Genomic DNA, 174,109 nt, shown 5'->3' with positions numbered 1-174,109 from the left:
ATTTAAGCATGTTGCCGCTATGAACTCCTTCTACAAATCCTTAGAAATTCACCACCTAAGAAGTGACCAAAGCGCACCTCAGTTTTTCCAAAAAGCCTTAGGTTTAATCAGGTTTCTCAGGTGGTTTTTTAAAATTTAAGCATGTTGCCGCTATGAACTCCTTCTACAAATCCTTAGAAATTCACCACCTAAGAAGTGACCAAAGCGCACTTCAGTTTTTCAAAAAAGCCTTAGGTTTACTCAGGTTTCTTAGGTGGTTATTTAAAATTTAAGCATGTTGCCGTTATGAACTCCTTCTAAAAATCTTTAGAAATTCACCACCTAAGAAGTGACCAAAGCGCACCTCAGTTTTTCCAAAAAGCCTTAGGATTACTCAGGTTTCTTAGGTGGTTCAAAACTTATGCATGCTGCCCGTCATGAACTCCTTCTGCAAATTCCTCTACAATTTTATCGTTAAAAGCCGGTAAATCTTCTGGCGTACGACTTGTAACTAATCCTTGGTCTACAACAACTTCCTCATCAGACCAATCTGCTCCTGCATTGATCAAATCTTGAGAAATATTTTTTACTGAGGTCAATTTTCTTCCCTCAACTACTCCAGCATTAATTAAAACTTGTGGTCCGTGGCAAATTGCAGCAACAGGTTTACCTGCTTCAAAAAATGCTTTTACAAATGCAATTGCATCATCATTAGCTCTTAACTTGTCAGGATTGATTGCGCCACCCGGTATTAATAAACCATTATAATCATCTGCATTCGCTTCACTTATAGTATGATCAACATTAACTTCACCCGACCAATTTCCATCGCTCCAACCTTTAATTGTGCCACTTTTAGATGAAATGATATGTACTGTTGCGCCTTCTTCTTTTAATCTTTTTACTGGTTCAGTTAATTCACTTTCTTCAAATCCGTTTTCTGAAAGCACTGCAATAGTGCGATTACTTAATTGTCCCATAATTTTTGTTTTTAATAGATTGATATATTAAAAGACAGTTATGGTAAATTTTTGTTTGTAGAAATTAGAGAAAAAACAAATCATGTTGTTTCGACAGGACTTGTACCGATTTTACATAGGTAGATCAGCGACAAGAAATCTCTAGCCTAATTTTGTTGAAGAAATTTGTAGATTTCTCCTTGTAAAGAACTCGTTTGAAATGACGCTAGGTCGAGTTTCTAATCATTAGTCCTTCTATGCCTAATAAAATACTGCGCCAAATTTAGTGCAATAAAAACATGATTAATAAGATTTGGAACCAAGCCGTAGTAATGAGATAAGATCTTAAAACGTTCTTTTAAACTCTCTAAATGTTTTTGTTTAGACATGCCGCCAACTAAATATTTGGCAACATACATGTGCGTATTTACTACGTTAGACGATTTTTTAGCTGCTTTTATAATCCAGTCGATATCTGAACTGTATTTGTATTGCAAATTAAAAGGCTCGGTTAAACTGCGTTTAATGTATATCGCTTGGTGGCTCACATTCATCCCGTATTTAAAGCTATGCCAATCAAAATGTTCTGGTGCTCTGTGCCTACGTTGTCCTAAACTCTTCCAGTTTTCGTCAAACATTTCGGTTTCACCATAATAAATATCGCCCGATGGCGCCGAAGAAAAAACATGATCTACAGTTTCTGTATCGTAAATTTCATCTCCAGAATTCATAAATAATACATAATCTCCTGTGGCTAAAGCCAAACCTTTATTCATGGCATCGTAAATACCTTTGTCTGGCTCAGAAATAAATTGCGCTAAACGATCTTTATACTTATAAATAATATCCTTGGTTCCATCTGTTGATGAGCCATCAATTAAAATGTATTCAATGTTTGCATAAGTTTGATTGAGCACCGAAAGCATGGTTCGCTCAATATCTTTTACGTTGTTGTAAACAATGGTAATTACGCTAAGTTTTGGATTTACGGTCATTGAGGCAAAGCGTTAATCAAGGTTTGGTAAAGTTCTTCGTGTTTAATAGCAACAACTGATGGCGAAAATTGATTTAAAATTGTTCTTCGAGCTTCCTTTTGTACGCTTTCTCTATCTTCATGCAAAAATAGCCATTCAATTCCATCAGCTAAATCTGTAGCCGATTCATACTTTGCCAAATAGCCATTCTCCAAATGTTTAACCATATCTGGTATGCCGCCAGTTTTAAAAGCAACCACAGGAGTAGCACAGGCCAAACTTTCCATTACGGTATTGGGTAAATTATCTTCTAAAGATGGTAGTACAAAAACATCCGCTGCTGCGTAACTTTTAGCCAAATGATCATCCTTATTAATCGTGCCCAAAAAAGTAGTCTTAAACGGAAATTCAGGCATGTCCTTGGTGTCTTTATTCCCAAAAATAACCAACTCAATTTCGTTTTTAGGTATTTCAGATCTGCTGGCTAACTCATTTAAAGCTTCAATTAAATATTGTGTGCCTTTATGTTTATCGTTTTTTGACGGCATAAAACCGCTCATAATCACAAAGTGATTTGATGGAATTTTCAGCATTTTTTTCGCCTCTGCTTTTACATAAGGCTTAAACACATCAACCTCAATTGTGTTAGGTATTACATCTACATTCCGCATGCCTAACAAACTACTTTCTTTAACAGATTTAGCCATCCAACTGCTTGGTGCCACAATGTGGAAATTTAATGCTGAGTAGGCTTTTTGTTTGCTTAACCAATTTTTATGAGAGATATCGTTTTTGCCTTCAAATTTTAACAGCGGACAATTGCCGCACTGCTTATGGAAGTTTTCGCAACTGTAACGTACATGGCAACCACCCGTAAATGCATTACTGTCGTGAAATGTCCAAACAATTGGCTTGTCTAAAAGATCTAGTTCTGCTAAAAATTTGGGCGATAAAAAACCATGATTAACCCAGTGCAAATGAATAATATCTGCATCTTTTAATTCTTTTATGTTGATTAATGATTTGCCGAACCATTGTAAAGAAAATGGTGTTTTAACTGCCTTAACAAATATTTTGGCCAAATAACGTTCGGCCATGATATTAAAAACAGCACTAATTTTTGCAAAAACTCCGCTACTTAAATTTATAATTTTTGGATTTTCTCCAAACTTATAAAAAACCAAGACTTTAGATTCTACACCATTTGCGTTTAATGCATCGCTTAAACGAAGGCAAGCTCTTCCAGCTCCTCCATTCCCATCATAGGTATTTAGGTGTACAATTTTCAAATCAGTCAAAAATACATTTTATTCAAGTAAACCAAATTGTTAAAGAGTGTTAAATTAACAATAAATCAATCCAACAAGATAACAATTTTAAAATTCACTATAGTTTATGTTTCTTTGCTAAACGTATGGAAAACCTTTTAACCGACAGAAATTTTTGGGTAAAATATTGGGAAAGTAAAACAGATTTATCGGCCACTATTCCTTCAAATTATTTATTTCATCGCCAACTGGCGGATATTGTAAGTGAAAATAAAGTAAAAACAGCAATAGAATTAGGTGGTTTTCCGGGTTATTATGCAGTTTTTTTAAAGAAGTATTTAAAGTTGGATGTTACGCTATTAGATTATTTTGTGCATCCTCCCATCACACATCAACTCTTAAAAACTAATGGTTTAGCTGATGATGATATCAAAGTAATTGAAGCAGATTTGTTCAACTATCAATCACCTCAGCAATACGATTTGGTGCTATCTTGCGGTTTGATTGAGCATTTTGTTGATACTGAAGATATCATTAATCGCCATATTGCTTTGGTAAAGCCAGGCGGCACTTTATTTATTACGCTGCCAAATTTTACTGCAGTAAATGGTTGGTTCCAAAAGAATTTTGATAAGGAGAATTACGATAAGCATAATATTGATAGCATGAACCCAGCGTTATTAGCTTCAATTTGCGAAAAAGCCGGATTGAAGGAAATCAAATCTGCATATTTTGGAAAATTTAGTGTTTGGTTAGAAAACGAAAAAGAAAAATCTGCAGGGGTAAAATTGTTTAAAAAATTGGTTTGGATAACAGGGAAGGTACTCACAAAAATTATCCCATTCGAGAGTAAAAGTTTATCGCCTTATATTATTTTAACGGCAAAGAAGCTATAGGGATTGTCAGGCTGAGCGTAGTCGAAGGCTCTGTTTGATTAGTGTTTAATATATTTACCCTTCGACTACGCTCAGGTTGACTAATACTATATTTAATTGTTTACAGAGCTTTTCGAAATTTAATCTGCCAATTGATAAACCCCAATTTCACTGAGCGTAATGGCAACTGGCGCTTTAAGTTTTATTCTTATTTTATTAGCACTAACAGGTTTCTCTAATCTAATCAATCGCTTTGCGCCTACACTTGCACCAGCATTAACCAGTTTCCAATTGTTTTTTTCAAAAATTTCAACTGTAAAACTATCAATTCTTTGTCCGAGCGGGATATACTCTTGTAAACTAATTACATCAAAACTGATTAGTTTTCTAAAATCAATAATAAGTTCTGCATTATTTATTTCATCGGCAGTTGCCCAATAAGTTTTTTTATCATTATCGGTTAATAAGTTCACTCCATAAGTTTTTCCTCTGGTTTGGCTAGCCTTAATACTAGCGTCTTTTGCAAAATTTACCGCAAAGGTTTTGCTCAAAATCTCTCCAAATTGTTTAAGGTTGGCAACATCATCTTCATGTAGTAAACCTCTGGTATCTGGTGCTAAACCTAAATCTAACGCTGCACCTCTGCCCACGCTTTTAAAGTACAAATCTATCAATGAATTTACGCTTTTAGGTTTTTCACTGGCATGATAAAACCAGCCTTTTCTTAAAGGCACATCACATTCTGCGGGCATCCAATATTTGCCATCTCTAATTCCCATTGGGCTTTCAGGGTAATTCGCTTGTCCGGGTACAGCAACATTTACACCTTTTGGCGGCATTGGCGTAAAAGTAGCCCAGCTCGTATCTGCAGCGAAACCATATTCATTACCTACCCAACGCACATCCAAACCAACATCACTAAAAATATTGGCCATTGGTTGCATGGTTCTTGTAATTTGCCATGTGTTATTCCAATCGTAATAAGTGGTATTATCGATGCTTCTTTTTTCTTTTGCACCGCCGTAAAAACCATCGCCACCATTTGCACCATCGTGCCAACTCATAAATAATTCGCCGTAATTGCTATACAATTCTTTAAGCTGCGCTTGATAAATTTTTAAGTAATCGGCTGTTCCATATTTTGCATTATTTCTATCCCAAGGTGAACAGTAAACTCCAAACCTTAAACCATTTTTACGGGCAGCCAATTCAATTTCTTTAACCAAATCTCCTTTACCATCTCTGAACGGACTTTTACTGATGTTATATTCAGTAGTTTTTGTAGGCCATAGGGCGAAACCATCATGGTGTTTAGCTACAAGTATAATTCCTTTTAAACCACCGGCTTTGGCTGCTTTTACAATTTGTTCTGCATCAAAATTAGAAGGGTTAAATGTTTTCGGATCGGCATCTCCGTAACCCCATTCTTTGTTTTCGAACGTAGTTGGTGTAAAATGAATCAAGCCGTAGGTTTCTATATCATGCCAGGCCAATTGCCTTTTGGTAGGTAAAGCACCGTAAGGTTTAGGCGCTGTTTGCGCTAAAGTATTTAAGCTAATCGTTAATAAAAGGATGATAAAAAATCTCATGATGCTGTAATTGTAAATGCAAATTACAAATTTTAGAGAAGAGTTGTTATTTGCTAACTTGAGAAATACTGATTAATCTTTTCTTTAACAAATCTTTTTATTCTGCTGAGCATGGAGCCCTTTCTATTAGCTAAGAAATGCTTAATTGCAGTATAAGCCGCTTTATTTTCTTCAACAACAGTTGGAAAATCTTTAATTGGTTGCGGATTGATGATTACGTTGTAAATGTCATTTAGACCAGAGTGAACTCCTGTACCATCATGACCAATGTTATTTACCAAAGATTGCGATGGATTTAAAGTTAAGCCGCCTTTTAAAAAGATAGACGCATACCAGCGAATGGCCCATGAATTGTTTTTGCCTTTTTTAAAATCCTGCATCTGTTTCCAAAAGTTCATGGTGCCTTCTATAGAAAATGCTTGTTTTTTCTGGTGGTTAAACTGTTTTAGTAATGTTTCTATGTTTGGCTCGAAATGTTGCCAAGCTCTATCCCAAGTGGCCCAACCCCAACTGGTTGCTGCTCTATAAAAAAAGCTATCAGGTAAGGTTTTATCTGCTAATACATACATATAAGCACCAATATGCATTACCTTTTCTTCATCGCGATAGCGATTTAAAGCTTCATTAAAATAAGTGAGCGTGTATGGCGATGAAATCAAATCATCTTCAAAAACGATTACCTTGCCATAAGCTGCATTTAAACGCGTTACGCCCGCAATTACCGAATTAGCCAAGCCCAAATTAGTTTTACTTTCTACGATTTCAATAGATTTAAATCCGTCAATTTTTTTGATGAATTCCCTAACCTCTGCAACCTTATCGGCATCTGATTCGCTTTTTGCTCCATCAGAAAATATAAACAAGCGGCTATCGGCAGCCAATTCATTTTGCTTTAAAAACTTAACTGTTCGCTCGGTATGTTGCGGGCGATTGTAAACGAATAAAGCAATAGGAGCAAGGTTTTGCATAAATTTTATATCCCTAAACAGTTATCTGTCTTGTAAAAAACGGAAGTGGCTTTGTTGTAAAACAATCCAGGAGATATGCCTGTAAACGGTAATTCTTTAAACCCTTTTGCGGTTAAAAATGTTCTGGCTTCTTGATAAGTTTCTCTTTCAGAATCGTCTAAAACTAAAACTCCATTTGTAGATAAAGCACCCACGCTTTGCTTGCAACAATTTACTCGATCTCTTCCATCTACAATAATTACATCGAATTTTTCTCCTAATAAAGATGCTTTTTTGCTGTATTCGCCACCAGTTTCTAAATGTGTAAATATCATTTCGGCGTTTGCCGCTTTCTCTTTTACAATTTTATTGAACCAAGCCTCATCGTGCTCTACAGAAACTACCCGTTTTACACGTTCGGCATAAAACAAAGTTGAGTTGCCAGAGCCATATTCAAAAATGGTTAAATTTTTATTCAACCTAGTTTTAATAAAATCGATAAATGAATAAGTTACCCAAGGGATTGGATTGCCTGTTTCGTCAACCGCTTGGTGGGTATCGAATGCGGTAAACCATCCGATAGTTGATAGATAACCTTTATGTCCGTATGATAAAAGTGCTGCTAACCGTTTTGGTTTGCCAATTAATGTTGCTAATGCTTTAAGTTTGCTCAACGTTTAAATATTTTTTGAAATGCAGACCTCAAAAATAATGATTTTAACATCATTATTCCTTGTCTCCGGGTTTTGGGTATAAGTAAGATTAAAAATGTAGCTGAAAAGTAGGCAATTACAGTTGCGATGGCTGTGCCCATCATCCCCATGGTTGGAATTAATAAAAAATTTAATGCGATATTGATAACAGCACCAACGCCTGTGCGAACAAAGGTGAGTTTGTTATAACCTTCTGTTATTAGAAATTGACTGCTGGCAACACCTAGAAACACAAATAAACTGCCCCAAACATGCACTGCCAAAACAGGTGCGGCTGCTGCAAATTCTGGCTTAAATAATTTATAAATTATGGGTGAGCCAATGCTGATGACAATAGCAAATGATAAACTTAGCCAAACCATTAAATCAAATAAATTCTGTAACCTTTTTTTGTAGCGTTCAGGGTCATCTCGGCGAGCATTTAATATTGCAGGGAAAAGGGAACTTACAATTACTACAGGTACAAAATTTAAAGCTTCGCTAAACATTACAACGGTTGCATAAGCTCCTGACGCAGCCGCTCCAGCTTCTCCCAGAATTTCATTTAACATGATCATATCTATCTTCATGTAAACCGAAACCATGATGCCAGAGATAATTAATGGCCACGATAAGCTTAACAGTTTTTTGGCTAAAACTTTATCAAATTTCCAAGCAAAAAAACTTAGTCCTTGATTTTTGTAAACAATTAGATAGCCAATTGAAACCAAAAAAATATCAAACACATATGCGTAAATGAAATAAATCAGCGCTGCTTTAAAATAAAAAATAAGCAACAGCTTGATGATTGCAGAAAGCAAATTACCCACAATTTGAACTTGCATAATATATTTCGATTTTACCTCCGATTGAAAATAAGCATCAATGATAGTAAGCGATTGAAATACACCACCAAACGATAAAATGAGAATAAACAAGTAGGGGATATCTGAAAGCGGAGATAACAGCCAAGCCATGTAAATTAATGGCAAACAAAGTAAGCCTGCTGATGTTTTTAGCAAAAATGAAGTACCTAAGATGGTATCTCTGTTTTTTGGGTATTGATGGAGTTCTTTAACTATAAAGCTATCTAAACCTAAGCTTGCTAAAGCTGCAAAAAGATAAATATAAGCTACAGAAGTGCCCAGCATTCCATTTTTTGTCGGCAATAAAAAGTTGGCAACTTGTATACTGATGAGCATTTTTATCGCCATGCTGCCCACTCTGCCCAGCATTAACCAACCTGTATTTTTAAAATACTTGTTTAGCGCATCTTGATCAAAACCTTTAATTGCTGGTAGTTTCATTTAGTGCAAAGATGCAAAATTAAATCGCTCTATTTAGGTTAATGGTGCACCAACCGCAACCGCACAATCATGTCCTGGTTGTCCATGAGTTGGATTTAACCTTTGTCCTTTTTCATTTAACACAGGTACAGCCGAATTAGAAGCTGGTTGAGAAACATTTATTTTAGGAGGAGTACTTTTTGTAGCAACTTGTGCTGATTTTGAATTTAATGGTGCGCCAACTGCAATGGCACAATCATGTCCAGGTTGTCCGTGAGCTGGATTTAATTTTCCACTACTTGCTGGTGTAGGCGTAGTTGCTGTTGGCTGAGCGGTAGTTTGAACAGCACTTGTTTGCGCTATTGGCGTATTTGCTATTGAGCTGGATTTTAAAGGAGCTCCAACTGCAATGCTGCAATCATGCCCTGGTTGTCCATGTTCTGGGTTGGTTAATAAATTATTAGTAGTGGCAGTTGTAGTTGCAACAGGGTTTGAAGCTGTTGATTTTTGCAAATCTGCTAATCCGTTTGGTGTTGCTGCATAGCCTTGAGCAGTCTCTACTTTTTTATTGTTGTTACAACTTGCTATGCTGATAACCAATAAGATATATAATATATTTTTCATCAATTTAGGTTTGTGTTCAAATATGCAAAATTTAAAGGCTATTTGAAACTGTTTTCGATTCGCACTAATTGTTTAAGATGGTGATTTAAATGAATTTCTATAAACCTAAGCCATTGCTTTGCATTTAAATAGCCCAATCTGGGGTGTTTAACTTTAATTTTTGGATTTGCTTGCTCTACAGCTGGTTGTAGTTTAATTAATTGTAACTCAAAATCAGTAATAAATTGCTGAGCCGCCATTAAATTTATTTTTTTAACTCTATCTGCTAATCTTTTTGGTACTTTAAATTTTTTTCCCGGAGGTAGCATTCCAAAAAATAAAATCATCTTGGTAATAAAATGCGTCGGTTTTTCCTTTCCCTCGCCCGTAATACAATTATTAAGTGCCATCAATGAAAGTAAGCTCGAATCGAAAATGTGCGAATAAACTTCGCTATAACTCCAACCGCCAATTGGTGGGGTAAGCACAAACTCTTCCTCGCCCTTGTTGCGCAATTTCGCTTGGTAAGCATTTACAATTTTAATAATAGATTGGTAAACCTTGTTTGTGTTCATGCTGGCTTATTAAACGTTTATTACTTTGTAAATCGTACAAAGTTTGTTTTGATTTGCGTTTTAAACTTTGACAATCTAAGAAAAAAGATTGTCAAAGTGGCGGTACAACTGTAGCTACTTTGTCAATGTGCTATAGATTAACAAAGTTTTTTGTCAACTTTGAGAAACTATTAAAGTATCATCAAAGTATTTAAAAATGCTCCAACAATTCTTCTAAGTGGGTAATTTGATGTGCTACGTCTTCTGGTTTTTCTGCTTTTAAAGGGTTAAAAAATATCGCTTTAATACCATAGGCTTGTGCGCCACGAATATCTGCTTCTAAACTATCACCAATCATTACGCTTTCTGCTTTTGTAGCTGATGCTTTGTTTAAGGCGTGCTCAAAAATTTTGCTGTCTGGTTTGTTTACGCCTACGTCTTCAGAAATAATTACATTTTTAAAATATGGATTCAATCCTGATAGATCCATTTTCGTTAACGTAGTTTCCTTAAATCCGTTAGAAATAATATGTAAATGGTATTTATCTTTCAAATAAGCAAGCACTCTTTCTGCACCATCAAAAAGGTTGGTTTTCGTAGGGCTGATCCTGACATAATCATCTTCAAATTGATGTGGCACATGCTCTGGTTTAATACCTAATTCTAAAAATGTTTTTCTGAAACGTTCTTCTCTCAGTTTTTCTTTGCTTATTTCTCCTAAATGGTATTGTTGCCAAAGGCGATGGTTGTTGCTTGTGTAGCGTTCTATAAAAGCTGAACATGATTTTAAGCCAAGATCTTTTAAGCAATACTGGTCATACAATTCGGTAAGTGTTTCTTGTGCATTGCGATCAAAATCCCAAATGGTGTGGTCTAAATCGAAAAAGATATGTTTGGTCATTAAGTTTATATTGAAAGGGTATACTGTTTAAATGCCGCTAAACAAAGGCGTGTAAAGTTAACCACCATGTTTTGAATAATAATGTCACAATTATAGGTACATGTCAACCTTCGTTTCAATTTCCGCAATCAATTCTTCATCCATATATTGGTAGTCATCTGCTATATCTAAAACAATTACTTGCTTGTTGCTTAAATGATCCATAAAACTGGCAGCTAGTATTTGCTTATGTTTTTTCTCCATTACAAATATCAAGTCTGCCCAATCAATAACTTTTGCGTTAATTTTTATTCTAGCAGAAGCTGATGTTCCTGCAGACTTTACTTGATGAAACGGATGATTTTGGAAAATAGTTTCTGCAGTAGCGCTTCTCCATTTATTTCTGCTACAAACAAAAAGAACATTCATAATTTTTTGAACTTACTAAACCTTAACTCCAAAAGCCAAATCTCCAGCATCACCTAAGCCTGGCACGATGTAAGATTTGCTGGTCATTTCATCATCAACCGCACCAAGCCACAAATTTGCCTTTGGTAAGTTTGCTTTAACGTGTTTTACCCCTTCTGTACTGGCAATTGCAGCAACAAGATGTAGTTTTTCAACCTTATAACGATTGATGAGTTCTTTTGCGCACAGCACCATACTTAAACCTGTAGCTAACATTGGATCAACAAGTATTACCGTTTTGCCTTCTAAATCTGGCGCAGAAATATGTTCCATTTGGATAATGAAATCACCGCTTTTTTTTGTTTTTCGGTAAGCGGTGATGAAAGCACAATCGGCCTTATCGAATACATTTAACATTCCTTGTTGCATGGGCAAACCAGCTCTTAAAATTGTTGCTAAAACTGGTTGCTCAGTGAGTACATTACATTTGGCTATGCCTAATGGTGTTTGAATATCAGCCTCGTTATATTTTAGTGTTTTACTAATCTCATAAGCAAAAAACTCTCCTAAGCGCTCCAAATTTCTGCGAAAACGCATCGAATCCTTTTGGATCAATTCATCCCTCATTTCGGCTGTAAAGTTATTGGCAATGGAGTTAGTTTTGCTTAGTTCGAAGATCATAGCTTAAAGATAAGCAAAAGATTATGATCTGCATAGCCGAAAAAAACAAGTTGTGCAGTAAATTTTTTGAGCTTAAAATTTAACTGCTAAGGTCGCAGCAGGGTAATTTGCTCTAACACTTTTTCTAGTTCCGCTATTTTCTACATGTAAAATATTCATTTGATCATCAAACAAATCATAGAGAATGGTATTGCTTACATTCAAAGTTTTAAAAAAGTTAACATCTACAATTTCGATATACACATTTGTTGCCTCATGATCTATTTCAAAGCCAATGTAATTTGCTTTTTTAGTTTTTCCATCAACATTAAAACTTAAATGAGCTGCGATGTATTTTTTGATCAATTCATCCATGTCTTTTTGCATGCTTGATTTAGATAAATCGGTTTTAGCTTTAAATTTTTTAGCCAAAATGTTCTCAAAATCATCGGTAAAAATTCTGCAGCTTATCTCTAAACTTTTTTCTTTTGGGTTAAAATTAACTTCGGTAGTGCTCACATGAAGTGGGTGTCTCTTTTCATTCATCAGCCTTGATGGCGAATAAATACTGAAAATGAAAGATATAAGTAACAATTTAGAAAAGTAGACAGTCATTTGCAACATGGTTTCTTTTAAAAGAATAAAACATCCTATTTTTACTCATCAAAAGTAACAAACGAAATTAAATAACAGATAGATACATGGCTTTAGCTGATTTTTTATTCTATTTTAAGTTAGGCTGGTCGCACATTGTAAGTTTAGATGCCTTAGATCATCAATTATTCATTTTGGCTTTGGTGGCTGTTTACACTTCAAAGAATAGTAAACAAGTATTAATTCTGGTAACCGCATTTACAATTGGGCATTCGCTTACCTTGTTGCTGAGTGTATTAGATGTTATTCGTTTTTCGAGCAGCTGGGTTGAGTTCCTAATTCCCTGCACTATATTTTTAACTGCATTGAGCAATCTCTTTAAAAAAGATTTTTCTCTAAAAGCTGTTAATACAAATTACTATCTTGCGTTATTATTTGGTCTAATTCATGGAATGGGTTTTGCCAATTCGGTACGGATGATGTTAGCAAAAGATCAAAACATTGGCTGGGGTTTATTAGGCTTTAATGTAGGTTTAGAGGTTGGTCAGGTGGTTTTTGTGATCATCATTTTATGTTTTACCTGGCTTGCTTTATCTATTTTTAAAATTAGAAGAAGAGAGTGGGTCATATTTTTATCAGCAGCCGTATTTAGCTTGGCTTTAAAAATGGCTTTAGAACGAATTCCTTTTTAATCAATATACAATGAGAAAATTTTATAAGTCTCTGGCAATGTTAACCTTAATCGGTCAGGTTGTTTTTGCACAAAACATTCAAAATAATCCGGGAAGTAACCACGGTAATAAATTTGAGCAGTTGGGCACTATTTTAACTACACCAAATGAGCAGCGCACCGCTAGTGGAGCACCGGGTGTAAAATATTGGCAGCAAAGAGCCGATTATAAAATTAAGTGTGAATTGGATGAGAAAAATCTTACCCTAAAAGGAAGTGAAACGATTACTTATTACAACAACTCGCCAGATGTACTAACTTATATTTGGATTCAGTTGGATGAAAATGAGCATAATAATTTAAACAATGCAAACTATCAATCTGCCAGTAGAATGCCAAATGGAGCAACATCTGCACAGTTAGATAATATGAAAGTTGGCGCTCAGCCAGATAATGGTTATGGAATAAAAGTAACCAAAATTACTGATGCAACTGGTAAAAACTTAGCTTACACCATTAACAAAACAATGATGAGAGTTGAAGTTCCGGCATTAAAATCTGGAGCTCAGTTTGTATTTAATATCGATTGGAATTATAAAATTACAGATAGAATTGCTGGCGGTGGCCGGGGTGGTTACGAGTTTTTCCCGGAAGATGGAAACCATTTATTTACCATGACACAGTGGTTTCCGCGTTTGTGTGTGTACAGCGATTTTCAAGGATGGCAAAACCATCAATTTACTGGCAGAGGAGAGTTTGCCTTAACTTTTGGAAATTATAATGTGCAAATGACTGTGCCTGCAGATCACATGGTTGGCTCAACAGGCGAATGTTTAAATTACAGTGCTGTGTTAACGCCAACACAATTGGCTCGTTACAATAAATCTAAAACTAGCACTACGGCCCCAGTAGAGATTGTAACTTTAGCGGAAGCGAAAGCTGCGGAAACAACAAAATCTACAGCTAAAAAAACTTGGGTTTTTCAGGCAAATAATGTAAGAGATTTTGCTTGGACATCATCTCGTAAGTTTGTTTGGGATGCTATGGCGCAACCAATTGCAGGTAAAAATGTAATGTGTATGAGTTTTTATGGTAAGGAAGCTTACAATTTATACAGCAAATTCTCTACTCGTGCCGTTGCACATACCATTAAAACTTATTCAGATTTTACCATTCCATATCCTTACCCAGTTGCACAAAGTGTAGAGGCTGCAAACGGAATGGAATATCCAATGATTTGTTTCAATTATGGGCGTACAGATGCCGATGGAACTTACAGCGAAAGTACGAAAAATGGAATGTTAGGTGTGGTAATTCATGAGGTGGGACATAACTTTTTCCCGATGATTGTAAATAGTGACGAACGCCAATGGACTTGGATGGATGAAGGTTTGAATTCATTTGTTGAATATTTAACAGAAGAACTTTGGGACAATAAGTTTCCAAGTAAAAAAGGGCCAGCTTATACAATAGTGCCCTATATGAAATTACCAAAAGATCAGTTAGAGCCAATTATGTCTAACTCAGAAAACATTGTAAACTTTGGGCCGAATGCTTATTCTAAACCAGCTACGGGGTTAAATATTTTACGTGAAACGATTATGGGGCGTGAATTATTTGATTATGCTTTTAAAGAATACTCGAGAAGATGGGCCTTTAAACACCCAACGCCTGCAGATTTATTTAGAACAATGGAAGATGCCAGCGGCGAAGATTTAGATTGGTTTTGGAGAGGATGGTTTTATGGAACAGATCCTGTTGATATTTCATTAGATAGCGTAAAGTATGCTAAACCATATTTCGCTACAGCAGCAGATGCAAATAGAGCAGTAAGACAAGGAAATAGAGCGGGTGGTTTAAGAGTTGATCCGCCAGCTGTTAATGCTTTTGAAGATATTTCTAAAATCAGAAATCGCGAAAATAGTAGCATTAAATTTTATACCGATAGAGATTTAGAAGCTAGAGACTTTTATTGGAAATACAGTAGAGGAATGGTTGTTATTGATACTTCATTAGCTGCAAAGCCACAAACTCAACCTGCCAGATTGCCAATAGAAGAATTTACAGAAGAAGAAAAAGCTAAATACGCTAATAAATTTTTCTATGAGTTAAATTTTAGCAACAAAGGTGGTTTAGTAATGCCAATTATTGTAGAGTTTACATTTAAAGATGGTACAAAATCTGTAGATAGAATTCCTGCTCAAATTTGGAGATTAAATGAACAAAAAACTTCAAAATTCTATGTTCAGGATAAAGAGGTTGCTTCAATTAAAATAGATCCAATGCGTGAAACAGCTGATATAGATGAAAGCAATAATGTTTGGGGCGGAGAAGCAAAGGCTTCTAAATTTCAGTTGTTTAAAATGCGTGCAGGTGGTGCACCAGCTCGTGGGCAATCAGTTGGCTCCAACCCAATGCAATTGGAGAAGAAAAGTAAGTAGTATCAAGATTTAAGTATCAAGTATCAGGACTTAAAATGATAAACAAAACCCGAAGGATTTAAAACTTCGGGTTTTTTCTTTTAAAAGTTTAGGCATTGCGAACTTTATTTAAAATGATAAGTCTTGCCTATCGAAAGTATAGTAGAATTAAATAATGTTGTTTTGTTATCCAGAGTGAAGCGAAGGATCTCATAAAAAGTTAACCATGTAGATTCCTCGTTCCTCGGAATGAGAATCTATAATTTTTTTTTACCAAAGGTATAGCAAAGATTATCCTTGAGGATATTTACTATAGTTTTAATTCTTATTAAACCTAGTAAATCGAAAATCAAACTTGATTTGCTAAAAAATTTCATCCTTCAAAAAACTATTGTCTTTTGTTCCTACTTAAACCCTAAACTTTTAACATTTATCATTGTTCTTTAATCTTTAGTCTTTAATCTTTCGGCTTCAAAACTTATCTTTACCTACAATGAAGTTCAAATTAGTATCAGAGTATAAGCCAACTGGCGATCAACCGAATGCAATCAAACAATTGGTACAAGGCGTAGAGGCCAATGAGAATTACCAAACTTTATTAGGTGTAACTGGTTCTGGTAAAACATTTACGGTAGCCAACGTTATTGCGCAAACTCAAAAACCAACGCTAATTTTAAGTCACAATAAAACTTTAGCCGCACAACTTTATGGAGAGTTTAAACAATTTTTCCCAGAAAATGCGGTCAACTATTTCGTTTCCTATTACGATTATTATCAGCCAGAGGCTTACATGCCTACTACTAACACTTATATCGAAAAAGATTTAAGTATCAATGAAGAGATTGAAAAACTTAGACTACGAACCACATCAGCCTTAATGTCTGGCAGAAGAGATGTAATCGTTGTTTCTTCCATCTCCTGTATCTATGGTATGGGTAATCCCGAAGATTTTTCGAGATCTGTTTTCCGCTTTGCGGTAGGAACAAGAATTAGTAGGAACTCATTTTTGCACAGTTTGGTTGAAATTTTATATGCTAGAACTATCAATGATTTTAAGCGTGGTACTTTTAGGGTAAAAGGAGATACTGTAGATATTTTTCCGGCATATTTAGATAATGCATATCGAATTTCATTTTTTGGTGATGACATCGAAGAGCTTTCTGTAATTGATCCCATTTCTGGTAAAACATTGGAGAAAGTGGCAGACATGGCGCTTTACCCAGCCAATCTTTTCGTTACGCCAAAAGAAAAATTCAACTCTTCAATTTGGGGCATACAAGAAGAATTAGAACTGCGTAAAAACCAATTAATCAACGATAGACAATTATTAGAGGCTAAACGATTAGAAGAGAGAGTAAATTTCGATATCGAAATGATGAAAGAATTGGGCTACTGTTCGGGTATCGAAAATTACTCCAGATTTTTTGATGGACGTTCACCAGGCATGAGACCTTTCTGTTTATTAGATTATTTTCCAGACGATTATCTAATGGTAATTGATGAGAGCCATGTTACCGTTCCGCAAATTAGAGCGATGTATGGCGGCGATAGATCTCGTAAAATGAGTTTGGTAGAATATGGCTTCCGCTTGCCATCAGCGTTAGATAATAGGCCGTTAAATTTTGATGAATTTGAACGTCTAGCACCTCAAACTATTTATGTGAGCGCAACTCCGGCCGACTATGAGTTGGAGAAAACTGATGGTGTGGTGATAGAGCAAGTGATACGCCCAACTGGATTATTAGATCCAATTATAGAAGTTCGCCCAGCGATAAACCAAGTTGATGATTTGCTAGATGAGATTGATAAAACCATAAAAATGGGCGATCGGATTTTGGTAACAACCTTAACCAAACGTATGGCAGAAGAACTAACCAAGTACATGGATCGATTAAACATCAAATGTCGATATATTCACTCTGAAGTAAAAACGTTAGAACGAGTAGAAATTTTAAGAGGTTTGCGTTTGGGTGAGTTTGATGTTTTGGTAGGAATTAACTTATTGCGTGAAGGATTAGATTTGCCCGAAGTGAGTTTGGTAGCGATTTTGGACGCTGATAAAGAAGGTTTTTTACGTTCGGATAGGGCATTGATACAAACCATTGGTCGTGCTGCTCGTAATGATAGAGGTAGAGTAATTATGTATGCCGATAGCATTACAGAATCGATGGAGAGAACCATAGATGAAACCAACAGGCGTAGAGAAAAACAGGTTGCCTATAATTTGGAACATGGCATAACACCTAAAACGGTTGGTAAAACTCGTGAAGAAATTATAGAACAAAGCTCGGTATTAGATTTTTCTGAGAGCAAGGCAAGAAACAAAGCTTATGTAGAAATTGATGAAGTAAGCATTGCTGCTGATCCGGTAGTGCAATACATGACCAAGCCAGAAATGCAAAAAGCAATAGATAAAAGCCGTAAAGACATGCAAAAAGCAGCTAAAGAAATGGACTTTTTAATGGCAGCCCGTATGCGTGATGAAATGTATGCTTTAGAAAAAGTTTTCGCAGAGCGATTTGGGAAGTAAATTTACTTAGACAAAAGTATAAGCAATTAGCCTTTATTTTGTTAAAGTTTATTTAAAAAATCATGGTTAAATAGCAAACTTCCATCGGTTCTAAAGCCTCACATCTCACATCTCATATCTCAAAAAAATGCAAGGACAAAACAGAAAAGATATTTACCCAGGATTAGAAGTTGGCATCATCCTTAAAAAAGACCAACGAAATGGAAACGTTACTTATGGTATTGTTGAAAAGCTCTTAACCTCATCTGCTTTCCATTCTAGAGGAATAAAAGTTAGATTAGAGGATGGGCAAATTGGCAGGGTTTGCGAAATTGTTGAGGAGTAAAACAACAATCGTCAAATTAGCTTAGTAAAACAATTGACTGTTTTAGATTGTAATTAAAGTGCAATTAATTCTCTCAGAAGTAACAATAAATTAAATCTCTCGTCTATATTTGTGTTAATACAAACGATATGATACTAGTTAAATTTATTATAATTACTATTTTAGTACTGTGGCTTATTCGTGTACTAATTCGATTGATTTTCCCTATGGTGCTTAAAAAAGCATTCAGCAACATGCAAAATCAAGCTGGTGGTAACCAGCAATATCAACAAACTAATCCAAGATCTAAAAAGCCAGAAGGTTCAATTTCTATAGACTATATGCCTAAAAAAGAGAAAAAAGGCAATGCCGATAAATTAGGCGATTTTGTAGATTACGAAGAAGTGAAGTAGTTTTCTGCTAGCAGTTTTCAGTTATCAATTTTCGGTTACCAATCGCCAAACGCTTTTCGCTCAGCGTTGGGTAATAAAAAATAATACTTCTTAATCTGCATCAATTTTCTATTTTTGGGCTTAGTTTAAATTTTAAAATAGCTTAATGAACAATTGGTTTAATAAAAATGGCATTCACTTAGCCATTATTGCAGCATTTTTAGTGATCTGTTTCGTGTATTTCAGTCCTGTTTTGCAAGGTAAAGTGCCTGCGCAAAGCGATGTAATACAGTCTAAAGCAATGCAGACTGAGATTATGAAGTACAAAGATTTAGATGGCAAAGGCCCACTTTGGACTAATCAGATGTTTGGTGGGATGCCGGCTTATCAAATTTGGGTACAATACGCCTACAATGGAGCTACTTATGGTATTGCGCTAATTACAAAAGCACTACCAAATCCCGTTGGTACAGTTTTATTATTATTAATTGGCTCTTATTTTTTGTTTATCGTATTAAAAATAAATCCCTGGCTGGCTGCAGCAGGTGCAATAGCTTTCTCTTTTACTACATACAACTTTGTGCTTATTGCCACAGGCCATGGCAATAAAGCATTGGCAATTGGCTTTTTTGCGCCAATTATAGCCAGTATCATTTTAACATTAAGAGGTAAGCTTATTTTAGGCGCAAGTTTAACAGCCTTGTTTTTGGCTTTAGAGATAAGAGCTAACCACGTACAAATGACCTATTATTTGTTCTTATGTTTATTAATTTTTATCGGAATAGAAGTTTTTCAAGCTTACAAAAACAAAACTTTACCAGCTTTAGGTAAAGCCATTGGTTTTTTAGCTGCGGGAGTAGTATTGGCAATTATGGTAAACGCTAGTTTATTATGGACAACCACAGAATATGCTGCCGAGACTAATAGAGGTAAATCTAACCTAACTAATGCAGAGGGCAAACAAGAAAGCATGACTAAGGATTATGCTTACAACTGGAGCCAAGGTGTTGGAGAGAGTTTTACGTTTCTAATACCAAATTTATATGGTGGAGCAACTAGTATAGATGAATTGGTAAAACCAGAAAGTAACATGTACAAATCACTAGCCGAAGTTACTGGAGGTGATCCACAACAAACTACACAAGCCATACAGCAATTAGCTTCGGGTTTAAATATGCAACAATATTGGGGCGAAAAACCTGGCACATCAGGTGGGTATTATTTCGGAGCAATTGTATGTTTCCTTTTTGTATTTGGCTTATTTATTGTTAAAAGCCGCTTAAAATGGTGGATTTTAGCAACAACCATTTTGTTTATGTTGTTGTCTTATGGTAAAAACTTCCCTTTTGTTTCAGATTTATTCTTTAACTATTTCCCCCTCTATAATAAATTTAGAGCGGTAGAATCTATTTTAGCAGTAGTTGGTTTAATGGTTCCAATTTTAGCTTTCCTAGCGCTTAAAGAAGCACAAGATGGAAATATCGATCAAAAAACGTTAGTTAAAAAATTAACTTGGTCGGCAGGTATTACTGGCGGCTTTGCTTTGTTAGTGGCCTTGGTGCCAACTTTATTTTTCAGTTTCAAAACTTCAAATCATTTAGAAATTGTTCAAGGATTAACCCAAACTACAGGTAATAATGCTGGTTTGGCGCAAAAAATAATGGATGGTTTAATTAAAGACCGTATTAGCATTGCCAGAGCAGATGCATTTCGTTCATTCTTATTTATCGTTATCGGTTTTGGAATTGTATGGGCATTTATCACTAAAAAATTAAACACGCAATTAGCCTTTGGTTTATTGGCTTTAGCTGTTTTAATTGACATGTGGCAAGTAGATCGTCGTTATTTAAACAACGCAAATTTCGAGAGTAAAAATACCTTGGCAAATTATTTCCAACCTCGTGATGTGGATACTTTCATTACAGCAGATACAGATCCAAACTTCAGGGTTTATGATCAAGCGGTAAACACATTCTCAGATGCAAGTACTTCATCATTTCATAAAACCATTGGTGGTTACCATGCCGCAAAGCTGAAAAGATACGATGAGTTGATCCAAAATCAATTCTCGAAAAGTGTAAACCAAGATGTGTTAGATATGCTTAATGCCAAATATTTCATTACACAAGATCCTCAAAACGGTTCTTACAAAATGTCTAGAAATAATACTGCTTTAGGTAACGCATGGTTGGTTAAAGGTGTTCAGTTTGTTAAAAATGCAGACGAAGAAATGAAGGCCATCAGCAGTTTCGACCCTAAACAAGAAGCTATTGTTGATGAGCAATTTAAAAACTTAATTGATACAACCCGTTTAGGGGCTGATCCGTCTGCATTTATCAAGATGGAGAAATATCACCCAGATCATATTGAATACTCTTACAGCGCTCCAAGAGATGTGATTGCAGTTTTCTCAGAAGTTTATTACGATAAGGGCTGGAACATGTATATAGATGGAGAACAAAAGCCTTATTTCAGAGCTGACTATGTTTTAAGAGCAGCACAGTTGGTGGCAGGTAACCACAAAGTTGAGTTTAAATTTGAACCAAAATCATATTACACTGGCGAGAAAATATCTTTGGCTGGTTCGGTTCTTTTGGTATTTTGCTTAGGCTTTGGTTTTTACACAGAAAATAAAAAGAAAAAAGCAGCATAGCTAATTATAAAATCTCCATCAAAAGGTCGGTATCTGTTAAAAGAAACCGACCTTTTTATTTTTTTGAAAAAATTTAAAACCATCAGAAGCAAAATACCGTAAGTGAGATTGTAAACAGATAGCCAATTGCTAAATGAAAAATCTCTACTTTAAAATATTAATCACTTTGGGCCTGCTTTGTTGCTTTTCGGCTAATGTGGTTTTTGCCGCTCCATTAGCGAAAGGCAAAGTATTTGCGAGTGAGAGCAAGCAGACTGGTGATTCAGAAAAAAAGTTGGATGTAGAAGAGAAATCTTTCTCCCTAGATCAGCCAACTGCAAAAGCTAAAATATTTGCTTCATATATCCCGGCAGGTTTAAAACTTTATGTTTTAAAGTTTAGTCTTCCAAATTCATATCAAAGTCTTCCAGACCGTCCTCCTAGAGGATAAGTTTCATTCGAACTTTAATCAATTTTTCACTATAAAATCTTAAGTATGTTAAAAAAGTACAACTTATTAGTTGCAGTACTAGGTATTGCCTTAACCATTTCAATTAGCTCTTGTAGAAAAGACAGGATGCCAATGACACCAGAAGTTCTAGTTCCTGGACCAGATTTAAATTTCTATGCCTTAACAGATGATAACAGATTGTTAATGTTAAATGCAAAAACTCCATCAACAGTTACATCTCAAGTAACAATTTCGGGTTTACAAAGCGGAGAGAACATTTTAGGTATCGATTTTCGTCCATCAACTGGCGAATTATATGCAGTTGGTAGCACAAGCAGAATTTATGTAATTAATCCAAGAACTGGTGCTTCGAGAGCAATTTCTGCAACTCCATTTACACCAGCAATAGCAAGTGGTAGTGTAGCATTTGATTTTAATCCAACTGTTGATAGAATTAGATTGGTAACATCAAGCGGTCAGAATTTACGTTTAAATCCTGAAAACGGAACAGTACAAGTTGTAGATGGCACAATTAAAGGTGTAGCCAATGCAAGTGTAACATCAGCAGCCTACACCATGAACAGAGCTGGTGCAGCAACAACAACTTTGTTTGATATTGATGTGGTAAATAACAAATTACACAGACAAGATCCGCCAAATGATGGTGGCTTAATTGAAGTTGGTTCTTTAGGTTTCGATGTAGATAATACAGGTGGTTTCGATATCAATCCTGATGGAACTGCAGCTTTAGCAGCCATGTCTGTAGCTGGTAAATCATCTTTATTTACTATCGATATAAACACTGGTAAAGCCTCTAAAATTGGAGATTTTGCACAAAACATTACTGGTTTAGCAATTCCTACAGAACCAGTTGCCTATGCAATTTCTACTAACAACGAGTTGTTAATTTTTAACCCAATGGCAACAACACCAACAATTGTTGCAAAGGCAATTACCGGTATTGCAGTTGGAGAAACCATTTTAGGTATCGACATGAGACCATTAAACGGTCAGTTATACGCTTTGGGCAGCACAAGCAGAATTTATACGTTAAACGCATCATCAGGTGCTGCTGTGGTTGTTGGTACTGCTGCAATTAGTCCGTTATTGGTTGGTACATCATTCGGTTTCGATTTTAACCCAACGGTTGATAGAATTAGAATTGTGAGCAATACTGGTCAAAATTTAAGATTTAACCCTGCAGATGGTATCGCAATTACTGATGGTCCTTTAACAACTACTGGTCAAATTTCTGGCGCAGCTTATACCAATAACTTTGCTGGTTCAACTACAACAGTATTATTTGATATCGATTCAACTAACGATTTATTGGTTAGACAAGATCCACCAAATAGTGGCGGTATTGTAAGTGTTGGCGCATTAGGCGTAAATGTAGAAGCTGCAAACGGTTTCGATATTGGTTCTACAAGCAATATGGCTTACGGAATTTTCACTGTTGCAGGTACACAAAGGTTGTATTCTGTTAACTTAACAACTGGTGCAGCAACAGCCGGAGCAACAATTACAACAGCAGCAAGAGGCTTTACCTTAGGTTTAGGTTTTTAAGCTAATTATATAATTATTACAACCGCAGATTGGCTTTAAGCTGGTCTGCGGTTTTTTGTTTAAGCTTTCAATTAAGCATCCAATTTCTCCATCTGGAGGGGTTAGGGCGAGGATTTGATCTATATAAATTGTAGCTAATTATTGGTTGCCTAATCAGAAAAGCCATTTCAGCGCATTTTTTAGCGTTAGTCCTGCTATTCGTTTTATTTCGTCCCAACCTAAAGGTCGGTACTACATGTTCACTACTATCAGGTTTAATTTACAGCAGTTTTTGCAACTATTTAGGGTTGTTTGGCGCCTAAAATAGCAGTACTTCAATTGTTTAATAGCCCGGATTGAAGCGGTATCCCTCGATTTTTCATCGAGGATTTAGCGAAAAGCCGGATTACAGTTTCCATTAACCACTGTCTTTGCGCTTCAATTAAAATCTACAAACTTAAGATTTTCGCTCATGCACTTTAAAATAACGTCCTCTGTATCTATTGCTAATTTTCTTTTAATAACATCAACTTAACATCTTATTAATCTGTTAATTGTAATTTTGACCTATAAATTTAACCAAATGGTAGAATTAGGTATCGGAATTTGTTTAATCGTTATTATCGCTTTCTTTTTTAGTCCGTACGAGTTAACTGTAGGCGAAGAGGAAGATTAAGTATGGCAAAAAGAGAAGTAGAAATTGTAGTTATTTCTGATGTTCACTTGGGCACATATGGTTGCCACGCCAAAGAATTGCTTAAATACTTAAAAAGTATAAAACCCAAAACCATCATTTTAAACGGCGATATTATTGATATTTGGCAATTTAGTAAAAGATATTGGCCCGAAAGTCACATGAAAATTCTGCGCAAAATAATGAAGTTTGTGGCAGAAGGTGTGCAAGTTTATTACCTAACTGGAAATCACGACGAGATGTTACGCAAATTTGCCGACATGCATTTAGGAACTTTTCATCTGCAAAACAAACTTGTTTTAGAACTAAATGGTAAAAAAGCATGGTTTTTTCACGGTGATATTTTTGATGTAACCATGCAGCATTCTAAATGGTTAGCTAAAATGGGTGCAGTTGGTTATGACAGCCTTATTTTAATTAACAGTATGGTAAATTGGTGTTTGGCTTTGTTTGGGAGACAAAAAATGAGTTTTTCTCAAAAAATAAAAGCTAAATTTAAGGATGCTGTAAAATTTATTAATCAATTTGAGCACACTGCGGCAGAATTAGCAATAGAAAAAGGTTATCATTTTGTGGTTTGTGGGCATATTCATCAGCCAGAAATAAGAACAGTTTCAACTACTGATGGGCAGGTGATTTATCTAAATAGTGGCGATTGGGTAGAGAGTTTAACTGCTTTAGAATATGATAATGAGCATTGGCAAATCGTTAAATTTAAACCAAGCGATTACCAAGAAGAAGAAATAGAATCAGGTTTATTATCTGACAGCGAAGATTTGCACAGCAAATTGGATATCAATATTTTATTGCAAAAAATTAAATTAGAAGTAGGCTAAAATCTTTATCATTATGCTAGCTTCATTTCTATTTATGCTATAAAACTGCTTAAAAATATAGATATTAGGACCGGATGAAAATACTATATGCAATTCAGGGTACAGGAAATGGCCATGTGAGCAGAGCGAGAGAAATAGTTCCGCTGTTACAAAAATATGGAGAATTAGATATCCTGATTTCGGGTACGCAGGCAGATGTAAAATTAACTCAAGAAATTAAGTACCAATTGCATGGTTTTAGTTTTGTATTTGGGAAAAAGGGTGGCGTACATCATTACAAAACTTGGAGCAACATGAATTTGCCTCGTTTTAATAAAGATATGAAGTCCATTCCATTGAAAGATTATAACCTGATTATCAATGATTTTGAGCCTGTTACAGCTTGGGCCTGCAAATTACAGGGCTTAGAAAGTGTTTCTTTAAGTCACCAAGCTGCTTTTAAATCTAAAAAAGTTCCTCGTCCACGTACTATTGATTGGGGTAAGCTAATTTTAAGTAAATATGCGCCTACAACCCATCACATTGGTTTTCATTTTGAGCGTTATGATGACTTTATTTACACACCAGTAATTAGAAGCGAGATAAGAAATCTGGTGGTTAGTAATTTGGGTCATTATACCGTTTATTTGCCAGCAGTAGACGACAAATATCTGGTTAAAATATTAAAACAAATCCCTCACATTAGATGGGAAGTTTTCTCTAAACATACCCAAACTAGCTATCAAGATGCAAATGTTTTTGTAGCGCCTATACATAATGAAAAGTTTAACAAGAGTTTAGCCAGTTGCGAGGGTTTGTTTACTGGTGGTGGTTTTGAAGGCCCTGCAGAAGCTTTATTTTTAGGAAAAAAATTATTGGTAGCGCCAATGCGTTTCCAATATGAGCAACAATGTAATGCCTATGCCTTAAAGCTGTTAGGGTTGCCAGTTATTTGGGCTAGTAACAAAAACTGGTTACCTATTTTAAAAGAGTTTGTTGCCAATCCGCAAGAGCATCAATTTAATTTTCCTGATGAAACCGCCATGATTATTGATGGGATGGTTAAAAAATATGCGAGGTAATTTTTTTTGTGCCCCTAGGTTTCTTAGTTGGATTAATAAAAGCCACTTTTGCTTTTTACCATCCAAGATACTTGAGAAATATCTCATGTTGTAAGCTTTGCCTTTGGTATACTAGGTGCCTTTGGTGGTTCAAGAAAAAAATGATCCAGCCTTATTCAAAAAATTATTGCTCAAAATTTCTTTACTTTGTTGCCAATAGCAGGCATGATTAATCTTTTTAGAAATTTAAATCCGGTAAACCTTATTGTATTGGCAGCATATACCATATTCATGCGTATAGCTATTTTCATCAATTTACCAGATCAACTTAATTTTGAGTTTTTAGAGCCATATGCCAAACTACTTATTCAAATTCCTTTAGAAAATTCGTTTTCAGTAACAGTAAATTTATTATTGGCAGCGGTTTTAACTTTTATACAAGCCATTATCTTTAATCGCATTATCAATAACCATGGATTAATGGCAAAGCCGAGCTTTTTACCCGCTTTACTTTATATTACTGGCGCAAGTTTATTTACCCAATTTCTAATTTTAAGTCCACCACTCATCTGTAATTTTTTACTGATATGGATTATGGATAAGTTTTTGAAAATAGGTAAATCGCCAAATGCCATGATGATGATGTTTGATGTAGGAATGATTATCGCCCTTGGCACCTTAATTTACTTCCCCTACATTGTATTTTTAATAATGTTGTGGTTAAGCTTGTTGCTTTATCGCTCATTCAATTGGCGAGAATGGCTTTCTGGTTTAATTGGGTTTTTAACTATCTTTTTTATTATCGCTGTGTTTTACTATTGGAATGATAATATTTCTCAATTCTATAAAATATGGCGTCCGTTGGCCAACAAATTCCCATCTAATCTTAAAATTAATTACAATGATTATTTAGTGCTTATCCCGGTAAGTGTTATTATTGGCTTAGCCACACTACAGCTGCGAGAAAACTTTTTTAGAAGTTTTATAAGCACAAGAAAGGCATTTCAAATGCTATTTTTTATGTTCATTGTTGCTTTAATTAGTTTTTACACCAAGCCAGATTTTAGAGTTTATCATTTTATTTTAAGTGTACCACCCGGTGCTGTTCTTCTAGCTTACTATTTTTCTAATGCCAAAAAGCGTTGGTTTTACGAATCACTTTTCGCTGTATTGGTATTAAGTATTCAGTACTTTTTGTTTGTTTAACCTTTTTTAACAATTTGATACCTTGAAACTTGCTAAAGATTAATAGCTTTGTGCCATAAAGTTTGATGGATTTTTCAGTTAAACTTTTTTAGCGTTAAATGTATAATCTGGTAATTGATATAGGAAATACAAATCATAAATTGGCCGTTTTTAATAACAAAGAAATGGTTCATTATGAGCGAATTACCGAGCTGGATATCGAGAAGGTAACATCGATAATTGAAAAATACGATATTAAAAATGCTACGTTTTCGAGTGTAAATAAGGATAGCAAATATTTGGGCGATTTTTTAGCACAAAAGGTTAACTATATCCCGTTTAGCACCCAAATTAAGGCTGGGATAACCAACAATTATCAATCGTTATCAACGTTAGGCTTAGATAGGTGGGCAAAAGTAATTGCAGCTAAATGCTTGTTTGCTGGTTCCAATTGTTTATTAATTGATGCAGGTACGTGTATTACCTATGATGTTTTAACTGCCGAAAAGGTGTACGCTGGAGGAAGCATTAGTTTAGGTATCCAAATGCGGTTTAAAGCTTTAAACCATTATACAGGCAGATTGCCATTAATAACTTGGGATAAATTAAACGATGAAATACCCAAAGGCAACAATACAGAAAATGCCATTATAAATGGTGTTTTGCAAGGTGTTGTAAATGAAGTTGAAGGTTTTATTGCGGCAGAAAACAATAAAAATTCGGCCCTAAAAATAATAATCACCGGTGGCGATGCAGATTTTTTGAACAAACAATTAAAAAACAGCATCTTTGCCCCCCAAATTATACACGAACCATATTTGGTTTTAAAAGGATTAAATGAAGTCATTACATTATCGCATGTACAATAAATTGAAATATACGTTTGCAGTTTGCTTATTATGCGCAAGCATGCTTACAAACGCTCAAGTTACCACTCAATCTCCGTACTCTAAGTTTGGAGTTGGAAACATCAAAGGGTCGTTATTGCCACAGTTTAGAGCAATGGGCGGTATCTCTACTGCTGTTTACAGACCTGGATACTTTAATAACATCAATATTCAAAACCCAGCTAGTTATGCAGCTATTAGTGCCACTACATTAGACATTGGTTTAACGGGTGTAGTAACCGAATTGAGCAATAGTTCTTTAAGTGAAAACAGCTTTAATGCAAGCTTAAGTCACGTTGCGATGGCATTTCCTCTAACCCGTAAATCTGCTTTAAGTTTTGGTATTTTACCTTATTCTCAATTGGGTTACGATTTTAAGAATACAGTTCAGGTAGGAACTAATTCTGCTAATACTAAAACAGTTGATTACAAATATACTGGAGAAGGTGGTTTAAATAAAGCTTATATCGGTTATGGTGTACAGTTTGGCGATCATTTTAGAGTTGGAGCTAATGTTGAGTATCTTTTTGGTAATTTATCAGAAAGCAGATCTACTGAATATGTGAACGATCCAGGTTCAATCAACTCAAGGTTACAATCTAAAAATAGCGTTGGCGGGGTTAATTTTTCTTACGGGGCGCAATATGATATCCGTTTAAATAACAAAACATCATTGGTTTTTGGTTATTCTGGTTCGGCAAATTCAAAAATCAACTCAGAGAAAAGCAACGTAGTTACTCAGTATAATATTGCTAATGGCGAAGAGCAATCTGCTTTTGATACTTTATCTATCGTAGAAAACAGGCCTACAAATTTGAAATTACCTTTAGTACATAATTTCGGTTTTACCATTCAAAAAGATAACAAATGGTTAGTAGGTGCCGATTATAGAATGGGTAAATGGTCTAATTTAACCATTGATAATGTAAACCAAGGTTTACAAGATACGTATGGCGTTTCTGTTGGTGGTCAATTTACACCAGACATTACTGCTATAAACGGTTATTTTAAAAGAGTAGATTACCGTTTAGGTTTCTCTCACGATAAAACATATATCCAAGTTAATAATCAAGATATTAAACAAACTGCAATCACTTTCGGGTTAGGTTTACCACTTTATTCTATGTCTCCAAGATCATCGGTATATAAAATGAATATAACTGCAGAGTTGGGTAAAAGAGGTACAGTAAGTAATGGTTTGTTGCAAGAAAAATTTGTTAATATACATTTAGCCTTTACGTTAAATGATGGTACTTGGTTCCGCAGGTTTAAGTTCGATTAATGAAAATTTTGGGTATAAAAGCTACATTTTTATCATGCTTGGTGCTATCTGTCTTAACTTTAGCATCTTGCAATGATGATGATTTAAAAAATACCGACACCATTTCTTCAAAAAAAATCACGCTTAGTAAAGATAGATCTATTGATGTAGATGTAATTTACAGTGACTCGGCCTATGTAAAGGCAAAAGGTTTTGCACCTATTTTAGATAAAGTTACACCATCTGTAGGTGCTATCTATAATGAAATGCCAAAGGGAGTTAAAATAGAATTTTTCGATAAGTTCTTAAAAAAAACAGGTACAATTACCTCTAATTATGCCATTCAAAAGCAAACTGAAAAAATCACCATTTTCAGGAAAAATGTAATCGTTGTAAGTGATAACATTACATTTACTACCGAAGAGTTAACTTGGGATGAAAATAAAAGGATGTATTATTCTCCTTATGGCACAGTTACCACTAAAGATGGCGACGTAATAACGGGAACAGAGTTTTTTGCGCCCCAAGATTTTAGTACTTATGAGATTATTGATGCAGCTGGTACAACCTCAATAAAAGGCGATTTAACACAATAATTGAACATTTTTTAGCAAGCTATCTATCTAATTTTCATAGGGGATATCAAATTCAATTTAATGTTTCCATATTAATTGCAAATTTGTATCTTGCGCCCTCTTAAAAAAAATAAAAAATAAGAAATAATATGGGAGTAATGACGTTCATGCGTACCAAGATGGGATATTTTCTAGTAGGAGGTATCGCTGTGGTATTGGCATTATTTGTTTTAGAGCCTTTGCTTACACAAGGTACTGCAATGTATGGTTCTTCACAAAGTAAGGTTGGTTCGGTAGATGGAGAAGATATTGAGTACTCAGAATTTAATCCAAAGGTTGAGCAAAGTTTAGCACAATTTAAGCAACAGTATGGTGGCAATGTAAATGCACAAATGCAAGCTATGGCAATGGATAATGCATGGCAGGCAGAAGTTGGTGCTATCCTTTTAGGTAAAGAATACAACCGCTTAGGCTTAACAATTTCTGATGTAGAGCTTTTCGATTTATTGCAAGGTAAAAATCCTAGTCCGCTAATTGTACAATACTTTGGTAACCAACAAACTGGCGAGGTAGATAGAGCTGCGGTTTTAACTTCATTAAAATCTCAATCAAAAGATCCTAACTTGAAAAAGCAATGGGATATGTTGCAGGCTGAGATCGAAAAACAAGCTTTACAACAAAAATATGCAAACTTGATTCGTAACTCGGTTTACGTAACTTCTGTTGAAGCGAATGATGAATACATCAATCGTAATAAATTGGCAAACTTTAAGTATGTGAATTTGGATTACAGCTCGATATTAGATAAAGACGTTAAACTTACTGACGCCGACTATAAAGAATATTACGAAGCAAATAAAAAACGTTTCGAAAACCCTACAGAAACTAGAAGTTTTGAATATGTAAGTTTCAGCATTAAACCTACAGCAACAGATAGCGCTGCAGTTAAAGGTCAAATTGAAAAATTAGCCGCAGATTTTAAAACTACTCCTAACGACTCGTTATTTGCAGCGAATAACTCAGATGTAAAGGTTCCTTATACTTATATCTCAAAAGGCAAATTAGCTCCAGCAGTAGATTCTGTAATTTTCAACTATCCAGCTGGAAGTTTCTACGGTCCGGTTTTTTCAGATAATTCTTATAAACTAATTAAGGTTATCGCAAATAAATTTTCGCCAGACTCTGTTAAAGCTAGCCATATCCTTTTAGACCCAAGTAAAATTGGTGGCGAGGCAAATGCAATGAAACTAGCAGATTCGTTAAAGAAAGTATTGCAGGGCGGCGGAAGTATGGCTGTTTTAGCTAAAACTTATAGTGTGGATGGATCTAAAGATGCTGGTGGTGATGTAGGTACTTTTGCTCGTGGTGCTATGGTACCAGAGTTTGAGAATGCTGCATTTGATGGTAGCACTGGTGATATTAAAGTTGTTAAATCTCAATTTGGTATCCATATTTTAAAGATTGAAAAACAAATTGGTTCTTCTAAAGTGGCTAAATTAGCTTACATAGAGAAAAACTTATTGCCAAGTACAAAAACTAGAGATGCAGCTTACAAAAAAGCTTCTGCATTTTTAAATGAAGTAAAAGGCGACAATTTTGCTGCTTTAGCACAAAAGAATGGTTATAATGTAGGCGTAGCCGATAAAATTACACCAACTCAAGGCTTTGCTCCTGGTTTAGATAATCCTCGTCCATTAATTAAAGATGCTTATTCAGCTGATAAAGGTGATGTGCTATCTACAGTTTACACGATGGATAATGCATTTGTTGTTGCTCATGTTACTGAAGTGCAGCCAAAAGGTCAATTGGAGTTAGAAGATGTTAAAAAACAAATTCAACCAATGGTAATGAATGCTGTTAAAGCAAAAATGTTAAAAGAGAAATTAGAAAAAGCTTTAAGTGGATCTTCAAACATACAAGCTGTAGCGCAAAAAGTTGGTAAAGCAGTAGCTCCAGTTCAAAACTTGGTGTTTGCAAATCCAATTATTCCAGGTTTAGCACAAGAGAATAAAGTTGTTGGTGCTGTATTTGGTTCTCAAGTTGGTAAGCTATCTAAACCAATTGAAGGCGATAAAGGTGTTTATGTTATTTCTGTTGATGGATTTACAAATCCAGCTCCAATAGGAAATACCTACAAACAAAAAGAAACCATGATATTGGGTGTTACACAACGTTCATTAGGTGCAGCTTTCCAAGCATTGCAAGAGAAAAGCGACATCAAAGATAATAGAGTAAGATTCTATTAATCAAATCAAAAGATAATGAAAAGCCTGTGGATAATAATTCACAGGCTTTTTTTTGCAACTTCGTCATTGCCAGCTCCCGAAGTAAATTCGGGATAAATCTTCTGGCAATCTTAATGCCTTGTAGATTAATTGAGTAATACAACTATTGCATTAGTACTCCCACCTGCGTAGGGATGACACAGATGAGTTTCTTATTTGTTTTTTCATCGTAAAAAGATGGGATAATAATTCTTATAAACCTGAGTGACTGATTCTCCAAAGAATATTTTGTGTAATTTTGTGTTAGTTCTGAATGCTCAGGATTTATTTTGTTTTGCGTAAAATGGATATTCAAGAAAACATTGTTAATAAAGTAGCTAGTAGTGGGTTGGTCACCTTAAATTTGGAAGATTATTTTCATGAAGGAGAGCGATTGGTGTATGATATTAAAGACAATTTATTTCATGGACTGATTTTAAAGGAGCAAGATTTTAGAGCCTTCATTAAAGAGCACAATTTTGAGCAATATGCTGGTAAAAACATCGCTATAACTTGTAGCGCTGATGCCATTGTACCTACATGGGCCTATATGCTTTTGGCAAATAGGATGAAACCATTTGCAAACGAAGTGGTATTTGGTGATTTAGATACTTTAGAGACCGTTTTGTATACCAAGGCACTTGCTAAAATTGACATCCAATCGTTTGCTGGTGAAAGGGTAGTAGTTAAAGGTTGTGCAGATTTAGAGGTGCCTGTATCTGCTTATGTAGAGATTACTGCATTGCTTACTCCAGTTGCTAAAAGCATCATGTACGGAGAGCCTTGCTCTACTGTTCCTATCTTTAAAAGGAAGGACTAACAATTTTGGATTACTTTTTGTTTGCACAATGATATTGTTATTTTGCACTGTTGAAAAATAGCAGGACACACAAAAAGAACCACATACAAATGAAAAAGATAATCCTTTTATTCATACTTGCCTTAAGTAATCTATGGATATTTGCGCAAGAACTTCCCCTTAAAAAAGATGCAGCTTTTCAAGAAGGAGAGGTTTTGCAGTATAAACTCAAATATGGTTTTATCACAGCAGCAGAAGCTACTATAAAAGTACTGGCTAGTGATTTAAAGTTTGATAATAAGCCGACTTATAGATTAACAGTAGATGCACAAACCTCTGGTACTTTCGATGTATTCTATAAAATTAGAGATCATTATGATTCGTATATAGATAAAACAGATCTATTACCTTATTTCTACCAAGAAAACATCAGAGAGGCAAGTTACAGAAGAACAGATAAGGCTAGATTTTATCAAGATAATAAAAAAGTTGTAGCTAACAAAGGCACCTTCACAGCGCCAACTACACAAACCTTTGATTTGGTTTCTGCCTATTATTTTTCAAGAAGCTTAGATATTGCTAAACTTAAAATTGGCGACGAATTTAAGTTAAATTATTTTTTAGGGGATGAAATCTCTCAATTAGAGATTGCCTATGTAGGAAAGGAAACCATTAAGACCAAGCTTGGAACAATTAGATGTTTAAAGTTTAGTCCGTCTATTAAACCTGGGCGTATTTTTAAAAAGGACAGTAAACTGTATCTTTGGATCACCGATGATGGTAATCGGGTGCCTGTAAAAGCTGAGGTAGAGATTTTAGTAGGTTCGGTAACTTTAGAAATTAAATCTGCTGAAGGCCTAAAATATCCGATAGGAAAATAGGTAAAGTTGTAAGTCGTGTTGGTGAAGTTGATCATTCAACCTGACAACTTTACCACCAACAATATTAAAAATGATAGAAGTACAAGGCACTTTGGTGCATGAAGATTTGATAAGCGAAAGCTTTGTTTGCAACCTTAATAAGTGTAAAGGGATTTGTTGTATTGAGGGAGATGCTGGTGCGCCTTTAGATCATGCAGAGACTGCTATTTTAGCAGAAATTTATCCAAAAATAAAACATCTGCTTGCCCCAAAAGGAATTGTAGCTATTGAAGAACAAGGCACCTCGGTAATAGACTTAGATGGCGACCTTACTACACCTTGTGTTGATGGGAATAAAGAATGTGCCTATGTTACTTTCGAAGGTGGTATTACAAAATGCGCTATTGAGAAAGCCTACGAACAAGGCTTGGTAGATTGGAAGAAACCCATATCTTGTCATCTTTATCCAATTAGAATAACCCAATATCCAGAATTTGATGTTTTGAATTATGACAGATGGCATATCTGTAGCGATGCATGTACCTTTGGTAGAGAATTGAAAGTGCCAGTTTACCAGTTCTTAAAAGATCCATTAATTAGAAAGTATGGCGCAGAATGGTATGCAGAGTTAGAAGAAAGTGTGAAGGGTTAAGTTGAGTTAAGAAGGTGTTGAGTTAGGGTTTAAGATGGATCGCTGATAAAATTAATCAGGTAATTAATTATTTAATCAAAAGAAATACAATATTTAAGTTATGAAAGGTATCATTTTAGCAGGTGGAAGCGGAACCCGTTTACATCCTTTAACATTAGCATGCAGTAAACAAATGATGCCGGTTTACGATAAACCGATGATTTACTATCCGTTATCAACTTTAATGTTGGCTGGTATTAAAGAAGTACTCATCATTTCAACACCTCATGATTTACCTAATTTCGAAAAATTATTAGGCGACGGAAGTCAAATTGGATGTAAGTTTAGTTACGCAGTTCAGCATGAACCTAATGGTTTAGCCCAGGCTTTTGTAATTGGAGCAGATTTTATTGGAGATGATAAGGTGGCCTTAGTGTTGGGGGATAATATTTTTCATGGTGATGGTATGGCCAAATTATTACAGGCTAGTTCAGATCCTGATGGAGGAGTGGTTTTTGCCTATCAAGTTTCGGATCCCGAAAGATACGGCGTAGTAGAATTCGACGAAAATAAAAAAGCAATATCTATAGAAGAAAAGCCAATAAAGCCTAAGTCAGATTATGCTGTTCCAGGTTTATATTTTTACGATAATTCTGTTGTAGAAATTGCTAAAAACATTAAACCATCACTACGTGGTGAATATGAAATTACGGATGTAAATAAAGTTTATTTAGAGCAAGGCAAATTAAAAGTTGGTGTTTTGAGTAGAGGAACCGCTTGGTTAGATACAGGTACTTTTACTTCTTTAATGCAAGCTGGCCAATTTGTACAAATTATTGAAGAACGACAAGGCTTAAAAATAGGCTGTATTGAGGAAATAGCTTATCGGATGGGTTTCATTAATGCAGAGCAATTGAAGGCAATTGCAACCCCTCTAGTTAAAAGTGGTTACGGTGAGTATCTCTTAAGAATTATTAAATAATCAATTGATTTAATGTTTTTAATTATTCATTAATTGAAGCGCATTCAGCTGTAATAGTTTGGATGCGCTTTTTTATATTTTGGATTGGTTATCTCTTAAAATGTTTTTGCTCAACTATACATTAACTATACTTCATCCCTACTTGATCTATGCTTCATCTATACTTGAGCTATGGCTTATCTTTTCTGCTGCTGCTATTCTAGAAAATTCTAATTTCTCAGCTTCTGGGGCAAAAATGTATTATGTGCTTTATTAAGAGTCATAATGCTTGGTAGTTAATTTAATTATTTAGCCTAACTAAATTCAAGCCCAATGGTTTAGCCATCGCAATAAAATGTTCATTTTAGTATGGCTGACGTTAAAACAGAAGTTATTTATATTCAGGTCTACTGATTATAGTAATGCATACCTAAATGGTCAAAGGAATTAAAAAAACACTAGATGTAATTTTAATCTCATAAAGGCAAAATTTATTACTTACCTTTGCCAGCTTAAGAAAAATAGTTAATTCATGAAAGTCGCCTTAATAACCGGAGTTACCGGGCAAGATGGAGCTTATTTAGCAGAGTTTTTGTTAAAAAAAGGGTATTTTGTTCATGGCATCAAAAGACGAAGTTCTCTATTCAATACTGATAGAATTGATCATTTATATCAAGATCAACATGAAAATAATGTTCGTTTCAAATTACATTATGGCGATCTAACCGATTCAACCAATTTAATTCGTATTATCCAAGAAACCCAGCCAGACGAAATCTATAATTTAGCGGCGATGAGCCATGTGCAGGTGAGTTTTGAGATGCCAGAATATACGGCAAATGCTGATGGCATTGGTACATTACGTTTATTAGAAGCAGTACGCATATTGGGGTTAATCAAAAAAACAAAAGTCTATCAAGCTTCTACCTCAGAATTATATGGTTTAGTTCAGGCGGTGCCACAAAGTGAAACCACTCCTTTTTATCCGCGTTCACCTTATGCCGTAGCTAAAATTTACGGCTATTGGATTACAGTAAACTACCGTGAAGCATATGGTATGTTTGCGTGCAACGGAATATTGTTCAATCATGAAAGTCCGCTAAGAGGTGAAACCTTTGTTACACGTAAAATTACCCGTGCAGCCTGTAAAATCGCTTTAGGGTTGCAAAATTGTTTATATTTAGGTAACCTATCTGCCCAAAGAGACTGGGGTCATGCTAAAGATTATATTGAAGCCATGTGGCTAATCTTACAACAAGAAAAGCCAGAAGATTTTGTGATTGCTACAGGGGTCACTACTACTGTACGTGATTTTGTAAAAATGAGCTTTGCCGAATTAGGAATTGAAATTGAGTTTTCTGGAAAAGACGAAAATGAGAAAGGCGTAATTATTGGTTTCGATGTTGAGGTTGTTAAGAGGTTAGGATTAGATGAAGCTAAATTATTTTTAGGAACTACAGTGGTTAAAGTTGATCCAAAATATTTTAGACCAACTGAGGTTGATTTATTGCTGGGAGATCCCACAAAATCCAAAACTCAGTTAGGTTGGGAGCCTAAATATAATTTGCCTGGCTTGGTACAAGATATGATGATGGCCGACTTGAAATTGATGAAAAAAGATGAACATTTGAAAAATGGAGGGTTTAATACTTTAAATTATTTCGAATAATAAAATACCCGAAATTCAGTAGTCAGAATTTCAATGTTTTATCTACTTTTGCATACTGTTCATCTACAAGAATTGTAAATAGCTGTTTTTTTTAGCATCATTGAACAATTTTTAAGAAGAGCAACGAGCCTAAATGGTTCGCTTTTGAATGAAAATAACTTATGAAAAACAAAATTCCCTTAATAGTTCTCATTTTTTTATCTGCGATAACCCTTACGATACCAGTTTTAGCGCAAAGCAATTATGCTGATGTTAAAGTAGATCAGTTATCTGATGCGCAAATTTTACAAATGATCAAACAGGCAGAATCTATTGGTTATAGCGAAGCGCAATTGGAGCAAATGGCAGGAGCTAGGGGGATGAAAGCCGAAGAAATCCAAAAATTAAGAGCACGAGTAACCAAACTACGTAGTTCAGGTACAACTTCAACACAAGTAGATACAAAAGGCGCAAATGGTGCAACTGGACGAGAAATGAGCGAAACTACTGATGGAGGATCTGTTACAAATGAGAAACAAGAAACTGATCAAGAAGTGGCACCTAAAATTTTTGGATCAGAATTGTTTCGGAATGGCAACATCACTTTCGAGCCCAATTTAAGGATTGCTACTCCTAAAGGATATGTTATAGGACCTGATGATAAATTGTTAATTGATTTAAATGGAGACAATGAAGCAAATTACAATCTTGGTGTAAATGCAGAAGGTGTAATTACCTTGCCCTATGTTGGCAGAATTTCGGTTGGTGGGTTAACCATTGAAAACGCTACTAGCAAAATTAGAACTGCAATGCAGGGCACTTATCCTGCCCTAAGATCAGGCAGAACAAATCTATCGATCAACTTGGGGAATATCAGGAGCATAAAGGTAACCATTACAGGGCAGGCTGTAAGGACTGGTACCTTTACAATTTCTTCACTTTCTTCTATTTACAATGCTTTAAACTATGCTGGTGGGCCAAATACCAATGGTACCTTCCGTAACATCCAATTGATAAGGAACAATAAGGTGATCAGAACTATTGATGTATATAATTTTTTACTGAAAGGGATCCAACAGGGAGATATTCGTTTACAAGATCAGGACGTGATCAATATTCCTGTTTTTGAAAAACGAGTAGAGATTGATGGAGAAGTAAAACAGGCTGCTTTGTTTGAAATCGTTTCGGGAGAAACCTTAAGTACATTGATCGGTTTTGCCGGAGGATTTACCAGTGAGGCCTATACTTCAAAAATCAAAGCTTTTCAGAAAACAGCCAAAGAAAGACGAATAACAGATATTGATGCGGCAGAATTTGCGAGCTTTGTGCCAGCCAATGGGGATAAATTTATAGTAGAGCAAATCTTGGATCGTTATACCAATCGTGTTGAAATTATTGGAGCGGTATTCAGACCAGGGCAATATGAATTGGAAAGTGGTTTAACCTTAAAAACATTAATTCAGAAAGCAGACGGCATTACCGAAGACGCATTTTTAAACCGTGGTTATATCAACAGATTAAATTCAGACAACACTGCATCACTCATTTCATTTGATGTAGCCAAAATTTTGGCAGGGGCTGAACAGGATATTGTTTTACGTAGAGAAGATAAAATCACCATCAATTCCTTATTTGATTTGCGTGATGAATATAAAGTGAGTGTACAAGGTGCAGTTAGGGCTCCTGGTACTTTTGAGTATGCGGATAACATGACCTTGGAAGCTATTATTCAGTTGGCTGGAGGTTTTAGAGAAGGTGCCAAACCAACCAATATTGATATCGCCAGAAGGGTAAAAAATTCTGATGCCAGATCCTCTTCCGCCATTACTGCTCAGGTTTTCACTATTGGAGTGGATCCAAATTTACAATTGTTAAGCGATAGCAGTTTTGCCTTACAGCCGTTTGATATTATAACGGTGCGCATCGCAGAAGGATATGAGGTTCAAAAACAGATTACCATACAAGGAGAGGTTGTTAATCCAGGTACCTATACCATTATGCGTAAAGATGAAAAAATTTCTGAAATTATCGCTAGAGCCGGTGGTTTAACTTCATCTGCTTATACAGAGGGTGCTTCTTTAAAACGCCCAGGTGCAGAAAGGGTTAATCCTAATGATAAAAATGCAATCAATAACCAAGATGAAGAAAGTAAAAAGATTGCTAATCTGAACCGTGTTCAAGAAACGGGAGCAACTGCCGTAGAGCAGCAGTTGATCGAATCGGATATTGTAGGAATTGATTTGGTAACCATTCTAAAAAAACCAAAATCGAAATATGATCTGATCGTAGAGGAGGGGGATGTAATTCGTATCCCTAGACAACTGCAAACCGTAAAAGTGACTGGAGAAATTTTAAACCCTAATAGCATTGTGTACTTAAGTGGTAAAAGTTTTAGGCAATACATCGATGGCGCGGGTGGTTTTACCAGTTCTGCCTTGAAAAGTAATGCTTATGTGAAATATGCTAATGGTTCTGTGGAATCGGCAGGGAAATTTTTATTCTTTAACAATTACCCAAAGATTAAACCAGGTGCAGAAATTATGGTACCGAAAAAGGCAGTTAGAGAAAAGATGACAGCTCAAAGTTGGATTGGATTGGGCACTGCTGTAGCATCTTTGGGAGCTATAATTGTGAGCTTATTAAGGTAGTAATTATCTCAAAATATTTTATAATAACTCATTAAAAGAATTTAAGAGCAAAAATCTAAATATGACAAAAGATGGTCTAAAAAGAAGCGATCAGGATAGTGACGAAATTTCAATAAAGGAACTGGTATTAAGCTTTCGTAGATGGTGTATTTATCTATATTCAAAAAAATATATAATAATAATTTTTTTAATTGTCGGAGGTTTATTTGGGTATATATATGCAACCATAAATAAGCCAAGTTACATAGCAACTACAACTTTTGTATTAGAAGACGAAAAGGGTAGTGGTGGTGTAGGTAACTTGGCTGGGCTTGCTTCAATTGCGGGAGTTGAAATTGGTGGTGGAGGGGGTATTTTTCAGGGAGATAATATTTTACAGTTATATAGATCACGAAAAATATTGGAACAAACTTTGCTTACTAACATAGATTATTTGGGAAATAAGGAGCTATTAATAGATCGCTTTATCAAAATTAATAATAAAAGGGATCAATGGAAAAATGATGTCAAATTACAAAATATTACGTTCACAAAGTACAGTCCATCTAAACACGAGAGTAATTTAGCAGAAGATAGGTTGAGGGATAGTTTAATTGGAGAATTCGTTGTTGATCTAAATAAAAACTATCTTACTGTAGCCAAACCTGACAAAAAATTGAGCACTATACAAGTTGATGTAAAAGCTAAAGATGAGGTTTTTGCAAAACTTTTTAATGATGAATTAGTTAAAAATGTTAACCAATTTTATATTTCAACAAAAACTAAGAAGACCTTACAAAATGTAATCATTTTGCAACATAAAACTGATTCTGTTAAAGCTGAAATGAACGGAGCGATATATCGTGCGGTTGCAGTTGCTGATGCTACTCCGAATTTAAATTTAACAAGACAGGTACAAAGGGTTGCTCCTGCTCAGAAAGCTCAATTTTCGGCTGAAACTAATAAAGCAATACTTTCTGAGATGTCAAAAAATCTTGAGATATCAAAAATGTCATTGTTAAAAGAAACACCTTTAATTCAAATAATAGATCAACCTATATATCCACTTAAAATTGATAGAATAAATAAATTAAAAGCAATTTTAGTAGGTATTATTATAGGCAGCATCGTAGCTATGCTTATTATTATATTTAACAGAGTTTATAAAAATTTAATCAATGAATAAACAAAAAATAGCAATAATTGGTTTGGGCTATGTAGGCTTGCCCCTAGCTATCGAATTCGCCAAAAAATATACAGTAATTGGTTTTGACATTAGTAAAAACAGAGTAGAGGAGTTAAAGTTAGGTGAAGATAGAACTCAAGAAGCAGACTTAGCTACGTTGGAATCGGTTCAGAATAGAAATGATGGAAAAGGACTGTCATTTTCATCTTTAATCAACGAGATTGAAGAATGTAATATTTATATAGTTACCGTACCTACTCCTATTGATCAATTCAAAGCGCCCGATTTGACGCCTTTGCTAAAGGCATCTGAAATGTTAGGTAAAATTTTAAAAAAGGATGATATTGTTATTTATGAATCAACTGTATACCCTGGTTGTACAGAGGAGGATTGCGTTCCCGTATTGGAAAAATTTTCTGGTTTAAAATATAACCAGGATTTTTATTGCGGATATTCACCAGAAAGAATCAATCCTGGCGATAAAGTAAATACCTTGACTAAAATTAAAAAGGTTACTTCGGGTTCAACTCCAGAAATAGCAGAAGTTGTAGATCAGTTATATGGAAGTATTATTACTGCAGGTACACACAAAGCACCTAGTTTAAAGGTAGCAGAGGCAAGCAAAGCAATTGAGAATGCACAACGTGATGTGAATATTTCATTCGTAAATGAACTGGCTTTGATTTTTGACCGAATTGGTATTGATACTAATGATGTGATTGAAGCTGCAGGTACAAAATGGAATTTTTTAAAATATAAACCTGGTTTAGTTGGGGGGCACTGTATTGGAGTTGATCCATACTATCTAGCGCACAAGGCCGAATCTTTAGGATATCACCCACAGGTTATATTATCTGGTAGAAGAGTAAATGATAACATGGGGATGTTTGTAGCTAATAAGGTAATTAAGTTAATGATTAGCAAAGGACACCTCATTAAGGGTTCCAAAGCTTTGATTTTAGGATTTACTTTCAAAGAAAACTGCCCAGATACTAGAAACACTAGAGTTATTGATATTTACAAAGAATTACAGCAATTTGGCTTAGATATAGATATTTATGATCCTTGGGCTGACGCTAATGAAGTAAAACATGAGTATAATGTTCCAATTATCAATCAATTAAATGCATCTGATTACAGGGCAATTATCGTTGCTGTATCACATGATGAATTTTTAAATATAGATTTTCAAGCCTATAAAGATAAAGGTGCTGTTATTTTTGACACCAAATCGTTTATTGACAGAAATATTGTTGACGGAAGGCTGTAGTAAAAATGATATCAACTCAAAAATATGATGTAATTGTTATTGGAGCGGGTATCGTTGGGCTATCCACGGCCTATCAGTTGAAGGTGAGCCAACCTAATCTAAAGGTTTTAATAATTGACAAAGAAGATGGTGTTTCTAAACATCAATCTGGCCATAATAGTGGGGTAATACATAGTGGCATTTATTATAAACCTGGTAGTTTAAAAGCACAGAACTGTATTGCTGGATACAAATCAATAATGCATTTTGCCGAGCAACATGAAATTCCTTATGACATTTGTGGTAAAATAATAGTAGCCACAGAAAAAAAGGATTTAGTCGGATTAAATAACATTTACCAAAGAGGCTTAGCTAATAAATTAGAAGGTTTACGGAAGCTTTCTGCGTCTGAAAGTAGAGAGATTGAACCTCATTGTGCTGCTTTAGAAGCAATATATGTGCCTCAAACAGGTATTATAGATTATCCGAAAATGTCTATCAAAATATTACAATTATTTAATGAATTGGGTGGAGATGAGGTATTTGGTGAAAAGGTTATTAGAATACAACAAAATAGTGGAGAAATTGTTGTTGAAACTAATGGAAATGCCTACAGAACACACAAACTAGTAAGTTGTGCTGGTCTATTCTCAGATCGGATTTCCTCATTAACAGAAGATGAAAATAACTTGAGAATTATTCCTTTTAGAGGCGAATATTATAAGTTAAAGCCTGAGAAAGAAAGTCTTGTTAAACATTTAATATATCCGGTACCAAATCCAGAGTTTCCATTTTTAGGGGTCCATTTTACAAGGATGATTGGTGGGGGCATAGAGGCTGGTCCAAACGCAGTTTTAGCATTTAAGAGAGAAGGCTATAAGTTTACTGACTTTAGCTTAAAAGATATGAGTCAAACCTTAAGTTGGCCCGGCTTTTGGAAAGTTGTAGCCAAGTATGGGCAAACAGGAATTGGAGAAATTTATCGATCACTTTCTAAAGCTGCTTTTACTCGGTCTTTGCAAAAATTAATTCCTGAAATTAAACAAGATGATTTAGTAGAGGGGGGTGCAGGTGTAAGGGCTCAAGCTTGCGATAAGAAAGGAAATTTGATTGATGATTTTAATATTTTACAAAATGGTAATATTGTACATGTTAGAAATGCACCTTCTCCTGCAGCAACCTCAGCATTAGCAATTGGTAAATTAATAAGTGAAAAAATTCTAAATTAAAATATGAAAGAAGCCATCCAAATGGTAGACCTAAAAGGTCAATATTTGAAAATTAAAGATGAAATTGATGCGGCTATCCAACATTGTATTGATACAACTGCATTTATTAACGGTCCTCAAGTTGGAGTGTTTAAAGCTAGTTTAGCGACATATTTAAATGTTAAACACCTTATCCCTTGTGCAAATGGAACAGATGCTTTACAAATTGCCTTAATGGCATTAGAACTAGAGCCTGGTGATGAAGTAATTGTGCCATCTTTTACTTACGTAGCGACAACCGAGGTAATTGCTTTACTTGGCCTTGTACCAGTAATGGTTGATGTAGATCCAAATACTTTTAACATAACAGCTGATCTTATTAAAACAGCAATTACTAATAAAACTAAGGTAATTGTTCCTGTTCATTTATTTGGGCAAAGTGCCAATATGGAAGAGATAATGGCTTTAGCAAATGAACATAATTTATTCGTAATTGAAGACAATGCTCAGGCTATTGGTGCAGAATATACTTTTGCAGATGGTAGAAAAGTAAAGGCTGGTACAATTGGTCATATAGGTACTACTTCATTCTTTCCTTCTAAAAACTTAGGTTGTTATGGTGATGGCGGAGCTATTTGTACAAATGATGATAAATTGGGGGCCAAAATTCAAATGATGGCAAACCATGGTCAGGTAAAGAAATATGTGCACAAATATATTGGAGTCAATTCTAGGTTAGATACATTGCAAGCTGGTATATTAAATGTGAAGTTAAAATACCTTGATCAATATTCTAGAGCAAGAGGTGCAGCGGCTTCTTATTACGACCGGGGTTTAGCTAACCTTGATGGCATCCAAACGCCTGTAAGAAATCCTCAATCAACCCATGTTTTTCACCAATATACTATATTGGTTAAAAACGGTAGAAGAGATGAGCTAAAAAAATTCTTAGAAGATCAAGGTATACCGGCAATGATTTATTACCCGATCCCTTTAAATGAGCAAGAAGCTTTTAAAAATATCAGTAGAGTTATTGGCGATCTTGAGATTTCAACCAGGTTATGCCAATCCGTGTTGTCATTACCGATACATACAGAAATGAAAGAGAATGTTCAAGATTACATCATCAATACCATCAAACAATTTTATGGAAATTAAAAACTATAAAGCTCACGAAACTGCTGTTATTGATGAAGGTTGTGTAATTGGAGACGGTGTCAGCATTTGGCACTTTTCACATATCATGCCAAATTGTATGATTGGAGAAAAATGCAACATTGGTCAAAATGTTGTGATTTCACCAGGTGTAACTTTAGGTAAGAATGTTAAAGTGCAAAATAATGTTTCAATTTATACAGGTGTAATTTGTGATGACGATGTATTTTTGGGTCCATCTATGGTGTTTACCAATGTAATAAACCCTCGTAGCGCTATTAATCGTAAAGATCAATATGCCAAAACACATGTAGGCAAAGGTGCATCTATTGGCGCAAATGCAACTATTGTATGTGGGCATGATATTGGCGCCTATGCTTTTATTGGTGCCGGTGCAGTGGTTACTAAAACTGTTCCTGATTTTGCTTTGGTTGTAGGCAATCCAGCGAAGCAAATTGGCTGGGTTGGTGAATATGGGCATCGATTAGAATTTAATGCAAATGGAATAGCTGTTTGCGTAGAAAGTAAACAAGAATATAAACTACAAAATAATACCGTTAAAAGGTTTAAATAATGGGGAGTAATAAAAAAATAAAATTTGCTGTAATTGGCTGCGGTCATATTGGTAAAAGACACGCCAGTATGATACAAGGGAATGAAGATTGTGAATTAGTAGCCTTATGCGATACAAGGCTTAAATCTGAATTAGGTATAGAGGCCTATTCGGAAGCGACCTTATTTTCTTCCGTTGATGACCTCCTTAATTCTAATTTAGAATTTGATGTGGTCTCAATCGCTACGCCAAATGGTTTCCACGAAGAACAGGCTTTAAAAGCGCTGGATAGAAACTGCCATGTGGTGGTAGAAAAACCGATGGCTTTAACCAAAGCAGGATGCGAAAAGGTAATCTTCAAAGCACTTCATAAACATAAGCAGGTTTTCTGCGTAATGCAAAATAGATATTCTCCACCTTCTGAATGGTTAAAAGGTATTTTGGAACAGGGTATCTTAGGTAAAATTTTCATGGTACAGATTAATTGTTATTGGAATCGTGACGATCGTTACTATAAGCCTGATCCAAAAACTGGCAAACCAAGTACATGGCATGGTACAAAGGCTTTAGATGGAGGTACGTTATTTACCCAATTTTCGCACTTTATCGATTTGATGTATTGGTACTTTGGTGATATCAAAAATATTGATGCTAGGTTAAATGATTTTACGCATCATAATACTACTGATTTTGAAGATTCAGGTTTTGTAAGTTTCGATTTTGTAGATGGTGGTATGGGTAGTTTAAATTACTCAACTGCGATTTGGGATAAAAATTTAGAAAGCTCAATTACTGTAATTGCAGAAAATGGATCATTAAAGGTAGGTGGCCAGTACATGAATGAGGTAGAGTATTGTCATATTAAGAATTATGAGATGCCCGTTTTAAAGGCTAGCAATCCCCCTAACGATTATGGACCTTATAAAGGTTCTGCAGCTAATCACCATTATATCTATGAAAATATTGTTGATGTAATTAATGGTCAGGGTAACATCACAACCAATGCATTAGAAGGGCTTAAAGTTGTAGACATAATTGAAAGAATATATCAGAATGCATAGTAGTCTTAAAAGATCAGAATGAAAATGGTTGAATATGATAAAAATATTCTAAAGCTGTTTACTGGAACAGCTATGGCTCAAGCCATAGCTTTTCTTGTTGTTCCTTTGATTGCAAAACAGTATGGTCCTGAACAGTATGGGATTTATGCTGGATTTCTAGCTTCAATTACAATTCTTAGCATCCTAACTACTGGTAAATATGAACTTGCAATAATGCTCCCAGATGATAAAAGAGAAGTAATTACATTAATGCAATTATGCAATTGGATTAATCTTTTAATATGTGGACTGATTAGCTTAATTATTATTTTTTCGCCCCTTTATTTTTTGAATTGGGCATTTGGAATCGAACAAGGTGATCGATTCATTTTTATGATAATCCCATTAGCTACTTTTCTTTTGGGATCATTTCAGGTATTAAATTATTGGTTTGTAAGGGAAAAAATGTTTACAATACTCTCTTTAAATAAAATTTTAAGAAGTTTCTTATTTGGAGTTTTTGCTCTTACTTTTGGTTTTTTTTGGCCGCAAGCTTTGTTGTTAGCTGTTGGACTAACGTTAAGCCATCTTTTTTCAAATCTTTTTTTGAGACAAAAAATTAAAGGTTTTAGCTTGAGACCAACATTTTTATTGAATAAAGAAGAGAGACTTAATTTTAAAGAAGTAGGTAAAAAATATAGTAAGTTTCCTACTTATATTTTACCAGCTGAACTGATGAATGTTGTATGTGCTCAATTACCTGTGTTTGTATTTTTGTGGGCTTTTAATCCTAAAGATTCGGGATATTTTTCGTTTATTTTAACTTTACTAAATATTCCAATTTCTCTTCTTGCTGGAGCCATCCTTGATGTTTTTAAAGAAAAAGCTTCAAAGGATTACCGGGAAACCGGAAGTTGTAGAGAAGCCTATATGAGTACATTCAAAAAAATGTTAATTATATCTGTATTTCCATTTATATTATTATATTTTTTTGGGAATGATGCTATAGTTTTATTGTTTGGAGATCAGTGGGCACCAGCTGGTAAATTTCTAAATATTTTGCTTTTAATGTTTTTTTTCAAATTCATCTCTAGTCCTCTGAGTTTTATTTTTTATATCGTTAATAAGCAAAGGGAAGATTTTATATGGCATATTTATATTTTGGCTACTACTCTTCTTGTTTTATATATAGGAGCAGTAATTTATAAAGATATATTATTTACTATTAAGCTTTATAGTATTAATTTTTCTATTATTTACCTTATTTACCTAGTACGATCATTTCAGCTTTCAAAACAAAAATCTACTATATGAGTTTTATAAGAAATACAGTCAAAGGAATTTATTGGGGTATTATTAAGTTCATCCCGTTTACGAGATGTATATATGAGACAAGGAATACCCAAACTCCTATTAGTTTTAGATACCTATTCTTTCAAAAAATCTTAGGATTTAATAGAGGTGCATATTGGCAAGTGCATTTCACCAGTATTATTACCTATCCACGTAATGTTGTTGCAGGAATAGAAACGTCGCCCGGGATGATGCCAGGATGCTACATACAAGGAATGGGTAAAGTATTTATTGGGGATTATACACAACTAGCTGCAAATGTTGGTATTATAAGTAGTAACCATGATCTTTATGACACTTCTAAGCATGAGGAAAGTACGGTTAGAATTGGAAGATACTGCTGGGTAGGGATGAATTGTGTTATACTGCCAAAAGTTGAGTTAGGCGATTTTACCATAGTTGGTGCAGGCTCGGTAGTAACAAAATCTTTCCCTGATGGATATTGTGTAATTGCAGGTAATCCTGCAAAAGTCATTAAATTATTAGATAAGGAGAAATGTATAGGATATGAAAGCCCTTATAAATATAACGGCTATATTCCACACCATAAATTTGAAAAATTTAAAAAAGAGAAACTATATATTTCAGAGTAAAAAGCTGCTTAATTACCAATCAAAAATATTGTATTATAACATATGAAAATTTGCACAATAATTGGCGCTCGCCCACAATTTATAAAGGCTGCTGTTGTATCGAGGGTTATTGAAGAAACGGCAGGTGTTGAAGAAGTCTTAATTCATACTGGACAACATTTCGATGCAAATATGTCGGACGTGTTCTTCGAGGAATTAAACATTCGAAAGCCAGATCATCAGTTGAAAATTGGTGGAGGAACGCATGGACAGAATACTGGTCGCATGATTGAATCAATCGAGACAGTGCTTTTAGCTGAGAAGCCAGACTGGGTTTTGGTATATGGCGATACAGATTCTACTTTAGCAGGCGCTTTGGCGGCTGTTAAACTTCATATTCCAATTGCACACGTTGAAGCAGGTCTAAGATCTTATAACAGACGGATGCCCGAAGAAATTAATCGTGTACTTACCGATCATGCAGCTAACTTGTTATTTGCACCTACAGATACGGCTGTTAATAACTTAAAAAATGAAGGAATAGAATCTGTTAAAGTTCATCAAGTTGGTGATGTAATGTATGACGCCACGCTATATTATCGTGAAAGTGCTAAACGTCCATCTTCAATTAAAGGGATAGAGGATAAATTCATATTATGTACTATACATAGGGCAGAAAATACAGATGATTTAACAAGGTTAACAAGAATTTTAGATGGGTTAAATCTAATTGCTGAAGAACATACCATTATCTTGCCCGTTCACCCAAGAACAGCAGGCGTGATAAAAAAAATGTCCTCACTAAAGTTAAATGATAATATTCAAATCATAGATCCAGTAGGCTTTTTGGAGATGCATTGGTTATTACAACATTGTTCTGTAGTAATGACAGATAGTGGTGGCGTACAAAAGGAGGCTTTCTTTCATCGTAAGCCTTGTGTAACTCTTCGAGATGAAACAGAATGGGTAGAATTAGTGGAAGCTGGCGTGAATGTATTAGCCGCTCCAGGAAGTGCCGATATTGTTCTAGCATTAAAATCGATGATTGGGTTAAAAATTGAAGAAAAGCTGAATTTATATGGTGATGGTCAGACTGGTAAGAGATTACTTGAAATAATCATGGTTAAGAAATAATTGACTACTTTTGTTGATTAGTTTAAAATGAAAGAAACGAAAATATACATACCAAACCTTTCTCTTGGTAATACCAAGTCGGTTGTGAATATGATTAATCGTCTAGGGGGTGACGTAATTATAGCAAATACGCCCAAAGAACTATTAGAAGCACAGAAAATTATTCTGCCTGGAGTTGGTTCTTTTGATGTTGGAATGCAAGAATTGAATGATGGTAAATGGATTGAAGTGTTGAATAAAAAAGTTCTTAATGATAAAATTCCAATATTAGGTATTTGTTTAGGTATGCAATTTTTCTTTGATAGTAGTGAAGAAGGAGTATTACCCGGTCTTAGTTGGATTCCAGGCAAATTAAAACGATTTGTTTCTAATGAGGAAAATCCAATAAAAATTCCTCATATGGGATGGAATGCTGTTAAAGTGTGTAAATCAGGAGGGTTGATACCTCAACAAGAAGAGGAATTACGATATTATTTTGTTCATTCATACCATGCTATTTGTGCTAATAGCGATGATGTAATTGCGACTGCATATCATGGATCAGATATTACAGCGGCTGTACAGCATGATAATATTTATGGTTTCCAATTTCATCCTGAAAAAAGTCATAGGTTTGGTATGGATTTGTTAAAAACTTTTTTATCTGTTTAAATGCTTAAACATAGAGTAATTCCCGCATTATTACTTAACCAACATGGTGGTCTTGTAAAAACTACAAAATTTTTAAATCCCAAATATATTGGAGATCCACTTAACGCAATAAGGATTTTTAATACCAAGGAGGTAGATGAGTTAATGGTTTTAGATATCGAGGCAAGTAAATTGCAACGTGAACCAAACTATTCATTGATTGAACAATTTGCAGGTGAGTGTTTTATGCCTCTGTGCTATGGTGGAGGAATTCGAACCATTGATCAGGCATATAAGATATTTAAGCTAGGAGTTGAAAAAATTTGCCTACAAACAGCCGTTCTAGATGATCTTGATCTTGTAAAAGGTTTGGTTGACCGCTTTGGAAGTTCCGCAATTGTATTATCGGTTGATGTTAAAAAGGATTGGCTGCAAAGGCCTAAACTTTATAAATCTTCTAGCAATCAGAATAGCAATAAAAATTGGTTATCCTATATAAAGGAAGCTGTTGAGGCGGGAGCTGGAGAAATTTTGCTAAATGCGGTAGACCGTGATGGCACTTTACAAGGCGCTGATTTAGCATTGATAGAACAAGCAAGTAAAGAGATATCGGTACCTCTAATAGCAATAGGTGGAATTGGTAGCTTAAAAGATATAAAAGATGCTGTTACTGCGGGGGCAAGTGCAGTAGCAGCTGGGGCTTTCTTTGTATTTCATGGCCCTCATCGTGCTGTGCTGATTACTTATCCGCAATATCAAGAATTACTAACTTTATTTAATACAAAATAACAAAATATGGCAAGAGTTTACGAAATATGTACAAGATGTGTAATGGATACTTCAGATCCAGCAATTGTATTTGATGAGCAAGGAGTATGTAACCATTGTCATACACATGATTTACAAATTAAGCGAAAAGTAGTTTCTGGAGAAGAGGGGGAAAGAAAACTTCATGAAATTGTAGCTAAAATTAAAGAACAAAATAAAAACAACGACTACGATTGTGTCATTGGGGTTAGTGGTGGAGTAGACAGTACATATGTAGCATATAAAGTTAAGCAGCTAGGTTTAAGGCCTTTAGCTGTACATCTTGACAATGGTTGGGATTCTGAATTAGCAATTAAAAATGTTGAAAATATATGTAGAAAACTTGAAATCGATTTACATACCATTGTATTAGACTGGAATGAATTTAGAGATCTTCAAATTTCCTTTTTAAAGGCATCTACACCTGACTCAGAAATTCCTAGTGATCATGCTATAGTGGTTTCGATGCTTAAAACAGCTAAAATGATTAATGTAAACCATATTCTTACAGGTTATAATGTGAAAACTGAAACACACTTGCCAGCAGAATGGTCACAAGGTCACTTCGATTGGGGATATATTAAGAATATTCATAAGCAATTTGGTAAAGTTAAATTGAAAACTTTTCCTCATTTGAATCTGATGCACTTCCTTTTCCCTCCATATAGCAAGAAATTCATTAACATACTCGATTATATAGATTTTTCTAAAAAAGATGCGATGCCAATTTTAGAAAAGGAAATTGGATGGAGATATTATGGTGGAAAACATTACGAATCAATTTATACAAGATGGTTTCAAGGATATTGGTTGCCAACAAAATTTGGATATGATAAACGTAGATCTCACTTATCAAGTGTAGTTTGCTCTGGAGAAATGACAAGAGAGGATGCAATTGAAGAATTAAAAAAATCTACTTATCCAGAGGAATTGCAAAGGGAAGATACCGCATATGTTTTAAAGAAATTTGATTTAACAAAAGATCAGTTAGATGAAATCATGAATTTGCCAAAAAAATCATATTGGGACTATGCTCCTTATGGTAGAATTTATAGAACATTTTTATATCGCTTGCTTAGGAAAATGTATAGGTCACTTAAAAAATAACTGCTGGATAAAAAATAAGAGACCTTATGAAAAAAATAATTATGCTTGCAACTTATTTCCCTCCTGCTGGTGGAATAAGTACTTTTCGCATTACCAAATTCGTTAAATTTTTACCAAAATTTGGATGTGAGCCTGTTGTTCTTACAGTAAATGAAGATTCATATAAAGAGAGTAATTTTTTAATTGATACTAGTCTACTTAAAGATGTTCCTGCAGATTTAACTATTTACAGGACTAAAATAGGGGGTAAAGCATTTGTACTTAAGGGTTTGCTTAATGGATTGCCAACAAGGTGGTTGCGTCCACTATTTTATAATATTGGTTCAATCATTAAAAAAGAGAAACCAGCCCTTTTATTTGCAACAGGTGATCCATTTTTTCCATTGCTCGTGGCTCCATTTGCAAAACGTTTTTACGGATTAAATTATGTAATTGATTTGCGTGACCCTTGGAAATTGGCAGTAATTGATAACCCATTAAAGGGAATTAAAGGGAAGATATTTGCTCCATTAAATAATTTTCTTGAACCAATTGTCTTGAAAAGTGCATCGAAGGTTATTGTTGTTTCGGAAAAAATGGCTCAAGACTACAGAGAAGCTTATCCAATGCGCTCTCCCAATGATTTTGTCGTTATTCCAAATGGATATGATCCAGATGATTACGACCCAATTCCGCCAAAGAAATTTGAAGATTTCACAATAGTTTATGCCGGAAAATTTTTAACAGGAAAGTCATTCCGAGATCCAAGCTATTTTTTTAAAGCAATTAAATTACTTAAAGATAGGGGTATACGTGTTGTATTTAAGTACGTTGGTGAAATGAATCCAGAAGTAACAAAAATAGCTCAAGAAATTGGAATTTTGGATCAATTTGAAGGAGTTGGTTACAAGCCCTATCTTGATACTATTGCACATATGAAGGGGTCAGATTTACTTCTTTTAATAGGTAGTGGACAAGAAACAGAACAAACAGGTAAAATCTTTGACTACTTGGGAAGCAAAAGACCAATCTTGGCTTTGGCTGCGCAAAAGGGAGGGATTGCTGATGTAGTAAATGGTATTGAGCAAATTACCTTAATAGAGAATAAAGATCCAAATATGATTGCTAATGCAATTGAAAAGATTTATAATTCAAGAAGTAATCTGCCTGTAGAAAGGACAAATATTTCCAAATATCTAAGAGAAAGCCTTACCGGTCAATTAGTAAAAGTATTTGAAGATGTTATTAATAGCACAATTAAAAATTAAGTGCTACAGAAAGAAAATAATCAAACTAAAATTGCGATGAAATTTTCATGATAAAATTTATTTTTAAGACAATCAGAAACATTTATATTCTTTTTATAACGATACTTGCACTACCATTTGCTTCGGTATTTTTTATAGCAGGTAGGTTAGCAATCTATGTAGGTGCATATTCTGAAGTATCGATCATTGCCTCAAAAATACCTTTTCTATTTGGGCAAAAGGTGCGTTATTACTATTATAAAGCTACCTTAGCTAAACTTGGGGAGGCAGTTATTTTTAAGTATGGTAGTTTTTGTCAATATCATACAGCAAGAATTGGCGATAGAGTATTATTTGGCTACTTTAATACAATAGGAGAAATAGATATGGGGAATGATGTGGTAATTGGTGGATATGTCAATTTCATAAGTGGTACCACACAGCATTCATTTGAAGATCAAAATCAAACCATAAGCAATCAAAAAGCAGCAGGAAGATCAATGATTACCATTGGGTCTGATGTTTGGATAGGGAGTAACTCAGTAATTGCCTCAAATGTAGGTAGCAGGTGTGTAATTGGAGCCGGTAGTGTTTTGGTTAAGCCCGCGGAAGACCAGAGTGTTTATGTTGGAAATCCAGCTAAACTGATTAAGAAAATATAAACACTAGCAAAAGGAAAACTGTAATGTTATTTAGATTTATTTTAGTTAATATTTTTTCTTTTATTAAAAGATTTTTTGCTTTTAATGCAACTATATACAATACCATTGTTTTTATCCCTCTTCTAACAGTATTAACTCCTAAGATCTCGAAGAAATCAATACTGTTTGTGTTCCTTTTTTCAATATTGCTTATAATTACAGGAAATATTGAAGCTTATGGCAAATTTATAATGTACTTTTTACTTCTTCTTGGTATACCGATGTTTAGGCAAGTAAGTTTTGAAGAATTGCTAAATAAAACATTTCCATTTTTCATATTAGTTTCATTGTATGGGATTTCACAAAAATTATTTGGCTATACTTCAATTGAGATCAATTGGATCCAATCAGGACTAAGTTTCGCAGATGAGAGAGAGTTCATTTCTGATGATATTAGACCTTTTTCAACATTTGCAAGTATGCCTGAGTTTACCTTTTTTATATCAATATACTTATATCACTTTTCTGTTCAAAAAAAAAAATTATTAATAATTTTTGCATTCTTTATGCTCTATTTGGCTGGTTCTAGAGGTGTATTTATTTCAACCTTGGTAGCATATTTTTTCGTATTTATCTGCGGAAAAAGCAATAGGAACTATCTCATATTATCTTTTTTTACATCATTATTGTTATTTCTGTTTTTAGTGTTTGTTTTTCCAATTCTTTTTAGTTCAGATAATGAGAGTTCGCGTATGCTTGCTTATGGAACATTTAATGGGAGGGTTGAATTATTAGAGAGAGTATTGTCTGAAGGATCGCTAACAAATTTATTTACTGGATTAGATTTAACTGGTTTGGATTTAGAAAATACTTTTGATAATTTATATTTTATGCTAATTGCCCATTTTGGAGTTTTTGGTGCTATATATTTTATATACTTTTTTTTAAAACAGAAAATTGATAAAAAGAGTTTTTATTTTTTTAGCATTTTTCTTGGGTACGGCTTTTATGCTGATATGGTATTTAGTTATTACCTGATGTTTCTAGTCTTTTTTGCTATCTATTCCCGTAGTAATTTAATAAATGTAGAAAGTAAGATTAACGAATCTTTAAATACAACCCCCAATTAAACTATTATGCAACGTAAAAAAAGAATTCTAGTGCTTGGACAAACCCCACCTCCATATGGAGGTCAGGCGTTAATGCTTCAAACACTTTTAGATGGAAAATATGAAAATGCTGATTTGTTTCATGTTAGGCTAGAATTTTCAAGGGATTTTGATGATATGGGAAGCTTCAAACTATACAAGTTTTGGAGTTTGTTTAAAGCAATAATTTTAACTTGGTTCTATAGGTTTTACTATGGTGCTAATATCCTATATTACGGTCCAGCAGGCCCTAATAAGTTAGGAATGTATAGAGATATTTTGCTGTTAGCTCCAATAAGATTCATTTTTAAGAAAACAATAATCCATACACACGCAGGCGGATCTAGTAGGCTTTATAAGAATCTTAACCCAATTGCGAAATTATTGTATAGAATGGCCTTCTTTAATCCAGATATATTGATTACCTTAACGGGATACAGCCATGGTGATGAGCTTGTAATGAAAGCCAAAAAGCTTTTCGTTGTACCCAATGGTATAAAGGACGAATATCCGTTATATGTAGAAAAATTAGGGATTCAAAATAATAATAATAGGCTCAATTTGGTGTATGTTGGAGCCATGTATGAGGAAAGAGGCATGATTGAATTAATAGAATCCGTTTATATACTAAAACAGAAGAATATTAATTTTTGTCTTCAATTGGTGGGCATATTTATCGATTCATCATTTAAAGAGGAGATTAATTTGCTAATCAAACATTATGAATTAGAAGATAATGTTTCCTTTTTAGGAACGAAAATTAATAATGAAAAATGGCAAATTTTTGGAGAAGCCGATATTTTTTGTTTCCCTACTCGTGTACCATCTGAAACCTTTGGAATTGTTTTAGTAGAAGCTATGCAATTTAAAGTTCCTATTGTTGCGGCAAGATGGAATGGAATACCTTTTGTAGTGGATGATCAAAAAAATGGTTTATTAGTAAATCCAAATGATGCTGTTGATTTAGCTTCAAAATTGGAAATATTAATTAATGATCCAAACTTGAGATTAATGCTTGGTAATAATGGAAGGAAAAAATTTGAAGAAAATTATTCAATTGAAACCTTCTTGAGAAATATGGATAAAGTTTTTAGTGAAGTATAAAATATGAAATTGATAATAACTGGAGGTTCTGGGTTTATAGGAACTAATTTGATTGAATTGTTGCTTAAAAATAATATAAATGAATTTATTAATGTTGATAAGCAAAAACCGCTCAATTCAGATCACAATGAATTTTGGGTTAGCTGTAATATACTTGATAAGGATAAGTTGTTAGAGATTTTTTCTAGTTATGGCCCTACTCATATTGTTCATCTTGCGGCTAAAACCGATACTGCAAGTAATAAATTGGCAGATTATTTTGAAAATACTGATGGAACAGCCAGTATAATTGAGGCTATAGAAAAAACAAATACAATTGTGCATTCAATTATTACTTCAACACAGTACGTGTATAAATCTAAAGAAAATCAAATTCCTGTCAGAGATAATGATTATTTGCCACATACTGCTTATGGTTGTAGTAAAAAGATAACAGAAGAGCTAACTCGTAATTCCAAAATGAATGCATGGACAATTATTCGTCCAACAAATGTATGGGGACCTTGGAATATGCGTTATCCTAATGAACTTTTTAGAATAATTGATAAGGGATGGTATTTTCACCCTGGGAAAACAAATCCTGTAAAATCTTATGCATATGTAAAAAACGTTGTTCATCAAATATTTAAAATTCTCCAATCAGATCTTTCAGTTGTAAATCATCAGACATATTATGTTGGAGATGAGCCAATGAGCTCTCTTAAATGGATAAATTCATTTTCTAAAGAATTAACTGGCAATACTGTTAAGTCATTCCCAATATTTTTATTGCATTTAGTGTCTTTTGGTGGAGATATACTTAAAAAAATCAAAATACCATTTCCTCTGCATTCAGAAAGGTTTAGTAATATGTTAGATAATTATGAAACGCCTATGAAAAAAACAATCGATGCTTTTGGCTTATCAAACCCAAATTTGGATGAGAATGTGAAAGAAACAATTAAGTGGCTTAAAAATGAGGGTAAGCCAAACTTTGAGTACTGGAGAAATAAATACTAATAAGTTTTTAATTGGATAATAAAGAGTAAATGTAATGCAAGAATATTTTAATGTTTCACTTGAATTTGATCATGATGTTTTTAAGGAGACCATAGAAGAGAGCTTAAAACTTAATAATAAAGGCTATGTATGCGTAGTGGATGCAAATGTTTTGACAATAGCTCAGAAAAATGAAAAATTCCGTGAAATTTTAAATAATTCAATGGTTAATACATGTGATGGCAGTTCTATTGCAATGTTAGCAGGTATGATTTACAAAAAGGATTATAGGGCATTAAATGGCCCTACAATATTTGCAAATTATATAGAAAAAAAATATACTCAGCTTTTATTGGGAAGTAATGAAAAAACATCAAATGAAATAAAAAAAATATTAGAAGATAAAGGTATCGATAGCAATCATTTATCAGTAATGCCATTGCCTTTTAAAGACGTTGATGATTTTGATTATGTTGAGATATCAAATTACATTAATACAATGAAACCTCAAATTATCTGGGTTTCATTGGGCGCCCCAAAGCAAGAAATGTTTATGGCCGCTTTATTACCTTATATAGATAGAGGTATAATGTTTGGTATTGGTGCAGCATTTAATTTTTACATAGGTAATATTGCTTTACCTGGTGCGAAAATAGGTGCTCTTAAGTTTATTTGGGTAAGTAGAGTTTTTAGTGAGCCAATGAAGCAATTGCCAAGAATATTACCATATATTAAACTTATGCCTAAGTTGTTCTTTCAAGAAAAAAGAAAATTAAAAAATAAAATAAAGAAATAAAATATTTTGAATATATTAATTACAGGTTCCAGTGGTTTTGTAGGTGTAAATTTAATTGCCTATCTAAAAAACAAAACCGAATTAAAACTCAAAACTGTAAGTAGGAAGGATTTGACTAACCTTCAAGATAATGATTTTTCCGAAAGTTCTGTAGTAGTCCATTTAGCTGGTAAAGCTCATGATCTTAAAAATACTTCAAATTCTGACGAGTATTACAAAGTGAATTTTGAGTTAACGAAGAATTTGTATGATGCTTTTTTAAAATCAGATGCAAAAAAATTCATTTTTATTAGTTCTGTAAAAGCAGCAGCTGATGAGGTACATGATGTATTGACTGAAATAGATAAACCCGATCCTCAAACCCATTATGGCAAATCGAAATTAATGGCTGAACAATATATTCAAAATCAAGCTTTGCCAATAGGTAAATCCTATTATATTTTAAGGCCGTGTATGATACATGGTCCAGGAAATAAGGGTAACTTAAACTTATTATATAAATTTGTTAAGAGAGGTGTGCCATATCCTTTAGCAGCATTTCATAATAAACGGTCGTTTTTAAGTGTAGAAAATTTGTGTTTCACGATAGCTACATTATTAGAAGTGAAAATTCCATCCGGAATTTACAATGTTGCAGATGACGATACATTATCTACTAATGAGGTAGTTGAAATATTAGCAAGTTCTATGGATAAAAGAGCTAAACTATGGGCAATTCCAACTAGTTTAATCATTGGTTTATCAAAAATAGGTGATCTTTTAAAATTACCGTTAAACACTGAAAGGTTGAATAAATTAACAGAAAATTACATTGTCAGCAATAAGAAAATAAAAGAAGCATTAAACTTATCTCTACCAATCACAACAAAAGATGGATTAAGTATTACAGCAAATTCATTTAAGGACGAGTAATTTAGTTACCATAAAATAAATATGAAAACAGCATTAATAACAGGCATAACAGGTCAAGATGGTGCCTACCTAGCAGATTTATTATTGAAAAAAGGATATGAAGTTCATGGCATCAAACGTCGTAGCTCTTTGTTTAACACAGACAGGATTGACCATTTATACCAAGATCCACACGAAAGTGATGTAAAGTTTAAATTGCATTATGGAGATTTAACCGATTCTACCAATCTGATTAGGATAGTACAAGAAGTACAGCCAGACGAAATTTATAATTTAGGTGCCATGAGCCACGTAAAGGTTTCTTTCGATTCTCCAGAATACGTTGCAAATGTAGATGGGATAGGTACGTTAAGGATATTAGAAGCGGTTAGAATTTTAGGTTTAGAACAGAAAACAAGAATTTATCAGGCCTCTACTTCTGAATTATATGGCGGCATGCCCGAAAATAAAAATGAAAAGGGATTTTATGATGAAAACTCACCTTTTTATCCTCGCTCACCTTACGGGGTAGCCAAGATCTATGGTTTTTGGATTACAAAAAACTATCGCGAAGCTTATAATATGTTTGCTTGTAATGGCATCTTGTTTAACCATGAAAGTCCGCTAAGGGGCGAAACATTTGTAACCCGTAAAATAACGAGAGCAACTTCTAAAATTGCGTTAGGCTTACAGGATAAATTGTTTTTGGGGAACCTAAATGCATTACGTGATTGGGGTCATGCCAAGGATTATGTGGAAGCGATGTGGTTAATTTTACAACAGGATATAGCTGAAGATTATGTAATTGCTACTGGTGTAACAACTACAGTGAGAGATTTTGTGAAATTGTCTTTTAAATATGTAGGGATTGAATTAGAATTTAAAGGAGAAGGTGTAGATGAAAAAGCTTATGTAGTTTCTTGTTCAAATCCAGATTATCAATTAGAGATTGGTAAAGAAGTAGTATCCGTAGATGCTTCTTATTTTAGGCCAACAGAAGTTGATTTGTTGATTGGTGATCCAACAAAATCAAAAACCCAATTAGGCTGGAAGCCAAAGTATGATTTAGCTGGCCTAGTTGAAGATATGATGACATCTGATGTAGAGCATTTTAAAAAGGAATTGATGTTAAAGACCGCTGGTTATAACGTTAAGAACCAATTTGAATAATAAGATATATAAGGAAGATTGTTTCGTCATTCTTCCTCGCAATGACGAAGAACGAAAATGAATAAAACCGATAAAATATATATCGCAGGACACCGAGGGATGGTGGGTTCTGCACTTTTAAGGAATTTGCAAGCCGCTGGTTTTGTGAATATCATCACAAGAACCTCTGCCGAATTGGATTTAAGAGATACGGTTGCCGTGGGTGATTTTTTTGCGAAAGAAAAACCAGCTTATGTATTATTGGCTGCTGCTAAGGTAGGGGGTATTGTGGCTAACAATACGTATCGTGCTGATTTTATTTACGAGAATTTGATGATTCAGAACAACGTTATACATCAATCATATTTACATAATGTTAGAAAGCTAATGTTTTTGGGTTCAAGTTGTATATATCCGAAATTGGCTCCTCAGCCTTTAAAGGAAGACTTCTTATTAACTGGACTCTTGGAGGAAACCAATGAGCCTTATGCTATTGCCAAAATTGCTGGGATAAAGATGTGTGATGCTTACCGAGCTCAGTACGGTAGTAATTTTATTTCTGTGATGCCAACCAATCTATATGGTCCGAATGACAATTATGATTTAAATAACTCTCATGTATTGCCAGCAATGTTGAGAAAATTTATGACTGCAAAACAAAAAGGAGAGCCATCCGTAACTATTTGGGGAACAGGTACACCCAAAAGGGAATTCTTGCATGCGGATGATTTAGCGGAGGCATGCATTTTTTTAATGGATAATTACAATGAGGCAGGTTTAGTTAATATTGGAGTTGGAGAGGACATCTCCATATTGAATTTAGCCAGATTGGTAAAGAAGATTGTTGGTTTTGAAGGAGAAATTGTCACAGATACTACCAAACCAGATGGTACGCCAAGAAAGTTAATGAATGTAGATAAACTTACAGCTTTGGGCTGGAAAGCAAAAACAACTTTGGAAGATGGAATTTCTAAAGTTTATAACGAAGTAAAACATAATGATTGGAGCTAACAATACCTATATTTTAATTATGGCGGGAGGTGTGGGTTCTCGCTTTTGGCCTAAAAGCCGTAATCAATTTCCTAAACAATTTATTGATATTTTAGGCTTAGGAAAATCTTTACTTCAATTAACATACGATAGGTTTTTAAAGATTTGCCCTAATCATCAAATATATATTTTAACAAATGAAAGATATGCAGAGCTTGTAAAAGAGCAATTGCCACAAATTTTACCTAGTAATATTCTCTTAGAGCCTAGTAGAAATAATACAGCCCCTTGTATTGCTTATGCAAGCTATAAAATTACCAAAACTAATCCAAAGGCAAATATAGTGGTAGCACCTTCAGATCATTTGATTTTAAAGGAAGATGTGTTTTTATCTAAAATTGAACAAGCATTATCTTTTACGGGTGAGAATGATGCCTTGTTGACTTTAGGGATTAGCCCAACTAGGCCAGATACGGGTTATGGTTATATTAAGTATAATATTTCGAGTAACGAGAATCAAGAGTCAAGTAATAATGCCAGCAATGCAGAGATTAAAAAAGTAACCGCGTTTATGGAGAAGCCATCTCTCGAAAATGCCCAAAAATATATTGCGAGTGGAGATTATGTATGGAATGCAGGTATTTTCATCTGGTCGGCAAATTCTATCATTAAAGCATTTGAGCATTATGCACCAGAAATCGCCACATTGTTTAGCAAAGGTTTGTCCAGCTATAATACTTCTGAGGAGGCCTCCTTCATCAACTCAAACTATCCTAGTGCTCCTAATATTTCGATAGATTATGCCATATTAGAAGAGGCTACTAATGTATATACAATTCCTGCTGATATTGGTTGGTGTGATTTAGGTACTTGGGCTTCTTTGCACCATGTGGTAGATAAAGATGAGGATGGAAATTCTAGTAGTTGCCAACATATCAATCTTAAAAACACCAAAGATTGTTTAATTCAATTACCTGTAGGTAAAGCTGCAGTAATTAAAGGTCTATCCGACTATATTGTGGTAGATGATGGCAAGGTATTGCTAATCTATCCTAAATCAGATGAACAGGAAATCAAACAAATTGCCGGTCAAATGGTGAAGGATTTCGGTGAAGAATATCAATAAAATTAAAGCATAGCTTAATGTTTACAGATATCGATTATTACCTTAACTTTGTAATTTATTAAGCTATGCTATCATTTTTATATTTACTAATCATATTAATTTCGTTGTTTTTCTTTGAACTTATCTATTTCAAAATCGCTGATCATTTTAACATCATCGATAAACCTAATTCAAGAAGTTCTCATACATCTATAACCTTGCGAGGAGGTGGAATAATATTTGTTGTCGCAGGTTTAATTTTTTATTGTTTTTCAGATTATCTATATTCCTATTTCATTGTGGGCTTATTGGCAATAGGTACAATCAGTTTTTTGGATGATATTCTGACACTTAACAATAAAGTAAGATTGTCGGTTCATCTTCTGTCCGTATTGTTACTATTTTACCAATGGCAGATGTTTGCTTTACCTTGGTATTGGCTTATTCTTGCAGCTATTTTTGTGATAGGAACTATTAACGCCTATAATTTTATGGATGGTGTGAATGGTATTACTGGCGGCTACAGTCTGGTAACTATTGCAAGTTTATATTATATCAATAACAATGGCATTAATTTTACCTCTAATGATTTATTGATCATTGTGGGCTTATCACTTTTGGTGTTCAATTTTTTTAATTTTAGAACCAAAGCCAAATGTTTTGCAGGTGATGTGGGGAGTGTGAGTATTGCTTTTACTATTGTGTTTTTGATAGGTCAATTGATTTTAAAGACTGAAAATTTTGGCTATATTTTGGTGTTGTTGTTTTATGGTTTGGATACTGCTACTACGGTATTTTTTAGAAAGCTGAGAAAAGAGAATATTTTCGAAGCTCACCGAAGTCATTTTTACCAATATTTAGCTAATCACTTAAAGTGGAATCATTTGGTAGTTTCGGGTTTGTATATGTTCATACAATTGTTGATTAATGGCATAATTGTTTTTTTAGTTAAGGATTCCATTATTTCTGCTTTGATACTTGCAGCTGTTTCAGCTATTTTGTTTTTGGCAATTAGGTTTATTGTGGAAGGTAAAAAACATTTAGTTAATAAGGCAGTATAAAGAAGTTTTCAAGAAGGCATTTTGATCCTACCTCTATTCCGCTATTGTTCATGTGAAATATTCTCTACTTGGAGCCTAAAGATGACGATTTGATTTAACTATAATGTCTAACTTATTGTTATAAAAAATTGTTCAAGGTAGCATTTGCAGGAGTGGTTGGTAATAACATAAAAACTTAGTTATTGTAAAAATTTTGACCTGATACAATATTTATCTTATCTTTACTTCAAACTAACCTTATTGCATTTTGTTTACTAAAATTAATATCGTTCCACGTTGGATAATTTTTCTGCTTGATTTAGGGGTTTGCCTTATCTCTCTAACCATTGCTTATTTTTTAAAGTTCAACTTCGATCTCTCCGAACTTAATGTTATTGATTTCAGTCGCAATGTATTGATTATGACTGCAATTAATATAGTTGTTTTTTTTAACGTAAAGACTTATTCGGGGATTATCCGTTACACTAGTGCGCAAGATACATTTAGGATTTTATTTGCTGTACTAATTAGCAATGGAATTTTCTTTTTTGTGAATTTAAGTGTAATAGCTTTAGGGATCAATCCATTAATATCCAACACGATCATTATAATTAATGGTTTAACAAGTTTTTTACTGTTAATTACTTATCGGGTAATGATCAAATACTTCTTCCTTTACATTAAAAATTTAAATCTAGATAAAAAGAAGGTTATTATATATGGGGCAGGTGAGGCTGGTTTAGCTACCAAAAGAACTTTTGATCATGATGCCAAGGTGAATAAAACTATCATCGCTTTTGTAGATGATGATGAACGTAAAGTAGGTAAAACTATTGATGGCATTAAAATTTTGGGCGCCAAAAAGTTGGAAGCTTTAATTACCGAACATGAGGTAGATGAAATCATTTTTGCTTCTTACACTATTCCTATCGAACGTAAAAATCAGATTGTGGATGTTTGTTTAGAGAATGATGTTGCTGTTTTAAATATCCCACCTGCTGATGTATGGGCAAAAGGTAAAATTAGTACTGCACAAATTCAAAATATCAATATTGAAGATTTGCTCAACAGAAAGCCCATACAAATAAATATTGATGGTATTCAAAATGAATTAAAAGACAAAAGAATTTTAATTACTGGCGCTGCTGGATCTATAGGTAGCGAGGTTGTACGCCAATTGATGAAATTTCAAACTGGTTTGATCATCTTGTGCGACCAGTCGGAAACCGCCCTACATAATATTTATTTAGAATTAGAAGAAACACATACAAATACTAATTTTCATGCTTTTGTTGGCGATGTTAGGGATGAGGTTAGGATGGATTATTTGTTTGAGACCTACAAGCCTCATTATGTATATCATGCAGCTGCTTATAAGCATGTGCCATTGATGGAGGACAACCCAGCTGAAGCTATTAAGACCAATGTGATGGGGACTAAAACCATTGCGGATATGGCAGTGAAACATGGAGTGCAAAAGTTTGTAATGATCTCTACAGATAAAGCAGTTAATCCAACGAATGTAATGGGGGCTTCTAAGCGTATTGCAGAAATTTATGTACAATCATTAAACAACTCATTGAGTACCGATGATTTTATTTTTAGTAATGGTTTAAGTTATATTAACGATTTAAATGTTAAACCCATTACCAAATTTATCACTACACGTTTTGGTAATGTATTGGGTTCAAATGGCTCTGTAATACCTCGTTTTAAACAGCAGATAGAAAAAGGAGGCCCTGTAACGGTGACACATCCAGAAATTACACGTTACTTTATGACCATTCCTGAAGCTTGCAGATTAGTATTAGAAGCAGGTTGCATGGGTAAAGGCGGAGAAATCTTTATTTTTGACATGGGCAAGTCTGTAAAGATTGTGGAGTTGGCCAAAAAGATGATCCGTTTGGCTGGCTTAGAGCCCAATCAAGACATTCAAATTTCTTATTCTGGATTAAGACCTGGTGAGAAATTATTTGAAGAATTATTAAATGATAATGAAAATACAATGCCTACGCATCATGAAAAAATCATGATTGGAAGGGTTAGGGAATATGTTTTCTCAGAAATTGAATCTCAAATTTATACATTGCTTCAACATGCTAAACAAAATGATGATCGACAGGTAGTCATTGCCATGAAAATGTTAGTAAAAGAATACAAATCTAAGAATTCAGTTTTTGAAGAATTAGACAACCCAGCTTAAATATCTAATATTTGCTTAGTCAAGTTTACGCATCTCATTCTTACTTCTCATTAATAAATATTTTGAGCATCTTTGTAAACGCTTTGGTTGACCCTTAGCTCTAGATACTAGCTTGATTTTATGAAAAAAACTTTTCTTTTGGGTTGTGCACTTTGCATTTCCATCGTTAGCAATGCCCAACAAATTATACCCTATAGCTATTATCAATACCAAAAGTTGAATAAATCGTTATATAGCTTAGATACTAGGTTTCATACTTCACTTAAACCAGTTATTTCTGATGATACGACCATTACTAACCAATTGGACTCGTTATTGGCGGTAGGTACAGATATAATAAGAAATACCTGGGCTGGCCGTAAATTATTTAATGAGCATTTATTGCAAGTAAATAAGGAGGATTATACCTTCTACTTAGATTTTTTACCTGATTACCAAATTGGTAGAGATAGGGAACATGGTGTCACTACTTGGTTAAATACTAGAGGATATCAGTTTGGAGGTACAATAGGTAAAAAATTTAGTTTTTACAGTAGTGGGTTTGAAAATCAAGCTCGCTTTAATAACTACTTAACAAACTACATCAATAGTAAGGGTGTAATTCCTGGTATGGTAAATGATAAATTTGGTGTTGCAAGAACCACAAAAGATTGGGCATATGCAACGGCTGTGGTAAATTACACCCCTAATAAATATTTTTCCTTTACATTAGGTCAGGATAAAAATTTTATAGGAGATGGTTATCGCTCTATGTTATTGTCTGATGTTGCTGCACCCTATCCGTTTTTGAAATTAACGGGTACCTTGGGAAATGTGAAATATATGGCCATGTGGTCTCAGTTTCAAGATCCTTTATCTCCTGCTTTTTCTTATGATAATGGTTTTAGAAAAAAATGGGGCGCTTTTCATTACTTAGATTGGAATGTAAACAACCGTTTATCATTGGGCTTTTTTGATTCGATCATTTGGCAAGATGCTGATGTTGATGGAAAAAGAGGATTTGACGTATCTTATTTAAATCCAATTATATTTTTGAGAACAGTTGAAGGCATGAATGGCTCTCCAGACAACGCTTTGATTGGATTTACAGCTAAGTATAAATTATTGAGCAACTTGACTGTATATGGGCAAGCTGCTGCTGATGAATTTACGGCTAAAGAGGTTTTTGGTGGTAATGGTTATTGGGCAAATAAATTCGCTTACCAATTAGGTGTAAAAGGATTTGATGCTTTTAAAGTAGCGGGTTTAAATTACTTAGCAGAGTTTAATACTGCACGACCTTTTACTTATACCCAAAGAAGCTCATTGTTAAATTATGGGCATTATGCTGAAGCTTTAGCTCATCCAATGGGGGCTAACTTTAGAGAGTTTTTAACGATTTGGAATTACCAATACAACAAATGGGCATTTTCAGCTCAGGCTAATGTAGCTAATTATGGCTTAAATAATGGTGAGAATGTAGGTAAAGATATCAATGAATCTTACGTAACAAGAACGAGAGAAAACGGATACAGAACTGGTGACGGTTTGAAAACTAATTTTGCTTACTTAGATGCTAGAGTTTCTTATATCATCAATCCAAAGTATAATTTAAGATTGGAAGGTGGAGCAATATTTAGACAAGAGAAGAATAGCTTGATCAATGACAAAACTACCATGGTAACCTTTGGTTTAAGAAGTAGCTTCCGTAATATTTACCAGGATTTTTAAACCCTAAATCCCCTATAGAGGACTTTTAGGTTTAAAACATTTCCGATTTAATATTTCAATCTTCCCACAGCTAAACGTTTACCCAGCTAACCATTTTCTTATAGTCTAAAATATCGCTTTGGCAATTTCCTTGGTTTGTGCAGGTTTACCCATGGTATAAAAGTGCAAAACTGGCGCCCCAAAATCTATTAACTCTTTACACTGCTTGATCATTGCAGCGGTTCCTATTTCTTTAGCTTCAGCATTACTTTTAGCATAAGATAGCGCATCAGTTAATTCATCAGGTAAATCTATATGAAAGATTTTTGGCAGTACATTCAATTGGGTTAATGTGCTAATTGGTTTTAAGCCAGGTATAATTGGTACATTGATGTCATTTTCTCTGCACTTTTTAACAAAGTCGAAATATTTCTGGTTGTCGAAAAACATTTGGGTAACAATAAATTCTGCGCCCATATCTACTTTCTTTTTCAAGAATTTAAAATCTGAATTGAGATTTGGTGCTTCGAAATGCTTTTCTGGGTATCCGGCAACGCCGATACAAAAATCACTTTTAAAAGTCTCTACATCCTCATGTAAAAACTTACCATCGTTATGGTTTTTGATATGCTCAATTAGATCTGTAGCATAACAGTGTCCGCCTTTGGTTGGTATAAAAGAATTATCTGCAGCACGAGCATCGCCCCTTAAAGCCAGTACATTGTCAATTCCTAAAAACTGTAGATCTATTAAAGCATTTTCAGTTTCCTCTTTTGTAAAGCCACCACAAATTAAGTGTGGTACTGCATCAATTTTATATTTATGGATAATTGCAGCACAAATCGCAATGGTGCCTGGACGCTTACGGTAAGCTACCTTTTGTAATAAGCCATTTTCCTGCTCTTTGTAAATATAATCTTCACGTAATGAGGTTACATCAATAAACGGTGGATTGAACTCTAGCAACGGATCTATTGCATCATAGATCCATTGAATGCTTTGGCCTTTAATTGGAGGCAAAAGCTCAAAAGAAAATAAGGTTTTACCATTTGCGTTTTTGATGTGTTCTGTGATCTTCATACCCAATCCGCCGCTGGCGGAGCTAATAATTGTAAATTGTATACTATTTATATTCTTCTCCTTTAACAGGTAGGGGAGTTAATAAGCCAAATTAGGGCTTAACCATTTTTCTGCTTCTTCTATACTCATCCCTTTTCTGGCTGCGTAATCTTCTATTTGGTCTTTCGTTATTTTTCCCAAACCAAAATATCGCGATTGAGGGTGAGCAAAGTAAAACCCACTCACGGCGGCCGTTGGGTACATTGCGTAACTTTCGGTTAGGCGTAGTCCAATTTTATTTTCAGCATCGAGCAAGCTAAACAAAGTTCCTTTTTCGGTATGCTCCGGACAAGCAGGGTAGCCTGGTGCCGGACGAATACCCGCGTATTCTTCTTTAATTAATTCTTGATTGCTCAAACTTTCTTCTTTTGCATAGCCCCAATATTCTTTTCTAACCAATTCATGCATCCGCTCTGCGAAAGCCTCTGCCAGCCGGTCTGCTAAAGCTTTAATCATGATGCTATTGTAATCATCGTGGTTTTTCTCAAATTCTTCTACCAAAGCATCAATACCAATACCGGTTGTAACAGCAAAACCACCAAAATAATCTTGCACACCACTTTCTTTTGGGGCGATAAAATCAGATAAAGCATAATAAGGCTCACCAGCCATTTTTTCTGCCTGTTGGCGAAGGGTGTGAATAGTTTTCAGTTTAAGGTTTTCAGTTTTCAGATGTGTGTTGTCTGAAAACTGTGAATTGACAACTGTTAGCTGAATATCGTCTCCAACTGAGTTTGCTGGCCAAAAGCCAATTACACCTTTGGCTGTCAGTAGTTTTTCATCAACAACTTTATTTAACAAAACTTGTGCGTCGTTAAATAGTTTTTTTGCTTCATCACCCACATTTTTATCATCAAATATTTTTGGGTAGCTACCGCGAAGTTCCCAAGTATGGAAAAATGGGGTCCAGTCGATGTAAGGAACTAGCTCTGCTAATGGATAATCCTCAAAAATTTTGGTTCCGGTAAAAGTAGGGGCTGCTGCAACTTTCGTTAAATCTATTTGAAATTTGTCTGCTCTTGCTTCTTCAATTGTTTTAAATCTTTTATCAGAACGTTTATTGAGGTGAGCTTCACGAGCTTTGTCATACTCTGCTCTAATCCCTGCTACATAATCTCCTTTAGCTTCAGGGTTCATTAATGTACTGCAAACCGTTACACTTCTAGATGCATCTAACACATGAATTGCTGGGCCTGAATAGTTTGGGGCAATTTTTACTGCAGCATGTATTCTAGACGTAGTAGCGCCACCAACTATCAAAGGAACAGTAAAACCTTCACGTTCCATTTCTTTGGCAAAATGAACCATTTCATCTAAAGAAGGGGTGATCAAACCGCTTAGGCCTATAATATCTGCGTTAATTTCTTTTGCTTTTTTAATGATTTCTTGAGCAGGAACCATAACCCCCATATCTATCACTTCGAAATTATTGCAAGCCAAAACTACACCCACAATATTTTTACCGATATCATGTACATCACCTTTTACGGTTGCTAGTAAAACCTTGCCTGCAGAGGAACTTTGGTCTTGATCAGGATTGTCTAGCTTTTCTTGCTCGATGAATGGAAGTAGATAAGCAACTGCTTTTTTCATTACCCTAGCAGATTTTACAACTTGTGGTAAAAACATTTTCCCTGCGCCAAACAAATCGCCTACAATATTCATCCCATCCATTAATGGGCCTTCAATTACTTGAATTGGTCTGGCATATTTTTGGCGAGCTTCTTCTACATCTTCATCTAAATATTCAACAATACCTTTTACCAACGAGTGTGATAATCGATCTTCAACTGTTTCTTTTCTCCATTCTTCATCTCTAACTATTTCTTTGCCTTTACTTTTAATGGTATCAGCATATTCTACCAAACGTTCGGTTGCATCATCTCTTCGGTTCAGTAATACATCTTCAACACGTTCTAATAATTCTGGCGGAATTTCCTGATATACCTCTAACATTCCGGCGTTAACAATTCCCATGTCTAAACCAGCTTGAATAGCATGATATAAAAAAGCAGAGTGCATCGCTTCGCGTACCGTATTGTTACCTCTAAAAGAGAAAGAAATGTTAGATACACCGCCACTTACTTTAGCATGTGGCAAGTTTTGTTTAATCCACCTTGTGGCATTAATAAAATCTACCGCATAATTGTTGTGCTCTTCTAAACCTGTAGCAACGGTTAAAATATTTGGGTCGAAGATGATATCTTGAGCAGGGAAACCAATTTCGCTAACTAAAATGTCATAGCTTCTTTTACAGATTTCAATTCTTCTTTCGTAATTATCTGCTTGTCCTTGCTCATCAAATGCCATTACAACAACGGCAGCGCCGTATTGCATAATTTTGCGGGCACTTTCTCTAAATTTATCTTCGCCTTCTTTTAAGGATATGGAGTTAACGATGCCTTTCCCTTGCAAACATTTTAAGCCATTTTCTATCACCGACCATTTTGATGAATCGACCATGATGGGTAATTTGGCAATATCAGGTTCTGAAGCAATTAGATTTAAGAATTTAGTCATGGCGGCTTCCGAATCCAACATCCCTTCATCCATGTTCACATCGATGATTTGCGCACCTCCCTCTACTTGCTGTAAGGCTACTGCAAGGGCCGCTTCATAATCGCCACCTAAAATTAATTTAGAAAATTTTGGCGAACCAGTAATATTTGTTCTTTCACCAATGTTTACGAAAATACTTTCGGGCGTAATGGTTACAGGCTCTAAACCACTCAAACGCATAAAAGGCTCAATGTAAGGGATTTTGCGAGGTTCTGCTTTTCTTGCTTTTGCAGCAATGCAGCCTATATGCTCTGGAGTTGTACCACAGCAACCGCCAACAATATTTACAAAACCTGCAGCAATAAAATCATCTACCAAATGAGCAGTTTCATGAGGCATTTCATCATAAGCGCCAAATTCATTTGGCAAACCTGCATTAGGATAGGCCGAAACATAGCATCCCGCTTTTGCGGCTAATTCTTCAATATGCGGGCGCATTTCTTTTGCTCCTAAAGCGCAATTGAAACCAATACTTAGTGGTTTTGCATGCATCACTGAGTTTAAGAAAGCTTCGGCAGTTTGTCCAGATAAAGTTCTACCAGAAGCGTCGGTAATAGTGCCAGAAATCATAATTTCAAGCTTTCTGCCGATTACTTCTTCATATTTTTTTATAGCAACTATGGCTACTTTAGCATTTAAAGTATCAAATATGGTCTCTATTAATAAAACATCTGCTCCTCCATCAACCAAGCCTCTCACTTGTTCGTAGTACGCTTCCTCCAATTCATCAAAATAAACTGCTCTGTAGCCCGGGTCGTTTACATTTGGCGACATAGACAAAGTTCTATTTGTTGGGCCAATAGCGCCAGCTACAAAACATTTACGATCTGGGTTAGCTGCCATAAATTCTGTAACAGCTTCTTTTGCAACTCTTGCGCCCTCAAAACTTAGTTCGTAAGAAAGATCTTCCATTTGGTAATCTGCCATGGAAATTCGCTGTGTACTAAAAGTATTGGTCTCTATAATGTCAGCACCTGCTTTTAAATATTCAAGGTGAATAGCTTTGATGATATCAGGGCGAGTAATGTTAAGTAAATCGTTATTGCCTTTTACATCATACGGGTGTGTAGCAAAGCGATCTCCTCTGAAATCTTCTTCAGTTAAGGTGTAGCGCTGAATCATGGTGCCCATTGCACCATCTATAATTAAAATACGTTTTTCTAGTTCTTCTCTAATGCTCATAATTTGTAGTAGCAAGTCGCTAGTATCAAGTATCAAGAATTCCTGATAAATGCACTAATTTCATACCTGAGACAAATATATACCCTGCACTTCGGCTCTCGATATTTGAGACACTATATGATAATAAAAGCTTATCCTAAAATAGGGAATGGTGTTCGAACTTATCTTCTCTCGCCACTGCTGAGATTAGAAATTAGCACCTTGTTGGCACAGGTTGCTAAGACTTCTTTGGGTCTATTCCCTCCATCTTTCTTAATAAGCAATACAAAGGTGCAACAAAGCATTATCAATTCCAAAAAAGTAAGTGCTAATGCCAAATAAAATTACAAAGGCTACGCAAATATGCCCAGCCATCGGTATAATATTTTGTGCTTGATGTTTATTTGCAAGCTAAACTTGAAGATCAATGATTTGAAAGATAATCCTGATAAGCTAAATTTAAACCCTTTTCTAAATTAATTTGGTGCTTCCAACCTAAATTATGAAGCTTAGTAACATCCATTAATTTACGAGGAGTACCGTCAGGCTTGCTTTCATCAAATGTAATATGGCCTTCAAATCCTACAATTTTTTGTATAAGTAAAGCAAGATCTTTAATTGTCAAATCATCGCCTGTACCAATATTAATTAAATGAGGTTCGTTGTAGGTTTGCATTAAAAAATAACAGGCATCGGCTAAGTCATCAGCAAATAGAAATTCACGCATCGGCTTTCCTGAGCCCCAAATTACCACTTCTTCAGCATTTGATTTTTTAGCTTCATCAAACCTTCTTATTAAGGCAGGTAAAACATGTGAGTTTTGTGGGTGATAATTATCGTTATAGCCATATAAATTTGTTGGCATTACCGAAATGAAGTTACATCCATATTGCGCTCTGTAAGCATCGCACATTTTTATGCCAGCAATTTTGGCAATGGCGTAGGGCTCATTGGTTTCTTCTAACAATCCTGTTAATAAATATTCTTCCTTTAATGGTTGAGGAGCAAGTTTAGGGTAGATGCAACTTGAACCTAAAAACATTAGTTTTTTAACACCATTTAAATAAGATTGATGAATAACATTATTTTGTATCGCTAGGTTTTCATACAAAAAATCAGCACGATAAGTGTTGTTTGCGATAATGCCACCTACCTTTGCTGCAGCTAAAAAAACATATTCAGGTTTTTCTGTATTAAAAAAGGCCTCAACTGCTTTTTGATCTCTTAAATCGAGTTCGGCTGATGTTTTAATGATTAGATCTGTGTAGCCTTCTTTTTGTAGTTTTCTATAAATGGCCGAGCCAACCATACCACGATGGCCAGCAACGTATATTTTCGAATTTTTTTCCAATTGAGTTTGTTTTAAGCGCTCTGCATTTTAAGGTGCTGGCCTAAGAAGCTATTGTTTTTGTAGTTCTACTAACTGCTAATTTTTTTACTTCGGCAACTATAGCACCTTTATCATATTGGCAAATTGCCCATAATTCTGGTTGTTCTCCATGTTCAATAAACTCATCTGGAATACCTAAGCGAGTTACATTGGCATTGTAATTATGGTCTGCCATAAATTCTAATATCGCACTTCCCATGCCACCTTGTAAACAGCCATCTTCTATTGTGATGACGTTTTTAAAACGTGTAAATACATCGTGTAGCATTGCTGCGTCTAGTGGTTTTACAAATCTTAAATCAAAATGTGCGGGAAAAATGCCTTCACTATTTAATTCTTGGCAAGCCTCAACAGCGAAATTACCTACATGACCAATTGATAAAATGGCTACATCTTCTCCATCGCAAATTTTTCTGCCTTTTCCAATTTCTAATGCTTTAAAAGGTCTCTTCCAATCGGGCATAACACCGTTTCCACGAGGGTAACGGATGGTGAATGGGCCAACATTTTCTTGCTGCGCAGTGTACATTAAGTTGCGAAGTTCTTCCTCGTTCATAGGTGAGGCCACCACCATATTCGGGATACATCGCATGTATGCTAAATCGTATGCCCCATGGTGTGTAGCGCCATCAGCACCTGCTAAACCTGCTCTATCTAAACAAAAAACTACATTTAGGTTTTGTATAGCCACATCGTGGATAACCTGATCATAAGCTCTTTGCATAAAGCTAGAGTAAATATTACAGAATGGCACCAAACCTTGAGTAGCTAAACCCGCCGAAAAAGTAACAGCATGTTGCTCGGCAATACCAACATCAAAAGCTCTGTGAGGCATCGCTTTCATCATGATATTGAGTGAGCAGCCAGAAGGCATTGCAGGTGTAATACCTACAATTTTGGCATTAGCCTCAGCCAATTCTACCATGGTATGTCCAAAAACATCTTGGTATTTTGGGGGTTGAGGTTTATCAGAAACTGATTTTTTAATTTCTCCAGTAATTTTATCAAATAAACCTGGTGCATGCCATTTGGTTTGGTCTTTTTCAGCTAATGCGAAACCTTTACCTTTTACGGTTACACAATGTAACAACTTAGGACCGGGAATAGCCGATAAATCTTTAATAACGGCTGCTAAACGTTTTACATCGTGCCCATCGACAGGGCCAAAGTATCTAAAGTTTAGGGCTTCGAATAGGTTGCTTTGTTTTAGTAAAGTTCCCTTAATACTTTTCTCAATTTTTTTAACGTATTTATGTGCATTTGGACCAAGTTCAGAGAGCTTGCTTAGTACACTTGATACGTCATCGCGAAAGCGATTATATGATTTCGAGGTAGTGATATTGGTTAAATATTCTTTTAAAGCACCAACATTTGGATCTATAGACATACAATTGTCGTTTAAGATTACCAAAACGTTAGAGTTTTCTATTCCGGCATGGTTCAATCCTTCGAAAGCAAGGCCAGCTGTCATGGCTCCATCACCAATTACAGCAACATGTTGGCGGTCTTTTTCTCCCTTATAATGAGAAGCTACCGCCATACCTAATGCAGCAGAAATTGAAGTTGAAGAGTGCCCAACACCGAAGGTATCATACTCGCTTTCACTGATTTTTGGGAAACCACTTATGCCATTGATAATTCTGTTTGTATGAAATTGATTTCTCCTACCGGTTAAAATTTTATGCCCATAAGCTTGGTGCCCAACATCCCAAACCAACTTATCATATGGCGTATTTAGCGCATAATGTAGCGCCACAGTAAGCTCTACTACGCCTAAACTAGCGCCAAAATGGCCACCGTTTACACTTACAACATCAATAATATATTGACGTAATTCTTGACAGATTTGCTCAAGATTTTCTTCACTATACTGCTTTAAATCAGCAGGATAATTGATTGTAGCTAATAAGGGACCAGTCTTAACTTCCATGCATTTTATTAAATTACAAATTACGGTAATTTGTTTAATAGTTTTATCATTATTTAATGTCAAAATTTACAAGATTTTTTGGCTTAAATGAAGGTTATAATTTTTATTAATTTAATACATTGGTGAATTTACTTCGCAACATTGTTTGTTAAACCCTAATACCTTATGCATTTTTCTGGTAAAACGTACAGTGTAAAGCAGATAAAACCAAATCTTTGCTATGATAATTGATACTAAATTTATAATCAAGGCCTATCAAAAAACACCCAGCAATTGTTTGTGAACAATATTTAAATGTATTGCAATGAAGGTGTTGAATTAAGGGATAAATTCATTAATTTTACCGAAAATACTTTTCCATAATGAACAGAGACACTATAATTTTTGACTTAATTAACAACGAATTAGATAGACAGGAACACGGACTTGAACTGATTGCTTCAGAGAATTTTGTAAGCAAGCAGGTAATGGAAGCTGCTGGATCTGTATTAACCAATAAGTATGCTGAGGGTTTGCCAGGCAAACGTTATTATGGCGGTTGCCAGGTGGTTGATGAGATTGAAAATTTAGCGATTGAGAGAGCCAAAAAATTATTTGGTGCTGCATGGGTAAATGTGCAGCCACATTCTGGAGCACAAGCAAATGCTGCGGTTATGCTTGCAGTAATACAACCTGGTGATAAAATTTTAGGTTTTGACTTATCACATGGTGGTCACTTAACTCACGGTTCTCCTGTTAATTTTTCTGGAAAATTATATCAGCCACATTTTTATGGGGTTAAAAAAGAGGATGGCTTAATTGATTATGCTAGGTTAGAAGAGGTTGCCTTAGCAGAAAGGCCTAAATTGATTATTTGCGGTGCGTCTGCCTATTCTAGAGAATGGGATTATGCTTTTATCCGTAAGGTTGCAGATCAAATTGGTGCTTTAGTTTTAGCTGATATTTCTCACCCAGCAGGTTTTATTGCTAAAGGTTTATTGGCAAATCCACTACCGCATTGCCATATTGTAACTACAACTACACATAAAACTTTACGTGGTCCACGTGGTGGGATGATTATGATGGGGCAAGATTTCGAAAATCCATGGGGATTAATAACGCCAAAAGGTGAAACTAGAATGATGTCATCGTTATTAGATATGGCGGTTTTTCCAGGTACTCAAGGTGGCCCATTAGAGCATATCATTGCTGCTAAAGCGATTGCATTTGGCGAAGCTTTAACCGATGAATACGGTGGTTATATTAAACAAGTTGGTGCAAATGCCCAAGCGATGGCGAAAGCATTTGTAGCTAAAGGCTATGGCATAATTTCTGGTGGTACAGATAATCACTTGATGTTAATTGATTTGCGCAATAAAAACATTACAGGTAAAGTTGCCGAAGGTGCACTAGAAAAAGCAGACATTACGGTTAACAAGAATATGGTTCCGTTTGATGATAAATCTCCTTTTGTAACATCGGGTATGCGTGTTGGTACTGCTGCAATTACAAGTAGAGGGTTTAAAGAAACTGAAATGCAAGCTATTGTAGAGCTAATTGACGAGGTTTTAACCAACCCTGAAGATGAGAGCAATTTAAACAATGTAAAAACGAAGGTGCAACAACTGGTTAGTCGTTTCCCTCTCTATAAATAAGTGATCGTATTTAATATGTATCATGTTTGAAAACCAATCTATTAGCCCAGAACAAGAAGAGCAACGCTTAAAGGCGCTCTACTCTTATGATATTTTGGGTGAAGGCTTGGAGAATGAATTGGACAATTTGGTAAAGTTGGCAGCTCAAATTGCCAACGTACCAATTGCCTATATATCTTTTGTCGATAGAGATGAAATTGTTTTAAAATCGGCATTTGGTGTAAAAAATGAGTATAAATTACTTCCTAGGCATTTAACCATTTGCGAGCACACCATGTTTTTGGATCATATCTACATGGTTCCAGATGTTCGCGAAAATTCTTATCTATCAAATTACGAAGTTTTTTCTTTATCAAAAGGCATCTTATTTTATGCAAGCGCTCCATTAAAAGATGCTGAGGGTTATGCTTTAGGATGTTTGAGTTTACTTGATAAGGAGCCAAAGCAATTAAATACTAATCAGCTTGATGCCCTAGCAACTTTAGCTGTTCAAGTAGTGGCGCAGTTAGCTCTGCGCAGAAAAAATGCACAGCTGGTGCTACAAACTAAAAAGTTTAATGAGTTTATAGATATTTTCACAGTTTCACCAGAAATACATTGTATTTTGGATAGAAACGGCTCAATTCTTTTTATAAATGATGCAGTTACCAGTATGCTCCATTATAGTGTTGATGAGCTTATAGGCGCAAGTATTTGGGATTATTGTTGTAGAGAAGATGTTAATAGAATTGTTAACGGTATTGAAGAAGGATTAAAAAGCAAGAATAAAAATTTTAATGTTGATTTTAGATTGGTAAGTAAAACCAACGAAATTAAATGGGTTGCTTGGAGCATGGTTGCCAAAGAGGGCAAATGGTATTGTTACGGCACAGATATCACCGAAAAAAAACAAGTAGAAAACGAACTTATTAAACTTTCTTTTGTAGCTAGTAAGGTTAACAATGGCGTTGTAATTAATGATGCCAATAATAAAGTTACTTGGGTAAATGATGCCTTTGAAAAAATTACTGGTTTTAATTTGGCAGATGTAAAAGGTAAACATTTAGGAGACCTTATCACTGGGCCAAAAACAGATTGGACTAAAATTGAAAATGCCAGAAAACTTACAAAAGAAAAAAAATCTTTTACCGTTGATATTTTAGCTTACAAGAAGGATCAGCAACCAATTTGGCTTTCGGTACACAATACGGTTGTATTAGATCAAGATGGAAAAGTAGAGACAGAAGTAGAGATTATTATTGATATTACAGAGAAAAAGAGGGCAGAAGAAGAGTTAGAAATATTATCATTAGTTGCAAGTAAAACTCATACAGGTGTAGCAATTACCAATCAAAACGGCGAAATTACATGGGTAAATTCTGCTCTTGAAGAACTCGTAGGTTATTCGTTAAATGAACTTAATGGCCAAATGCTAGGCAATGTATTATCAGGACCAGATACCGATAATGAGTTAATTTTCAAATCAAGAGAAAAATCGAAAAAAAAGGAAGCCTATCAAATTGAAGTATTAGCAAATAAAAAAGATGGCACAAAGATATGGCTCTCGGTTGCTAATACGCCCATAACCAACGAAAATGGGCAGCTTGAACGACAAGTAGAACTTATTTACGATATTACCCAACGCAAGCAGGTAGAGCGAGAAATGATAGATGCGAGAGAGCAGGCATTGCAATTAAGTGAAGCAAAAGAGATGTTTTTATCTGTGATGAGCCATGAAATCCGTACGCCTTTAAATGCGGTTATCGGGATGACGCATTTGTTGCTAGAAAATGAGCCTAAAGAATCTCAAATAGATGATCTAAATATCTTAAAGTTCTCTGGTGAAAATTTGCTAAACATTATCAATGATATTTTAGATTTCACAAAAATTGAAACTGGCAACCTTCAATTAGAAGCAATTCCGTTTGATTTATATACACTTTGTGTTGATATTACCAATTCATTACAGGTAAACGCAAAGAAAAGAGGTAATCGTTTGATTTTAAATTTTGATGATGCTATACCTGCTAATCTTATTGGAGATAAAACAAGGCTTTACCAAATTTTGATGAATTTACTTGGCAATGCAATTAAATTTACAAATAATGGAAGGATTTATCTGAATGTTAAACTTAAACACAATAATAACCACGAAACATTAATCTATTTTGAAGTAAAAGACAACGGTATTGGTATTCCTAAAGATAAGCAATCTTATATATTTGAAACTTTTACTCAAGCTAAGTCTGATATATCTCGCAAGTACGGAGGTACAGGTTTGGGTTTGGCAATCACCAAAAAACTGCTAAACTTATATGGATCAGAAGTAAAAGTGCAAAGTACAGAAGGTAAAGGCACTTCATTTTCTTTTGCCATTCATTTTAATAAAGTTAACGCTGGTGCTTTATTGCCCGATAAAATAGTGCTTCCAGATTTATTTACTGGAAAGAAAGTTTTAGTGGTTGATGATAATGAGGTTAATATCCTAATAGCAAGAAGATTTTTAAGCAAATGGGGTTTAGAATTAGACTTTGCCTATAATGGAGAAGAAGCTATTACCAAAGTGATGAACAATAGGTACGATTTGGTGTTTATGGATATTAGAATGCCTGGTATTGATGGTTTTGATGCAACTCGTATCATAAGAGAAATTGAAGGATCATATTATCAGGACTTACCCATTATCGCATTGACTGCATCAACCTTACATGATGAAACAGCAAAATTTAAGGAGTCAGGGATGGATGGACATATTTTAAAACCGTTTAATCCAGACGAAATTAAAAGTGTGCTAGTTCGGTATCTAAATATACACGACTTGTAAATCTATTTTTCAAATCAAGTTTAAAATTCCCCTTAAAGTAAAGGGCCGATACTTCAAAAGAAATATCGACCCTTACCATCTAAATTAACGCTCTCGATTATATAAACGATAGGAGCTATATTTTGTTTTAAAAAAGTTTAAAAAATTTAATTTAACTCATAACAACCTATAGTTGAAGGGAATATTCTATTGTTATTTTTTAAGTCTTTATTAAGAAATGACGAAAAATAGGTGTCTGAAGTAAGGTTAATACCTTTTTTACCCAAGTTACTATTTTTGCTGAGCCTAAAATTATAATTTTCAATATTTAAAAAAGACGGATCAGCATTTAAAAAATTATCAGCATAACTTACTTTAGAAGATTTAAATAAATTATTCCTCAAGTTTGTAGTTAAAATAGTGGAAGCTGATTTTTTATCAATCGTAAATTCATCGGCTAATATCCCGTAAATAATATTATTTACTAATTGCAAGTTTAAATTACTCACCTGAGTGTTGCTTATAAAATCCGACAAATAAACAGCTGCGGTTTTTCTTGCAAATTTATTGTCTTGATAGCCAGCAAAAGTATTTTGCTTTAAATTATAGCTTCCTCCGCCAGCAGCATATAAAAGATATTGGCCGCAGTTAAAAAAGAGGTTGTTAAAAGCAGCAACATCAGTTTCGTATCCCAAAAGGCCAACTACCTCCATATTTTTAATAATGGTATTAGTTAAAAGTAGTTTTGGCAGGGCATTTAACGATCTTCCATCAACCGTTATACCAGCCGTTGCATTTTTAATAACGGCAAAATTTATTGTAGAATTTTTACTTTCAGGATATAAGTGTATTCCATTCCATTGTCCCGTTTCGCTTGCATACAATTTCTCTAAGCGATCACTTGCAAATAAAACCGTGTCAGCTTTTGTTCCATTTACGTTAAGTGTACCCCTAACGCTCATGGTGCTATTGCCATGAAACAATACTTTTGTGCCAGCCACAATATTTAAAGTTGTGTTTTCTGCTATAGTTAACGAATTGTAAATTATGTAGGGTAGTTTGCTATCCCAAGTGGTATTATTGGTTATGGTAATGTCTTTAATGAAATTTGCATTTTGCCCATATGCTATAAGTGGAATACTTCTTTTTTGTCCGTTAAAATAAAAAAGTATAGAATCTTGCACCACAAATGGCAAACTTTCTGTAGTTGGATTAATGTTAACTTTTACAAAAACGTTAATCGAATCAGAGCCATTAAGTTTAAGGTTGTTTGTTTCTGAAACAGCTTGTCCGTTAATATTTAAGCTAAAAGCTGATGAATTGCCACCGCTTAATTTGATGTTACTTAATATAATGGCACTTTCATTTGGGTTAGTTATTTTTAATCTTCTGGTGCTAGATCCGATGGATGTAAAAACAGTATCAAACAAAACACTATCTGTAGAGAATGAAACTTTTGCGTTTGCATCAAAAGTTATCTCCTCTTCCTTATTGCAGGCTGCAAAAAGAAAGCTGGTTAATAAGCTGATGATGAGTAGTTTTAAACGCATAATTATTCTGCAAAAGCCACAGCGGCTATACTTAATTTTTTAATGCCAATATTTAATAACGCATTGCCACAGGCTTCTAGTGTAGCGCCAGTTGTAATCACATCATCTACCAACAAAATATGCAAATTTTTTAATTCTTCCTTATGATCAATATCAAAAACAGACTGCATGTTTTCGTATCGCGTATATCTTGCTTTTTTTGTCTGTGTTTCGGTAGATCTAGCTCTTATTAAATGCTGTGTTCTTACACTCACATTTAAGATTTCAGCAATTCCATTTGCAATAGTTTCACTTTGATTGTAACCACGTAACCGCTCTTTGCTGTAATGCAAAGGTACAGGCACAATTAAATCAATATTTTTATAATCATTACTTGCTGCTAATTTTTCGCCAAGTAAATTACCCAATTTAACGCCAAGTTCTGTTTTTCCTTTGTATTTTAAACCATGCATTAAGTTTTGCACCTTGGTTCCTTTTCTAAAATACAACATTGCCATGGCATCGGTATCAGGCAATCGGCCCCACAATTGCTTGGCGACTTGATTTTCAGCGTTTAAATGAAAATCTGTAAAAGGCAAATCACGCAAACATTTAATACAGATTTCTTTCTCACCATAATACAAGTGCGTACCACAAGCATTACAAAGCTCTGGGAAAAGCAAAGCAGCCAGATCTAAAGCTAATCGATTGATGGTAAACATGTTTCAATTTAGCAAAATTCTTTAAAAAAGAGAAGGTTTATTTAGTTATACAAATTTCTGTTTATAAAGTTTTCTAAAACCCTGTCAATACTTAATTTTTTTGAAAAACAATGTTGGTGATCCTCGGCTAATGTAGTCCCGCTTTCCATTTCTGCCGATGAAAAATCGGCATTCACTTTAATCGGGTTTATTAAACAAAGTTGATGGTTCTTGGCGGTATGCGGCCCTAAATAGTAGCAAGGACCTGCGGTTTTAAACCTGCCTACCGAGAGTCAGGCGGGATTGTAATGAAAATCCTTTTTGTTTCATTGAGCTTTTACCGCTTCAGTAACCTTTTAGAAGAAAGTTATAAAGCTCAAAAACAGAAAGATTGTAATGGATAGCCCGACCAATATTCAATCGAACTTCTGTTTTTGCTTTTCTAAAAAATTTAATTAAACTTTACTATAGCGAATTAGTTATCGGCAGTTTCTTTAACCGCTAGTTGGCCACATGCGGCATCTATGTCTTTCCCTCGACTTCGCCTAATGTTGGTATTTACACCATGATTGCGTAGGTATGTTGCAAAAGCATCAATTTTATCGCCTTCGGCATTTATAAAATCTGCAAATTGGATAGGATTATATTCGATTAGATTTACCTTGCAAGGCACGTGCTTACAGAATTTAACCAATTCCATCGCATCCTGAATTTCATCGTTAAAGTTGTTAAATACAATGTATTCGTATGTTACTGGGTTTTTGGTTTTTTGGAAGTAGTATTTTAAAGCTTCGGCCAATGCCTTTAACGAATTATGCTCTGTAATTGGCATAATCTCATGGCGTTTAATATCGTTGGCAGCATGTAACGACAAGGCTAAGTTGAATTTAACGCCATCATCGCCCAACTTTTTAATCATTTTTGCAATACCTGCAGTTGATACTGTAATGCGTTTGTAAGACATGTTTAATCCATCTGGTGCGGTTATACGTTCGATAGATTTAAGCACATTTGCGTAGTTTAACAAAGGCTCGCCCATGCCCATGTATACAATATTTGTTAACGGAATGTTGTAATTCTTTTTAGCTTGCTGATCAATTAAAACTACCTGATCGTAAATTTCATCCGCATTTAAATTACGTTTGCGATCCATATAACCCGTAGCACAAAACTTACAGGTTAAGCTACAGCCAACTTGTGAACTTACACAGGCGGTCATTCGCTCTTCTGTTGGTATTAAAACGCCCTCAACTATATTTCCATCGTGCAAACGGAAGGCATTTTTTATGGTATGATCATTACTAAATTGAGCACTATTGATTTCAACAACGTTGATGGTGTAATTTTCATCCAATTTTTTTCGCAAATCTTTTGATAAATTACTCATCTCCTCAAAACTACGAGCGGATTTTTCCCAAAGCCACTGATAAACTTGCTTTGCTCTGTATGCAGGCTCTTTCATTTCAGTAAAATGTTGCTGCAATTGAGGCAAGTCTAATGAACGGATGTCAGTTTTTTTAGTGTTAATCATGTTGTTACAAAGGTAATTAAAAAGCTTGAGGCATGAAAGCTACAGTTATAAGATGAATTTATCTTGATACTTGATACTCGCTACTCAAATCTTGCTACTTCCTTTTCGGACTTTTTATTTTTGCTGCCGGAGCACCTGGTCTGCCGTTTGATGGTCTGGTTGGTCTTTTGCTTGGTCCGTTACTTTTAAACCAATCGTTTGTAGCAGCATTGTTGTTGCTTCTTGGTGCACCACCAGCTGATCTGTTATCTGGGTTTGATTTAGGGCTTGCTGTTCTGCCTTTTGATTTTGCAAAACGCTGTGCAGGTTTTTCTAATTTTTCTTCAGTAGATTTTTTATTCACCCTTTTTGGTGCTGAAGGCTTTTCTGAACTAGATTTAGCAACCATTTTAAAAATTTCTGATTGTTCTTCTTCAGTCAACTCTCTCCAATCGCCAGTTGGCAAACCTTTTAAAGTTATATTCATGATGCGTGTACGCTCTAGTTTGGTAACTTCAAAGCCAAAATATTCGCACATTCTGCGTATTTGCCTATTTAAACCCTGTATTAATGTAATCTTAAAAACGAAAGGACTTTCTTTTGTTACTTTACATTTTTTGGTCATTACACCCAAAACTGGTACACCTTTACTCATACCTTCAATAAACTGATCGGTTAAAGGCTTGTTTACAGTAACGATGTATTCTTTTTCGTGGTTATTGCCGGCACGCAGTATTTTATTTACTAAATCGCCATTATTTGTTAAAAAAATTAAACCTTGCGAATCTTTATCTAATCTCCCGATTGGAAAAACACGTTCACTGTGGTTTACATGATCAACTATGTTTCCTTTAACATTAGCCTCAGTAGTACTAGTGATACCAACAGGTTTGTTATAAGCTAAAAGGATAGAATTTTCTGCCTGCTTAGGTTCAATTGTATTGCCATTAACATTTACAATATCTCCAAAAAACACTTTATCGCCAACTTTAGCTTTGCGTCCATTTATAAAAACCTGGCCAAGTTCTATAAACCTGTCGGCTGCTCTTCTAGAGCATAAACCGCTTTCACTAATGTATTTGTTTAATCTTGTCGTTGGCTCAGTCATTGATAAAGTTATTTTTGAAAGAGCAAAGTTAACAATTTAACACATCTATACATTAGAACTAAATAGAAACATAAGCCCATCAGTATAAAACCGATGAGCCTTAAACAAAACGGCCTTGTCATTTTGATGATTTACTGATGTTTTATGAAAGATAACGTATTTGATTATCAGTACTTTTTTGTGGTGCTGAAGAAGGGATTAATGGAAATTCTCGAATTGGAATGGAAACTTTGTCAATCTTTTAAAGATTGACAAAGTAACAAGCTATTAAAAACTCTGGTCGTCTACAGTTGGGCCATAACTAGCCGGCACAGGAATATTTATCAAGCGAAAATAAACACCCAATTGCGCTCTGTGATGAGTCGTTTGACTAAAAGCAACCCTAATCATCTCATATACTGTTAAATCAACATGTATAGTTTCCCCAGTTCTTAAAAGCCATCTTTCACTAAGTATTTCTTGCGATGCATTTGTTAAACTTTCTCTTGCATCATTTAAATTCTGTTCTAATAGATCTAAAAGATCAGCGTTGTTTGCTATTTGTACAGGTTCATAAGGGCTAGTTGCAAAATCAAGTTCTTTTGTGGTTAACGCTAATTTTATCCAGCCAGGTAATTCTGCAATGTGGGTAGCAAGAGCTTGCATTTTCATACTTTTTTCATGAGGAGCCCAATCTGCTTTTTCTAATGGAACACTGGTTAAAAATTTACGTGTAATTTGTGCTTCACTTTCTAATTCTGTTGCTAATAATTTTAAAATATCCATAATTTTATGAGTTTATAACACAAAGAAAAGTGCAGTGACTGACAACCCTATGGCAGTGCAAAAAAGGAAAATAAAATTTATTTTTAGGAGTCGTTGTTAGTAGTTAACAGGTAACAGTTTCATGTATTCATTTAATGCCATATGTTCGGTTTTTTTAAAAGGGATTTCTGAGCATTTTACGTTAATAATCCGGTCTATTTTAAAATCACGATATTCATTTCTTAAATGGCACCAGGCAATTAAATGCCAACTGAAAGCATAAAAAATCAATCCAATAGGTTCAATTTCTCTTTTGCTAATTTCTTCTTTATTACTTTTATAGTTTATTTCTATAACGCATTTAGCTGATATCGCGTTTTGCAAAATAGAAAGATATTCAAAATCATTCGCTAAACAATCTGGCAACTGAAGTTTAATACTTTCATTTAACTTTTCTAGTTTTTCTAACTGCGAAGTTTTTAATACTGCTTTAACCTTATTTAATGCAGCGTTATAATTATTGAGGATAGATTTATCTGCAAAACCCACAAGAAAACGCTCCATAAGTATCAAAGCGTTGGCTTCATCACAATTAAAAGAAATAGGTGGTAAAAAATAACCTTGCACAATAAAATATCCTTTGTGTTGCTCAAAACTTAGCGGTATACCTTGTTCGCTCAGCGCCTTCATATCTCTGTAAACAGTTCGAATACTTATTTGATATTGGTTGGCAATCTTTTCTGCGGTTACATATTTTTTAGATTGGAGTAGAATTAAAATTCCGAAAAGCCTATCAATTCGATTCATGATAGTTAAAGATATGATTTTATGAAAACTATTTAGCAATAAAAAATATTATATGTAGTTATAAAAACGATGGTTAATCAGAAAAGATTTATTGAAGCTACCAAAGGCAAGATAATAATTGGCTTTTTATTAGCTTGCTTTGCGCTTTTGCTAGCTTGGGGTATTAGTAAATTTGTATTTGGTGAGATGCTAAATACGGTTGAGCAACTTTCGGCACCAAATAACAGGTTAAGAATTGTAAATGAGCTCTCCCACCAAACAGCCAGGTTAGATCAACTTCAAAAAGATCAAGCATTTAATAATGATGCCAATCGCAATAATTTTATTTTAAAAACTAGGCTTTTAAGAAAAAGTTTAGATACACTTTCTCAGTTATATGAAGGCGATACTGCTCAATTACTGCGTATTAAATCAATAAAAAAATTATTAGCCGACAGAGATAAACAGTTTTTAGCCTATTTAAAAGTTAGAGAAACCTTGGTTAATACCAAATCGTTTTCTAATGAGGTAAAAAAATTGAATGATTTAGTTTCGCAAAGATCTAGAGAAGCAGACAGTGCTATTCTCACTACTCGAACTTCTACCTCTACAACTACAATTGCTCCTGAAGATGATGGAAAATCTAAAGGTTTTTTAAATAGACTTTTTGGTAAAAAGAAAGCAGAGGTTTATAAAATTATTGATGAGGAGTTTTTGGTTAAACGAGACACACTAAATGCAGCTGTAGAGGATAGCGTGATGCGTGGTATTGAGAGCTCTTTGTTAACAATAGAAAAGCAACAACAATACAAAAGCAATAGATTTTTAAGGAAAGAAGCCGATTTGGCCAATGCTAGTAATCTAATTACACAACAAATGCTCACTTTGTTGCGAGAGGTAGAGGCAGAAACTGTAGCTCAAATTGATTTAAGAAATGCAGATGCTAAAGCTGTTGTGGGTGATGGAATTATACAGATAACTATAATCATATTAGCCTTTTTTTTAATTACCTTAATTTTAGGTTATTGGATACTAAGAGACATCGGTAAAAGTAACCAATATCGAATTGCTTTAGAGGAGGCAAAAGAGGAAGCAGAATATCATGGCTCTGCGAAACAGCGCTTTCTATCTAACATGAGTCATGAAATTAGAACACCACTGCAATCAATTTTGGGTTATTCAGAATTGATAATGCGACAGGAAAATCCTAATAAAAAGCATATCAAAGCCATACATAGTTCATCAACTCATTTATTGCAAATTGTAAATGAAGTATTGGATTATAACAGAATTATCTCAGGGAAATTTAGCTTTAATCTTCAAGATTTTAATATTGCTGAAGTTTTAGATGAAGTTATTGCGGGCATTCTTCCGCTAGCGGATAAAAAACAGATCACATTTAGCCCAATAATAAATATAGATGATCATTATTTTGTAAATGGAGATCCATTTAGGCTAAAACAGATTTTATTTAATGTTTTAGGAAATGCAGTTAAGTTTACTATAAAAGGTAACGTTGCATTTAAGGTTTCTGCTAAAAGAACGGCAGACGAAATATACTTCAATTTTATTGTAGAAGACACAGGTATTGGCTTTGATGACACGAATACAAATGTGATTTTTAAAGAATTTGAACAAATTGAAAAGCCAACTCACCAAACCATTAATAAAGAAGGTACCGGTTTAGGATTAGCAATTGTTAAAGAGTTAATTGACAATCAAGGTGGTAGAATTGATGTTAAAAGTAAGATTAATATAGGCACTACGTTCAGCATCAATCTAAAATATCCAGCCGCTAAACAACAAATAGCTGAAGCTAATTTTAGCGAGCCAGTAAGTAAAATTAATAAACCAAAAGTTTGGGTAATTGATGATGATTTATTGATCCTTGAACTTTGCGGTTTAATTTTCAATCAACAAAAAATTCCTTTTGCAAAGTTTAGTAGTGCTAAGCAGTGTTTAGCGCATCCGATAGATAATGATGTAAAGTTTGTGTTGGTAGACATGCGTTTGCCGGATATGTACGGACTTGATTTATTCGCTTTGTTAAAAGAAAAATTGCCTAATGGTGTTAAGTTTTACGCCATCACAGCCCAAGTATTGCCTAACGAAAAAGACCATATTATAACTGCAGGATTGGATGGGCTAATCACTAAGCCATTTAAGGCGAATGATTTACTTTCTGTAATTGATACGAATTTTGCAGCAGATCACATCACCTACGATTTAAATTCTCTCGAAAGAATGACGATGGGAGACAAGGAAATGCTGAAAAAAATATTAATTCAATTTAAAAAGGATTGCTTAAGTGATATTTCTGAATTACAATTAAATGTTGAGGAGCAAAACACAGACAAAGCTAGGTTAATTATCCATCGTTTAGCGGGAAGAATTGCACAAATTGGTGCTAATGATTTAGGCTCTGAATTTAGAATATTAGAGCAAAAGATTGCAAACGCAGAAGAAATAAGTGAAGATGAAAAGCAGCAAGCAGCATTTTTAAGCTCACAGCTTCATATATTGATTGAGCAATTGGTAAAAGAAGATTAATTGATACTATATTTCTCCATTTTACTGTATAATGTTTTGCGATCTATATTGAGCATTTTAGCCGCTTTAGATTTATTGTGCTTAACTTTATTTAGCGTTTCGATAATTAAATTTTTCTCATTTACCTCATTAATTGCTTTTAAATCAGAAGAATTAGGTAGCTGCACCTGCTCAACAGCCATTGTCATTTCTTCTGGCAAACTTTGCATGGTGGCTTCAACACCCGGACTAAGCAAAACCATTCTTTTAATTACATTTCGCAGCTCTCTTAAATTTCCTGGCCAATCATATTTCAATAATAATGCTTTTGCATCTGCGGCAATTTGAAGCACATTTCTGTTTAGTTCTTTGTTGGCAAGGTTTACAAAATGTTGTATAAAAAGTTCTAAATCTTTTCCTCTTTCTCGCAACGGCGGGATAATAATTTTAAATTCATTTAAACGATGATATAAATCTTCTCTAAACTCACCGGTTTTCATGGTGTTGTTGAGTTCATCATTTGTAGCTACAATTATCCTAACATCAACATTAATCAATTTGTTGCTTCCCAAAGGCTGTATCACTCTTTCTTGTAATGCCCTTAAAAGTTTAATCTGAACTTCGTAGCTTAAGTTTCCAATTTCATCTAAAAAAAGTGTTCCACCATTAGCCATTTCAAATTGCCCTTTTTTATCATTTAAGGCGCCAGTAAATGCTCCTTTGGTATGGCCGAAGAGTTCGCTTGCAGCTAAGTCTTTAGATAATGCACCACAATCTATTGCAACAAAGGGTTTGTTTTTTCTTTTACTTTGGTTATGTAGGGTTCTTGCAGCAAATTCTTTTCCTGTGCCGCTTTCACCCTGTATAATTACAGACATATCGGTTTGTGCCACCAAATCAATATGTGCGTATAAGCGATCAGAAACATCGCTTTTTCCTTTAATGAGATCCTTATTTTGGTGAACTTTTTCTACTTTTTTATCAAGTAAACCCTTAATCACCATCAAAAGTTCATCAGGATTAATCGGCTTTGTAATATAATCGAAAGCCCCTAATTGTATTGATTTTACTGCTGTACGTACATCATTAAAGCTTGTCATAATGATAATTGGAACTTGCAACCCCTTATTACGAACGTGTTTTAGTAAATCTAAGCCAGTTCCATCTGGTAATCGATAATCAATTAACAAAAGCTCATATTCTTGTTTCTCCACAAATGTAAATGCCTGATTTAGATCTGCAGCAGTTTGTATAGCATAGTTGTTTTTGCTCAAAAATCCTTCAATTATTTGAGCAAAAGTGGCATCATCTTCAACAATGAGTATTTGAGACATATACAAAAATAACAAAAGCCAGAGAAAATCTGGCTTTTGTTATTATATAAGACTTAATTTTTGGGAAATTATTCTACTGGTTTACCTTCTGCGTCAAATTTTAAAGAACCTACTTGTTCTTCTTTTTTAACATCAACTTGGTAGTACATTTTTTCTCCATCTTTAACGCTAAACGCTGCTGTTGGGGTCCATGCTGCATATGGTTCTACTTTCAAAATATCAGCAATAGGTTTTGGTAGTTCTTCTAATTTAATTGGAGTTTTAACCACACTATCCTGAACTGTAACAACTTGGTTAACGTTTTTTACTTCTGATGCTTGCGCTGTTGCAAATCCTGCGAATGCTAAAAACGCAGCTGATAAAATTAACTTTTTCATAATATGTTTTTTAGATGTTGCTTAACTAGCAACGTTAAAATTTAATTGATTGAGCTTTTAGATGTATTTTAAATTACTCTACTGGTTTACCTTCTGCGTCAAATTTTAAAGAACCAACTTGCTCTTCTTTTTTAACATCTACTTGATAATACATTTTTTCTCCATCTTTAACACTAAATGCTGCAGTTGGTGTCCATGTAGCATAAGGTTCAACTTTTAAAATATCTGCAATTGGTTTTGGTAATTCTTCCAATTTGATTGGAGTTTTAATTACGCTATCTTTAACAGTAGTAATTTCGATATTGTTGATTTTAGAGTCTGAAGCTTGTGCTGTTGTGAAACCTGCGAATGCTAAAAACGCAGCTGATAAAATTAATTTTTTCATAATGTATAATTTTTAAATTTTATTTGTGAAACTATACTAACCTATAGTACATAATGGTGCCAAGCTGTGCCAAAACTTTTAAATTATTGATAATTAGTGCTTTGGGTAAATTTTAACTTTTTAAAAGTTGTGGAGATGTGCAACACTTTGTTGCAACAGGCAACATTGTTTAGGTAAGCTTTTGTGTTTGGTAAAAGAATGCAGTTAATTTGTACATGCAAAAGTTTATTTCAGCCAATTGGATATTTCCTATAACTACACAACCTGTAAAAAACGGAGTTTTAGAGATAGATAGTAAGGGGAAAATTTTACAGGTGCTTACTCAAGCCGAAGCAGAACAGAGAGGTATAAGAGATATATCATTTTATGAAGGAGCATTGGTTCCTGGCTTCATCAATACCCATTGTCATTTAGAGCTTTCGCATTTGTTTAACAAAATACCAGAACATATCGGATTGCCAGCATTTGTAAGAGAAGTGGTAGCTCAACGAGCTGCAAATGATGATGAGGTACTAGCGGCGATGGAATTAGCAGATCAACAAATGTATTTAAATGGTATTGTGGCCGTTGGCGATATAGCTAATCAATTGATATCGAAAGATATTAAAGAAAAAAGCAAATTATATTACCACACATTTGTGGAGGTTTTCGGATTTAATAGACCATCAGAACCATTAATAAGTGAGGCAATTGCGATGAAGTCTGCTTATATTCCTTTAAAAGCCAGCATAGTTCCTCATGCCCCATATTCTGTTTCTTCAGATTTATTTAAAAAAATAGCTTCTATCACAACAACAGATGATTTGTTGAGTATTCATAATCAAGAAACAGCTGCCGAGAATGAATTTTTTGAATCGGGATCTGGAGATTTTGATTTGATGTATCAGCGCTTAAATATTCCAAAAGCAGAGGTTCACGGCAGTGGTAAAAATTCATTAAATTATCATCTCCCAAAACTGCCTAAAAATGTAAATACACTATTAGTGCACAATACTTTTAGCAGCAAAGCTGATTTAGATTTCGCCAAAAGTGAACATCAAAAATTGTATTGGTGTTTATGTCCCAATGCTAATTTATACATTGAAAATAATTTACCTGATGTAGATTTGTTAAGATCAGAAAACGTAAAAATAACTTTAGGAACAGATAGTTTGGCAAGCAATCATCAATTAAATATTCTCTCAGAAATGAAAAATTTGCAAGACCATAAACATATAGCGTTTGCAGAATTATTAAAGTGGGCTACGTTAAATGGGGCAGAGTTTTTAGGTATTGATCACCAATATGGAAGTTTTGAAGTAGGTAAAATGCCTGGGATAAATTTAATAGCTTTAAATTCTAATTTCGCCGTAATTGATCAAAAGGTGCAAAGGATAATCTAAATTTTAGGTTAGGTAGTAATTGTTTATCTTTGTTTAATGCAACACGCATCAAGGTTAGCGTGGCAATAATCATTCATCAAAAAATCTATTTATGTCAACTTTAATTGTTCACCCAGAAAATAAAGAACAACTTTCGGCTCTTAAAGCCTTTATGAAAGCATTTAATATAGTTTTTGAGGAGAATAAACAACCTTATAATCCGGAGTTTACTGAAAAGATAAAATTAAGCAAGAAACAGGCAGCTAACGGTGAAACTGTAAAAGTAACGCTTGATGAAATATGGAAATAGAATTCACGCTAGTTGCAGCTGAAGATTTAAAATATTTTAAAAAGTCTGGTAATCAAGCTATCTTAAAAAAAATTCGCACACTGTTAGAGAGCATCCAAGAATCCCCTTTCTCTGGCATAGGCAAGCCAGAAGCACTTAAATACGAGCAAGCAGGAAATTGGTCAAGGAGAATAAATCAAGAACATGGATTGATTTATGAAGTACAAGAATTTAGAATACTTGTGCACTCATTAAGGGGACATTATTTATAGTTCAAACTTCTGCTTATGACTAACCCAATCTGTAACCTTTTTAACATCAAATATCCAATTATCCAAGCTGGTATGGTTTGGTGCAGTGGTTGGAAATTAGCTGCTGCGGTTTCTAACGCAGGCGGATTAGGAATTATCGGCGCTGGCTCCATGTATCCTGAAGTTTTAAGAAAACACATTCAAAAATGTAAAAAAGCTACTTCAAATCCATTTGCGGTTAACGTTCCTTTGCTTTATCCAAATGTGAAAGAAATTATGGATATTTTAGTAGAAGAAAAGGTAAATATCGTTTTTACTTCTGCTGGTAATCCAGCTACATGGACTAACTTTTTAAAAGAAAAGGGAATTACAGTAGTCCACGTTATTGCCAATACAAAGTTTGCGATAAAGGCTCAAGATTGCGGCGTTGATGCAATTGTAGCAGAGGGTTTTGAAGCGGGCGGACATAATGGGAGAGAGGAAACCACAACTTTGTGTTTAATTCCGATGATCAAGGCGGCGGTTAAAATTCCGGTTATCGCAGCTGGTGGAATTGCAAGTGGTAAATCGATGTTGGCCGCTTTTGCTTTGGGTGCAGATGCCGTGCAAGTAGGTTCGGCATTTGCAATAGCCGAAGAATCATCCGCTCATCCAAATTTTAAAGAAAGAATTATTTCATCTGCCGAAGGCGATACCAAATTGCGTATGAAAAAGCTGGTGCCAGTTCGCTTATTAAAAAACGAATTTGCAGATGCTGTTGCTCAAGCTGAAGCTGATGGAGCGGGAGCTGAAAAATTAGCAGAATTGTTAGGCAGAGCAAGAGCAAAATTAGGTATGTTTGAAGGCGATATGCAACAGGGTGAGTTAGAAATTGGGCAAGTATCAGCTATGCTGGATGAAATTAAGCCCGCAGCAGAGATTTTGAAAAATATTTGGAATGAGTTTTTGCAGGAAAAGAAAAATTTAGAAAATTTGAAGTTTTAACTATGCTTTTTAAAAGAATATTAGCCGTTGTAACCGTTATTTTAGTGATTTTAGCAATTGTGCTTTTAAAAAATAAAGGCAAACAATCTGCTGTTAAACAAACACAACAAGAAGCCAAGCCATGAAACATATTAACATAAAAGTAACGGGTAAAGTACAGGGAGTGTTTTTTAGAGCGAGTACCAAAGCGGTCGCAGATCAAATGGGTGTAAAAGGCTTAGTGAAAAATGAAAAAGATGGTTCGGTTTATATAGAAGCTGAAGCTAATGAAACTACTTTAGCTATGTTTGTTGAGTGGTGTAACGAAGGACCAGAAAAATCAAAAGTAGAAAGTGTTAGCACAGCAGAAGGAGATCTTAAAAATTATCGCAACTTTGAAGTAGTAAAAAAGAATTTACTTTGGTAGTTTATTGTTAAATTGTTTGATTGTTTGATTGTTGGGATTGATCTCACATCTCACATCTCAATACTCAAATCTAAAAATGTCTGTTTATAAAAAATTTCTTGGTCAGACTGCAATTTATGGTCTAAGCACCGTATTTTCTAGGTTATTCAATTTTATTTTAACGCCAATTTATACTTCTGTTTACAAAAAAGGTGTATATGGAATTTTTACAAATATGTATGCCAATGCTTCTCTAATTAATGCTGTTTTGGCATTTGGTATGGAGAGCACCTATTTCAGATACCTCAATAAATTCGAAGATAAAAAACAAGAAGTTTACAACAATTCATTTTTGTGCATCGCTTTTATCTCAACTTTATTTTTAGCAACAGGGTTGATTTTTTCTACGTCCATTGCAACTTATTTAGCTACAGATATTTCGGAAATAGCTGACTATAAGCAATACGTAAGCTTTTTTCTTTGGATTTTATATATCGATGCCATTTGCGTAATTCCGTTTGCCAAACTTAGGGCAGATGGTAGGCCTTTTAAATATAGTGTTGCCAAATTTTTAAACATCGGATGTTTTGTTGGCTTTAACTTGTTTTTTATTTATGTAGTGCCAGCTTTCATAAAAAATGATTGGATTGGTGCTTCTTGGTGTTCGTCATGGTACCGATTTCAATGGATTGGTTATGTATTTTTGTCTAACCTAATAGCAAGTGTAGCCACATTTATTTATCTATTGCCAGAATTTTTAAAGCTACAATTGAGGTTTGATGGTAAATTATTTAAAAATATGTTTAGCTACAGCTGGCCAATTTTAATTGCAAATTTATCATTCATCATTAATGAGAATTTAGATAAAATTGTGCTTAAAAAATTATTGCCTGTTGATATTGCTGACGGAGAAGTTGGTATTTACGGAGCGGTTTGTAAAATCGCCATTTTTTTAAGCATCTTTATTACCGCATTTAGATTGGGTGCAGAGCCTTTTTTCTTTAGCCATGCTAAACAACAAAATGCGAAGCAAACTTATGCGGTTATTTTAAAATATTTTGCAATATCCTTGGCAATTCTATTTGTCGCTATTATTGCCAATATAGAGTTATTAAAACATTTTATCCAAAGAGAAGAATATTGGGTGGGCTTACCAGCGGTACCTTATTTATTATTAGGTTACGTTTGTTTAGGTATTTATACAAATCTTTCTATTTGGTATCGTTTATCAGATCAAACACGATATGGTTTGTACATTTCTGTAGCTGGGGCGTTAATTACAATAGTTTTAAATGTAATTTTAATTCCTAAATACAGTTACATGGGTGCCGCATGGGTAAGTATGTTGGCGTATTTTGTGATGATGGTATTATCTTACGTTCTAGGTCAAAAACATTATCCAATACCCTATAATTTAAAGAAAATTTCAGCCTATTTGCTTATATCTACAATTTTGGTTTTTACCTCATTTTTTCTTTTTAATAGAAATATATACATCGGCAATGCTTTGTTAATTGCATTTGTTACCGGTGTTGTTTATTTTGAAAAAAATGAAATAATGACAATGCTGAAGCGATAATATTTCTCAAACTCACATCTCAAGTCTCCATATGAATATCAAAATCATCAACCATTCTACACACCCACTACCAGCTTATGAAACCGCTCATGCTGCGGGTATGGATTTAAGAGCATTTACTCCAGAAAAAATAACTATTAAACCTTTGCAACGTTTGTTGGTTCCAACAGGTTTGCATATAGAGTTACCAATCGGTTACGAAGCACAAATTAGACCACGTAGTGGATTGGCTTTTAAACATGGTATTGGCATTGTAAATTCGCCAGGTACCATTGATGCAGATTACCGCGGAGAGATTAAAGTATTATTGATAAATTTATCAGATACCGAATTTGTAATTAATGATGGCGATAGAATTGCACAAATGGTTATTGCAAAACACGAAACAATTAGCTGGGAAGCTGTTGATGAACTAAGCGATACGGCTCGTGGCGCAGGTGGTTACGGGCATACTGGGAAATAATTCTCAGTTTGCAGGTTTTTGTTGTCAGTCTGAGCGTAGTCGAAGACCAAAATTTTATAAAAAGCATGAAATTTAAAATACTATTTTTCCTTTTCTGTTTGGTAAGCGCAAAAAACTTTGCGCAAGACATGCCTGTGTCTGACAATAGGGAAGGTAATGTAGTTAAAGAGTTGTTCTTTACAGGATTGAAGGATAAAATGGCCGAGAATTATGTAAAAGCCAGTGTTAGTTTCACTAAAGTTATTGCTTTAGATCCAAAAAATGATGCAGCTTATTTTGAGTTGGCATCGATGAATTATAGACAGAACAAATTACTTGATGCAGAAATCAACATTAAAAAAGCAATTGCGTTAAAGCCAGAAAATATTTGGTATTTAAGGCTCAATGCCGAGGTTTATAAACGCAATGGAAATATGGAGGCATTAGTTAATGTGTTTGATCAGCTAATTAAAATGGCCCCAGAGACTGAAGATTTTTATTTTGATAGAGCAAATGCGCTGTTCATTTCTGGTAAGGTTGATGATGCAAAGACTGCCTACGACTTATTAGAGCAAAAATTTGGAAGTTCTAAAGAGTTGATGATGGCCAAACAGCGCATTAATTTAAACGGCAAAGATGATAAAAGCGACACTGCTATAGAAAAACTAATTACCGAAAATCCAGCCGACGTAAAAAATTATCTTTATTTGAGTGGTATTTTATTAGAAAAAAATAAACAAGAAGAAGCTATAGAGTTATTACAAAAGGCGAAAACCATCGAGCCAACTAACTTCGAAATAGATTTAGCTTTAGCTGATGTTTATCAATCTCAAAGAAAAAATGAATTGGCGATTGTGCCTTTAAAATCTGCATTTGCTCAAGTAGAAATGCCAGTTGCTAATAAAATTAAAATTATAACATCCATGTTGCCACGATTTAACAATCAGTTAGTGGCTAAAGATGCTACAGATTTGACAGAAATTGCCATTAAAACCCATCCAAATGATGCGAAACTATTGTTAATTTATGGCGATGTATTATATCAACAAGGCAATTATAGCATGGCCAAAAGGCAATATGCTGCCGTGTTGAAGTTAGAAGAGCAAAATTATTTAGCATGGCAAAAGCTGTTGGCTGTACAAACTTTAATAGGTAATTATGATGAAGCCATTAAAACTGGTGAAGATGCGTTAACCATTTATCCAAATCAGGCTATTTTATATTATTACAGAGCTTTTGCTTTGCACAGAAACGGACAAAATGCTGAAGCTGCTTTAGAAATTAAATCAGCTTTGCTTTTAGATGGAGATGACCAAAACTTAAAAGCAATGATTTTTGCATTGCAGGCCGAAGTTTTAATTGACCAAGAAAAATTGAAAGAGGCTGATGTAGCCTTTGATAAAGCGATTGCTTTAGCGCCAGATAATTATTTAACCTTAAGCAATTATGCTTACTATTTGGCGTTAAGAAACCATAACCTGCCAAAAGCAGAAATGTTGGCAGAAAAGGCAGCAAAGGCTTTGCCTAAAAACGCCTCTGTTTTAGATACTTATGCAATGGTTTTGTTTAAGCAAGGCAAAATAGATTTAGCGTTAAATTTTATAGAGCGAGCGATGCAAAACAATGGTGCATCAAATCCTGTTTATTTGGAACATTACGGTGATATTCTTTTCTTGAAAGGAAACAAAGATAACGCTGTTGTGCAATGGCAAAAAGCCAAAGAAGCCGGAAATGGTTCCGAAAAACTAATTAAGAAAATAAATGAGAAGAAATATTTTAAATAGCCTAATTTTTGCTTCATTAACCGTATTTGCAGTAGGTTGTAAGCCAAAAAAAGTAATTGTTGCTGCCCCAGTTGCAAGCACAGAAAAAGTGGAGGCAGGCGCTGATAAGAAAACTGAGAATTTAGCGTTATTAAAGAGTAAAGATTTAGCTTTTAATACGCTTTCACTTAAAGGAAAAACCACTTTAGATGTTGATGGCGATGTGAATAATGTTACCATGAATATAAGAATGGAAAAAGACAAAAAGATTTGGGTGAGTGTTACAGGTTTGGCCGGTATTGAGGGCGTTAGAGCTGTAATTACGCCAGATAGTTTGTTAATGAGAAATAATTTGCAAAAAACTTTTGTTCAGAAACCGTTTAGCTATATCTATGGTTTTACCAATAAGCAAGTTAATTTTGCGCTATTACAATCTATACTTTCTGGTAATACAATAAACGAATTTATGGTAGAAAAATCTAGCTTAGCTCAAGAAAATGGGGTGTGGGCGGTAAGTGGAACTACTAGCGATTTGTTGTACAAAGTTTTATTTAATACTTTGCTAAAACCTGCGGAAGTAAATTTAAATGATGCAAAAAATGGACAAGCATTAAAAGTTGTTTATGGAGATTATACCCAGATTAATAACGCTTTATTCCCGTCTAGCTTAAAATTGAACTCTATGGCAGGAGCAAAAAAAATCAACATTTCTATAGAATTCAATAAAATTGACAGCAATGTTCCGGTTACCTTCCCTTTCTCAATACCTAAAAATTTTGAGCGAGTAAACTAATTTTTATATTTTTGGCGTAAATGAAGTTAAACAAACTATTTCTTTCTCTGCTATTTATTGTTTTAGCTAATACAGCTTTTGCACAACAAGATAGTAAAGAACTTAAAGCACTAAAGCAAAAGAAAGAAGCCATAGAGCGGCAAATTGAGCTTGCGCAAAAAAATCTGAATAAAACGGCAAGTGGTAAAAAACTTACTTTAGGACAAATCAATACCATAAAAGCTCAAGTGAGGTTAATGCAGGATAAAATCGGCACCATTAACTCAGAAATGAGAAGTTTGGATAATCAAATTACAGAGAATACAGGTAAGGTTCATAATCTTCAATTGCGTTTAAGTGATTTAAAGAAGCAATATGCCGAAATGATTAGGTTTGCGCAGCGAAATAAAAACTCTTATGATAAAATGATGTTTGTTTTTGCTGCAAAAGACTTTAATCAGGCTTATAAAAGGATAAAATCTTTACAACAATTTAGTCAATATCGCAAAAAGCAAGCTGCTTATATACAAGGAACAGAGAAAGATTTGAATAATCAGATATCTGTTTTAGATAAAGACAGGAAGGCGAAACTGGATTTACTTAAACAACAAGAGAGCGAGAAAAGTAGGTTAGATAGGAAAAAGAATGAGCAAGCTAAAGTTTTAACAGGTTTAACGAGAGACGAAAGAAAATACAAGCAAGACATTCAGAAGAATAGACAACAGCAAGCAGCAATAGATCGTCAGATGAGAGCTGAGATTGCTCGAATTATTGCAGAAGAAAAACGAAAAGAAGAAGCAAGGATAAAGGAAGCAGAGAGATTAGCTGCTGCAAAAGCAAAGGCAGAGGGTAAAGAAGCTCCTGTAGTTAGCGCAAAACCTCGAACTACAAGTCAGATTTTAAGAAATAGCCCAGAAGATGCAAAACTTTCTGATGCATTTGAAAATAATAAAGGAAGTTTGCCTTGGCCAGTGCCTAGTGGTGTAATTACCAGTAGATTTGGGCCATATTCTGTTGGAACTGCAAAAGGGCAAAATGATGGAGTTACTTGGCAAACAAGTGAAGGAGCAAGTGTAAGAGCTGTGTTTAACGGTAAAGTTGGTAAAATTGGCAATATATTCGGTAAGTATTATGTTTTGATTAGACATGGAGAATATTTTACCGTTTATCAAAATTTAAAATCTGTAAGTGTATCAACTGGGCAATCGGTTACCACCAGACAAACAATTGGTACTGCTGCAGAAAATGAAGGTATACCAGAGGTTGGTTTTCAGATTATTAGAGGAGCAACACATCTAAATCCAGAAAGTTGGGTAGCAAGATAAACCTAAAGTTATATTATTACGTATATTTGTATAAAATCGATTTAAAATGTATCAGAGCACACTATTAGACTTCTTAAACATGGGCGGCGGAGAGATGATGCTGATTATGGTCGCTGTGCTTTTGTTGTTTGGTGGTAAAAAACTACCTGAATTAGCAAGAGGATTAGGTAAAGGAATCAGAGAATTTAAAGATGCTTCAGAAGGTGTAAAAAGAGAAATCCATCGAAACATTAATTCCGTAACTAATGAAGAGGAGTTGAAAAAGGAAGATGAAAATCATGCCTTGCGTCACCATCCAGTTGAAGAGGAAGTAGCAGTTGTTGATCCTTATTCTGGACCAATTGATCAAATAGACTTAGATCAAGATCAAACATCAATGGCTAAAGTGGAAGAAGAAAAAATTAAAGTTGAGAACAAGAGCAACGAAACTCATTCTTAACAGTTTTCATAATATTAAATATAAATATAATCATGGTACAACCAACAATTTTAGCCGCTATTGGCCCAATGGAGATTACACTAATTGTAGTAGTGTTGTTGTTACTTTTTGGCGGTAAAAAAATTCCTGAATTAATGCGTGGTTTAGGTAGAGGAATGAAAGAGTTTAAAGAAGGAAAAGATGGAGTTGATGGTGAAAACACCACTAACACTACTAACAACCCTAACCAAACTAAACCTTAATTCGTAAAATCTAAATCTCCAATTTTGAAGAAATATACCTCTTTAACAGAGATACAAGGACAACTTACGCAAAAGCAGCTTAAAATTGAGGACTTATTAACCCATTATTTTGAGCGAATTAAGCAAAACGAACACCTCAAAGCTTTTAATGAGGTGTTTTTTGATTCTGCCAAAAATCAGGCAGCAATTGTTCAGCAAAAATTAGAAAATGGTACTGCTGGCAGACTTGCGGGTATGGTCATTGGCATTAAAGATAATATTTGCTACAAAGATCATCAGGTTTCGGCATCATCTAAAATGCTCGAAGGTTTTATTTCTCCCTATTCATCAACTGTAGTTGAACGTTTAATTGCTCAAGATGCCATCATTATTGGCAGGTTAAACTGTGATGAATTTGCGATGGGTGGCTCAAATGAAACTTCCTATTATGGTGTAGTTAAAAATGCAGCAGATCAGGAGCGAGTTGCAGGTGGATCTTCAGGTGGTTCGGCTGTGGCGGTGCAGGCGGATATGTGTTTAGCAGCTCTCGGAACCGATACAGGTGGATCTGTTCGCCAACCAGCAGCATTTTGTGGTAACATTGGCTTTAAACCAACATACGGTCGTATTTCCAGATATGGTATTATCGCCTATGCTTCATCATTTGATCAAGTTGGTACCATTACCTCATCTATTACCGATGCGGCTTTATTATTAGAAATTTTGTCTGGTAAAGATGATGCAGATAGCACAGTTTCGGCATTGCCTGTTCCAAATTACAGCCAGAACTTATCGCAAAGCGGAAGTAAAAAAATAGCGGTTTTAAAAGAAACTATTGATAATGAAGCTTTAGATCCTGAAATTAAGGAAGCTATTTTAAAAGCGATTGAAGCCTTTAAAGCTCAAGGACACACTATTGAATATGTTTCTTTTGATATGTTGGATTATTTAGTGCCTACCTATTATGTTTTAACTACTGCAGAAGCTTCGTCAAATTTATCGAGATACGATGGTGTGCATTATGGTTATAGAAACACGCAGGCAGAAAGCCTAAACCAATTGTATAAAACATCTAGAGCCGAAGGTTTTGGTGAAGAAGTTAAACGTAGAATTTTATTGGGCACCTTCGTTTTAAGTGCCGGATATTATGATGCATATTACCAAAAAGCACAACAGGTAAGAAGATTAATTAGAGAAAAAATAGAAAATTTACTGGTTGATTATGATTTTCTCTTAAGTCCTGTTACGCCAACACCAGCCTTTAAAATAGGCGAAAATATGCAAGATCCTTTGGTAATGTATATGGCAGATATTTATACTGTTTTAGCTTCATTAGCTGGTATACCGGCAGTTGCGTTACCATTGGGCAATAATAAAAGCGGTTTACCGTTAAGTGTACAATTAATGACCAAGCATTTTAATGAAGAAGGATTGCTCAATTTATCATATCGTTTTTTAAACGAATAACAATTTACGTCATTTCGACAAAGCGCACTTGTTCCGATTTTATATCGGAAGTGACGAGAAATCTTTTTCATCTCTTCACATGTCAATCGAAATAACGAAAATACAAACAGCCTATGAGAAGAATAATACTAACCACATTAAGTTTTCTTGCTTTTTTTACTACATCTGCTCAGATAGTTACCAAAACAGCACAGGCAGATACGATTTTAAAGCGAATAGCTCAAAACTCAACTCCAGATAGTGTACAGGCTCCTGTTGTTACTCAAGTTTTATTTTACAATCAAAATTTTCTGCATCAGCTGAGATTAGATTCTATTCAAAAAACTGTTCCGTTGAGCTACAATGAATATGTTCAAAATTTTATTGATGCTTTAGGTAAGCAGAAAAATAGAATGGGTCAAATGTTGGGCCTATCGGGATATTATTTTCCGATTTTCGAAAAAGCTTTAAAAGCCTACAATATACCAGAAGAAATTAAATATTTGCCAATTATAGAGTCTTCGATGAATCCTCATGCCATATCAAAAGTTGGTGCAACTGGCATGTGGCAATTTATGTTTAGTACTGCCAAAGCTTATGGCTTAAACATGGATAATTTTGAGGACGAGCGCAAAGATCCTATTCAAGCAAGTTACGCTGCAGCAGCATATTTTAGAGATGCTTATGATGAGCTGGGCGATTGGCTTTTGGCTATTGCAGCTTACAATTGCGGTAAAGGGAATGTAACTAGAGCCATTGCAAAGGCTGGTTCTAGAGATTTTTGGCAAATCCGTCAGTTTTTGCCAAAAGAAACTAGAGATTACGTACCTGCTTTTATTGCTGCCGTATATTTAATGAATTATCCAAATCAGCATGGTATTGCAACCAAAAATGCCGTAATTAACTTTAAAACAGATACGGTTCAGGTAAATCATTTTGTGGCATTGGCCGATGTTGCCAAAGCAATTAATTATGAGGAAGAAACATTAGCGGTTTTAAATCCATCGTATAAAAAAAGAATTGTTAACGGAACAGAACTTACGCCAAAAAGAATTATTTTACCCCAAGTTGCACAAATGGATTATACGCTATTGTATGATGTGCTAAACAATGATTTGGATGTTGAGAAAAATATCATTTTGGCATCTACCGATGATGTGAGGGATTTAAGAAAACTAGCCGCTGTTAGAAAAAAACCTATTGCGCAAAAAGCTCCTACGATACATAAAGTAAAAGCTGGTGAGAATTTAACACAGATTGCAGACCTTTATAAAATTGAAGTTCAGGATTTAAAAGTTTGGAATAATTTAAAAAGTAGCACAGTTATACCCGGACAGAACTTAAAAATACAAGGAAGTAAAGTTGCTTTAAGTAGTAAGCCAATTGAAAAACCAGATTTTGTAATGTACAAAGTTAAAGTTGGCGATACACTTTCTGGCATAGCCGAAAAATTTGAAGGAGCTACTGTATCGAGTATTAAAAAAGCTAATAATTTAACAAAAGTAACCTTGCAGCCAGGCATGGTGCTGAAGATTAAGAGCTGACTAAATCTACTTTAATGTTATTTTTTTTGGATTAGTAGTGTAACCAATTTCCATTTCCTGTAATTTAAATAATTGTTACTGCGCTTGCTTTGTTGTTAAGCCTGATAGTAGCGTAAATACTTTTTGCTGCCATAATAATCATCCGATGAATATGCAAATGCCCTTATATTCATCGGATGACTTTGTTTTTACCACAAAAAGATTGCAGCGATAGCAGGGCTGGAGTTTCCGATAATTTACTTGCTTTCACTTTCTAATTAATAAGATAAGCATTAGATGTAAAGAGGTAGGTTTTTGTAGTTCCTAATCGAAAAATATGTTATTTCTTAGCTTATATTTCTATTACAAGAGGTTTAGAAAATCGAAGTGCTTTTCTAATTCTTTAAATATAATTACTGAGTAAAAGTCGTAACTTTGCCCGTTACCAAAATGTATTTTATGAGTAAAACGAATAGAAAACAAGACGCTTTAGATTACCACTCGCAAGGGCGACCGGGCAAAATTCAGGTTGTACCTACTAAACCATATTCATCGCAAAGAGATTTAACATTGGCTTACTCGCCAGGTGTTGCTGAGCCTTGTTTAAAAATTGCTGATAACGTTGAAGATGTATACAAATACACAGCAAAAGGCAATTTAGTTGCTGTAATTAGTAATGGAACTGCAGTTTTAGGCTTAGGAGATATTGGTCCGGAGGCTGGAAAACCAGTAATGGAAGGTAAAGGTTTATTGTTTAAAATATTTGCTGATATTGATGTTTTTGACCTTGAGTTAGATACTAAGAATGTTGATGATTTTGTAAAAATTGTAAAAGCATTAGAACCAACTTTTGGTGGTGTAAACCTAGAAGATATTAAAGCACCTGAGTGTTTTGAAATTGAGCGCCGTTTAAAAGAGGAAATGAATATTCCGGTAATGCATGATGACCAACATGGTACAGCCATTATATCTGCTGCGGCATTACTAAACGCTTGCGATTTACAGAAGAAAAAAATAGATAAAGTTAAAATTGTAGTTAATGGCGCTGGTGCAGCTGCAATTTCTTGTTCTCGTTTGTACGTTTCTTTAGGAGCTAAAAAAGAGAATATTGTAATGTGCGATAGAACTGGTGTTATACGCCATGATAGAGATAATTTAGATGCAATTAAGAGAGAGTTTGCGACTACACGTAATTTAAATACTTTAGCAGAAGCAATGAAAGACTCTGATGTGTTCATCGGTTTATCATCTGCAGATTGCGTTACGGTAGAGATGCTAAAATCTATGGCTAAAAACCCAATTGTTTTTGCCATGGCTAATCCAAATCCGGAGATCGCTTATGATGTTGCCATCAGTTCTCGTAAGGATTTAATTATGGCTACTGGCCGTTCAGATTATCCTAACCAGGTAAATAACGTATTAGGTTTTCCGTATATTTTTAGAGGAGCTTTAGATGTAAGATCTACAAGTATTAACGAAGCAATGAAAATTGCAGCTGTTAAAGCGATTGCAGATTTGGCTAGAAAATCTGTTCCTGAAGCCGTTAACATGGCTTATAATGAGCGTAATATCAAATTTGGTAAAGAATACATTATTCCGAAGCCAATGGATTTTCGTTTAATGACCAATGTTTCTATGGCAGTTGCCAAGGCAGCTATAGAAAGTGGTGTTGCCCGTAAAATTATTACCGATTGGGATGCATATGCAGAAGAATTGAAACGCCGTTTAGGTATGGATGATTCTATTATGCGAGCTTTAACCAATAAAGCAAAATCTGCGCCTAAGCGTGTTGTTTTTGCAGAGGCTGATAATTATAAAATTTTAAAAGCAGCACAAATTGTTAAAGATGATAATATTGCCATTCCAATTTTATTGGGTAATAAAGAAATCATCCAACAAATTATAGAAGAAAACGGCTTAGAGCTAGAAGGAGTTGAAATTATTGAGACTGCTTTAGAGCCTGCAAGAATGAAAAAGTATGCTGAAGCTTTGTACCAAAAAAGACAACGCAGAGGGATTACTCTTTTTGAGGCTCAGAAGTTAATGCGTGATCGTAATTATTTTGGTGCTTCTATGGTAGAGTTTGGCGAAGCCGATGCCATGATTTCTGGCTTAACTAAAAACTATGTTTCTACCATAAAACCAGCTTTACAAGTAATTGGAACCGAAGCAGGTGTTAATCGTGTGGCAGGTATGTACATGATGATGACCCAAAAAGGGCCTGTGTTTTTTGGAGATACAACAGTAAATGTTGATCCAACTGCAGAAGAATTAGTAGATTTAACCTTATTGTTAGAAAAATCGGTTAGGAAATTCAACATACAACCGCGTATTGCTTTACTTTCTTACAGTAATTTTGGCTCTAATGAAGGTGTTGTGCCAGAAAAAGTTAGAAAGGCAGTACAAATATTGCACAATCAACATCCTGAAATTGTAGTTGATGGCGATATGCAAGGAAATTTTGCAATGAACAATTCGCTATTGAAAGAGAACTTTCCTTTTAGTAGCTTAGTAGACGCTCCTGCAAATACACTTGTCTTTCCTAATCTAGAATCGGGTAACATTGCCTATAAATTATTGCAAGAATTAGGTGGTGCAGAAGCGGTTGGTCCAATTTTATTAGGATTGAAAAAACCTGTTCATATTGTTCAGTTAGGAAGTTCGGTGAGAGAGATTGTAAATATGGTTACTATTGCAGTATTGGATGTACAAGGAAAAGAAGAGGCTGCAAATCCAAAAAGAAAAGGATTATTAAATAAATTAGCTAAAAAATAATAAATAATGTTTGCGTATATTGATGGGAAACTGACCTTTAAGTGTCCAACTTATGTAGTAGTAGAGGCTGGAGGTGTGGGTTATCACATCAATATATCGCTAAACACCTATTCTGCAATTGGTAATGCAGAGCGATGTAAAATTTACACATGGTTGCATGTTAAAGAAGATGCGCATACCCTTTATGGCTTTGCCGATGAAGGTGAACGAAGATTATTTCTACATTTGATATCAGTTTCTGGTATTGGGCCAACAACTTGTAGAATGATGTTATCTTCTATTACACCAGTTGAAATACAGAATGCCATTATACAGGCAGATGTGGCATTAATACAGCAAATTAAGGGTATTGGGGCAAAATCTGCTCAGCGGATTGTTTTAGAGTTACAAGACAAATTGAAAAAGGAAGGACCAGATTCCTTAATATCTATGCCTCTACACAATACTACACGAGATGAGGCGTTATCTGCGTTGATTATGCTAGGTTTTGGCAAACAAGTTGCAGACAAAGCATTGGATAATGCTATTAAAAAGGCCGACCAAGATTTAACGGTTGAGCAAATGATAAAAGTGGCTTTAAAAAATTTATAATAATTCGCGATTGAGAAACAAATTTACGCTAGTTGTACTTCTGCTGTTTATTTTTGCTGGTCGCGAAACCTTTGCTCAGGTAACTCCAACAAAAACAGGAACAGATACGCTTAAAAATTCCTTTAACGTCCGTGAGAAACAAGGTTTAGGCTTAAGAACAAATTCAAATCCCTTTTTAGGATTGCCAGATAATGTTAAACGTGTTGTAGAATATGATGCACAAAACAGACGCTACATTATTACTGAGCGCATTGGAGATCGGCTATTTTCTGCACCGCAATATTTAACCATAGAGCAATACTTGAGGTTGGTAAATAGTGAAGTTAAACGTGAAAATTGGCGTACGCTATCAAATGCCGAAATTAATGAAGTAAGGCAAACCGGAATTATTCCGCCAGTAAAAATTAATAGTAAAGCTTTCGAGAAAATATTTGGCGGCACAACTATAGATATACAGCCAAGGGGTGATGCAGAACTTACCTTTTTAGGGCGTATCAACAAAAACGAAAATCCGCTTTTCAACGAACGCCAACGTGTACAAAGTAATTTTGATTTTAATCAGCGTATCCAAATGGATGTGACCGGAAACATCGGTGAGAAGCTAAAAATTAAAATGAATTACAACACCGAGGCCCAATTTGATTTCGAAAACCAGATTAAATTGGATTATACAGGCAGTAAAGACGATATCATTAAAAAAATTGAGGCAGGTAATGTTAGCTTACCTCTAAATAGTACCTTAATTAATGGTACTCAAGCTTTATTTGGTATAAAAACACAAATGCAGTTTGGCAAGCTTGATGTTTCTACAGTTTTCAGTCAACAAAAATCTCAGTCTAGAGAACTGCAAATTAATAATGGTGCACAGCAAAATGAATATAGGGTTATAGGTAGCGATTACGAAGCAAATAAGCATTACTTTTTAGCAAAATACTTTAGAGATAATTACAATAGAGCATTGGCAAATCCACCAACGGTGCTCTCTGGCATACTGGTAACTAAAATAGAAGTTTGGATTACCAATAAAACAGGTAATACCCAAGATTCTAGAGATGTTTTGGGTTTTTTAGATTTAGGTGAAAATCAACCTTACAATACCGCACAAGTAACTGGAGGTGGATCAGTGCTTCCATCAGGCTTTACAAATCCAACTTTTCCTACTCAATCTAATAATTTATTAGCCAACTTGCCTGCAAGTGCTCGCCAAACTAATAGCAATGGTGTAATTTCTTATTTTGCAGCAAATGGAGCTACAGACAATTTTGCGAAATTAACCTATGCTAGAAAACTAACGGAGAGAGAATATACCTTTCAGCCTCAATTAGGTTACATTTCCTTAAATAATGCTTTAAATGCTGATGAAATTTTAACAGTTGCTTATCGCTATACTTTTAATGGTGCAGAGTATCAAGTAGGAGAATTTTCTACAGATGTAGCTTTCGATCAGGCGGTGCCGAATGTGTTATATACCAAATTATTAAAAAACGAAACGATTAAAACAAATTTGCCAACTTGGGATTTGATGATGAAAAACATTTACTCGATTGGTGGATATCAAATTAGTCCGCAAAATTTTAAGTTAGACATTTTTAGGATTGATGATAAAACTGGAGTAGAAACGCCTTTACTTAGAGAAGGATCTAGAACAGCGTTAAAACAATTTATATCCTTAACAAATTTAGATCAGCTCAATCAGCAGAAAGAGAAAAAGCCAGATGGTATTTTCGATTTTGAGGCAGAAAATAAACCATTTGTAAGCACACAACAGCAATATCAAAGTAGTTTGCCTAATACAAATACTTTAAATAGCTCAAACGCAAACATTATAATTAACAATACCAATAACGGTTACGTTACTATAGATCCATTAAATGGTAGAGTAATTTTTCCATTAATTGAGCCATTTGGTAAAGATTTGGCCGACAAATTTAGCTTACCTGGAGAGCAACCTTTGGCTGATAAATATACTTATCCAGAGTTGTATGATTCTACCAAAGTAGTTGCACAACAGCTTTTTGCTAAAAAAGATTTATACATCATCAAGGGTGCCTATCAATCAGAAATTGCATCAGAGTTTTCATTAAATTCGATCAATGTAACCGAAGGCTCTGTTAAAGTTTTTGCAGGTACAATTCCTTTGCAGGAAGGAGCAGATTATACTGTAGATTACCAAGGGGGTAGAGTTAAAATTGTAAATACAGCAGTGCTGATTTCTGGTCAGCCGATTAGAATTACTACTGAAAATAACGAGTTATTTGGCTTACAGCAACGATCTCTTTTTGGGGCCAGATTTGATTATCGGGTAAATCCTAAACTAACTTTAGGTGGTACTTTCATGAACTTATCAGAAAAGCCACTTACTCAAAAAGTTAATTATCGCGAAGAGCCAATTTCGAATACCATTTTTGGTTTCGATGCAAATTATAGTTCACCATCAAGGTTTTTAACCAAATTGGTTGATAAAATCCCTTTTATCTCTACTAAAGCACCATCAAGCATCAGCTTTGCTGGCGAATATGCAAAGTTAGTTCCTGGGCATCCTAGTGCTATAAATTCTGGTGTTGATAAAGGTGGAGCGAGTTATTTAGATGATTTTGAAGCTTCACGTTCTATCGTAGATTTAAAAAGTGCTATTCCTTGGCAAATATCTAATACGCCACAATTTTTTCCAGAATCTCAATTGATAGATGATCTAGCTTATGGTTACAATAGAGCAAAATTGGCATTTTATAATATCGATCCTATCTTTTATAATCAGAGTTCTTCAGACCTTCCATCGAGTTTAAGAAACAATAGAAATGAGCTTTCTAATCACTATGTGAGAGAAATATTAGAGCAAGAAGTTTTTCCTTTTAAAGAGATAGCCAGCGGACAGCAAATTAATTTGCCAACTTTAGATTTGGCTTATTACCCGATGTTACGTGGTCCTTATAATTACACTACTACTGGTTTTGCTAATAATGGTTTTTTAAATAATCCTAGATCACGTTGGGGTGGTATTTCTAGGCGTGTAGATATTAATGATTTTGAAGCTAACAATATCGAATACATCGAACTTTGGATGATGGATCCTTTCATGTATAAACCAGCTTCACAGGGTGGAGATTTATATTTTAACATCGGTAACATCTCTGAAGATATTTTAAAAGATGGAAGAAAATCTTTAGAAAACGGTTTGCCTGCAGATGAAGATCCTAGCAAATATGATGAAACTAGTTGGGGTAGGGTAACCAAATTACAACCAGTAATACAAGCTTTTGATAATAATCCGGCAGCCAGAAGAGCACAAGATGTAGGTTTAGATGGCTTATCTAATGCAAATGAAAAAGCAAAATTTGCAGCGTTAATTAGTCAGATTACAGCACAATTAAATCCAGATGCTGCTTTGGCTTTTGGTAACGATCCATCGTCTGATGACTACTCATATTTTAGAGGTGGCAATTTAGACAATACAAATGCTGGAATTTTAGAACGTTATAAAAACTTTAACGGCCCAGAGGGAAACTCTAAAACCTCTCAGCAATCTTTAGATGAATTGGGTTTACAAAACTCTGCATCAACTGCTTTGCCAGATGGTGAGGATATCAACAGAGATAACAATATGACACAATCTGATGAATATTTTCAGTATAAAATATCCATGAGACCATCAGATTTAATTGTTGGACAAAATTTTGTAACCGATAAAGTGGTAACTCCTGTTAGATTGGCAAATGGACAAACCCAAAATGCAACGTGGTATCAAATCAGAATTCCATTAGCACAATACCAACAAAAAATAGGTAATATCCAAGATTTTAAATCAATAAGATTTGTGAGGATGTTTATGACAAATTTCGCCGATACTGCAATTTTAAGGTTTGCCAAAGTACAGTTTGTAAGAGGAGATTGGCGCCAATTTAATGCTAAAAATGAATCTATAAACGTAATTGCAGATCAATCTTTACTTCCGGCTACGCCAGATAACTCTACTATAGAAGTGGCAACGGTAAATATTGAAGAAAATGGTAAACGTTCACCAATTCCATACGTTGTGCCTCCAGGGATTGTTAGAGAAAGAGATTTTAGCAATTTTAGAGGAGATACCCGTCAGAACGAGCAGTCACTTTCTGTAATTGTAAAAAGTTTAAGAGATGGATATGGAAGAGCTGCTTTCAAAACTGCCATAAACGATTTTAGATCTTACAAACGTTTAGAAATGTTTGTCCATTTAGAAGACTTGCCAAACAATGATCCTTTGGATGACTATGAATTGCAAGCATTTTTAAGAATTGGTACAGATAATTTAGATAACTATTACGAATACAATCAGCCTTTAAAAGTTACACAACCATTTACAAGCGATCCGGCAGCAATTTGGCCAGATGAAAATAAAATGGATATTGAACTTGAACTTTTTCAAAAGGCTAAAACAGCAAGAAATCAAGCTCGTACAAGTGGAGGTTTGCCATGGCCAATTAATGTTCCGTTTACCTACACCGATGGTAGAAATACAATTGTGGTAAAAGGGCAACCAGATATGAGTAAGGTAAGAATTTACATGTTGGGTATTAAAAATCCATTGCGTAATCCTGCTTCGCCTGCTGGAGATGATGGATTGGATAAAAGTGCAATGGTTTGGTTTAATGAGCTGCGTTTAACTGAGTTTGATGAGCGTGGTGGTTGGGCAGCTACAGCAAGAATGAATGCGAAATTAGCAGATTTTGCCGATTTAAATATTTCAGGAAGTAAATCTACAATCGGTTTTGGTTCATTAGAAAAGAAAGTGAGCGAACGTAATCGTGCAGATAACGAATTTATCGATGTATCATCAAGTATTGAGTTAGGTAAATTTTTGCCACAAAAATCAGGCATTAAAATACCAATGTATGTGAGTTATTCTAAACAGGTAGCTACACCACAATTTGACCCTCGTACACCTGATATCGAATTAAAAAATGCATTGGCAAACGCATCTAAAGCTCAACGAGATTCTATTTTGAACTTCGCCCAAGATTATACTACTAGAAACAGCATTAACTTTACAAATGTTCGTAAAGAGAGAACCAACCCAGATAAAAAGGTACAGTTATGGGATATAGAAAACTTTAATTTTTCTTATGCACAAACTAAATTCGATCATCGCGATTTTATCAATGAGCGAAGCATACAACGCAATTATCGTGGTTCGATAGCTTATAATTACGCTCGTACGCCTAAAAACTACATGCCTTTTGATAAAATTATCAAATCTAATACCTTAAAACTATTAAAAGATTTTAACATCACTTTAATGCCAAGTGCCATTAATTTTAGGTTAGATGTTGATCGTTTTTATGCAGAGAATACCTTAAGGAATAATGATCCAAATAATTTCCTGCCTATCAATACTACCTTCAATAAAAACTTTCTGGTATCGAGAGTTTATGGTATAGCTTGGGATTTAACCAACTCTTTAAGTTTAGATTTTGATGCAACAAACTACTCAATTATTGATGAGCCAGATGGCAGGATTGAAGGTTTAAAAAGAGATACGCTTTGGCAAAATCTAAAAACTTTGGGCAGAACAACAGATTACAATCACAACTTAAATGTGAGATATAATTTGCCAATTGGTAAAATTCCGGGGATGGATTGGTTAACTGTAGCAACCATTTACGGTACTAATTTTAATTGGCAAACCGAGCCGCTTTCTACCTTAAGAGATCCGAGTATTAATTTGGGTAACACCATACAAAACTCTAGAACTATACAAGTAAACCCTACTTTATCGTTAACTAAACTTTATAATAAATTTGGGTTCATTCGTAAAAGCATTAACAAAGCAGATTCAACATCAACGTTTTCTGATATGCTTTTGGGCTTATTAACCAGTGTTAAAAATGTAAATGTGGCATTTACACAAACCAAAGGAACTTTCTTGCCAGGATATTTACCTAGAACCAAATATTTTGGGGTTGATGATGTAACTGGGGCACCAGGTTTAGGGTTTGTTTTTGGTAGTCAACGAGATATAAGAGATATGGCATTTAACAGCGGTTGGCTAACCACAGATGAATTACAAACTCAATTATACATTAATACATTACGAGAAGATTTTCAATTAACAGGCACAATTGAACCATTAAGAGATTTTAAAATTACGTTAAGCGCCGTAAGAAATCAAACATTAAATTACTCAACAAATTTTAGGTATGATAACAGCATCAATACTTTTAGAAATTTAAGCCCGACTACAACTGGTGATTATAGCGTTTCGATTATCAGTCTAAGAACTGCTTTCAAAGATAAAAATGGAAGTACGGTTTCATCGTTGTTTAATGAGTTTATGGCGAATAGACCAACCATTTCTAATAGATTGGGTGCGCAAAATCCAAATTCATCGGGTAATGCAAACGGATTTGCCGATGGTTATGATAAGAGCTCTCAAGATGTAATCATTTCTTCATTTCTGGCTGCTTATACTGGCAAAAAGGCAAACTCATCAAGTTTAAATAGCTTACCTAAAATACCACTCCCTAACTGGAGAATAACGTACGGTGGTTTATCGAAAATTCCTTTTATAGCCGATCGACTTTCAGAATTGAGCTTGAGACACGGTTATCGTTCTACCTATAGTGTAAATGGATTTAATAGCTTAATCAAATACCAAGAAACCAATGGCTTTGTATCTAGTAGAGATGTAAATCAGAATTTTTTACCTTTTTATCAGTTTGCTCAAGCCAACATTTCAGAACAGTTTGCCCCATTAATTGGAATTGATACGAGGTTGAAGAACAATCTTACGGCAAATTTTGAGATCAATAAAACCAGAATTATGGCTTTAAGTTTGGCAAATAGCCAGTTGGCACAATTGTCAGAAAATAACTTGGTTTTTGGCTTAGGCTATCGAACTACAAAATTCCGTTTTCCTTTTGGTTTGTTTAGTAATCTAAAATTAGATAACAATATGGATTTCAAACTTGATGTTTCTGTTAGAGATAATAAGACTGTAATTTACAGAGCAGATATAGAAGAAGCAGAAGTATCATCAGGAGCAAAAAATATCACTTTAAGACCAAGTGTAGATTATGTTTTAAACCAACGTTTTAATGTTCGGTTGTTTTATGATTCGAATATTACAAAACCTTATACATCGCAATCATTTAATACTTCCTTTAGCAATTTTGGGTTTAGTTTGAGAATGACACTAAATTAGTAATTGTTATAGCGCAGTTTAATAATTATCTTTGCGCAACAAATATTAACTAATAAGATTTATAAAATATATTACAATGAATTTTCCATCAGAATTAAAGTACACAAAAGACCACGAGTGGGTTAGAGTAGAAGGAAACGAAGCCTTTATCGGTATTACCGATTTCGCACAACGTGAATTAGGTGATATTGTTTATTTAGATATCAATACCGTTGGCGAAGAAGTAGAGCAAGAAAAAGAATTTGGAACAGTTGAAGCTGTAAAAACGGTATCTGATTTATTTATGCCTGTAACTGCAACTGTTTTAGAAGTTAATTCTGCGCTAAATGATAACCCAGAATTAGTAAATTCTGATCCATATGGCGAAGGCTGGATGGTAAAAGTTACTTTAAGCGATGCTGCTCAAGTTGATGCACTATTAAGTGCTGATGATTACAAAGCATTAGTTGGTGCTTAATTGATGAAAATTTATGAAGCACTAAAATCACAGCGTTGGTCTATAGTTTGGGCTGTTGTTATTTTAGTGCTTTGCAATATTAAAATGCCAGAAAGCGATAGCTCTTCTGGTTTTTTCTTCGAAGGTTTTGATAAAATGGCCCATTTAGGCTTTTTTTATGTGCTTACTGTTTTGCTGTTTTATGGTAAAATCAATTATCAGCACAACTTTAGTTTCAGGTCATTAACCATATTTAAAATTATTCTGATATCAGCTATTTTGGGTGGTTCAATAGAATTCATGCAATGGAAACTATTTACCTATCGCTCTGCAGAATGGTGGGATTTTGGATGTGATATGATTGGTTGTTTAATGGGTGTTTTTAGCTATGCATTACTTCACTTATCAAACTATAATGAGAAGAGGGTTTAATCTAATATTAATTTTTTTTATGGTGTTAATCCTAAGTTCATGCGGATTGTTTAAACCATCCTGCCATTGTCCGAAAATGCCAAAATCACGATTTAAAGCGTATTAAACCCAGTTTATTCATCCCAATTTTTTTTAACGCTCAATCTCAAATCCTACTCTGTAACGATAAAGTTAGTTGTATTTAAAATGTTACCCATTTTTTATCACGTGCTAACAAACTTTTGTGGCAAACCGTAGTCTGATAGGGTAACTTTACAAAATTATAAACAATACAAATGAAGACTTTTTTACAAAAAACAATAATTTTTGCTTTGCTATTTATAAGCTATTATGCCAATGCCCAAACAGGTGGTTCGGCAACTGGTAAAGTTTTAAATGGCAAAGATAAAACACCGGTTGACTATGCATCTGTTGCAGTAAAGCGATTATCAGATTCGGTAACAGTTGGTGGCACAAACTCCAATGCAAACGGAACTTTTACAGTTACCGGTTTAGCTCCGGGCAAATACAAATTGTATATTGCTTATATAGGCTTAAAAACAATTAATAAAGATTTTGAGATAACTGCTGCCAAGCCAAGCGTGGCTTTTGGTGATTTGGTAATGGAAAACACTGGTGTGCAATTGAACACAGTGGTTGTACAAGGTGAAATTCCTCCAGTAGTGGTTAAGAAGGATACTTTAGAGTTTGATGCCAAAACCATTAAGGTAAAAGAAAACTCTGTGGTAGAAGATCTATTGAAAAAAGTACCAGGTGTTGAGGTTTCAAAAGATGGTACAGTAACTACACAAGGTGAAACCATTAAAAGAGTAAGGGTAGATGGTAAAGACTTTATGGGTACTGATCCATTGTTAGCAACTAGAAACTTGCCTGCTGATATGGTTGATAAAATTCAGATTATTGATGACATGTCAGATCAATCGAAATTTTCTGGTGTAGATGATGGAAATCGTGAAAAAATCATCAACATTGTAACCAAAAATGGCGTAAAAAACAAAGGTTTTGTAGGTAATAATACTGTAGGCTACGGAACTGATGATAGATATGATGTAAATTTAAGTATAACTAGATTTAATGAAAATCAACAGATTTCATTACTTGGACAGTTTAACAACGTAAACAAACAAAACTTTGGTGGTGGTGTTGGTGGCGGTGGTGGCCGTGGACAAAATTTTGGAGGTGGTAATGGTCAGCAAGCTGGTATTACTACAACAAATGCGGCAGGTATTAACTTTGCTGATACTTATAAAAATGGCACTCAGTTTAATGGTAGTTATTTCTTTAATAAAACTTCATTATTTAATACCAACAGCTCATTTTCACAAACATTTTTAGGAAATAATACCAACTCTAACAGAAGTGATTTAGAAAGTACAACTGAGCGTTTAAATCATCGTTTAAATTTCACTTTAGATACTAAAATCGACTCTACAACATCTATTAGAATACAGCCAAATATATCATATACTGATAATGACGCTGTGAGTATGAATAATTACAACAGAATTTCCCTAATTGGTAATGCAGTTGGTTCGCAAAGTTTCAATAGTAATTCTAAATCTCCATCTCTAAGCAACACTATGTTGATTAGAAAGAAGTTTCAACGTAGAGGTCGTACTTTATCATTAAATGTAAATACAAACTATAATGATAATGATGCAGAAAATTTCAATATTAACCCAGAAACTTTAACTTCGCCAACTAATGCAGTTTCACAGAGAAACTTAAATCAGTTAATCGATAACACATCTACTTCTTTTGGTAATACTGCAAGGTTGGTTTTTACAGAGCCGCTTTCTAAAACATTAAACTTAGAGTTAAATTATCAAAATGGATTTAATTTTGATAACCAAAGTAGATTTGTTTATGATTTTAACAATACTACTCAGCAATATGATGTAGTAAATGTTGATTTCAGTAATGAATTTGAGAACAAAACATTTACGAATGCTTTAGGTTTCAGTTTTAGTAAGAACGAGAAAAAATACAATTGGAACGTAGGTGTTGCAGCACAACAGACACACCGTGAAAACGCCAACCTAACAACTGATAATGTTTTTACTCAAAACTTTATCAATTTAACTCCTTCGGCAAATTTTAGATATACCTTTAGTACAACTAAAAGGTTAAATATAAGATATGATGGTCGTACAAACCAACCAAACATAAGCCAAATACAACCGATACCTGATAATACCAATACACAAACTGTATTTTTGGGTAATCCAAGTTTAAAGCCATCATTCTCTAACAACCTGAGAATTTTTTATAACGATTTTGATTTCAAAAGTTATAGACAATTGTTTTTAGGTGCTTTTATTACTCAAACATTTAATGCATTTGCTAATAGTCAGAGCTTAATAACAGATCAAACTGACCCTAACTTTGGTAAAATTGCCAATAGCTTTATAAACGTTGATGGTAATATTAATGCCATTGCATTTGGAACGCTAGGTTTGCCAATAATAAAAGGTAATAAGCTAACACTTAATATAGATGGACGTGCAAGTTATAACAGAGCTACAAACATAACCACAAACTTAGAGAACATTACCAACGAGTATGTTTTTACTAACGGTTATAGATTAGTATCTAATTTAGATAAATTAGATATGGTTGCTGGTATTTCTGGTACGATGACGAGAGCAACTTATACTATAGGTAACAATACTAAATTCTACAGACTTTCTCCAAACGTTGATATTAGTTACTTGTTCCCTGGTAATATCCGTTTACAAACAGACATTAGCTACATTAAACAAACTGGTGGTGGCGTAGGTTACGATACAGATTTTACTTTAGTTAATGGTTATATCAGTCGCCAATTCTTTAAAAATAGAGGTACTTTTAAGGTTGCTGTTAACGATATGTTTAATCAGAATACTGGAATTTCAAGAAGTGCTGGTAGCAACTCAATTACAGATTCAAATTTCAACGTATTAAAACGTTATTACATGTTTTCTTTCACTTACTCACTTAGCAAAATAGCTGGTTTAAGTGGTACTCCTGGTCAACAAGGAGGCCCAGGTAGAGGAATGAGAATGGGTGGAATGATGTAATCATAAAATCAATATTTTATATAAAGTCGTTAATCAAAAGTTAGCGACTTTTTTTATGAGATATTGCGCTCTTGTTATTTGGATTTAATATAAATAAAGGCTAAATTGCGCCATATTTAAGTATATGAAACTTTCGCAGTTAAACCCAGGAGAACAAGGTACAATCGTTGCTTTTACAGATTTAGAAATGTCTGTAAAACTAATGGAAATGGGCTGTTTACCCGGTGAAGTTGTAGAGGTAGAGCGCTTAGCTCCACTTGGCGATCCAATTGCCATCCGCGTTGCGGGATATCAACTTTGTTTACGTAAAAGCGAAGCATCTGTGATCATAATTCAGTAATACCTTGGCCGATATTAAAGTTGCATTAGTTGGTAATCCTAATACCGGAAAATCTACCTTATTTAATCTCTTAACAGGATTAAATCAAAAAGTTGGAAACTTTCCTGGTATCACTGTTGATAAAAAAGTTGGCTATTGTAAACTTGCTGATGGCAAAACTGCCGAAATAATTGATCTTCCTGGTACCTATAGCTTGTACCCCAAAAGTAAAGATGAGGGTATTGTATTTCAGGTATTGGCCGATAAAAATAATCCAAGCTATCCTGATGTAATTGTGCTAGTTGCTGATGCTACTAACTTAAGGCGTAATCTGTTACTTTGCTCGCAAGTTGCAGATTTAGGTTTACCGATGTTGCTGGTGCTAAATATGACAGATATGGCTCGTAAAGAGGGGATCCATATCAACGTAAATATGCTAGCAAAGCGTTTGGGCATTCAGGTTGTGGCCATGTCGGCACGCAAAAATGATGGTCTAGATACTTTAAAAAAAGCGCTTGCAAATACCACAACAATCAGCACGCAAATTAATGGAGTTGATGCTAATTTGTTTGCTCCAGAGGCAATAACTGCTGTTAAACAGAAAATCAATATCGATAATAATTATTATGCCTTGCAGGTTTTACATCAGCATGAGCATTTAACTTTTTTCACACCTCAGCAACAACAAGAAATAGAGGCTATTGAAAAAGAATTTAATTTCGAATCATCTAAATTACAAGGAGCAGAAACAGTTGCCCGTTACCGATATTTAAGCACAGTTTTAACAGATATTATTTTTGATACCGGTGCTGAGCGCAAGTTTAAAAACACCGATAAATTAGATCAGATTTTAACCCATAAAGTTTGGGGTTTTGCTATATTTTTACTCATCCTCTTTGTTATTTTCAATGCAATTTTCTCTTGGGCATCTTTCCCTATGGATATTATTGAGGGTACATTTGGCTGGTTAACAACAGTTGGTCATGAGCGTTTACCCGAGGGTTTGCTCACCGATTTGTTATTAGACGGAGTTGTTGCTGGTTTAGGCGGAATTGTTATTTTCGTTCCTCAAATTGCAATTTTATTTGCTTTCATCTCTATCTTAGAAGATACTGGTTATATGGCTAGGGTTACTTTTATGATGGATAAAATGATGAGCAAAGTAGGCTTAAGCGGTAAATCTGTTGTACCCATGATTGGCGGTTTGGCCTGTGCAGTTCCTTCCATAATGGCTGCTCGTAATATCGAAAGTTGGAAAGACAGAATGATTACCATTATGGTTACACCATTGGTAAGTTGCTCTGCAAGGCTGCCAGTTTATATCCTCATCATATCTATCATTGTTCCTTCAGAAAAAGTGCTTGGTGTTATCAATAAACAAGCCATAGCATTAATGTTTATGTATTTGGTAGGTATCGCAGCTGCTGTTGTAGTTGCATGGCTGATGAAATTTCTGATCAAAGCGAAGGAAAAATCTTACTTTATAATGGAACTGCCTGTTTACCGTATGCCTCGATGGAAGAATGTTGCTTTAACGGTTTACGAAAAATCTAAAACTTTCATTTTTGAAGCTGGTAAGGTAATTATAGCCATTTCAATTGTACTTTGGGTTATGGCATCATTTGGTCCAGGAGATCGATTTGAAAGAATTGAACAAAAATATGCGGCACAATTGGCTGATACCACTAAAAATACTGATCATATCAACTCTTTAATTAGTAGTGAGAAACTCGAAAACTCTTACGTAGGTATATTAGGGCATGCTATTGAGCCTGCAATTAGGCCTTTGGGTTATGATTGGAAGATAGGTATTGCGCTCATCACATCATTTGCTGCTAGAGAAGCTTTTGTGGGCACAATGGCTACAATATACAGTGTAGATGGAGGAGATGAAGACACAGGAACTATAAGAGAAAGAATGATCGCATCCAAGAATAGTATCACAGGCTTACCAATTTATACATTCGCCACAGGGATATCCTTAATGTTGTTTTATGCTTTTGCCATGCAATGCATGAGTACGGTTGCGGTGGTATATCGCGAAACTAAATCATGGAAATGGCCAATGATTCAACTGGTTTATATGACGGCTCTGGCGTACTTAGCAGCGTTACTGGCTTACCAATTTTTAAAGTAATTGTGTTTCCTTATTGCTAAAATTTGTCATCCCGATTTCAGATTTATCTTATAATCGATTTTAGTATTTATAGTTTATTTGGGCGTGTCCCAAGCTGCGCAAGGGTCAGGCTATTCGCTACAATCTTTTTGGCTAGGCTGCGCCTTTAACTCCAAAAAGTATTTTCGCTACTATCCTTCACGCTAGCAAAATGCAATTCCCCTCCTTCTAAGGGGTGCCTGAAAGGCGGGGTGGTTCTGTAAGTATAAAAAAAGGGCTAATCATTAAAACATTATTTTTCCTATCTATCTCTTGCTGTCTCACCTGCCGAAACCTTGAAGACTTCTAAATATCCATTTTATAAAAAATCTTAATAAAATCCTTAAATTGCACTGTGAACAAAATTGAAGTTTTAGCACAATATTTACCAGAACAAGCGGCTCCAATTATTGCCAAATGGATTGATTATTTTCAGTGTGAATTTAAAATTTCAAAAAATAGAACCACAAAACTAGGCGATTATCGACATCCATTTAAAGGCAATGGACATAAGATTTCTGTAAACAACGATTTAAATCAATATGCTTTTTTGGTAACTACTGTACATGAGTTTGCACACTTGCTAACTTACAACGATCATAAGAATAAAGTAAAACCTCACGGCATAGAGTGGAAGAATAATTTTAAGCGAATGATGAAGCCATTTTTCGAGCTTAACATCTTTCCTACCGATATTCATCATACCATTACCAATTACTTAGATAATCCAGCGGCATCAAGTTGTACCGATTTAACCTTAGCAAGAGCGCTAAAAAAGTACGACACTAATGTATCAACTACCCGTATAGAAGAAATTCCGGTCAACGCAGTTTTTGCACTAAAGGATGGCAGAAAGTTTAAAAAAGGGGAGCGTGTAAGAAAGCGTTATAGATGTTTATGTTTGGATAATGGAAATATCTATTTATTTAATCCCTTGGCAGAAGTGTTATTGGCCACTGGTACATAAACTGCTTCTCTGTCAATTACCTTCCACTTAAGGTCTAGTTTTTCGTCTTTAAAATCGATTGGGCTGTTTAATAAACTATCTACCAATTGATCTTTTTGTTGTACTAAAATACTCGCAGTGTAACTGTTTTGCACTTTACTCTTTAAAATGATATACCTGCTATCTGGGTAGGTGGTTATATTTTCGAAAACCATATCAAACCTATCTTTCCCTTCTAAAACTTCATTTAAAGTTTTTACAGTTTCTAGATAAGTTTTATCATTTTTTGCGCTTAAACTTAATGGAACATCTACATAGGGTAGGGCTTCAATCGCATCTTCGGCAGATGCTGTTCTGTTTTCTGTTTTAAAAACCGTATTGCTTCTTAAAAAGGTTCTGCTGTTCTTTATTATTTTTCCTTCATTGTTAGATAGTTCATTTCTTACTTTCTCTAAAACCAAACTATCATTCCTAAAATAATAGGATTTTAATGTATTACTTGCGCCACCGTTGTAGGCATGCTCGGTAATTAAAACAGTGTTGCCATTTTCTGTAAATTTTTCTACATAAAATGATAAATCACCAAGCATATAAACCAAGCTAGTTGTTTTAGCAAGTTTTGATTGTTTCTGATCTATTTGATTGCTGTAATCGATAATAGATTTTGCGGTTAAATCTGTTGCAAATTCATCGCTTAACGCCGCTTCCGGATGATCAGATTTAAACTGTTTGCATCCAATAATTGTACTAAAACAAGCGATTAAGATTAAAATAGTGTACAATTTCATAACGCATCCATAAATTAGGTATCTTATTTACAGATGGACTATTATCGTGCCAAGGGTTAGTACGCTAATATCTTCTCCACCACTTTTCCCAATTTGCTTTTGGCTAAAAAACTATCTTCTAAAACTTTGCTCATTGGTATGGCGGTATCTAAACTAGCGCAACGTAATACAGGAGCATCTAAATATTCAAAACAATGTTCAGCTATCCAAGCAGAAATTTCTGCGCCAAAACCACTACTAACAGTATCTTCATGCAAAATAATTACTCGTCCAGTTGCTTTAACTGCTTTGGCAACAGTTTCTTTATCCCAAGGTTGTAAACTTACCAAATCTACCAACGTAGCACTAGTTTCATCATGCTGTTTTAAGTACTCTAAAGCCCAGTGAACCCCTAAACCATAAGTGATGATAGTTAATTGTTCTCCTTGTCTTAGCACATTTGCTTTGCCAATTTCTACAGTGTAATAGCCATCAGGTACCAAGCCGCTCAAACTTCGGTACAGGTATTTATGCTCAAAATAAATTACCGGATTAGGGTCTTCAATAGCAGCTATTAATAAACCTTTTGCATCATAAGGGAAAGCAGGATAAACAACTTTTAAACCTGGTGTTTTGGTAAACCAAGCTTCATTACTTTGCGAGTGAAACGGACCAGCTCCAGTACCTGCACCTGTAGGCATACGAACAACTACATCAGCCTTTTCGCCCCAACGGTAATGGGTTTTGGCTAAATTGTTTACAATTTGGTTAAATCCACAAGTTACAAAATCAGCAAACTGCATTTCTACAACAGCCTTGTAACCATTAATAGATAAGCCTAAACCTGTACCCACAATTGCAGATTCGCAAATAGGGGTATTGCGAACTCTTGCCTTACCAAATTCATTTACAAAACCATCTGTTATTTTAAAAGCGCCACCATATTCTGCAATATCCTGGCCCATGATCACCAAGTTATCATGCTTTTGCATTCCTTCTCTTAAACCAGCCGTTATGGCATCTAAGTAACGCAGTTCGGTTTTAGTCTCTACAGGTGCTGCAATTTCTTGTTGGTAAGGATAAAACATATCCTCCAACTCTGTCGCATCATTCGCCGTAGGTTCTGGTTCGTTAAAAGCAAGTTCCACATCCGCTTCAATTTCGGCTTTAAATTTGCTTTTAATGCTTGCAATTGCATCCTCATCCAATACTTTTTCGCCTAGCAAATAATTCTCAAAATTCTGAACTGGATCTTTCTTCACCCATTCATCAAACAGTTGTTGAGGAACATATTTAGTGCCCGAAGCTTCTTCGTGACCACGCATTCTAAAAGTTAAACACTCCACCAAAACTGGTCTAGGATTTTGGCGAATGCTTTCGGCCAATTCGCTTAGCTTATCATAAACAGTTAAAATATTATTTCCATCTAACTGTACACCTTCAATACCATAACCTAATGCTCTATCTACTAAATTCTTGCATTTATATTGTTCGTTTGTTGGGGTTGATAAGCCATAACCATTATTCTCTATTAAAAAGATTACTGGCAAATTCCATACTGCAGCCACATTAATTGCTTCATGAAAATCGCCTTCGCTTGTGGCACCTTCGCCTGTAAAAACTAAAGTTGCATTCTTTTTTTTGGCAATCAAATCGGCTAAAGCAATCCCATCGGCCAATGCCATTTGTGGCCCCAAATGAGAAATCATTCCAATAATTTTATAATCTTGCGTACCGAAGTGAAAAGAGCGGTCGCGACCTTTGGTAAAACCCGTTACTTTGCCTTGCCATTGAGCCATTAATTTGGTTAAAGGAATATTTCTGCTGGTAAAAACGCCCAAATTTCTATGCATTGGTAAAATGTATTCGTCGCTTTGCATAGCCAAAGTACTACCAACTGCTATGGCTTCTTGTCCAATACCCGAAAACCATTTGCCAATTCTGCCTTGGCGCAATAAAATAAGCATTTTTTCCTCTACCATGCGTGGGTAAAGTAACGATTTGTATAATGCTAAAAGTTGTGCATCATCTTTACCTTTTCTGTCAAATTGCATATTTGGTTTTGTTTGGTACGTTTATTTTTCTAAAGTAACACTCCAAACGCTACTCTGCAAACTTATTTAAGCTTCTGGGTTTTTCTGCTTTTCTTCCCATTGCTTAGCGAAAGATTTTTGAGCAATTTCTGGCATGTCACGATATTTACCCCAGCTCTTTTTAAAGAATGTTTTAAGGAAGAAATTTTTCATCTTGCCGCCAACCATATCCATCATTGAGCGTTTTTTCATTCCCTTTTTCCATAAACTCCATCCAATTTCCTCCACTTTGGTGTTTTCATGAGTTGCTGCCGCATCTCTTCTGTTTAATAGTAGCATTTTATGGATGTCTATTTTAACCGGACAAACTTCAGAACATTTTCCGCATAGGCTAGATGCATAGCTTAAATGTTTAAATTCTTTCATCCCTTTAAAATGAGGCGTAATGATAGAGCCAATTGGCCCGCTATAAGTTGTATCGTAAGTATGGCCGCCAATATTTTTGTAAACCGGACAAGCATTTAAACAAGCTCCACAACGAATGCAATATAACGCTTGGCGTTGTTCCTTTTGCGCTAACAGGTTAGTTCTGCCATTATCTAAAAGGATCACATACATTTCTTCTGGCCCATCAGTTTCGTTGGTCTGTCTTGGTCCGCTTAACAAGGTATTGTAAACAGTTAAATTTTGTCCTGTACCATGACTAGCCAATAGCGGCCAATACAAATCCAAATCGGCAATAGAAGGAATAACTTTCTCTATACCAACAATGGCAATATGTATTTTAGGAAACGTAGTACACAAACGGGCATTACCTTCGTTTTCTGTTAAGGCTATGCTTCCAGTATCTGCAACCAAAAAGTTGCCTCCTGAGATACCAATATCAGCACTTAAATATTTTTCTCTAAGTAATTCTCTAGCTTTCTGAGTTAATTGTTCTGGTGTTGCATCAATTGGGGTTCCAAATCTTTCGTTAAATAATTTGGCAATTTCTACCTTGCTAAGGTGCATTGCAGGCGTAACAATGTGATATGGTTTTTGCCCTAATAATTGAACAATGTATTCGCCCAAATCACTTTCTAATGATTCGATATTGTTCTGCTCCAAAAACTCATTTAAATGAATTTCTTCGGTAGTCATCGATTTTGATTTGATAACCGATTTGCCGCCATTTTTTTGAATAATGTTTAAGATTTCTTTTTGTGCTTCTTCAACATCATTTGCCCAAATCACTTTTCCGCCTCTTTTTTGAAAATTAGATTCGAATTCTGGCAAAAACTTATCTAAATTTTCCATCACACGCCATTTAATAACGTGTGCTTTTTTCTTCGAAGCCTCCAAATTTTCAAATTTTGATAAGCCACGCTCAACAGCAACATTATATTTTCCGATGTTATGGTTTATGGTTTTGCGGTGAGGTAAATCGAAAGCTTTTTCATCAGCTTTTATCAAAAAATCTTCGGCGGTAGTGCTCATGCTCAAATATACGAGCCTAAGCCCGAAAGACCAAAGACTAAGCTAAGAAAGGACGTTAGCACAACAAAATTTTAGTAAAACAATGGCAGCAGCGTTTGGCAAATGTAGTCCCGTTGTTCGCTAAATCCCCCGATGGAGCTTGTGAAATAGGGAAGAATACTATAAAAAGGATAGCAAGAAGGTAAAAATCGGGGGTATATCGCTACCACCGGGTTTATAAAACAAAGCTGCTACACAAATTGCAAAACTGTTAAGCAAAATGCATTTACACCCAATATTGTGTGGTAAGCACAGCCTTATTTTAGCTAGCCCCGGGTAAAGTGGTACCCTGCAGTAAATGGCGTAGCCATTTGCGAAGCGTACAAACGAAACACGGGACTTTCCTTAAATAAGACACACAGGATTTGCGCTTCAAAAACTAAAAATAAAAACCCGATAGCTTTTATTGCCATCGGGTTTTATTATGCACCAATCTTGATACTCGATAATTGAGTCTTGATACTCGATACTTGAATCTTGATACTATTTAGTTTTCGGCGTACCATCTTCATTTTTATTTACAACAGGGCGGTTAGCTCCATTAGCTAATTCCCAAGCTGTAAAGTATACCAATTGAGCTCTTTTAGCCAACATTGGGAAATCAATTTTGCTAACTTCATCTCCTGGTTGGTGGTAATCTTTGTGTACACCATTAAAATAAAAAATTACAGGAATACCAAATTTAGCGAAATTGTAGTGGTCTGAACGATAGTAAAAACGATTTGGATCAGTACGGTTGTTATATTTTTCATCTAAAACGATATTTACATAATCTTCATTTGCTTTTTTGCCAATGCGATCTAAATCGTCACTTAGCATATTAGAGCCAATAATGTAAACAAAGTTATTATCACCAGGGCGAGCATCATCGCCACGGCCAATCATATCGATATTTAAGTTTGTAATGGTGTTTTCGATTGGGAAAACTGGATTTTCTGAATACCACTCAGAACCTAATAGACCTTTTTCTTCACCACAAACTGTCATGAAAAGAATGCTCCGTTTTGGTCCTTTACCTGCTTTTTTCGCATTTGAAAAAGCTTCTGCCAATAACAAAACGCCAGTAGTTCCAGAACCATCATCATCAGCTCCGTTGTTTACTTTGTCTGTTGCGTTTGGATCTTTAACTAAACCAATATGATCATAGTGACCAGTAACAACTAATACTTCATTTTTAAGTGCAGGGTCAGAACCTTCTAAAAATCCTAATACGTTTTCTGCTCTTAAAATAGTTTCTTTACTTTTTGCAGCAAATGAAACTGGCACATTAATTACTTGAGTTGCTGGTTTAACGCTTTCAGTAATTTTCTTTTTAATATCATCTAAATTTGTGTTAGCAGCTGCTAAAATTTGATTAGCTACAGCCGTACCCACAGTAATTTGTGGTAGAATAGCTGGTGCAGCAGTTTCTTCTTTCTTTTTTAAATATTCAGAACCCCCGCCCAAATAAGCCTTCATCTGTGCATTTAAATTATCAACACTTGGGTTAATGATAATTACTCCAGCAGCTTTGTTATCTGTTAAGTATTTAATTTTTGCTTGTAAGCTACCAACACTAGAAGGTGCTCTACGACCACCTTGAGCAGGTGCTGCAGGTGCCTTAGATGATGGATCGCCCGATGAAAAGATCATTACAACTTTACCAGCAACATTTTGACCAGCATATTCGTTGAAATCATCTTTATTAATACCAAAACCAGCGAATATGATTGACTTAGCGTCAATTTTAAATCCTTTGTTGCTTACAACATTAGGCATTACATAAAAATCTTTAAGATTTTCTTTTGCCTGTCCGTTAACTTTTAGCGCAACACTTTCTAAGCTTTTTGATGCAAAGCCAACATTTTGAAAATATGGGTCTTTACCACCTTTTACTGGGCCGGTTAAACCGAAAGATTGGAACTGTTTTTTAATGTAATCTGCAGCCATCCAAGCACCTTTTTTACCAGTCTCTCTACCTTCATATTCATCGGACGCCAAAATAGACAAATGGCTGTAACCACGGTCTTTGGTAATTGTTTCGCTAAATTTTACGGCATCAGGATTTTTCTGTGCCGATGCACCAACACTTAGCAGCATGGCTAAGCCAGTGTATAGAAATGTTTTTTTCATTAGTTTTATCAGTTGTTTGTTAGTTAGTTAGTTAGTTAAGCCAATTTAAAATATTACAACGGCTTTAAATAATTATTAGTTCATATGATGCGAATATAAATACACGCATTTGGTTTAATATGCTTAGCAAGACATTTTATTAACTCTGTTTTGGTGTCGCCCACCCTCAAATTGTGTAGTTAAAAAAGTAGTTACCATTTCTTTAGCCAGCTCAGTAGATACAAACCTTGCAGGGATACAGATCACATTTGCATTGTTGTGCTGTCTAGCTAAGGCAGCTATTTCATTCTCCCAGCAGATAGCTGCTCTTATTCCTTGATGTTTATTGGCAGTAATTGCAACTCCATTCGCACTGCCACAAACTAAAACACCAAAATCAAACTCGTTTTTTTCAACTCCATTTGCAACAGGGTGGGCAAAATCTGGGTAATCAACAGAGTCTGCTGAATGTGTGCCGAAATCTTTCACTTCGTAGTTAGCCAAAAATGATTTTAACATTTCTTTATAATCAAAACCAGCATGATCTGAGCCAATGGCGATCTTTAATTTATTATCAGAAGACATTTTCAAATTTATGTAGAATAAAGGAGCTTACGCGTAAATTTTTTGTTGCTATAAATCACTAACTCTTATACAACATTGTTTCTGCTTTTAATTTTTTCTTTTGAATATTAGCTGAAATCATGATACTCAATTCGTAAAGTAAGAAAAGTGGAAATGCAACGATAAGCATCGTATAAGGATCTGCAGTAGGAGTTACCACAGAAGCTACGATTAAAATAAGTACAATTGCATATCTTCTGCTTTTTCTCATAAATTGAGGCGTCATGATCCCCAATTTACTAAGGATAAAAATTACAACTGGCAGCTGGAAAATAATTCCTGAGCCTAATGCCAACGTTAAAATCAAAGATAGGTATGAGTCGATAGTGATCGTATTTGCAATTGTTGGATCAACCGTAAAAGTTAATAGGAAGTTAATAGATAGAGGCGCAATAATGTAATAACCGAACAAAACACCAGTAAAGAATAACATCGATGCAAAAAATACAAATCCACTAGCCGATTTTTTTTCTGTATCTAATAACGCTGGCTTGATAAAAAGCCAAATCTCAAAAAGCAAATAGGGCACCCCTAAAATTAAACCCGCTGTAATACAAGAATTCATCTGTAAGGTGAACTGACCAGCCATTTCGGTATTGATTAACTTAGCATCAATTACCTGAATACAAAATTCTTTAGGAATTAATGAAGGTAGCGCATCAACCAGTTTACACATCATTCTGTAAGTCCAGAAATCAGTTTTTTTAGGACCCATAATAATGTTGCCCCAAATAAAATCTGTGAAATAGAATGCGCCAATAATAAAAACAGTTACAACAGCTAAAGTTCTTAATAAGTGCTTGCGTAATACGTCTAAGTGATCAAAAAAAGACATTTCTGCCTCTAAGCTTTTCCCTTTTTTCTTTATCGAATCGATTAGATCCTTTGCCTTGTTATCGCTCATTGAAAATATTTGTAAACAAAAATACCATTCTATTTGAATTAGAATGGTATTTACGGTTAAAATCTAATAAAAGATTATTTTTTATCAATATTTGTTACTTATCTTCTCAATTATAACCTATTTCTTTTTTCTAATTTAAAGAAATACTTAATCAATCTATAGGTTAAAAAAATTATACCAACTAATAAAATAAACATTAGTGATTGAGTGAGAACTAGACCAAATTCTGGTATAAGTAATTCCATAATTATTCAGAGAATTCGAAAGTTTCCATAAATTTTGTAGTAAAATTACCTGCTCTAAAATTCGGATCTTTCATTAGTTTTAAGTGAAATGGAATAGTTGTTTTAACACCTTCAATTACAAATTCACTTAATGCACGCTCCATGGTACAAATAGCTTCTTCACGAGTTTGAGCCACGCAAATTAACTTTGCAATCATCGAATCATAGTTAGATGGAATTTGATAACCTGCGTAAACATGTGTATCTACACGAACTCCATGTCCGCCTGGTGAGTGGAAATTAGTAATCTTTCCTGGAGATGGTCTGAAGTTATTAAATGGATCTTCGGCATTAATACGGCATTCAATTGCATGCATGTTTGGCACATAATTATTTCCTGAAATCGGGATGCCTGCAGCAACTTTAATCTGCTCTTTAATTAAATCAAAGTTAATTACCTCTTCTGTTACCGGATGCTCTACTTGAATACGGGTATTCATTTCCATAAAGTAGAAATTACGGTGTTTATCAACCAAAAATTCTACCGTTCCAGCTCCTTCGTAGTTCACAGCTAATGCACCTTTAATGGCTGCTTCACCCATTTTTTCACGCAACTCTGGTGTCATAAACGGTGATGGAGCTTCCTCAACCAATTTTTGGTGACGACGCTGTATCGAACAATCTCTTTCAGATAAGTGACAAGCTTTACCAAATTGATCACCAATAACTTGGATTTCAATATGGCGAGGATCTTCAATATATTTTTCTAAGTATAGGCCATCGTTACCAAAAGCAGCACCAGATTCTTGGCGGGCGCTATCCCAAGCATTTTCAAACTCTTCATCTTTCCAAACGATACGCATACCACGGCCGCCACCACCAGCGGTAGCTTTTAAAATTACTGGATAGCCCATTCCATTTGCAATTTCTATTCCTTCCTTAACGCTAGTTAATAAGCCTTCAGAACCTGGAATAGTTGGTACACCAGCAATTTTCATCGTAGCTTTGGCTGATGATTTATCGCCCATGCCATTAATTTGCTCTGGTGTTGCACCAATAAATTTAATCCCATAATCACGGCATACAGAAGAAAATTTAGCATTTTCTGATAAGAAACCGTAACCTGGATGGATGGCATCTGCATTTGTTAATTCTGCAGCAGATATGATATTTGGAATACTTAAGTAAGAATCTTTACTTGGTGGCGGACCTATACAAACAGCCTCATCGGCAAAACGTACATGTAAACTCTCCCTGTCTGCAGTTGAGTAAACAGCTACCGTTTTTATGCCCATTTCCTTACAGGTACGTATAATACGCAAAGCGATTTCGCCCCTGTTGGCAATTAATATTTTTTTAAACATAATATATAGTTGTCGTCATCCTGAATTTATTTCAGGATCATTTACAAAAAGGATGCTGAAACAAGTTCAGCATGACGGGTTTACATTGGTTCTACTAAAAATAATGGTTGATCGTACTCAATTGGAGAAGCGTTATCTACTAATACTTTTACAATACGACCTGATACTTCACTTTCAATTTCATTGAATAATTTCATTGCCTCAACAATACAAATTACTTTACCAACGCCTATCTCATCGCCAACATTTACAAATGAAGGTTTATCTGGGCTAGATGAGCGGTAAAAAGTACCAATCATTGGTGATTTTATAGTGATGTATTTTGAAGTATCCTCAGCTGCAGGAGCGGTTGATTTGATTTCTACTGTTGGTTGTGGTGCTGCTGCTGTTGGTGCTACAGGCTGTGGAGCCGGTGCTGCTGGCAATGCTGCATTTACATAAACAGGTGCTTGGTTAGTTTTAATGGTAATTTTAAAGTTTTCTTGCTCAATAGCAACTTCATTTACGCCCGACCGAGAAACAAACTTAATGAGTTCCTGAATTTGTTTGATATCCATTCTTTTGTGGTTATGTTAAAAAAATTGGTGTCTTTATGAATTAACTAAGTTATAGTTTTTTTGTTTTAATTTATAGTTAATGGTAGGTGGTTCAATGGTTCGTCTGTTTTAAACTAATTTCCGAATGAACTTATTAACCAAATTAACTGTTGTATGCCCACTTCAAATAAACAGAGCCCCAAGTAAATCCTCCGCCAAATGCGGCCAAAATAATATTGTCTCCTTTTTTCATTTTACTTTCCCATTCCCATAAGCAAAGTGGAATTGTGCCATTTGTTGTATTACCGTAACGCTCAATATTGATCATCACTTTATCGGAATTTACTCCCATTCTCGAGGCAGTAGCATCAATAATACGTTTGTTGGCTTGGTGTGGCACTAACCATGCAACATCATCAGAAGTTAAATTATTGCGTTCCATAATCTCGGCTGCAACATCTGCCATATTGGTAACAGCAAATTTAAATACAGTTGGTCCTTCTTGATGTGCAAAATGTTCATTTGCATCAATGGTTTCGTGGGTTGCTGGCTTAACAGAACCGCCGGCTTTCATGCCTAAAAAGTCTCTTCCAGAACCATCAGATCTTAAAATAGAATCCTGAATTCCTAAGCCTTCTTCATTTGGCTCTAACAAAGCACAACCACAACCATCGCCAAAAATAATACAAGTTGTTCTATCCTGATAGTTGATAATTGATGACATTTTATCGCCACCTACAACCAAAACCTTTTTATGTTTACCCGACTCGATAAATTGAGCGCCAGTACTTAAGCCAAAAATAAAACCAGAACAGGCTGCCTGCAAATCGTAACCCCAAGCATTTTTTGCTCCAACTTTATCTGCTAAAACATTTGCCGTTGCCGGAAATGTAAAATCAGGTGTGGTAGTACAGAAAATAATTAAATCAATTTCTGTTGCGGCAATACCACGTTTTTTAAGCAAACCATTTACAGCATGTACAGCCATGTCTGATGTGCCTAAACCTTCACCTTTTAATATTCTTCGCTCTCTAATGCCTGTTCTACTAGTAATCCATTCATCTGATGTATCAACTAGGGTTTCCATTTCCTTATTAGTCATTATATAATCAGGAACGTAACCGTTAACAGCTGTAATAGCAGCGTGAATTTTGTTCATCGTATTTATTTTAAATTATTGGAATGCAGCTTGTATCTTCCCAACCAAGTTAGAGCTAATCATATCTCTAGATTGAAAAATCATATTTTTTATAGCTAGTGGACTAGATATCCCATGCCCAATTAAAACTGGAGCATTTACACCTAATACTGGGCTACCACCATAGTTTTCGTAATTAAAACGATCAAAAAATTCATCTTTTAATCCTTTTTTAATAGTAATTACATAAAATGATTCTGCTAATTTAAGCATTACATTTCCGGTAAAACCATCACATACAATTACATCAGCCTTATCATTGAATAAATCTCTACCTTCAACATTACCCACAAAGTTAAATTGATTGCTCTCTTTCATTAACGGAAAAGTTGCCAATGATAGCATATTGCCTTTTTCATCTTCTTCTCCAATGTTCATTAAAGCTACCTTTGGATTTTCAACTTGCATGATGTTTTCTGCAAACAAACTGCCCAAAATACCAAATTGCACTAAAAATTCAGGTTTGCAATCAGCATTAGCGCCAACATCTAACATTAAACCTAAACCACCTTTTAGCTTGGGTACAATACTAGTTAAACAAGGGCGTAAAATACCAGGAATAGTTTTAACGCTTAATACAGCGCCAACTAACATTGCACCAGAATTACCGGCACTCGCGAAAGAATCTAATTTACCCTCTTTAAGCATTTGAAAGCCAACGGCAATGCTAGAGTTAGGCTTTTGTAGAATAGCCTTAGTAGGATGTTCGCCCATACCAATCACTTCGTCGGTATGTACGTATTCAAACAGATCAGGGTCGAATCCCTGTTCTATAAGTAGAGGTTTAACCTGCTGGGTATCACCAATAAGCACCAAGTGCTCATCAGCTTTTAGGGATTGATGAGCTGCTATTGCTCCTAAAACATTAGCTTTAGGAGCATAGTCTCCGCCCATAATATCGAGACCTATTTTCATAGTAAAAATCTTTTGTGTTTATTTAATTGCTTTGCAATTATTAATCTAAGTTAAACTTAAACCAATAATAAACACAAAAATTCTCTTAGAAAATTAACCTATTGAAGTGTTTTCTATAACTAATTTACCGTTGTAGTACAAGTTACCATCAACATTATAAGCTGTATGAGGAACATGTATAGCACCAGTAGTTTGGCATGTAGCCAAAGAAGGAGCTACTGCTTTGTAGTGAGTTCTTCTTTTATCTCTTCTTTGTTTAGAAATCTTGCGTTTTGGATGTGCCATTGCTGATTTGTTTTATTTTATTTTAATTTTTTTAATGCTTCCCAACGTGGGTCGTCACTTTTTTCTTCTTCATTTTCAACGCTACCGGTGGCCAATTTTTCCAAAGTTGCTATCATTTCTGGGTCGCATTTTTGGTTAGTGCCTGCCTGTTCGCAGTTATTTATATAAGGTATAGCTACATTAATGAATTCGTAAATCATTTCCGAAACATCAATTTCACTTTCCTTTCTATTCAATACAATGATTTCTAAATCATCGCTTTCTAACTCATCTTCAGCAAATTTCACAATCTGCCTTTCTTTAATGTCAATTGGTTGCCCAAACTCAGCCAAACATTTGTCGCAATTTAACTGTATCGTTCCAAAAATATGGAAATTCAATATCAGCATCGTTTCCTGCTTGTCTAAATCTAGCGTAGCTTTAAGTGCTCCATCTTTAACTAAAGAGTACTCAAATGCATCAAAAAAGCTTTTATCAATTTCAAAATCGAATTGATGTTTGCCCAATTTTAAGCCTGTAAACGGGATTGAAAATTGTTTTAATGCCTTCAATTGTAACTAAATTTTAGCCTGCAAAGGTAAGAAATATTTTAATAAAATGAAATCTTTTTGTAAAAATGAATGCGAATTTGTCATTCTGAACCTTGCGAAGAATCTGTTCGGTTAAACGATAGATTTAAAATCAGGTTCGGTTAATTAATTTGAAAAACAATGTTAGTGCTTTTCGGTTCATTTAGCCCTTTTTTTCGCTGTATCTTTTTGTGCTTCGACTACCAGCCGCGGCTGGCAAGCGCTCAGCATGACAAAAAGATGCCGCTTCAATAAGGTTTGTATCACTTAGCCAGTATTTATTTTGCGGCTTTGCAACCCCTCATATTAGCACATTAGTTTGTGGTATAGCCCTGATTGTAGCGGAAATATCCCGATTTTTTCTATCGGGAATTGGAGCGAAAGCAGGAGTGTCCGTTAATTTTAGGTCAGCAATTGCGCTTCAAATCTAATTAAAGATTAAGTTGCCTATTATCTAGTGGATGCTGAGAAATCTCGATTGATCTTTAAAGAGATGCCACGCTTCGCTCTGCATGACAAATACTTTTTACGTGGTTCAAAAAACTATTTCTCCGCCAAAATCATATCTTTTCCGTTTCTGCTCCATTCGCTCCACGAGCCAACATACAATTTAGGAATTTCTAATCCTGCATAATCCATTGCCAACAATAAGTGGCAAGCTGTAACGCCAGAACCACAATGTACAATCAGTTGATCTGCATCAGCATCAGCTAATTCCATTTCTAATACTTTTTTTAGCACTTTAGGGTTAAAAAAGTTACCGTTTTCATCTAAGCTATTGGTAAATGGAAAATTTATTGCTCCCGGAATGTGACCTGCAATTAAATCGATAGGTTCGGTTAAACCAGCAAAGCGCTTGGAATCTCTAACATCAACAATGGTTTGGCTGCCAGTTTTACTTGCAATTTCAACCTCAGCTATATCAGCAAGTGCTAATTGCCATGCTGTAGTTGGATAGGGGTTTTTCGCATTAACCTTTGGAACTTCAATATCCGTAGCAAAGCCAGCTTTAATTGCAGCATCATATCCGCCATTTAAAACTTGTACTTTTTCATGTACAACAGCCTTCAGCATCCACCAAAAGCGAGCAGCTGCGTTACTGCCATTTTTATCATCATATATAATTACATGAGTTTCTGGCTCAATCCCAAAATTGCCTAAAGTTCGGGCGAATTGCTCAATAGGAGGTAATGGATGTCTTCCCCCGATAGCGAAATCTCCAATGTTGGCTAAATCTGTATTTAAATCGATATAAAATGCACCAGCTAAATGTTTTTCGTCATATCGAGCTTTTGAACCTGCGCTTGCATCAAATAAAATATATTCATCAGCTTTTAAATTGATGAGTTCTGATGGTTGTATGATTGGAGAGATTTTTTGCATCGTTGATATACTTTTACTTCCACCTTGTGGCATTTAACCTTTAATTCGCATCATCTTTCACATCACTTGCAGTTTCTATTAGCTTTCCGCCGCTGCGTAATTGTGTTTTTAACAGATTTTCTTGCTCACGGCGATGTTCTACAATATGAACTGCTGCAAAAACAGCTTCCATAAATGAAGTTGGATCTGCCAAATTTTTACCTGCAATATCGTAACCAGTACCATGATCCGGAGAAGTGCGTACAAATTTTAACCCTGCTGTGTAGTTGACACCGGTATCAAAGGCAATAGTTTTAAAAGGAATTAAACCCTGGTCGTGATACATGGCTAAAACTGCATCAAACTTTTTGTAGGTTCCATTGCCAAAAAATCCATCAGCAGGATATGGCCCAAAACAAATAATGCCTTTGTCAAATGCTTCTTGTATAGCTGGAGAAATAATTTCAGCTTCTTCTTTACCTAATAAACCGTTGTCGCTAGCATGTGGATTTAAACCCAACACAGCGATTTTTGGTTTTTCGATCCAGAAATCTTTCTTTAAACTCTCATTAATCAGTTGTATTTTTTTAACGATTTTTTCTTTAGTAATAGCCGTTGGCACTTCTAAAACAGGAATGTGGCCGGTAACTACACCAACACGCAAAGTTTCGCTGATGAGGAACATTAACACGTCATTACTTCCACTACGTTCTTGCAAGTATTCGGTATGACCAGGGAAACTGAAATTTTCTGATTGAATATTGTTTTTATTGATAGGAGCGGTAACCAAGGCATCAATTGAGCCATTTACCAAATCATCAGTAGCTTTTTGTAAAGATAGGAAAGCGTATTTTCCGCCTGTTTCATTGGCGACGCCCAGTTCTATTTTTACATCTTCTTCCCATGCGTTAATCATGTTTACTTTGCGTGGGTTTGCATCTGCAGGAGAATTGATAACATTGAACATGAAATCGCTCAAATGCAATGCTTTTCTATGAAATGAAGCCACTTTTGTATGTCCGTAAACTATTGGTGTACAATAATCTAGCATTTTGGTTTCCATAAAAGTTTTAAGAATAACTTCTAAGCCAATGCCATTAATATCACCTACACTTATACCTATTTTAATTTTATCGCTCATGCTTTTTTGATAGAATTTAGCGCAAATTAACAATTTAACCGCTAAGAAAAGAAGTTCGCAAAGAATATTGAATACATAGAAAAGGAGAAACTCCTGAGAAATAGAGAAAACCTTTGCGTACTTGGCGGCCTTTGCGGTTAGCTCTTCAACCTAAAATACTTACCTTTGCCTTTATGAGTTTAGTAAAAGCGAAAAAACATTTAGGCCAGCATTTTTTAACCGATAAAAGAATTGCCGAGCGAATTGTAGATGGATTAATCCATACAGATCAATATCGCCAAGTTTTAGAGGTTGGGCCTGGAATGGGTATTCTTACAGACATCCTTTTAGAAAGAGATAATTTAGAAACTTTTTTAATTGATATTGATGTTGAGTCTGTTGCTTTTTTAGCTCAAAAATATCCCCAGTTGGGAGAAAGATTAATTAGTGGCGATTTTTTAAAACTAGATTTAACATCGATTTTTAAAGATAAATTTGCGGTAATTGGTAATTTTCCTTACAATATTTCATCGCAAATTTTGTTTAAAATTTTAGAACATAAAGATCATTGTGTGGAGATGGTTGGCATGTTTCAAAAAGAAGTTGCAGAGCGATGTGCCTCGAAACCTGGCACTAAAGAATATGGTATTTTAAGTGTGTTGATACAAGCTTATTATGATATCGAGTATTTGTTTACGGTAAAACCAGGTACATTTAATCCGCCACCTAAAGTAAATTCTGGTGTTATTCGCTTAAGCAGAAATAAAACGGAAACTCTCCCTTGTGACGAAAAGTTGTTTTGGCGTACGGTGAAAGGTGGCTTTAACCAAAGGCGAAAAACTTTGCGAAATGCATTGTCTGGCACCATACCAAAAGATAAAATGGATGATCATTCGTTTTTTGATAAGCGAGCAGAACAATTGAGTGTAGAAGATTTTATTGATTTGACCAATCATTTGAGTATGTTAGTGCAACCTTAATTGTTTTGAACCGTCTTTTAGTTATGAGAAAATACCTCCTTATTTTATTTTTTTATTTTTTTATTCTAAATGTTAATGCCCAAGAAGCACAAAATGTTGCAGACTTAGATTTTTTATATAAAGAGATTAAAAAGTTGCCTTCCTATAAAATTTTTGCAAAAAGTGACAAAAATTTTCACAATGTATATGCTTCGATAAGAACAAATTTTGTAGATACTAATGAATTAGATATTTACAAAAAATTATATCAGCTCATATCGCCAATTAATGATAATCATTTGGGCTTTTATAAGGTTGCGGATACAACGATTTCGCCTAAACCAATAAAAATAGATTTGGATGTTTATGACTTAAAACAAATACTAAGTCAAAGAACTGTGAGTAGTATAGAAGGAGTTTATAAGCGTGATGATCAAGAGTTTGTTATTTTTGAGAATAGTAACAATGAATTTTATGTAGTTCAATTACAAACCCAAACTTTGGTTGGTATTCTTATAGAAACTGCTAATGAATCACTAGATTATATTTCTTTAATAAATGGCAACAGGGGTATTGTTCTTTTACGTAATTTAAGACAAGTTAATGGCAATTTTGCTTCATTAAATTTATATAAAACTAAAAAACCTGTTTTTAATAATTTACCAGTAGCTAAGACTAATTTTGAATTTAAGTACTTAAGTAAGAATATTGGATATTTGAGGTTAAGTAGTTTTTACGCTAGTAATATTAATATTGCTAATGCTGAGAAATTTTTAAATGACGTGAAGGACTCTATAAATACTCCGCATCTTATTGTTGATGTTAGAAATAATTCAGGAGGTGGCTTTAAAACTTCTCAGCGTTTTATTGACTTTTTGCTTAAGTATGAAGGCGATGTTTATGTGTTACAAAATTCTAAGACTGCAAGTAATGCAGAAAAATTTATTTTAAGATTAAAGAATAGTAAGAAGAAAATTGTTACCCTTGGAGAAACCACCGTTGGCACCCTTGCTTATGGCAGTAATTTTGGAAAAACAATAAGCTTGCCTAATCATAAATTCGTATTTTATCCTACAGATATGAATGGAAATAAGATAGATATACCCTATGAGTCTGTTGGTATTGAACCAGATGTAAATTTAGATTCTTTTACTGAGAGTTGGATTGAGCAAACCATCAAGTACATTAAAGCGAATGACTAATAAAATACTAATTATAGATGATCTACATCCTGCATTTGCAGAAAAAGCTACAGCTTTAGGTTTTGAAGTTGATGATAAGCCATTAATTACTAGAGCAGAAACTTTAGCTGTAATAAAAGATTATGTGGGTATCGCTGTGCGAACCAAATTTAGAATTGATGCTGAACTGTTTAATGCAGCTCCAAATTTAAAATTTGTGGCAAGAGCAGGAGCAGGCTTAGATAATATTGATGAAGCGATTGCTAAAGAAAGGAATGTCCAGCTGATTAATGCCCCAGAAGGAAATAGAGATGCAGTTGGCGAACATGCAATAGGTTTATTGCTGGCTTTAATGAACAATTTTCGCAATGCGGATAAAGAAATTAGAAATGGCATTTGGAACAGAGAAGGTAACCGTGGTTATGAGCTGAAAGGAAAAACCGTTGGTATAATTGGTTACGGTTTTATGGGGCAAAAAATGGCTCGTAAATTAGCTGGCTTTGAGGTAACTGTAATTGCTTACGATAAATATAAAACAGGTTTCGGTAGTGAATATGCCAGAGAAGTGAGCATGGAAGAAATTGTGAAACACAGTGATATACTGAGTTTGCATATTCCATTAACTAAAGAGACTAAACAAATGGTTGATGACGAATACTTTTTCCATTTCAAAAAGCCCATTTTTTTTATCAATACAGCTAGAGGAGAAATTGTAAATACATCAGCCTTGCTTAAAAATATAAAAAATGGTAAAATTTTAGGAGCTGGTTTAGATGTTTTAGAGGCCGAAAAATTTCCAATATTAGGAGAGCAGCCTTGGTTTGAAGCTTTAAAAGCTAACGGAAAAGTAATTTTAACACCGCATGTTGGCGGATGGACTTTCGAATCTTATCGTAAAATTTCTGAAGTTTTGGGAGAAAAACTAGCTGAAATGAAATTATAATTTCTTAAATTGCCTAAGAGGTTAAAGAACGAAGGGCTGAGTTTGCCGACTACTAAACCTCTTAACTAAATATAAATGATTGCGGATCGGATTTGTGGAATAAATGCCTCAAATCTTACATCTCAATACTCAAATCTATAAGGTATGGCAAAAGAACATCAATACAAAACCAATTTGGTTTGGGCAGGTAACAAAGGGTCAGGTACGATGGATTATCGTTCTTACGATAGAGATTTCGTAGTTTCAATAGAAAATAAAGAACCAATTTCTGGCTCATCAGATTCTGTTTTTTTGGGAGATAAAACCAAATACAATCCTGAAGATTTGTTGTTAGCATCAGTATCATCTTGCCATATGCTTTGGTATTTGCATTTATGCTCTAAACACGAAATTGTTGTGATGGAGTACAAAGATAATGCTGTTGGTACCATGGTAGAAAATGCAGATGGAAGCGGTAAGTTCTCCTCAATTTTATTACAGCCAGAAGTGTTAATTTCTAAAAAAGAGCAGATAGCGCAAGCCAATGCTTTGCATGAAGAAGCTAACAAGATGTGTTTTATTGCCAATTCATTAAATTTTCCGGTTAAGCATGAGCCAAACTGTTCTGCCATAAACGCGTAACCTTATGTTTTTTAGATTAAAATATTTGCTTTTGTAAAAATAGGCTTATATCTTCGTTTTGATTGAAGCAAGACTATGTAGGCTAATAGCCGATGTAGTCTTGTTTGTTTTTTAGAGGATTTACAACAAATAATAACCAAGTATGTCAGACGTAACTTATTATACCCAAGAAGGTTTAGATAAACTAAAAGAAGAATTACACAAACTAAAAACTGTGGATAGAGCGGCGATTTCTAAACAGATTGCTGAGGCTAGGGATAAAGGTGATTTATCTGAGAACGCTGAATATGATGCCGCAAAAGAAGCCCAAGGAATGCATGAGGCTAAAATTGCTAAAATGGAAAATACTTTGTCTACAGCAAGATTAATTGACGAAAGCAAGCTTGATTTAACAAAAGTATTAGCCTTGTCGATTGTGAAAATCAAGAATGTAAAAAATGGAGCAACCATGACTTACCAATTGGTGCCAGAAACAGAAGCTGATTTAAAAACTGGTAAAATTTCAGTAAAATCACCTATTGCACAGGGGTTATTAGGTAAATCTGTTGGCGATAAAACAGAAATACAAGTGCCAGCCGGGAAAATGGAATTTGAAATATTAGAGATATCTAGATAAACCCCAAGCCCCTGAAGGGGCTTTAACTTTAAATAATGAGTATATTTTCGAAAATAGTAAGTGGAGAGATCCAAGCACATGTAGTTGCAGAAACTACAGAATTTTTAGCTTTTTTAGATGTTAATCCATTAGTAATGGGCCATGTTTTGGTAATCCCTAAAAAAGAAATCGATTACATTTTCGATATGGATGAAGAAAGCTATTTCGGCTTAACTTTATTTGCTAAAATTGTTGCAGTTGGCTTAAAAAAAGCATTTCCTTGTAAAAAAGTTGGTGTTGCCGTAATTGGTTTAGAGGTGCCTCATGCACATATTCATCTTATACCAATGAATAATGTAGGAGATATGAGTTTTAGCAAGGAGAAATTATCACCTTCGCAAGAAGAGTTAGCTGAAGCTGCTGCTAGGATTAAGGCAGAGTTGTAAGACAGTCGTCATTTCGGACGAGTTTTTCAAGAGGAGAACCACGTAGTGCTCAGCGAAGATAAATCTGCAAATTATTAGTAGAAGCTTATGTTAAATAAGCGAAGAGAAGAAGAGATATCTCCTCGCTGCGCTGCGTTCGATATGACGAGGGATGATAAAGAACTAACCAATCAAATGGGGTACAAACCTACTTTTATTGTCGGTTATTAATCGATTAGCTTCTCTAACGCCAATGCCTGCGGGCATTTGACCAATAATCCAGCTGCCAATTAAAGGATAATTGCCATCAAAATTAGGCAACTCAAACAAATCCTGATAGATAAAGCCTTCTTCACCATATTCTCCATTTGTTTCTTCAATAGCTTTACCGTTTTTAATCAGTTCAATATTAGCTCCTTCACGAGATAAAATTGGCTTTTTGGCGTAGTTAATCAAATCACCTTTATCAAAATAAGTTTTTAATAAATAAGGATGATGAGGATAGATTTCCCAAAGTATTGGGAGAATGGCTTTGTTAGATAGGATCATTTTCCAAAGCGGCTCAATCCAAAGTGTGTTTGTTAAATCCACAGTTAAGTTTCTGCCAAAATCCTCATCCAACAGCCACTCGTAGGGGTATAGTTTAAAGATGTTCCTAATCTGCTCATCTTCTCCATCTACAAAATGCTGTTCTTTAAAATTCCATCCAATGTCGTCAATAAAAACAAGTTTAGTCTCTAGTTCAGCTTGTATGGCACAATCTCTTAAATATTCAACAGTTGTTAAATCTTCAAGGCTATCCTTTATACAAGTAAAATGAAGTTTGCCTGGGTGCAAGTATTTTTTAAGCACGGCCCAATAAGCAATCAATTTCTCATGTATCGAATTAAACTGATCTTTATCTTTATCAAAGTCTTGCAGCCAAAACCATTGTACAATTCCGGCTTCGTATAAAGATGTAGGTGTATCAGCATTAAATTCTAATAGTTTGATTTCTCCATCTTTATAAGCCAAATCAAATCTGCCATAAATAGAAGGTAGATCGTTATCCCAAGATTTCTCTAAATCTGGTATAATCCATTCTGGAATATGAAATTTAGCGTATAATTTTTTATCGATTACATACTGAACCGCATTTAAACACATGTCCCACAGTTCTGCAGTTGCCCTTTCAATTTTATTGATTTCCCTTTCAGAGAACTTATAATAAACACTTTCATCCCAATAAGGAACCTCGGTAGAGTGAAAGCCAAAACCTAAATTTTCTACCTCACTTTGCCAATTATTTCTTGGAGATATTTTTATTCTTTCCATTAAGATGAAACAGTTGAGCCTTTACCAAAACCACCACGTATAATTCCATATTTATTGGTATTAGCGCCAATGTTCGAACCCTGATTAATACCTCCGCTATAATATCCAGCTCTGCTGTAAACACCATTGTTATATCTGCCATATGGTCTAAAAGCGTAATACCATAAAAGTGCAGTACCTATACCCATGCCATGGTGCGAACGAGAGTAGTTGGCAGACGTATCAGACCGCATGTAAACCTTTGGTTCATCCTCGTTCCATTCTTTTTCTTTTTTATCGCAAGATGCCAATGCTGCGGTAATAAGAACCAAGCTTATATATTTGCTCTTCTTCATCTTACTTAACCGTAATATAAAATTCGTAGTCTTTTTTAACCTGCACTTTTTCGATATTTCCTTCCTGATCTTCGCCTTCAGCAGTGGTTAAACCTAAAGATTTCAGCGTATCAACCTTAATTAAAGTTTTATCTAACTGATTTTTAACCCAAACTTTATGTGTGGTGGTTAAAATATCAAAACCTTCTTCGTGCTTTACACTAACAACGGTTTCAATTGAACCTTCTTTATTAGGTTCGCTAACAATATCTTCGTTTTTCTCTTTACACGAGAAAAAAAGGCTCGCTAATAGTAGGGCAGATAATAGTTTTTTCATCACAGGGTGGAGGTTAATTATTTTGTTAATTTATCATTATTTTTATGCCTGTCCGCATCGCGGATGCTTTTCTTCTCTAAATTTTTTATCAAAGCATCATTCAAGTCAATTCCGGTTTGGTTGGCTAAGCAAATTAACACGAATAAAACATCAGCCATTTCATCAGCCAGATTAACTTCTTCATCACTTTTTTTGAAAGATTGCTCACCGTACTTGCGAGACATAATTCTAGCCACCTCTCCCACTTCTTCCATTAAAATTGCGGTGTTGGTTAATTCGTTAAAATAACGAACTCCAGTGGTTTTTATCCACTTGTCTACCGTTTCTTGAGCTTCGGTAATTGTCATAATTTTATATTTTGAGTTGGTTGAGGCATAGTTAGTAACATTTCAACTTTACAACATTTCAACCTCGCAACTTATTTAGTGGTTGTCCTTATCCTTCGTATCCATCACAATGGTAACTGGGCCGTCGTTTAGTAAGCTAACCTTCATATCTGCACCAAAAATGCCACATTGGATTTCTTTATTCAGCAATGCTGATAGTTGTTTAATCATCGCCTCGTATAGCGGAATCGCTTTATCTGGTTTGGCAGCTCGCGTAAAACCTGGTCTATTGCCTTTTTTGGTTGCAGCAAATAAGGTAAATTGACTAATTAATAAAATATTGCCGCCAATGTCGGCCAAAGATTTATTCATCAAGTCATTTTCATCTCCGAAAACTCGCATATTGGCAATTTTTTGAGCTAGCCACTCCAGATCATCTTGTGTATCTGCATCTTCAATGCCTAACAAAACTAAAAAGCCCGTCTCAATTTCTCCAGTAATCTGACCGTCTACTTTGCAACTGGCCTGTGTAACTCTTTGTAAAACTGCTCTCATTATGCCCTAGTATCATTATTATGAAAAATACTCAAATAACTTTCGTACCTGCTCACTTCAATTTCACCTTCTTCAACAGCTTTTATTACAGCACAACCAGGTTCATTAATGTGTCTGCAATTGTTAAATCGGCATTGATTTAAGCGTTCTCGCATCTCCACAAAATAATGGCTCAACTCTTCGGGTTTGATGTCGAAAACACCTAATTCCCTAATTCCGGGTGTATCAATTAGGTAGCCGCCAAAAGGTAAAGTATGCATTTCGGCGAAGGTTGTAGTATGTTGCCCTTTGTCGCTCCAATCAGATATTTCGCCAGTTTTAATTTCGAAACCTGGCAATAAAGCATTAATTAAACTCGATTTTCCTACACCAGAATGGCCAGAGAAAAGTGTGGTTTTGTCTTTAAGTAATTCTTGGATCTGATCAACATTTGTTCCTTTTAAAGCCGAAACTTCGTAACACGGATAGCCTATTTTTTCGTAAATGGCTTTGTATTCAGCTAAATAAGTTAAACCTTCTTTGCTAAATAAATCTAGTTTATTAAAAATTAAACAAGTAGGAATACTGTAAGCTTCTGAAGTAACCAAAAAACGATCTATAAAACCTAAAGATGTTCGCGGTGAGGCCAAAGTAACAATCAAAAAAGCTTGGTCTAAATTAGCCGCAATGATTTGAGCTTGCTTGCTCAAGTTAATCGATTTGCGAATGATGTAGTTTTTTCTATCCTGTAGCGTATCAATAACGCCGGTATCGGCATTAGGCTCTAACTCAAAACCAACTTTATCACCAACAGCAATTGGATTAGTGGTTTGTATACCCTGAATTCTGAATTTACCTTTAATCCGGCAATCATAGGTATTGCCATCTTCGGCATAAACTTGGTACCAACTTCCGGTAGATTTAATGACTAATCCTTGCATAAAGCACAAATGTAAATAAAATGTTGAGCGTTGCGAAATCCTGTCTGTTCTGTTTAATATTGTGTGGTGGATTGTTTTTGAAAAGCAAATGCAGTGTTTCAATTAATGGGTAGCCCTGCCATTCGTTTCAATCTTTTTTGTTTTTGTCATACTGAGCTTGTTGAAGTACTACAACAAAAAAGGATTTTCACTTCTGTCAGGTTTGCAGCAATAAAACTGTGCAAGAAAATAACAATTGTTGTCCCTCATTCTCCTCATTATGATGATTGAAGGTTACAGAGTGTTGGTGGGTTAATGTTATTTAGTTTAAGTATTGGCGGGAACGCCAAGGGAAGAGTTCTCACGTTGGCCTTGCCGCCCACCTATTAAGTAATTCTTATCTATCAGCTAATATCCCATTAGATGAAAAACCTTTGATTTTCTTCTGCCTTGGTTCGTGTCTCCACGAACCTATTAAAATTTCTTAATTTGGCGAATTGTAAAGCAACTTTAATAGTAGCTAAAGCTTTCGTGTTCTAAACCCGATGGAAATGGCAGCCTCAAATTCTTCATTTGAGCTATAATGGACAGCGGGACAGAACCAATCCGATATGTGGTGCAGTACCTTTTCAAATGATTATTAAAAATTAATTGGCTTTTTGTTATAAATATCGCAATGGTTAATCAGTTTTGATAAAAAATTAAAATTAATTTCAAATAACACTTGACATTGTAAAAAATAATTACCTACTTAGCGGTGTAGAAAATACACTAACAACAAACATGATTTTAAGCCACACAATTATTACCATTATTACATCAACAACAGGCCAATGCCTGATGGGGAAACGCTAGTGGTATAATTGAAACACAACATATAAAGCGCTCCCGAGAAAATCGGGAGCGCTTTTTTTTTAACCAAACAACATGAATATTTTAAAATTTGGCGGTACTTCAGTAGGTTCAATAGAGAGTATCAGCGCTTTATTGAGCGTTTTAGCAAAAGAAAATCAGCAAGAAGACAAACCCGTAGTGGTTTTGTCGGCAATGAGCGGCGTTACTAATTTATTAACCACTATGGCAGAAAAAGCTGCATTGGGCGAAAATTACAACGAAGAGCTTTTGGCTATCGAATTACGTCACTTTGAGGTAATTAGGGCTTTGTTACCAGCTTCGGCGCAAAACCCAGTTTTAACTAAGTTAAAATTGTATTTTAATGAGTTAGAAGAGCTGTTGCAAGCCATTTACAATTTAAAAGAATTGAGTTTGCAGGCTAAAGATTTAGTGCTGAGTTATGGCGAACGTTGCTCAACTTTTATGGTGTGTCATATTGCAAAACAACAATTTGCTGATGCAGTTTTTGCAGATGCTACCCAGTTTATTAAAACAGACAGCAATTTTGGACAGGCCAGAGTAAATACTCAATTAACTGATTTTTTGGTTAAAGATTTTTACGATAATAACGCAGGTAAAATGCTTTTTGTAACTGGTTTTATTGCCAGTAATGAAGCTAACCGCGTTACAACTTTAGGTAGAGGTGGTAGCGATTATACCGCAGCAATTTTAGGTTCGGCTTTAAATGCTAGCGAGATCCAGATTTGGACTGATGTTAACGGAATGATGACTGCAGACCCAAGGATTGTTAAAAAGGCGTTTTCGTTAGAAGAGTTGAGTTATATTGAGGCAATGGAATTGTCTTATTTTGGTGCTAAAGTAATCTATCCACCAACAATGACACCAGCTTTTTTAAAACAAATTCCTATTGTAATTAAAAATACTTTTGATGTTGATTTTGAAGGAACTTATATCCGTCACGGAGCTAAACCTTCTGCATTACCGATAAAAGGAATATCTTCTATTGATGAGATTAGTATCATCAATTTGGCTGGTAGCGGCATGGTTGGTAAGGCAGGTTTTAGTGGTAAATTATTCTCTTTGTTATCGCGTGAGCAGATTAACATTGTTTTAATAACCCAATCATCATCGGAGCATAGCATAACATTTGCAGTAAAACCTGCAGATGCGGTTAAGGCAGTTAATTTAATTGCTAAAGAGTTTGATTTAGAATTACAAGCCAACAAATTACAGAAACCAGAAATAGAAAATGGCTTAGCTGTTTTGGCAATTGTGGGCGAAAACATGAAACGCACACCAGGTATTTCTGGCAAATTGTTTCATGCTTTAGGTAGAAATGGAGTTAACGTACATGCTATTGCTCAAGGTTCATCAGAATACAATATTTCGGTAATTATTGCTAAAGCAGATTTGTCTAAAGCAGTTAATGCGGTACATGATGCATTTTATACTGAGCTGAATAAAACCCTTCATATTTTCTGTTTAGGAACTGGAAACATTGGTAAAACTTTATTTAAACAATTGCAGGTTCAAATGCCATTTTTGGCAAAAAACAATGACCTACAAGTTAAGGTAATGGGTATAAGCAATACCAGAAAAATGCTTTTATCGCCTAATGGCATAGCTTTAGAAAATTGGGAAAATGTATTAAATGAGCAGGGTGAAGCTGCAAATTTGGAAGATTTTGTAGCACAAATGAAAGCTATGAATTTGCCTAACTGTGTTTTTGTTGATAATACCGCTAGTCCGCAACCTGTACCTTTTTACCAAGGTATTTTCGAAGCTAGCATTTCGGTAGTAACCTGTAATAAAATTGGCAATTCGGCAAGTTTTGCGCAATATGAGGCCTTTAAAAATACAGCTCGTAAGTTTGGAGTAGATTTTTATTACGAAACCAACGTTGGTGCAGGTTTGCCAATCATTAGAACTTTAAAAGATTTAATGATGAGTGGAGATAAAGTTGCACGAATTGAAGCTATTCTTTCTGGTACAATCTCATATATTTTTAATCATTTTAAAGGCGATGTTGCTTTTCATGAAGTGGTAAAAGAAGCGCAAGATTTAGGTTATACAGAACCAGATCCTCGTGACGATTTAAATGGAAAAGATTTTATGCGTAAGATGTTGATCTTGGCTCGTGATGCAGGTTATGCTTTTGAAGAATCGGATGTGAGTATACAAAATATGTTGCCAGATGCTTGTTTACAAGCGCCAACAGTTGAAGAATTTTACAAACAACTTGAGTTGAATGCTGATTATTTTACCCAATTAAAAGATGAAGCTGAAGCGAGTAAAAAAGTGCTAAGGTACATTGGTAAACTAGAAGATGGTAAAGCATCAATCACTTTACAAATGGTAGATGAAAATCATCCATTTTATATGCTTTCTGGTAGCGATAATATCATCTCTTTTACAACTGATAGATATAAAGCGAGACCATTGGTAGTAAAAGGCCCAGGTGCCGGAGCAGAAGTAACTGCTGCAGGTGTATTTGCAGACATCATTAATGTTGGAGGCGAGAGGGCATAATTTATGAGTTTAGTGGAAAAAGCAAAAGTTGAACTTTTGGCTATAGTTGATGCCGCTTTGCTTAATTTTAATCTCATTGATGACTGGAATGATAAACCATACCCGATAAAGTGGTCTAAAAAAGAACTCTTAGGGCATTTAATAGATAGTGCCTCCAATAATTTAAGAAGATTAATAGTAGGGCAATATGAACAAGCGACAAAGATTGTTTACGACCAAGATAAATGGGTAGCGTTACAGAACTATCAAGGGATGAATGTTGAGGATGTAAAAACATTATGGAGGCTATTAAACCATCAACTTGCTAAAGTTATTGGGAGCATACCTCAAAGTAAGCTAGATAACACTTGTGATACTGGTTTGGGCAAAGCAGAGGTGCATAGCTTGGTGTATTTTATAGAAGATTATATGGTACACATAAAATATCACTTAAATCAAATAACTGATAAGAATTATAACGCTCTAAAATAAAAGTATGGAGATAAAATTAAAGTCCCCTTTAGGGGATTTAAGGGAGATAAAAGTTTTTGCTCCTGCCACCGTTGCCAATGTAGTTTGTGGATTTGATGTTTTAGGTTTCGCTGTTAATGAACCAGGTGATGAAGTAGTGATGCGATTAGTAAGCGAGCCAGGAGTTCGTTTGTTAAAAATTACTGGAGATGATGGTCGTTTGCCTTTAGATTCTGCAAAGAATACGGTTAGTGCTAGTGTGCAACATTACCTTAAACACTTAAATAGGGAAGATGTTGGCGTAGAAATAGAGCTGCATAAAAAAATGCCAATTGGCAGCGGATTAGGCTCAAGCTCGGCAAGTACGGTAGCTGGTTTGTATGCCATTAACCAATTAATGGGTAATTTACTTACAGCTAAAGAATTAGTTCCTTTTGCCATGAAGGGCGAAGAATTGGCTTGTGGTTATGGTCATGCAGACAATGTTGCGCCAGCTTTAATGGGTGGTTTTGTATTGGTACGTAGTTATGAGCCATTGGATATTATCGCCTTGCCAACTCCAGAAAATTTGTTTGCCGCAATTGTTTATCCCGATGTTGAAGTGCCCACAAAAGATGCCCGCCAAATGATTCGCTCTAAAGTTTTGTTAAAAGATGCTGTTACCCAATGGGGAAATGTGGCAGGTTTGGTAAGTGGATTGTTTTTAAATGATATCGATTTGGTAGGCAGAAGTATGAAAGATGTATTGATTGAACCAACCCGTTCTATCTTAATACCTGGATTTGAAACTTTGAGAGCTTTGGCCATGGAAAATGGTGCAGTAGGTTTCGGAATTTCTGGCTCTGGTCCATCGGTGTTTGCTTTAGCTAAAGATGAGCTTACGGCTAGAAAAATAACTGATGCACAACAACAACATTTAAAAAAATTAAATATTAATAGCAACGCTTACGTGTCATCTGTAAATGCCGAAGGACCGAGAGTACTTTAGTATCAAGAAACTAGTATCGAGTATCAAGTTTGGATGATAAACCAGGAATAGAAAAATTTAACATTAAAATAGGGGAAAAAGGTTAAGGTGTCTGGGATTTAGTACCCAAACCTTCAAGCCTTCCAGTCTTCAAACCTTTAAATATGAAGTTATATTCTACAAACAATAAAGATTTACGTGTTTCTTTTCAAGAGGCCGTTTTTAATAGTATGCCCCAAGATAAAGGCTTGTACATGCCTTTAGAAATCCCAAAATTAGATCAAGATTTTATTGAAAATATCGATAAATATTCTTTACAGGATATCGCTTATCAAATAGCATCAACTTTGTTAAAAGATGAAATACCAGCAGCTGATTTGAAAGCTTTGGTTGAAGATGCTGCAAATTTTGATGCACCAGTTGTAAAATTAGATGATCAAACTTTTGTGCTCGAGTTATTTCATGGGCCATCATTAGCTTTTAAAGATTTTGGCGCTCGGTTTATGAGTCGCGTAATGGCGTACTTTTTAGAGGATGGCGAGCAATTGTTAGATGTTTTAGTAGCTACTTCTGGAGATACTGGTGGCGCTGTGGCCTTAGGTTTTTTAGGTGTGCCAAATACAAGGGTTACTATTCTTTTTCCGAAAGGTAAAGTGAGTGAGGTGCAACGTTTACAATTAACTACCAACGGAAAAAATATAAGAGCCATTGCAGTTGATGGAACTTTTGATGACTGTCAGGCTTTGGTTAAGCAAGCTTTTGCAGATGCTGAATTGAATGCCAAATTTAGGCTAACTTCTGCTAACTCGATAAATATAGCAAGGTTAATTCCACAGACTTTCTATTATTTTAATGCTTATGCGCAACTAAAAAGAAAGGGTTTTAAAGATGTTGTTTTTGCTGTGCCTAGCGGAAATTTTGGCAATATAGGTGCGGGTTTATTGGCTTATAAAATGGGTTTGCCGGTTCATCAATTTATTGCTGCAACCAATGCTAACGATACAGTACCTCGCTTTTTAGAAAGTGGAGTTTATGAAGCCAAACCATCTGTGCAAACTTATGCTAACGCGATGGATGTTGGTGCACCAAGCAATTGGGTGCGTATCATGAATTTGTTTAATGAAGATAGAGCTTTGGTGCAAAAATTGGTTAAAGCTTATCGTTTTACAGACGAGGAAAATTTAGCTGGGATAAAAGCAATTTTCGAAAAATTCGATTATGTGGCTTGTCCGCATACGGCAATAGCTTACTTGGCTACTAAAGCTTTTGCCGAAGCTAATCCTGATAAAGAAGTGGCAAAAGTTTTTTTATCAACAGCTCACGCTTGCAAGTTTCCAGAAGTTTTTTCAGCCGAAATTTTAGCGAAGATGGAAATGCCTGAACAAGTAAAATCACTAAAAGAAAACCCAGAATTATATGATGAATTGGGTAAGGGTTTTGATGGTTTTAAGGGTTATTTGTTAAGAGATTAAAGATGAAAAAACGTCATTTCGAAAAGAGCTTTCACCGATTGAGAAAACTGTTACACTAATTTACAAATTTAGCTTTGCTGAGCACTTCGTGTCTTTCCTCGTTCGAAATGACGTTTTATTTGAGCATTATTTATCAGCCTTAATTCTTAATGAGTTAAGCTCTGCTTTAAGCGCGTCAATTTGTTGTTGTTGTTCTTTAATGCTGCCAACTAACATTGGAATAAGCACTTCGTAATCAACCTTTTGTACCACTGCGGTTTTATTGTTGTTTTTGCCTTCATTGTAGTTTAACGATTGATTAACCACTAATTTTGGGTTTACTTGAGCTAACTGATCTACATTAAATCCGCTTTGCGAAGGTTTTAAATTTAATTTTTGTAACCAATCTTTTTCATAGGTAAAATTAACGGGTTCTAATTTTACAACTGTAGATAAAGAGTTAGTAATTGGAGTTACATTGGTTTGTTTAACGGTTTGAGCATTTGTTTTTGCTACAAAGCCCATCATAGCTATCGCTATAATTGAAATTGTTTGTTTCATATTAAAAAGTATTAAATATTAATTTGGATTTGTTTATTGGATGATTTGAACTAGGCCAAATCGGGCGGAGGTGTGCTTGGCTCTGCACCAAACGAATAAAATAAAACTGAAGACAAAGGGAATTTAGGTGAAGTAAAAGCAGTAATATCTAAATTAAGTAGGATATGGTTTTCTGCTATAAAGCTTTCGGTAAGCTCTTTAGAGGTTTCATTTGTGTTTTCCTGATTGTCGTCTGCAGTATCGGTAATTGAAACGGCGGCTTTAGTTTGTAAATTGCCTAATACAGTATATGTGCCAAAACTTATGAATGTAATGGCGCATAAAAATATATATACAATTTTTAAATATAAAGCAGTTTTCATTGGTTCAAAATTACATAATTAGAGCCAATTTCATGCCATAACTATGTAATAAGCAGATTATAGCAAATATTTTAAAGGCATTTATATTGCATGTTTTAACGCTTTTTTATCTATATTTAGTTTTTCAATTTCCAAAATGGATCCAAAAATCTGGCAAAATATTAGAAATGGTGATACTCTTGCAATGAAAACGTTGTATCAGGAGTGTTATCAGGAACTTTTTGCTTTTGGTTTTAAGATGGTTGCCGATAAAGACAAAATAAAAGACTGTTTGCACGAAATCTTTTGTGACATTTGGCAAAAAAGAGCTCAAATTGGAGAGGTTAATCACATAAAAGCTTACCTTAAAACTTGTGTTCGCAATAAATTGTTAAAAGAAATCAAGCTAGATCAAAAAACTGATCAGATTAGCGATGGAGAATTTGAACATCTAACTGAAAATTCTTACGAACAATTGCTCATTGCAGCAGAAACCGATGCCAATTCGAAGGCAAAAATGTGGCGTGCTATAAATGAGCTAACCCCAATGCAGCGAGAAATTATCAATCTAAAATTTTTCGAAGAGCTTAATTACGAGGCTATTGCTGTAATGCTAAAGCTGAAACCCCGAACAGTTTATAACCATGTTTACACTGCAATATGTAAACTTAGGGATGAATTAAGTGCCAAATAAAAAATATTTCAGAAATTTCTGGTAAAATCTAAAGTTGTTTAACTCTTAGTATTAATTGATGATGAATAAATTATTATTTGTCTGATTTTAACTACCCAAGATGAACTACAACTATTATAATTCTGAAGATTTTGCTGCCGATGAGTCTTTCATCGCTTATTACCATAAAACAGATATTAAAGCCATTGATTTTTGGACAGATTGGATTGCGCATCATCCAGAAAAATTGGACGAAATTTATAATGCCGAACGTATACTTGGTAAGTTAAGTTTTAGGTTAGATGAACAGGAATTACAAGATGCTTTCGCCAAATTTGATGATTTCTTAGCTCAAGAGAGTGCACCAGTTATTTCTTTAGTGCAAGAAAAAAATATCAAGTTTAAGCCTCTAAAATGGGCAATTGCTGCTTTATTGTTTTTAGGAATTTCTTTGGGTGGATATCAACTTTATCAAAGTAAATTTAACGAAATTGAGTACATCACGCACCAAAACGGAAATGGAAAAATTAGCCAATATATTTTAAGTGATGGCACAAAAATTTCGCTTAACTGTAATAGCTCCATCACTTATGCTAAAGTTTTTAAAGGCAATCATCGTGATGTGAAGTTAGATGGTGAAGCATTTTTTGAAGTAGCAAAAGACAAGAATAAGCCATTCACTGTAACAGCCAATGATATCAAAACAACAGTTTTGGGTACAAAATTTAACGTAGCTGCCTATAAAAACTTGAAACAAATTAGCGTGGCTTTAGTAGAAGGTAAAGTAGAAGTACAAACCGCTGAAGGTAGAGATAAACTGATTTTAAAACCTGCTGAGATGGCAATTTTCGATAAAAAATTAGGCAGCTTATCGAGATCAACTGGTAATACTTCAATCATATCCTCATGGAAAGATGGTAACATTGTTTTTAACGGTGCCAATTTTGAAACTATCGCGACAAGGCTTTACAATACTTACGGTATAAAACTTATAGATCAAACTAAAGATTTAAAGTGGAATTACTCCGGGAATTTCGAGAAGGCAGATTATTTAACCATTATCAAAAACATCTGCTTTGCTAAAAAAATTATATACACACAAAATAACAAAACCTTTATTCTTAAAAATCAATAATAATGAAAAGCCAGGAGATTTATTTAGCCGATTTGTTGATGACTTTTACTTTATTACGTTTTAACTATTTATAATAAGTCTAAATAAAAATATTAATTTTGCTTCCAATTATTAAAATATCTCATTTACATAATAACAAACTATAAACCACACAAACCACACTAACACACTAACATGAAGAAAAACTACAAAAATTATGTTTTGCCAATTTTTGTAATTGTGTTTTCACTAGGCATTCCTGTGTTTTCATCAGCACAAAATGTTAAACCACAGAGCACAATTGTAAATATCAATGCAAAAGCCAAACCCTTATCAACCCTGTTTAAAGAGATTGAAACACAAACAGGTTATAAATTCAATTATGATAGCAATGAGATTAATGTCAATCAGCAAGTTACATTAAGCTCAAAAAATAGCCTAAAGCAAACTTTAGACGTGCTATCAGCAATGCTAAATTTAGATTTTGGTTTTTCGGGCTCAAATATTTCTGTTCGCAAAGCGGAAAAAAGAAATGCGCCATCGGTTAAATTAATTAGTGGTTTGGTTTTAAACAAAGGTTTGCCTTTGCCAGGCGTAAACATTTTTAAAAAGGGAACTAAACAAGGTGCTGTAACCAACGCAGAAGGACAATTTACATTAAGACTAACCGGCGATAATTTGGAGAATACCGTATTGGAATTTATTTATATCGGTATGAAATCAAAAGAACTTAGAGTGGGCAACCAAACCTATTTAAGCGTTGATTTGGAAGATGATGTATTTGGTATGAACGAAGTTGTGGTAACAGGATCTTACACCAAAGAAAAAAGAAGAGAGGATGTGGTAGGTAGTATTTCGCAAATTAGTGGAGAAAAACTGCAAACAGACAGGCCGATTGAAAGTTTTGACAAAATGTTAGAAGGTTTGATTGCTGGTGTGCAGGTAGAAACCACTACTGAGTTAAATACGCCGGTAAGAATTAACATTCGTGGACAAGGATCATTGCCTTCTTTCGGTGCTAGTAGAGGTACATCTACACAGCCATTATTTGTAATTGATGGCATACCTGCTTATGAACAGCAACGAGGTAATGAAGCCAGTGTTTTTAATGGTGAAGACTATCTAAATCCATTATCTAACATTAATCCAGATGATATTAAAAGTATTTCAGTTTTAAAAGATGCAACGGCCTCTGCTTTGTATGGCGCAAATGCAGCAAACGGAGTTGTAATTATTACCACCAAAAATGGCGAAGCTGGTAAAACAAGAGTAAGCTTTAGTTATGATACTGGTGTTGCATCGTTTATTAATGAATATAAATGGTTAAGTGGGCCACAATATTTCTCACTTTTGAGAGAAACTTACATTAATGGTGGTCGCTCGGTTACCGAAGCAACTCAATTAGCTGGCAGTAATAGCATTAATACCGATTGGTTTGATTTAACACAAAGAAGCGCAATTTACCACAATGCAGGTTTTGATGTATCTGGTGGTTCTGATAAAACAACTTTTAGATTTGCTTCAGGTTACAGAAACCAGCAATCTAGCTCATTTGGTAATGATTTGGAGAAAGTTTATGTTCGCTTAAGAGTAGATCACCAATTGGCGGATAAATTTAAAGTCGGATTTAATTTTAGCCCAACGTTTAACAGCGGTAATGCCTTATCTACCTATGGTAATGTTTTATTACAACCAAATGTTTCTCCTTATAATGCAGATGGGAGCTTTTCAGATTTTTCTAATGTGCCCAATCCATTAGCGGTATTAGCACAAAACGAACAAAGCAATAAAGGAATACAACTCTTGGCAAATGCTAATGCGAGTTACCAAATTACTAAAGAAATTGCCATTTCAGCCACAATAGGTGCAGATAGTTATCAGAATAAACAAACACAATATCAATCTGCATTAAATGCAACAGGTAGAAATGCGAATGGTAGATTGGAAATTTATGATAGGAATTATTTAGGATACATCGGTTTTGCACAGGCAACTTATGACAAGGTTTTTAAAGAAAAACACACCGTTAATTTTTTAGTAGGTACCCAGGTAGAAAACAGAAATACAGAACTACTAAGAGGTCAGGGTTCTGGTTATACATTTGATAGGTTGCGAGTGCTAAACTTAGCTGCAACACAAACATCAGCTTCTTCAAAATCATCTGATGCTACTATCTCTTATTACTCGCAATTGGGTTACGATCTTAATAAAAAATATTATGCCAACATCAATGGTCGTTTAGATAAGTCATCCATATTTGGCGGAGATAAGCAAGTTGCTTTTAACGGTTCTGTTGGCTTGGCTTGGTTGATTAGTAACGAAGATTTTCTAAAAGACAATAAAGCTATCAACTTCTTAAAATTAAGAGCAACCTATGGTTCTACTGGTAACTCAAGAATAGGAACTTATGCTGCCAGAGGTTTATACGATTTTGGCACTTCTTCTGGCAATAGCTATAACGGTAATACTGCATCATACCCAGAAAATTCATCAGCCCCTAACCCAGATTTAGGTTGGGAGAAAAATTATAAACTTAACTTCGGTTTAGATTTTACTTTATTTAATAAGGTAAATGTTACGGCAGAATATTTCAGCAATACCATTGTAGATTTAATTTCTTCTGTAAATGTTCCTTTAGAAACCGGTTTTGCAAGTATTTCTGCAAATACGGGTAAAATGAGAAATAAAGGATTTGAATTATCAATTAACACTGAAGTATTATCTAAGAAAAACCTGAATTGGAATATAGCTTTTAATTTAGGTACAAATAAAAATAAGTTAATCTCATTTAATAATGGTTACTCAGCATTATATTCATCAGCAGATGATGCAGCAGGGTTAAGAGTAGGAAGTAGCACAAGTGCTATTTATGGTTACAGATGGGGCGGTGTAGATCCTCAAACTGGTGCAGAGCAATTTTTTGATTCAAATGGACAACTTAGAACTGCGAATCAAATCCAGGCCCTGCCAATATCATCAACAAGCGTTTTGGGTGATCGATTGCCAGATTTTCAAGGTGGATTGATCAACAGCTTTAATATTTATGATTTTAACCTGTCGTTTAACATTTTGTATAGTTATGGCGCTAGTAAATTGGTAAGCTATGTAGATGAATCTGATGGCAGAAACCTTCAAAATAGAAACCAAAGTGTAAATTTAATAGATAGATGGCAAAAACCTGGTGATATAACAGACATTCCTAGGTTGCTAATTATTAGAGATGTTGTTTCCAATTCGTCTCGTTATTTGTATGATGTGAGTTATCTAAAACTGGGTAACGTCTCTTTAGCCTATAAATTGCCAAATTTTATCTCACAACAGCTTAAAATAACCAATGCGTCAGTATTTGCCAATGCAACTAATTTATTATATGTGTACAGTGATGCTGGTACAAAAGGCAGAAATGGCATAGCCGAAAGAAGGTTTGTGTATCCAGAAACATCTGCTTTCACTTTCGGTATTAAAGTTGGATTGTAACTCATTAAAAAATTAAAGAAATGAAAAAATATTATATCATATTACTCTCGATATTTGCCATTAGCTTTTCTGCTTGCGAAAAGTTATTGGATAAAGAGCCTACCGACAAAATATCTCTTGAAGATTTGTTTAAAGATGTTTCAGGTGCTAAGACTGCATTAGCGGGAGCCTACCATGAAATGTTAGAAGAAAGCCATTACCAAAAGAATTTAATGGTTTACCCTGATATTTTATCTGGAAATATCAAATTTAGCAAGGCTACAAATTTACGTTTAGAAGATGTGTTTGAAGCTGCATTATCTGCTCAAACATCATCAATGAATGAAACTTATACAGATTTATATAGTGAATTAAATAATATAAACAATATTATAAAATACACACCAACTGCAGAAGGCTCTGCAGCAGAAAAAGCCAAAGTGATAGCGGAAGCTAAATGCATTAGGGCATTAATTCATTTTGATTTGGTTCGAATTTTTGCTAGACCATTTAATTTTACTGCTGATGGATCTCATTTAGGAATTCCATTAATTTTACAACCACAGTTATTTGGAGATCCATCACCAGTTAGAGCATCGGTGGCGCAAACCTACCAAGCAATTATAAGTGATCTAAATGATGCAATAAATACATTCGATAACTCAAATGTTGGTGTATTAAAAAGTGGCAGTAAGCAAAATTATTTCACCAAATCATCAGCAAAAGCTTTTTTAGCAAAGGTTTATCTCAATCAAAATAATTGGGATATGGCTTTTACGTTGGCTGATGATGTTATCAAGAGTAATGAATACACGCTATTAACAAATGCAAATTATGTGGCCAGCTGGACAGGCAGAGTACCATCATCAGAATCGATTTTTGAATTGGCATTAGAAACAGCTTTTAGTAGCACAGGCTTAGGTGGATATTACGACGTTAGTAATAATTCTGGCTACAGAATGTTCGCAGCAACTAATGATTTGTTAGGTTTATACAGCACAACAGATGTGCGCAGGGGAGCTTCAATGTTCAATACAGTAGCAATTTCAAGTGTTAATTATTTTTTTACAAAAAAGTATGCTACAGGTGGTACTTCTTCTACACCGATTAAAATATTAAGACTATCTGAACTTTATTTGATTAGAGCAGAAGCTGCAGCCGAAAAAAGCACGCCAGATTTTACCTTGGCCAATTCAGATTTAAATCTGATTAGAAAACGTGGTGATGTTAGTGCGGCTAATGTAAATTTAACAGTAAAAGCAGATTTGTTGGATGCAATTTTATTAGAAAGAAGAAAGGAATTGGCATTCGAAGGCAACTTTTTATTTGATTTGTTAAGAAAGAAAAAAGATGTTGTTCGTGTTGACGTTTCAGCTGTAAATAAAAATTTTACTACAAACGATTTTAGATTGATTATGCCACTTCCGGCAAATACGGTAAATGCAAATCGTAACATGATCCAAAACCCAGGTTATTAAAAATTATAAAAAATGAAAAACTTATTGTACATCTTAATTGCTTTGGTTTTATTTGCTGGTTGCAAAAAAGACGAGCCAGCTGCAAAAGCAGATTTATATCCAGATCAACCTGTAACCACGCCTTCAACTTCAGCAATTGCTACATTTCATCAGCCAACATCTTTTTATCAGATGTTTGTATATCGTTTCGATCCAGCAACTGTTAGATGGACAACCAGAATTGGAAGTCATTTCTCAACTATTCCAGCTTCAGATCCAACTGCTTTAGGCTTTACAAACCCATATACTGCAAATAGTGGTGTAGCATTATTTGATATGGTTAGACTCTATACCACACAAATTGGCAGTTCAAACATTAACACAGCTAAAATTAATGTAGAAAAGGTTTTACAGTTTTTTCCAGATTTTGATGGAGCAAAAACAGGGATTGTAAAGGTTGTTGAGCAAGATGTTACCATAACCAGATCTAATAGCACAACATTTAAGATAGGGATTAGCGGTGCTGGTACTTATAATGAAGTAACCAAAATTATGGACTTGGATGTTAAATTTAACGAAACTGCAATTGGTGGCACTTTTCAAACCATTAAGTATAAACTTAGCCCAGTTGCCCTAACTTTAAATTAATCGAAATGAGGAAAATAGTATTGATATTTTGGGCGCTGGTAGTATTTGTTTTTACCACTGCTTTTTTTGAAGATAAAGTTTACACGGTTGAAGAGCTTCGTGCAATTTATAGCGGAGATGCCGCTAAATGGCCTAAGCCAGATTTAGATCAAGAAGCTAAAAAAGGATTTAAAGATATAGGCTATTTGGGTCGCCCAACCTATCCAAAAGAGAATCCATTTTCTGCAGAAAAAGAAAAGCTAGGTAAAATTTTGTTCTTCGATCCAAGGTTATCCTCTTCAAAACAAATTGCATGTGCTTCATGTCACGATCCTGAGTTGGGTTGGGGAGATGGTAAGCGAGTAGCTTACGGACATGATCGCCAAAATGGCAAACGTAACGCCATGACCATCATTAACACTGCGTTTTATGAGAAATTATTTTGGGATGGAAGAGCAAATAGCTTAGAGCATCAATCGGGCTTCCCTGTGGCAGATCATGTTGAAATGAACATGGATATCTCAGAAATGGTAAAAAATATCAATCAAATAGAAGGTTACAAGCCACTATTTAAATTAGCTTACGGTACAGAAGAAATCAGTTTAGATAAAATTCAAAAAGCCATTGCCACTTTTGAAAGAAGTATTGTAAGTACAAATAGCAGATTCGATTCATTTGTGAAAGGCAATGCTAAAATGCTAAAAGATGATGAAGTGGTTGGTTTACATTTGTTTAGAACAAAAGCTAGATGTATCAATTGCCACAATACGCCTTTATTTAGCGATAATAAATTTCACAACGACGGGCAGGCTTTATTAGGTTCTCGTTTCGAAGATTTAGGTTTATACAACGTTACTAAAGATTTAAAAGACGTTGGTAAAATGCGTACACCATCGCTAAGAGAAACCAATATCACTGGTCCTTGGATGCATCATGGCAATTTTCCATCCTTAAAAGACGTGGTTGAGTTTTACGATTTAGGTAATCCAATTGCACAACAAAGGTCTTTAAAAGTTGCAGATTCTTTAAAAGCACCTAAATCAGCCATGCTGAAAAAGCTAAATTTAACTTTAAAAGAACGAGAGCAGGTAGAAGCATTTTTAAAATCAATAAGTACGAGCGTTAATAAAATAAATCCGCCAGTATTGCCTAAATAAATATCTAACATCCTCAGTTTTAAGCTGAGGATGTTTTTAAAATCAATCTAAATTGCTAGTCAATTAATCTTTTAAAGATATTTAGTTTAAATTTGAATGTGAAGTATAAAAGCGCATATATTTTAATTGCATTTTACCTGTTGGCTACAACAGAGTTAAATCAATTGCTTAAACTTCCAATTCTAGTTGGTCATTTTTTAGAGCATAGAGCAGAAACAGAAAAGCTAACTATTTATCAATTTTTATACATCCACTATGCACAGGGTGATGTTAAAGATGCAGATTACGAAGAAGATATGAAACTGCCATTTAAAGCAAGCAACAATTTTCTTTTTCAGACTAATTTAATTACACCACCTCAATTATTTAGGGTAAGCTTAAATAAAAACCTTTCAAAGGTGACACAAAAAAAGTTTTTTTACACCAATGATAGTTTAATCACCTCAAACTTTCTATCCAACATTTGGCAACCGCCGAAACAAGCTTGTTAAATTATTCAGTTTAATATCGGCTCTTAATTTGGGCTGCCATTTTTTAACATCAATTTAATTAGCAAAATCATGCTTAACCAAATAATTGGGTTTGCCATAAAAAACAAACTCATTATTGGTTTATTTGTACTTGCACTTGTGGCTTATGGGAGTTATCAACTTACCAAATTGCCTATAGATGCCGTTCCAGATATAACCGATAATCAAGTACAAGTTATAACCATAGCACCATCTTTTGGTGCAACAGATATCGAAAGATTGGTAACTTTTCCAATCGAACAGGCCAATAGCAATATTTCAGGCATTAAAGAAATAAGAAGTTTTTCTCGTTTCGGGCTCTCTTTAGTTACCATCGTTTTTGATGATGATACAGATGTGTATTGGGCCAGACAACAGGTAGCAGAACGACTGCAAAAAGTACAAACAGAAATCCCGAAAGGTATTGGCGTACCAGAGTTAGGGCCAATTACCACAGGTTTAGGCGAAATTTATCAATACGTAGTTAGGCCAAAAGCTGGCTACGAAAATAAGTACGATGAAACCGAGCTAAGAACCATTCAAGATTGGATTGTGCGTAGGCAATTGCTAGGTGTAAAAGGCGTAGCCGAAATCAGTAGTTTTGGTGGCAAGCTTAAGCAATATTCTATAGAGTTAGATCCTAATAAACTCCTTTCCTTTAACCTAAACATTAATGATGTTTTTAAAGCGCTTGAAAATAACAACCAAAACACTGGCGGTGCTTATATAGAAAAAGGTGCAACAGTACTTTACATTAGAAGTGAAGGTTTAGTGGGTGATATATCAGACATTGAAAATATATCTATTAAAAGTTTAAATGGTGGTTCTCCATTGTACATTAGAGACGTTGCCGAAGTAAAAATTGGTGCCGCAACACGGTACGGTGCCATGTGCTTTAATGATGAAGGTGAAGTAGCTGGTGCCATTGTAATGATGTTAAAAGGCGCAAATAGTAGTCAGGTAATTACTGATGTAAAAGATAGAATTGCACAAATCCAAAACACTTTGCCCGAAGGCGTAGTGATTGAACCATTTTTAGACCGAAGCAAAATGGTAAACAATGCCATAGGTACGGTAGAAAAAAATTTACTCGAAGGTGCATTAATCGTTGTGTTCGTTTTGGTGGTATTCTTAGGCAATTTTAGAGCAGGTTTGTTGGTAGCTTCTGTTATTCCATTAGCTATGCTTTTTGCCATTATTATGATGAATTTGTTTGGTGTAAGTGGTAACTTAATGAGCTTGGGCGCCTTAGATTTTGGTTTAATTGTAGATGGAGCTGTAATTATTGTTGAAGCGGTAATGCATTTTATGCATCAGGCTAAAAAAGGAGAAATGCAGCACACGTTGCATACACGTAAAAATGTAGCCAAACTTTCCCAAAACCAAATGGATGAGGTGGTAAATAAATCTGCTGGCAAAATGATGAATAGTGCCGTTTTCGGGCAAGTCATAATCCTTGTAGTTTATTTACCAATTTTTACATTAGAAGGTATTGAAGGCAAAATGTTTAAGCCAATGGCACAAACCGTTGCTTTTGCATTGTTAGGCGCATTTATCTTGTCGTTAACTTATATCCCAATGATGAGCGCTTTGTTTTTAAGCAAGAAAACAAAACATCAGCCTAATATTTCAGATCGGATGATGGCTAGGTTAGAAAATTTCTATCAAAGATCATTAAATAAAATACTCAGTTTCCCGAAAATGGTAATTGCAGGGACAGTTTCTCTCTTTGTTATTGCCATGATAATTTTAAGTATGATGGGCGGAGAATTTATCCCGACTTTAGAAGAAGGAGATTTTGCCGTTGACACCCGAGTTTTAACTGGAAGTAGTTTAACCACCACAATTGAAAGCACCCAAAAAACAGCAAAAGTGCTGTTGAAATTTCCAGAGGTGGAGAAAATTGTAACCAAAATTGGCAGTGGCGAAGTACCAACCGATCCAATGCCGATGGAAGCGAGTGATATGATGGTGATTTTAAAAGATAAATCAGAATGGACGTCGGCTAAAACATTTAATGAGCTTTCAGAAAAAATGAGCATCGCGTTGCAAGATGTACCTGGTGTAACTACAGGGTTTCAATATCCGGTGCAAATGCGTTTTAACGAATTAATGACTGGCGCCCGACAAGATGTAGTTTGTAAAATTTTTGGCGAAGATTTAGATACATTAGCACATTATGCCAATAAATTAGGCCAAGTAATTAATAGTGTTAAAGGGCCTAAAGATTTATATGTAGAGCAAGTTGCTGGTTTACCTCAAATTACAATCAATTATAACAGAAATACATTGGCACAATACAATGTAGATATTGCCACAGTAAATAACATCATCAACATGTCTTTAGCTGGGCAAACCAGTGGGATGGTTTTTGAAGGAGAAAAACGCTTCGATTTAGTAGTGCGCTTAAATGCAGATGCGAAGAAAGATGTAGAATCTATTCAGAATTTATTAGTAGCTACACCAAATGGCAGTCAAATTCCTTTATCGCAATTGGCTGATGTAGAAATCAAGGATGGTCCGAACCAAATACAACGTGAAGATGCTAAGCGAAGAATAATTGTAGGTTTTAATGTTGGTGGCAGAGATGTACAAAGTATTGTAAACGATCTAAAAGAAAAAGTAGATCAGCAAATTAAATTCCCTTCAGGCTATTATGTTACTTACGGTGGTGCGTTCGAGAATTTAAATGCTGCCAAACAGCGATTGATGATTGCCGTTCCGGTTTCATTATTACTTATTTTCTTATTGTTGTTTTTTGCTTTCAAATCTGTAAAATATGGTTTGCTCATTTATTCAGCTATTCCATTATCGGCAATTGGTGGTATTTTGTTTTTGGCTTTACGCGGTATGCCGTTTAGCATAAGCGCAGGTATTGGTTTCATAGCACTATTCGGCGTTGCAGTACTAAACGGGATTGTATTAATTGCAGAATTTAATAGAATTAAAAACGAAGGAGAAACAGATTTGAAAAAGATTGTTTTAGAAGGTACAAAATTAAGGTTACGCCCAGTTTTAATGACTGCTTCGGTGGCTTCTTTAGGATTTTTGCCAATGGCATTGAGCAATGGCGCAGGTGCCGAAGTACAGCGTCCTTTGGCAACAGTAGTTATTGGCGGATTAATGGTTGCTACGTTTTTAACCCTGTTCGTGTTACCAATTTTGTACATCATTTTTGAGCGTGGTATTTTCAAAAAAATGCTAATCAATAAAACCTTAGTTACAGTTATAGCTCTTTTTGCAGCAACAACTGTTGGAAGTGTGGCCAAGGCCCAAACGCCTATTACGCTACAAAACGCAATTGATAGCGCACTAAGAAATAATTTATCCGTTAAAAGCGAAAGATTAAAAGCTGATTATCAAGCACAGTTAATTAAGTCGGCGGTGCATTTGCCATCTACAGGTATATCTGCAGAAGTTGGACAATTCAATAGCATTTACACCGATAACAGAATAGGATTATCGCAATCTTTCAGTTTTCCATCGGTTTATGCCAAACAAAAAAACTTACTAACTAACGAGTGGAAAGCTGCGGCTTTAAATACTTCAATTAAAGAAGCGGAACTCATTAAAGCAGTGGGAGAAACATTTGTGAATCTCCTATACTTGAAAGAAAAACAGTTATTGCTTATGCGAAGCGATACTATTTTTGCCGAATTTTTAAGAAAAGCAGAGCTGAGATTAGCCAAGGGCGAAAGCAATATTCTACAAAAAACTACCGCAGAAATTCAGCGTGGTAAAGTGAAAATTCAACTGAATGAGTTAGTGGTGCAAAAACGATTATTGGCAACGCAGTTTCAATTGCTGATCAATACTTCACTTGCTTATGAACCAACAGCAAATCAATTCGCTTTTAATACACCTTTAAAAGCTGATAGTTCATTAATTAGCAACCATCCTCTACTAAGATACAAAGAAAAACAAATCGCGATTAGCAAAGCATTAACATCGGTAGAAAAAGCAAAACTACTTCCAGATATTAATTTAGGTGTTTCTAGCGCCACAATTAGAGGCATCGGTCCAGATAATGTTTTGTATGATGGTGGTAAAAGATTTAACTCGGGCCAAGTGGGCTTAAGTATACCAATATTTGCAAGTGCACAAAGAGCGAGGGTTAAAGCAGCAAAAATTTTAGAAGTTGAAGCTTTAAATAATTTTGAGGTCGAAAAACAGAATTTGCAAAATCAATATCAATCGATACTAAACGCTTATCAAAATCAAGAAGAAAATTTAGCTTATTTAAAAAAATCGGCCTTGCCAAATGCAGAAGTTATTAGGCAAATAGCTGATAAGCAATTTATTAATGGCGATATCAATTATTTAGAATGGGTAACTTTAACCAACCAGTCTATCATTATTTTAAGCGATTATATTGATGCAAAAAAGGCGTTTAACGAAATGGCTATCCAATTGTATTACCTCACATCCAACAAATAACATGAAAACAAGATATATATACTTCATTTTACTTTTTTTATTTAGCTGCACAGCAAAAGAACAAGAAGTTAAAGAAGAACAACCTACAGTCATTGAAAATCAGATTACCTTTACAGATGCACAACTTAAATCAGCCGGATTGAGTTATGTAAAGCTTGAAGAGAAAAAAATGGCAAGTGTATTAAGGTTAAATGGCAAAATAGATGTGCCACCTCAAAACATGGTTTCTATTAGTGTGCCCATGGGCGGATATTTAAAAAACACCAAGCTTTTGCCTGGTATGCATGTAAACAAAGGCGAGGTGATTGCTACTATCGAAGATCAGCAATACATCCAATTGCAGCAAGATTACTTATTAACTAAATCTAAAATTGCGTATAGTAAATTAGAATACGAGCGCCAAAAAGAACTCAATCAAAGCAAAGCTACGAGCGATAAAGTTTTTCAGCAAGCGGCGGCAGAATACAACAGTTTAACGATTATGCTGAGTTCATTGGGAGAGAAACTAAAATTAATTGGCAAAAATCCATCGAGCATTTCAGAAAAAAACATCAGTAGAAGCATCAGTATTTATGCACCAATTGATGGTTTTGTAACTAAGGTAAATGTAAATATTGGCAAATATGTTTCGCCAACAGATGTGCTTTTCGAATTGGTTAATCCGGCTGATATCCATTTGGCTATAAACGTATTTGAAAAAGATTTGAGTAAACTCTTTATCGGGCAAGAAGTGGTTACTTATACCAACAACGATCCAAAAAATAAGCATTTGGCAGAAATTTTATTGATTGGTAAAGACTTAGGTGAAGATAGAAGTACCGAAGTTCACTGTCATTTCGAAGATTATGATAAAACTTTAATTCCGGGTACGTATATGAATGCGGAGGTGCAAGTTAAAGCCAGCAATAGCTTCGTTTTGCCAGAAGATGCGGTAGTTAGTTTCGAGAACAAAAAATATGCTTTTGTAAAGAAATCTGCTAAAGAATTTAAAATGATACCTGTAGAAACGGGTGTGGTAGAAAATGGATTTATTGAAGTGCTAAACGGAAAGGAACTAGCCAATGAAACCTTTGTACAAAAAGGAGCCTATACCTTGTTAATGACACTCAAAAATAAAGCAGAAGAGGAATAGATAGGAATAAAAAGCTGGCTTACAAAAAAAAGAGACTGTACCAAAAGTAAAATTTCAATAAAGAATTTAATTTGGTATTTCGTCATGCTCAGCTTGACTGGGCATCGTAATGCGTTCAATTGGAGATAATAACTATTAACTTCCTATGGCATTACGATTCCCGTTTTCACGGGAATGACGGACGTTCGAAAAAGTTGGGTTTACAAAAAAGGCTTTGCAATAATTTTGCAAAGCCTTTTTTAATATAAAGATTTATTATCTTCTATCTCCAAATACTCTCAACAAAGAAAGAAATAAATTGATGAATGTAATGTACAATGACAAGGCACCCATTAGCGCTAACTTATTGCTATCTTCGGTAGAAATAGTGTTGCCAGCTTCATCTAAGCCTTGTCCTATTCTTTTAATCTCTTGAACTTTGTAAGCCGTTAAAGCGGTAAAAATGGCTATGCCGATAAATCCTAAGATATAACCTAGGCTATCGCTTTGCAAAAACATGTTGATTAAACTTACAACTACTAAGCCTATTACACCAGCCATTAAAATTGGCCCAAACTTACTTAAATCAACATCTGTTGTGTAACCCATTATTGCCATTACACCAAATATTACACAGGCAGCAACGAAGCATATTGCAATTGAAGTTGAAGCATAAATCAACAAGATAAAACTTAGCATAACGCCAGTTAAAATAGCATAAAGCAAAAATATCCCTATTAAAGCTGAATAAGAAAGTTTATGCATTGCGCCACCCATTAAAAAAACAAGGCCTAGTGGAGCAAAAATTGCAATGTATCCTAAAATGCTAAATCCGCCAGTTGGCTTAAGTAAATATTGTTGAGTAATTTCAGGATTGCTGTTTAGAAAAAATGCTGATGCTGCTGATATTGCTAAAGCAACAAACATCCACAAAAATACATTACCAAAAAAACGTTTAGATACTGCGTTTTCTTGTAAGTAAGTTGGGTTTTGATATTGATAATTTTGTTCTTCCATTATAAATAAATATAGGTTTATGTTAAAAATACACTTTTAGTTTAGTCTTTTTGTCAGTAGTTCTTCAACTTTTTTAAAGAACTGTCTGGGCTTTAACTTACGCCAATGTAAATCATCAAGCTCGCCACCAAAATTAATGTAATAATCAATGCTATTGTCTCTAAACTCGCGGATAACATGTTCGTTAAAATTGATTCCAGCTATCCAACCCTCTTCAACATCCTGAAACCACTCTTCGTAATAGCTATCATCAGATGCGTGGAAGTTTAACACATTTTCACCAATTAAGATAAATTTGTTAATTCCTTCATCTACCATTAGCTCAACAATCTCTCTTTTAAGCATCATAATGTCATTGTTAATGGCATCATTCCACTCGCCAATTAACTCAATAATCGCATACTCTTTATCATAATCAACAAAAATAACTTTAATGTAGAGTGTGTTAGAGCCAAAAGTATCCCACTGGGGATGAATTAGAAAATTATAGAGCTGCTTATCGTAGTAAAACTCAGAGTATTCGGTATTAAAAAACGGTGAACGATCATCTTCGGCAGCAATGTAATCATCTCTCCATAAGTAAAAAGGCTCTATTTCGTGCATCAGATAAATTTTAGGTTTTAGATTGACGATTATAGATTTCTAACCCTCGGTGTAAACTCACGTAAATCGTAAATCTACAATCGTAACTTACTTACTTGCTTCTACAGCTTTACGCACACTTCCATATTTGTTAAGCAAAACTGCGGCTTCTTCATGGCTAATGTTTAATTCGGCCATTACCATATGCGTACCACGGTCAACCAGTTTATGATTAGTTAACTGCATATCTACCATTTTATTGCCTTTTACACGTCCCATTTTAATCATCACCGTGGTGCTCAGCATATTTAAAACTAATTTCTGAGCAGTTCCAGATTTCATTCTGGTAGATCCAGTTAAAAACTCTGGCCCAGCAACAACCTCTACAGGATAATCAGATTCTGCCACAATTGGTCCGCCTTCATTACAGATAATACAGCCAGTTAAAACGCCATGTTTACGAGCAGTATTTAGGCCGCCAATAACATAAGGTGTAGTTCCAGATGCAGCCAAACCAACTAAACAATCTTTTTCGTTGATTTGGTATTCTTGTAAATCAACCCAAGCCTGTTTGTCATCATCTTCGGCAAATTCTACGGCTCTTCTAATTGCAGTATCTCCGCCTGCGATAATGCCAACCACCATATCAAATGGAACGCCAAAAGTAGGAGGGCACTCAGATGCATCAACAACGCCTAATCTGCCACTTGTACCAGCACCGATATAAAACAATCTGCCTCCGTTGTTCATTCTTTCGGCAACTGCTGTAGCTAATTTTTCAATTTGAGGAAGCGCTTTTTCTACGGCTAATGGTACTAATTTATCTTCGTTATTTATGCCAGTTAAAATCTCTAATACAGACATCTGATCGATGTTACGGTATTTAGATTCCTGTTCGGTAATTCTGTTCATGTATTTAATTTGTTGTTAAAGTTCGTTATTTTTTCAATTAACAAGAAATAATAAACGTAAATCGGTGCAATAATAACTACTATCGCACTATCTTACAACTGGTTATTTTAGTATTCTAAAAACCAAAGTAAATAATGGTTGTTAGAATAAATAGTTCTAGTTTTTGCAAAATTTTAAAAAACAGCTGCATTATTAAAATTGTTACCACTAAATATCATCATAACCCTTTCATAATTAGGTAAAATCAGGCTTGTTTTATAACTTTGTAAACATCCGTAATGAATAAAAATACACGTTTAAACCTACTTGTTGCACTAACCTATTCTGTAACCTTAATAGGTGGTATGTTTTTGGGCTATAAATTTCTAAAAGATAATGGTTTTAAGGTAGAACGTGCTACTCCATATGTTGCAGATAACAATGCGCAAAAGGTAGAGGATATTATTCATATCATTAACAAAAACTACGTTGATGACGTTAAAACGGATAGTTTAAAGCATTTGCCAATTGATAGCTTGCTTCATCAATTAGATCCTCATAGCATTTATTTGCCTGCCCAAAAAGCATCAGAATTTGCCTCTAACTTAGAAGGTAACTTTGAAGGTATTGGTGTAGAATATTATATCCTTAATGATACCTTGTTGGTTACTAACGTACTTAAAGATGGGCCTGCTTATTTAGCCGGATTAAAACAAGGTGATAAAATTTTAAAAGTAGACACCGCACAAATTAGCGGAAAATTACTTCCTCGCTCTTCCATGATTGGTAAAATTAAAGGTAAAAAGGGCACATCAGTACAATTAACCGTTTTACATGCAGGTGCACAAAACGTATTGAACATCAAAAGAGGAAAGGTTGCCGTTAGCAGTATTGATGCTGCATACATGCTTAATACTGAAACTGCCTATGTGCGAATTTCTAAATTTGGCGCCAATACTGATGCAGATTTTGTTGATGCGGTAAGAAGCTTAAAAACCAAAGGCATGAAAAAATTGATTTTGGATTTGCGTGATAACGGCGGTGGCTATGTAACTGCTGCTACTGGTTTAGCCAATCAATTTTTACAAGAAAACAAATTGATTGTTTACACCAAAGGAAAACACGAACCACGTACAGATTACTATGCAACAGGCGGTGGAGAATTTGAACAGGGTAAGTTAGCAGTATTGATTAATGAAAACTCTGCTTCAGCGAGTGAAATATTTGCTGGGGCGATGCAAGATTTGGATCGTGGAATTATTATAGGTAGACGTTCTTTTGGTAAAGGCTTGGTGCAAGAGCAATTCGCTTTTGATGATGGCTCTGCGTTAAACCTTACCATTGCCAGATATTATACACCACTTGGGCGCAGTATTCAAAAATCTTATAAAGATGGTTATGCGGCTTACCAACATGAAATTGAAGATAGATTAACAGTTGGCGAACTAACTGCGGCGCAAGTAAAAAAGAAAGACAGTGTTAAAAAGCCAGCAGCTTTTGTTACGCAAAGCGGAAAAAAGGTTTATGGTGGCGGTGGTATACAGCCAGATGTTTATGTAAAGTTAGATACTGCAGGTTTTAACAAGTTTTATATCGCCTTAGCCAATAAAAAAGTTTTGGTAGATTTTGTATTTGATGTTTTAGCAGATCGATACACACCAAGTTATTTGGCGCAAAACATTAATACTTTTACCATGAATGACGCAGATTATAAAGATTTGCTCAAATATATTCAAGCTAAGAAAGTTGTGATCGACTATAAGCAGTTAATGGCTGCACGACCGCTTATTTATAACGACATTAAGTTGATGTTGTACAAATACCACCTTGGCGATGCAGGTTATTACAAAGCGCATAACCTTACAGATAATGTAGTAAAAGAAGCTTTAGCCAAATTGCAATAATTATCTGTGCAGCTTTTAATTTTTTGAAGCGCAAGTATTCTGCAACGATTAAAGGTACTCCTTCTTTCCGCTATATCTTTTTTAATTCCCTTCGACTACGCTCAGGGTGACATTAAAAAAGGATGACGCTACAATAAGGGCTAAAAAAATAAGCCTTTTGCAAGGAACAGATTTTGCATTTTGCAGCGACGTTGTTCCATAAACCTGATGGCAGTGAAATCCTTTTTGTGATAGGGGATTTTAGAAGGGACAACAAAAAGATTGAAACGCACAGCAGGGCTGCAGAAGCTATGAAATACTGTCTTTCTTTTTCAAAAAGGTAATAATTCTTAGGTTGGAGATTTAGCTTCGCTGAGCCCTTCGGGGTTCTAACAGGTCATTCGAAAAGAAGCCGCCACACTGTTAGTTATGCTGCCCAACCCCATTGAACCAATGACTAATGAACTAATGACTAATGAACCACAATCTTGTTGACTTTCGGACTTCCTGACTCTTAACGTTACTTCTGTCTAAAATAAATTTGTATTGGCACGCCAGAGAAATCGAAATGCTCACGTAGTTTATTTTCTACAAAACGTTTATACGGCTCTTTAATGTATTGAGGTAAATTACAGAAGAAAGCAAACATTGGCGATGTAGCGTTAATTTGCGTGATGTATTTAATTTTAATGTATTTACCTTTTAAAGCTGGTGGCGGATAAGCCTCGATAATCGGCAACATCACATCATTTAATTTTGATGTAGGAATTTTTTTGCTGCGGTTTTTCTGCACATCTAAAGCAACCTCAATGGCTTTAAAAATACGCTGTTTGTTTAGTACCGAGATAAAAACAATAGGCACATCGGTAAATGGCTGTAATTTGGTGCGAATTTGATCTTCGAACTCTTTAATGGTTTTGTTGTTTTTCTCAATCAAATCCCATTTGTTTACCAAAACTACAATTCCTTTTTTGTTTTTTTCGGCTAAGTGGAAAATGTTTACATCCTGCGATTCTAAACCATCTTCGGCATCAATCATCAACATTACTACATCTGCTTCTTCTAAAGCTTTAATGGTACGCATTACCGAATAAAATTCGATGTTTTCTTTAACCTTAGTCTTTTTACGTAAACCAGCGGTGTCAATAAACATAAATTCGTGACCAAACTGATTGTAGTGAATATGGATCGAATCACGAGTGGTACCAGCAATTGGCGTAACGATGTTTCTTTCTTTACCAATTAAGGCATTTATTAAAGATGACTTACCAACGTTTGGACGACCAACAATGGTAATCTTTGGTAAAGCATTTTCTTCTTCGGGGATATCCTCGAAGTGCGTAATTACTTCATCTAACAATTCACCAGTTCCAGAGCCAGTCATTGATGAAATGGTATAAATTTCACCTAAACCAAAGCCATAAAATACAGTAGCATCATTTTCTAGTTGATGGTTATCAACTTTGTTTACAACAATAAAAACTGGTTTTTTACTACGGCGTAAAAGCTGTGCAATTTCATCATCTAAATCGGTAATGCCAGTAGTTACATCAACCATAAATAACAACACAGATGCCTCTTCAATGGCAATTACCACTTGCTCGCGGATGGCTGCTTCAAAAACATCTTCAGAGTTGGCTACATAACCACCAGTGTCAATAACGGTAAACTCACGGTTTGTCCATTCGGCTTTGCCATAATGGCGATCACGTGTTACACCGCTAAAATCATCAACAATAGCTTTGCGACTTTCTGTTAAGCGGTTAAAAAGGGTAGATTTGCCTACGTTTGGTCTTCCGACAATTGCGATAATGTTACTCATTTGTATTTATGATTTTAGATTTACGATTGTAGATTTAATTCAACCGCAAATACATATTGTTGTTTTAATGGCCAATGGTTGATGGTTCTGATGCAGACGAGCACCTATCGATTTGACTATCAACTATAAACTAACAGCCATTGACTTTTTATTTCAGTTTGCAAAGGTAAGGTTTATTATCCGAAGTATAAACCTAAACTTAGTTTTTCCTAACCAGCTAATTGATAATTGTTTATTTGTTATAAAATTTAAACTTATTGGGGTATTTAGGTTATGCTTCTTGCTACGGCCTCAGTGAATTAGCGTTAAAAAAATCAATTTGTAGGATTGAAAGAAATAAAAGCTGTTTGAGCGAAGCGTCCCGATAGCTATCGGGATTATTTCCAATCCGAAGATTTGATTTTTAGCGAATTCAGTGCAGCCTTGATTTTTTGTTTCTTTTTGATCAAGCAAAAAGAAAGAGCCACTCGGTGGCGGTGAACCGAGGCAAGGATTTGAGAATTGGCATTCTTTTAAGAACAACTCCCCAAATGAACCAATCATGCCAATAAAGTAATCATTAACTATCGTAACCGAAATTCTTCAAATAATTCTTTTTACTTCTCCAATCAGGAATTACCTTCACAAAAGTTTCTAAAAACACTTTACTATCTAAAAACTTCTCTATGTCTTTTCTAGCTTCCATGCCCACTTTTTTAAGCATGGCGCCACCAGTACCAATTAAAATGTTTTTTTGTGAATCTCTTTCTACAATAATCTCCGAAGTAATACGCACCATCGGGCCGCCTTTACTTTGTTCTTCTTTAAAAGCAGTTACCACAACCTCTGTACTGTAAGGAATTTCTTTTTTATAATTGGTAAAAATCTTCTCACGAATAATCTCCGAAACAAAAAAGCGCTGACTTCTATCGGTTAATTCTTCTTTATCATAATAAGCTGGGTGCTCTGGCAAATTCTCCAAAATCATTGGTAAAATGCCTTCTAAATTGTATTGGTGTAAAGCCGAAATGGCGTAAATGTGTTTCGGGTTTAATTTTTCTTGCCAGTAGGCGAATTTTTCATCCACCTGTTCTTGTGTTGCGTTATCAATTTTATTCAAAAGCACTACCAAAGGGATGGTGGTATTGGTAATTTTCTCTAATACATCATTTTCATCGTGCTTCTCGTGGATGTCTGTTACAAACAAAATTAAATCTGCATCGCTTAGCGCACCACTTACTGCATTCATCATCGAATCTTGCAAACCATAAAGCGGTTTGATAATGCCCGGCGTATCAGAAAAAACAATTTGGAAGTCATCTTCGTTCACAATTCCTAAAATACGGTGACGAGTGGTTTGCGCTTTTGGCGTGATGATGGAAAGTTTTTCGCCCACTAGAGCGTTCATTAAGGTAGATTTACCCACGTTTGGCTTACCAATAATGCTTACAAAACCTGCTTTATGCGACATAGAAATATTTTTTGAAATAAATTTGTTCTGCAAAGAAACGAATTATATCTTTGCATTCCAATTCGGAGCAAGGCTTAACACAATTTTAACCTAGCGTCTCGAGTTGTAGAT

Annotated in this window: 147 protein-coding genes and 1 riboswitch; of the genes, 94 read left to right on the top strand and 53 right to left on the bottom strand. The window is 34.9% G+C overall.

What is annotated here, in order from left to right:
• Positions 1-398: 398 nt before the first annotated feature.
• From AC07XU_RS03355 to AC07XU_RS03345, 3 genes are all read right to left on the bottom strand, one after another.
• Complete coding sequence (locus tag AC07XU_RS03355; protein ID WP_494942206.1) at positions 399-959, bottom strand: type 1 glutamine amidotransferase domain-containing protein; 561 nt, start codon at positions 957-959, stop codon at positions 399-401.
• Between the two features lie 218 nt (positions 960-1,177).
• Complete coding sequence (locus tag AC07XU_RS03350; RefSeq protein ID WP_494942205.1) at positions 1,178-1,933, bottom strand: glycosyltransferase family 2 protein; 756 nt, start codon at positions 1,931-1,933, stop codon at positions 1,178-1,180.
• Positions 1,930-3,210: a glycosyltransferase family 4 protein gene (locus AC07XU_RS03345; RefSeq protein WP_494942204.1), complete on the bottom strand. Its 1,281-nt coding sequence runs from the start codon at positions 3,208-3,210 to the stop codon at positions 1,930-1,932. Before AC07XU_RS03345 ends, AC07XU_RS03350 begins: the two co-directional genes overlap by 4 nt.
• Before the next feature lie 116 nt (positions 3,211-3,326).
• Here AC07XU_RS03345 and AC07XU_RS03340 point away from each other — a divergent pair, with 116 nt between their 5' ends.
• Positions 3,327-4,076, top strand: coding sequence for a class I SAM-dependent methyltransferase (locus AC07XU_RS03340; RefSeq protein WP_494942203.1), 750 nt, complete (start codon positions 3,327-3,329; stop codon positions 4,074-4,076).
• Between the two features lie 119 nt (positions 4,077-4,195).
• Here AC07XU_RS03340 and AC07XU_RS03335 read toward each other — a convergent pair whose 3' ends face one another.
• From AC07XU_RS03335 to AC07XU_RS03290, 10 genes are all read right to left on the bottom strand, one after another.
• On the bottom strand, positions 4,196-5,644 hold the full coding sequence (locus tag AC07XU_RS03335) for an alpha-L-fucosidase (RefSeq protein WP_494942202.1): 1,449 nt from the start codon (positions 5,642-5,644) through the stop codon (positions 4,196-4,198).
• Positions 5,645-5,697: 53 nt separating this feature from the next.
• Positions 5,698-6,612 (bottom strand): glycosyltransferase family protein, encoded by a 915-nt coding sequence (locus AC07XU_RS03330; RefSeq protein WP_494942201.1) that lies wholly within the window; start codon positions 6,610-6,612, stop codon positions 5,698-5,700.
• A 5-nt stretch (positions 6,613-6,617) separates the two neighbouring features.
• Positions 6,618-7,265 (bottom strand): O-methyltransferase, encoded by a 648-nt coding sequence (locus tag AC07XU_RS03325; RefSeq protein WP_494942200.1) that lies wholly within the window; start codon positions 7,263-7,265, stop codon positions 6,618-6,620.
• Positions 7,262-8,590, bottom strand: a complete 1,329-nt coding sequence (locus tag AC07XU_RS03320) for a flippase (RefSeq protein ID WP_494942199.1) — start codon at positions 8,588-8,590, stop codon at positions 7,262-7,264. The genes AC07XU_RS03325 and AC07XU_RS03320 overlap by 4 nt, the downstream gene beginning before the upstream one ends.
• 33 nt (positions 8,591-8,623) lie before the next feature.
• The gene (locus AC07XU_RS03315) at positions 8,624-9,193 is read right to left on the bottom strand and encodes a hypothetical protein (protein WP_494942198.1); all 570 of its coding nucleotides are present in this window, start codon (positions 9,191-9,193) and stop codon (positions 8,624-8,626) included.
• A gap of 38 nt (positions 9,194-9,231) precedes the next feature.
• Positions 9,232-9,747 carry a DUF1569 domain-containing protein gene (locus tag AC07XU_RS03310; protein WP_494942197.1) on the bottom strand — a complete coding sequence of 172 codons (516 nt, stop codon included), beginning with the start codon at positions 9,745-9,747 and terminating at the stop codon, positions 9,232-9,234.
• 190 nt (positions 9,748-9,937) lie between these two features.
• Positions 9,938-10,627 (bottom strand): YjjG family noncanonical pyrimidine nucleotidase, encoded by a 690-nt coding sequence (locus AC07XU_RS03305; RefSeq protein ID WP_494942196.1) that lies wholly within the window; start codon positions 10,625-10,627, stop codon positions 9,938-9,940.
• A 90-nt stretch (positions 10,628-10,717) separates the two neighbouring features.
• Positions 10,718-11,035, bottom strand: coding sequence for a low molecular weight protein tyrosine phosphatase family protein (locus AC07XU_RS03300; protein ID WP_494942195.1), 318 nt, complete (start codon positions 11,033-11,035; stop codon positions 10,718-10,720).
• A 15-nt stretch (positions 11,036-11,050) separates the two neighbouring features.
• Positions 11,051-11,695, bottom strand: coding sequence for a uracil phosphoribosyltransferase (gene upp, locus AC07XU_RS03295; RefSeq protein WP_494942194.1), 645 nt, complete (start codon positions 11,693-11,695; stop codon positions 11,051-11,053).
• 72 nt (positions 11,696-11,767) lie between these two features.
• On the bottom strand, positions 11,768-12,289 hold the full coding sequence (locus AC07XU_RS03290; RefSeq protein ID WP_494942193.1) for a DUF6702 family protein: 522 nt from the start codon (positions 12,287-12,289) through the stop codon (positions 11,768-11,770).
• Between the two features lie 86 nt (positions 12,290-12,375).
• On the opposite strand from AC07XU_RS03290, the gene AC07XU_RS03285 reads away from it, so the two are divergent.
• The 46 genes from AC07XU_RS03285 to AC07XU_RS03060 all read left to right on the top strand — a co-directional run bounded on the left by AC07XU_RS03285 (position 12,376) and on the right by AC07XU_RS03060 (position 66,455).
• The gene (locus tag AC07XU_RS03285) at positions 12,376-12,960 is read left to right on the top strand and encodes a HupE/UreJ family protein (RefSeq protein WP_494942192.1); all 585 of its coding nucleotides are present in this window, start codon (positions 12,376-12,378) and stop codon (positions 12,958-12,960) included.
• Between the two features lie 10 nt (positions 12,961-12,970).
• Positions 12,971-15,379: a M1 family metallopeptidase gene (locus AC07XU_RS03280; protein WP_494942191.1), complete on the top strand. Its 2,409-nt coding sequence runs from the start codon at positions 12,971-12,973 to the stop codon at positions 15,377-15,379.
• 472 nt (positions 15,380-15,851) lie between these two features.
• The gene (gene uvrB, locus AC07XU_RS03275; RefSeq protein ID WP_494942190.1) at positions 15,852-17,888 is read left to right on the top strand and encodes an excinuclease ABC subunit UvrB; all 2,037 of its coding nucleotides are present in this window, start codon (positions 15,852-15,854) and stop codon (positions 17,886-17,888) included.
• Positions 17,889-18,015: 127 nt separating this feature from the next.
• The gene (locus AC07XU_RS03270; protein WP_494942189.1) at positions 18,016-18,213 is read left to right on the top strand and encodes a YwbE family protein; all 198 of its coding nucleotides are present in this window, start codon (positions 18,016-18,018) and stop codon (positions 18,211-18,213) included.
• Between the two features lie 128 nt (positions 18,214-18,341).
• Positions 18,342-18,605: a DUF4834 family protein gene (locus AC07XU_RS03265; protein WP_494942188.1), complete on the top strand. Its 264-nt coding sequence runs from the start codon at positions 18,342-18,344 to the stop codon at positions 18,603-18,605.
• 145 nt (positions 18,606-18,750) lie between these two features.
• Positions 18,751-21,237 (top strand): hypothetical protein, encoded by a 2,487-nt coding sequence (locus AC07XU_RS03260; protein ID WP_494942187.1) that lies wholly within the window; start codon positions 18,751-18,753, stop codon positions 21,235-21,237.
• A 133-nt stretch (positions 21,238-21,370) separates the two neighbouring features.
• On the top strand, positions 21,371-21,667 hold the full coding sequence (locus tag AC07XU_RS03255) for a hypothetical protein (RefSeq protein WP_494942186.1): 297 nt from the start codon (positions 21,371-21,373) through the stop codon (positions 21,665-21,667).
• Between the two features lie 45 nt (positions 21,668-21,712).
• Positions 21,713-23,233: a DUF4394 domain-containing protein gene (locus AC07XU_RS03250; protein ID WP_494942185.1), complete on the top strand. Its 1,521-nt coding sequence runs from the start codon at positions 21,713-21,715 to the stop codon at positions 23,231-23,233.
• Between the two features lie 657 nt (positions 23,234-23,890).
• Complete coding sequence (locus AC07XU_RS03245) at positions 23,891-24,742, top strand: UDP-2,3-diacylglucosamine diphosphatase (RefSeq protein ID WP_494942184.1); 852 nt, start codon at positions 23,891-23,893, stop codon at positions 24,740-24,742.
• Positions 24,743-24,816: 74 nt separating this feature from the next.
• Positions 24,817-25,803 carry a glycosyltransferase family protein gene (locus AC07XU_RS03240; protein WP_494942183.1) on the top strand — a complete coding sequence of 329 codons (987 nt, stop codon included), beginning with the start codon at positions 24,817-24,819 and terminating at the stop codon, positions 25,801-25,803.
• A gap of 204 nt (positions 25,804-26,007) precedes the next feature.
• The gene (locus tag AC07XU_RS03235; RefSeq protein WP_494942182.1) at positions 26,008-26,988 is read left to right on the top strand and encodes a DUF6427 family protein; all 981 of its coding nucleotides are present in this window, start codon (positions 26,008-26,010) and stop codon (positions 26,986-26,988) included.
• Between the two features lie 98 nt (positions 26,989-27,086).
• Entirely contained in the window at positions 27,087-27,836 is a 750-nt protein-coding gene (locus AC07XU_RS03230; RefSeq protein WP_494942181.1) for a type III pantothenate kinase, read from the top strand.
• Positions 27,805-29,136 carry a BamG family beta-barrel-assembly machinery protein gene (gene bamG / locus AC07XU_RS03225; protein WP_494942180.1) on the top strand — a complete coding sequence of 444 codons (1,332 nt, stop codon included), beginning with the start codon at positions 27,805-27,807 and terminating at the stop codon, positions 29,134-29,136. Before AC07XU_RS03230 ends, bamG begins: the two co-directional genes overlap by 32 nt.
• A complete protein-coding gene (locus AC07XU_RS03220; RefSeq protein WP_494942179.1) occupies positions 29,136-29,711 on the top strand; it encodes a hypothetical protein in 576 nt (191 codons plus the stop codon). The genes bamG and AC07XU_RS03220 overlap by 1 nt, the downstream gene beginning before the upstream one ends.
• Positions 29,712-29,839: 128 nt before the next feature.
• Positions 29,840-31,936: a peptidylprolyl isomerase gene (locus AC07XU_RS03215; protein WP_494942178.1), complete on the top strand. Its 2,097-nt coding sequence runs from the start codon at positions 29,840-29,842 to the stop codon at positions 31,934-31,936.
• A 322-nt stretch (positions 31,937-32,258) separates the two neighbouring features.
• The gene (locus AC07XU_RS03210; RefSeq protein ID WP_494942177.1) at positions 32,259-32,774 is read left to right on the top strand and encodes a DUF2480 family protein; all 516 of its coding nucleotides are present in this window, start codon (positions 32,259-32,261) and stop codon (positions 32,772-32,774) included.
• 89 nt (positions 32,775-32,863) lie between these two features.
• Positions 32,864-33,634 carry a DUF3108 domain-containing protein gene (locus AC07XU_RS03205; protein WP_494942176.1) on the top strand — a complete coding sequence of 257 codons (771 nt, stop codon included), beginning with the start codon at positions 32,864-32,866 and terminating at the stop codon, positions 33,632-33,634.
• Positions 33,635-33,704: 70 nt separating this feature from the next.
• Positions 33,705-34,265, top strand: a complete 561-nt coding sequence (locus AC07XU_RS03200; RefSeq protein ID WP_494942175.1) for a DUF3109 family protein — start codon at positions 33,705-33,707, stop codon at positions 34,263-34,265.
• Positions 34,266-34,365: 100 nt separating this feature from the next.
• Complete coding sequence (gene rfbA / locus AC07XU_RS03195) at positions 34,366-35,226, top strand: glucose-1-phosphate thymidylyltransferase RfbA (RefSeq protein WP_494942174.1); 861 nt, start codon at positions 34,366-34,368, stop codon at positions 35,224-35,226.
• 511 nt (positions 35,227-35,737) lie between these two features.
• Positions 35,738-36,874: a GDP-mannose 4,6-dehydratase gene (gene gmd, locus AC07XU_RS03190; RefSeq protein ID WP_494942173.1), complete on the top strand. Its 1,137-nt coding sequence runs from the start codon at positions 35,738-35,740 to the stop codon at positions 36,872-36,874.
• Between the two features lie 161 nt (positions 36,875-37,035).
• Positions 37,036-39,501, top strand: coding sequence for an SLBB domain-containing protein (locus AC07XU_RS03185; protein WP_494942172.1), 2,466 nt, complete (start codon positions 37,036-37,038; stop codon positions 39,499-39,501).
• Between the two features lie 61 nt (positions 39,502-39,562).
• Positions 39,563-40,666, top strand: coding sequence for a GumC domain-containing protein (locus tag AC07XU_RS03180; protein ID WP_494942171.1), 1,104 nt, complete (start codon positions 39,563-39,565; stop codon positions 40,664-40,666).
• Entirely contained in the window at positions 40,659-41,936 is a 1,278-nt protein-coding gene (locus tag AC07XU_RS03175) for a nucleotide sugar dehydrogenase (RefSeq protein ID WP_494942170.1), read from the top strand. The genes AC07XU_RS03180 and AC07XU_RS03175 overlap by 8 nt, the downstream gene beginning before the upstream one ends.
• 5 nt (positions 41,937-41,941) lie before the next feature.
• A complete protein-coding gene (gene lhgO, locus AC07XU_RS03170) occupies positions 41,942-43,144 on the top strand; it encodes an L-2-hydroxyglutarate oxidase (protein WP_494942169.1) in 1,203 nt (400 codons plus the stop codon).
• Positions 43,145-43,147: 3 nt separating this feature from the next.
• Positions 43,148-44,281 carry a DegT/DnrJ/EryC1/StrS family aminotransferase gene (locus AC07XU_RS03165; RefSeq protein WP_494942168.1) on the top strand — a complete coding sequence of 378 codons (1,134 nt, stop codon included), beginning with the start codon at positions 43,148-43,150 and terminating at the stop codon, positions 44,279-44,281.
• The gene (locus AC07XU_RS03160) at positions 44,271-44,852 is read left to right on the top strand and encodes an acyltransferase (protein ID WP_494942167.1); all 582 of its coding nucleotides are present in this window, start codon (positions 44,271-44,273) and stop codon (positions 44,850-44,852) included. The genes AC07XU_RS03165 and AC07XU_RS03160 overlap by 11 nt, the downstream gene beginning before the upstream one ends.
• On the top strand, positions 44,852-45,892 hold the full coding sequence (locus tag AC07XU_RS03155) for a Gfo/Idh/MocA family protein (RefSeq protein WP_494942166.1): 1,041 nt from the start codon (positions 44,852-44,854) through the stop codon (positions 45,890-45,892). Before AC07XU_RS03160 ends, AC07XU_RS03155 begins: the two co-directional genes overlap by 1 nt.
• A gap of 18 nt (positions 45,893-45,910) precedes the next feature.
• The gene (locus tag AC07XU_RS03150) at positions 45,911-47,185 is read left to right on the top strand and encodes a lipopolysaccharide biosynthesis protein (RefSeq protein WP_494942165.1); all 1,275 of its coding nucleotides are present in this window, start codon (positions 45,911-45,913) and stop codon (positions 47,183-47,185) included.
• Complete coding sequence (locus tag AC07XU_RS03145) at positions 47,182-47,817, top strand: acyltransferase (protein ID WP_494942164.1); 636 nt, start codon at positions 47,182-47,184, stop codon at positions 47,815-47,817. Before AC07XU_RS03150 ends, AC07XU_RS03145 begins: the two co-directional genes overlap by 4 nt.
• 42 nt (positions 47,818-47,859) lie before the next feature.
• The gene (gene wecB / locus AC07XU_RS03140) at positions 47,860-48,930 is read left to right on the top strand and encodes a non-hydrolyzing UDP-N-acetylglucosamine 2-epimerase (RefSeq protein WP_494942163.1); all 1,071 of its coding nucleotides are present in this window, start codon (positions 47,860-47,862) and stop codon (positions 48,928-48,930) included.
• Between the two features lie 27 nt (positions 48,931-48,957).
• Entirely contained in the window at positions 48,958-49,581 is a 624-nt protein-coding gene (hisH, locus tag AC07XU_RS03135) for an imidazole glycerol phosphate synthase subunit HisH (protein WP_494942162.1), read from the top strand.
• Positions 49,582-50,349, top strand: coding sequence for an AglZ/HisF2 family acetamidino modification protein (locus AC07XU_RS03130; RefSeq protein WP_494942161.1), 768 nt, complete (start codon positions 49,582-49,584; stop codon positions 50,347-50,349). It begins immediately after the preceding gene.
• A gap of 6 nt (positions 50,350-50,355) precedes the next feature.
• Positions 50,356-51,474, top strand: coding sequence for an N-acetyl sugar amidotransferase (locus AC07XU_RS03125; protein WP_494942160.1), 1,119 nt, complete (start codon positions 50,356-50,358; stop codon positions 51,472-51,474).
• Positions 51,475-51,500: 26 nt separating this feature from the next.
• Positions 51,501-52,721, top strand: a complete 1,221-nt coding sequence (locus AC07XU_RS03120) for a glycosyltransferase (protein WP_494942159.1) — start codon at positions 51,501-51,503, stop codon at positions 52,719-52,721.
• Between the two features lie 47 nt (positions 52,722-52,768).
• Complete coding sequence (locus AC07XU_RS03115) at positions 52,769-53,362, top strand: acyltransferase (RefSeq protein WP_494942158.1); 594 nt, start codon at positions 52,769-52,771, stop codon at positions 53,360-53,362.
• Between the two features lie 23 nt (positions 53,363-53,385).
• Positions 53,386-54,471, top strand: a complete 1,086-nt coding sequence (locus AC07XU_RS03110) for a hypothetical protein (RefSeq protein WP_494942157.1) — start codon at positions 53,386-53,388, stop codon at positions 54,469-54,471.
• 6 nt (positions 54,472-54,477) lie between these two features.
• Positions 54,478-55,593, top strand: a complete 1,116-nt coding sequence (locus AC07XU_RS03105) for a glycosyltransferase family 4 protein (RefSeq protein WP_494942156.1) — start codon at positions 54,478-54,480, stop codon at positions 55,591-55,593.
• 3 nt (positions 55,594-55,596) lie between these two features.
• Complete coding sequence (locus AC07XU_RS03100; protein ID WP_494942155.1) at positions 55,597-56,592, top strand: NAD-dependent epimerase/dehydratase family protein; 996 nt, start codon at positions 55,597-55,599, stop codon at positions 56,590-56,592.
• 34 nt (positions 56,593-56,626) lie between these two features.
• Positions 56,627-57,367 carry a WecB/TagA/CpsF family glycosyltransferase gene (locus tag AC07XU_RS03095; RefSeq protein WP_494942154.1) on the top strand — a complete coding sequence of 247 codons (741 nt, stop codon included), beginning with the start codon at positions 56,627-56,629 and terminating at the stop codon, positions 57,365-57,367.
• Between the two features lie 6 nt (positions 57,368-57,373).
• Positions 57,374-58,279 (top strand): NAD-dependent epimerase/dehydratase family protein, encoded by a 906-nt coding sequence (locus tag AC07XU_RS03090; RefSeq protein WP_494942153.1) that lies wholly within the window; start codon positions 57,374-57,376, stop codon positions 58,277-58,279.
• Positions 58,280-58,300: 21 nt separating this feature from the next.
• Complete coding sequence (gene gmd, locus AC07XU_RS03085; RefSeq protein ID WP_494942152.1) at positions 58,301-59,428, top strand: GDP-mannose 4,6-dehydratase; 1,128 nt, start codon at positions 58,301-58,303, stop codon at positions 59,426-59,428.
• A 57-nt stretch (positions 59,429-59,485) separates the two neighbouring features.
• Positions 59,486-60,418, top strand: a complete 933-nt coding sequence (locus AC07XU_RS03080) for a GDP-L-fucose synthase family protein (RefSeq protein ID WP_494942151.1) — start codon at positions 59,486-59,488, stop codon at positions 60,416-60,418.
• Positions 60,405-61,523 carry a mannose-1-phosphate guanylyltransferase gene (locus tag AC07XU_RS03075; RefSeq protein WP_494942150.1) on the top strand — a complete coding sequence of 373 codons (1,119 nt, stop codon included), beginning with the start codon at positions 60,405-60,407 and terminating at the stop codon, positions 61,521-61,523. The genes AC07XU_RS03080 and AC07XU_RS03075 overlap by 14 nt, the downstream gene beginning before the upstream one ends.
• Before the next feature lie 65 nt (positions 61,524-61,588).
• Positions 61,589-62,563, top strand: a complete 975-nt coding sequence (locus AC07XU_RS03070; RefSeq protein WP_494942149.1) for an MraY family glycosyltransferase — start codon at positions 61,589-61,591, stop codon at positions 62,561-62,563.
• A 247-nt stretch (positions 62,564-62,810) separates the two neighbouring features.
• Positions 62,811-64,745 (top strand): polysaccharide biosynthesis protein, encoded by a 1,935-nt coding sequence (locus tag AC07XU_RS03065; RefSeq protein ID WP_494942148.1) that lies wholly within the window; start codon positions 62,811-62,813, stop codon positions 64,743-64,745.
• Between the two features lie 120 nt (positions 64,746-64,865).
• Positions 64,866-66,455, top strand: coding sequence for a gliding motility protein RemB (locus tag AC07XU_RS03060; RefSeq protein ID WP_494942147.1), 1,590 nt, complete (start codon positions 64,866-64,868; stop codon positions 66,453-66,455).
• A 105-nt stretch (positions 66,456-66,560) separates the two neighbouring features.
• On the opposite strand, the gene AC07XU_RS03055 is transcribed toward AC07XU_RS03060, so the two are convergent.
• The 4 genes from AC07XU_RS03055 to dxs all read right to left on the bottom strand — a co-directional run bounded on the left by AC07XU_RS03055 (position 66,561) and on the right by dxs (position 74,593).
• The gene (locus AC07XU_RS03055) at positions 66,561-67,514 is read right to left on the bottom strand and encodes a methylenetetrahydrofolate reductase (RefSeq protein ID WP_494942146.1); all 954 of its coding nucleotides are present in this window, start codon (positions 67,512-67,514) and stop codon (positions 66,561-66,563) included.
• A 78-nt stretch (positions 67,515-67,592) separates the two neighbouring features.
• Positions 67,593-71,294 (bottom strand): methionine synthase, encoded by a 3,702-nt coding sequence (gene metH / locus AC07XU_RS03050; RefSeq protein WP_494942145.1) that lies wholly within the window; start codon positions 71,292-71,294, stop codon positions 67,593-67,595.
• 158 nt (positions 71,295-71,452) lie between these two features.
• Positions 71,453-71,556: riboswitch (SAM riboswitch) on the bottom strand.
• A gap of 141 nt (positions 71,557-71,697) precedes the next feature.
• Complete coding sequence (gene fcl, locus AC07XU_RS03045) at positions 71,698-72,624, bottom strand: GDP-L-fucose synthase (protein ID WP_494942144.1); 927 nt, start codon at positions 72,622-72,624, stop codon at positions 71,698-71,700.
• A 40-nt stretch (positions 72,625-72,664) separates the two neighbouring features.
• Positions 72,665-74,593, bottom strand: a complete 1,929-nt coding sequence (gene dxs, locus AC07XU_RS03040; protein WP_494942143.1) for a 1-deoxy-D-xylulose-5-phosphate synthase — start codon at positions 74,591-74,593, stop codon at positions 72,665-72,667.
• A gap of 362 nt (positions 74,594-74,955) precedes the next feature.
• On the opposite strand from dxs, the gene glyA reads away from it, so the two are divergent.
• Together glyA and AC07XU_RS03030 are read left to right on the top strand one after the other, a co-directional pair.
• The gene (gene glyA, locus AC07XU_RS03035) at positions 74,956-76,227 is read left to right on the top strand and encodes a serine hydroxymethyltransferase (RefSeq protein WP_494942142.1); all 1,272 of its coding nucleotides are present in this window, start codon (positions 74,956-74,958) and stop codon (positions 76,225-76,227) included.
• Between the two features lie 22 nt (positions 76,228-76,249).
• A complete protein-coding gene (locus tag AC07XU_RS03030; RefSeq protein ID WP_494942141.1) occupies positions 76,250-79,030 on the top strand; it encodes a PAS domain S-box protein in 2,781 nt (926 codons plus the stop codon).
• Positions 79,031-79,176: 146 nt separating this feature from the next.
• On the opposite strand, the gene AC07XU_RS03025 is transcribed toward AC07XU_RS03030, so the two are convergent.
• From AC07XU_RS03025 to AC07XU_RS03000, 6 genes are all read right to left on the bottom strand, one after another.
• Positions 79,177-80,559, bottom strand: a complete 1,383-nt coding sequence (locus AC07XU_RS03025; RefSeq protein ID WP_494942140.1) for a hypothetical protein — start codon at positions 80,557-80,559, stop codon at positions 79,177-79,179.
• A gap of 2 nt (positions 80,560-80,561) precedes the next feature.
• On the bottom strand, positions 80,562-81,260 hold the full coding sequence (locus tag AC07XU_RS03020; RefSeq protein WP_494942139.1) for a ComF family protein: 699 nt from the start codon (positions 81,258-81,260) through the stop codon (positions 80,562-80,564).
• Between the two features lie 454 nt (positions 81,261-81,714).
• Entirely contained in the window at positions 81,715-82,770 is a 1,056-nt protein-coding gene (gene rlmN, locus AC07XU_RS03015) for a dual-specificity RNA methyltransferase RlmN (RefSeq protein ID WP_494942138.1), read from the bottom strand.
• A gap of 94 nt (positions 82,771-82,864) precedes the next feature.
• The gene (gene rluF / locus AC07XU_RS03010) at positions 82,865-83,857 is read right to left on the bottom strand and encodes a 23S rRNA pseudouridine(2604) synthase RluF (protein WP_494942137.1); all 993 of its coding nucleotides are present in this window, start codon (positions 83,855-83,857) and stop codon (positions 82,865-82,867) included.
• 267 nt (positions 83,858-84,124) lie between these two features.
• On the bottom strand, positions 84,125-84,622 hold the full coding sequence (locus tag AC07XU_RS03005) for a DinB family protein (protein WP_494942136.1): 498 nt from the start codon (positions 84,620-84,622) through the stop codon (positions 84,125-84,127).
• A 96-nt stretch (positions 84,623-84,718) separates the two neighbouring features.
• Entirely contained in the window at positions 84,719-85,408 is a 690-nt protein-coding gene (locus AC07XU_RS03000) for a helix-turn-helix transcriptional regulator (protein ID WP_494942135.1), read from the bottom strand.
• 69 nt (positions 85,409-85,477) lie between these two features.
• Here AC07XU_RS03000 and AC07XU_RS02995 point away from each other — a divergent pair, with 69 nt between their 5' ends.
• Positions 85,478-87,937, top strand: a complete 2,460-nt coding sequence (locus tag AC07XU_RS02995) for a hybrid sensor histidine kinase/response regulator (protein WP_494942134.1) — start codon at positions 85,478-85,480, stop codon at positions 87,935-87,937.
• Here the strand turns inward: AC07XU_RS02995 and AC07XU_RS02990 are convergent.
• The 3 genes from AC07XU_RS02990 to AC07XU_RS02980 all read right to left on the bottom strand — a co-directional run bounded on the left by AC07XU_RS02990 (position 87,934) and on the right by AC07XU_RS02980 (position 90,012).
• Entirely contained in the window at positions 87,934-89,250 is a 1,317-nt protein-coding gene (locus AC07XU_RS02990) for a sigma-54-dependent transcriptional regulator (RefSeq protein ID WP_494942133.1), read from the bottom strand. The two genes, AC07XU_RS02995 and AC07XU_RS02990, sit on opposite strands and share 4 nt — an antisense overlap.
• Before the next feature lie 68 nt (positions 89,251-89,318).
• Positions 89,319-89,627 (bottom strand): hypothetical protein, encoded by a 309-nt coding sequence (locus AC07XU_RS02985; protein ID WP_494942132.1) that lies wholly within the window; start codon positions 89,625-89,627, stop codon positions 89,319-89,321.
• 73 nt (positions 89,628-89,700) lie between these two features.
• A complete protein-coding gene (locus AC07XU_RS02980; protein WP_494942131.1) occupies positions 89,701-90,012 on the bottom strand; it encodes a hypothetical protein in 312 nt (103 codons plus the stop codon).
• Positions 90,013-90,227: 215 nt separating this feature from the next.
• Between AC07XU_RS02980 and AC07XU_RS02975 the strand changes: the two genes are divergently transcribed.
• The 24 genes from AC07XU_RS02975 (at position 90,228) to AC07XU_RS02860 (ending at position 120,703) form a co-directional block, all read left to right on the top strand.
• A complete protein-coding gene (locus AC07XU_RS02975; protein WP_494942130.1) occupies positions 90,228-91,394 on the top strand; it encodes an amidohydrolase family protein in 1,167 nt (388 codons plus the stop codon).
• A 91-nt stretch (positions 91,395-91,485) separates the two neighbouring features.
• Positions 91,486-91,683, top strand: a complete 198-nt coding sequence (locus AC07XU_RS02970; RefSeq protein WP_494942129.1) for a DUF2683 family protein — start codon at positions 91,486-91,488, stop codon at positions 91,681-91,683.
• The gene (locus tag AC07XU_RS02965) at positions 91,674-91,934 is read left to right on the top strand and encodes a Txe/YoeB family addiction module toxin (RefSeq protein WP_494942128.1); all 261 of its coding nucleotides are present in this window, start codon (positions 91,674-91,676) and stop codon (positions 91,932-91,934) included. The genes AC07XU_RS02970 and AC07XU_RS02965 overlap by 10 nt, the downstream gene beginning before the upstream one ends.
• Positions 91,935-91,949: 15 nt before the next feature.
• On the top strand, positions 91,950-92,897 hold the full coding sequence (locus AC07XU_RS02960) for an NAD(P)H-dependent flavin oxidoreductase (protein WP_494942127.1): 948 nt from the start codon (positions 91,950-91,952) through the stop codon (positions 92,895-92,897).
• 2 nt (positions 92,898-92,899) lie between these two features.
• The gene (locus tag AC07XU_RS02955; protein WP_494942126.1) at positions 92,900-93,022 is read left to right on the top strand and encodes a hypothetical protein; all 123 of its coding nucleotides are present in this window, start codon (positions 92,900-92,902) and stop codon (positions 93,020-93,022) included.
• On the top strand, positions 93,019-93,303 hold the full coding sequence (locus tag AC07XU_RS02950) for an acylphosphatase (protein ID WP_494942125.1): 285 nt from the start codon (positions 93,019-93,021) through the stop codon (positions 93,301-93,303). Before AC07XU_RS02955 ends, AC07XU_RS02950 begins: the two co-directional genes overlap by 4 nt.
• 76 nt (positions 93,304-93,379) lie before the next feature.
• Positions 93,380-94,861: an oligosaccharide flippase family protein gene (locus tag AC07XU_RS02945; RefSeq protein WP_494942124.1), complete on the top strand. Its 1,482-nt coding sequence runs from the start codon at positions 93,380-93,382 to the stop codon at positions 94,859-94,861.
• A 31-nt stretch (positions 94,862-94,892) separates the two neighbouring features.
• Positions 94,893-95,324, top strand: a complete 432-nt coding sequence (gene dut / locus AC07XU_RS02940) for a dUTP diphosphatase (RefSeq protein ID WP_494942123.1) — start codon at positions 94,893-94,895, stop codon at positions 95,322-95,324.
• Positions 95,325-95,389: 65 nt separating this feature from the next.
• Complete coding sequence (locus tag AC07XU_RS02935; protein WP_494942122.1) at positions 95,390-97,087, top strand: tetratricopeptide repeat protein; 1,698 nt, start codon at positions 95,390-95,392, stop codon at positions 97,085-97,087.
• Positions 97,065-97,859: a lipoprotein insertase outer membrane protein LolB1 gene (lolB1, locus tag AC07XU_RS02930; RefSeq protein WP_494942121.1), complete on the top strand. Its 795-nt coding sequence runs from the start codon at positions 97,065-97,067 to the stop codon at positions 97,857-97,859. Before AC07XU_RS02935 ends, lolB1 begins: the two co-directional genes overlap by 23 nt.
• A gap of 20 nt (positions 97,860-97,879) precedes the next feature.
• Complete coding sequence (locus AC07XU_RS02925) at positions 97,880-99,163, top strand: murein hydrolase activator EnvC family protein (protein ID WP_494942120.1); 1,284 nt, start codon at positions 97,880-97,882, stop codon at positions 99,161-99,163.
• 46 nt (positions 99,164-99,209) lie between these two features.
• Positions 99,210-99,602, top strand: coding sequence for a Sec-independent protein translocase subunit TatA/TatB (locus tag AC07XU_RS02920; RefSeq protein ID WP_494942119.1), 393 nt, complete (start codon positions 99,210-99,212; stop codon positions 99,600-99,602).
• Between the two features lie 32 nt (positions 99,603-99,634).
• On the top strand, positions 99,635-99,844 hold the full coding sequence (locus tag AC07XU_RS02915) for a Sec-independent protein translocase subunit TatA/TatB (protein WP_494942118.1): 210 nt from the start codon (positions 99,635-99,637) through the stop codon (positions 99,842-99,844).
• 24 nt (positions 99,845-99,868) lie between these two features.
• On the top strand, positions 99,869-101,290 hold the full coding sequence (gene gatA / locus AC07XU_RS02910; RefSeq protein ID WP_494942117.1) for an Asp-tRNA(Asn)/Glu-tRNA(Gln) amidotransferase subunit GatA: 1,422 nt from the start codon (positions 99,869-99,871) through the stop codon (positions 101,288-101,290).
• Between the two features lie 113 nt (positions 101,291-101,403).
• Entirely contained in the window at positions 101,404-102,813 is a 1,410-nt protein-coding gene (locus AC07XU_RS02905) for a lytic transglycosylase domain-containing protein (protein WP_494942116.1), read from the top strand.
• A 438-nt stretch (positions 102,814-103,251) separates the two neighbouring features.
• Positions 103,252-105,567, top strand: a complete 2,316-nt coding sequence (locus AC07XU_RS02900) for an NADP-dependent malic enzyme (RefSeq protein WP_494942115.1) — start codon at positions 103,252-103,254, stop codon at positions 105,565-105,567.
• Between the two features lie 6 nt (positions 105,568-105,573).
• A complete protein-coding gene (gene ruvA, locus AC07XU_RS02895; protein WP_494942114.1) occupies positions 105,574-106,158 on the top strand; it encodes a Holliday junction branch migration protein RuvA in 585 nt (194 codons plus the stop codon).
• A gap of 10 nt (positions 106,159-106,168) precedes the next feature.
• A complete protein-coding gene (gene sov / locus AC07XU_RS02890; protein ID WP_494942113.1) occupies positions 106,169-113,335 on the top strand; it encodes a T9SS outer membrane translocon Sov/SprA in 7,167 nt (2,388 codons plus the stop codon).
• Between the two features lie 76 nt (positions 113,336-113,411).
• Positions 113,412-113,792: a glycine cleavage system protein GcvH gene (gene gcvH / locus AC07XU_RS02885; RefSeq protein ID WP_494942112.1), complete on the top strand. Its 381-nt coding sequence runs from the start codon at positions 113,412-113,414 to the stop codon at positions 113,790-113,792.
• 3 nt (positions 113,793-113,795) lie between these two features.
• Entirely contained in the window at positions 113,796-114,203 is a 408-nt protein-coding gene (locus AC07XU_RS02880) for a VanZ family protein (RefSeq protein ID WP_494942111.1), read from the top strand.
• A gap of 275 nt (positions 114,204-114,478) precedes the next feature.
• Complete coding sequence (locus AC07XU_RS02875; RefSeq protein ID WP_494942110.1) at positions 114,479-117,262, top strand: outer membrane beta-barrel protein; 2,784 nt, start codon at positions 114,479-114,481, stop codon at positions 117,260-117,262.
• Positions 117,263-117,386: 124 nt separating this feature from the next.
• Positions 117,387-117,602: a FeoA family protein gene (locus tag AC07XU_RS02870; RefSeq protein ID WP_494942109.1), complete on the top strand. Its 216-nt coding sequence runs from the start codon at positions 117,387-117,389 to the stop codon at positions 117,600-117,602.
• A gap of 13 nt (positions 117,603-117,615) precedes the next feature.
• A complete protein-coding gene (feoB, locus tag AC07XU_RS02865; protein WP_494942988.1) occupies positions 117,616-119,718 on the top strand; it encodes a ferrous iron transport protein B in 2,103 nt (700 codons plus the stop codon).
• A gap of 373 nt (positions 119,719-120,091) precedes the next feature.
• The gene (locus AC07XU_RS02860) at positions 120,092-120,703 is read left to right on the top strand and encodes a SprT-like domain-containing protein (protein ID WP_494942108.1); all 612 of its coding nucleotides are present in this window, start codon (positions 120,092-120,094) and stop codon (positions 120,701-120,703) included.
• On the opposite strand, the gene AC07XU_RS02855 is transcribed toward AC07XU_RS02860, so the two are convergent.
• From AC07XU_RS02855 to pdxA, 14 genes are all read right to left on the bottom strand, one after another.
• The gene (locus AC07XU_RS02855; RefSeq protein WP_494942107.1) at positions 120,655-121,470 is read right to left on the bottom strand and encodes a hypothetical protein; all 816 of its coding nucleotides are present in this window, start codon (positions 121,468-121,470) and stop codon (positions 120,655-120,657) included. The genes AC07XU_RS02860 and AC07XU_RS02855 overlap by 49 nt on opposite strands.
• A gap of 56 nt (positions 121,471-121,526) precedes the next feature.
• Positions 121,527-123,503: an alpha-ketoacid dehydrogenase subunit alpha/beta gene (locus AC07XU_RS02850; RefSeq protein WP_494942106.1), complete on the bottom strand. Its 1,977-nt coding sequence runs from the start codon at positions 123,501-123,503 to the stop codon at positions 121,527-121,529.
• A 66-nt stretch (positions 123,504-123,569) separates the two neighbouring features.
• Entirely contained in the window at positions 123,570-124,958 is a 1,389-nt protein-coding gene (locus AC07XU_RS02845; RefSeq protein ID WP_494942105.1) for a LutB/LldF family L-lactate oxidation iron-sulfur protein, read from the bottom strand.
• 522 nt (positions 124,959-125,480) lie between these two features.
• Positions 125,481-127,109 carry a M28 family peptidase gene (locus tag AC07XU_RS02840; protein ID WP_494942104.1) on the bottom strand — a complete coding sequence of 543 codons (1,629 nt, stop codon included), beginning with the start codon at positions 127,107-127,109 and terminating at the stop codon, positions 125,481-125,483.
• 123 nt (positions 127,110-127,232) lie between these two features.
• Positions 127,233-127,673: a ribose 5-phosphate isomerase B gene (gene rpiB / locus AC07XU_RS02835; protein ID WP_494942103.1), complete on the bottom strand. Its 441-nt coding sequence runs from the start codon at positions 127,671-127,673 to the stop codon at positions 127,233-127,235.
• A 58-nt stretch (positions 127,674-127,731) separates the two neighbouring features.
• Positions 127,732-128,616 carry a twin-arginine translocase subunit TatC gene (gene tatC, locus AC07XU_RS02830; RefSeq protein WP_494942102.1) on the bottom strand — a complete coding sequence of 295 codons (885 nt, stop codon included), beginning with the start codon at positions 128,614-128,616 and terminating at the stop codon, positions 127,732-127,734.
• A gap of 247 nt (positions 128,617-128,863) precedes the next feature.
• Positions 128,864-130,204 carry an acetyl-CoA carboxylase biotin carboxylase subunit gene (accC, locus tag AC07XU_RS02825; protein WP_494942101.1) on the bottom strand — a complete coding sequence of 447 codons (1,341 nt, stop codon included), beginning with the start codon at positions 130,202-130,204 and terminating at the stop codon, positions 128,864-128,866.
• A gap of 80 nt (positions 130,205-130,284) precedes the next feature.
• The gene (gene accB, locus AC07XU_RS02820; protein WP_494942100.1) at positions 130,285-130,761 is read right to left on the bottom strand and encodes an acetyl-CoA carboxylase biotin carboxyl carrier protein; all 477 of its coding nucleotides are present in this window, start codon (positions 130,759-130,761) and stop codon (positions 130,285-130,287) included.
• A 142-nt stretch (positions 130,762-130,903) separates the two neighbouring features.
• Positions 130,904-131,899 carry a beta-ketoacyl-ACP synthase III gene (locus AC07XU_RS02815; RefSeq protein WP_494942099.1) on the bottom strand — a complete coding sequence of 332 codons (996 nt, stop codon included), beginning with the start codon at positions 131,897-131,899 and terminating at the stop codon, positions 130,904-130,906.
• A gap of 15 nt (positions 131,900-131,914) precedes the next feature.
• On the bottom strand, positions 131,915-132,853 hold the full coding sequence (gene plsX / locus AC07XU_RS02810) for a phosphate acyltransferase PlsX (protein WP_494942098.1): 939 nt from the start codon (positions 132,851-132,853) through the stop codon (positions 131,915-131,917).
• 93 nt (positions 132,854-132,946) lie between these two features.
• Positions 132,947-133,138 (bottom strand): 50S ribosomal protein L32, encoded by a 192-nt coding sequence (gene rpmF, locus AC07XU_RS02805; protein WP_131552139.1) that lies wholly within the window; start codon positions 133,136-133,138, stop codon positions 132,947-132,949.
• Between the two features lie 17 nt (positions 133,139-133,155).
• Positions 133,156-133,689 carry a YceD family protein gene (locus AC07XU_RS02800; protein WP_494942097.1) on the bottom strand — a complete coding sequence of 178 codons (534 nt, stop codon included), beginning with the start codon at positions 133,687-133,689 and terminating at the stop codon, positions 133,156-133,158.
• Positions 133,690-134,250: 561 nt separating this feature from the next.
• Positions 134,251-135,090: a sulfurtransferase gene (locus AC07XU_RS02795; protein ID WP_494942096.1), complete on the bottom strand. Its 840-nt coding sequence runs from the start codon at positions 135,088-135,090 to the stop codon at positions 134,251-134,253.
• A 40-nt stretch (positions 135,091-135,130) separates the two neighbouring features.
• Entirely contained in the window at positions 135,131-136,210 is a 1,080-nt protein-coding gene (gene pdxA, locus AC07XU_RS02790; RefSeq protein ID WP_494942095.1) for a 4-hydroxythreonine-4-phosphate dehydrogenase PdxA, read from the bottom strand.
• A 173-nt stretch (positions 136,211-136,383) separates the two neighbouring features.
• Here pdxA and rsmA point away from each other — a divergent pair, with 173 nt between their 5' ends.
• The 6 genes from rsmA to AC07XU_RS02760 all read left to right on the top strand — a co-directional run bounded on the left by rsmA (position 136,384) and on the right by AC07XU_RS02760 (position 140,934).
• Positions 136,384-137,169 (top strand): 16S rRNA (adenine(1518)-N(6)/adenine(1519)-N(6))-dimethyltransferase RsmA, encoded by a 786-nt coding sequence (rsmA, locus tag AC07XU_RS02785; RefSeq protein WP_494942094.1) that lies wholly within the window; start codon positions 136,384-136,386, stop codon positions 137,167-137,169.
• Between the two features lie 23 nt (positions 137,170-137,192).
• The gene (locus AC07XU_RS02780; RefSeq protein ID WP_494942093.1) at positions 137,193-138,350 is read left to right on the top strand and encodes a S41 family peptidase; all 1,158 of its coding nucleotides are present in this window, start codon (positions 137,193-137,195) and stop codon (positions 138,348-138,350) included.
• The gene (locus AC07XU_RS02775; RefSeq protein ID WP_494942092.1) at positions 138,343-139,272 is read left to right on the top strand and encodes a 2-hydroxyacid dehydrogenase; all 930 of its coding nucleotides are present in this window, start codon (positions 138,343-138,345) and stop codon (positions 139,270-139,272) included. Before AC07XU_RS02780 ends, AC07XU_RS02775 begins: the two co-directional genes overlap by 8 nt.
• Before the next feature lie 144 nt (positions 139,273-139,416).
• Positions 139,417-139,893 (top strand): OsmC family protein, encoded by a 477-nt coding sequence (locus AC07XU_RS02770; RefSeq protein ID WP_494942091.1) that lies wholly within the window; start codon positions 139,417-139,419, stop codon positions 139,891-139,893.
• 142 nt (positions 139,894-140,035) lie between these two features.
• Positions 140,036-140,509, top strand: a complete 474-nt coding sequence (gene greA / locus AC07XU_RS02765; RefSeq protein WP_494942090.1) for a transcription elongation factor GreA — start codon at positions 140,036-140,038, stop codon at positions 140,507-140,509.
• Positions 140,510-140,541: 32 nt separating this feature from the next.
• Positions 140,542-140,934 carry an HIT family protein gene (locus AC07XU_RS02760; RefSeq protein ID WP_494942987.1) on the top strand — a complete coding sequence of 131 codons (393 nt, stop codon included), beginning with the start codon at positions 140,542-140,544 and terminating at the stop codon, positions 140,932-140,934.
• Positions 140,935-141,096: 162 nt separating this feature from the next.
• Here AC07XU_RS02760 and AC07XU_RS02755 read toward each other — a convergent pair whose 3' ends face one another.
• The 6 genes from AC07XU_RS02755 to rsgA form a co-directional block, all read right to left on the bottom strand.
• Positions 141,097-142,227: a glutathionylspermidine synthase family protein gene (locus AC07XU_RS02755; protein WP_494942089.1), complete on the bottom strand. Its 1,131-nt coding sequence runs from the start codon at positions 142,225-142,227 to the stop codon at positions 141,097-141,099.
• Complete coding sequence (locus tag AC07XU_RS02750) at positions 142,227-142,562, bottom strand: hypothetical protein (protein WP_494942088.1); 336 nt, start codon at positions 142,560-142,562, stop codon at positions 142,227-142,229. Before AC07XU_RS02750 ends, AC07XU_RS02755 begins: the two co-directional genes overlap by 1 nt.
• A gap of 1 nt (position 142,563) precedes the next feature.
• The gene (locus AC07XU_RS02745; RefSeq protein ID WP_494942087.1) at positions 142,564-142,878 is read right to left on the bottom strand and encodes a hypothetical protein; all 315 of its coding nucleotides are present in this window, start codon (positions 142,876-142,878) and stop codon (positions 142,564-142,566) included.
• A gap of 17 nt (positions 142,879-142,895) precedes the next feature.
• Positions 142,896-143,225 (bottom strand): nucleotide pyrophosphohydrolase, encoded by a 330-nt coding sequence (locus tag AC07XU_RS02740; RefSeq protein ID WP_494942086.1) that lies wholly within the window; start codon positions 143,223-143,225, stop codon positions 142,896-142,898.
• A 75-nt stretch (positions 143,226-143,300) separates the two neighbouring features.
• Positions 143,301-143,759 carry a D-aminoacyl-tRNA deacylase gene (gene dtd, locus AC07XU_RS02735; RefSeq protein ID WP_494942085.1) on the bottom strand — a complete coding sequence of 153 codons (459 nt, stop codon included), beginning with the start codon at positions 143,757-143,759 and terminating at the stop codon, positions 143,301-143,303.
• Complete coding sequence (gene rsgA, locus AC07XU_RS02730) at positions 143,759-144,679, bottom strand: ribosome small subunit-dependent GTPase A (RefSeq protein ID WP_494942084.1); 921 nt, start codon at positions 144,677-144,679, stop codon at positions 143,759-143,761. Before rsgA ends, dtd begins: the two co-directional genes overlap by 1 nt.
• 906 nt (positions 144,680-145,585) lie before the next feature.
• Between rsgA and thrA the strand changes: the two genes are divergently transcribed.
• From thrA to thrC, 4 genes are all read left to right on the top strand, one after another.
• Positions 145,586-148,042 (top strand): bifunctional aspartate kinase/homoserine dehydrogenase I, encoded by a 2,457-nt coding sequence (gene thrA / locus AC07XU_RS02725; protein ID WP_494942083.1) that lies wholly within the window; start codon positions 145,586-145,588, stop codon positions 148,040-148,042.
• Positions 148,043-148,045: 3 nt separating this feature from the next.
• Positions 148,046-148,513: a DinB family protein gene (locus AC07XU_RS02720; RefSeq protein ID WP_494942082.1), complete on the top strand. Its 468-nt coding sequence runs from the start codon at positions 148,046-148,048 to the stop codon at positions 148,511-148,513.
• Between the two features lie 4 nt (positions 148,514-148,517).
• Entirely contained in the window at positions 148,518-149,480 is a 963-nt protein-coding gene (locus AC07XU_RS02715; RefSeq protein ID WP_494942081.1) for a homoserine kinase, read from the top strand.
• Positions 149,481-149,623: 143 nt separating this feature from the next.
• Positions 149,624-150,931 carry a threonine synthase gene (gene thrC, locus AC07XU_RS02710; RefSeq protein ID WP_494942080.1) on the top strand — a complete coding sequence of 436 codons (1,308 nt, stop codon included), beginning with the start codon at positions 149,624-149,626 and terminating at the stop codon, positions 150,929-150,931.
• A gap of 126 nt (positions 150,932-151,057) precedes the next feature.
• Here thrC and AC07XU_RS02705 read toward each other — a convergent pair whose 3' ends face one another.
• On the bottom strand, positions 151,058-151,471 hold the full coding sequence (locus AC07XU_RS02705) for a tail fiber domain-containing protein (protein WP_494942079.1): 414 nt from the start codon (positions 151,469-151,471) through the stop codon (positions 151,058-151,060).
• A gap of 50 nt (positions 151,472-151,521) precedes the next feature.
• The gene (locus AC07XU_RS02700; protein WP_494942078.1) at positions 151,522-151,833 is read right to left on the bottom strand and encodes a hypothetical protein; all 312 of its coding nucleotides are present in this window, start codon (positions 151,831-151,833) and stop codon (positions 151,522-151,524) included.
• A gap of 136 nt (positions 151,834-151,969) precedes the next feature.
• Between AC07XU_RS02700 and AC07XU_RS02695 the strand changes: the two genes are divergently transcribed.
• From AC07XU_RS02695 to AC07XU_RS02655, 9 genes are all read left to right on the top strand, one after another.
• Positions 151,970-152,506: an RNA polymerase sigma factor gene (locus tag AC07XU_RS02695; RefSeq protein ID WP_494942077.1), complete on the top strand. Its 537-nt coding sequence runs from the start codon at positions 151,970-151,972 to the stop codon at positions 152,504-152,506.
• Between the two features lie 100 nt (positions 152,507-152,606).
• Positions 152,607-153,620, top strand: coding sequence for a FecR family protein (locus AC07XU_RS02690; RefSeq protein ID WP_494942076.1), 1,014 nt, complete (start codon positions 152,607-152,609; stop codon positions 153,618-153,620).
• 174 nt (positions 153,621-153,794) lie between these two features.
• Positions 153,795-157,076, top strand: coding sequence for a SusC/RagA family TonB-linked outer membrane protein (locus tag AC07XU_RS02685; protein WP_494942075.1), 3,282 nt, complete (start codon positions 153,795-153,797; stop codon positions 157,074-157,076).
• A gap of 20 nt (positions 157,077-157,096) precedes the next feature.
• Positions 157,097-158,533, top strand: a complete 1,437-nt coding sequence (locus tag AC07XU_RS02680; protein WP_494942074.1) for a RagB/SusD family nutrient uptake outer membrane protein — start codon at positions 157,097-157,099, stop codon at positions 158,531-158,533.
• 12 nt (positions 158,534-158,545) lie between these two features.
• Complete coding sequence (locus AC07XU_RS02675) at positions 158,546-159,160, top strand: hypothetical protein (RefSeq protein ID WP_494942073.1); 615 nt, start codon at positions 158,546-158,548, stop codon at positions 159,158-159,160.
• 5 nt (positions 159,161-159,165) lie between these two features.
• Complete coding sequence (locus AC07XU_RS02670) at positions 159,166-160,296, top strand: cytochrome-c peroxidase (protein WP_494942072.1); 1,131 nt, start codon at positions 159,166-159,168, stop codon at positions 160,294-160,296.
• 98 nt (positions 160,297-160,394) lie between these two features.
• Complete coding sequence (locus tag AC07XU_RS02665; protein ID WP_494942071.1) at positions 160,395-160,787, top strand: hypothetical protein; 393 nt, start codon at positions 160,395-160,397, stop codon at positions 160,785-160,787.
• A gap of 69 nt (positions 160,788-160,856) precedes the next feature.
• Positions 160,857-165,242: a CusA/CzcA family heavy metal efflux RND transporter gene (locus AC07XU_RS02660; RefSeq protein ID WP_494942070.1), complete on the top strand. Its 4,386-nt coding sequence runs from the start codon at positions 160,857-160,859 to the stop codon at positions 165,240-165,242.
• A 1-nt stretch (position 165,243) separates the two neighbouring features.
• Entirely contained in the window at positions 165,244-166,374 is a 1,131-nt protein-coding gene (locus AC07XU_RS02655) for an efflux RND transporter periplasmic adaptor subunit (RefSeq protein WP_494942069.1), read from the top strand.
• Between the two features lie 255 nt (positions 166,375-166,629).
• Here AC07XU_RS02655 and AC07XU_RS02650 read toward each other — a convergent pair whose 3' ends face one another.
• From AC07XU_RS02650 to murQ, 3 genes are all read right to left on the bottom strand, one after another.
• Positions 166,630-167,370, bottom strand: a complete 741-nt coding sequence (locus AC07XU_RS02650; RefSeq protein ID WP_494942068.1) for a Bax inhibitor-1/YccA family protein — start codon at positions 167,368-167,370, stop codon at positions 166,630-166,632.
• A gap of 36 nt (positions 167,371-167,406) precedes the next feature.
• Positions 167,407-167,973 (bottom strand): hypothetical protein, encoded by a 567-nt coding sequence (locus AC07XU_RS02645; RefSeq protein WP_494942067.1) that lies wholly within the window; start codon positions 167,971-167,973, stop codon positions 167,407-167,409.
• Positions 167,974-168,060: 87 nt separating this feature from the next.
• A complete protein-coding gene (murQ, locus tag AC07XU_RS02640; protein WP_494942066.1) occupies positions 168,061-168,864 on the bottom strand; it encodes an N-acetylmuramic acid 6-phosphate etherase in 804 nt (267 codons plus the stop codon).
• 278 nt (positions 168,865-169,142) lie between these two features.
• Between murQ and AC07XU_RS02635 the strand changes: the two genes are divergently transcribed.
• Positions 169,143-170,747, top strand: a complete 1,605-nt coding sequence (locus AC07XU_RS02635) for a S41 family peptidase (RefSeq protein WP_494942065.1) — start codon at positions 169,143-169,145, stop codon at positions 170,745-170,747.
• 499 nt (positions 170,748-171,246) lie between these two features.
• On the opposite strand, the gene der is transcribed toward AC07XU_RS02635, so the two are convergent.
• Positions 171,247-172,548, bottom strand: a complete 1,302-nt coding sequence (gene der, locus AC07XU_RS02630; RefSeq protein ID WP_494942064.1) for a ribosome biogenesis GTPase Der — start codon at positions 172,546-172,548, stop codon at positions 171,247-171,249.
• Positions 172,549-173,107: 559 nt separating this feature from the next.
• Positions 173,108-173,998: a GTPase Era gene (gene era, locus AC07XU_RS02625; RefSeq protein ID WP_494942063.1), complete on the bottom strand. Its 891-nt coding sequence runs from the start codon at positions 173,996-173,998 to the stop codon at positions 173,108-173,110.
• Positions 173,999-174,109: the final 111 nt, after the last annotated feature.

This window comes from Pedobacter sp. GW456-11-11-14-TSB4 (assembly GCF_059424425.1).
Note: the sequence above shows the minus strand (reverse complement) of the source record. Positions and strands in the feature narration are given on the sequence as shown.

Bases quoted from the DNA above. Each gene is read 5' to 3' on its own strand.
- AC07XU_RS03355 (WP_494942206.1), bottom strand. From the start codon at position 959: ATGGGACAATTAAGTAATCGCACTATTGCAGTGCTTTCAGAAAACGGA.
- AC07XU_RS03350 (WP_494942205.1), bottom strand. From the start codon at position 1,933: ATGACCGTAAATCCAAAACTTAGCGTAATTACCATTGTTTACAACAAC.
- AC07XU_RS03340 (WP_494942203.1), top strand. From the start codon at position 3,327: ATGGAAAACCTTTTAACCGACAGAAATTTTTGGGTAAAATATTGGGAA.
- AC07XU_RS03335 (WP_494942202.1), bottom strand. From the start codon at position 5,644: ATGAGATTTTTTATCATCCTTTTATTAACGATTAGCTTAAATACTTTA.
- AC07XU_RS03330 (WP_494942201.1), bottom strand. From the start codon at position 6,612: ATGCAAAACCTTGCTCCTATTGCTTTATTCGTTTACAATCGCCCGCAA.
- AC07XU_RS03320 (WP_494942199.1), bottom strand. From the start codon at position 8,590: ATGAAACTACCAGCAATTAAAGGTTTTGATCAAGATGCGCTAAACAAG.
- AC07XU_RS03315 (WP_494942198.1), bottom strand. From the start codon at position 9,193: ATGAAAAATATATTATATATCTTATTGGTTATCAGCATAGCAAGTTGT.
- AC07XU_RS03310 (WP_494942197.1), bottom strand. From the start codon at position 9,747: ATGAACACAAACAAGGTTTACCAATCTATTATTAAAATTGTAAATGCT.
- AC07XU_RS03305 (WP_494942196.1), bottom strand. From the start codon at position 10,627: ATGACCAAACATATCTTTTTCGATTTAGACCACACCATTTGGGATTTT.
- AC07XU_RS03300 (WP_494942195.1), bottom strand. From the start codon at position 11,035: ATGAATGTTCTTTTTGTTTGTAGCAGAAATAAATGGAGAAGCGCTACT.
- upp (WP_494942194.1), bottom strand. From the start codon at position 11,695: ATGATCTTCGAACTAAGCAAAACTAACTCCATTGCCAATAACTTTACA.
- AC07XU_RS03290 (WP_494942193.1), bottom strand. From the start codon at position 12,289: ATGACTGTCTACTTTTCTAAATTGTTACTTATATCTTTCATTTTCAGT.
- AC07XU_RS03285 (WP_494942192.1), top strand. From the start codon at position 12,376: ATGGCTTTAGCTGATTTTTTATTCTATTTTAAGTTAGGCTGGTCGCAC.
- AC07XU_RS03280 (WP_494942191.1), top strand. From the start codon at position 12,971: ATGAGAAAATTTTATAAGTCTCTGGCAATGTTAACCTTAATCGGTCAG.
- uvrB (WP_494942190.1), top strand. From the start codon at position 15,852: ATGAAGTTCAAATTAGTATCAGAGTATAAGCCAACTGGCGATCAACCG.
- AC07XU_RS03270 (WP_494942189.1), top strand. From the start codon at position 18,016: ATGCAAGGACAAAACAGAAAAGATATTTACCCAGGATTAGAAGTTGGC.
- AC07XU_RS03265 (WP_494942188.1), top strand. From the start codon at position 18,342: ATGATACTAGTTAAATTTATTATAATTACTATTTTAGTACTGTGGCTT.
- AC07XU_RS03260 (WP_494942187.1), top strand. From the start codon at position 18,751: ATGAACAATTGGTTTAATAAAAATGGCATTCACTTAGCCATTATTGCA.
- AC07XU_RS03255 (WP_494942186.1), top strand. From the start codon at position 21,371: ATGAAAAATCTCTACTTTAAAATATTAATCACTTTGGGCCTGCTTTGT.
- AC07XU_RS03250 (WP_494942185.1), top strand. From the start codon at position 21,713: ATGTTAAAAAAGTACAACTTATTAGTTGCAGTACTAGGTATTGCCTTA.
- AC07XU_RS03245 (WP_494942184.1), top strand. From the start codon at position 23,891: ATGGCAAAAAGAGAAGTAGAAATTGTAGTTATTTCTGATGTTCACTTG.
- AC07XU_RS03240 (WP_494942183.1), top strand. From the start codon at position 24,817: ATGAAAATACTATATGCAATTCAGGGTACAGGAAATGGCCATGTGAGC.
- AC07XU_RS03235 (WP_494942182.1), top strand. From the start codon at position 26,008: ATGATTAATCTTTTTAGAAATTTAAATCCGGTAAACCTTATTGTATTG.
- AC07XU_RS03230 (WP_494942181.1), top strand. From the start codon at position 27,087: ATGTATAATCTGGTAATTGATATAGGAAATACAAATCATAAATTGGCC.
- bamG (WP_494942180.1), top strand. From the start codon at position 27,805: ATGAAGTCATTACATTATCGCATGTACAATAAATTGAAATATACGTTT.
- AC07XU_RS03220 (WP_494942179.1), top strand. From the start codon at position 29,136: ATGAAAATTTTGGGTATAAAAGCTACATTTTTATCATGCTTGGTGCTA.
- AC07XU_RS03215 (WP_494942178.1), top strand. From the start codon at position 29,840: ATGGGAGTAATGACGTTCATGCGTACCAAGATGGGATATTTTCTAGTA.
- AC07XU_RS03210 (WP_494942177.1), top strand. From the start codon at position 32,259: ATGGATATTCAAGAAAACATTGTTAATAAAGTAGCTAGTAGTGGGTTG.
- AC07XU_RS03205 (WP_494942176.1), top strand. From the start codon at position 32,864: ATGAAAAAGATAATCCTTTTATTCATACTTGCCTTAAGTAATCTATGG.
- AC07XU_RS03200 (WP_494942175.1), top strand. From the start codon at position 33,705: ATGATAGAAGTACAAGGCACTTTGGTGCATGAAGATTTGATAAGCGAA.
- rfbA (WP_494942174.1), top strand. From the start codon at position 34,366: ATGAAAGGTATCATTTTAGCAGGTGGAAGCGGAACCCGTTTACATCCT.
- gmd (WP_494942173.1), top strand. From the start codon at position 35,738: ATGAAAGTCGCCTTAATAACCGGAGTTACCGGGCAAGATGGAGCTTAT.
- AC07XU_RS03185 (WP_494942172.1), top strand. From the start codon at position 37,036: ATGAAAAACAAAATTCCCTTAATAGTTCTCATTTTTTTATCTGCGATA.
- AC07XU_RS03180 (WP_494942171.1), top strand. From the start codon at position 39,563: ATGACAAAAGATGGTCTAAAAAGAAGCGATCAGGATAGTGACGAAATT.
- AC07XU_RS03175 (WP_494942170.1), top strand. From the start codon at position 40,659: ATGAATAAACAAAAAATAGCAATAATTGGTTTGGGCTATGTAGGCTTG.
- lhgO (WP_494942169.1), top strand. From the start codon at position 41,942: ATGATATCAACTCAAAAATATGATGTAATTGTTATTGGAGCGGGTATC.
- AC07XU_RS03165 (WP_494942168.1), top strand. From the start codon at position 43,148: ATGAAAGAAGCCATCCAAATGGTAGACCTAAAAGGTCAATATTTGAAA.
- AC07XU_RS03160 (WP_494942167.1), top strand. From the start codon at position 44,271: ATGGAAATTAAAAACTATAAAGCTCACGAAACTGCTGTTATTGATGAA.
- AC07XU_RS03155 (WP_494942166.1), top strand. From the start codon at position 44,852: ATGGGGAGTAATAAAAAAATAAAATTTGCTGTAATTGGCTGCGGTCAT.
- AC07XU_RS03150 (WP_494942165.1), top strand. From the start codon at position 45,911: ATGAAAATGGTTGAATATGATAAAAATATTCTAAAGCTGTTTACTGGA.
- AC07XU_RS03145 (WP_494942164.1), top strand. From the start codon at position 47,182: ATGAGTTTTATAAGAAATACAGTCAAAGGAATTTATTGGGGTATTATT.
- wecB (WP_494942163.1), top strand. From the start codon at position 47,860: ATGAAAATTTGCACAATAATTGGCGCTCGCCCACAATTTATAAAGGCT.
- hisH (WP_494942162.1), top strand. From the start codon at position 48,958: ATGAAAGAAACGAAAATATACATACCAAACCTTTCTCTTGGTAATACC.
- AC07XU_RS03130 (WP_494942161.1), top strand. From the start codon at position 49,582: ATGCTTAAACATAGAGTAATTCCCGCATTATTACTTAACCAACATGGT.
- AC07XU_RS03125 (WP_494942160.1), top strand. From the start codon at position 50,356: ATGGCAAGAGTTTACGAAATATGTACAAGATGTGTAATGGATACTTCA.
- AC07XU_RS03120 (WP_494942159.1), top strand. From the start codon at position 51,501: ATGAAAAAAATAATTATGCTTGCAACTTATTTCCCTCCTGCTGGTGGA.
- AC07XU_RS03115 (WP_494942158.1), top strand. From the start codon at position 52,769: ATGATAAAATTTATTTTTAAGACAATCAGAAACATTTATATTCTTTTT.
- AC07XU_RS03110 (WP_494942157.1), top strand. From the start codon at position 53,386: ATGTTATTTAGATTTATTTTAGTTAATATTTTTTCTTTTATTAAAAGA.
- AC07XU_RS03105 (WP_494942156.1), top strand. From the start codon at position 54,478: ATGCAACGTAAAAAAAGAATTCTAGTGCTTGGACAAACCCCACCTCCA.
- AC07XU_RS03100 (WP_494942155.1), top strand. From the start codon at position 55,597: ATGAAATTGATAATAACTGGAGGTTCTGGGTTTATAGGAACTAATTTG.
- AC07XU_RS03095 (WP_494942154.1), top strand. From the start codon at position 56,627: ATGCAAGAATATTTTAATGTTTCACTTGAATTTGATCATGATGTTTTT.
- gmd (WP_494942152.1), top strand. From the start codon at position 58,301: ATGAAAACAGCATTAATAACAGGCATAACAGGTCAAGATGGTGCCTAC.
- AC07XU_RS03080 (WP_494942151.1), top strand. From the start codon at position 59,486: ATGAATAAAACCGATAAAATATATATCGCAGGACACCGAGGGATGGTG.
- AC07XU_RS03075 (WP_494942150.1), top strand. From the start codon at position 60,405: ATGATTGGAGCTAACAATACCTATATTTTAATTATGGCGGGAGGTGTG.
- AC07XU_RS03070 (WP_494942149.1), top strand. From the start codon at position 61,589: ATGCTATCATTTTTATATTTACTAATCATATTAATTTCGTTGTTTTTC.
- AC07XU_RS03060 (WP_494942147.1), top strand. From the start codon at position 64,866: ATGAAAAAAACTTTTCTTTTGGGTTGTGCACTTTGCATTTCCATCGTT.
- AC07XU_RS03055 (WP_494942146.1), bottom strand. From the start codon at position 67,514: ATGAAGATCACAGAACACATCAAAAACGCAAATGGTAAAACCTTATTT.
- metH (WP_494942145.1), bottom strand. From the start codon at position 71,294: ATGAGCATTAGAGAAGAACTAGAAAAACGTATTTTAATTATAGATGGT.
- dxs (WP_494942143.1), bottom strand. From the start codon at position 74,593: ATGGAAGTTAAGACTGGTCCCTTATTAGCTACAATCAATTATCCTGCT.
- glyA (WP_494942142.1), top strand. From the start codon at position 74,956: ATGAACAGAGACACTATAATTTTTGACTTAATTAACAACGAATTAGAT.
- AC07XU_RS03030 (WP_494942141.1), top strand. From the start codon at position 76,250: ATGTTTGAAAACCAATCTATTAGCCCAGAACAAGAAGAGCAACGCTTA.
- AC07XU_RS03025 (WP_494942140.1), bottom strand. From the start codon at position 80,559: ATGCGTTTAAAACTACTCATCATCAGCTTATTAACCAGCTTTCTTTTT.
- AC07XU_RS03020 (WP_494942139.1), bottom strand. From the start codon at position 81,260: ATGTTTACCATCAATCGATTAGCTTTAGATCTGGCTGCTTTGCTTTTC.
- rlmN (WP_494942138.1), bottom strand. From the start codon at position 82,770: ATGATTAACACTAAAAAAACTGACATCCGTTCATTAGACTTGCCTCAA.
- rluF (WP_494942137.1), bottom strand. From the start codon at position 83,857: ATGACTGAGCCAACGACAAGATTAAACAAATACATTAGTGAAAGCGGT.
- AC07XU_RS03005 (WP_494942136.1), bottom strand. From the start codon at position 84,622: ATGGATATTTTAAAATTATTAGCAACAGAATTAGAAAGTGAAGCACAA.
- AC07XU_RS03000 (WP_494942135.1), bottom strand. From the start codon at position 85,408: ATGAATCGAATTGATAGGCTTTTCGGAATTTTAATTCTACTCCAATCT.
- AC07XU_RS02995 (WP_494942134.1), top strand. From the start codon at position 85,478: ATGGTTAATCAGAAAAGATTTATTGAAGCTACCAAAGGCAAGATAATA.
- AC07XU_RS02990 (WP_494942133.1), bottom strand. From the start codon at position 89,250: ATGTCTCAAATACTCATTGTTGAAGATGATGCCACTTTTGCTCAAATA.
- AC07XU_RS02985 (WP_494942132.1), bottom strand. From the start codon at position 89,627: ATGAAAAAGTTAATTTTATCAGCTGCGTTTTTAGCATTCGCAGGATTT.
- AC07XU_RS02980 (WP_494942131.1), bottom strand. From the start codon at position 90,012: ATGAAAAAATTAATTTTATCAGCTGCGTTTTTAGCATTCGCAGGTTTC.
- AC07XU_RS02975 (WP_494942130.1), top strand. From the start codon at position 90,228: ATGCAAAAGTTTATTTCAGCCAATTGGATATTTCCTATAACTACACAA.
- AC07XU_RS02970 (WP_494942129.1), top strand. From the start codon at position 91,486: ATGTCAACTTTAATTGTTCACCCAGAAAATAAAGAACAACTTTCGGCT.
- AC07XU_RS02965 (WP_494942128.1), top strand. From the start codon at position 91,674: ATGGAAATAGAATTCACGCTAGTTGCAGCTGAAGATTTAAAATATTTT.
- AC07XU_RS02960 (WP_494942127.1), top strand. From the start codon at position 91,950: ATGACTAACCCAATCTGTAACCTTTTTAACATCAAATATCCAATTATC.
- AC07XU_RS02955 (WP_494942126.1), top strand. From the start codon at position 92,900: ATGCTTTTTAAAAGAATATTAGCCGTTGTAACCGTTATTTTAGTGATT.
- AC07XU_RS02950 (WP_494942125.1), top strand. From the start codon at position 93,019: ATGAAACATATTAACATAAAAGTAACGGGTAAAGTACAGGGAGTGTTT.
- AC07XU_RS02945 (WP_494942124.1), top strand. From the start codon at position 93,380: ATGTCTGTTTATAAAAAATTTCTTGGTCAGACTGCAATTTATGGTCTA.
- dut (WP_494942123.1), top strand. From the start codon at position 94,893: ATGAATATCAAAATCATCAACCATTCTACACACCCACTACCAGCTTAT.
- AC07XU_RS02935 (WP_494942122.1), top strand. From the start codon at position 95,390: ATGAAATTTAAAATACTATTTTTCCTTTTCTGTTTGGTAAGCGCAAAA.
- lolB1 (WP_494942121.1), top strand. From the start codon at position 97,065: ATGAGAAGAAATATTTTAAATAGCCTAATTTTTGCTTCATTAACCGTA.
- AC07XU_RS02925 (WP_494942120.1), top strand. From the start codon at position 97,880: ATGAAGTTAAACAAACTATTTCTTTCTCTGCTATTTATTGTTTTAGCT.
- AC07XU_RS02920 (WP_494942119.1), top strand. From the start codon at position 99,210: ATGTATCAGAGCACACTATTAGACTTCTTAAACATGGGCGGCGGAGAG.
- AC07XU_RS02915 (WP_494942118.1), top strand. From the start codon at position 99,635: ATGGTACAACCAACAATTTTAGCCGCTATTGGCCCAATGGAGATTACA.
- AC07XU_RS02905 (WP_494942116.1), top strand. From the start codon at position 101,404: ATGAGAAGAATAATACTAACCACATTAAGTTTTCTTGCTTTTTTTACT.
- AC07XU_RS02900 (WP_494942115.1), top strand. From the start codon at position 103,252: ATGAGTAAAACGAATAGAAAACAAGACGCTTTAGATTACCACTCGCAA.
- ruvA (WP_494942114.1), top strand. From the start codon at position 105,574: ATGTTTGCGTATATTGATGGGAAACTGACCTTTAAGTGTCCAACTTAT.
- gcvH (WP_494942112.1), top strand. From the start codon at position 113,412: ATGAATTTTCCATCAGAATTAAAGTACACAAAAGACCACGAGTGGGTT.
- AC07XU_RS02880 (WP_494942111.1), top strand. From the start codon at position 113,796: ATGAAAATTTATGAAGCACTAAAATCACAGCGTTGGTCTATAGTTTGG.
- AC07XU_RS02875 (WP_494942110.1), top strand. From the start codon at position 114,479: ATGAAGACTTTTTTACAAAAAACAATAATTTTTGCTTTGCTATTTATA.
- AC07XU_RS02870 (WP_494942109.1), top strand. From the start codon at position 117,387: ATGAAACTTTCGCAGTTAAACCCAGGAGAACAAGGTACAATCGTTGCT.
- AC07XU_RS02855 (WP_494942107.1), bottom strand. From the start codon at position 121,470: ATGAAATTGTACACTATTTTAATCTTAATCGCTTGTTTTAGTACAATT.
- AC07XU_RS02850 (WP_494942106.1), bottom strand. From the start codon at position 123,503: ATGCAATTTGACAGAAAAGGTAAAGATGATGCACAACTTTTAGCATTA.
- AC07XU_RS02845 (WP_494942105.1), bottom strand. From the start codon at position 124,958: ATGAGCACTACCGCCGAAGATTTTTTGATAAAAGCTGATGAAAAAGCT.
- AC07XU_RS02840 (WP_494942104.1), bottom strand. From the start codon at position 127,109: ATGAAAAAAACATTTCTATACACTGGCTTAGCCATGCTGCTAAGTGTT.
- rpiB (WP_494942103.1), bottom strand. From the start codon at position 127,673: ATGTCTTCTGATAATAAATTAAAGATCGCCATTGGCTCAGATCATGCT.
- tatC (WP_494942102.1), bottom strand. From the start codon at position 128,616: ATGAGCGATAACAAGGCAAAGGATCTAATCGATTCGATAAAGAAAAAA.
- accC (WP_494942101.1), bottom strand. From the start codon at position 130,204: ATGTTTAAAAAAATATTAATTGCCAACAGGGGCGAAATCGCTTTGCGT.
- accB (WP_494942100.1), bottom strand. From the start codon at position 130,761: ATGGATATCAAACAAATTCAGGAACTCATTAAGTTTGTTTCTCGGTCG.
- AC07XU_RS02815 (WP_494942099.1), bottom strand. From the start codon at position 131,899: ATGAACAAAATTCACGCTGCTATTACAGCTGTTAACGGTTACGTTCCT.
- plsX (WP_494942098.1), bottom strand. From the start codon at position 132,853: ATGAAAATAGGTCTCGATATTATGGGCGGAGACTATGCTCCTAAAGCT.
- rpmF (WP_131552139.1), bottom strand. From the start codon at position 133,138: ATGGCACATCCAAAACGCAAGATTTCTAAACAAAGAAGAGATAAAAGA.
- AC07XU_RS02795 (WP_494942096.1), bottom strand. From the start codon at position 135,090: ATGCAAAAAATCTCTCCAATCATACAACCATCAGAACTCATCAATTTA.
- pdxA (WP_494942095.1), bottom strand. From the start codon at position 136,210: ATGAGCGATAAAATTAAAATAGGTATAAGTGTAGGTGATATTAATGGC.
- rsmA (WP_494942094.1), top strand. From the start codon at position 136,384: ATGAGTTTAGTAAAAGCGAAAAAACATTTAGGCCAGCATTTTTTAACC.
- AC07XU_RS02780 (WP_494942093.1), top strand. From the start codon at position 137,193: ATGAGAAAATACCTCCTTATTTTATTTTTTTATTTTTTTATTCTAAAT.
- AC07XU_RS02775 (WP_494942092.1), top strand. From the start codon at position 138,343: ATGACTAATAAAATACTAATTATAGATGATCTACATCCTGCATTTGCA.
- AC07XU_RS02770 (WP_494942091.1), top strand. From the start codon at position 139,417: ATGGCAAAAGAACATCAATACAAAACCAATTTGGTTTGGGCAGGTAAC.
- greA (WP_494942090.1), top strand. From the start codon at position 140,036: ATGTCAGACGTAACTTATTATACCCAAGAAGGTTTAGATAAACTAAAA.
- AC07XU_RS02755 (WP_494942089.1), bottom strand. From the start codon at position 142,227: ATGGAAAGAATAAAAATATCTCCAAGAAATAATTGGCAAAGTGAGGTA.
- AC07XU_RS02750 (WP_494942088.1), bottom strand. From the start codon at position 142,562: ATGAAGAAGAGCAAATATATAAGCTTGGTTCTTATTACCGCAGCATTG.
- AC07XU_RS02745 (WP_494942087.1), bottom strand. From the start codon at position 142,878: ATGAAAAAACTATTATCTGCCCTACTATTAGCGAGCCTTTTTTTCTCG.
- AC07XU_RS02740 (WP_494942086.1), bottom strand. From the start codon at position 143,225: ATGACAATTACCGAAGCTCAAGAAACGGTAGACAAGTGGATAAAAACC.
- dtd (WP_494942085.1), bottom strand. From the start codon at position 143,759: ATGAGAGCAGTTTTACAAAGAGTTACACAGGCCAGTTGCAAAGTAGAC.
- rsgA (WP_494942084.1), bottom strand. From the start codon at position 144,679: ATGCAAGGATTAGTCATTAAATCTACCGGAAGTTGGTACCAAGTTTAT.
- thrA (WP_494942083.1), top strand. From the start codon at position 145,586: ATGAATATTTTAAAATTTGGCGGTACTTCAGTAGGTTCAATAGAGAGT.
- AC07XU_RS02720 (WP_494942082.1), top strand. From the start codon at position 148,046: ATGAGTTTAGTGGAAAAAGCAAAAGTTGAACTTTTGGCTATAGTTGAT.
- AC07XU_RS02715 (WP_494942081.1), top strand. From the start codon at position 148,518: ATGGAGATAAAATTAAAGTCCCCTTTAGGGGATTTAAGGGAGATAAAA.
- thrC (WP_494942080.1), top strand. From the start codon at position 149,624: ATGAAGTTATATTCTACAAACAATAAAGATTTACGTGTTTCTTTTCAA.
- AC07XU_RS02705 (WP_494942079.1), bottom strand. From the start codon at position 151,471: ATGAAACAAACAATTTCAATTATAGCGATAGCTATGATGGGCTTTGTA.
- AC07XU_RS02700 (WP_494942078.1), bottom strand. From the start codon at position 151,833: ATGAAAACTGCTTTATATTTAAAAATTGTATATATATTTTTATGCGCC.
- AC07XU_RS02695 (WP_494942077.1), top strand. From the start codon at position 151,970: ATGGATCCAAAAATCTGGCAAAATATTAGAAATGGTGATACTCTTGCA.
- AC07XU_RS02690 (WP_494942076.1), top strand. From the start codon at position 152,607: ATGAACTACAACTATTATAATTCTGAAGATTTTGCTGCCGATGAGTCT.
- AC07XU_RS02685 (WP_494942075.1), top strand. From the start codon at position 153,795: ATGAAGAAAAACTACAAAAATTATGTTTTGCCAATTTTTGTAATTGTG.
- AC07XU_RS02680 (WP_494942074.1), top strand. From the start codon at position 157,097: ATGAAAAAATATTATATCATATTACTCTCGATATTTGCCATTAGCTTT.
- AC07XU_RS02675 (WP_494942073.1), top strand. From the start codon at position 158,546: ATGAAAAACTTATTGTACATCTTAATTGCTTTGGTTTTATTTGCTGGT.
- AC07XU_RS02670 (WP_494942072.1), top strand. From the start codon at position 159,166: ATGAGGAAAATAGTATTGATATTTTGGGCGCTGGTAGTATTTGTTTTT.
- AC07XU_RS02660 (WP_494942070.1), top strand. From the start codon at position 160,857: ATGCTTAACCAAATAATTGGGTTTGCCATAAAAAACAAACTCATTATT.
- AC07XU_RS02655 (WP_494942069.1), top strand. From the start codon at position 165,244: ATGAAAACAAGATATATATACTTCATTTTACTTTTTTTATTTAGCTGC.
- AC07XU_RS02650 (WP_494942068.1), bottom strand. From the start codon at position 167,370: ATGGAAGAACAAAATTATCAATATCAAAACCCAACTTACTTACAAGAA.
- AC07XU_RS02645 (WP_494942067.1), bottom strand. From the start codon at position 167,973: ATGCACGAAATAGAGCCTTTTTACTTATGGAGAGATGATTACATTGCT.
- murQ (WP_494942066.1), bottom strand. From the start codon at position 168,864: ATGAACAGAATTACCGAACAGGAATCTAAATACCGTAACATCGATCAG.
- AC07XU_RS02635 (WP_494942065.1), top strand. From the start codon at position 169,143: ATGAATAAAAATACACGTTTAAACCTACTTGTTGCACTAACCTATTCT.
- der (WP_494942064.1), bottom strand. From the start codon at position 172,548: ATGAGTAACATTATCGCAATTGTCGGAAGACCAAACGTAGGCAAATCT.
- era (WP_494942063.1), bottom strand. From the start codon at position 173,998: ATGTCGCATAAAGCAGGTTTTGTAAGCATTATTGGTAAGCCAAACGTG.